This window comes from Rhodococcus sp. KBS0724, from assembly GCF_005938745.2.
Lineage (GTDB): Bacteria > Actinomycetota > Actinomycetes > Mycobacteriales > Mycobacteriaceae > Rhodococcus_F.
Window position 1 is genome coordinate 2080001 of record NZ_VCBX02000001.1, and the last position, 230686, is coordinate 2310686.

The 230686-nt window shown below is 62.9% G+C and carries 196 protein-coding genes, 7 tRNA genes and 2 rRNA genes (2 of these 205 cut by a window edge); 123 read left to right on the forward strand and 82 right to left on the reverse strand.

From position 1 onward, the window contains the following. Together FFI94_RS09600 and rrf are read left to right on the forward strand one after the other, a co-directional pair. A 23S ribosomal RNA gene (locus FFI94_RS09600) occupies nt 1-1854 on the forward strand; it begins 1280 nt to the left of the window's first position. 155 nt (nt 1855-2009) lie between these two features. After that, nucleotides 2010-2126: ribosomal RNA gene (gene rrf, locus FFI94_RS09605) — 5S ribosomal RNA — on the forward strand. A gap of 206 nt (nt 2127-2332) precedes the next feature. Here the strand turns inward: rrf and FFI94_RS09610 are convergent. Next, the gene (locus tag FFI94_RS09610; protein WP_138872761.1) at nt 2333-3919 is read right to left on the reverse strand and encodes an adenylate/guanylate cyclase domain-containing protein; all 1587 of its coding nucleotides are present in this window, start codon (nt 3917-3919) and stop codon (nt 2333-2335) included. A 42-nt stretch (nt 3920-3961) separates the two neighbouring features. On the opposite strand from FFI94_RS09610, the gene nucS reads away from it, so the two are divergent. Both nucS and FFI94_RS34160 read left to right on the forward strand, forming a co-directional pair. Continuing rightward, on the forward strand, nt 3962-4636 hold the full coding sequence (gene nucS / locus FFI94_RS09615; RefSeq protein WP_138872762.1) for an endonuclease NucS: 675 nt from the start codon (nt 3962-3964) through the stop codon (nt 4634-4636). Then, nucleotides 4636-4968: an ATP/GTP-binding protein gene (locus FFI94_RS34160; RefSeq protein ID WP_080711916.1), complete on the forward strand. Its 333-nt coding sequence runs from the start codon at nt 4636-4638 to the stop codon at nt 4966-4968. The genes nucS and FFI94_RS34160 overlap by 1 nt, the downstream gene beginning before the upstream one ends. Before the next feature lie 28 nt (nt 4969-4996). Here the strand turns inward: FFI94_RS34160 and FFI94_RS09625 are convergent, their stop codons facing one another. After that, the gene (locus tag FFI94_RS09625) at nt 4997-6016 is read right to left on the reverse strand and encodes a hypothetical protein (RefSeq protein ID WP_138872763.1); all 1020 of its coding nucleotides are present in this window, start codon (nt 6014-6016) and stop codon (nt 4997-4999) included. A gap of 40 nt (nt 6017-6056) precedes the next feature. Continuing rightward, the gene (mce, locus tag FFI94_RS09630) at nt 6057-6530 is read right to left on the reverse strand and encodes a methylmalonyl-CoA epimerase (protein WP_138872764.1); all 474 of its coding nucleotides are present in this window, start codon (nt 6528-6530) and stop codon (nt 6057-6059) included. A gap of 108 nt (nt 6531-6638) precedes the next feature. Between mce and FFI94_RS09635 the strand changes: the two genes are divergently transcribed. The 3 genes from FFI94_RS09635 (at nt 6639) to FFI94_RS09645 (ending at nt 9299) form a co-directional block, all read left to right on the forward strand. Then, nucleotides 6639-7832 (forward strand): acetyl-CoA C-acetyltransferase, encoded by a 1194-nt coding sequence (locus FFI94_RS09635; protein WP_138872765.1) that lies wholly within the window; start codon nt 6639-6641, stop codon nt 7830-7832. Between the two features lie 105 nt (nt 7833-7937). Beyond that, entirely contained in the window at nt 7938-8300 is a 363-nt protein-coding gene (locus tag FFI94_RS09640) for a DUF3817 domain-containing protein (RefSeq protein ID WP_138872766.1), read from the forward strand. Nucleotides 8301-8405: 105 nt separating this feature from the next. Next, nucleotides 8406-9299 (forward strand): tetratricopeptide repeat protein, encoded by an 894-nt coding sequence (locus FFI94_RS09645; protein WP_138872767.1) that lies wholly within the window; start codon nt 8406-8408, stop codon nt 9297-9299. A 56-nt stretch (nt 9300-9355) separates the two neighbouring features. Here the strand turns inward: FFI94_RS09645 and FFI94_RS09650 are convergent, their stop codons facing one another. The 3 genes from FFI94_RS09650 to FFI94_RS09660 are packed head-to-tail and all read right to left on the reverse strand — an operon-like array spanning nt 9356 to nt 15002. Next, nucleotides 9356-10804 (reverse strand): neutral zinc metallopeptidase, encoded by a 1449-nt coding sequence (locus FFI94_RS09650; protein WP_138873696.1) that lies wholly within the window; start codon nt 10802-10804, stop codon nt 9356-9358. Continuing rightward, complete coding sequence (gene glgB, locus FFI94_RS09655) at nt 10804-13002, reverse strand: 1,4-alpha-glucan branching protein GlgB (protein ID WP_138872768.1); 2199 nt, start codon at nt 13000-13002, stop codon at nt 10804-10806. Before glgB ends, FFI94_RS09650 begins: the two co-directional genes overlap by 1 nt. Continuing rightward, nucleotides 13002-15002 (reverse strand): maltotransferase domain-containing protein, encoded by a 2001-nt coding sequence (locus tag FFI94_RS09660; protein ID WP_138872769.1) that lies wholly within the window; start codon nt 15000-15002, stop codon nt 13002-13004. The genes glgB and FFI94_RS09660 overlap by 1 nt, the downstream gene beginning before the upstream one ends. 120 nt (nt 15003-15122) lie before the next feature. Here FFI94_RS09660 and glgP point away from each other — a divergent pair, with 120 nt between their 5' ends. Further along, nucleotides 15123-17723, forward strand: coding sequence for an alpha-glucan family phosphorylase (glgP, locus tag FFI94_RS09665; protein ID WP_138872770.1), 2601 nt, complete (start codon nt 15123-15125; stop codon nt 17721-17723). 51 nt (nt 17724-17774) lie between these two features. On the opposite strand, the gene FFI94_RS09670 is transcribed toward glgP, so the two are convergent. Genes FFI94_RS09670 through FFI94_RS09680 form a run of 3 tightly spaced genes read right to left on the reverse strand, consistent with a single transcriptional unit; the run spans nt 17775 to nt 21802 of the window. After that, the gene (locus tag FFI94_RS09670; protein ID WP_138872771.1) at nt 17775-19823 is read right to left on the reverse strand and encodes an ATP-dependent DNA helicase; all 2049 of its coding nucleotides are present in this window, start codon (nt 19821-19823) and stop codon (nt 17775-17777) included. A gap of 9 nt (nt 19824-19832) precedes the next feature. Beyond that, nucleotides 19833-20447: an isochorismatase family protein gene (locus FFI94_RS09675; protein WP_138872772.1), complete on the reverse strand. Its 615-nt coding sequence runs from the start codon at nt 20445-20447 to the stop codon at nt 19833-19835. Then, entirely contained in the window at nt 20444-21802 is a 1359-nt protein-coding gene (locus tag FFI94_RS09680; protein WP_260683971.1) for a nicotinate phosphoribosyltransferase, read from the reverse strand. Before FFI94_RS09680 ends, FFI94_RS09675 begins: the two co-directional genes overlap by 4 nt. Before the next feature lie 70 nt (nt 21803-21872). On the opposite strand from FFI94_RS09680, the gene clpS reads away from it, so the two are divergent. The 7 genes from clpS (at nt 21873) to rdgB (ending at nt 26915) form a co-directional block, all read left to right on the forward strand. After that, nucleotides 21873-22202 (forward strand): ATP-dependent Clp protease adapter ClpS, encoded by a 330-nt coding sequence (gene clpS / locus FFI94_RS09685; RefSeq protein ID WP_033232727.1) that lies wholly within the window; start codon nt 21873-21875, stop codon nt 22200-22202. Nucleotides 22203-22255: 53 nt separating this feature from the next. Beyond that, nucleotides 22256-22846, forward strand: coding sequence for a DUF2017 domain-containing protein (locus tag FFI94_RS09690; protein ID WP_138872774.1), 591 nt, complete (start codon nt 22256-22258; stop codon nt 22844-22846). Next, nucleotides 22843-23910 carry a P1 family peptidase gene (locus FFI94_RS09695; protein WP_138873697.1) on the forward strand — a complete coding sequence of 356 codons (1068 nt, stop codon included), beginning with the start codon at nt 22843-22845 and terminating at the stop codon, nt 23908-23910. Before FFI94_RS09690 ends, FFI94_RS09695 begins: the two co-directional genes overlap by 4 nt. Nucleotides 23911-23967: 57 nt before the next feature. Then, entirely contained in the window at nt 23968-24627 is a 660-nt protein-coding gene (locus FFI94_RS09700) for a rhomboid family intramembrane serine protease (protein ID WP_138872775.1), read from the forward strand. Nucleotides 24628-24723: 96 nt separating this feature from the next. Further along, nucleotides 24724-25482, forward strand: coding sequence for a cyclic nucleotide-degrading phosphodiesterase (locus FFI94_RS09705; RefSeq protein WP_138872776.1), 759 nt, complete (start codon nt 24724-24726; stop codon nt 25480-25482). Between the two features lie 35 nt (nt 25483-25517). Beyond that, nucleotides 25518-26303: a ribonuclease PH gene (gene rph, locus FFI94_RS09710; RefSeq protein ID WP_138872777.1), complete on the forward strand. Its 786-nt coding sequence runs from the start codon at nt 25518-25520 to the stop codon at nt 26301-26303. 3 nt (nt 26304-26306) lie between these two features. Then, nucleotides 26307-26915, forward strand: a complete 609-nt coding sequence (rdgB, locus tag FFI94_RS09715; RefSeq protein WP_138872778.1) for an RdgB/HAM1 family non-canonical purine NTP pyrophosphatase — start codon at nt 26307-26309, stop codon at nt 26913-26915. A gap of 61 nt (nt 26916-26976) precedes the next feature. Here the strand turns inward: rdgB and FFI94_RS09720 are convergent, their stop codons facing one another. The 4 genes from FFI94_RS09720 to FFI94_RS09735 form a co-directional block, all read right to left on the reverse strand. After that, on the reverse strand, nt 26977-27372 hold the full coding sequence (locus tag FFI94_RS09720) for a DUF3817 domain-containing protein (protein WP_138872779.1): 396 nt from the start codon (nt 27370-27372) through the stop codon (nt 26977-26979). Continuing rightward, nucleotides 27369-27776 carry a transcriptional regulator gene (locus FFI94_RS09725; RefSeq protein WP_185993168.1) on the reverse strand — a complete coding sequence of 136 codons (408 nt, stop codon included), beginning with the start codon at nt 27774-27776 and terminating at the stop codon, nt 27369-27371. The genes FFI94_RS09720 and FFI94_RS09725 overlap by 4 nt, the downstream gene beginning before the upstream one ends. Nucleotides 27777-27896: 120 nt before the next feature. Then, a tRNA-Leu gene (locus FFI94_RS09730) sits at nt 27897-27978 on the reverse strand. 49 nt (nt 27979-28027) lie between these two features. Then, entirely contained in the window at nt 28028-28717 is a 690-nt protein-coding gene (locus tag FFI94_RS09735; RefSeq protein ID WP_138872780.1) for a hypothetical protein, read from the reverse strand. 418 nt (nt 28718-29135) lie between these two features. Here FFI94_RS09735 and FFI94_RS09740 point away from each other — a divergent pair, with 418 nt between their 5' ends. Then, a complete protein-coding gene (locus tag FFI94_RS09740; RefSeq protein WP_138872781.1) occupies nt 29136-38441 on the forward strand; it encodes a type I polyketide synthase in 9306 nt (3101 codons plus the stop codon). Nucleotides 38442-38452: 11 nt separating this feature from the next. Next, nucleotides 38453-38845, forward strand: coding sequence for a holo-ACP synthase (locus tag FFI94_RS09745; RefSeq protein ID WP_138872782.1), 393 nt, complete (start codon nt 38453-38455; stop codon nt 38843-38845). A gap of 2 nt (nt 38846-38847) precedes the next feature. Here FFI94_RS09745 and FFI94_RS09750 read toward each other — a convergent pair whose 3' ends face one another. Then, nucleotides 38848-39570 carry a TetR family transcriptional regulator gene (locus FFI94_RS09750; RefSeq protein ID WP_138872783.1) on the reverse strand — a complete coding sequence of 241 codons (723 nt, stop codon included), beginning with the start codon at nt 39568-39570 and terminating at the stop codon, nt 38848-38850. Nucleotides 39571-39769: 199 nt separating this feature from the next. Here FFI94_RS09750 and FFI94_RS09755 point away from each other — a divergent pair, with 199 nt between their 5' ends. Continuing rightward, nucleotides 39770-41134, forward strand: a complete 1365-nt coding sequence (locus FFI94_RS09755) for a dipeptidase (RefSeq protein WP_138872784.1) — start codon at nt 39770-39772, stop codon at nt 41132-41134. On the opposite strand, the gene bcp is transcribed toward FFI94_RS09755, so the two are convergent. Beyond that, entirely contained in the window at nt 41131-41604 is a 474-nt protein-coding gene (gene bcp, locus FFI94_RS09760) for a thioredoxin-dependent thiol peroxidase (RefSeq protein WP_138872785.1), read from the reverse strand. The genes FFI94_RS09755 and bcp overlap by 4 nt on opposite strands. 152 nt (nt 41605-41756) lie before the next feature. On the opposite strand from bcp, the gene FFI94_RS09765 reads away from it, so the two are divergent. Next, nucleotides 41757-41978, forward strand: coding sequence for a DUF3618 domain-containing protein (locus tag FFI94_RS09765; RefSeq protein ID WP_033232750.1), 222 nt, complete (start codon nt 41757-41759; stop codon nt 41976-41978). A 60-nt stretch (nt 41979-42038) separates the two neighbouring features. Here the strand turns inward: FFI94_RS09765 and FFI94_RS09770 are convergent. From FFI94_RS09770 to FFI94_RS09780, 3 genes are all read right to left on the reverse strand, one after another. Beyond that, a tRNA-Lys gene (locus FFI94_RS09770) sits at nt 42039-42111 on the reverse strand. A 93-nt stretch (nt 42112-42204) separates the two neighbouring features. Further along, complete coding sequence (locus FFI94_RS09775) at nt 42205-43626, reverse strand: amidase (protein ID WP_138872786.1); 1422 nt, start codon at nt 43624-43626, stop codon at nt 42205-42207. A gap of 94 nt (nt 43627-43720) precedes the next feature. Beyond that, nucleotides 43721-43793 (reverse strand) — tRNA-Lys (locus tag FFI94_RS09780). A gap of 312 nt (nt 43794-44105) precedes the next feature. Between FFI94_RS09780 and FFI94_RS09785 the strand changes: the two genes are divergently transcribed. Next, nucleotides 44106-45275 carry an Ig-like domain-containing protein gene (locus tag FFI94_RS09785; protein ID WP_185993169.1) on the forward strand — a complete coding sequence of 390 codons (1170 nt, stop codon included), beginning with the start codon at nt 44106-44108 and terminating at the stop codon, nt 45273-45275. Nucleotides 45276-45409: 134 nt separating this feature from the next. Here FFI94_RS09785 and FFI94_RS09790 read toward each other — a convergent pair. Continuing rightward, a tRNA-His gene (locus tag FFI94_RS09790) sits at nt 45410-45482 on the reverse strand. 84 nt (nt 45483-45566) lie between these two features. Beyond that, entirely contained in the window at nt 45567-46166 is a 600-nt protein-coding gene (orn, locus tag FFI94_RS09795; RefSeq protein ID WP_138872787.1) for an oligoribonuclease, read from the reverse strand. Nucleotides 46167-46264: 98 nt separating this feature from the next. Here orn and FFI94_RS09800 point away from each other — a divergent pair, with 98 nt between their 5' ends. Beyond that, on the forward strand, nt 46265-48010 hold the full coding sequence (locus FFI94_RS09800; RefSeq protein WP_138872788.1) for a helicase HerA-like domain-containing protein: 1746 nt from the start codon (nt 46265-46267) through the stop codon (nt 48008-48010). 19 nt (nt 48011-48029) lie between these two features. Here the strand turns inward: FFI94_RS09800 and lysA are convergent, their stop codons facing one another. From lysA to FFI94_RS09825, 5 genes are all read right to left on the reverse strand, one after another. Beyond that, a complete protein-coding gene (lysA, locus tag FFI94_RS09805) occupies nt 48030-49373 on the reverse strand; it encodes a diaminopimelate decarboxylase (protein WP_138872789.1) in 1344 nt (447 codons plus the stop codon). A gap of 124 nt (nt 49374-49497) precedes the next feature. Further along, complete coding sequence (locus tag FFI94_RS09810) at nt 49498-49938, reverse strand: hypothetical protein (protein ID WP_138873700.1); 441 nt, start codon at nt 49936-49938, stop codon at nt 49498-49500. A 172-nt stretch (nt 49939-50110) separates the two neighbouring features. Next, complete coding sequence (cmrA, locus tag FFI94_RS09815; RefSeq protein ID WP_138872790.1) at nt 50111-50914, reverse strand: mycolate reductase; 804 nt, start codon at nt 50912-50914, stop codon at nt 50111-50113. Nucleotides 50915-50933: 19 nt separating this feature from the next. Further along, on the reverse strand, nt 50934-52964 hold the full coding sequence (locus tag FFI94_RS09820; protein WP_138872791.1) for an NADPH-dependent 2,4-dienoyl-CoA reductase: 2031 nt from the start codon (nt 52962-52964) through the stop codon (nt 50934-50936). Then, on the reverse strand, nt 52961-53527 hold the full coding sequence (locus FFI94_RS09825; protein ID WP_138872792.1) for a PadR family transcriptional regulator: 567 nt from the start codon (nt 53525-53527) through the stop codon (nt 52961-52963). Before FFI94_RS09825 ends, FFI94_RS09820 begins: the two co-directional genes overlap by 4 nt. Before the next feature lie 99 nt (nt 53528-53626). Here FFI94_RS09825 and FFI94_RS09830 point away from each other — a divergent pair, with 99 nt between their 5' ends. Further along, nucleotides 53627-54988, forward strand: coding sequence for an MFS transporter (locus FFI94_RS09830; RefSeq protein WP_138872793.1), 1362 nt, complete (start codon nt 53627-53629; stop codon nt 54986-54988). Here FFI94_RS09830 and FFI94_RS09835 read toward each other — a convergent pair. Both FFI94_RS09835 and FFI94_RS09840 read right to left on the reverse strand, forming a co-directional pair. Beyond that, nucleotides 54978-55799 (reverse strand): acyl-CoA thioesterase II, encoded by an 822-nt coding sequence (locus FFI94_RS09835; RefSeq protein WP_138872794.1) that lies wholly within the window; start codon nt 55797-55799, stop codon nt 54978-54980. The genes FFI94_RS09830 and FFI94_RS09835 overlap by 11 nt on opposite strands. A 68-nt stretch (nt 55800-55867) precedes the next feature. After that, nucleotides 55868-56707 (reverse strand): alpha/beta fold hydrolase, encoded by an 840-nt coding sequence (locus FFI94_RS09840; RefSeq protein WP_138872795.1) that lies wholly within the window; start codon nt 56705-56707, stop codon nt 55868-55870. 141 nt (nt 56708-56848) lie between these two features. Here FFI94_RS09840 and FFI94_RS09845 point away from each other — a divergent pair, with 141 nt between their 5' ends. Both FFI94_RS09845 and FFI94_RS09850 read left to right on the forward strand, forming a co-directional pair. After that, nucleotides 56849-60118: a protein kinase domain-containing protein gene (locus FFI94_RS09845; protein WP_138872796.1), complete on the forward strand. Its 3270-nt coding sequence runs from the start codon at nt 56849-56851 to the stop codon at nt 60116-60118. 69 nt (nt 60119-60187) lie between these two features. Further along, entirely contained in the window at nt 60188-60826 is a 639-nt protein-coding gene (locus FFI94_RS09850; protein ID WP_260683973.1) for a TetR family transcriptional regulator, read from the forward strand. A 28-nt stretch (nt 60827-60854) separates the two neighbouring features. On the opposite strand, the gene FFI94_RS09855 is transcribed toward FFI94_RS09850, so the two are convergent. Together FFI94_RS09855 and FFI94_RS09860 are read right to left on the reverse strand one after the other, a co-directional pair. Continuing rightward, nucleotides 60855-61682: an IclR family transcriptional regulator gene (locus tag FFI94_RS09855; RefSeq protein ID WP_260683974.1), complete on the reverse strand. Its 828-nt coding sequence runs from the start codon at nt 61680-61682 to the stop codon at nt 60855-60857. A gap of 184 nt (nt 61683-61866) precedes the next feature. Further along, nucleotides 61867-62394, reverse strand: a complete 528-nt coding sequence (locus FFI94_RS09860) for a hypothetical protein (protein ID WP_138872799.1) — start codon at nt 62392-62394, stop codon at nt 61867-61869. 68 nt (nt 62395-62462) lie between these two features. Here FFI94_RS09860 and FFI94_RS09865 point away from each other — a divergent pair, with 68 nt between their 5' ends. Beyond that, the gene (locus tag FFI94_RS09865) at nt 62463-63581 is read left to right on the forward strand and encodes an FAD-dependent monooxygenase (protein WP_138872800.1); all 1119 of its coding nucleotides are present in this window, start codon (nt 62463-62465) and stop codon (nt 63579-63581) included. An 11-nt stretch (nt 63582-63592) separates the two neighbouring features. Here the strand turns inward: FFI94_RS09865 and FFI94_RS09870 are convergent, their stop codons facing one another. Then, nucleotides 63593-64225, reverse strand: coding sequence for a TetR family transcriptional regulator (locus tag FFI94_RS09870; protein ID WP_260683975.1), 633 nt, complete (start codon nt 64223-64225; stop codon nt 63593-63595). A gap of 156 nt (nt 64226-64381) precedes the next feature. Here FFI94_RS09870 and FFI94_RS09875 point away from each other — a divergent pair, with 156 nt between their 5' ends. The 3 genes from FFI94_RS09875 to FFI94_RS09885 are packed head-to-tail and all read left to right on the forward strand — an operon-like array spanning nt 64382 to nt 66919. Further along, the gene (locus FFI94_RS09875) at nt 64382-65485 is read left to right on the forward strand and encodes a ferredoxin reductase (protein ID WP_138872801.1); all 1104 of its coding nucleotides are present in this window, start codon (nt 64382-64384) and stop codon (nt 65483-65485) included. A gap of 43 nt (nt 65486-65528) precedes the next feature. Continuing rightward, complete coding sequence (locus tag FFI94_RS09880; RefSeq protein WP_138872802.1) at nt 65529-66698, forward strand: acyl-CoA desaturase; 1170 nt, start codon at nt 65529-65531, stop codon at nt 66696-66698. A gap of 14 nt (nt 66699-66712) precedes the next feature. Further along, nucleotides 66713-66919 carry a hypothetical protein gene (locus FFI94_RS09885; RefSeq protein ID WP_138872803.1) on the forward strand — a complete coding sequence of 69 codons (207 nt, stop codon included), beginning with the start codon at nt 66713-66715 and terminating at the stop codon, nt 66917-66919. A gap of 68 nt (nt 66920-66987) precedes the next feature. On the opposite strand, the gene gdhA is transcribed toward FFI94_RS09885, so the two are convergent. Next, the gene (gdhA, locus tag FFI94_RS09890; protein WP_033232785.1) at nt 66988-68331 is read right to left on the reverse strand and encodes an NADP-specific glutamate dehydrogenase; all 1344 of its coding nucleotides are present in this window, start codon (nt 68329-68331) and stop codon (nt 66988-66990) included. A gap of 217 nt (nt 68332-68548) precedes the next feature. Between gdhA and FFI94_RS09895 the strand changes: the two genes are divergently transcribed. Continuing rightward, nucleotides 68549-69898 carry a DUF4185 domain-containing protein gene (locus FFI94_RS09895; RefSeq protein ID WP_397495437.1) on the forward strand — a complete coding sequence of 450 codons (1350 nt, stop codon included), beginning with the start codon at nt 68549-68551 and terminating at the stop codon, nt 69896-69898. 48 nt (nt 69899-69946) lie between these two features. Here the strand turns inward: FFI94_RS09895 and FFI94_RS09900 are convergent, their stop codons facing one another. Next, a complete protein-coding gene (locus tag FFI94_RS09900; RefSeq protein ID WP_138872804.1) occupies nt 69947-72124 on the reverse strand; it encodes a glutamine synthetase III in 2178 nt (725 codons plus the stop codon). Between the two features lie 139 nt (nt 72125-72263). Between FFI94_RS09900 and FFI94_RS09905 the strand changes: the two genes are divergently transcribed. Next, nucleotides 72264-72554, forward strand: coding sequence for a putative quinol monooxygenase (locus FFI94_RS09905; protein WP_138872805.1), 291 nt, complete (start codon nt 72264-72266; stop codon nt 72552-72554). 65 nt (nt 72555-72619) lie between these two features. Next, nucleotides 72620-74146, forward strand: coding sequence for an HNH endonuclease signature motif containing protein (locus FFI94_RS09910; RefSeq protein WP_138872806.1), 1527 nt, complete (start codon nt 72620-72622; stop codon nt 74144-74146). A 10-nt stretch (nt 74147-74156) separates the two neighbouring features. Here FFI94_RS09910 and FFI94_RS09915 read toward each other — a convergent pair. Further along, nucleotides 74157-74232: transfer RNA gene (locus FFI94_RS09915), tRNA-Arg, on the reverse strand. A gap of 92 nt (nt 74233-74324) precedes the next feature. Here FFI94_RS09915 and FFI94_RS09920 point away from each other — a divergent pair. The 10 genes from FFI94_RS09920 to FFI94_RS09965 all read left to right on the forward strand — a co-directional run bounded on the left by FFI94_RS09920 (nt 74325) and on the right by FFI94_RS09965 (nt 85706). Continuing rightward, nucleotides 74325-75464, forward strand: a complete 1140-nt coding sequence (locus FFI94_RS09920) for an XdhC/CoxI family protein (protein WP_138872807.1) — start codon at nt 74325-74327, stop codon at nt 75462-75464. A 91-nt stretch (nt 75465-75555) separates the two neighbouring features. After that, entirely contained in the window at nt 75556-76428 is an 873-nt protein-coding gene (locus FFI94_RS09925; RefSeq protein WP_138872808.1) for a xanthine dehydrogenase family protein subunit M, read from the forward strand. A gap of 1 nt (nt 76429) precedes the next feature. Continuing rightward, nucleotides 76430-76900 (forward strand): (2Fe-2S)-binding protein, encoded by a 471-nt coding sequence (locus FFI94_RS09930; protein ID WP_138873703.1) that lies wholly within the window; start codon nt 76430-76432, stop codon nt 76898-76900. Then, nucleotides 76900-79287 carry an aerobic carbon-monoxide dehydrogenase large subunit gene (locus FFI94_RS09935; RefSeq protein WP_138872809.1) on the forward strand — a complete coding sequence of 796 codons (2388 nt, stop codon included), beginning with the start codon at nt 76900-76902 and terminating at the stop codon, nt 79285-79287. Before FFI94_RS09930 ends, FFI94_RS09935 begins: the two co-directional genes overlap by 1 nt. Nucleotides 79288-79315: 28 nt before the next feature. Beyond that, a complete protein-coding gene (locus tag FFI94_RS09940) occupies nt 79316-80203 on the forward strand; it encodes an XdhC family protein (protein ID WP_138872810.1) in 888 nt (295 codons plus the stop codon). Then, a complete protein-coding gene (locus FFI94_RS09945) occupies nt 80200-81072 on the forward strand; it encodes a MoxR family ATPase (RefSeq protein ID WP_138872811.1) in 873 nt (290 codons plus the stop codon). The genes FFI94_RS09940 and FFI94_RS09945 overlap by 4 nt, the downstream gene beginning before the upstream one ends. Continuing rightward, nucleotides 81069-81689, forward strand: coding sequence for an SRPBCC family protein (locus FFI94_RS09950; protein WP_138872812.1), 621 nt, complete (start codon nt 81069-81071; stop codon nt 81687-81689). Before FFI94_RS09945 ends, FFI94_RS09950 begins: the two co-directional genes overlap by 4 nt. Then, complete coding sequence (locus tag FFI94_RS09955; RefSeq protein WP_138872813.1) at nt 81686-82876, forward strand: VWA domain-containing protein; 1191 nt, start codon at nt 81686-81688, stop codon at nt 82874-82876. The genes FFI94_RS09950 and FFI94_RS09955 overlap by 4 nt, the downstream gene beginning before the upstream one ends. A 46-nt stretch (nt 82877-82922) precedes the next feature. Further along, nucleotides 82923-84992, forward strand: coding sequence for a cytochrome c oxidase assembly protein (locus FFI94_RS09960; protein WP_138872814.1), 2070 nt, complete (start codon nt 82923-82925; stop codon nt 84990-84992). Nucleotides 84993-85292: 300 nt separating this feature from the next. Then, nucleotides 85293-85706, forward strand: coding sequence for a single-stranded DNA-binding protein (locus tag FFI94_RS09965; protein ID WP_138872815.1), 414 nt, complete (start codon nt 85293-85295; stop codon nt 85704-85706). A 1-nt stretch (nt 85707) separates the two neighbouring features. On the opposite strand, the gene FFI94_RS09970 is transcribed toward FFI94_RS09965, so the two are convergent. Continuing rightward, complete coding sequence (locus FFI94_RS09970; RefSeq protein WP_138872816.1) at nt 85708-86169, reverse strand: MarR family winged helix-turn-helix transcriptional regulator; 462 nt, start codon at nt 86167-86169, stop codon at nt 85708-85710. Between the two features lie 90 nt (nt 86170-86259). On the opposite strand from FFI94_RS09970, the gene FFI94_RS09975 reads away from it, so the two are divergent. The 6 genes from FFI94_RS09975 (at nt 86260) to FFI94_RS10000 (ending at nt 96228) form a co-directional block, all read left to right on the forward strand. Next, nucleotides 86260-88092 carry an ABC transporter ATP-binding protein gene (locus FFI94_RS09975; protein ID WP_185993170.1) on the forward strand — a complete coding sequence of 611 codons (1833 nt, stop codon included), beginning with the start codon at nt 86260-86262 and terminating at the stop codon, nt 88090-88092. Between the two features lie 51 nt (nt 88093-88143). Then, nucleotides 88144-89823: an energy-dependent translational throttle protein EttA gene (gene ettA / locus FFI94_RS09980; RefSeq protein ID WP_138872817.1), complete on the forward strand. Its 1680-nt coding sequence runs from the start codon at nt 88144-88146 to the stop codon at nt 89821-89823. Between the two features lie 3 nt (nt 89824-89826). Then, entirely contained in the window at nt 89827-90237 is a 411-nt protein-coding gene (locus tag FFI94_RS09985; protein ID WP_138872818.1) for a thioesterase family protein, read from the forward strand. An 84-nt stretch (nt 90238-90321) separates the two neighbouring features. Then, a complete protein-coding gene (locus tag FFI94_RS09990) occupies nt 90322-95169 on the forward strand; it encodes an NAD-glutamate dehydrogenase (RefSeq protein WP_138872819.1) in 4848 nt (1615 codons plus the stop codon). Next, entirely contained in the window at nt 95166-95585 is a 420-nt protein-coding gene (locus FFI94_RS09995; protein ID WP_260683978.1) for a thioesterase family protein, read from the forward strand. Before FFI94_RS09990 ends, FFI94_RS09995 begins: the two co-directional genes overlap by 4 nt. Continuing rightward, nucleotides 95578-96228 (forward strand): hypothetical protein, encoded by a 651-nt coding sequence (locus FFI94_RS10000; RefSeq protein WP_138872820.1) that lies wholly within the window; start codon nt 95578-95580, stop codon nt 96226-96228. Before FFI94_RS09995 ends, FFI94_RS10000 begins: the two co-directional genes overlap by 8 nt. On the opposite strand, the gene FFI94_RS34165 is transcribed toward FFI94_RS10000, so the two are convergent. From FFI94_RS34165 to FFI94_RS10010, 3 genes are read right to left on the reverse strand one after another with little or no spacing between them, the layout of a single operon-like run. Beyond that, on the reverse strand, nt 96225-96413 hold the full coding sequence (locus FFI94_RS34165; protein WP_260683980.1) for an EamA family transporter: 189 nt from the start codon (nt 96411-96413) through the stop codon (nt 96225-96227). The two genes, FFI94_RS10000 and FFI94_RS34165, sit on opposite strands and share 4 nt — an antisense overlap. Continuing rightward, entirely contained in the window at nt 96365-96919 is a 555-nt protein-coding gene (locus FFI94_RS10005; protein WP_260683981.1) for a hypothetical protein, read from the reverse strand. The genes FFI94_RS34165 and FFI94_RS10005 overlap by 49 nt, the downstream gene beginning before the upstream one ends. Continuing rightward, nucleotides 96907-98505 (reverse strand): alpha-amylase family glycosyl hydrolase, encoded by a 1599-nt coding sequence (locus FFI94_RS10010; RefSeq protein ID WP_138872821.1) that lies wholly within the window; start codon nt 98503-98505, stop codon nt 96907-96909. Before FFI94_RS10010 ends, FFI94_RS10005 begins: the two co-directional genes overlap by 13 nt. Nucleotides 98506-98653: 148 nt before the next feature. Between FFI94_RS10010 and FFI94_RS10015 the strand changes: the two genes are divergently transcribed. Further along, complete coding sequence (locus FFI94_RS10015) at nt 98654-99073, forward strand: cupin domain-containing protein (protein WP_138872822.1); 420 nt, start codon at nt 98654-98656, stop codon at nt 99071-99073. 4 nt (nt 99074-99077) lie between these two features. Here FFI94_RS10015 and FFI94_RS10020 read toward each other — a convergent pair whose 3' ends face one another. Next, the gene (locus tag FFI94_RS10020) at nt 99078-99473 is read right to left on the reverse strand and encodes a globin (RefSeq protein WP_138872823.1); all 396 of its coding nucleotides are present in this window, start codon (nt 99471-99473) and stop codon (nt 99078-99080) included. A gap of 161 nt (nt 99474-99634) precedes the next feature. Here FFI94_RS10020 and FFI94_RS10025 point away from each other — a divergent pair, with 161 nt between their 5' ends. The 3 genes from FFI94_RS10025 (at nt 99635) to FFI94_RS10035 (ending at nt 101136) form a co-directional block, all read left to right on the forward strand. Further along, complete coding sequence (locus FFI94_RS10025; protein WP_185993171.1) at nt 99635-100324, forward strand: HNH endonuclease; 690 nt, start codon at nt 99635-99637, stop codon at nt 100322-100324. Between the two features lie 82 nt (nt 100325-100406). Next, a complete protein-coding gene (locus tag FFI94_RS10030; RefSeq protein ID WP_033233164.1) occupies nt 100407-100670 on the forward strand; it encodes a hypothetical protein in 264 nt (87 codons plus the stop codon). After that, nucleotides 100657-101136, forward strand: a complete 480-nt coding sequence (locus FFI94_RS10035; RefSeq protein ID WP_138872824.1) for a DUF5130 domain-containing protein — start codon at nt 100657-100659, stop codon at nt 101134-101136. Before FFI94_RS10030 ends, FFI94_RS10035 begins: the two co-directional genes overlap by 14 nt. Before the next feature lie 71 nt (nt 101137-101207). Here FFI94_RS10035 and pepN read toward each other — a convergent pair whose 3' ends face one another. Both pepN and FFI94_RS10045 read right to left on the reverse strand, forming a co-directional pair. Next, nucleotides 101208-103787 (reverse strand): aminopeptidase N, encoded by a 2580-nt coding sequence (gene pepN / locus FFI94_RS10040; protein ID WP_138872825.1) that lies wholly within the window; start codon nt 103785-103787, stop codon nt 101208-101210. A 57-nt stretch (nt 103788-103844) separates the two neighbouring features. Continuing rightward, nucleotides 103845-105089 (reverse strand): NAD(P)/FAD-dependent oxidoreductase, encoded by a 1245-nt coding sequence (locus FFI94_RS10045; protein ID WP_138872826.1) that lies wholly within the window; start codon nt 105087-105089, stop codon nt 103845-103847. Between the two features lie 159 nt (nt 105090-105248). Between FFI94_RS10045 and FFI94_RS10050 the strand changes: the two genes are divergently transcribed. From FFI94_RS10050 to FFI94_RS10060, 3 genes are read left to right on the forward strand one after another with little or no spacing between them, the layout of a single operon-like run. Beyond that, nucleotides 105249-105872 carry a DsbA family protein gene (locus FFI94_RS10050; RefSeq protein ID WP_138872827.1) on the forward strand — a complete coding sequence of 208 codons (624 nt, stop codon included), beginning with the start codon at nt 105249-105251 and terminating at the stop codon, nt 105870-105872. Between the two features lie 58 nt (nt 105873-105930). Beyond that, nucleotides 105931-106404, forward strand: a complete 474-nt coding sequence (locus tag FFI94_RS10055; protein ID WP_138872828.1) for a ribose-5-phosphate isomerase — start codon at nt 105931-105933, stop codon at nt 106402-106404. A gap of 15 nt (nt 106405-106419) precedes the next feature. Continuing rightward, nucleotides 106420-107217, forward strand: coding sequence for an Fpg/Nei family DNA glycosylase (locus tag FFI94_RS10060; protein WP_138872829.1), 798 nt, complete (start codon nt 106420-106422; stop codon nt 107215-107217). Here FFI94_RS10060 and FFI94_RS10065 read toward each other — a convergent pair. Beyond that, nucleotides 107214-107987, reverse strand: a complete 774-nt coding sequence (locus tag FFI94_RS10065) for a DUF1542 domain-containing protein (RefSeq protein ID WP_138873707.1) — start codon at nt 107985-107987, stop codon at nt 107214-107216. The genes FFI94_RS10060 and FFI94_RS10065 overlap by 4 nt on opposite strands. A gap of 165 nt (nt 107988-108152) precedes the next feature. Continuing rightward, nucleotides 108153-108226 (reverse strand) — tRNA-Gly (locus tag FFI94_RS10070). A gap of 338 nt (nt 108227-108564) precedes the next feature. Between FFI94_RS10070 and FFI94_RS10075 the strand changes: the two genes are divergently transcribed. From FFI94_RS10075 to clpX, 5 genes are all read left to right on the forward strand, one after another. After that, nucleotides 108565-108638: transfer RNA gene (locus FFI94_RS10075), tRNA-Pro, on the forward strand. A gap of 127 nt (nt 108639-108765) precedes the next feature. Further along, nucleotides 108766-110139, forward strand: coding sequence for a trigger factor (gene tig / locus FFI94_RS10080; RefSeq protein WP_033232854.1), 1374 nt, complete (start codon nt 108766-108768; stop codon nt 110137-110139). Nucleotides 110140-110339: 200 nt separating this feature from the next. Continuing rightward, a complete protein-coding gene (locus FFI94_RS10085; RefSeq protein WP_007730960.1) occupies nt 110340-110927 on the forward strand; it encodes an ATP-dependent Clp protease proteolytic subunit in 588 nt (195 codons plus the stop codon). A 48-nt stretch (nt 110928-110975) separates the two neighbouring features. After that, entirely contained in the window at nt 110976-111638 is a 663-nt protein-coding gene (locus tag FFI94_RS10090) for an ATP-dependent Clp protease proteolytic subunit (protein WP_033232858.1), read from the forward strand. A gap of 244 nt (nt 111639-111882) precedes the next feature. Continuing rightward, nucleotides 111883-113163 carry an ATP-dependent Clp protease ATP-binding subunit ClpX gene (gene clpX / locus FFI94_RS10095; RefSeq protein ID WP_033232860.1) on the forward strand — a complete coding sequence of 427 codons (1281 nt, stop codon included), beginning with the start codon at nt 111883-111885 and terminating at the stop codon, nt 113161-113163. 85 nt (nt 113164-113248) lie between these two features. Here the strand turns inward: clpX and FFI94_RS10100 are convergent, their stop codons facing one another. From FFI94_RS10100 to FFI94_RS10110, 3 genes are all read right to left on the reverse strand, one after another. Then, nucleotides 113249-114586, reverse strand: a complete 1338-nt coding sequence (locus FFI94_RS10100) for an MFS transporter (RefSeq protein WP_138872830.1) — start codon at nt 114584-114586, stop codon at nt 113249-113251. A 199-nt stretch (nt 114587-114785) separates the two neighbouring features. Further along, nucleotides 114786-117017, reverse strand: a complete 2232-nt coding sequence (locus FFI94_RS10105; RefSeq protein ID WP_138872831.1) for a glycoside hydrolase family 3 C-terminal domain-containing protein — start codon at nt 117015-117017, stop codon at nt 114786-114788. A gap of 35 nt (nt 117018-117052) precedes the next feature. After that, complete coding sequence (locus FFI94_RS10110; protein WP_138872832.1) at nt 117053-117727, reverse strand: TetR family transcriptional regulator; 675 nt, start codon at nt 117725-117727, stop codon at nt 117053-117055. Nucleotides 117728-117841: 114 nt separating this feature from the next. Between FFI94_RS10110 and aroQ the strand changes: the two genes are divergently transcribed. From aroQ to FFI94_RS10125, 3 genes are read left to right on the forward strand one after another with little or no spacing between them, the layout of a single operon-like run. Beyond that, nucleotides 117842-118291, forward strand: coding sequence for a type II 3-dehydroquinate dehydratase (gene aroQ, locus FFI94_RS10115; RefSeq protein WP_138872833.1), 450 nt, complete (start codon nt 117842-117844; stop codon nt 118289-118291). After that, entirely contained in the window at nt 118291-119169 is an 879-nt protein-coding gene (locus tag FFI94_RS10120) for a shikimate dehydrogenase (protein ID WP_138872834.1), read from the forward strand. Before aroQ ends, FFI94_RS10120 begins: the two co-directional genes overlap by 1 nt. Further along, nucleotides 119166-121073, forward strand: a complete 1908-nt coding sequence (locus FFI94_RS10125; RefSeq protein ID WP_138872835.1) for a sugar phosphate isomerase/epimerase and 4-hydroxyphenylpyruvate domain-containing protein — start codon at nt 119166-119168, stop codon at nt 121071-121073. Before FFI94_RS10120 ends, FFI94_RS10125 begins: the two co-directional genes overlap by 4 nt. On the opposite strand, the gene fdhD is transcribed toward FFI94_RS10125, so the two are convergent. Beyond that, nucleotides 121030-121899 (reverse strand): formate dehydrogenase accessory sulfurtransferase FdhD, encoded by an 870-nt coding sequence (fdhD, locus tag FFI94_RS10130; RefSeq protein WP_138872836.1) that lies wholly within the window; start codon nt 121897-121899, stop codon nt 121030-121032. The genes FFI94_RS10125 and fdhD overlap by 44 nt on opposite strands. Continuing rightward, nucleotides 121899-124211, reverse strand: a complete 2313-nt coding sequence (locus FFI94_RS10135; RefSeq protein WP_138872837.1) for an FdhF/YdeP family oxidoreductase — start codon at nt 124209-124211, stop codon at nt 121899-121901. Before FFI94_RS10135 ends, fdhD begins: the two co-directional genes overlap by 1 nt. 82 nt (nt 124212-124293) lie before the next feature. Between FFI94_RS10135 and FFI94_RS10140 the strand changes: the two genes are divergently transcribed. The 12 genes from FFI94_RS10140 to proB all read left to right on the forward strand — a co-directional run bounded on the left by FFI94_RS10140 (nt 124294) and on the right by proB (nt 143771). After that, entirely contained in the window at nt 124294-124902 is a 609-nt protein-coding gene (locus FFI94_RS10140; protein ID WP_138872838.1) for a GNAT family N-acetyltransferase, read from the forward strand. Next, nucleotides 124902-126929, forward strand: coding sequence for a S9 family peptidase (locus tag FFI94_RS10145; RefSeq protein WP_138873708.1), 2028 nt, complete (start codon nt 124902-124904; stop codon nt 126927-126929). The genes FFI94_RS10140 and FFI94_RS10145 overlap by 1 nt, the downstream gene beginning before the upstream one ends. A 146-nt stretch (nt 126930-127075) precedes the next feature. Then, nucleotides 127076-131215 (forward strand): bifunctional nitrate reductase/sulfite reductase flavoprotein subunit alpha, encoded by a 4140-nt coding sequence (locus FFI94_RS10150; RefSeq protein ID WP_138872839.1) that lies wholly within the window; start codon nt 127076-127078, stop codon nt 131213-131215. A 72-nt stretch (nt 131216-131287) separates the two neighbouring features. Continuing rightward, nucleotides 131288-133969, forward strand: coding sequence for a valine--tRNA ligase (locus FFI94_RS10155; protein WP_138872840.1), 2682 nt, complete (start codon nt 131288-131290; stop codon nt 133967-133969). 44 nt (nt 133970-134013) lie between these two features. Further along, the gene (locus FFI94_RS10160) at nt 134014-135420 is read left to right on the forward strand and encodes a folylpolyglutamate synthase/dihydrofolate synthase family protein (protein ID WP_138873709.1); all 1407 of its coding nucleotides are present in this window, start codon (nt 134014-134016) and stop codon (nt 135418-135420) included. Beyond that, the gene (locus FFI94_RS10165) at nt 135417-135836 is read left to right on the forward strand and encodes a DUF4233 domain-containing protein (RefSeq protein ID WP_138872841.1); all 420 of its coding nucleotides are present in this window, start codon (nt 135417-135419) and stop codon (nt 135834-135836) included. The genes FFI94_RS10160 and FFI94_RS10165 overlap by 4 nt, the downstream gene beginning before the upstream one ends. Before the next feature lie 18 nt (nt 135837-135854). Then, the gene (ndk, locus tag FFI94_RS10170) at nt 135855-136274 is read left to right on the forward strand and encodes a nucleoside-diphosphate kinase (RefSeq protein WP_138872842.1); all 420 of its coding nucleotides are present in this window, start codon (nt 135855-135857) and stop codon (nt 136272-136274) included. Nucleotides 136275-136726: 452 nt separating this feature from the next. Further along, nucleotides 136727-139999 (forward strand): translation initiation factor IF-2 N-terminal domain-containing protein, encoded by a 3273-nt coding sequence (locus FFI94_RS10175; RefSeq protein ID WP_138872843.1) that lies wholly within the window; start codon nt 136727-136729, stop codon nt 139997-139999. Nucleotides 140000-140333: 334 nt separating this feature from the next. Continuing rightward, complete coding sequence (gene rplU, locus FFI94_RS10180; RefSeq protein WP_033232889.1) at nt 140334-140645, forward strand: 50S ribosomal protein L21; 312 nt, start codon at nt 140334-140336, stop codon at nt 140643-140645. A 42-nt stretch (nt 140646-140687) separates the two neighbouring features. Next, nucleotides 140688-140957, forward strand: a complete 270-nt coding sequence (gene rpmA, locus FFI94_RS10185; protein ID WP_003944532.1) for a 50S ribosomal protein L27 — start codon at nt 140688-140690, stop codon at nt 140955-140957. A 225-nt stretch (nt 140958-141182) separates the two neighbouring features. Further along, the gene (obgE, locus tag FFI94_RS10190; RefSeq protein WP_138872844.1) at nt 141183-142634 is read left to right on the forward strand and encodes a GTPase ObgE; all 1452 of its coding nucleotides are present in this window, start codon (nt 141183-141185) and stop codon (nt 142632-142634) included. 33 nt (nt 142635-142667) lie between these two features. Continuing rightward, nucleotides 142668-143771 carry a glutamate 5-kinase gene (gene proB, locus FFI94_RS10195; protein WP_138872845.1) on the forward strand — a complete coding sequence of 368 codons (1104 nt, stop codon included), beginning with the start codon at nt 142668-142670 and terminating at the stop codon, nt 143769-143771. On the opposite strand, the gene FFI94_RS10200 is transcribed toward proB, so the two are convergent. Beyond that, on the reverse strand, nt 143744-144601 hold the full coding sequence (locus FFI94_RS10200; RefSeq protein WP_138872846.1) for an NAD-dependent protein deacetylase: 858 nt from the start codon (nt 144599-144601) through the stop codon (nt 143744-143746). The two genes, proB and FFI94_RS10200, sit on opposite strands and share 28 nt — an antisense overlap. A gap of 168 nt (nt 144602-144769) precedes the next feature. Here FFI94_RS10200 and helR point away from each other — a divergent pair, with 168 nt between their 5' ends. Further along, the gene (helR, locus tag FFI94_RS10205; protein ID WP_185993172.1) at nt 144770-146935 is read left to right on the forward strand and encodes an RNA polymerase recycling motor ATPase HelR; all 2166 of its coding nucleotides are present in this window, start codon (nt 144770-144772) and stop codon (nt 146933-146935) included. 4 nt (nt 146936-146939) lie between these two features. Here helR and FFI94_RS10210 read toward each other — a convergent pair whose 3' ends face one another. The 14 genes from FFI94_RS10210 to FFI94_RS10275 all read right to left on the reverse strand — a co-directional run bounded on the left by FFI94_RS10210 (nt 146940) and on the right by FFI94_RS10275 (nt 161353). Next, nucleotides 146940-147872, reverse strand: coding sequence for a D-isomer specific 2-hydroxyacid dehydrogenase family protein (locus FFI94_RS10210; RefSeq protein ID WP_138872847.1), 933 nt, complete (start codon nt 147870-147872; stop codon nt 146940-146942). A 9-nt stretch (nt 147873-147881) separates the two neighbouring features. Further along, entirely contained in the window at nt 147882-148280 is a 399-nt protein-coding gene (locus tag FFI94_RS10215) for an ectoine synthase (RefSeq protein ID WP_033232898.1), read from the reverse strand. 16 nt (nt 148281-148296) lie between these two features. Beyond that, the gene (gene ectB, locus FFI94_RS10220; RefSeq protein WP_138872848.1) at nt 148297-149559 is read right to left on the reverse strand and encodes a diaminobutyrate--2-oxoglutarate transaminase; all 1263 of its coding nucleotides are present in this window, start codon (nt 149557-149559) and stop codon (nt 148297-148299) included. A gap of 48 nt (nt 149560-149607) precedes the next feature. After that, on the reverse strand, nt 149608-150123 hold the full coding sequence (gene ectA / locus FFI94_RS10225) for a diaminobutyrate acetyltransferase (protein WP_138872849.1): 516 nt from the start codon (nt 150121-150123) through the stop codon (nt 149608-149610). A gap of 140 nt (nt 150124-150263) precedes the next feature. Then, complete coding sequence (locus FFI94_RS10230; protein WP_138872850.1) at nt 150264-152363, reverse strand: DEAD/DEAH box helicase; 2100 nt, start codon at nt 152361-152363, stop codon at nt 150264-150266. Between the two features lie 39 nt (nt 152364-152402). Next, a complete protein-coding gene (locus FFI94_RS10235; RefSeq protein WP_138872851.1) occupies nt 152403-152879 on the reverse strand; it encodes a GyrI-like domain-containing protein in 477 nt (158 codons plus the stop codon). A gap of 16 nt (nt 152880-152895) precedes the next feature. Then, nucleotides 152896-153753 (reverse strand): ribokinase, encoded by an 858-nt coding sequence (locus FFI94_RS10240; RefSeq protein WP_138872852.1) that lies wholly within the window; start codon nt 153751-153753, stop codon nt 152896-152898. Then, entirely contained in the window at nt 153750-155195 is a 1446-nt protein-coding gene (locus FFI94_RS10245) for an MFS transporter (RefSeq protein WP_138872853.1), read from the reverse strand. The genes FFI94_RS10240 and FFI94_RS10245 overlap by 4 nt, the downstream gene beginning before the upstream one ends. A 257-nt stretch (nt 155196-155452) precedes the next feature. Continuing rightward, nucleotides 155453-155887, reverse strand: a complete 435-nt coding sequence (locus FFI94_RS10250; RefSeq protein ID WP_138872855.1) for a nucleoside deaminase — start codon at nt 155885-155887, stop codon at nt 155453-155455. Continuing rightward, nucleotides 155884-156861: an ornithine cyclodeaminase family protein gene (locus FFI94_RS10255; protein ID WP_138872856.1), complete on the reverse strand. Its 978-nt coding sequence runs from the start codon at nt 156859-156861 to the stop codon at nt 155884-155886. The genes FFI94_RS10250 and FFI94_RS10255 overlap by 4 nt, the downstream gene beginning before the upstream one ends. Before the next feature lie 9 nt (nt 156862-156870). Further along, nucleotides 156871-157800: an ABC transporter permease gene (locus FFI94_RS10260; RefSeq protein WP_138872857.1), complete on the reverse strand. Its 930-nt coding sequence runs from the start codon at nt 157798-157800 to the stop codon at nt 156871-156873. Further along, a complete protein-coding gene (locus FFI94_RS10265) occupies nt 157797-158873 on the reverse strand; it encodes an ABC transporter permease (protein ID WP_260683984.1) in 1077 nt (358 codons plus the stop codon). The genes FFI94_RS10260 and FFI94_RS10265 overlap by 4 nt, the downstream gene beginning before the upstream one ends. Beyond that, on the reverse strand, nt 158870-160372 hold the full coding sequence (locus FFI94_RS10270) for an ABC transporter ATP-binding protein (protein WP_138872858.1): 1503 nt from the start codon (nt 160370-160372) through the stop codon (nt 158870-158872). Before FFI94_RS10270 ends, FFI94_RS10265 begins: the two co-directional genes overlap by 4 nt. A 3-nt stretch (nt 160373-160375) precedes the next feature. After that, nucleotides 160376-161353, reverse strand: a complete 978-nt coding sequence (locus FFI94_RS10275; protein WP_138872859.1) for a BMP family ABC transporter substrate-binding protein — start codon at nt 161351-161353, stop codon at nt 160376-160378. A 171-nt stretch (nt 161354-161524) separates the two neighbouring features. Here FFI94_RS10275 and FFI94_RS10280 point away from each other — a divergent pair, with 171 nt between their 5' ends. Continuing rightward, on the forward strand, nt 161525-162247 hold the full coding sequence (locus FFI94_RS10280; RefSeq protein WP_260683986.1) for a GntR family transcriptional regulator: 723 nt from the start codon (nt 161525-161527) through the stop codon (nt 162245-162247). Between the two features lie 18 nt (nt 162248-162265). Here the strand turns inward: FFI94_RS10280 and FFI94_RS10285 are convergent, their stop codons facing one another. Beyond that, nucleotides 162266-163399, reverse strand: a complete 1134-nt coding sequence (locus FFI94_RS10285) for an NADH:flavin oxidoreductase/NADH oxidase (RefSeq protein ID WP_138872860.1) — start codon at nt 163397-163399, stop codon at nt 162266-162268. Between the two features lie 115 nt (nt 163400-163514). Between FFI94_RS10285 and FFI94_RS10290 the strand changes: the two genes are divergently transcribed. The 11 genes from FFI94_RS10290 (at nt 163515) to holA (ending at nt 174865) form a co-directional block, all read left to right on the forward strand. After that, nucleotides 163515-164780: a glutamate-5-semialdehyde dehydrogenase gene (locus FFI94_RS10290; protein ID WP_138872861.1), complete on the forward strand. Its 1266-nt coding sequence runs from the start codon at nt 163515-163517 to the stop codon at nt 164778-164780. A gap of 41 nt (nt 164781-164821) precedes the next feature. Continuing rightward, entirely contained in the window at nt 164822-165703 is an 882-nt protein-coding gene (locus tag FFI94_RS10295) for a MoxR family ATPase (protein WP_033232924.1), read from the forward strand. 9 nt (nt 165704-165712) lie between these two features. After that, nucleotides 165713-167176, forward strand: coding sequence for a VWA domain-containing protein (locus FFI94_RS10300; protein WP_138872862.1), 1464 nt, complete (start codon nt 165713-165715; stop codon nt 167174-167176). A gap of 20 nt (nt 167177-167196) precedes the next feature. Then, nucleotides 167197-167898 (forward strand): nicotinate-nucleotide adenylyltransferase, encoded by a 702-nt coding sequence (gene nadD / locus FFI94_RS10305; RefSeq protein WP_138872863.1) that lies wholly within the window; start codon nt 167197-167199, stop codon nt 167896-167898. Between the two features lie 36 nt (nt 167899-167934). Beyond that, a complete protein-coding gene (rsfS, locus tag FFI94_RS10310; RefSeq protein ID WP_138872864.1) occupies nt 167935-168381 on the forward strand; it encodes a ribosome silencing factor in 447 nt (148 codons plus the stop codon). Next, complete coding sequence (locus tag FFI94_RS10315) at nt 168378-169052, forward strand: histidine phosphatase family protein (RefSeq protein WP_138872865.1); 675 nt, start codon at nt 168378-168380, stop codon at nt 169050-169052. Before rsfS ends, FFI94_RS10315 begins: the two co-directional genes overlap by 4 nt. Beyond that, nucleotides 169039-169806 carry a diglucosylglycerate octanoyltransferase gene (gene octT, locus FFI94_RS10320; protein WP_138872866.1) on the forward strand — a complete coding sequence of 256 codons (768 nt, stop codon included), beginning with the start codon at nt 169039-169041 and terminating at the stop codon, nt 169804-169806. Before FFI94_RS10315 ends, octT begins: the two co-directional genes overlap by 14 nt. A 4-nt stretch (nt 169807-169810) precedes the next feature. Beyond that, nucleotides 169811-170653: a DegV family protein gene (locus tag FFI94_RS10325; protein ID WP_138872867.1), complete on the forward strand. Its 843-nt coding sequence runs from the start codon at nt 169811-169813 to the stop codon at nt 170651-170653. Nucleotides 170654-170739: 86 nt separating this feature from the next. Beyond that, entirely contained in the window at nt 170740-171534 is a 795-nt protein-coding gene (locus FFI94_RS10330; RefSeq protein WP_138872868.1) for a ComEA family DNA-binding protein, read from the forward strand. Next, entirely contained in the window at nt 171531-173891 is a 2361-nt protein-coding gene (locus FFI94_RS10335) for a ComEC/Rec2 family competence protein (protein WP_138872869.1), read from the forward strand. The genes FFI94_RS10330 and FFI94_RS10335 overlap by 4 nt, the downstream gene beginning before the upstream one ends. Next, on the forward strand, nt 173888-174865 hold the full coding sequence (gene holA / locus FFI94_RS10340) for a DNA polymerase III subunit delta (protein WP_138872870.1): 978 nt from the start codon (nt 173888-173890) through the stop codon (nt 174863-174865). Before FFI94_RS10335 ends, holA begins: the two co-directional genes overlap by 4 nt. 124 nt (nt 174866-174989) lie before the next feature. On the opposite strand, the gene rpsT is transcribed toward holA, so the two are convergent. Then, nucleotides 174990-175250 carry a 30S ribosomal protein S20 gene (gene rpsT / locus FFI94_RS10345; RefSeq protein ID WP_033232941.1) on the reverse strand — a complete coding sequence of 87 codons (261 nt, stop codon included), beginning with the start codon at nt 175248-175250 and terminating at the stop codon, nt 174990-174992. 207 nt (nt 175251-175457) lie between these two features. Here rpsT and FFI94_RS10350 point away from each other — a divergent pair, with 207 nt between their 5' ends. From FFI94_RS10350 to FFI94_RS10365, 4 genes are read left to right on the forward strand one after another with little or no spacing between them, the layout of a single operon-like run. After that, the gene (locus tag FFI94_RS10350; RefSeq protein WP_138873713.1) at nt 175458-177068 is read left to right on the forward strand and encodes a circularly permuted type 2 ATP-grasp protein; all 1611 of its coding nucleotides are present in this window, start codon (nt 175458-175460) and stop codon (nt 177066-177068) included. A 41-nt stretch (nt 177069-177109) separates the two neighbouring features. Then, complete coding sequence (locus FFI94_RS10355) at nt 177110-178081, forward strand: alpha-E domain-containing protein (RefSeq protein ID WP_138872871.1); 972 nt, start codon at nt 177110-177112, stop codon at nt 178079-178081. 8 nt (nt 178082-178089) lie between these two features. Beyond that, complete coding sequence (locus FFI94_RS10360; RefSeq protein WP_138873714.1) at nt 178090-178920, forward strand: transglutaminase family protein; 831 nt, start codon at nt 178090-178092, stop codon at nt 178918-178920. A 60-nt stretch (nt 178921-178980) separates the two neighbouring features. Further along, entirely contained in the window at nt 178981-179754 is a 774-nt protein-coding gene (locus tag FFI94_RS10365) for an aquaporin (protein WP_138872872.1), read from the forward strand. A gap of 49 nt (nt 179755-179803) precedes the next feature. Here FFI94_RS10365 and FFI94_RS10370 read toward each other — a convergent pair whose 3' ends face one another. Further along, nucleotides 179804-180322 carry a type II toxin-antitoxin system PemK/MazF family toxin gene (locus tag FFI94_RS10370; RefSeq protein ID WP_138872873.1) on the reverse strand — a complete coding sequence of 173 codons (519 nt, stop codon included), beginning with the start codon at nt 180320-180322 and terminating at the stop codon, nt 179804-179806. A 73-nt stretch (nt 180323-180395) separates the two neighbouring features. On the opposite strand from FFI94_RS10370, the gene lepA reads away from it, so the two are divergent. Continuing rightward, on the forward strand, nt 180396-182288 hold the full coding sequence (gene lepA, locus FFI94_RS10375; protein ID WP_138872874.1) for a translation elongation factor 4: 1893 nt from the start codon (nt 180396-180398) through the stop codon (nt 182286-182288). Between the two features lie 6 nt (nt 182289-182294). Continuing rightward, entirely contained in the window at nt 182295-183230 is a 936-nt protein-coding gene (locus tag FFI94_RS10380; protein WP_138872875.1) for a nitronate monooxygenase family protein, read from the forward strand. A 23-nt stretch (nt 183231-183253) separates the two neighbouring features. On the opposite strand, the gene FFI94_RS10385 is transcribed toward FFI94_RS10380, so the two are convergent. Further along, nucleotides 183254-185212, reverse strand: a complete 1959-nt coding sequence (locus FFI94_RS10385; RefSeq protein WP_138873715.1) for a glycoside hydrolase family 15 protein — start codon at nt 185210-185212, stop codon at nt 183254-183256. 83 nt (nt 185213-185295) lie between these two features. Between FFI94_RS10385 and FFI94_RS10390 the strand changes: the two genes are divergently transcribed. The 6 genes from FFI94_RS10390 to FFI94_RS10410 all read left to right on the forward strand — a co-directional run bounded on the left by FFI94_RS10390 (nt 185296) and on the right by FFI94_RS10410 (nt 189691). Next, nucleotides 185296-185517 carry a hypothetical protein gene (locus FFI94_RS10390; RefSeq protein ID WP_138872876.1) on the forward strand — a complete coding sequence of 74 codons (222 nt, stop codon included), beginning with the start codon at nt 185296-185298 and terminating at the stop codon, nt 185515-185517. A 142-nt stretch (nt 185518-185659) separates the two neighbouring features. Beyond that, on the forward strand, nt 185660-185749 hold the full coding sequence (locus tag FFI94_RS34605) for an Ms4533A family Cys-rich leader peptide (protein WP_313905520.1): 90 nt from the start codon (nt 185660-185662) through the stop codon (nt 185747-185749). Nucleotides 185750-185951: 202 nt separating this feature from the next. After that, complete coding sequence (locus tag FFI94_RS10395; RefSeq protein WP_138872877.1) at nt 185952-186983, forward strand: sulfate ABC transporter substrate-binding protein; 1032 nt, start codon at nt 185952-185954, stop codon at nt 186981-186983. Nucleotides 186984-186990: 7 nt separating this feature from the next. Then, on the forward strand, nt 186991-187851 hold the full coding sequence (gene cysT, locus FFI94_RS10400) for a sulfate ABC transporter permease subunit CysT (RefSeq protein WP_138872878.1): 861 nt from the start codon (nt 186991-186993) through the stop codon (nt 187849-187851). Beyond that, nucleotides 187851-188657: a sulfate ABC transporter permease subunit CysW gene (gene cysW, locus FFI94_RS10405; RefSeq protein WP_138872879.1), complete on the forward strand. Its 807-nt coding sequence runs from the start codon at nt 187851-187853 to the stop codon at nt 188655-188657. The genes cysT and cysW overlap by 1 nt, the downstream gene beginning before the upstream one ends. Beyond that, complete coding sequence (locus FFI94_RS10410; RefSeq protein WP_138872880.1) at nt 188654-189691, forward strand: sulfate/molybdate ABC transporter ATP-binding protein; 1038 nt, start codon at nt 188654-188656, stop codon at nt 189689-189691. Before cysW ends, FFI94_RS10410 begins: the two co-directional genes overlap by 4 nt. A 7-nt stretch (nt 189692-189698) precedes the next feature. Here FFI94_RS10410 and FFI94_RS10415 read toward each other — a convergent pair whose 3' ends face one another. From FFI94_RS10415 to FFI94_RS10445, 7 genes are all read right to left on the reverse strand, one after another. Next, complete coding sequence (locus tag FFI94_RS10415; RefSeq protein ID WP_138872881.1) at nt 189699-190595, reverse strand: universal stress protein; 897 nt, start codon at nt 190593-190595, stop codon at nt 189699-189701. Nucleotides 190596-190649: 54 nt separating this feature from the next. Next, a complete protein-coding gene (locus FFI94_RS10420) occupies nt 190650-191396 on the reverse strand; it encodes a DUF998 domain-containing protein (RefSeq protein ID WP_138872882.1) in 747 nt (248 codons plus the stop codon). 65 nt (nt 191397-191461) lie between these two features. Next, a complete protein-coding gene (locus tag FFI94_RS10425; RefSeq protein ID WP_138872883.1) occupies nt 191462-192217 on the reverse strand; it encodes a sirohydrochlorin chelatase in 756 nt (251 codons plus the stop codon). 4 nt (nt 192218-192221) lie between these two features. Then, complete coding sequence (locus FFI94_RS10430; protein WP_138872884.1) at nt 192222-193508, reverse strand: sulfate adenylyltransferase subunit 1; 1287 nt, start codon at nt 193506-193508, stop codon at nt 192222-192224. Further along, on the reverse strand, nt 193508-194443 hold the full coding sequence (gene cysD, locus FFI94_RS10435) for a sulfate adenylyltransferase subunit CysD (RefSeq protein WP_138872885.1): 936 nt from the start codon (nt 194441-194443) through the stop codon (nt 193508-193510). The genes FFI94_RS10430 and cysD overlap by 1 nt, the downstream gene beginning before the upstream one ends. Then, nucleotides 194440-195153, reverse strand: coding sequence for a phosphoadenylyl-sulfate reductase (locus tag FFI94_RS10440; protein ID WP_138872886.1), 714 nt, complete (start codon nt 195151-195153; stop codon nt 194440-194442). The genes cysD and FFI94_RS10440 overlap by 4 nt, the downstream gene beginning before the upstream one ends. Then, the gene (locus FFI94_RS10445; RefSeq protein ID WP_138872887.1) at nt 195150-196880 is read right to left on the reverse strand and encodes a nitrite/sulfite reductase; all 1731 of its coding nucleotides are present in this window, start codon (nt 196878-196880) and stop codon (nt 195150-195152) included. Before FFI94_RS10445 ends, FFI94_RS10440 begins: the two co-directional genes overlap by 4 nt. A gap of 471 nt (nt 196881-197351) precedes the next feature. Here FFI94_RS10445 and hemW point away from each other — a divergent pair, with 471 nt between their 5' ends. Next, nucleotides 197352-198554 (forward strand): radical SAM family heme chaperone HemW, encoded by a 1203-nt coding sequence (gene hemW, locus FFI94_RS10455; protein ID WP_138872888.1) that lies wholly within the window; start codon nt 197352-197354, stop codon nt 198552-198554. Between the two features lie 4 nt (nt 198555-198558). On the opposite strand, the gene FFI94_RS10460 is transcribed toward hemW, so the two are convergent. Together FFI94_RS10460 and FFI94_RS10465 are read right to left on the reverse strand one after the other, a co-directional pair. After that, nucleotides 198559-199458, reverse strand: coding sequence for a hypothetical protein (locus FFI94_RS10460; RefSeq protein WP_185993173.1), 900 nt, complete (start codon nt 199456-199458; stop codon nt 198559-198561). A 174-nt stretch (nt 199459-199632) separates the two neighbouring features. Then, nucleotides 199633-200325: a TetR/AcrR family transcriptional regulator gene (locus FFI94_RS10465; RefSeq protein WP_260683990.1), complete on the reverse strand. Its 693-nt coding sequence runs from the start codon at nt 200323-200325 to the stop codon at nt 199633-199635. 94 nt (nt 200326-200419) lie between these two features. Here FFI94_RS10465 and FFI94_RS10470 point away from each other — a divergent pair, with 94 nt between their 5' ends. The 3 genes from FFI94_RS10470 to FFI94_RS10480 are packed head-to-tail and all read left to right on the forward strand — an operon-like array spanning nt 200420 to nt 202852. Further along, nucleotides 200420-201367, forward strand: a complete 948-nt coding sequence (locus FFI94_RS10470; protein ID WP_138872891.1) for an ATP-binding cassette domain-containing protein — start codon at nt 200420-200422, stop codon at nt 201365-201367. Beyond that, nucleotides 201364-202173, forward strand: coding sequence for an ABC transporter permease (locus tag FFI94_RS10475; RefSeq protein WP_138872892.1), 810 nt, complete (start codon nt 201364-201366; stop codon nt 202171-202173). Before FFI94_RS10470 ends, FFI94_RS10475 begins: the two co-directional genes overlap by 4 nt. Nucleotides 202174-202216: 43 nt before the next feature. Continuing rightward, nucleotides 202217-202852 carry a CG0192-related protein gene (locus FFI94_RS10480; RefSeq protein ID WP_138872893.1) on the forward strand — a complete coding sequence of 212 codons (636 nt, stop codon included), beginning with the start codon at nt 202217-202219 and terminating at the stop codon, nt 202850-202852. Here the strand turns inward: FFI94_RS10480 and FFI94_RS10485 are convergent. Beyond that, nucleotides 202849-203172, reverse strand: coding sequence for a type II toxin-antitoxin system VapB family antitoxin (locus FFI94_RS10485; protein WP_033232977.1), 324 nt, complete (start codon nt 203170-203172; stop codon nt 202849-202851). The two genes, FFI94_RS10480 and FFI94_RS10485, sit on opposite strands and share 4 nt — an antisense overlap. A 97-nt stretch (nt 203173-203269) precedes the next feature. Here FFI94_RS10485 and hrcA point away from each other — a divergent pair, with 97 nt between their 5' ends. From hrcA to FFI94_RS10510, 5 genes are all read left to right on the forward strand, one after another. Next, nucleotides 203270-204313, forward strand: a complete 1044-nt coding sequence (gene hrcA / locus FFI94_RS10490) for a heat-inducible transcriptional repressor HrcA (RefSeq protein WP_033232979.1) — start codon at nt 203270-203272, stop codon at nt 204311-204313. 79 nt (nt 204314-204392) lie between these two features. Then, nucleotides 204393-205544, forward strand: coding sequence for a molecular chaperone DnaJ (gene dnaJ, locus FFI94_RS10495; RefSeq protein ID WP_138872894.1), 1152 nt, complete (start codon nt 204393-204395; stop codon nt 205542-205544). A 2-nt stretch (nt 205545-205546) separates the two neighbouring features. After that, nucleotides 205547-206308, forward strand: a complete 762-nt coding sequence (locus FFI94_RS10500; RefSeq protein WP_138872895.1) for a 16S rRNA (uracil(1498)-N(3))-methyltransferase — start codon at nt 205547-205549, stop codon at nt 206306-206308. A gap of 117 nt (nt 206309-206425) precedes the next feature. After that, a complete protein-coding gene (locus FFI94_RS10505; RefSeq protein ID WP_138873716.1) occupies nt 206426-207664 on the forward strand; it encodes an Ig-like domain-containing protein in 1239 nt (412 codons plus the stop codon). A gap of 14 nt (nt 207665-207678) precedes the next feature. Then, the gene (locus FFI94_RS10510) at nt 207679-208452 is read left to right on the forward strand and encodes an alpha/beta hydrolase (RefSeq protein ID WP_138872896.1); all 774 of its coding nucleotides are present in this window, start codon (nt 207679-207681) and stop codon (nt 208450-208452) included. Here the strand turns inward: FFI94_RS10510 and FFI94_RS10515 are convergent. Beyond that, nucleotides 208444-210033, reverse strand: coding sequence for an MFS transporter (locus tag FFI94_RS10515; protein ID WP_138872897.1), 1590 nt, complete (start codon nt 210031-210033; stop codon nt 208444-208446). The two genes, FFI94_RS10510 and FFI94_RS10515, sit on opposite strands and share 9 nt — an antisense overlap. Before the next feature lie 99 nt (nt 210034-210132). Here FFI94_RS10515 and FFI94_RS10520 point away from each other — a divergent pair, with 99 nt between their 5' ends. The 5 genes from FFI94_RS10520 (at nt 210133) to era (ending at nt 214893) form a co-directional block, all read left to right on the forward strand. Next, complete coding sequence (locus FFI94_RS10520; protein WP_138872898.1) at nt 210133-210813, forward strand: TetR/AcrR family transcriptional regulator; 681 nt, start codon at nt 210133-210135, stop codon at nt 210811-210813. 118 nt (nt 210814-210931) lie between these two features. After that, nucleotides 210932-212020 (forward strand): PhoH family protein, encoded by a 1089-nt coding sequence (locus tag FFI94_RS10525; RefSeq protein WP_378660079.1) that lies wholly within the window; start codon nt 210932-210934, stop codon nt 212018-212020. Between the two features lie 48 nt (nt 212021-212068). Next, nucleotides 212069-212611 carry an rRNA maturation RNase YbeY gene (gene ybeY, locus FFI94_RS10530; protein WP_138872899.1) on the forward strand — a complete coding sequence of 181 codons (543 nt, stop codon included), beginning with the start codon at nt 212069-212071 and terminating at the stop codon, nt 212609-212611. A gap of 22 nt (nt 212612-212633) precedes the next feature. Further along, nucleotides 212634-213938, forward strand: a complete 1305-nt coding sequence (locus tag FFI94_RS10535) for a hemolysin family protein (protein ID WP_138872900.1) — start codon at nt 212634-212636, stop codon at nt 213936-213938. Between the two features lie 37 nt (nt 213939-213975). Next, nucleotides 213976-214893, forward strand: a complete 918-nt coding sequence (gene era, locus FFI94_RS10540; protein WP_138872901.1) for a GTPase Era — start codon at nt 213976-213978, stop codon at nt 214891-214893. A gap of 30 nt (nt 214894-214923) precedes the next feature. Here era and FFI94_RS10545 read toward each other — a convergent pair whose 3' ends face one another. Beyond that, nucleotides 214924-215484 carry a TetR/AcrR family transcriptional regulator gene (locus FFI94_RS10545; protein WP_138872902.1) on the reverse strand — a complete coding sequence of 187 codons (561 nt, stop codon included), beginning with the start codon at nt 215482-215484 and terminating at the stop codon, nt 214924-214926. A 5-nt stretch (nt 215485-215489) separates the two neighbouring features. After that, nucleotides 215490-216914 carry an amidase gene (locus FFI94_RS10550; protein ID WP_138872903.1) on the reverse strand — a complete coding sequence of 475 codons (1425 nt, stop codon included), beginning with the start codon at nt 216912-216914 and terminating at the stop codon, nt 215490-215492. A 317-nt stretch (nt 216915-217231) separates the two neighbouring features. Here FFI94_RS10550 and kdpF point away from each other — a divergent pair, with 317 nt between their 5' ends. The 6 genes from kdpF to FFI94_RS10580 are packed head-to-tail and all read left to right on the forward strand — an operon-like array spanning nt 217232 to nt 224969. Further along, nucleotides 217232-217330, forward strand: coding sequence for a K(+)-transporting ATPase subunit F (gene kdpF / locus FFI94_RS10555; protein WP_116102890.1), 99 nt, complete (start codon nt 217232-217234; stop codon nt 217328-217330). Further along, a complete protein-coding gene (gene kdpA / locus FFI94_RS10560; protein ID WP_138872904.1) occupies nt 217330-219015 on the forward strand; it encodes a potassium-transporting ATPase subunit KdpA in 1686 nt (561 codons plus the stop codon). The genes kdpF and kdpA overlap by 1 nt, the downstream gene beginning before the upstream one ends. Further along, the gene (gene kdpB, locus FFI94_RS10565) at nt 219012-221108 is read left to right on the forward strand and encodes a potassium-transporting ATPase subunit KdpB (protein ID WP_138872905.1); all 2097 of its coding nucleotides are present in this window, start codon (nt 219012-219014) and stop codon (nt 221106-221108) included. Before kdpA ends, kdpB begins: the two co-directional genes overlap by 4 nt. Nucleotides 221109-221114: 6 nt before the next feature. Then, nucleotides 221115-221765: a potassium-transporting ATPase subunit C gene (locus FFI94_RS10570; RefSeq protein WP_138872906.1), complete on the forward strand. Its 651-nt coding sequence runs from the start codon at nt 221115-221117 to the stop codon at nt 221763-221765. Nucleotides 221766-221772: 7 nt separating this feature from the next. Beyond that, complete coding sequence (locus tag FFI94_RS10575) at nt 221773-224292, forward strand: sensor histidine kinase KdpD (protein WP_138872907.1); 2520 nt, start codon at nt 221773-221775, stop codon at nt 224290-224292. After that, nucleotides 224289-224969, forward strand: a complete 681-nt coding sequence (locus tag FFI94_RS10580) for a response regulator (RefSeq protein WP_033233006.1) — start codon at nt 224289-224291, stop codon at nt 224967-224969. The genes FFI94_RS10575 and FFI94_RS10580 overlap by 4 nt, the downstream gene beginning before the upstream one ends. 17 nt (nt 224970-224986) lie before the next feature. On the opposite strand, the gene FFI94_RS10585 is transcribed toward FFI94_RS10580, so the two are convergent. Both FFI94_RS10585 and FFI94_RS10590 read right to left on the reverse strand, forming a co-directional pair. Then, complete coding sequence (locus FFI94_RS10585) at nt 224987-225877, reverse strand: universal stress protein (RefSeq protein ID WP_138872908.1); 891 nt, start codon at nt 225875-225877, stop codon at nt 224987-224989. Further along, entirely contained in the window at nt 225874-226899 is a 1026-nt protein-coding gene (locus tag FFI94_RS10590; protein WP_138873718.1) for a zinc-dependent alcohol dehydrogenase family protein, read from the reverse strand. Before FFI94_RS10590 ends, FFI94_RS10585 begins: the two co-directional genes overlap by 4 nt. A gap of 111 nt (nt 226900-227010) precedes the next feature. Here FFI94_RS10590 and dinB point away from each other — a divergent pair, with 111 nt between their 5' ends. Further along, the gene (gene dinB, locus FFI94_RS10595) at nt 227011-228231 is read left to right on the forward strand and encodes a DNA polymerase IV (protein WP_138873719.1); all 1221 of its coding nucleotides are present in this window, start codon (nt 227011-227013) and stop codon (nt 228229-228231) included. A gap of 19 nt (nt 228232-228250) precedes the next feature. Here dinB and FFI94_RS10600 read toward each other — a convergent pair whose 3' ends face one another. Beyond that, nucleotides 228251-228529 carry a DUF1876 domain-containing protein gene (locus FFI94_RS10600; protein WP_138872909.1) on the reverse strand — a complete coding sequence of 93 codons (279 nt, stop codon included), beginning with the start codon at nt 228527-228529 and terminating at the stop codon, nt 228251-228253. Nucleotides 228530-228740: 211 nt separating this feature from the next. Here FFI94_RS10600 and FFI94_RS10605 point away from each other — a divergent pair, with 211 nt between their 5' ends. The 3 genes from FFI94_RS10605 to recO all read left to right on the forward strand — a co-directional run. Then, nucleotides 228741-229154, forward strand: coding sequence for a nuclear transport factor 2 family protein (locus tag FFI94_RS10605; protein WP_138872910.1), 414 nt, complete (start codon nt 228741-228743; stop codon nt 229152-229154). A gap of 71 nt (nt 229155-229225) precedes the next feature. Beyond that, on the forward strand, nt 229226-230215 hold the full coding sequence (locus tag FFI94_RS10610; RefSeq protein WP_138872911.1) for a diiron oxygenase: 990 nt from the start codon (nt 229226-229228) through the stop codon (nt 230213-230215). A 41-nt stretch (nt 230216-230256) separates the two neighbouring features. Beyond that, a protein-coding gene (gene recO, locus FFI94_RS10615) for a DNA repair protein RecO (protein WP_138872912.1) crosses the window boundary here: on the forward strand, nt 230257-230686 show its 5' portion. The gene runs 386 nt beyond the window's last position; the window shows 430 of its 816 coding nt (coding positions 1-430); its start codon is at nt 230257-230259; its stop codon lies beyond the right edge, outside the window.

Genomic DNA, 230686 nt, shown 5'->3' on the forward strand with positions numbered 1-230686 from the left:
CCCCCAGTTGATCCAAGGATTTTCTGGCAGGTGTGTGGATGGGTAGGGGAGCGTCGTGTGGCCATGGAAGCGGCAGGGTGACCTAGCCGTGGAGGCCACACGAGTGAGAATGCAGGCATGAGTAGCGAAAGACGAGTGAGAAACTCGTCCGCCGAATGACCAAGGGTTCCTGGGCCAGGTTAATCCGCCCAGGGTGAGTCGGGACCTAAGACGAGGCCGACAGGCGTAGCCGATGGACAACGGGTTGATATTCCCGTACCCGTGTGAACGCGCCCATGGTGAATCAGTGATACTAACCGTCCTGAAGCCACGAGAAGACCTTCGGGTCTCGAGTTGGTGGATGCACGGGACCTGATCTGGTAGTAGCCAAGCGATGGGGTGACGCAGGAAGGTAGCTGGGCCGGTCAGTGGTAATACCGGTGTAAGCGTGTAGGGCGTGACCTAGGCAAATCCGGGTCGCATATAAGCCTGAGACGTGATGCGTAGCCGATTGAGGCGAATTCAGTGATCCTATGCTGCCGAGAAAAGCCTCTAGCGAGCTTTCACACGGCCCGTACCCCAAACCGACACAGGTGGTCAGGTAGAGAATACTAAGGCGATCGAGATAACTATGGTTAAGGAACTCGGCAAAATGCCCCCGTAACTTCGGGAGAAGGGGGGCCCTGTCTGGTGACGACATTTACTGTCTGAGCTGGGTGGGGCCGCAGAGACCAGTGAGAAGCGACTGTTTACTAAAAACACAGGTCCGTGCGAAGTCGTAAGACGATGTATACGGACTGACGCCTGCCCGGTGCTGGAAGGTTAAGAGGACCGGTTAGTTCTTCGGAGCGAAGCTGAGAATTTAAGCCCCAGTAAACGGCGGTGGTAACTATAACCATCCTAAGGTAGCGAAATTCCTTGTCGGGTAAGTTCCGACCTGCACGAATGGCGTAACGACTTCTCAGCTGTCTCAACCGTAGACTCGGCGAAATTGCATTACGAGTAAAGATGCTCGTTACGCGCGGCAGGACGAAAAGACCCCGGGACCTTCACTACAGCTTGGTATTGGTGTTCGGTTCGGTTTGTGTAGGATAGGTGGGAGACTGTGAAACGGTGACGCCAGTTATCGTGGAGTCGTTGTTGAAATACCACTCTGATCGAATTGGACCTCTAACCTCGGACCATGATCTGGTTCAGGGACAGTGCCTGGTGGGTAGTTTAACTGGGGCGGTTGCCTCCCAAAATGTAACGGAGGCGCCCAAAGGTTCCCTCAGCCTGGTTGGCAATCAGGTGTCGAGTGCAAGTGCACAAGGGAGCTTGACTGTGAGACTGACAGGTCGAGCAGGGACGAAAGTCGGGACTAGTGATCCGGCACCGGCAAGTGGAAGCGGTGTCGCTCAACGGATAAAAGGTACCCCGGGGATAACAGGCTGATCTTCCCCAAGAGTCCATATCGACGGGATGGTTTGGCACCTCGATGTCGGCTCGTCGCATCCTGGGGCTGGAGTAGGTCCCAAGGGTTGGGCTGTTCGCCCATTAAAGCGGCACGCGAGCTGGGTTTAGAACGTCGTGAGACAGTTCGGTCTCTATCCGCCGCGCGCGTAAGAAACTTGAGGAAGGCTGTCCCTAGTACGAGAGGACCGGGACGGACGAACCTCTGGTGTGCCAGTTGTTCCGCCAGGAGCACCGCTGGTTAGCTACGTTCGGAAGGGATAACCGCTGAAAGCATCTAAGCGGGAAGCCTGTTCCAAGATGAGGTTTCTCACCCCCTCGAGGGGGTAAGGCCCCCGGCAGACCACCGGGTTGATAGGCCAGAACTGGAAGTACAGTAATGTATGCAGGTGACTGGTACTAATAGGCCGAGGACTTACCACAAAGAAGCTACGCGTCCACTGTGCGGTATCTGAAACAACACACAGATACCTTGAGAAAACCTTGTTTTCTCCATCCCCCAACACCATTCATTGGTGTTGACGGGTGGTGAAACCACGGTGATCGACAGGAAAGTTACTGTGACAGTTTCATAGAGTTACGGCGGTCATAGCGAAGGGGAAACGCCCGGTCCCATTCCGAACCCGGAAGCTAAGCCCTTCAGCGCCGATGGTACTGCACTCGACAGGGTGTGGGAGAGTAGGACACCGCCGAACACAATTTACGAGAAAGCCCCCCAACCTTTGGTTGGGGGGCTTTTTCGTCGTTCCCGGACCCGTTTATCCCCGGGATCGGTTGTCCCCGGCACAAGTGGTCGGGGTGAACGTATCGCTCACCCCGCTGGACAGGGGCGACGGTACGTTCACGCGATGCCCGGGCGGGGAAAACCCGCCACCTGAAATCCTCCGAACGTACCGTTCGCTCAGTCCGTCGGCGGAACCGGGGCCGATACAAGGCCTGGCGCCGGCTCGCAAGGAATCGCAAGTTCTGTCTCTTCGAGACGACCGCGCAGTGTGATGCTGTCAGTGATTTGCCACTGGTCGGCTTCATCGCTGTGCGCGGCGGCTACAGCACGGCCTGAGGCTGCGAGATTCCCCGGTACTGTTTTGGCTACCTCGGAGAGGCGGGCCGCCTCGTTGACCGGGTCACCGATGACGGTGTACTCGAATCGTTCACGCGCACCGACATTTCCGGCAACCGCGATACCGGACGCAACACCGATCCCAGCCTTGATTTCGGGCACCTCGGCGCACAAACGAACCTGGATCTTTCGGGCCGCAGCGAGTGCGCTGCCGGCATGGTCGTCGATCCGGTTCGGTGCCCCGAAGATGGCAAGGGCCGCGTCACCCTCGAATTTGTTGACAAATCCGCCGTGTCCGTCCACCTCGTCGACGATGACGTCGAAGAACCTGTTGAGCAGTGCGACAACGGCGGTAGGAGTGTTGGTCGAGGCGATTGTGGTGGAACCGATCACGTCGACGAAGAGAACGGATACATCACGTTCCTCGCCGCCGAGTTCGGGATTCTGACGCATCGCGTTGGCCGCAACCTCATGTCCGACGTGTCGTCCGAACAGATCGCGGATACGTTCACGCTCCCGCAGTCCCTCGGCCATGCGATTGAAACCGGTTTGCAGCAAGCCCAATTCGGTGCCGTCGTAGACAACAACGTGAGCGCTCAGATCGCCGCGGGTGACCTGTTCCATGCCGCGCCGAACCGATCGGATGGGCGCCGCGGCCGATCGAATGTTGATGTAGGTCAACCCGAGTCCGACGCACAGGGTGATTCCGCCGATCACGAGGATGGCGATTGCGAGAGCTTGTCCGGATGCCGGCCGGATGAAGCTGAAGATCGCGATCAACATCAGACCGGTGACGGGGACACCGCTGCCGAGCATCCAGACCAGGATGGTGCGTCCGGTGATACCGAGCACTGCGGATTTGCGAGGCGTTCCGGATTCGAGGGCACGAGCGGCGATGGGACGAAGTGCGAACTCGCTGAGGAGATAGCAGAACGCACACGTCGTGATTCCGCTGAAAGCTATGGTGAACAACACTTTCGGGATGGTGTCGGCCTCGACGATCCCGTACATCGTGGTGAACGTGGCCAACGCCACAGTCCACAGGATTGCCTGAACTCTGGTCAGACGCCACGGTCCGCGCAGCGCGGCCCGTTGATTCTCGGCTGTCGGAGGGACGTTGTCCGTTGCCCAGCGAAGATCATGGATGAGTCGCGTAGTTCCCCAGAGCAACCCGACGATGAAGACGCACACAGTGAATACCGGCACTGCGATGAAGTTGATCCACGCGAACTCCGATCGCATGATGCTCGGCCCTGGAACGACAACACCGATCAGAACGACAGCCAGTAGGGACCCGATCAGATTTGTGACCAGGAGTGGAGCAGTGAGGAGGGCTTGGACGCGGATGCGTCGTCGGCGTGGACTCTCGTCTGTGGATCCGAGCAGCCACGACCCTAGAGGCGCGCTCGGGACGTTGCTTGGCTGCATAGTGTGTCGAGACTAGTCGCACCGATCGCTTAGGGTGGTGCAGTGCGCTTAGTTATTGCTCGTTGCCGTGTCGACTACGTAGGTCGATTGACCTCCCATCTCCCTACCGCCAGACGCCTTTTGTTGGTCAAAGCGGACGGTTCCGTCAGCATCCATGCCGATGACCGGGCGTATAAACCGCTGAACTGGATGAGTCCGCCGTGCTGGTTGGTCGAGACCAGCGGTGACAGCGACGACATTCTGTGGGTCGTGACCAACAAGGCCGGCGAAGAACTGCGGATCACCCTCGAAGAGGTCGAGCATGATTCGTCGTACGAGCTCGGTATCGATCCGGGTTTGATCAAGGACGGAGTCGAGGCGCACCTGCAGGAGCTTCTCGCTGAGCATGTCGAAACACTCGGTGCGGGCTACACCTTGGTACGACGCGAATACATGACGGCCATCGGGCCGGTCGACCTTCTGGTTCGTGACGCCGACGGAGCCTCGGTTGCCGTCGAGATCAAGCGTCGCGGTGAGATCGACGGTGTCGAACAGTTGACGAGGTACCTCGAATTGCTCAACCGTGATCCGCTGCTCGCGCCGGTTACGGGAGTGTTTGCGGCGCAACAGATCAAGCCGCAGGCCAAGACTTTGGCAACCGACCGCGGGATTCGCTGCCTCGTCCTCGATTACGAGGCGTTGCGCGGGACCGAGAGCACCGAGTTCCGGCTTTTCTAATGCCTCGCCGCAAACCGATGCCGAAGCAATCTCGTCGTACTGACAGTCGACGAGGTCCGGTCTCGGATGAGCCGAGGGGTGTGCTTTTCGGTGGGGCGGTAGTTCGTGAGGAACCCGGACCGGGCGGCGAGCTGTACATGGTTCGGCCGATTCCGGGAGCCAATGCGACGAAGTTTTATCGATGCCCCGGCTGTGACCACGACATCAGGCCGGGGGTCGCGCATGTGGTGACGTGGCCGTCGGAGCCGGGTGGGGCCGCAGAGCGTCGGCATTGGCACACCGGATGCTGGTCAGGCCGCGGTACCCGCGGCCTGACCAGACGGTGGTCTTGAGAGTCCGGAACGAACTGGTCTTGACGGATCAGTTTCGGGACTGCGCCCGCTGCTCGACTTCGCGTGTGTCGATTTCGGCAGTGTTGGTGTCTTCGATGCCGTCCGAGTCGTCGGTTTCCGGTTCCGACTCGGTGTAGCCGGACTCTTCGAACTCGTCGTCGGTGAATTCCGCGGCCGGGGGACTTGTCGGAGCGTCGAGCAATTCGCTCTCACGGTTGACGGAGGCGAGCATCGCGGGCACCGAATCGAGCTGACCGCGAATTCCCAGGAGTTGCGCGAGAATCCGGCCACGCAGAACCCGCAGTTCTTCGGCAAGTTCCTTGGCGTGAGCGATCTTTCGCTCGGACTGATCTGTCGCGGCCTGTAGGCGACGCTGAGCTTCGCGTGTGGCGTCGGTCAATCGTCGCTCGGCTTCTGCCTTGCTGGATGCCTCGAGTTCGTCGACTGCGGCAACAACCTTGGCGCGTCGTTCCGCCATAGAGATGTCGAAATCCTCGCGAATCTGAGTTCGCTTTGCCTCGGATTCGGCGGCCAGACGGTCGCGCTCGGCCTGCGCGGCTTCGACAATGCGCGCGGCTTCGGTTTTGGCCTGCAACATGGTCTGCTCGTGCATGGTTTCCATCGCGTTGCGACGGTCGTCGAGCTCGGCGATCAACGACTCGTAGTGCCCACGCAGGCGGGCACCGTCCTGTTCCGCGATGGAGGTCATTTCCGCTGCGTCAGCCTCGGCCTTGGCACGAACCTCGGACGCTTCGTCGGACGCCAGGCGGAGCATGCGGCTGATGCGATCGCTCATGCCCTCCGCGGTGGTGGGCGGAACGGACAGACGGTCGACGTCCTTACGGAGATCGTCGATGTCGTCGCGGGCGTCGTCAAGCTGCTTGGCAAGGTCGCGAGCTTGCGCGGCTGCGGCATCACGATCCGCAGCCGTCACACGCAGTTCTACGTCGAATCGCTCGAAGTAGTTGCGTACCTCGTCGCGGTCGTATCCCTTCCGTGCGATCTGAAACGGAAGTTGAATGGAACCGCGGTCCTGCTCGTATGCCATGGCGATAATCTACCTGGCATACCTGCAGGAGTCGGGGCTACTAGTGTGACGCGGCAGGTTCGACCAGTTCGACGAGTACACCGCCGGCGTCCTTCGGGTGGATGAAGTTGATGCGCGAGTTGGCGGTGCCGCGCCGCGGTGCGTCGTACAGCAACCGGACGCCGCGTGCTCGGAGCTCTTCGGAAATAGCTTCGATGTCGGTGACGCGGTATGCGAGCTGCTGCAGTCCGGGGCCACTGCGGTCGATGAACTTGGCGATTGTCGAGTTCTCGTCGAGGGGTGCGAGCAACTGGACGGCCGTGGAGCCCGCGGGTGCACCGACGACGGAGAGCATGGCTTCGCGCACGCCCTGTGCTTCGTTGACCTCTTCGTGGGTCGAGACCATGCCCAGGTGCTGGGTGTACCACGCGATGGCGACATCGAGATCGGGAACGGCAATTCCGACGTGGTCGATAGCGACGACGAGGTCGGAGGACAACGCTGCGAGAGCGGGGCTGGGGGAGGTCTGTGTCATACCGTTCACGGTAGCGCTACCGTTTAAGGAGTACACGTCGGGATGTGACTTGGCTCGTATACCACGTGCGTCCGAAGACTATGTCTCTTTTTGCAGCCGGAGGAAATCGTGACCAGTTCTGTGATTGTTGCCGGAGCCCGGACCCCGATGGGTCGATTGATGGGTTCCTTGAAGGATCTGTCCGGGTCCGATCTCGGTGGCATCGCCATCAAAGGCGCCCTGGACAAAGCCGGTGTCGCACCCGAGCAGGTCGAGTACGTCGTCATGGGGCAGGTCCTGACCGCCGGCGCCGGCCAGATGCCGGCCCGTCAGGCTGCCGTCGCCGCGGGCATCCCGATGAGCGTTCCCGCCCTGAGCATCAACAAGGTATGCCTCTCCGGTGTCGACGCCATCGCCCTGGCCGATCAGATGATCCGCGCCGGCGAATTCGACATCGTCGTCGCCGGCGGGCAGGAATCGATGTCCCGCGCACCGCACATGCTCGAAAAAAGCCGCGAAGGCTTCAAGTACGGCGACGTCACGATGCGTGACCACATGGCCTACGACGGCCTGCACGACATCTTCACCGACCAGGCGATGGGACTGCTCACCGAGCAGGTCAACCAACACGACGACACCCACATCACCCGCGCGGATCAGGACGCGTTCGCCGCAGCCTCACACCAGAACGCGGCCCGCGCCTGGAAGGACGGCCTCTTCGACAACGAAGTCGTCCCCGTCTCCATCCCGCAACGCAAAGGCGATCCGATCGTCTTCGCGCAGGACGAAGGCATCCGCGCCGACACCACCGCCGAATCCCTCGGCACGCTACGTCCCGCGTTCAGCAAGGACGGCACCATCACCGCCGGATCGGCATCGCCGATCTCCGACGGCGCCGCCGCCGTCGTGGTGATGAGCAAAACGAAGGCCGAAGAACTCGGCCTGGCCTGGATCGCGGAGATCGGTGCGCACGGTGTGGTCGCCGGACCGGATTCCACCCTGCAGTCCCAGCCGGCGCGGGCCATCGCGAAGGCCTGCGCGAAGGAAGGCATCACCCCCACCGATCTCGATCTCGTCGAGATCAACGAAGCGTTCGCCGCTGTCGGTATCGCCTCCACCCGTGAACTGGGCCTCGATCCGGCGAAGGTCAACGTCAACGGCGGCGCCATCGCCGTCGGGCACCCCCTCGGAATGTCCGGTGCCCGCATCGCCCTGCACCTGGCACTGGAATTGCAGCGCCGCGGCGGCGGAATCGGCGCGGCCGCACTGTGCGGCGGCGGCGGGCAGGGCGACGCCCTGATCATCCGCGTCCCCAAGGCCTGAGAACCTGTCTAAATACACCTGAACATCTCAGTTCGCTCTACGACGCCTCGTGGTATTCCTCACACCACTACGGGGCGTCGTAGTTGTTCGGGCACAATGGGGTTCATGGCGAACGTCTTCGATCTCAGTACCACCGCAAAGCGGTTCCGTTTTATTGCAGTCCTCGAGGCCTTCACGTGGCTCGGACTACTGGTGGGAATGGCGTTCAAGTACATCCCCGAAGAAGGAATGGTTGCGGGCGTCAAGATCTTCGGCCCCTTCCACGGTGCCGTGTTCGTCATTTACATCCTTGTTTCGCTCTGGACTGCAAAGCAGTTGAAGTGGAACCTGGTCACCACGTTCTGGGCGCTGTTCGCCAGCATCCCGCCGTTCGGCACGATCGTTTTCGAGGCGTGGGCCGCGCGTACGGGCAAGTTGGCGGAACTGTCCAAGACGAATACCGGCGTCGCGGACCCCGCGCTCGCCTGAGTGAAGTAGGCCTCTTCGAAGGTTCGGGCAACTCGTGACAAACTGGGACTTGTGACTCGACCAGGATCCAGGCCCCCCGCGCGTTCGTCCGCAGTTGCAGCCGCTATGAGCGGCGCAGTCGACTTGTCCGCTCTCAAGGAGCGGGCGACGGCCCCACCTCCGCGTAATCCCAGCGGCGACGGGGCCGTTTCTGCTGCCAACGGTTCTGTCGTCGAGGTGACGGAAGCGAACTTCGAGGCCGAAGTTCTGGTCAAGTCGAGCCAGGTACCCGTGATCGTCAACCTCGGTGGGCGTGCGTACGAACCGTCAGTCGTTTTCACCGAGGTGCTGGAGCGGTTGGCCGCTCAGGCCGGTGGTCAGTGGATTCTTGCGAACGTCGACGTCGACGTCAGCCCGCAGATCGCCCAGGCCTTCGGAATCCAGTCGGTACCGACGGTTGTTGCCGTCGCTGCCGGCCAGCCGTTGGCCGATTTCCAGGGCGCACAGCCCGAAGAGCAGTTGACTCAGTGGTTTGCCGCCGTTCTGCAAGCTACTGCCGGCAAGCTCAGTGGTCCTGTTCCGACGGCTGACAACGACGAACCCGAAGTGGAAGATCCACGGTTCGTTGCTGCCGAAACCGCTCTCGACGCCGGTGATCTCGACGGCGCGATCGCGGCATACCAGGTGATTCTCGACGCCGAGCCCGCTAACGCCGAGGCCCTCAACGCTGTTCGTCAGGTCAAGTTCATGGCGCGTGCCCAGAACACCGACCCTGATGCCGTTGCGGCCGCCGACGCAGATCCGTCGAATGCCGAACTGCAGTTCGCGGCAGCGGACCTGGAGATGGCCGGCCAGAAACCGGAAGCAGCGTTTGCCCGCCTCATCGGCGTCGTGTCACGTTCCGCCGGAGACGACAAGGCAGCAGCGCGGACGCGTCTGCTCGAACTCTTCGAATTGTTCGATCCCGCCGAGCCCATGGTGATGGCCGCGCGCCGCAAACTCGCCGCAGCGCTCTACTAGCCCTCCCTGACGACAGCCGCTATTCCGTATTGAAGGTCGTAGCCGTCCTTCGGCCGCTACTCCGTATAGCGGCTGTCGCAGGACACCTGCCCACCCAGCACTCCGGTACGGAAGGCGTCGACCCGGGCGAAGCCGCTCGGGACGGTGTCGCCGTTGACATCGCTGGCAGCCAACCCGTCCGTCAGGAGTCCGGAGACGGCTTCGTCGAGGTCGCCGGGGGACAGGGTGACCTGAGCACCGGACTCGGCCGCGTTGGTGGGGCTCAGCGCCGCTGTGATCACTCCGGCCAGGCAAGCCGCCCGCAGCGCGGTCTGTGGTGTGTCCAGTGCCTGGCCGCGTTCCTGCTGTATCGCCAGGGTGTACCGCGACGCGAGCAGCACGTACGCGTTGTAGTCGCCGGTGATGTCGGTCTGCATCAATTCGCGTCGACCGACCCGTCCTGGTGTTCCGCGTTCCGCCAATTCGTCGACGCTGATGCCGATGGTGTTGGTCGAGGGGCAGAACGAGACCGGTTCGGTGGCGACGGCGTCGGCGCATCCGGTATCCGCGCCGTCGAAGGTGACTGTAGGTGGATTCTCCAGTTCGAAGACCGACTGGAACGTCGTCAGGAACTCCTGCAGTGTTTCCTCGGTGACGGGGAGTTCTCCGGAATCGCCTTCGGAGTCGAATGTCTGGGGCAGTTCGGCCCGTCGGGATTCTATTTCTTCCTGGTCTATCCGCGTGCAGGCGGACGCGCCGTCGGTGAATCCGATCTGTGTTGCAGTGACGCGTTCGAACGCGGAACCGTGGTGTGAGTCGGGATCGTTGGGATCGTCGTCACGGATAGCGACGGCAGAGGCGAGCACCTTGTTCAGACCGTCGGATGTGTTCATGGTGAAGTGTGCTGCCTTGTCCTCGGCAACGTGCCGCAGGAACGCGCCGCCGAAGCAGTCGGCTTGCTGTTCACGCACCAGGGCCGATTCGGACCCACCTTTGACGATTCCGGCTTTGCGCTGGACCGCGTGGCCGTATTCGTGCGCGAAGATGAACGCGACGGCAACGTCCCCGAACTTTTCCTGCACCTCGGGAAGGAGCAGTTCGCGATCCCAGCCGATGGTGTGGTCGAGGCTGCAGTAGCCGGCGTTGATGAGGTCTTCGGTGGTCTCTTCGCAGAAGTCCGGGCCGTTCGATTCGGTGGGATCCCATGAGATCAGCTTGTCGACGGGTTCGAACGGCTCGTTGAACAGGGCCGGATACTGCGTGTTCCAAAAGGTTTCGATGTCGGTGATCGCGTTGGCGGCGAGGGCATCGATCGCGCCGCCGTCGGTGCCGACGATGTCACGTTCAGCGTCGGGCGCACCGGGCCGCAGACCGCTCGGACCAGACGACGCGTCGAGTCCGGCGACGCGGAAAGGGTCGTGGTAGATCGAGACGGCGTGACCGCTCGACGACTGGGAACAGCCGGTCAGTACGGCAGCAGTTGCCAACAACGACGAAGTGACTAGTGCTGCTCGCCGGCCCACCATCAACGCTCCAGACTGATCCATATCGCGCCGTTGGCCGGCAGTGCGACCTGAGCTGACGCCGGCCGACCGTGCCACGACTGCGACGTCGCTGTGACCGCACCGAGGTTGCCCACCCCCGAGCCGCCGTACGCCTGCGCGTCGGTGTTGAGGATTTCCACCCATCGGCCGGGCTCCGGTAGCCCGACGCGGTAGCTCGAGTGTTCGCTGCCCGAGAAGTTGAAGAGGCAGGCGACAATCGAGCCGTCAGTACCGTAACGCAGAAAACTCAGGACGTTGTTCTCGGTGTCGTTGGCGTCGATCCACGAGTAACCCCCTGGTGAGGTGTCCAGGGTCCACATTGCCGGATGTCGGCGGTACGCGGCGTTGAGATCGCTGACCAGCTGTACGGCGCCGCGGTGGAGATTGCCGGTGTTCGGGTCGTCGAGTTGCCACCAGTCGAGGCCTCGTTCTTCGGACCACTCGGCGGTCTGGCCGAACTCCTGGCCCATGAACAGGAGCTGCTTGCCCGGGTGCGCCCACATGTAGGCGAGGAGTGCGCGAAGCCCCGCGGCTTTGGCGAAATCGTTGCCGGGCATTCGTGTCCACAAGGTTCCCTTGCCGTGGACGACCTCGTCGTGGCTGATGGGCAGCAGGTAGTTTTCGCTCCACGCGTACATCAGGGAGAAGGTGATCTCGTGATGGTGGTAGGTGCGGTGGACGGGATCGCGGCCCAGGAATCCCAGGGTGTCGTGCATCCACCCCATGTTCCATTTCATGTTGAATCCGAGTCCGCCGACATTGGTCGCGCGGGTGACGCCAGGCCAGGCGGTCGATTCTTCGGCGATGGTGACAACGCCACGATGTTTCTTGTGGACGGTGGCGTTCATCTCCTGAAGGAAGGCAACTGCTTCCAGGTTCTCGCGGCCACCGTGAATGTTGGGAGTCCAGCCGCCTTCGGGGCGGGAGTAATCCAGGTAGAGCATGGATGCGACCGCATCGACGCGCAGGCCGTCGATGTGGAATTCGTCGAGCCAGAACAGTGCGTTGGCGACGAGGAAGTTGCGGACCTCGCGTCGACCGAAGTCGAATACGTATGTGCCCCAGTCCAACTGCTCACCGCGTTGCGGATCGGCATGTTCGTAGAGCGGAGTGCCGTCGAAACGGGCCAGTGCCCATTCGTCCTTGGGGAAGTGGGCCGGAACCCAGTCGACGAGTACGCCGATCCCCGCGGCGTGGAGGTGATCGACAAACCAGCGGAAATCGTCGGGTGTCCCGAACCTCGCGGTCGGGGCGTAGTACGACGTGACCTGATATCCCCAGGAACCGCCGAACGGGTGCTCGGCGACCGGGAGCAATTCGACGTGCGTGAACCCGGTTTCGGTGACGTACTGTGCGAGTTGCTCGGCCATCTGCCGGTAGTCGAGGCCGGGGCGCCAGGATCCGAGATGCACTTCGTACACACTCATCGGTGACTGCGCGGGGTCGACGTGAGCGCGGGCCTCCAGCCACTCTGCGTCGTGCCAGACGTGGGAACTGGTGCTCACTCGAGACGCCGTCGCGGGCGGTACCTCGGTGGCGAAGGCCATGGGGTCGGCCTTGTCTGCCACCGAACCGTCTCGCCCGTGGACGCGGAACTTGTACAGTTCGCCTGCCGCGATTCCGGGCAGGAACAGTTCCCAGACCCCCGTCGAACCGAGGACGCGCATGGGCGCGAATTGCCCACCCCAGCCGTCGAAGTCGCCGATAACGGTGACTCCCCGGGCGGCGGGTGCCCACACGGCAAACGAGGTTCCCTCGACCACGCCGTCAGGCGTTTCGTATCTGCGCGGGTGAGCGCCGAGGATATCCCACAGGCGTTCGTGCCGGCCCTCGCCGAAGAGATGGAGATCAAGTTCGCCGAGGGTGGGGAGGAATCGGTACGGATCTGCGACGACGACGGTATGCCCACCCGGGTAGGTGACCGAGTATCGATAGTCCATGAGGTCGGGGAAGGGAACCAGCGCAGCGAAGACGCCGCCCGAAATGTGGTGGAGAGGAAATGTCTTCCCACCGATGACGGCGTCGACCGACTCGGCGTGTGGCCGAAGCGTACGCAGCACGGTTCCGTCCGGGTGGGGGTGCGCGCCGAGGACGCTGTGCGGGTCGTGGTGTTCACCGCGGGCAAGCAGTTCCAGATCGTGGAGTGCAGGCGCAACTCCGGCAGGCAGTTCGGCGGCCATCATTTACCTCCGCGGTATGCCAGGGAAGTTCTGGCGGGGTAGGGAACTGGCGGTAGCGCAAGAATGTGGGCGACGGACCGCCACGGCTCTAGTCGAACGAAATTTGCTTGGCCCCACTGGTATTGCTCGCCGCTTACTTCGTCGAGCACGCTCAGGTGGTCTTGCCATTCGCGACCGAGCGCCGGCATGTCCAGCCAGACCGTTCCCTCTTCCGCGGCAAACGGATTGAGGTTGACGACGGTGAGTACGGCATCGCCGGTGATCGGATCGAACTTCGAGTAGGCGATGATCGCGTCGTTGTCGATGTGGTGGAAGTGCAGGTTGCGGAGTTGTTGCAGGGCGGGGTGTGCGCGGCGGATTCGGTTGAGCGTGGTGATCCAGGGTTCGAGGGATTCGCCCCTGGCAGTTGCTTCCGCGAACCGCCGCGGACGTAGTTCGTACTTCTCCGAGTCCAGATACTCTTCGCTGCCGGGACGCACAGCCTGGTGCTCGTAGAGTTCGTACCCCGAGTAGACGCCCCACGTCGGTGCCAGTGTGGCGGCGAGAGCTGCTCGCAGCGCGAACATTCCGGGGCCGCCGTGCTGCAGGGACTCGTGCAGGATGTCCGGGGTGTTCACGAAGAGATTGGGGCGCGCCTCGTCGGCTTTTGCCGCGAGTTCGTTGCCGAATTCCGTCAGTTCCCACTTGGCGACGCGCCAGGTGAAGTACGTGTACGACTGCGTGAAGCCGCGTCGGGCGAGGCCATACATGCGGGCCGGCCGGGTGAACGCCTCGGCCAGGAAGAGCACGTCCGGATCGGATTTCTTGACTTCGGCGATCAGCTTTTCCCAGAAGTTGGGCGGCTTGGTGTGGGGGTTGTCGACCCGAAAGATCTTGACGCCCGCGTTGATCCAGTGGCGAACGACGCGGAGGATTTCCTTGTCCAACCCGTCTGGGTCGATGTCGAAGTTGATCGGATAGATGTCCTGGTACTTCTTCGGCGGGTTCTCCGCGTATGCGATGGTGCCGTCGGGCAGAACGTTGAACCACTCGGGATGCTTTGCCGCCCACGGATGATCGGGTGCGCACTGGAGCGCGAGGTCGAGTGCCACCTCGAGGTCGAGTTTGCGTGCCCGCGATACAAACGCCTTGAAGTCCTTGAGCGTTCCGAGTTCCGGATGGACCGCGTCGTGTCCACCTTCGGCAGATCCGATGGCCCACGGAGATCCGACATCGTCGGGTTCGGGAGTGAGTGTGTTGTTGCGGCCCTTGCGATTGATCTCACCGATCGGGTGGATCGGCGGGAGGTAGACAACGTCGAAACCCATTGCGGCAATGCGCGGTAGATCCTCCGACGCGGTCTTGAAGGTGCCGTGCTTGGGCGCCCCGTTCTCGTCCCAGCCGCCGGTGGAGCGGGGGAAGAATTCGTACCACGATCCGAACAGTGCTCGGTGGCGGTCGACCAGTACGGTGTGCGGTTCGCCCTTGGTGATGAGTTCGCGTAGGGGATGCGCGCGAAGCAACTCGGCGACGTCGGATGCAAACGCTGGGGCGACTCGGGCCGTCACAGGTGCGGTGCTGCGCAGCGACGCCGTCACCGCCTCGAGCTTCGAGCGATTGGCGCGGGGCTGTTCCTGGGCGGCTTTCTCGAAGAGCCGCGCGCCGATCTCGAGGTCGTTGGCCAGCTCGGCCGGACCTTGCCCGACGGACAGTTTGGCTTCGACGGCGTGCTTCCAGGTCGCGACGGGATCACTCCACGCCTCGATCCGAAACGTCCAGAGTCCCTCGGCGGACGGGACGAACACGGCGTCGACGGTGTCCGGTTCGCTGCCCGGGTCCATCTGGATCCGTAGTGGTTTGGTTCCACGGGGTCCGCGCACGGTGAGGGTGGCCGCAACTGCGTCGTGGCCCTCTCGCCACACGGTGGCATGTACGGGAAACACTTCACCCACTACGGCCTTGGCTGGATAGTTACCCGAGATCGCGGGTACCACGTCGTCGATACCGAGGCGTCCTGTCACGGGAAGCTCCATTTCTGATGGTGGAGTGTTACTGGTGTGGCCGAGTTCAACCGTAGTGGGTACAGCGCCTTGTCGTCGCTCCAGCGGACACGGTGGTTGAACTCGACTAGGGTTCGCGGGGTGAAAGCCTTGCGTCGGTTCACTGTCCGAGCCCACCTTCCGGAGCGCCTTGCAGCGCTCGGCCCTTTGTCCACCAACTTGCGTTGGTCCTGGCACCCCGAGACTCAGGATCTGTTCTCGCGCCTGGACCCCGAACTCTGGCAAGCAGTTCAGTTCGATCCGGTTCGAATGCTCGGTGAGGTCGACCCGTCGCGCTTGGACGAATTGAGCAGCGACGAGGCGTTCCTCGCTGACCTCGACACGGCAGCAGCCGATCTCGCGGGCTATCTGAGCACCCCGCGCTGGTACCAGTCGCAGCAGGCGAAGGGGGTGTCGCTGGCTGGTGGAATTGCGTACTTCTCCATGGAATTCGGAGTCAGCGAAGTCCTGCCGAACTACTCGGGTGGCCTGGGAATTCTGGCCGGTGACCATCTCAAGGCCGCGTCGGATCTGGGACTGCCGTTGATCGGCGTCGGACTGCTCTACCGGTCCGGGTATTTCCGCCAGTCTCTGACAGCCGACGGGTGGCAAGCCGAGCACTACCCGCCCCACGATCCGCAGGGGTTGCCTCTGCGTTTGCTGACGGACGCCGGGCCGTCGTCCGACGACGGATCGCCGGTAGTCATCCACGTTGCGATGCCAGGAGGACGAGTCCTTCGCTCGCGGGTGTGGATCGCGCAGGTCGGCCGGGTGCCGCTGCTTCTTCTCGATTCGGACATTGCTGAGAACGACGCGGACCTGAGGGGCGTCACCGATCGCCTGTACGGCGGCGATCAGGATCATCGCATCAAGCAGGAGATCCTCGCCGGTATCGGCGGCGTCCGCGCGGTGCGGGCCTACACCGCGGCGTACGGATTGCCCGATCCCGAGGTGTTCCACATGAACGAGGGCCACGCCGGTTTCCTCGGCATCGAACGGATTCGGGAACTTGTCACCACCAAAGACCTCGACTTCGATTCGGCACTGGCTGCCGTCCGCGCCGGAACCGTCTTCACGACGCACACCCCGGTGCCCGCCGGAATCGACCGCTTCCCGGCTGATCTGGTTCGTCACTACTTCGGCGGTTCCAACGGCGAGAACGAATCGACGCTTCTTCCCGGACTGACTGTCGATCGCATTGTCGGGATGGGCCGCGAGTCCGACCCGTCGATCTTCAACATGGCGCACATGGGCCTTCGGCTCGGCCAGCGTGCCAACGGTGTGTCGAAGCTGCACGGCATTGTCAGTCGCGACATGTTCAACGGCCTCTGGCCGGGGTTCGACGCCGACGAGGTGCCGATCGGCTCGGTCACCAACGGTGTCCACGCCCCCACCTGGGCAGCACCGGAATGGATGAATGTCGCCCGCCGGATCGTCGGCCAGGATCAGCTAGAGGAAGCGCGCGGCTGGGAGCGCCTGCACGAGTTGTCCGCCACCGAACTCTGGGAAACACGCAATGCGTTGCGCGGCAAGCTCGTCGACGAGGTGCGTCGACGGGTGAAGGCGTCGTGGCTCGAGCGCGGCGCCACCGAAGCCGAACTGGGTTGGACTGCGGGAGTTTTCGACCCCAATGTATTGACTGTCGGTTTTGCGCGGCGGGTTCCGACGTACAAGCGACTGACACTGATGCTGCGCGACCCCGATCGACTGCGCGCGATGCTGCTCGACGAGAAGCGTCCGGTGCAGTTGGTGGTGGCCGGTAAGTCCCATCCCGCCGACGACGGCGGTAAGGCGCTCATCCAGCAGGTCGTGCGATTCGCCGACGAGGCGGACGTGCGTCACCGCATCGTCTTCCTGCCGGATTACGACATGTCGATGGCCCGGTACCTGTACTGGGGTTGCGATGTGTGGCTGAACAATCCGCTGCGACCGCTCGAGGCGTGCGGAACCTCCGGAATGAAGTCGGCTCTCAACGGCGGACTCAACCTGTCCATCCGCGACGGATGGTGGGACGAGATGTACGACGGCGAGAACGGGTGGGCCATCCCGACGGCCGACGGTGTTCTCGACGACGTTCGTCGTGACGATCTCGAAGCGAGCGCGCTCTACGAATTGCTCGAGCATGCGGTGCTGCCCACGTTCTACGACCGCGACGCTGCCGATCTGCCGACGCGGTGGGTCGAGAAGGTTCGCCACACTCTCGAGCATCTCGGTCCGAAGGTGTTGGCGTCACGCATGGTTCGTGACTACGCGGTGCAGTACTACGCTCCCTCGGCAGAATCTGCTCGCGCGGTGGTAGCCGACAGTTACGCCGGCGCGCGTGAGGTTGCAGAGTTCCGTCGACGCATCGAATCGCAGTGGCCGTCCGTGAGCGTCGTGCAGGTAGACGGTTCCGGGTTGCCGGACACCCCGGAAATCGGTGCGACTCTCTCGCTGAAGGCGCAGATTCGTCTCGGGGATCTGTCGGTGCCGGACGTCGAGGTGCAGGCCGTCATCGGACGCGTCACTCCCGGTGAGGAACTGACCGATGTCGTCACTTTCCCGATGACGCATTTCGGTTCGGAGGACGGCGTCGAGGTCTTCGAAGCTGAAGTGGCGCTACCGGTTTCGGGATCGGTCGGCTACACGGTTCGAGTTCTCCCGCATCACCGTCTGCTGGTGAATGCCTCAGAACTGGGATTGGTGACCACACCCCTCGCGTAAGACCCACTTCTGCCCCGGACCATGTCGAGAAGGTCCGGGGGCAGAAGTGCGTCAGGGCCGCGAATCGCGGATACGGGTCAGTGCCTTGCGGACGACCTCAGGCTTGGTCGTCTCCCAGAACGGTGGCAACGACGCCCGCAGGTATCCGGCATACCGAGCCGTTGCGAGGCGTGGATCCAGGACGGCCACAACACCTTTGTCGTCGACGCTGCGCAGTAGTCTGCCCACGCCTTGGGCGAGGAGCAGCGCAGCGTGGTTAGCCGAGACGCTGAGGAAACCGTTTCCGCCGTGTGCCTCGATGGCCTGTTGGCGAGCCATCAGCAGCGGATCGTCCGGCCGCGGAAACGGAATGCGGTCCAGGATAACCAGTGACAGCGACGGACCGGGAACGTCGACGCCCTGCCAGAGGGACAGTGTCCCGAACAGTGATGTGGCTTCGTCCTTGGCAAAAGCTTTGACGAGGGTACCGGTGGCGTCGTCGCCTTGGCACAGGATCGGGGTGTCGAGGCGATCACGCATGGCTTCGGATGCGGCTTTGGCCGCGCGCATCGACGAGAACAGCCCGAGGGTGCGCCCACCGGCCGCTTCGACGAGTTCGGCGATTTCGTCGAGGTAGACCGGGGACAAGCCGTCGCGGCCCGGTGTCGGGAGGTGGCGGGCGATGTAGATGATTCCGGCTTTGGCATGGTCGAACGGTGATCCGACGTCGACCGAGTTCCAACGGAATGCGTTGGCATCGGAGGGCGCTTCGCTTCCGATCGCAGTGCCGGAATCGGGGCGCACCGACGACTGCGCCGGCAGTCCCCAGTTGATCGCCAGACCGTCGAAGGAACCGCCGACGGTGAGGGTTGCGGAAGTCAGCACGACTGTCGATTCCGCGAACAGGCGTGAGCGCAGCAGACCGCCGACGGACAGCGGTGCCATCCGGACGGAACGGCGGACCGACCCACGGAACTCGTCGGAGGAGAGCCAGACGACGTCTTTACGCTGGGCGGGATCTGGTTCGTCGAAAGCGGTGAGCACTCGTACGGCGCTGTCGTGAATGTCTTCTACCGAGGAGAGTGCCGCGTTGCGGGCTGCTGCGGCTTCGGGATCAGCTGCCGTCATGCCGGACTTGGCCGGGCCGATAGCCGTGCGCAAGGCCCACGCGGCATCGCGGATGGCTGCGAGCGCGGGGGCTGCGCCGTCCGGGAGCCCGTCCCAGCGTCCGGGGCGAAGTTCTTCGAGGAGCCCGGCCCAACCTTCGCCTGCGGCTTCGAGACGATCGGCGTCCTGTTCTTCGACGATCTTGCCGCAGCGACGGGCCGCCGCGCTGATGGCGGCCGCCGTGAGTTCGTCCGTCGCGACCCCGGTGACGCGGTCGACCAGTTCGTGGGCTTCGTCGATGACCACGACGTCGTGCTCGGGCAGGATCTGGATTCCCGTGATGGCATCGATCGCGAGCAGGGCGTGGTTGGTGACCACGACGTCCGCCTTCGAGGCCTCGACGCGGGCGCGTTCGGCAAAGCAGTCCTCACCGACCGGGCACTGGTTCTTCCCGAGGCACTCGCGCGACGTCACACTGACCTGCCGCCACGCCTGATCGGACACACCTGGCACCAGTTCGTCGCGGTCGCCGGTGTCGGTGTCCGACGACCACTCGGTCAATCGCACCACTTCGCGGCCCAAGCGCGAGACCGTGAACGGATCGAACAGTTCATCCTCCGGCGGCTGCTCGGAGGCACCGGTATGAATCTTGTTCATGCACAGGTAGTTGTTGCGGCCCTTGAGGATTGCGAATTCTGCACGGCGTCCGAGTGGCTTCTTCAGTGCATCGGCCAGGCGGGGCAGGTCGCGATCGACCAACTGCCTCTGCAGCGCGATGGTGGCCGTCGACACGACGACGGTGCGACCGGACTCGACAGCATGACGCAAGCTCGGCACCAGGTAGGCCAGCGACTTACCCGTACCGGTGCCGGCCTGGACGGCAAGATGCTCGCCGGTATCTATCGAATGCGCTACCGCCGACGCCATCGTGAGCTGGCTGGTCCGCTCGGCACCGCCCAGCGCCTGCACCGCCGTGCGAAGCAGTTCGGGGACATTCGGAAGTTCATCGGCCACTGAAGCAGGTTAGTGGATACCTACGTCAGAAATATCGACGCCACTCGAAGGCGCATGCTCGTCACGGCCGCTGAGCTGCACTCCGTGCTCGCGCATCTGCGTCAAAGCCGCTTCGATCGTGGCGGTTGCCACACCTGCGGTGAGGGGAAGGAGGACGGTGGTGGCAAAGCCGGCACGGACAGCGTCGAGTGCTGTGGCCTTCACACAGTGATCGGTGGCGATGCCGATGACGTCGACCTCGGTGATGCCGTGAGCGCGCAACCACTGCTCGAGAGTTGTGCCGTCCTCGGAAAACCCTTCGAACCCGGAGTACGCGGCGCTGTACGCACCTTTGGAAAACACGGCAGAACCGGCGATCGTTGCATCGAATGCCGGGTGGAAGTCGGCGCCGGAGGTTCCCACCACACAGTGCACCGGCCAGGTGTCGACGTAATCAGGGTTCTCGGAGAAGTGAGCGCCCGGATCGATGTGGAAATCGCGGGTGGCTGCGACGGCGTCGTACTCGTGGGAATCGACGAAGGTGTTGATTGCGGCAGCTACGGCAGCGCCGCCGTCGACGGCGAGGGCGCCGCCTTCACAGAAATCGTTCTGGACGTCCACCACGATCAATGCCCGTGCAGTCATCGCTGACCTCCACCGACAAGCTGTCCTCCACCGACAAATCGGACCGGGACGGCGGAATCGCCGCGGGAGAGCTTCAAGCCTTCCCACGGGAGGCTGACCAGTCCGGCTTTCACGACTGCTCGGCTTTCTTCCAACGTCGGGATGCCGTCGACGGTCTTGCCGCCGCGTACCAGAGGAATCATCAGTTCGGTCGCGCCGTCCGCGGCAGTGAACGGCGAGGGTGCGTCGGCGGGATAGATCACTTCCTCGACCAGTGTTCCGGTCGGGCGCGCGATGCGCAGTGCCTTCTTTGCTCCGCCGCGCGACGCCTTGTTGGTACTGCGCTTCTCGACGGGAATTCCGTCCACCTCGACAAGTTTGTAGACCATGCCTGCTGTCGGCGCGCCGGAGCCGATGACGAGGGATGTGCCGACGCCGTAGGTATCGACGGGTTCGGCGCGCAGTGCGGCGATTGCGTATTCATCGAGATCGCCGGAGACGACGATGCGGGTCTTGGTGGCGCCGAGGTCGTCGAGTTGCCGACGGACCTGGCGGGTGATCACCCCGAGGTCGCCGGAGTCGATGCGCACTCCACCGAGCTCGGTTCCGGCTACGGCGATAGCGGTTTTCACGCCTTCGGTGATGTCGTAGGTGTCGACCAGCAACGTGGTCGAGACGCCGAGTACGTCGACCTGCGCGCGGAAGGCCGCAGCTTCGTCCGTTCCGTTGTCGGTGGTGTGCAGGAGGGTGAACGCGTGGGCGCTGGTTCCCGCGCCGGGAACCTCGTGGCGGCGGACGGCTTCGAGGTTGGAGGTGGCGTCGAATCCTGCGAGGTACGCGGCGCGGGACGACGCGACGGCGGCTTGCTCATGGGTCCGGCGTGACCCCATCTCGATGAGCCGTCGACCGTCGGCCGCGCTGACCATACGGGCCGCGGCCGATGCAATCGCGCTGTCGTGGTTGAGGATCGAGAGGGCCAACGTCTCGAGCAATACGCATTCGGCGAACGAACCGCGGACGGAGAGGATCGGTGAGCCGGGGAAGTAGAAGTCGCCTTCGCGGTAGCCGTCGATATCGCCGGAGAATCGGTAGTTGCGCAGCCAGTCGACGGTGGTGTCGTCCAGGAACTTCGAGACGATCGCCAGTTCAGGTTCTCCGAAACGGAAGTGCTCGAGAGCGTCGAGCAGTCGCTCGGTACCGGCGACGATTCCGTAACGCCTGCCGTCGGGGAGTCTGCGAGCGAATACTTCGAAACTGCAGGTACGGAAAGCAGATCCGTCGGCAAGCGCGGCAGAGAGCATGGTGAGCTCGTACTGATCGGTGAGCAGAGCGGTACTCGCGGCGGCGTCACGGGTGTCGGAGATTTGCGTAGGCACGCACACAACTCTAGGCGGGAGACCACGAGGGTGGGTGTTGTCGCCTCGGATCGCGCCGTACCCTGGAGACATGGTTTTCGGCTCTGCGACTGTTTCCACAACTGCCTCTGCGCCGCGCGCGGTTCCGGAGCAGTCCGAGGCTGTTGCAATCATCGAAGCTGTTGACCGGCCTTGGGTGACGATCGTCTGGGATGATCCGGTCAATCTGATGCACTACGTGACCTACGTGTTCCAGAAGTTGTTCGGCTACAGCAAGGCCAAGGCCACCGACTTGATGATGAAGGTTCATTCGGAGGGCAAGGCCGTCGTGTCCAGCGGTTCGCGCGACAAGATGGAAGCCGATGTTCGGCGTCTGCACGCGGCGGGACTGTGGGCCACGATGCAGCGCGACGACACGTAAGACTCGCTCACCTTCGACAAGTTCGAATCGATCACAAGAGGGGAGTCCGACGCGTGCGGACGTGGATCAAGAAGAACTCGCTTTCCGGAGTGAAGTTCAAATCCGAGATGGACGCTCATGAGGTGACCGTCCTGAGTTCGCTCGTCGAGTCGGTGATCGGGCTGCTGGAAGATCGTGAGTCCGGCGCACCGCAGGACGAGTTGGCGGCGCTCACCGGTCTTCGAACCGGTAATTCGGAGGCGCCGGACAATCCGGTTCTGGCGCGGCTGCTTCCCGATTTTCAGCGGACCGATCCCAGCAAGGTGTCCCCGGATTCCGATGATCTCGACGACGCCGGCGCCAATGTCAACGGTGCGCTGCGGAGTTTGCACGAACCCGAGATCATCGACGCGAAGAAGGCGTCGGGCAGGGTGTTGCTGGCTTCCCTTCCCGCGGACGGCGGCAAGATCCTCCTGACCCAGGAGCAGGCCGACGCGTGGCTGTCCGCGCTCAACGACGTTCGTCTGGCGCTCGGCACCAATCTCGGTATCGACGCAGACACTCCGGAAAGTTTGGATCCGGACGATCCGCGAGCACCGCATCTTGATGTCTATCACTGGTTGACGTGGATGCAGGATTCGCTCGTTCAGGCGCTCATGCCGTGATCACCACGGCGCCAGGCCCCACGGATTCGTTGACCGACATCGCCGGTGTGACTGTCGGTCATCATCATCGGCTCGACGACGACGCTGCCATGGGGTCGGGGGCGGCGACGGGATGCACGGTGGTTCTGGCTCCGGCGGGAGTTGTTGCGGGAGTTGATGTTCGGGGCGGCGGTCCGGGTACCCGCGAAACCGATCTCCTGGATCCGAGCCATTCGGTTCAGCAGGTCAATGCCGTGCTCTTGAGCGGCGGTAGTGCCTACGGCCTCGCCGCGGCCGACGGTGTCATGCGGTGGCTGGAGGAACACGGCCACGGAATCGCGATGGGCCTGCCTGGCCAGGTGGTGCCGATCGTGCCGGGCGCCGTGATCTTCGATCTACCGGTCGGGGACTGGAAGATTCGGCCTGACGCCGATTTCGGATATCTGGCAGCAGAATCCGCGTCGCGTGCATGTGCGACCGGAACCGTGGGCGCCGGTGTCGGTGCCCGGGCCGGTGGGATCAAAGGCGGTGTCGGAACTGCCAGCGTCGTGATCACCGACGGACCGGCCAAGGGAACGACGGTGTCGGCCCTGATGGTGGCAAACCCGGTCGGCTCGGTCTTCGATCCACGTACCGGTCTGCCGTGGGGCGTCGGGTCCGAGGGGGAGGCGTCCTTCGGGATCGGCATGCCGATCCCGTGCGAGCTCGACGCAGCCAACGCGATCGGCGCCAAAGGGACGGTGCTCAACACCACTATCGGCGTCGTCGCTACCGACGCGGCCCTGACCAAAGCCGGGTGCCGACGTGTTGCGGTTGCCGGTCACGACGGTTTGGCCCGGGCTATCCGTCCTGCGCATTCACCGTTGGACGGCGACACGATCTTTGCGCTCGCCACCGGAACGCACACGCCGGAATCGGTGATCGACGTCCCGGCGGCGTTCCCCGCGGATCTGCCGATCCTCGACGCTGTGTGTGCGGCTGCCGCCCAGGTGGTGGAACGGGCAATCGTCAAAGCGATTCTGGACGCGACATCGGTGGCGGGAATCCCGAGTTACCGAGACCTGTTCCCGTCTGCGTTCCTCTAGATCCCGACCGGCGCCGGTAACCTCGAAGTAGACACATCTACTGTGAGGACGCACGCGATGACGATGGATTTCAACAGTCCGGATTTCGGTTCACGGGCACCGGTTCCCGCGCCGAAACCTCCGTCGGTGTGGAAGCAGTCCGCGGTGCTGATCGGCGGATTTGTTCTGGCGCTGTACGTGATCGAGATCGTCGATGTCATTTCCGGTCAGCGGGTCCAGAACGCCGGAGTTTCACCGCGAACGCTGGACGGTTTGTGGGGCATCCTTTTTGCGCCCGTACTGCACGACGACTGGGCACATTTGATCGCGAACACCATTCCCGTGCTGATACTCGGCTATCTCGTTCTGGTGTCCGGCATCTCGAGGGGGTTGGCCGCGACCGGAATCATCTGGGTGATCGGTGGGGTCGGAACGTGGCTTGTTGCCGGAGCGAATTCCAATCATGTCGGGGCGTCGGTGTTGATTTTCGGGTGGGTGACCTATCTGTTGACGCGTGGATTCTTCACTCGGAGTTTCGGCCAGATCCTGATCGGTGTTGTTGTCTTCGTGATCTACGGCGGCGTCCTGTGGGGCGTGCTGCCCAGTACACCGCAAGTGTCGTGGCAGGGGCATTTGTTCGGTGCGGTCGGCGGCGTCGTGGCGGCCTGGGCACTTTCCTCCGGCGATCGAGCGAACCGCGCTGCGGCCACAACACCCTCCCGACCTGCAACTTTCTGACCGGACGTGGGTCACACCCGACAACCGGTGTGACTTCGACTCGCCAAAACGACCGGGAGCTTTTTTGTTGATGGGTCGACGTGGCAGCATGACCTTATGCGCATGACCGTCCTGGGGTGTTCCGGCAGCGTCTCGGGGCCGGATTCACCGGCTTCGGGCTACCTGCTCACAGCGCCGGGTACTCCGCCGCTCGTCATAGATTTCGGTCCCGGAGTGCTCGGGGCACTGCAGCGGTACGCGGACCCCGGGGACGCGACGATTCTGCTCTCGCACCTACATGCCGATCACTGCCTCGACATGCCGAGCCTGCTCGTGTGGCGTCGCTATCATCCGAACCGCCCCGAGGGGCGAGCACTGGTGTACGGCCCGAGCGATACGGCCTGCCGGATCGGAACGTCGTCCGCCGAATGCGCCGGCGAGATGGACGATATTTCCGACACGATCGATCTGAAGTTGTGGTCGGAGAACGAGCCCGTCGCCTTCGGTGAACTAACCGTCGTGGCGAGTCGCATGAACCATCCGCCGGAGGCTTACGGATTCCGGATCACCGACGCCGGCGGCCGGATTCTCGTCTACACCGGCGACACCGGGATGTGTGACAACGTCGTCGAACTTGCTCGTGGCGCCGACGTCCTCCTGTCCGAGGCGTCGTGGACGGACAGTCCGGACCGGCCGGAAGGGATACACCTGTCCGGCAAGGAAGCCGGCCGGATCGCGACGTTGGCCGGTGTGAAGGAATTGCTCCTCACACACATCCCGCCGTGGACGTCCCGTGAGGACGTCATCGCCGAAGCGAAATCCGAGTTCGCAGGACCGGTTCACGCTGTGTCCGCGGGAAGCGTCTACGACATCTGACGTGTTGCCTGAGGCGGGACGCTAGGCTCACGAAGGTGACTACACGAGAAGACGGCAGGGCGGACGACGAACTTCGCCCGATCAAGATCACCCGCGGGTTCACCAGCCATCCGGCCGGCTCGGTTCTGGTCGAGTTCGGTAACACCCGGGTGATGTGCACAGCCAGCGTCGAAGAAGGTGTTCCGCGGTGGCGCAAGGGTTCCGGGCTCGGTTGGCTCACCGCTGAATACGCGATGCTCCCCGCAGCGACGCACACCCGCAGTGGACGTGAATCCGTCAAAGGCAAGGTCGGTGGCCGCACGCAGGAAATCAGCCGGCTCATCGGTCGTTCCCTACGGGCCTGCATCGACCTCGCTGCCATCGGTGAGAACACCATTGCTCTGGACTGCGATGTCCTGCAGGCCGACGGTGGCACCCGTACCGCCGCCGTCACGGGGGCGTACGTAGCTCTCGTCGACGCGGTGACGTATCTGAGAGCAGCCGATCTGTTGAGTGACCCGCAGCCCATCTCGTGCGGCATCGCGGCCGTCAGCGTCGGTGTCGTGGACGGACGCGTGCGCCTCGATCTGCCGTACGAAGAGGATTCGCGCGCCGAGGTCGACATGAACGTCGTCGCCACCGATACCGGCACCTTGGTGGAAATCCAGGGCACCGGCGAGGGCGCCACGTTCCCGCGCTCGACCCTGGACAAGCTTCTCGACTCGGCGCTCGCGGGCTGTGAGCAGCTGTTCGAGATCCAGCGTCAGGCTCTGGCGGAGCCGTATCCGGGTGTGTTGCCCGAACCCAAGAACCCGGAACCCAAGAAGAAGTTCGGTGCCTGAGCTGTGAGCGTACGAGTATTGGTAGCAAGCAGAAACGCCAAGAAGCTGAAGGAACTCCATCGCGTTCTCGACGCAGCCGGTGTGAGCGGAATCGAATTGGTCGGGCTCGACGAGGTGCCGCCGTTTCCGGAAGCGCCGGAGACCGGTGCGACATTCGAAGAGAATGCGCTCGCCAAGGCCCGTGACGGCGCCGCGGCCACCGGAATGCCCTGCATCGCAGACGATTCCGGGGTCGAGATCGATGCCCTCAACGGCATGCCCGGCGTGCTGTCCGCTCGCTGGTCCGGCACCCACGGAAATGACGCCGCGAATACCGCGCTGGTCCTCGCTCAGTTGGGTGACGTACCTGACGAGCGGCGCGGCGCAGCCTTCGTCTCGGCGTGCGCACTGGTGATTCCCGGCGGCGACGAGACCGTGGTGCGCGGCGAATGGCGCGGCGTCATCGGCCGGGAACCGGCCGGTGACGGCGGATTCGGCTACGACCCGATCTTCCGCCCCGACGGTGACACCCGCTCGGCAGCGGAGTTGACGCCGGCCGAGAAGGACGCGGCCTCGCATCGGGGGAGAGCTCTCGTGCAGTTGGTCCCCGCGCTGGCGGCCCTGGCCGGCTGATCGCACACACAACAAAGGCCCTGAACGTCAATGACGTTCAGGGCCTTTGTTTTACGTGAAATCAGAGGTTGTAGTCGCTCTTGACCTGGATAGTCCGCTTGTGCTCGAAGACGAACGACAGGAACGGAATGGTGCCGGCAAGTGCCGTGGCAACCGTCGTACCAGGCTTCCACCGCGCCTTGATCGCCAAGTCGACCGTGAACACCAGGTACAGCATGTAGAACAACCCGTGAATCTGGCCGATGTAGAACAGCCACGACGGAGCGTCCGCCGAGTTCTCCAGGATCAGGTACTTGTAGACCATCTCACCGGTCAGGAACAGCAGCCACAAGCCGGTGATCCACGCCAGAACGCGGTAACGAACAAGCGCCGAAGCAACTTTCTTCTGCTTCTCGGCCTGCGCCTTGGTGGCCTTGTCTGAGGTGGTAGCGGTACTCGCTTCCGGGCCGGTACTCACGTGGTGCTCCTATCGGGCTCGCGAGCGGCGAGCTGCGCAAGGTAGTCGTTGTATTCGAGCATTTGGCGTGCCTCAGGGTCATCGGCATCAAAATCCGCGTCGCCGAACTGTGCCCGGGGGCGCTGCGGCAGAAGATCGGCCGGAATCTCACGCGGCTCGGCCGCGGCTTCCTCGGCTTCGACCTCATCCGGGTCGGCATCTTCGAGCTGAACGAACTTGCGATATGCGTACACCACAAATCCCGCGAACAGTGGCCACTGCAATGCGTAGCCGAGATTCTGCCCGCTGCCGCCCACAGCTTCGAAGCGCTCCCACTGCCACCAACCGAGCGACAAGCAGACCGCTGCTGACACAAGAACCAGCAGGATCAGCGCAGGTCGGCTTTTTGTAGGCTTCTTCGACACACTACGACGGTACCGCAGAGCAATAGTGCCGCGCCCTGCGATCTCCGACACGGTGTCGTAGCAACAGGAAGTAACAAACAAAGCCCCACCGAAACTATCTCGGTGGGGCTCTGCGTTGTGTGCGCGAGGGGGGACTTGAACCCCCACGTCCTGAGACACTGGAACCTAAATCCAGCGCGTCTGCCAATTCCGCCACTCGCGCGCGGAATTCACAGGATACGCGATTGCCGCCCCCGCTATCGACACCGCCCTCACATGGCTGGAACCGGCACCGATTTCGCCGGTCGTCGGGGTTGCTCGGCTGTGCGTTGGTACCGCCAGGCCGCGTGCGTGAGAGTTGTTGCGGGGACGGATAATTCTGCAGCTACCGCACCTAGAAGTGACGTTGCTTCCGCGGTGCCGAGCAGTTCGGTACTCCCGACTGCCTCGGTGGCAAAGCGAGTCAGTAATTCAATCGAGTCGGAGGTGAGTGTGCCGGACAGGAACAGCAGCATGTCGAATGTGCGCGCGCCGAATCCCGGAACCGACATGATTGCCGCTCGATGCGCGTCGGTGTCGCTGATATCTGCGCAGCCGGTACATCCGAGCGCAACAAGTGCTGCTGCGCCCAGTGCGGCGGCCTCTGCTTTGGTGGAGTAGTTTCCCGGCACGCGCTGACGGTTGCCGAGAATGCCTGCCAGTTCGTCGCCGCGCTCGGCGAAGTCCGCCAGCGCGGAAAGGTTGTCGAGTGGTGCGTCGGACGTGCGGTGGCTCCGCCACCGCGTGATGACGGCTCGCACACCCGTCGTGGGCGTTCCGTACGCGGCGCGTGCTGAGAAGGTTGCGTCGAGAATGGCGGCTTCGGCTTCCTGCGCCCACCCGTCTGTCCAGTGCGGCCACGCGGACTGCGGCAGTTCGCGCGCGATGAAGTCGATGACGATTTTTGTGCTGTCGGTACCCATGATTTCTCCCCCCGAGAAAGTTGTCCGATCGGACGCGCTGACCCTAGCTGCGGAGTCCGACAGGTTTCGGGGTGAAAGGCACGCGAGGGCCCAACCGTCAAGAGGGTAACGATTTGGTAACGATAAATATGAGGGGTTCCTCAGGTTTGTGGAAATCCTAGTAACAGTCCCTGGCAGCGCGTTTGTGACCTACTCACGAGTCACTTTCTTGACATGCCGTGAGGAAGATCACCGCCTGGAAAGTCCAGTATTTCGAGCCGCCAGCAAACGTGAGGAAATCCTCATGATCCTGTGTCAGCCTTAACGTGCACGCCGGGCGCAGACATGCCGATTTCTTTCGGTTCCATGCACGACATGCGCCCCGGGCAGACCCACAATTCCCACCTCGCCGCAGAGGTGACCAGGAGAGGACGTACGCGTGACGATCGATGACACGACACCTACAGGAAACGGACGCGACTCGAAGGACGGACGCCGCGTCGGCGTCGACGGGGGAGCCTCCCGCACGAACAGCAAAGGTGCGCTCGTCGATTCACTGAACAACGGATTGCCGTACGCCCTTGCCTTCGGTGGACAGGGTGCTCCGTGGCTCAGCACGCTCGAGGAGCTCAGCCGCGACAACGGTCTCGAGCCACTTCTCACCGACTTGGTCAACGACGCAGCAGCGCGTCTCGCTCCGCTCGCCCAGGATCTCGTGGTGGTGCGCCCGATCGGATTCGATCCGGTCGCGTGGATTCTCGAAGCCGAGATCGTGGACGAAGAAGAAGGTGAGAAGCCGGCAGGTCCCTCTGCTGCAGCACTCACCGCAGCACCAGTTTCACTTCCCGGCGTCTTCCTCACGCAACTTGCGGCGTTGCGTGCGCTGACTACGCAGGGTCTCGATATTGCAGCACATCCGCCGGTGTCCGTCATCGGGCATTCGCAGGGTGTACTCGCGACCGCTGCCGTTGCAGCCGGTGGCAATGACGACGGCGAGCTTCTTGCCGTCGCTCAGCTCGTCGGCGCCGCAGCCAGCCTGGTCGGTCGTCGTCGTGGCATCATCGCGAGCGCATCGGGCAAGCCGATGGTCGCCGTCTCCAATGTCGACCCCGAGCGCCTCGCGGCGATCGTCGCCGAACTGGCCGAGACCACGACGGACGATCGCGCTGCGGTTCTGGCTATTCGCAACGGCCGTCGCCGCGTCGTCCTCGCGGGACCGCCCGCTCAGCTGGCCCGCGTGCAGGAACACTGCGAGCAGATCGAAGCGAACGAGGCCCGCGAGCGTGACGGCAAGAAGCGTGGCGGTTCGGTCTTCGCTCCGACCTTCGACGCACTCGACACCGAGATCGGTTTCCACCACCCGGCGCTCGCCGATGCAGTCGACCTGGTCGGCAGCTGGGCAGCGCGCTGCGGCCTCGACGTAGATCGCGCCAGTGCACTGGCACAGGCCATCCTGGTCGACCCGGTCAACTGGGTGCAGGCTGTTGACAGTGCGATCGATGCCGGCGCGCAGTGGATCCTCGATCTCGGACCCAGCGATCAGCTGACCCGTATGACGTCCTCCTCGCTGCGTGGCCAGGGTGTTGGCATCATCGCCGCATCGACCCGCGGCGGTCACCGCAACTTGCTCACTCCCGGTGCTGCGCCTGAGGTCTCACGTTCGTGGACCGAATTCGCGCCCAAGCCAGTGACGTTGCCGGGTGGACGCATCGGCGTCGAGACGGCCTTCACGAAGCTGACGGGTCGTTCGCCGATCCTGCTCGCAGGTATGACGCCGACCACGGTCGACGCCAAGATCGTTGCCGCTGCTGCAAACGCCGGTCACTGGGCCGAGCTCGCCGGTGGTGGACAGGTCACCGAAGAGATCTTCGAAGACCGTGTCGCAGAACTGAAGATGCTTCTCGAGCCGGGCCGCGCGGTCCAGTTCAACTCGCTGTTCCTCGACCCGTACCTGTGGAAGCTGCAGCTCGGTGGCAAGCGCCTCGTGCAGCGTGCCCGCACCGCCGGTGCCCCCATCGACGGCGTCATCGTCACCGCCGGTATCCCGGAACTCGAAGAGGCCGTTGCGCTTATCGAAGAGCTGTCCGAGATCGGCATCACCAACATCGCATTCAAGCCGGGCACGGTGGCGCAGATCCGCTCCGTGATCCGCATTGCCAACGAGGTTCCGAACTTCCCCGTCATCGTTCACATCGAAGGTGGGCGCGCCGGCGGACACCACTCGTGGGAGGACCTCGACGACCTGCTCCTCGATACGTACGCCGAGCTGCGTACGCGTTCGAACCTGATCATCTGCGTCGGCGGCGGCATCGGAACACCTGAGCGCGCAGCCGATTACCTGACCGGCCGTTGGTCGCTCGGAGCCGGCTTCCCGGCAATGCCCGTCGACGGCATCCTCGTCGGCACGGCAGCCATGGCGACGCTCGAGGCCACCACCTCTCCCGAGGTCAAGCAGCTTCTCGTCGACACACCCGGTACGCCGGACTGGGTCGGCGCCGGTACCGCTGAAGGCGGAATGGCTTCTGGCCGTAGCCAGCTCGGTGCAGACATCCACGAGATCGACAACGCTGCTTCGCGCACCGGACGCCTCCTCGACGAGGTTGCCGGCGACGCGGACGCCGTCGCCGAGCGCCGCGACGAGATCATTGCCGCACTCGACGTCACCGCCAAGCCGTACTTCGGCGACATCGAGACCATGACGTACGCGCAGTGGCTGCGTCGTTACCTCGAGCTGACCGTCGGTATCGACGCGGCCAAGGAATTCGACTGCGGCGCAGACCTGGCCGATGCGATCGCCGACGCAACCTCGAGCCCGTGGCTCGACATCACGTGGCGCGCCCGCTTCGGCGAGATGCTTCAGCGCACCGAGGCTCGTCTGCACCCCGTCGACCGTGGCCCCATCCCGACCCTGTTCGGTGACGCCGAGACCCTCGAGCGTCCCGAAGCTGCGATTTGCGCACTGCAGGCGTCGTACCCGGACTACGCGAGCACGGTTCTACATCCGGCCGACGTCTCGTTCTTCGTTTCTCTCTGCAAGACGCCGGGCAAGCCGGTCAACTTCGTTCCCGTCGTCGACGGTGACGTGCGCCGCTGGTGGCGCAGTGACTCCCTGTGGCAGGCACACGATCCGCGCTACACCGCCGATCAGGTCTGCGTCATCCCCGGCACCGTTGCCGTTGCGGGCATCACGCGTGTCGACGAGCCCGTCGGTGACCTGCTCGATCGTTTCGAGAAGGCCACGTACGACGAACTGGTTGCCGGCGGAACTACTCCGGTTACCCTCGCCAGCCGTCGCCACCAGGATTCCGCTCCTGGTCTGCTCGACGCCGTTCTGTCGGCACCGGATCTCCAGTGGGCCGGTCGCCTGACCCAGAACCCCGTGCGTCGTCTCGGCGATCTCGAGGAGTGGAGTGCCGCGTCTGCCGACAAGGCTGTTCACGCCTCGACCGGGTCGAGCCTGACGGTTGTCGACGACACTCACGTCCTGCTCTCGGTTCCGCTCGTGGCCGACAAGTCGGTCGACATCACGATCACCATCCCGGCATCCGTTGTCGACGGTGGCGCTCCGGTGGTCACCGAGGCCGATGCCGAAGCTGCGATGTCTGCACTGCTGGCAGTTGCTGCCGGACAGGAACTTCCGACCGTCAAGAACGGCACCGCTCGACTCAATGTCGCGTGGGTCCCTGACCGCATCGCCGATCACGCCGGAGTCACCGGTTCCGGTCTGCCCACCACACTCAGTGTCAGTGGCAAGGCTGTTCCGGACGTCGTCGTCGGAGCGTGCTGGCCCGCAGTGTTCGCCGTCCTCGGCGCAGCCAAGCTCGACAGTCTTTCGGTCATCGAAGGCATGCTCGACCTGGTCCACCTCGACCACACCGTCGACTTCGTCGGTGAGCTGCCTTCCGAGACAAGCATTCTCGTGGTTAACGCCGAGGTCGCCTCGGTTCTCGACACCGACCTCGGTCGTGTGGTCGAGGTCAAGGTCGAGGTCGGTGCCATGCTCGGCGAGGGCCTCGACGCTCCTGCCGTGGTCACCATGACCGAGCGCTTCGCCATCCGCGGACGCACCGGCGCAGGCGAACTCGCCGACCCGGCTCGCGCCGGTGGATCGATCAGCGATGCAGCTATCGACACGTCGCGTCGTCGTCGCCGTGACGCGAAGATCCTCGCACCGGTCAGCATGGGCGCCTTCGCTCAGGTTTCCGGCGATCACAACCCGATTCACACGTCCGACAACGCCGCTCTGCTGGCCGGTCTCGGATCCCCGATCGTGCACGGCATGTGGCTCTCGGCCGCAGCGCAGCAGGTTGTCACCGCGGTCGATCCCAGCGAGACACGCACCCCGCCGCGTCGCCTGACCGCGTGGACCGCTCGCTTCCTCGGAATGGTTCGCCCCGGTGCCGAGATCGACGTCCGCGTCGATCGTGTCGGTATCGATCAGGGTGCCGAGATCGTGGAGGTCGGTTGCCGCATCGACGGTGACCTCGTCATGGTCGCCACCGGACGCACCGCGGCGCCGAAGACGATCTACGCGTTCCCCGGCCAGGGCATCCAGCGTCCGGGCATGGGCCTCGACGCCCGCGCCCGCTCGAAGGCAGCGCGCGACGTCTGGGAGCGCGCCGACAAGCACACTCGCAAGGCGCTCGGATTCTCCATTCTTGCTGTGGTGCGCGACAACCCGGTCACCGTCAAGGCCCGCGGTGTCGAGCACAAGCACCCGGACGGTGTCCTGCACCTGACGCAGTTCACCCAGGTCGCGATGGCTGTTCTCGGTGTCGCCCAGGTTGCGGAACTGCGTGAGTCCGGAACCTTCATCGAAGGCTCGTTCCTCGCCGGTCACTCGGTCGGTGAGTACAACGCACTCGCCGCTGTTGCCGAGGTCTTCCCGCTCGAAGCACTCCTCGAAGTTGTCTTCCAGCGCGGCTCCGCGATGCACCAGTTGGTTCCCCGTGACGCAGCAGGCCGTTCGGACTACCGCATGGCTGCAATCCGTCCGTCGCAGATCGGTGTGTCCGACGACGACGTGCAGGCTTTTGTTGCCGGCGTTGCCGAGGCGTCCGGCGAGTTCCTCGAAATCGTCAACCTGAACCTGCGTGGCAGCCAGTACGCCATCGCCGGATCGGTTGCCGGCCTCGACGCGCTCGAGATCGAGATCGACCGTCTCCGTGCGGAGTTCGGTGGCAAGCGGGCCTATATCCAGGTTCCCGGCATCGACGTACCGTTCCACTCCACCGTCCTGCGCGGCGGCGTCGCGGACTTCCGTCGTTGCCTGCAGGACCTGCTCCCGCACGACATCGATCCGGACATCCTGATCGGCCGCTACATCCCGAACCTCGTTCCGAGGCTCTTCTCGCTGGACCGCGACTTCGTGCAGGAAATCGCCGACCTGGTGCCGTCCGAGCAGCTGCAGGAAGTCCTCGCGGACTTCGACGGCTACGCAACGCGCAGCCACGAGTTGTCCCGGATCATCCTGATCGAGCTTCTGGCTTGGCAGTTCGCCAGCCCGGTTCGCTGGATCGAGACCCAGGATCTGCTCTTCGGTGACGAGGCTGACGGTGGCCTCGGTGTCGAGCGCTTTGTCGAGGTCGGTCTCGGTGCTGCCCCGACCGTCGCGAACCTCGCGTCGCAGACACTCAAGCTGCCGGGCCGCTTCGGTTACCCGGTCGAGGTCCTCAACATCGAGCGCGAAGCTGCGATCGTCTACGGCACGGACGTCGATCCGGCCGTCGAGGACGACGACGTGGAAGCGCCCGCTGCTGCAGCTGCTCCGGCTGCTGCTGCCGCCGCACCGGTTGCTGCTGCACCGGCTGCACCCTCGGGTGGTCCGCGTCCGGACGACATCACCTTCAAGGCGCCGGACGCGACGAAGGTTCTGATCAGCCTGTGGACCAAGCTGCGTCCCGATCAGGTCGGCCCCGCCGACACGATCGAGGCTCTGTGCGACGGCGTGTCCTCACGTCGTAACCAGCTCCTGGTCGACCTCGGTTCCGAGCTGTCCCTCGGTGCCATCGACGGTGCGGCGGATGCCGACATGGGCTCGCTCGCAGCCACTGTCGACAAGCTGGCCCGTACCTACAAGCCGTTCGGACCGGTACTTTCCGATTCGATCAACGATCACCTGCGCAAGGTCTTCGGCCCCTCGGGCAAGCGTCCCGGCTACATCGCCGATCGCGTCAAGAAGGTCTGGGAACTCGGCGACGGTTGGGCGCACCACGTCACCGCGGCGGTAGCGCTTGGTACCCGTGACGGTGCCAGCATCCGCGGCGGCGACCTCGGCGGCTTGACCTCCGGCGCTCTGGCCGACGCAGCAGCAGTCGACGCAGTCATCGACAGCGCCGTTGCTTCGGTTGCGTCCGCTCGCGGCACCAGCGTTTCGCTGCCCGCAGCGGGTGGCGGCGGCGGTGGAACCGTCGACGCAGCTGCTCTGGGTGAGTTCACCGAGAACATCACGGGCCGCAACGGCGTTCTGGCTTCGGCCGCCCGCCTCGTGCTCGAGCAGCTCGGACTCAGCGAAGAGGCTCCGGCCGCGACGGTCGAGGACACCGAACTGGTCGACCTGGTCTCGGCCGAACTCGGCTCGGACTGGCCGCGCCTGGTTGCTCCGGCATTCGACGCTCAGAAGGCAGTGCTGCTCGACGACCGTTGGGCAAGTGCGCGTGAGGATCTCGCTCGCATCTGGCTCGGTTCCGAATCGTTGTCGGTGGAGAACTTCATCGGTGCCGGTTCCACTGTTGCCGCGCAGGCGAAGTGGTGGGCCACTCGCGCCACCGACGAAGGCCGCACCACGCTGGCCGAGGTCTACACCCGCATCGCCGATGCGGCCGTGACAGCAGAATCCGACGCACCCGAGTGGGCCGGCGAGGTCGCAGTCGTGACCGGCGCCAGCAAGGGATCGATCGCAGCAGGGGTCACGGGCAAGCTCCTGGCCGGTGGTGCAACGGTATTCGTCACCACGTCGCGTCTGGACAGCTCGCGTCTCGGCTTCTACCGCGACCTGTACCGCGAGAACGCTCGCGCCGGTGCTGCTCTCTGGGTGGTTCCCGCCAACATGGCGTCGTACACGGATGTCGACGCACTGATCGACTGGATCGGCAATGAGGCCACCGAAAATGCCGGTGGTGCAAAGAAGCTGATCAAGCCGGCCATGACGCCGACGATGCTCTTCCCGTTCGCGGCTCCTCGCGTCGCGGGTGAGCTTTCCGACGCCGGTGCCCGCGCCGAAATGGAAATGCGCGTGCTGCTGTGGTCGGTGGAGCGCCTGATCGGCGGTCTGTCGAAGATCGGTTACGACAGTGACGTCGACACGCACCTGCACGTCGTTCTTCCCGGTTCGCCGAACCGCGGAACGTTCGGTGGCGACGGTGCTTACGGTGAGGCCAAGGCTTCGCTGGTCGCCGTGGTCAACCGCTGGAAGGCCGAGCGCAACTGGGCCGAGCGAGTCACGTTGGCACACGCCGTCATCGGCTGGGTCCGTGGAACCGGTCTGATGGGCCACAACGATCCCATCGTCGACGCTGTCGAAGCCGCCGGTGTCCGCACCTGGTCCACCCAGGAAATGGCAACCGAACTGCTGAAGACGGCTTCCGCCGAGTCGCGTCGTAGCGCAGCGAAGGCTCCGCTCGAGATCGACTTGACCGGTGGACTTGCCGAGGCGAATCTCGACTTGGGCGCTCTGGCCAAGGAAGCTGCCGCGACGGCGGAGATCGCCGAGGCGGTCGACGAAGCAGTGGACGAGAACACCATCCTCGCGCTGTCCGCACCGGCCCGTATCGATAGCTCGATCAAGGCTCCGAGCTGGCCCGAACTCGATGTCACCCCCGCGGACCTCGTGGTCATCGTGGGCGCCGGAGAGCTCGGACCCTACGGTTCCTCGCGTACTCGCTTCGAGATGGAGGTCGACGAGCAGCTCTCTGCCGCAGGCGTTCTCGAATTGGCGTGGAACACCGGACTCATCGTCTGGGAGAACGACCCCAAGCCGGGTTGGTACGACGTCGAATCAGGCGATCTGGTGCCAGAGGCGGAAATCGCCGACAAGTACCACGACGCAGTCGTCGAGCGTTGCGGCATCCGTCGCTACGTCGACGAAGGCCAGATGATCGACAACACCGCGCCGCTGCTCACCTCCGTGTTCCTGGACAAGGATCTGAGCTTCGTGGTCGGCAGTGAGGCAGAGGCTCAGGCCTTCGTCGAATCCGATCCCGAGAACACCGTGGCCGCGGTGTCGGCCGAATCCGGTGACTGGACGGTCACGCGCCGCGCCGGCACCGAGATCCGTGTTCCGCGCAAGATGAAGCTGACCCGCAGTGTCGGCGGCCAGATTCCGACCAACTTCGACGTCACGAAGTGGGGCATTCCCGCCGACATGGCTGATTCGGTCGACCGCGTCGGACTCTGGAACATCGTCGCAACCGTGGACGCGTTCCTCACGGGCGGCTTCACCCCGAGCGAACTGCTGCGTTGGGTTCACCCGAGCCTGGTGGCGAACACGCAGGGCACCGGCATGGGCGGCATGACGTCCATGAGGAGCCTGTACATCGACACGCTGCTCGGCGAGAACCGCCCCAACGACATCCTGCAGGAAGCTCTGCCGAATGTTATTGCGGCGCACGTCGTTCAGTCCTACGTCGGTGGCTACGGCGCGATGGTTCACCCCGTCGCGGCTTGCGCCACGGCAGCGGTATCCGTCGAGGAAGGCGTCGACAAGATCCGGTTGGGCAAGGCCCAGTTGGTTGTTGCCGGTGGATTCGACGACCTGAGCGCGGAAGGCATCATCGGCTTCGGTGACATGTCGGCCACGGCCAAGACGTCGGACATGCACGCCAAGGGCATCGAGGATCGCCGCTTCTCGCGGGCCAACGATCGCAGGCGCGGCGGCTTCGTCGAGTCCGCCGGTGGTGGCACGATCCTGCTCGCTCGCGGTGACCTGGCACTGGAGATGGGCTTGCCCGTTCTCGGTGTTGTCGCATGGGCCGGATCGTTTGCAGACGGTGTCCACACGTCGATCCCGGCTCCGGGAATCGGTGCATTGGGTGCCGGACGTGGGGGAGCGGACTCGCAGCTTGCACTCTCGCTCAACGCTCTCGGCGTCAGCGCGGACGACATTGCGGTCATCTCCAAGCACGACACGTCCACCGCGGCAAACGATCCCAACGAGGCCGAGCTGCACGAGCGCCTCGCCGGGGCCCTCGGCCGCAGTGACGGTGCCCCGATGTTCGTGGTCTCGCAGAAGAGCCTGACCGGCCACGCCAAGGGCGGCGCAGCTGCCTTCCAGCTGATCGGTCTGTGCCAGGTGCTCAGCCAGGGCGTCATCCCGCCGAACCGCAGCCTCGATTGCGTCGACGACAAGATGGCCGAGTTCGAGCACCTCGTGTGGGCACGTCAGCCGCTCAAGTTCGGTGAGCAGCTTCCGCTGCGCGCCGGCCTGCTGACCAGCCTGGGCTTCGGTCACGTCTCCGGACTGATCGCCGTCGTTCACCCGCAAGCCTTTGTCGAGTCGGTACCGGCTGCCAAGCGTGAGGCGTACATCACGGCAGCGCAGCAGCGCACCATTGACGGTCAGCGTCGCCTCGCCAAGGCGATGTGCGGTGGCGACAGCCTGTACGAGCGTCCCGCCGATCGTCGTCTCGGCGCCGACGGAACGCCCGCGAAGGCGTCGCGTCAGCTCGAAGCAGACATGCTGCTGAGCGAGGATGCCCGACTCGGCGCAGATCAGGTGTACCGCTCGAATCTGCCTGGCTGCAAGTAGATAATCGCAGGATGGGAGTTCTGGGTATCGGTTTCGACCTCGTCACGGTGTCGGAGTTCGCCGAGCAACTGAAACGGCCGGGAACGGCCATGCTCGAGAACTTCACACCGGGCGAGCGTCGGGACTCCAATACTCGGAGTTCCGATCCCGCAAGACATTTCGCCGCCCGGTGGGCGGCGAAGGAAGCAGTGATCAAAGCGTGGTCCACTGCTCTCTTCGCCAGCCCACCGGTGCTGGGGGAGATGATCCACAATCAGATCGAAGTCGTCTCGGACGCGTGGGGGCGCCCCAGCATCAGATTGCGGGGCGACGTCGCGAAACACCTCACCGACGTGAAGATTCACATTTCACTGACGCACGACGGAGACATGGCCGGCGCATTTGCCGTCATCGAGTCGAACTGACGTCAGACCTGGTCGGCGTCCGTGCCCCGGCCCTTCAGGCGAGATTCCTTCTCCGCCACCAGCAGATACGCACCCATCAGGCGCTTGAGTTCCACTACGGCGTCGGCGTGGCTCTGGCCGTCCTGCACGGAGAAATTCAGCATCGAATACACCACGTGCACAAGCACTTCCGCCATCATCATGCGGCGATCCCGCGGTGAACGCGGGGTGAGTGGACCGAGCATCTTGGCGACGGTTTCCGCGAACTGCTTCTCGTGAATGACACCGGTCGCCCGCGTCGACGGTGTGGACTGCATGGCCAACCACACCTCGCGGCGCGACGGATCGGACGTCCAGAGTCCGGCCATGTGGTCGACAAAACTGTTGAGGAACCGCAGCCAATCGAGGGACGGCACTTCGCCGCCGAACTGCGCCAGCTCGTGCTGCACCCCCACGAGGTCCTGACGGTTCAATTCACACACGATGACGTACTTGTTGGCAAAGAACTGATACAGGGTCCCGATGGGCACGTCAGCGCGTGCCGCGACCTCTTCGCATGTGAACGATTCGAAACCGACGTCGGTGAGAAGTTCCCGGGAGGCGGCGAGTAGAGCATCGAATTTGCGCTGGCTTCGCTCCTGCGTCGGACGTTTGCGCGGGAGCAGTTCCTGAGGTGCGTCGCTCTGAGAATTTTCGAGTGCGGGGTCCGGCCGGCGTCGTACACGGTTGCGGGTGGATGGCTGCACAGAGTCGAGGTTATCGGCATCCGTCGCAGAATTTGGCACTTGTGGAATATCAGGGGTCACCGAAAGATCACCTGACCGACTGCTCGAAATCCGACGACGTTGCCACCCTTCGATACTAGGTGACCGAACGTGCGCTAGAGGAGAGGGTTGCTCCTCGGTGATTCGGGCACACTGGAGTCGGCGAGAAAAGGAGACCAAAATGGCCGAACAGTTGCGAGCCGCAGTACACGAGCTCATGCCCCGCGCCCACGAGGATCTGACGCGGCTGGTTGCGTTGCGGTCGGTCGCGGATGCACGGCAATTCCCGCCGGAAGAATGTGCGGCAGCTTCCGCATGGGTGGTGGAGGCGTTCCGCGACCAGGGATTCGTGGACATCGAGGCGGTGGAGACATCGGACGGTTCCGCTGCGGTGATCGGATATCGGCCTGGACCGCAAGATGCCCCGACAGTTCTCCTGTACTGCCACTACGACGTTCAACCACCCGGAGACGAAGAGCTTTGGAATTCGCCACCTTTCACGCTGACCGAACGCGGCGGACGGTGGTACGGGCGAGGTGCGTCGGATTGCAAGGGCAATCTCGTGATGCACCTGACCGCCCTCCGGGCCTTGGCCGCCGCAGGGATCGACCCCGCGGTCAATCTACGAATCGTTGCCGAGGGCTCGGAAGAAATGGGCACCGGGGGCCTCGAAGACCTGCTGCGCCTGCGCCCAGAACTGTTCGACGCCGACGTCATGCTGATCGCCGATACCGGCAACACTGCGGTGGGCGAACCCACGATCACGACGTCACTGCGCGGCATCGCGAATGTGGTCGTCCACGTCTCGGCACTCGAAGGCGAAGTGCACTCCGGTGTGTTCGGTGGCCCGGCACCCGACGCGATGACCGCATTGGTGCAGATGCTGGCAACGCTGCACGACGAACACGGCAACACCACCGTCGACGGCCTGGTGAACGATCAGCGCTGGGCTGGTGTCGAGTACGACGACAAACAATTCCGCGTCGACGCGGGAGTTCTCGACGGCGTCGATCTGGTCGGCTCCGGTTCGGTGGCCGACCAGGTGTGGGCTCGGCCGGCGCTCACGATCCTGGGAATCGACTGCCCGCCAGTGGTCGGCTCGGCCGCAGCGATCACGCCCCGTGCCTCTGCGCGACTGAACCTGCGAGTTCCACCCGGCACGAATCCGGCCGACGCCCAAGACATGTTGATCGGGCATCTTCTGGCCTGCGCGCCGTGGGGTGTGCAGGTGAGCGTGGAACCGGAGGCAACGGGAATGCCGTTCGGCGCTGCTACGGGTGGGCCGGGATTCAAACAGCTCACAGCGGCGCTGAGTGCGGCGTACAGCGCCGAAGTCGGATTCGCCGGACAGGGAGGCTCGATTCCCCTGTGCAGCGCGCTGGCGGAGCAGTTCCCCGACGCGGAGATCGCGTTGATCGGCGTCGAGGAACCGCAGTGCCGCATCCATGCCCCGAACGAGAGCGTCGACCCGTCGGAGATCGAGAATCTCGCGTACGCGGAAGCGCTGTTTCTGAGCCAGTTCGAATATGCCAGTTCGAATAGTTAGACGGACAGGTCGCGTCGCAACTTGGCGACGTGACCGGTGGCGCGGACGTTGTACTGCGCGACCTCGATCTTTCCCTCTTCGTCGACGAGGAAGGTGGATCGGATGACGCCCTGGACGGTTTTGCCGTACATCTTCTTCTCGCCGAATGCGCCCCAGGCTTCGAGCGTCGTCTTCTCCGGATCGGAGAGCAACGGGAAGGTCAGCTCCTCGTTGTCGCGGAACTTGGCGAGCTTGGCCGGCTTGTCCGGTGAGATGCCGATGACGTCCAGGCCCGCCCCGTTCAGTTCGGCGAGGTTGTCTCGGAAGTCGCACGCTTGCTTGGTGCAGCCCGGCGTGCTGGCAGCCGGGTAGAAGTACACGATGACCTTGCGGCCTCGGTAGTCGTGCAACGAAACTTCGTTGCCTTCGGCGTCGGGGAGCGTGAATTCCGGCGCGGTATCGCCGGCAGACAATCTACTGTTCTCGGTCACGGGAATCGAGGTTAGTCGAGAAATTGCGCGCCAGGTGGGCGCGCGAGCAATCTGCTCCTCTACGGTAGAACCAGGTGTCGACGCCTCGCGTCTGCACGGACGTAGCGGCAGAAGAACATCAAGCGACAGCACACAGACAAGTTGGAGGACACGTGCCCAGGGACACCGAGAGCATCGAGCGCGAGATCGAGAAGGCGCGTAACCAGCTCGCGAGCACACTCGACGAACTGACGGTACGTACCAACCCGAAGCGGCTGGTCGAGAACACCAAGAAGACGGTGCTCGCCAAGCTGAACGAGCCGAATGTGAAGTACGCGTTGATCGCCGTGGGATCCGTTGTCGGACTCCTGGTCATTCGCAAGATCATTCGCTGATCACCGCCACCGGACATGAAGAAGGCCCCCATCTCGATGAGATGGGGGCCTTCTTGCAAGTGCGCCCACAGGGACTCGAACCCCGGACCCAGTGATTAAGAGTCACTTGCTCTACCAACTGAGCTATAGGCGCTCGCTCTTGCGAGACAGAACATTAGCCGACAGCCTCAGCAGTTTGCAAAACGCGTCGTCGCAATCGTGACGGCAGTTACATCGCGCGTCTCTTTCAGGCCTGCGGCGGACGGGAACTCGTCCACCCGATCCGACCCTCGAGTTGCTGCGCGAGCGAGAGAATTGTCAGCTCGCCGTTCGGTCGCGACACCAGTTGGACGCTGAGGGGGAGCCCGGCGGAGGAAAATCCGGCAGGCACGGCCGCCGCCGGATTGCCGCACACATTCCAGATCGAGCAGTACGCCGCGATCGGCAAGGCTTTGCGGACGGCGGACAGCAGGCCGGTGCCTTCGAGTTGACCGATCCGCCGCGGTAACGCGGGTGTGGTTGGCGTCAGCACGATGTCGTACGTGTCGAAAACCTGGTTGACGGTGTGCGCGATCCGTTGGCCCCGCCGGTATGCGGACCTGCCGACGCGCCCCGGCGACGCGATCCTGCCGATCGACGACAGTGCGCGGGTTCGCTTTTCGAGGAGGTCCGGCCGGTCGACGCGTAAGGCCTCGTCGCGAACGCCGCCGAGTACCTGGGGCAGGAATGACGCTGTTGCATCGGGATAGTCGGGATCGTGTTCGTCGACGTGATGCCCCAACGCGCTCAACATTTCTGCGACGGCACGAACTCCGGCAACCACTTCGGGCGCCGGTGTGATGCCGCGCACAGGACAGCGGGTGGACACCGCGATGCGCAGGGATCCGGGTGGGCGTGCGGCGGCCTCGGTGAAGCTCCCCTCGAGTGGCTGAGCCCGGTAATCGTCCACCGCCGTAGTGCCGGTGATGGCGTCGTAGACGAGTGCGCTGTCCCGAACCGAACGCGTGAGCGGGCCGAGCGTCCCGAGACTGCGCCACAGGTTGCCGTTCGGTGCGGTGCTCACCCGTCCACGCTGCGCTTTCAGTCCGAACAATCCGCAGAACGCCGACGGAAGTCGGATGGAACCGCCGCCGTCGCCGCCGATTCCCGCGGCCACCATGCCCGACGCGACAGCCGCTGCCGTGCCGCCGCTCGATCCTCCCGTAGATACTGTTGTGTTCCAAGGATTTCGGGTGTACCCGTGTGCGGCTGTCTCGGTGAACGGCCAGATGCCGAACTCCGGCATCGTGGTTTTTCCGATGACGACTGCGCCGGCGTCGCGTAGGCGCCGGACTACCTCAGAGTCTTCTTTCGCGATTCGCGTAACGGCCGCGCCGCCGTACGTTGTCGGTGTTCCGGCTACGTCGTTCTCGTCCTTGATCGCGATGGGCACGCCGTGCAGTGGACCGACCGGGTCGCTGGAGGCCTGGCGCTCGTCGAGTCGGGTGGCTTCGGCGATTGCCTCGTCGGCGAGTACGCGGGTGAAGGCGTTGAGTGTGGGATTGAGGCGTTCGATCCGCCGAAGAGTCTGTTCGGTCAATTCACGAGCCGACAGTTGGCCGCTGCGGATCAGTTCGGCTTGACCGACGACGCCGGCAAATGCGACTTCCGAATCGGGCAGATCAGTCATGGCTCGCTCCATTGTGTCGGGTTCGCTGGAGTGTATTCGCCGTCGGACACAAAAAAGATCCCCACCTTGTTTCCAAGGTGGGGATCTTTGCAAGTGCGCCCACAGGGACTCGAACCCCGGACCCAGTGATTAAGAGTCACTTGCTCTACCAACTGAGCTATAGGCGCTCGCTCTTGCGAGACAGAACATTAGCCGAACCGTTCCGTCGGGAGCAAATCGCCTGGTGGGGCGTCGGCGGCCGGGCGATTTATGTGGCGTTGCCGGAAATCGGTAACATAACAAGCGGTACGAAACGATTGATACTTGAACGTTACTCTTCGACGGGGTTTCCATGACCGAGAGTAACGACTGCGCCTGGCATCATTGAGCTGGCGCAATTGCTGGTCGTTAACATGTGAAGCGGAGTCGAACAAATGAGTCGTCAGTGGTGGGGCCTATCCGTGCGTGGGGGGACAGGCCGAGTCTCGAGGGGCGCCGCAATGGCTGCCGTGTCGTTGGGTGCGTTGGTTCTGGTGACCGCGTGCACGTCCAGTGGGGCTGCCGTGAACACCGAGGGTGCCGCGCCGATCGACTCCAATCCTCTGACTGAGCTCATCAAGCCTAAAGTCACCGCCACCGTCGCTGACGGCGCAATCGGTTTCTCTCCGGGAGATCCGGTCCGCATCGACGTCGCCGACGGCACCCTGTCCGACGTTCGGATGGTCAACGCCGAGGGTAAGACGGTTGCCGGCGCGATTGCAGTCGACGGAGCGTCGTGGGTGACCGCTGAACCCCTGGGCTACAACCGCAAGTACAAGATCGAGGCCCAGGCTTACGGTTTGGGCGGCGCCAGCACCACGGTGACGTCGTTCACGACCAGTGCGCCCGGCAACCTCACCAAGCCGTACGTGATGCCGGGCGAGGGTTCGGTGGTCGGTATCGGCCAGCCGATCGCCGTGCAGTTCGACGAGAACATTCCCGATCGCAAGGCTGCCGAAGAGTCCATCACCGTCACGACGACCCCGGCCGTCGAAGGTGCTTTCTACTGGGTCAACAACCGTGAGGTGCGGTGGCGTCCGGAGGAATACTGGGCGCCGGGCACCAAGGTCGACGTCAAGGTCAACGTCTACGGACGCGATCTGGGCAAGGGCGTCTTCGGTCAGGAGGACGCCACGACGTCCTTCGACATCGGTGATTCCGTGATCGCGATTGCCGACGACAACACGAAGCAGGTCACTTTCCAGGTCAACGGCGAGACTGTCATGACCATGCCCACGTCGATGGGTAAGGACAGCACCCCCACCGACAATGGTGTCTACATCATCGGCGACCGGTTCGCGAACATGGTCATGGACTCCTCGACGTACGGAGTGCCTGTCACGTCGTCCGACGGATACAAGACTCCGGTCGACTGGGCGACACGAATGTCCTACAGCGGCATCTTCTTCCATTCGGCGCCGTGGTCCGTCGGGCAGCAGGGTTACTCCAACACCAGCCACGGCTGCCTCAACCTGAGCCCCGCCAACGCCAAGTGGGTATACGACAACACCAAGCGCGGCGACATCGTCATCGTGAAGAACACTGTCGGTGGCACGCTCTCGGGTACCGACGGCCTCGGGGACTGGAACATCCCGTGGAACGTGTGGAAGGCCGGTAACGCGGACGTCTGAGTGCGTCCCTGAATCAATACGAATGCCCCCAGCTGATCGGCTGGGGGCATTCGTATTTTCACAACCACATGCGGTGTTGCACAACCAAAAGAACCCCCGGAAATATCTTTCGACATTTCCGGGGGTTCCCTTTGGGTGAGCGACGGGACTCGAACCCGCGACAGCCAGGATCACAACCTGGTGCTCTACCAACTGAACTACGCCCACCATTGCCTCGGCGACCGGTTTGACCCGGTTGCTTTGACGTAGAAGATACTAGCCTGAAAGTTGGCCAGGATGCCAATCGGCAGGTCAGGCAGGCCCGAGGCCCTCTACGACGGCTGCGATCTCTGCGCTGGACGGTCCGGGCGCGGGGACAAATGCGGTGCCGCGGTAGTACTTGAGTTCGCGGATGGATTCCTTGATGTCGGCCAGGGCGCGGTGCGCGAGGCCCTTTTCGGGCTGGCCGAAGTAGATCCGCGGGTACCAGCGACGCGAGAGTTCCTTGATGGAACTGACGTCGATCATCCGGTAGTGCAGGTAAGTGTCCAGGGCGCTCATGTCCCGCGAGATGAATCCGCGGTCGGTGGCGATGGAATTGCCGGCCAGGGGAGCAGTGCCGGCGACGGGAACGTGCTCACGGATATAGGCGAGCACCTCTTTCTCCGCTTCGGCGAGGGTGACCGTCGACTTGCGAACTTCTTCGGTCAGACCTGATTTGGCGTGCATCTTCTTCACGACGTCCGGCATGGCGGCCAATGCGTCGTCGTCGGCGTGGATGACGATGTCCACGCCTTCGCCCAAGATGTTCAATTCGCTGTCGGTTACCAGAGCCGCAATCTCGATGAGTTTGTCCGACTCCAGCCGCAGCCCGGTCATTTCACAATCGATCCATACCAATTTGTCCTGCACCAGGAACACAGTAGTAGGCGCGGCCGGAAGGATAAGGTCTGCGGTGACAGTCGACGCGCGTAATTCTTCTTTTGTAGTGCAAATGAGGAGGGCCTTGTATGACCGTGGATCCCAAGGACAGTGCTGTTTCGCTCACGCCGGCCGAGAAGGCGAAAGTGGCCAAGGCGGCCGCTGCCGAAGCTGCTCGGGTTGCTGCCGAGGCCGCACAAGCCGCCGAGGATGCCGAGCGTGAGGCCCTAGCTGCGGAGAGTGCTGCTGCGGAGGGCACGGAGACGCAGTCCGCTCCGTCCGGTGCCGCTGTCGAGATCGCTACGGGCTATGCGTCGGAGGGGCAGGCACTGGAGCTGGGGTCGATCGTTGTCGACGGAGTTGCCGATCCCGCCGCCCGGGTGCGCATTCCCTTGGCCACCGTGAACCGTCACGGCTTGATTGCCGGTGCAACCGGTACGGGTAAGACGAAGACATTGCAGGGCATCGCGGAACAACTCTCAGCAGCGGGTGTGCCCGTCGTGATGGCGGATGTGAAGGGTGATCTCTCGGGATTGTCGAAAGCCGGTGAGAGCAACGACAAGATCACGGCCCGCGCTGTCGAGACGGGCGACGACAACTGGACTCCGTCCGGGATGCCCGTCGAATTCCTGTCGCTGGGAACCGGCGGTATCGGGATTCCGGTCCGCGCCACGATCACCAGTTTCGGGCCGATCCTGCTCAGTAAGGTTTTGGGCCTCAACGAGACTCAGGAGTCCACGCTGGGATTGATTTTCCACTGGGCGGACATTCAGGGTCTTGCGTTGTTGGATCTCAAGGACTTGCGTTCCGTCATTGCGCATCTCACCAGTGCCGAAGGCAAAGCAGATCTGAAGGGGATCGGCGGCGTATCCACGGCTACGGCCGGGGTCATCCTGCGCGCTTTGGTCAATCTCGAGGCTGACGGCGGCGACACCTTCTTCGGTGAACCGGAACTCGAAACCGAGGATCTGCTGCGGGTAGTCGGTGGCGCCGGCGTCATCACACTCTTCGAACTCGGCGCGCAGGCCGCGCGGCCTGCGATGTTCTCCACCTTCCTGATGTGGGTACTGGCAGACCTGTTCCAGACCCTGCCGGAGGAAGGGGACTTGGAGAAACCCAAGTTGGTGTTCATCTTCGATGAGGCCCATCTCTTGTTCGCCGACGCGTCGAAGGCCTTTCTCCAGCAGGTCGAGCAGACCGTGAAGCTGATTCGTTCCAAGGGCGTCGGCGTGTTCTTCTGCACGCAGTTGCCCACCGATATCCCCAATTCTGTTCTGTCGCAGCTGGGTGCGCGGGTGCAGCATGCTTTGCGCGCGTTCACTCCGGACGATCAGAAGGCGCTCAACAAGACGGTTCGCACCTACCCGAAGACGGAGCATTACGACCTGGAGAAGGCTCTCACATCGTTGGGAACCGGTGAGGCTATCGTTACCGTCCTCTCGGAGAAGGGGGCGCCGACGCCGGTGGCCTGGACCAAGATTCGTCCACCCCGCTCCTTGATGGACACGATCGGCAACGACGCCATCAAGGCTGCGGCCGCGTCGAGTCCGCTCTACCAGAAGTACGGCCAGACCATCGATCGTGAATCGGCGTACGAGAAACTGACAGCGAAGGTGGCCGGGGCACCCACGGCAGACCCGTCGCTGGATCTGCCGCCGCTACCGGATCTGTCGCAGCTTCCGCCGCCTCCACCTGTCGAGCCGGATGGACCCAACATTGCCGAGCAGATTCTCGGCAATTCCGCCGTCAAGAGTTTCCTCAAATCGGCGGCATCTGCTGCCGGCCGGGAGATCTCACGAAGCATTTTCGGGACCGGAAGCCGCCGCAGGCGCTGAAAATTCGACGCCCGCGAGTTCAGATACCGACCTCGCGGGCGAGCAGGTCGTTGATCGATTCGCGTCGGATCAGTGGTCGTGCGACGCCGCCGTGTACGGCAATCACCGGCGGCCGGCACACGCTGTTGTATGTGGACGCCATGCTGTGGTGATAGGCGCCGGTGCACGGCACTCCCAACAGATCACCTTCGTGGAGATCTGCGGGAAGTTGTATGCCGACGGAAATTTCGTCTCCCGATTCGCAGTGCCGCCCCACGACGGTCACTTCCTCGAGCGGTGCATTCGAATGTCGGTTGACCAATTCGACGTCGTAGCGGCTGTTGTACAACGACACTCGCGGATTGTCGCTCATACCACCGTCGACGGAGACGAATGTTCTTCCGCCGCTGACGGTTTTGATGTTCGCCACGCGGTACAGGGTGACCCCGGCCCGCGCAGCGATGGCCCGGCCGGGTTCGAGCACGATTTCGGGTCGGGGGAAGCGATTTCGGGTGCAGGCGTCGTCGAGTGATTCGTCGACAACGATTGCCAGTCGAGTCAGGTCGAGTTGTGCGTCGCCCGGGATGTACGCGATTCCGTGTCCACCGCCGAGGTCGAGTTCGGTGAGGATGATCCCGTGTGTGCGACGAATGTCGTCCATCTGGGCGATCATCGTGCCTATCGCCGGGCGGAAGTGTTCGGGATCGGTGATCTGCGAGCCGAGATGGCAGTGCAGGCCGATTAGTTCGAGGTGGGGTGCTGCGCTGACGGCGGCGACCGCACGATCCAATTCCTCGGAGAATGCCGGCAGGCCGAACTTCTGGTCGACGACGCCGGTGGTTACCGCCTTGTGCCCGTGAATGTCGACACCGGGTGTGACTCGGATCAGCACTTTCTGTTCCCGCGTGCATACCGATGCCAGCCGTAGTGCTTCGCTGTGGGAGTCGAGAACTATCCGGCCGACACCGGCGTTGGCGGCTGCTCTGAGCTCGGAGACAGACTTTGCATTGCCGTGCAGGATGATTCGCGCCGGGTCCATGCCTGCCGTCAGTGCAATGGTGAGTTCCCCGGCAGAGCAGACATCCACGCCCAGTCCCTCTTCGGAGACCCATTTTGCCATCGCCCGAATCATGAGTGCCTTGCCCGCGTACACGATTTCCGCGTCGGGGAAGATCTCCCGGTACATCCGGCAGCGGTGGCGCACATCCGCCTCGTCGACGACATAGGTGGGAGTTCCGTACTGGTCGGCGATCTCGTCGAGGGACACGTCGCCGATGCAGATGCGGCCGCTCTGATCGTGATGAGTGCTGATGGGCCACAAGGCCGGATCCAAGCGCGGTGTCATTGCGCTGCGTAGGGACGGGAAGATATCGAGAAGCGTCACGTCGATCTCCTGAAAGTGACCCGCTCGGTGCGGGGCTACCTTCAGGATTACTCCGAAACGGCTCCGGTGGACCTCGTCTTGACGGGTACTTGACGGGGAAGCGGCTGAGTTTGACGGCGTTCTTCTATGCCCGCCGTCTCCGCTTCCAACCGAACCAACCCAGCCCGGCGAGCACTGCCACCACTGCGACACCTCCAACAACAGCAGCAGTCTTGTCGACATACACCGCAACGGACGGCGTTCCGCCGGTTTCCGGCACATATCCGGCGCCGTAGACCGCTTCGACGGTCTTCTGGACGTCGAAATCGGTTCCGGTATAAGGCCCGCAGCTGTGTCCCTCGAATTCGGCGTCGACGTCGTAGGGCGCCGAGAGGAACATCAATTGCTCGGTTCCGACTACGTAGCTTGTGCCACAACCATTCCCGTTGGCGAGTGTTCCCACCGACGTCACCGAGGCGACATCGCCTTTGTAGACGCGACTGACGTCGAAGAGATAGGTGTCTTCGAACCCGTCCGAGGTTTTCTCCGTCGGAGTCCCGAGGAAAATGGTGCTCGAAACGCTCACTGCTTCCTCTGGGGTTGCGAAGGACATGCACGAGCACGCATTCGCTGTTGTAGGTAGCAGTAGGGGCAACCCTCCGGTCATGAGAAGGATTGCCCCTACTGCCAGTGCTCGCTGAGAGACCATTTACAGACTATATGGTCTGATATGGCCGGGAGTGAGAAATTCGGCTAATTCAGCCGCCGAGCTTCTTGTAGAACGTGCCCACGATCGGCGCGACCACGGCGCGCGGGGTGTAACCGCCGGCAACCGACATCGCTTTACTCAAGATGCCAGGGACGACGCGCATCTTGTTCTCGGCCAGGCCGTCGAGTGAGACCTTGGCGGTGTACTCGCTCGAGATCCAGAAGAAGTCCGGGACCAGCTTGTCGACGATGGAGGCCTCGGCCGGGTCCGGGGTCTCGGTGCGAACCGGACCGGGGGCGAGGAGCGTGACATTGACCCCGGTGCCCTTGAGTTCGCCGCGCAGGGATTCCGCGAACGTGTTCACGAAGGCCTTGGTGGCGGCGTAGGTCGCATTGTTGGGGATCGGCATGTTGCCTGCGGCTGATCCGACCATCAAGATGCCGCCGGACTTGCGTTCGATCATGCCGGGCAGCACGGCCAGGGTCAGGTCGTGAACTGCGACGGCGTTGAGTTCGACCTGGGCGCGCTCGTAGCTCGGATCGAGCTCCGCCACCGGACCGAAGGTGGCGATACCGGCGTTATTGCACAGGATGCTGATGTCGCGGGTGCCCAGTTCCTCGACCAGGACGGCGCGTGCCGCACTGTCCGAGAGATCGCAGGCGCGGACTTCGACGTCGACGCCGTGCTTGGCGCGAAGTGTCTCGGCGAGACCTTCCATGACGTCGCCGCGTCGCGCGACCAGGATCAGGGAGTGTCCGCGTGAGGCCAGATCAGTGGCCAGTGCCTCTCCGATTCCGGAGGAGGCGCCGGTCACGACGGCGCGGGATGTGGTGGTGGGTGTCGGCAGGCTCACGATCAGTCAGCGTAGCCGGTCAAATCGTCGCGGCTAGTCGTGTGCCCTGTTCGATGGCGCGTTTTGCATCGAGTTCACCGGCTACGTCCGCGCCGCCGATGATGTGGGTCACGACGCCGGCAACGGTTAGTTCGTCGACGATATCGCGCACCGATTCCTGTCCCGCGCAGATTACGATCGTGTCGACTTCGAGAAGGCGAGGCCTCTCGTGCTTCTCGCCGAAGGTGATGTGCAGGCCGGCGTCGTCGATCCGTTCGTAGTTCACGCCGGAGAGTTCATGCACACCTTTGTTCTTCAGCGCAGCGCGATGGACCCAGCCGGTGGTCTTGCCGAGGCCGGCGCCGATGCGTCCGGGCTTGCGCTGCAGGAGGTAGACCTCACGCTCGGAGAGTTCGGGGACGGGGGTGGTGAGCGCTCCCGGTGCCATCTCGGGTTCCGTGACGCCCCACTCCTGCTTCCATTCCTTCAAGTGCAGAGTGGGTGATGTTGGGTGAGTGAGGAATTCGCTGACATCGACGCCGATACCGCCGGCACCGATCACGGCGACGGTCTTGCCCACTGGCTTACCCTCGCGGACTACCTCGGCATAGGTGAGAACTTTCGGGTTTTCGATGCCGGGGATGTTCGGGACACGTGGCGTCACGCCGGTCGCTACCACTACCTCGTCGAATGTTCCGATGAGATCGGCTGGAGTGACTCGCGTTTCAAGCTTGACGTCGACTCCGGCGAGTTCCAATTGCCTGGTGTAGTACCGGATCGTTTCGGTGAATTCTTCCTTGCCGGGAATCAACTGCGCAATCCCGAACTGTCCGCCGATTTTGTCCGACGCCTCGAACAGTGTGACCGAATGACCACGTTCGGCAAGGTTGAGTGCTGCGGACAGCCCGGCCGGGCCGGCGCCGACGACGGCGAGGTTCTTGCTGCGACGGGTGGGGGAGAGGACGAGCGTCGTCTCACGTCCGGCGCGTGGGTTGAGGAGGCAGGACACATGTTTGCGAACAAATGCGTGGTCGAGGCAAGCCTGGTTGCACGCGATGCAGGTGTTGATTTCATCGGATGCGCCCCGTTGAGCTTTGTTTGCCCAGTCGGGATCGGCGAGCATCGGGCGGGCCATGGAGATCAGTTGCGCGTCGCCGCGGGTGAGAATTTCCTCAGCGGTCTCGGGCATGTTGATGCGGTTGGATGCAACAACCGGAATGCTGACGTGCTTTTCGAGTTTGCCGGTGATATCGACAAAAGCGGCGCGGGGTACCGAGGTCACGATGGTGGGTACCCGCGACTCGTGCCACCCGATGTCGGTGTTGATGATCGTGGCACCAGCGGCCTCGATTTCCTGTGCCAGAGTGACGATTTCATCCCAGGTCTGGCCGCCCTCGACAAGATCGGCCATCGACAGCCGGAATACGACGATGAAGTTCGGGCCGACGGCGCGGCGGGTTCGCTTGACGATCTCGACGGCCATGCGTCGACGGTTCTCGGAGCTACCGCCCCATTGATCTTTACGCTTGTTCGTGCGCTCGCACAGGAATTGGTTGATGAAATAGCCTTCACCGCCCATGATTTCGACGCCGTCGTAGCCGGCGGATTGAGCGAGCTCGGCGCAGCGGACGTAGTTGCGGATCTGCCAGCGCACTCCGCGATCGGTGAGCTTGCGCGGCCGGAACGGATTGATCGGCGCTTTGATCGACGACGCAGACACACTGAACGGTTGGTAGCTGTACCGGCCGGCGTGCAGGATCTGCATCGCGATCTTTCCACCGGCGTCGTGCACCGCCGTGGTGATTCGGCGATGGCGGCGCGCTTCGATCTTGTTGGTCAGCTTGGCGCCGAAAGGAAGGAGCCAGCCGGTGCGGTTGGGGGCGTAGCCGCCGGTGACGATCAATCCGACTCCGCCGCGGGCGCGTTCGGCAAAATACTCGGCGAGTTTGTCGGTGTCCTTGGCGCGGTCTTCGAGGCCGGTGTGGATCGAACCCATGACAATACGGTTCTTCAGTGTGGTGAACCCGAGGTCGAGGGGTGAGAACAGGAGGGGAAACTGCGGAGTCGTCATGGCTGCTGGTGTCCTTCCGAGCTGTCGTCGAGGCCGGGGAGCGCGTCCAGGATCTCTTGGCACCAGTCGACAAAGCCCTCTTCGACGCGGATGCCGCCGCGCAGAACGAGGTACTGGTGCAGGGGTGATCCGGATAGCGCTGCGGGATTGGGGAAGTCGCGTTTCTCGATGAGTCGGTAGACGTCGAGCCGGGAAGCGTGGCCGTCGCGGTGGCGAGCGACCTCGCCTCGAAGGGCGGGGATGTCTGCAGTACCGGCGGCGCGGATCTTCACGGCCAGTTCGTTACGCAGATGGCTGGGTTCGGACGGTTCGGCTATCCAGCGCGTCAGTTCCGCGCGGCCGGCCTTGCTGACCCGATACACCTTTTTGTCCGGGCGCCCGTCTTGAGCGACGGTTTCCACCTCGACCCAACCGGCGTCGTCCATCCGCTTGAGGATTCGGTAGATCTGCTGGTGGGTTGCGCTGTGGAAGAACCCGATCGACTTGTCGAATCGACGGGTCAGGTCGTAGCCCGACGCCTCCTGCTCGGTCAGCGAGGTGAGGAGCGCGTGTTCGAGTGCCATGAGTGAAGTATGTATGCACCTCGTTCCATATGCAACCAAGTGCATACTCACCAAAGTCTTGTACTGTTTTGTCCCTCTCGCTCGAATAGGCTCGCGATCATGAGCGCAGAGTCGACAAGTACGCAGGCGGAACCGCCCGCAGGGATAGGCGCCGCGGCAACCAAGAGTCAGGTGGTTGCGTGGGGGCTGTGGGACTGGGGATCGGCCGCATTCAACGCGGTGATCTTGACCTTCGTCTTCTCCGTCTACCTCACCGATGCGGTTGGCGACGATCTGCCCGGCTCGGTATCGGCAACAACGTGGCTCAGTTGGGCGCTGGGAATCGCCGGCTTCTTCATCGCGATTCTGGCTCCGATCACCGGGCAACGGTTCGACGCGTCCGGCAAGCGTAAACAGTCACTCGCGATCCTCACCGGCATCACCGTCCTGTCGATGGCCGGGTTGTACTTCGTCCAGGACAACTATCGGTATCTGTGGCTGGGGCTGGTACTCCTCGCCATCGGTTCGGTGATCTTCGAACTCGCCGGAGTTCCCTACAACGCCATGATGCGGCAGGTGTCGACGCCGGAGAATCTGGGCCGGGTTTCCGGGTTCGGCTGGGCTATGGGTTATTTCGGCGGAATTGTTCTGTTGCTGCTCTGCTACTTCGGGTTCATCGTCGGTGACGGCGACACGCGGGGTTTCCTGGGGTTGACCACCGACGGCGGCCTGAACATCCGGATGGTGGCTCTGCTTGCGGCCGTGTGGTTTGCCATTTTCGCAATCCCGGTATTTTTCAAGGTGCCCGAGTTGCCTACGCCCGACGCAGATCCGGGCGCGGCCAAGGCTGGGTTTCTCGATTCCTACCGCGTGCTGTGGCGCGACTTGCGCGAACTGTGGATCGTCGACCGTCGCACTATCTGGTACTTGATTGCGAGCGCACTGTTCCGCGACGGCCTCGCCGGGGTGTTCACTTTCGGTGCTGTCCTTGCAGTGAACGTGTACGGCATCAGTGCGGCGGACGTTTTGTTGTTCGGCGTTGCAGCCAATGTCATTTCGGCTATCGGTGCCTTGGTGGCCGGGCGATTCGACGACCGGATCGGGCCCAAGCAGGTCATCACCGTATCGCTCGCGTCGATGATCGTGGTCGGTGCGATCTTGATCGCGGTGTCCGGGCCGGTGATGTTCTGGATCTTCGGACTTGCGCTGTGCCTGTTCGTCGGGCCGGCGCAATCGTCTGCTCGAACGTTCCTGGCGCGCATCACTCCGCCCGGACGCGAAGGTCAGCTTTTCGGTCTGTATGCAACCACAGGCCGAGCAGTGTCGTTTCTGGCGCCGACACTGTTCGGCCTGTTCGCGTGGATGTTCGGTGCCGACCGCGCCGGCATCGTCGGGCTGCTGGTAGTTCTCGCCGTGGGCCTCGCTGCCCTGTCACTGGTCAAGGCGCCCGAAGGTGACAGTGCGGAGGTTGTCAGTCCTTGAAGTAGACCAATTGATGCGTGGTGGCGAGCAATTCGCCGTCGGCGCTCCACAGTTCGGCGGACTGATCGAAGTACCCGTTACCGAAACGCTGGGTGCGCGCGGTCCCGAGGATGGAGCGATCGGACTGCCGGGACAACGCCGCAGCGTCGGCGTGGAAGTAGATCGTCAGCGAGACGGTTCCGGCGGGGGCCATCTTTCCGCGGCGCAGGAATATTCGCGGGAAGAACACGTCGCACAACGAGGTCAGCGAGAAGAAATCAAGCGCGCGGGGCGGGCTGTCGCGAACCCAGAGGGTCGAGACGGAGTCGGGATGTTCGCCGGATTCCAAGTCGGGGATTGCGCCCTCGACAAACCGCATTTCGTAGTTCTGGGCCCAGGCGATGAACTCGGGGAACGGTTGTGCGGGAACATCTTCTGCAGCCGGTACCGCCGGCATCTCGATCTCCGTGGAATCCCAGGTCTCGCGGCGCAGGCCGAACACCGCTGTTGCGGTAGTCGCGACGGTGCCGTTCTGAGCGAGTTCGATCCACCAATGCTGCGTCGTGCGGTTGGTGCGCACCGGGCGCGCAGTGATCTCGAACGGGCCTTCGGCAATCGGGCCCGCAAAATTGACCGTCAGCGACAGCGGTTCACCTAGGCACTCGGGGTGCCGCTGAACCGAGGCCAGCAACGTGGCCGAGGTGATTCCGCCGAACGGGCCGACCATGTTGTTGTAGGCGGCACTTGTGTGCCCAGTCGAGAGACCTGGCGTAATGGATTCCAGGTCGAGGGCGGCATCAAACGGATGCGGGGGTGCAACGGTTGTGGTCACGACAAGCTCCTGACGGTGAAATCGACGTATGTATGACAACATACATAGAACCTCAGGTGTGGGGCGGATCAGGCTCCCGCTCGCCGGATTATTGCGTCCGCCAGTTCTCCGGCACGTTCCTCGGGTATCCAGTGACTACCGCCCTCCAAAACCACAAATTCGTACGGCGCATCCACAAATTCACCGCATCGTTCCGCTCCGGCGCGCCCGAGTGCGCTGTCGCCCGTACTCCAGACGTACGTCGTCGGAACCGTGGTGGGAGCTAGGTCGCCGAAATCGCGAGTCATAGCGCGATACCAGTTCAATGCGCCGGTCAATGCCCCGTCGCCGCTGAGGATTCGAATATGTTCGTCGGCGAATTCGGGATCGATCTGGCCGTCGAACATCGCACGCAATCGGCGGAAGTTGTCCTCCGACAACACCTTTTCCGCCTTCCCTTCCTGACGAAGCAGTCGGATGTACGACGAACGCTCCTTTTGATCCTCGTCTTCGCGCAGCGCCCAACCGAAGGCGGTGGGGTGTGGAACAGATATCGCAGTCAGGCTGCGAATCCGGTGAGGATGCCGCCCGGCAACCTGCCACGCCACCGCGGATCCCCAGTCGTGACCGACAAGGTGAGCGTCAGGCAAACCGAGGGCGTCGAGCAGGCCGACGGTATCGGCAACAAGGTGTTCGATGCGGTACGCGTCGACGCCGGCGGGCCGGGCATCGGGAGAGTATCCCCGTTGGTGCGGTGCGATGACGCGAAACCCGGCGGCAGTCAGTAGGGGAGTCACCTTGCCCCACGACGCGGCGCTTTCGGGAAATCCGTGGAGCGCGAGTAAGGGAATGCCGTCGTCAGGGCCGGAAATCAGGACGTCGAAGGTCAGGTCGCCGACAGGAATCCGAAACGTATTCGTGGATGACATGCTGCCACCGTACGAGGGAAATCGGGATCGGCACCACACTTCGGGCTGAATCGACGACCGCCGGTTATCTCAGCAGGCGATACCCTTGAGGGTGGGTGTGCGAAAGGTAAAGCACATGTGGTTAATCCGGGTAGATGACTGATGGTCGACGAGGAACCGCTCCGCACAAGTCGCGACGTGGTCAACTCGATCGCGGAAGAGTTGGGTGCCGCGGGATTCGGCGCTGCTGAAGTAGTCGGACGCGGCGGGTTCGGTGTTGTGTACAGGTGTTCGCAGTCCGAGCTCGACCGAACGGTGGCGGTGAAGGTTCTCACCACCGACCTCGATGACGTGAACGTGGCACGGTTTCTGCGCGAACAGCGGGCGATGGGCCGGCTCACCGGCCACCCGAACATCGTCAATGTTCTTCACGTCGGGGTCACCGACAGCGGCCGCCCCTATTTGGTGATGCCCTATTGCACGCAGGGTTCACTCGAGGCGCGAATTCGCCGACTTGGTCCGCTTGAGTCGGAGGAAATCCTCCGGCTGGGGGTGAAGATGGCGGGTGCGCTCGAGACTGCTCACGTGTTCGGGATCGTGCACCGCGACATCAAACCGGCGAACATCCTTTTCACCGATTACGGAGAACCGGCCCTCGCCGATTTCGGAATCTCGCGTGTGTCCGGCGGCTTTCAGACCGCTACGGGATCCGTGGCCGGATCGCCGGCATTTACTGCGCCGGAGGTACTCGGCGGGGCCAAATCAGGCACAGCGTCCGACATCTACGGACTCGGAGCAACATTGTTCTGTGCGCTCACCGGACACGCAGCCTTCGAGCGACTGAGCGGTGAGCAGGTGGTGGCCCAGTTTTTGCGCGTGACCACACAACCGGTACCGGACTTGCGCGAGAGCGGGGTCGATGACGATATTTCCGAGTTGGTGGAACGGACGATGTCCCGCGATCCAGAACAACGGCCGACCGCGGCCGCTGTGGGCGAGGAACTTCGGCAGTTGCAACGCAACCACAACGTGCCTGTCGACGAGATGGCGCTGCTCGCTGAGGCAGGGCAAGGTCATGCCGATTCGTCATCACCGATCCCGAGGCATTCCGCTCCGGCGCGGCGGGGAAACACCGGTGGTCTTCCCTTGGAGCTGACCAGCTTCGTAGGTCGCCGCAAGGAAGTATCAGAGCTCAAGAGCCTGCTGTCGGCGGCTCGTCTGGTGACGTTGACCGGGGTTGGAGGCGTGGGCAAGACGCGTCTCGCGTTGCGGGTCGCGTCGACCGTCCGGAAGGACTTCTCGGATGGAGTGCGGCTGATCGAGTTGGGTGAAGTACACGACGCATCCCTGACGGAGAGTGTCGTTGCGTCCGCGCTGGGCGTGCGGGATCAACCGGCGCGGCCGGTGCAGGACGTCCTGATCGACTTCCTTCATGCTCGGGACCTGCTCCTTGTCCTCGACAATTGTGAGCATGTGGTCGAGGGAGTGGCCGAGTTGGTCGACCCGCTGATCCAGGCGTGCCCCGGCCTGCGGATTCTTGCGACCAGTCGCGAACCATTGGGAGTCATAGGGGAACGGGTACGGCTGCTCTCCCCACTCACGATTCCTGCACCGGATATGACGCCGTCGCTGCGGACTGCGCTCCGATATGACGCGGTGACACTGTTCGCGGAACGCGCCGCAGTCACCGTTGAGGGATTCGAAGTCACCGAAGACAACGCGGCGACGCTGGCACAGATCTGTACCCGGCTCGACGGGTTGCCGTTGGCAATCGAGTTGGCGGCGGCCAGATTACCTGCGATGTCGCCCGATCAGATCTTGCAGCGTCTGACCGACCGTTTCGCGCTGTTGACCCGTGGCAGCCGTGGAACACCGAGCAGACAGCGGACGCTGTGGTGGAGCGTCGACTGGAGCTACGAGTTGTGCACACCATCCGAACAACAACTGTGGGCCAGGTTGTCGGTGTTTGCCGGGACATTCGGGCTCGACGCCGCAGAGAGTATCTGTGGCGACGATCAGCCGGCAGGCGCTTTGCTCGACTCGTTGTCATCGCTCGTGGACAAGTCGATCCTGATCCGAGAGGAACAGGGGTCAGTGGTGCGGTTGCGACTGCTCGAGACATTGCGAGAGTACGGCCGTGAGAAGCTGCAGCAACTGGGTGAATCGCTGAAACTACGTCGGCGGCACAGTGATTGGTACGAGCAATGGGCGCTCGATGCGGAAGGGGATTGGATCAGCTCCCGTCAGCTCGAGTGGCTTGGTCGACTCGAACGAGAACAAGCCAACTTGCGGGAGGCGCTGGAATTCTGCGCGCGTGGCGACCAGGCGGCGGCCGATGCCGGGTTACGTATGGCTGCCGCGATGTTCCACATCACGAGTTCGCAAGGTATGCACGGCCAGGAGCGGGGGTGGTTCGACCAACTCCTTGCCAAGCATTCCGGGCGGCCGACCGCCGGGCGAATCAAAGGGCTCTACGCTGCCGCCATGTGTGCAGCGATGGCGGGAGATATGCAGGCAGCGAACGACCACGTCGAACAGGTCAGAGCTCTCTCGGGGATGATCGACGATCCGGTGATCGCTGCTCGCATCCCACTTGCAGAAGGGATGTTGGCACTGTTCAGCGGTGACGCGGCCCGCGCCCGCGCCAGCCTGGAGACGACCTTGGGCATGTTCAACCCCGATGACGATCTCACTGTGCATGTCGGTGCATTGCATTCACTCGGGCTAGCCTGCGATTTGCTCGGTGACGCCGCCCAGGCCATCCACTGCTACGAGCGCGTTCTGGAAATCACCGCGGCCCGAGGCGAATTGATCTTCCGCACGTACACGTTGTGGACAATGGCCATAGCGGTGTGGCACCAGGGTGAACAGGTTCGGGCGACGGAGTTGCTCGAACAAGCACTGCGACTGGCAAGTCTGACGAACAATTCGCTGTCGATCGCCCTGTGTCTAGAAGTGCTCGCTTGGATCGAAGCCGAGAAAAGGATCTTTCAGCGTGCCGCGGTTTTGATGGGTGCGGCAGAGAAACTAGCTCAATTCGGTGGCATCTCGGTCTTGTTTCCCGACCTGCTCCGTTATCGCGAGGAGTCCGAGCGGGCGGCTCGGAGTGTGTTGGGTGAGAGGGCTTTCGGGTCGGCCAGCACGCGAGGTCGGCAGATGCGGTTCGACGCCGCGGTCGCGTATGCGCTGGGAGAGCAGCCCCCTGACTCTGCCCCGGCCAGCGGAGGTGCATCCGAACTCACCAAACGGGAGCAACAGGTCGCCGATCTGGTCGCGCAAGGGCTGACCAACAAAGAGATCGCCACCAAGCTGGTGATTTCGCACCGCACCGCACAAGGGCACGTCGAGCATGTTCTCGCAAAACTCGGATTCAACACGCGCGCTCAAGTCGCGGCATGGGTGGTAGAACAGACGCAAGGCGAAACGGATTGACAGCGCAGCTCCTGCAGCCACATTCGGGCGTACCGAGTCATTGTGGCACGATATGCCACAATGGGGGGTGTGGATGCATCCGACCAATCCAAGCTTTCCTTGACGGAACGCCGCAAAGAGACGACCAGGCTGGAGATCTCTCATCGTGCTGCTGAATTGTTCAGCGACGCACAAGCCGAATCTGTCACTGCCGACTCGATCGCCAAGGCATCGGGAGTCGGCTTGCGCACGTTCTATCGCTACTTCCGTACGAAAGAGGATGCAATCGCGCCGTTGCTGGAGAACGGGGTCGGGGATTGGTTGAATTTGATCGAATCAACCCCTGCCTCAGTATCTATCGGCGTCACACTCGAGCAAGCGGCTCGTCGTTCTTTCACCGAGCTCCGGACGTCTACGGAGAATGTCGCCCTGGTGCGACGCCTTCTCCGCGTAGTGGTCCATGACCCGGCACTTCTCAATGTATGGCTGCGGGTAGTGAACGACACCGAGATCAAGTTGATATCGGTGCTGGAAACCCGGATGCGCCCTGGCACTGATCCCCTCGAGATTCAGCTGTTTGCGGTTGCAGCGAATACCGCTCAGCGAATGGCAATTTCAGCGTGGGTGCACGGCGCCGAACCGGAATCCGCTGAAAATGAGCCGGTAGATATCGCCGTGAGATGTCTCCGTATACTCACCGCGGGATTGGACACGGATGCACACGCATGATGTGGCGTGATTTCAGGTGGATGGCCGTTCACAACTCGACAAGATCGCCGATGAAACATGTGGAAGGCCAGGCGCCGACCGCTGCCGGCATCGAGCGCAATGTTCGCACCCGCCTGCCGAACTCGGGGGATCGCGCACCGAACTGACCCACCGCTTGCCAAATCGCTGTTGCGGTCGTCAGTAACGGCACCGCGCTCTGGTGATCAAGTCGCAGGCGACTTGAAGGTCCACAAATAGACACTGCTGCAACAGCTTTCCCGATAGGTCCGATCGGGGTGGCCATGCAGTTCAATCCTGCGACTGTGACACCGGATTCATAAGCAAGTCCGAAGTCTCGAATGCGCTCGATATCGTCGCGTATCGACTGTGGCAGATCTCGCTCGGCGGAAGCGTTTTCGCTGTACGCCAGGAGTGCGCGTCCGAGGGCGGTTTCGTGCGCGGCCATCCGACCTCCGACCCGAGTGGGCACGGCTGCCGCATGTAGGCCGCCGATTTTCCCCAGATACACCACGTCGGTGCCGTCAAGGACGCCCAGATGGACGACCATGCCGCTGATTCTGTGCAGTTCGCTCAGTAGTGGCATTGCTGCCGCGTACAGTCGATTCTGCTGCACCACAGTCGATCCCAACTCGAAGAGTCTCATACCAAGCTCGTACTCACGACCGACCTTCCGTAACCATCGTTTGGCAACCAGTTGATCGAGCATTCGATGCACGGATGAGCGAGGAAGTCCTACGTGTGCGACAACTTGGCGAAGTGTCAGGCGTCCGGAGTCTTCGAACGCATCCAGGATCGTCGACATTCGACCGAACACGGCGATCGGCGCATCCGGCGCCTCCAGGTTGTCAATTATCACGGTCTTCTCCTCAAGAAACAGCTTCATCCCCGCGCCTCGGTGGGCGAAACTAGTATGGCACGTTGTGTCACTCTGGCATAGAGTGCTGTCGGTTTGATTCAGCTCCGGGGTTGCGATGACGCCACAACTCTTGCTCGCGCAGCCAGATTGCGGGGCAGTCATATGGCCCGCACCCATACCCGTTTCACGATGACCGAGGCAACTTGTGTATTTGCTCGTCCTGCACCGTCAGATTCATGATTGCCCTGTAGGCGTCGGGTAGCGGGTTTCCGCACATCCCGTCAACGGGAAAAGCGACCCTCACCGCGTTTCCCTCCGCGTTGACCAGCCACACGACAGGAGTGGGAATGGTTGCTGCGGTGGGGCATTCGCCGAACCAAGGCCGTTTGGCCGAAGGGCGATCAAGTTCCTCGACTACTGCAGTGAGGTTGCCGATCCTGCTGGTCTGGCGCACAACCGCGTAGCCGTGGTCGGCGGTGTACTCCATGAATTCGCACACCACTGCCGACGTCGGATGGAAATCGTTGGGAATCGTTCCCGGGGGCGGCAACGGATCTACCGACGGCTCCGGTGAGAGCACCGGCACCGGGATCAGCGACGAAAGCACAGCGGGTGCCAGGCAGGTGGGCTGTCCGATCACTACTCCTTGCGGTGCTGGTGCCGGATTTCGTCGTTCGTCGAGCAGGCCGAAGACCAGGATTCCCCCAGCCAAGAGACCTCCACAGGTTCCTGCCGCTATGAACCACGTGCGCAATCGCCGCATGGCTCACACTATCGAGTATGAGGGGATCGACGATACGAACAGCGGGAGTCATCGGAGGCGGTATCGGGGGCCTGGCAACGGCGCTAGCGCTCGCGAACGCAGGCTGGACGGTCACGGTGTTCGAGAAAGCTCCGGTCCTTACCGAGGTGGGTGCCGGAATCACTTTGTGGCCGAACGCACTCGCCGCACTGGATCACCTCGGAATTGGCGATGACATTCGGAGCAGAGCCGCACCAGGCTGGGTAGGTGGGATACGCAACCGCCAGGGTCGGTGGTTGCTGCGTACCAATGCGGAGAGGTTCCGTACGTTGCACGGCAACTTCGTGGCCATGCACCGCGCCGATCTGGTCGATGTTCTCCGCACAGCACTTCCGGAGTCGGTGACCTTACGACTCGGCGGCGCAGTCACCGCGATTGAAGTGGGTGGTGGGATTCGGTGTGGTGCTCGCACCGAAGATTTCGATCTGATCGTCGGCGCGGATGGAATAGACAGTCTCACGCGACGAGCAGTGTTCCCTGAGTATCCGGCTCCGCGGCCGCTGGGAATTCGCGCGTGGAGGTGGATTGTCGACGACGTCGATCTCGTCGATGTCGGTGTTGTCGAGGTCGGGGGGATCCTCGGTGCAGGAGGAGAATTCGGCATCGTTCCGCTGGGGAACGGGCGGTTGTACGTTTTTGCTGCCGCCCGACTGTCGAAGGAAGAACCGGACCCGTCGCTGGATGCTTTTCTGCACTGGCCGGATCCCGTTCCTCAACTCATCTCCGCAGTTGCACGGCAGATGATTCTTCGGCACGACATCAGAGATCTTCCAGCGTTGCCGTCGTTCGTTCGAGAAAGCGTTGTGCTCGTTGGTGACGCCGCGCATGCGATGGGGCCGCATCTCGGTCAAGGTGCATGTCAGGCTCTCGAGGACGCTGTCACGCTGGGCGCTCATGCTCATGATGTGGCTACCTATGATTACCTTCGCACCAAGAGGACCCATCGCCTTCAAAAACGCTCGCGCCGGTCCGCCCGAATAATCCTCACGCGAGGTGCCGGCACTACGCTCGTTCGAGACTTCGCACTGCGAGCGCTCCCGTCCGAGTTGTTTCTTCGGGGGATGGGATCGAACTTCAGCACTCGAAACATGATGTAGTTCTTCGAGTCCTAGGAACGAGAAGGATCCCAGGTAGCCATACCCAGAATGATCAGTCGTAGTTGCTTCTCGGCCCGCGCGATCACGACGTCTTCGCTGGGATAACCCGGTGCGTCGGCGTCGAGGAGTGCAACGACGGCAGTGAACATCGCGCCGACGATCAGGTCGGCGGCAATCTCAAGATCATCGTGTCGCCACTTTTCCAGGCCCGCCATTCGCGAGAGGTCGACGGTGAGTTCGCTGACAAACAATCGCATCTCGGTACTGATGGCGCGTCGTATCTCGCTGATGCCGCCGTAGCGTTCGCGGCACAGGAAGCGAAACTCTCGCTCGTGTGAATGAACCTGGCGGACAAGAATATCGAGTGAGGTTCCGGCATTCTTGGGACTGGGGTCGCGTCTGGCATCACGCAACATTTGCCGAAGCATGCGCATGCTCTCCTCGACCAGGACGACACCGAGGTCTTCCATCGACGCGAAGTGGCGGTAGAAGGCCGTGGGAACGATGCCCGCTTCGCGGGCCACTTCGCGGAGGCTGATGCCGGCAAAACTACGGTCGGTAAGGAGATCCATCGCAGTGTCGAGCAGCGCTTGGCGTGTGCGCTCCTTCTTGGCGGCGCGATTTTCCGGCTCAGCCTTGGTCACGATGTACGAGTGTAGGTACCGGCACGGCGGACTCCTTCTGTGGATCGCGTAACCCACGTCACAATCATCTTGACATATACCTGTGTGCACCTGTCACACTATTATCAGTGAACATTTGTACACTGAAATTATGCAACCTGGAAGGAGTGGCTGACAATGGCATCGAACTCCAAGACTCTTGCCCGCCGCGGGCTGGCCCTGATCGAAGCCATGGCTGCTCCGCATCAGATCGACCGGTATCTCGAACTCGTCAATCCCATGGCGACGGTGCGCGATATTCGCGCGCAGGTCGTATCGGTCGACCATCCGACTGCTGATTCAGTGACATTGACGCTGCGACCGACGCGCCAGTGGCGCGGATTCTCTGCCGGACAGTTCGTCCAGGTAGGTGTCGTGATCGACGGGGTGCGTCACACTCGTTGTTATTCACCCGCCGGTTCTGCGTCCAGCCGCGACGGGCTTATCGAACTCACCGTGAAAGCTCATCCAGGCGGTCTGGTGTCGCAGTATCTGAATGCGCATGCCGAACCGGGACTTGTGGTCAGCTTGTCGCAGGCCGACGGCGTTTTCATGCTTCCAAACACTAAGCCCTCCCACATCCTCCTGATCAGCGGCGGCAGCGGAATCACCCCCGTGATGTCGATGCTGCGCACCCTCGTCGACGACGGACACACCGGCGAGATCGTGTTCCTGCATTACGTGAACACCAAGAAAGATGTGTCGTATCTCGACGCGTTGACGGCCATCGCCGAGCAATATCGGAATGTAGAACTGGTACTGGTGTACACCGAATCCGGTGGGGGAGACCTCGACGGTTTCTTCGACAATACGCACCTGAGTGCAGTGGCGCCCTGGATCGCTGATCCGGAAACGGCTGATGCACAGGCGTACCTCTGCGGACCACCCGGACTGATGCACGGTGTGCGTGAAGTTTTTCGTGAATTCGAGGTAGAGCATCTGCTCCACACGGAGGAGTTTGCGCCCGCAGCCGCGGAACCTGGCGAGGCCGGCGGCGAAGTGCTGTTCACCAAAAGCGGAGTGGCAGCAGAAAACTCGGGCGAGACACTCCTCGAGCAGGCCGAAGCGGCTGGGTTGAGCCCCGAATACGGTTGCCGTATGGGCATCTGCTTCTCCTGCACCTCGGTCAAGAAACTCGGCCGCACCCGCAACGTTCGCACCGGTGAGACCGACGACGAACCCGACAAGAAGATCCAACTCTGCGTCAGTGCGCCCGTCGGCGATGTCACCGTAGAAATCTAAGCGCACCGATTTCCAAGCGCACCAACACTCTTTGGAGACTGTCATGTTTGGACTATCACTTTCCACCTTGCCTTTCCTGAACAACGGATCCGACAAGAACGACGCTCCGGTTGTACTCACCTACGATCAGGTCGAGGAAATCGGCCGCGAATTGGATGCGATTCGAGATCGCACGGTCGCATCGCTCGGTGCCGAAGACCGTGAGTACATATATCGGATCATCAAGGCGCAACGGGGTTTCGAGGTTGCCGGCCGAGGCCTGATGTACTTGGGCTTCCTGCCACCGGTGTGGCTCGCGGCGGTTGGCGCGCTGAGTATCTCGAAGATCCTCGACAACATGGAGATCGGGCACAACGTCATGCATGGTCAGTACGACTGGATGCGTGAACCCGGCCTCAATTCCGAAGTGTTCGAATGGGATACGGTGTGCCCGGCGGACCAGTGGCGTCACTCGCACAACTACATGCATCACACGTACACAAATATCCTGGGCAAAGATCGGGATATCGGATACGGCATTCTGCGCATCGACCCAGCCCAGAAGTGGAATCCATACTACCTCGGTAATCCGGTGTGGGCGTTTGCGCTGATGATGCTCTTCGAGTGGGGCGTCATGATGCACGATCTCGAGATCGAGAATGTGCTCGCCGGAAAGCGGAAATGGTACGACGTCAAACCCCTTCTCAAAGGCTGGTGGAAGAAGGCGGGCAAGCAGGTCCTCAAGGACTACGTCATCTTCCCAGCTCTCACCGGACCGCTGTTCGTCACGACTCTGGCCGGAAACGTCACCGCCAATCTCGTGCGGAACGTGTGGACGTACTCGATCATCTTCTGTGGCCATTTCCCCACCGGCGTACAGAGTTTCACCGAGGACGAGACGGCCGACGAGACTCGGGGACAGTGGTATGTCCGTCAGATGCTCGGCAGTGCAAACATTCAGGGCAGTCCGTTGTTCCACATCATGTCCGGCAACCTGTCCCACCAGATCGAGCATCATCTGTTCCCGGACCTGCCGGCACACCGATACCCGCAGATTGCGCCCGAGGTCGAGGCGCTGTGTGCGCAATACGGTTTGCCGTACAACACGGGTGGCTTCTGGAAGCAGATCGGATCGGTATGGGGCAAGATCTTCAAGTTTGCTCTGCCGCCTGGAATGATCAAGTCACAGAGTCTCACCGGTGTTATCGTCGAACGCCAGAGAACCGTAGCCTGAGAGGCGCACATGTGATGGTCGGGAAATTTGAACGTCGCAAGGACACCGTCCAGGAATTGACGGAATCGGCTGCGACGCACGTCGGATCCATTGCGATGATTATCGCTGGTGCCGTCCGCGACGTGACGCGGGAAATTGGAGACTGGGTATCCGACGGTATCGAAATGCGTGAGGCGGCAAAGAAAGCCGCCGCTGACGACGAAACCGATCTGCCAACCTAACTTATCCGTCAACAAAAAGGACGCCCCCACATGCGTGGAGGCGTCCTTTCCCGGTTAAACGGTACTTCTTAGATGACGCCCAACGAGATCATGGCGTCGGCGACCTTGACGAAGCCGGCGATGTTCGCGCCGTGCACGTAGTCGCCGGGCTTGCCGTACTCCGCAGCAGTGTTGATGGTGCGGCTGTGGATGCCACGCATGATGCGGGCGAGACGTTCGTCGGTGTACTCGAAGCTCCAGGAATCGCGTGACGCGTTCTGCTGCATTTCGAGAGCCGAGGTGGCAACGCCACCGGCGTTGGCTGCCTTACCCGGAGCGAACGCGACGTTGGAGTCGCGGAAGAGTGCGATGCCGCCGGGGGTGGTGGGCATGTTCGCGCCTTCGGCAACAGCCTGAACGCCGTTGGCGATCAAGGTCTTTGCTGCGTCTTCGTCGAGCTCGTTCTGGGTTGCGCAGGGGAGTGCAACGTCGCACGGCACGTCCCAGATGGAGCCGCCGGCGATGAACTGTGCGTGCGGAACTGCGTCGGCGTACTCGCTGATGCGGCCGCGGCGAACTTCCTTGATCTCCTTGAGGAGGTCCAGGTCGATGCCCTTCTTGTCCACGATGTACCCCGAGGAGTCGGAGCAAGCGATGGCGACGCCGCCGAGCTTGTGGATCTTCTGGATCGCGTAGATGGCAACGTTGCCGGATCCGGAGATCACAACGTTCTTGCCTTCGAGGTCTTCGCCCTTGGCCTTGAGCATTTCGGCGACGAAGTACGCAACGCCGTAGCCGGTGGCTTCGGTGCGAACCTGAGATCCGCCCCAGGTGATGCCCTTGCCGGTGAGAACGCCGGACTCGTAGGTGTTGGTCAGTCGCTTGTACTGGCCGAACAGGTAACCGATCTCGCGGCCACCGACTCCGATGTCGCCGGCGGGAACGTCGGTGTATTCACCGATGTGGCGCTGCAGTTCCGTCATGAAGGACTGACAGAAACGCATGACCTCTGCGTCGGTACGGCCCTTGGGATCGAAGTCCGATCCGCCCTTGCCGCCGCCGATGGGCAGGCCGGTGAGGGAGTTCTTGAAGATCTGCTCGAAGCCGAGGAACTTCACGATGCCCAGGTTGACACTGGGGTGGAACCGCAGGCCGCCCTTGTACGGGCCGAGCGCGCTGTTGTACTGGACGCGGAAGCCGCGGTTGACGTGAACGTTGCCGTTGTCGTCGGTCCACGGCACGCGGAAGATGATCTGGCGTTCCGGCTCGCAGAGGCGCTCGATCAGTCCGGCGTCGGCGTAGCGCGGGTGGCGCTCGAGTACGACGTGGAGGGATTCGAAAACTTCAGCTGCAGCCTGGTGGAACTCCGGCTCACCTGCATTGCGAACCAACACCTGATCATAAATCTGCGCTACGCGGTCACGTACGGACACCGCTCACCTACCTGACATTGTGAGTACTTTTTTACATTTCCGTTACATAGTAGGCGTCTTTGATGCCCAATCCGGCATCCGTTGGGCGAAGGTGAAATCCGCCACACCGCATTTCGCCTGGAAATCAAGTGACCGTTTTATAACGATTTGCTCTTCTTTCACTCTGTTAACACTGCGCTGGTGGTTTGCTGGCGGAGCGAATAAATAGACAGAGGGGATGCATGTGCGCTCGAAACGGTCGTTGTCAGCGTTGTTGTCCATAGGTGTAGTCACGATTGCGGCAACCATCGCGTCGGCCCCAGCGGCATCCGCCGTAGGTGGACCGTGTTGGGGAGGCGGTACCGGTTCGCTGGGTTCGCTGACGGGTTCGATGTCTGGCTCCCTGTCAGGCTCTGCAGGCACGGGATCACTGGTCAATTCGCTGCCCTGGATCACAGGCGCTCCGAACGGCGCATTGCCCGTCTTGACCGGCCGAACCAAGGCGATAGAGATGGTGACCGGGCCGGGTAGCCCGAACGACACGATCGACCGGTTCAACGTTTCGGGTACAGACCTCGGAATCATGTGGGACAACGGGCTTTCCGGAGCCGACCACAATGTGCTGATGGCATTCGGTGACACTGTCGGCGACTGCGAGATCGAAGGCGACGACTGGCGCAGCAACGTGCTGTTCCGCAGCAGCAATACCGACTTCCAGGACGGGCTACGGATCGACAGTTCGCCCAAGGACCTTCCGAATCACTCCAAGGAGATCATCCCCGGATTCGGTATCCCGTTCGAGTTCACGACGATCCCGACGGCGGGCATCTCGTACGGCGGTGTGCAGTACATCCGGTTCATGTCCGTTCGAACGTGGGACGAGCCGGGCGCCTGGACTACCAACTACTCGGCGCTGGCGTACTCGACGGACAACGGCGAGAACTGGGACATCGACCCTGCGACGGTCCGCGCAAATACTCCCGGCCTCGATATTCCGGGAATCCCGGCGGTGTCCTCGATCAACGAGAACTTTCAGCAGAGCGCGTTCCTCGACGGCGGCGACGGCTATATCTACGAGTACGGAACACCGTCCGGACGCTTCGGTAAGGCAGTGTTGGCGCGCGTCCCGGGTCTCGAAATCCGAAATCCTCTTGCATACACGTACTGGGACGGTTCGGGTTGGAGCGTGAACTCCGACGATGCGGTGCAGGTCATCAAGGCTCCGGTCAGTGAACTCGCGGTGCAGTGGAACGACTATCTGGACAAGTATGTCGCTATGTACACCAGCGCTGATGGCAGCCTGGTTATCCGGCAGGCCGATCATCCCGAGGGGCCGTGGAGTGGCACGCAGACCCTTCTGAGTGGATACACCTTGCCGAGCCTGTACGGCGGGTTCATGCACCCGTGGACCTCTCGAACCGGCAACACGCTCGAGTTTGTGGCGACAACGTGGGATCGCTACAACGTGATCTATATGCAGACAGACCTGACGGGCATGAAGATGTCGTCGTCGGATTCGCGTGACCGTCCGGACCCCGCGACAACCGGTGAAGCTGAACTCCTCGAGATGAGATTGCCGGCAGAATAGAAATATGGCCTGCAACCGGAATTCGGTTGCAGGCCATATTCTTTGTCGTCAGAGGATGTAGAGCATTTCCTGATACGTCGGGAGCGGCCAGTGGTCGTCCGCAACCATGGTTTCCAGGAGATCCGCAGCGGTGCGAACATCCGCCATGGCCGGCATCAATGCCTCCTGCGCATGAGTGGCAGCTTCGAGCGGCGAGCCGTGGGGAATTTCCTTGATCGCTGCGCGCAAGGAGGCAAGCGCTGCCCGAAGAGCGGTTACCGGTTCGGAAACCTCGGTCAGCGGCGCGGAATCCGGTTCCATACCCGCAGCCTTCAATGCAACGAAGTTCTGCGCGATCTCGGTCTGATGGCGGACCGCGGCGGGGAGGATCAGCGTCGTGCCGATTTCAGCCGCAAGGCGTGCCTCGACGCCGATGCTCAGCGCGTACTGCTCTAGACCGACTTCGTAGCGGCTGTGCATCTCTCGGTGGTTGAAGACGTTGTACTTGTCGAAGAGTTCCAAAGCAGACTCGGAGATGAGCTCGGGCAAAGCGTCCAACGTGGTCCGCAGGTTGGGAAGTCCGCGTGCCTCTGCCTCGATCTGCCAGTTCTCCGAGTAGCCGTCACCGTTGAAGACGACGGCGCCGTGGTTGGTGATGATGTCGGTCAGCAGGTTCTGGACAGCGGTGTCGAAATCGGCCCCGTCGGCAACTGCCGTTTCGAGTTCGGTTGCCATGTAGTCGAGAGCCTCGGCCATGATCGTGTTGATCGTGACCATCGGACCGTTGACCGTCTGCATGGAACCCGGGGCGCGGAACTCGAACCTGTTGCCGGTGAAGGCAAATGGGCTTGTCCGGTTGCGGTCGCCGGGATCAGTGGGGAGAACGGGGAGCGTGTCGGCACCGATCATCATGGTGCCCTTGTCCTTCGACGACGTCGCAGCGCCCTTCGCGATCTGCTCGAACACGTCGGCAAGTTGGTCGCCGAGGAAGATCGAGATGATCGCGGGCGGAGCCTCGTTGGCGCCGAGACGGTGATCGTTGGTAGCCGACGCCACCGAAGCGCGCAGGAGTCCGGCGTACTTGTGGACGGCGCGGATCACAGCGGCACAGAACACCAGGAACTGAGCATTGTCGTGCGGATTATCGCCTGGGACAAGCAAACTGCCGAGCTCCGAGTTGCCCAGCGAGAAGTTGACGTGCTTGCCGGAGCCGTTGACGCCGTCGAACGGCTTCTCGTGGAACAAGCACTCCATGCCGTGCTTCTTGGCGACGGTCTTGAACGTGGTCATCAAAAGCTGCTGATGATCGGCGGCGATGTTGCCGCGCTCGAACATCGGCGCGATCTCGAACTGGCCGGGAGCAACCTCGTTGTGGCGGGTCTTTGCGGGAATGCCGAGCTTGAACAGTTCACGTTCGGTATCCATCATGAAGCCGAGCACGCGCTCGGGGATGGCGCCGAAGTAGTGGTCGTCGAACTCCTGGCCCTTGGGCGGCTTGGTGCCGAAGAGTGTGCGGCCAGCATTGAGCAGGTCGGGGCGGGCGAGGAAGAAGTGCCGATCGATCAGGAAGTACTCCTGCTCGGGGCCGCAGAAGGACACAATCTGCTCGGGTTCGGTATGGCCGAACAGCTTGAGGATGCGTTCGGCATGCAGGCCCATTACCTGCTGTGACCGCAGAAGCGGAGTCTTGTGGTCGAGCGCTTCGCCGGTCATCGACACGAAAACCGTAGGGATGCAGAGCGTATTGCCGTTGGGGTTCTCGAGAACGTAGGCCGGGCTGGTGACGTCCCAGCCCGTGTAACCGCGAGCCTCGAAGGTATTGCGCAGACCGCCGTTGGGGAAGCTCGACGCATCCGGCTCACCCTGGATGAGCGTCTTGCCCGCGAACTCGGCGAGCGCCGATCCGTCGCCCACCGGCTCGAAGAAGCTGTCGTGCTTCTCGGCCGTGAGACCGGTCAAGGGGTAGAAGACGTGCGCGTAGTGGGTGGCGCCCTTCTCGAGCGCCCAGTCCTTCATGGCCGATGCGACGGCGTCTGCAACTGCCGGGTCCAGAGGCTTGCCCTGTTCGATTGTCGCGATCACGGACTTGTAGATCTGCTTGGGCAGGCGCTTCTGCATCACCACCTTGTTGAACACGTTGGCGCCGAACACTTCACCGGGAGCTTCGTCGCCTGAGAAACTCACAACGGGAGGTGTGTAGGCCTCGACGTCTTTGATCGCTTGCAGGCGAACTGCGTTTCCACTCATCTACGTACCCCTCGCGCGGCCCAGGGCAGCTTGTTGCGACCCGATTGCCGATCACCTTACGAACCTTCTGTATCGGGAATGTTTCCTAGGTATTTCGCCTGCTTGCAAACTTGTCGGTAGGTTCGGGCAGGATTGACGAATGTCAGCGATCAGGGTGTTGGTGGGCAGTACAGTCGAGCCGGAAAATCTTGCGGAGGTCATTGATCTCTACCGCGAACTCGTGCGCGAGACCCGCAAGGAGAATGGCTGCATCAGCTACGAATTGCTTCGGTGCGGCGACAATTCCGGTGAGCTGATGTTGGTGGAGGAATGGGAATCTCAGGCACACCTGGACGCCCACACGCACACCGAGCATTTTGTGCGGCTAGTGGCGGCGCTGGACAATCTCGAGAAGGCCGTCCCGGCACAGATTTATTCAAAAGTGTTGTGACGCAGCTATTCCCATAGGCATCGATTGCTGTTAGAATCGATTGTACGTTCGAACTGGGGGGTTTGATGAGCGACACTGTGGATGCATTGATCGAAAGACATGCGTCCATTGCGCGCGCCCAGTTCCTCGAAATTGATGCCGTCACGTCGCTGTATTTCGAACGCTGCGCCGAGGATGAAAAGGCCGGACGCAATCCTGCGGTTCAGGGCGAATTCGTTCACGTCGAGGTTGCGTTCGTTCTGAGCATCACTGAGTATGCGGCGACGCGAATGATTGCGTTGGGGTGCGATCTGCGCTTGCGGTTGCATCGGGTGTCTGCGGCATTTGCGTCAGGTGAGATTGATCTCGGCAAGGCGACGGCTTGCTCGGATGCGCTGGCCAATGTGTCCGATGATGCACTTGATCTCATTGAACAGCTACTTCTCGACGGCGCAGGCAAATGCAGCAGTAGCCGTCTCAAGGCTCGAGCGCGCAGTCTCATTGCACGCCATGATCCGGAAGGTGCGCGCGCTCGGCGTCGCCGCGCGCAGGAAGATCGTGACGTGCGGATCAGTGCAGGTGTCGACGGTATGTCGACGCTCGACGGTGTGCTGCCGGCAGTTGGTGCTCAGATAGTGGCGGCAAAATTGGCGACGATGTCGCGGCAAGTGTGTGCTCGCGATCCTCGGACCCTGGCGCAACGTCGTGCCGACGCTTTAGTGGCGCTGTCGGAGGGCCGGTCGACCCTCGCCTGTGCGTGCGGCACTGACTGTGGGCGGGATGTGGAGCCGGCATCAGCCCCGTCCCAAGCGACGATTCTGGTGGGCGTCAACGTTTCCACGTTGCTCGGATTTGATGATCTGCCGGCTTTTCTGCACGGCTACGGTGCTATCGACGCCGAGTTGGCGCGGGAAATCGCGGCCGATGGTGTGTGGCGGCAAGTGCTGACGCTCTCGGAGAAAGATCGTCAGATTCTCTGCCAAAACCTCACCGGAGCACCAGGTTTCAAGTCCGGTGGACCAGTGCTCGGAGCAGGCAGGCGGTCGGCTGCGCCCCTCCTCACGCCAGCTGCCGTCGCAGCCCGAAAACGACATCGGGAAGAGCGGACGTATCGACCGTCTGCAGCACTGGCGCAGACGGTCCGGACCCGCGACGGCACGTGCCGGTTCCCGAATTGTGCTGCGCGGGCCGAGAATTGCGATCTCGACCACACGGTGGCGTTCAATCATGCGAATCCTGACCGTGGAGGGCTCACCACCGAGCAGAATCTGGCCTGCGTGTGTCGCAAGCATCATCGGCTCAAGACGCTCGGATATTGGTCGGTGCGGCAGATTGGGGGAGGCGAGCTCGAATGGGTCGCGCCGACTGGTTCTGTTGTCGTGACGAAGCCGCGGGGTGCGTTTTGTGATCCCGATGTGCAGCCCGATGAAGTCGAGAGGTTCCGGCTTACAGAAAGTCATGTGGTCGAGCGATTGTTCCGATGCCATGGCCGTGGTGTCGAGGCAGATCTCGAGTTCCAACTCGACTCCACGGTGGCGGGATGGCGGCGAAAGCGGAGACCGGCTCGTGCTGCGATCCCCGCCCACGTGGTGAACGAGCCGCCACCGTTCTGACCAGAAAGTATGGTGCCCCCGGCAGGATTCGAACCTGCGACCAAGAGATTAGAAGGCTCTTGCTCTATCCCCTGAGCTACGGAGGCGCGGAGACGATATTACCTGCCCGCGCGACGGCGCTCGATCACCCCCGTCTGGAATACGCTCGATAGGAGAAGACACCGAATGGGAGCTGCAGATGCGGGATGTTCTGTCCGAACTGATGAAGGTGTGGCGAGCCGACGGTACGGCAGGTGTCGGAACAGTGGTGCGGACGTTCCGGTCAGCTCCCAGAATGCCGGGCGCGTCGATGCTGGTGGCCCCGGACGGTTCGGTTACCGGCTCGGTCTCCGGTGGGTGCGTTGAAGGTGCTGTCTACGAAACGGCCACGGAGGTAATCCAATCCGGTGTGCCCACACTCGAGAAGTACGGCGTAGCAGACGACGACGCGTTTGCTGTCGGGCTGACGTGCGGCGGCACGATCGAGGTATTTGTCGAATCCGTGTCGAGAGAGACGTTCGGCAGTCTCGAGAGTGTGGCCGCCGATGTCGACGAGCATCGACCGGTAGCGGTGGCAACCGTCATTGCTCATCCTGATCCGCTGTGGGTGGGCCGCCGGTTGGTGGTGCGGCCGGACACAACGGACGGGTCGATCGGGTCGGCGCGCGTGGATTCGGCGGTGACCGACGACGCTCGTGGACTGTTGGCGGCAGGACGCACGGAGGTGCTGACGTACGGGCCGGACGGTGAGCGTCGGGGAGAGGGGATGCGGGTTTTTGTCGCGAGCTACGCGCCCCGCGCCCGGATGCTGGTTTTCGGCGCCATCGATTTTGCTGCCGCAGTTGCCAAGCAAGGTTCGTTTCTCGGGTACCGAGTGACGGTGTGTGACGCCCGCGAGGTTTTTGCGACGCCGTCACGGTTTCCGACGGCTGATGAAGTGGTGATCGACTGGCCGCATCGGTACCTGGCAGCGCAGGCGGAGGCCGGGGCAATCGACTCACGCACCGTGATCTGCGTATTGACCCACGATCCGAAGTTCGACGTGCCACTGCTCGAGGTCGCGCTCCGGCTGCCGGAAGTCGGGTTTGTCGGCGCGATGGGTTCGCGTCGCACGCATCAGGACAGGCGCGAGCGATTGCGTGCGGCGGGTGTCACCGACCATGAGTTGACGAGGCTGGCGAGTCCGATCGGTTTGGACCTCGGTGCGCGGACGCCGGAGGAAACCGCGGTGTCGATAGCGGCGGAGATCATTGCGCTGAGGTGGGGCGGTGAGGGTAAGCCGCTGAGCGGGTTGGAGGGTCCCATTCACCGCAGTTCAGGTGAATTGGAGACTCGCTGACCTGGGGAATTGTGGGGCCGCCCGTAGCCCCCTTGACTCGCTGTGATGCTCGGCAGAAGCTGAGATAACAGTCGAATGTGGGGTGCATCACATGCAGGTTCCTGGGTCGTTCGAGTACGAGCGGGCAACCGGTATCGACGACGCCATCGGATTGCTGGAGCGACTGGGCAATCAGGCGCGCGTTGTTGCGGGCGGACACAGCCTGCTTCCGATGATGAAACTGAGACTGGCAAACCCCGGGTATCTGATCGATATCAACGACTTGGCCGAGGAACTTGGCTACATTGCTGTTGAGGATGGACACGTTCGGATCGGCGCGATGGCCCGCCATCGGCAGCTACTCGAATCCGACGAACTTGCCGACGCCTTCCCGATCTTTCGGGACGCGGAAAAAGTGATCGCCGATCCGGTGGTGCGAAACCGCGGAACCATCGGCGGCTCGTTGTGTCAGGCCGACCCGGCGGAAGACCTCAGCACGGTGTGCTCGGTGTTGGAGGCGACGTGCGTCGTACGTGGTCCTTCGGGAACCCGCGACATTCCGATGGCGGAATTTCATGTCGGCCCCTATGAGACTGCCCTGAATGCCAACGAGATTCTGGTCGAGATTCGGATTGCGCGTCGGGCTCACAGCTCGAGCGCCTATGCGAAGGTGGAACGGCGGGTGGGGGATTGGGCGATCACCGCTGCTGGTACATCCGTGTGGATGGCAGGCAGTGCGATAGCAGGAGCCCGGCTCGGCCTTACCGCCGTCAATTCCGATCCGCAGGCGCTTGCCGCGATTTCCGAGTATCTGGAGGGGAAAGCGCCGTCGGAAGAGGTCTATCGGCGCGCAGGGGAGATGGCCGAGCAGGCTTGCGAGCCCGTCACCGATCAGCGCGGAAGCGCCGACTACAAACGCCACCTTGCCGGCGAACTTACCGTCCGCACTCTGCGAACCACTGTGGCCAGGATTGGGGAAGATTGATATGCGGGTAACGATGACGGTCAACGGCGAGCCGGTGTCGGAAGACGTGGAACCGCGCATGTTGTTGGTGCATTTCCTGCGAGACCAACTGCAGCTCACAGGAACTCACTGGGGATGCGACACGAGCAATTGCGGGACCTGCGTCGTGACGGTGGACGGCGAACCGGTGAAGTCGTGCACGATGCTCGCGGCTATGGCCGACGGTCACGAGATCGGAACCGTCGAAGGTCTCGAACGCGGCGGCGTGCTCGATCCGATTCAAGAGGGCTTTATGCACTGCCACGGATTGCAATGTGGCTTTTGCACTCCGGGGATGATGATTACCGCGCGAGCACTCCTTGATCGCGATCCCGATCCTGACGAACTGACGATCAGGGAAGCGATTTCCGGTCAAATCTGCCGCTGCACGGGATATACGACGATCGTGCGTTCGGTGCAGTGGGCGGCGGCGCATCCGGTAGGAGGTGCGTGATGACCACCGTGGACTCGGCTCCCGAGCTCGAGGTCAACGACGGAAAGCCGTGCGGGCACGGGCGAATGCTCCGAAAGGAGGACCCCCGCTTCATTCGGGGTCAGGGCCACTATCTCGACGACGTGCAACTGCCCGGCATGCTGCATCTGGCAATTCTGCGGGCTCCGGTGGCACATGCACGACTGGTGAGCATCGATACCACTGCGGCGCAGGAACATCCGAAGGTGAAAGCAGTGGTGACCGGAGCAGACCTGGCCGCACAGGGTCTGGCCTGGATGCCGACGCTGTCGAGCGACGTGCAAGCGGTGCTGGTCACCGACAAGGTGCGCTTTCAAGGGCAGGAGGTCGCATTTGTGGTGGCCGAGGATCGGTACTCGGCGCGCGACGCCTTGGAGTTGATCGAGGTCGAGTACGACATCCTCGATCCGGTGATCGACGCGCGTACCGCATTGTCGCCGGACGCCCCGGTGATCCGCACGGACCTCGACGGCAAGACGGACAACCACTGCTTCGACTGGGAGACCGGTGACAAAGCTGCCACCGACGCGGTGTTTGCCGCAGCCGATGTTGTGACAAAACAGGAGATCGTCTACCCGCGCGTGCATCCGGCTCCGATGGAAACCTGTGGTGCAGTGGCCGATTACGACCGTGTCTCCGGGAAACTGACATTGTGGTCGACCAGTCAGGCCCCACACGCGCACCGCACTCTCTACGCTCTGGTGGCAGGTTTACCCGAGCACAAGATCCGCGTGATCTCCCCGGATATCGGGGGCGGGTTCGGAAACAAGGTACCGATCTATCCGGGGTACGTGTGCGCGATAGTCGCTTCACTCGTGACCGGGAAACCGGTCAAGTGGATGGAAGACCGCAGCGAAAACCTCACCAGCACAGGCTTTGCCCGCGACTACATCATGCTGGGGGAAATTGCGGCCACCAAGGAAGGCAAGATCCAGGCCATCCGCACGCATGTGCTGGCCGACCACGGCGCCTTCAACGGGACGGCGGCACCCACCAAGTATCCGGCCGGGTTCTTCGGCGTCTTCACCGGCAGCTACGACCTCGACGCCGCATACTGCGCGATGACGGCCGTGTACACGAACAAAGCACCGGGCGGAGTGGCCTACGCGTGTTCCTTCCGGATCACCGAGGCGGTGTACTTGGTGGAGCGTCTGGTGGACTGCCTTGCCTTCGACCTGGACATGGACCCTGCGGAACTGCGATTGAAGAACCTGTTGAAGCCGGATCAGTTCCCGTACACGAGCAAGACCGGCTGGAAATACGACTCGGGCGACTACGCAACAACCATGCGCAAAGCGATGGACATGATCGGCTACGACGCCTTGCGACGCGAGCAAGCCGAGAAGCATTCACGCGGCGAGCTGATGGGCATCGGTATGTCCTTCTTCACCGAGGCAGTCGGCGCGGGGCCGCGCAAGAACATGGACATCCTCGGACTCGGTATGGCCGACGGTTGTGAATTGCGAATACACCCGACCGGCAAAGCGGTGGTAAGGATCTCGGTTCAGACACAGGGGCAGGGACACGAAACGACCTTCGCTCAGATCGTGGCCGAAGAGCTGGGGATTCCGCCGGACGATATCGACGTGGTGCACGGCGATACCGACAACACGCCATTTGGGCTGGGCACCTACGGCAGCCGATCAACGCCGGTATCCGGTGCCGCCGCTGCGCTGGTGGCACGCAAAGTACGAGACAAGGCCAAGATCATCGCGTCGGGGATGCTCGAGGTGTCCGTCGCGGACCTCGAATGGGAGAAGGGGTCCTTTCATGTGAAAGGCGATCCTTCGGCGTCGGTCAGCATCGCGGATATCGCGATGCGGGCACACGGTGCCGGTGATCTGCCCGAGGGGATCGAAGGCGGCCTCGAAGCCCAAATCTGTTACAACCCGGAGAATCTGACCTATCCGTATGGTGCTTACTTCTGTGTGGTCGACATCGATCCGGGAACGGCGCAGGTCACTGTTCGCAGATTCCTGGCGGTGGACGACTGCGGAACCCGAATCAATCCCATGATCATCGAGGGGCAGGTGCACGGCGGTATCGTCGACGGTATCGGCATGGCGTTGATGGAGATCATCAGCTTCGACGAGGACGGCAACTGCCTCGGCGGTTCGCTCATGGACTACCTCATTCCGACAGCGATGGAAGTGCCCAACCTCGAAACCGGATTCACGGTGACGCCATCGCCGCATCATCCGATCGGCGCCAAGGGTATTGGCGAGAGCGCAACCGTCGGCTCGCCACCCGCCGTTGTGAATGCGGTGGTTGACGCCTTGAAGCCGTTCGGGATTCGACATGCAGACATGCCGTTGACGCCGTCGCGGGTGTGGGAGGCGATGCAGGGTCGAGGTAGACCCCCGATCTGAGAAACCCGATCCGAGAAAGGTTGCGGCGATGAACGGCACCACTCACGACGTGCGTGTGCGCGCCGAGCAATTGATCGGTGAGCGCCGTCCTTTTGTGACCGCGACTGTTGTCCGGGCTCAGCAACCCACGTCGGCGCATCCCGGGGATACGGCAATTGTATTCTCGGATGGAACGATCGAAGGATTTGTCGGCGGACAGTGTGCCCAGAATTCGGTGCGCGAAGCAGCCAGAGGAGCGTTGGACAGCGGTGAAAGTGTGCTGCTGCGAGTACTTCCCGATGGAGCGCCGACATTTCCGAAGACCAGCGGCGCGGATGTGGTGGTCAATCCGTGTCTGTCCGGTGGCGCGATGGAAATTTTCTTGGAACCCACTCTGCCGGCACATGTGCTGTCGCTGTACGGCGATACCCCTATTGCGGATGCGGTGGTCGAGTTCGCTCGCGTGCTTGACCTCGATGTTGTGCGAGTGTCTGCCGCGGAAGCTGTGACGCCGGATGCAACAGCTGTGATCATCGCAAGCCTCGGCGGCGAGGAGGCGCTGACGATTCGCGCCGCGCTCGACGCCGGAGTGCAGTACATCGGCCTGGTCGCGAGTCGAGTGCGGGGCGCTGCGGTGCTCGAACAACTGGAGTTGACGGATTCGGAGCGGGCGAGAGTTCACACTCCGGTCGGGATGTACATCGGCGCCAAAACGCCAGCAGAGATAGCACTTTCCATAGTTGTCGACGTGGTCCGAGCTATCCGTCTCGATGGTGTGAGCGCCGAGCACCGCGAGTACACAACCGGGACAACGGCAGTCGATCCCATCTGTGGGATGACGGTCACCGTCACTGCTGACACTCCGCACCTCGAGGAAGACGGCGTCGACGTGTGGTTCTGCTCGCCAGGCTGTCGGCATAAGTACGAGAAGACATGAGCGGCGAATTCACCGATGTCGCGGAGTTGATCCGCCGCTTCGACACACATGACTGTCTCTTGGATACTGGCACGGCAACAGCGCTGTATCTTGCTCTGGAACTGGGGCGGCCACTGCTGCTGGAAGGTGAGCCGGGGGTGGGGAAGACAACCGCGGCAAAGGCTTTGGCGCTCTCGCTCGATGCGCCGTTGATTCGATTGCAGTGCTACGAGGGCCTCAGTGCGGGCGAAGCTCTCTACGACTGGAACTATCAGCGTCAGCTACTGGCGATCAAACTGTCCGAGGCACGTGGCGATGCGCTCGACGAAGCTGACCTGTTTACCGAGGAGTTCCTTCAGGAACGCCCCATTCTGCGGTGTGTGCGTCACCGTGGGCCGGCCGCTCCCGTACTACTCATCGACGAAATCGACCGCGCGGACGACGAATTCGAGGCGCTGCTCCTCGAGTTCCTGGGTGAATCCTCCGTCACGGTTCCTGAATTGGGTACGTTCACGGCGCTGCACCATCCGGTGGTGGTGTTGACGTCGAACCGCAGCCGCGACCTCCATGACGCGCTCCGGCGGCGTTGCCTCTACCACTGGATCGACTACCCCGAACCGGAGCGTGCGGTCGCGATCGTGCGACGCATGGTGCCGTCGGCGAATTCGGCGCTGATCGAGCATGCCACCGCATTTGTCGGACAGATCCGGGGAGCCGATCTTGACAAGGCGCCGGGCATCGCCGAAACCGTCGACTGGGTATCGGCACTCGTGACCTTGGGGGTAGCCGATCTGGTTCGGGAGGACGTGATTGTCAGCTTGGGTGCATTGGCAAAAACTCCGGACGATCGCGCGGTACTGCGCGGCGAGTTGATGAAAGGGCCACCATGAAGATCGCACACGAATTCACCGTCACCGCACCCGTCGAGCAGGCGTGGACAACCCTGACCGACCTCGAAGGAATCGCGCCCCTGCTACCGGGAGCGCAGATGACCGGACGGGAGGGAGACGATTTCCTGGGCACCGTGACCGTCAAAGTGGGGCCGGTACTCAGCGAGTTCGCCGGCCGCGCAACATTCGTGGAGAGGGATGAAGAAACACACAAAGCCGTGATCAATGCCCGTGGCCGTGACAAACGCGGATCCGGAAATGCGAGCGCCACCATCACGGCGCAGCTACATCCCGAAGGCGCACAGACGCGAGTGAGTGTGGATACCGATGTGAAGATCGTCGGAAAACTGGCGCAGTTCGGCAGTTCCATGATCACGCAGGTATCGGAGAAGTTGATGGGGGAGTTTGCGGAATCCTTGGAAGAAAAACTTGCCGGACCGGCAGAGGCTACAGAAACAGAAGCTACGGAAACGCTGGTCGCTGAACCTCGGACAGTCGAACCCCTCGACCTTGTCGAACTCGCCGGCGGGTCTGTCGCGAAACGTGCCGTGCCATTACTTGTTGCGGTGGCCGCGGCGATCGTCGTGTTCGTACTGCTGCGTCGCCGAAGCAGATGATTCCCAGTGCGAGCGCCACATTATTGCGCGGTGTGGATGTTGCAGCCTTCGCCACCGCCTTGGTCGAGGTCTTGCGTCGGCACGGTGTTGGAGTCTCGGCCGTCGGGGCCGCCAACTTCAGTGAAGCCTTGCATGTTCAATCGCCGCGCACCCGGACTCAGCTGTACTGGACCGCGCGGATCACACTGATCAACCGTCAGGAAGACCTCGAGGTCTTCGACGCGAAGTTCGCGCGAGTTTTTGTGGGCGCGACTCTGGGCTTGGACCCCATTGCGCGCCGGACGGGCAGCGATCGCGCAGCCGGTGACGCCCCTCGCGCTGTGGCTGGTGCTTCTGGCGGCGGGGACATCATCGACGTGCCGTGGATCGGGCGTGCGACGTCGAGTGGGCGAGAAGCCGGACCGGATCAGGTTCGGCCGGGTCTGCTACTCCCGAGCGCGCTCGCCGGAAAATCCGAGGAGCCTTTTGCGCAGTTGAGCCCGAGAGATCTTGCGCTCCTCGGGCAGTGGCTCGAACAAGCCGAACCGGACTGGCCGAGGCGCCGTCGCAGAAAGCGAAGACTGGGCCGGCGCGGAACCATCGACCTTCGAGCAAGCATGAGCACCGCGAGGCGCACCGGTTTCGAATTTGTACGCCTGGCCCGCGCCCGCCCACAGCAGCGGCCCCGCACGATTGTGGTGCTGTGTGACGTCAGTCGCTCGATGCATGGATACGCGGACATGTATCTGCATCTGATGAGAGTCGCCGCCCGGCGCGGCGACGCCGAAGTCTTTGCCTTCTCGACCACGCTGACCCGGCTGACTCCGATCCTGGCGCATCGCAGCGCCGACGCGGCCATCGCCGAAGCCAATACCCGAGTTGTCGACCGGTACGGCGGCACCCACATCGGAACGTCCATCGCGTCACTGCTCGCCTCGCATCACGGACATACCCTGCGAGGCGCAGTTGTCATCATCGCCTCCGACGGCTGGGACAGCGACGAACCCGACGTCCTCTCCCGCGCTATGGCCCGAGTACGGCGACGCGCCCATCGAGTCGTCTGGCTCAATCCCCGCGCCGGTGGGACCGGGTTCGAACCCCTGACCGGTTCCATGGCAGCGGCCTTGCCCTACTGCGACACCGTGCTCCCGGCAGACCGACTGACCGCTCTGCGGGCCCTGTTCACCGCCGTCTCCGACGCACAGTAGTAGGTGGATTGTCGTCGGGGATCCCCGACGTCCTACCCTGGTAGCTATGGCTACACCCGACCTTGCGCAGACTGATTCCCCTCCACAAACAGGCGTCCGCGCTTCTTCGACCGCAATCTTCGTGGTCTGTGGACTGATTGCCGGGATGGTCGCAGCTCTCGTCGTCGGGTTTTCCGCGTCTCAAGCGTTGACTCTGCTCGGCATTCCCGATCCCGGCGCAATCACGACATACGGGCTCCCCGCAGTTCGCGCTGTCGCCGAGGTTGCCGCGGTCATCGCGATCGGCTCGCTGCTGTTGGCGGCGTTTTTCGTGCCGCCGCAGAAGTCCGGTGTACTCGACGTCGACGGCTATCGGGCTGTCCGGACGGCATCGCACGCCGCGATCGTGTGGGCGGCATGTTCGCTGGTGCTGATTCCGCTGACGCTCTCCGATACGTCGGGTCAGCCGTTCTCCGAAGCGATCAAACCGGCAAACCTGTGGTCAGGACTCGATCAGGTGGAAATCGCCGGTGCCTGGCGGTGGACGGCCGTCATCGCGGTGGTCCTCGCCATTCTGGCTCGTCTGACGTTGCGCTGGTGGTGGACGCCGCTGCTACTGGTGGTCGGCCTGCTCGGACTCATGCCCCTCGCACTCACCGGGCACTCGTCGTCGGGCGGCTCGCACGACATTGCTACCAACAGCCTGATCCTGCACCTCGTTGCGGCGTCGCTGTGGGCCGGTGGATTGTTTGCGCTCCTGGCACATGCTCGCCGCGGCGGTGACCACACGGACGTCGCTGCCCAGCGCTTTTCGACTGTCGCCACCATTTGTTTTGTCGTCATGGGTTTCAGTGGCGTCATCAACGCGATTGTTCGTCTCCCGCTCGACGATCTGTTCACCACGACGTACGGCCGCCTGATTGTCGCGAAGATCGTTGCGCTGATCGTCCTCGGATTCTTCGGCTGGCTGCAGCGCAGTCGAGCGTTGCCTGCGCTCGCCGAGAACCCGAACTCCCGTTCGGCGTTGATCCGCTTTGCCGGCGGCGAAGGCATCATCTTTGCCGCCACCATCGGGTTGGCGATCGGGCTCGGCCGCACGCCGCCGCCTCCGCCGTCGAGCATCCCGACGATTCCCGAGGTCGAACTCGGCTACAACCTGCCGGACCCGCCGTCGTTCGTGGCGTTCGTGACCGAATGGCGTTTCGATTTGATGTTCGGCACTGCCGCGATCGTGGCTGCGGTCCTGTATTTCCTCGGCCTGCGCAAGCTGTCGAAGCGCGGAGATTCCTGGCCGGTGGGCCGCACGATTTCCTGGATGATCGGATGCGCGGTACTGCTGATCGCGACGTCCTCTGGTGTGGGCAAATACGCGACTGCGGTATTCAGCGTTCACATGGCCGGGCACATGGCACTGTCGATGCTGGCGCCGGTCCTGCTGGTTCTGGGTGCACCCATCACGTTGGCGTTGCGCGCTCTCGAACCCGCAGGCAAGGACGGTGTACCCGGAATCCGTGAGTGGATCCTGGTTGCCCTGCACAGTCCGTTCTCGCGATTTGTCACGCACCCGATCGTGGCCGCGGTCCTCTTTGTCGGCGGCTTCTACGTGCTCTACCTCGGCGGCATCTACGGCGCTACGGTCGATTCTCACAGCGCGCACCTGCTCATGAACCTGCACTTCATTCTCAGCGGCTATCTCTTCTACTGGGTGGCGATCGGTGTGGACCCCTCACCGCGCCAACTCCAACCCGTGACCAAACTGGCCATGGTCTTCGGCTCGCTCCCGTTCCACGCGTTCTTCGGTGTTGCGTTGATGAGCACCACCACGATCATGGGCGGCGAGTTCTTCCGCTCACTGGGCTTGGGCTGGAACGACGATCTTCTCGGCGACCAGAAACTGGGCGGCAGTATCGCCTGGGCGACGGGCGAGATCCCGCTGATGGTGGTCATGCTCGCACTGCTCGTGCAGTGGTCACGCTCCGACCGGAAGACGGCCGTTCGCACGGACCGTGCTGCCGAACGTGATCACGACGCAGACCTGGCTGCGCACAATGCGATGTTCGCCGAACTTGCGAGGCGAGACCGTGAGGGCTGGGCCCCGCGTGAAAAGAAGTCGGAGGACTCCTCGTCAGCGGAGTGACTGCTGATCAATCACGATGTGCGACAACCGCTGCGACGAGGCCGTGAACGGAAGACACCGGTTCGTTGCGTCGAAAAGCCGTCAACGGCGGCCGCAATACGGACGAGGCCGCAAGACATAACAGCAGGCACCGACACCGCCCGGACCACACGGTCCGGGCAGTGCTGCTTTTCCACAGGCACTGTGTTCATCCACAGGTTGATTTCGATTTCGAAGGCACACCGTTTTTCGGTTCAGAATCATCAGGTACCGATGATCGATCGGTGTGTGGCTGAACAGTTTTAGAGGGGGGATCGGAATATGTACGAGACATCTGCAACCGTTGTCGGCACCGTCATCACCAATCCGGTGAAGCGGCAGACCACCAATGGTGAAGAGGTGCTGAGCTTTCGGATGGCCAGCAATGCGCGACGTAAAGATCCGGTAACCGGGGAATGGACCGACGGCGCCACGCTCTATCTGAGTGTCACGTGTTGGCGACGGCTGGTCACCGGCGTCGGAGCATCCATCATGAAGGGCGATCCGGTGATGGCGACGGGGGAGTTGCGCACTAACGAGTACACCACGAAGGAGGGCATCGCTCGCTCCGACCTGGAGATGAGGGCTACCGCGGTGGGACCCGACCTTGCCCGGTGTATCGCAAAGATCGAGCGCCACAGCAAGACCTCGTCGGCGGAGGAGTCAGGCGAATCCGACGCGACTGTGGCGGCGTAGGTCAGACGCGAGTTTTCGGGCAGTCGCGGGGGCGGCCGTGGTCGTGCCCCGCGTCTACTCGTTCGAGCAGTTCGGTGAGAACCACTCGTTCGGATTCGTCGAGGTCGTCGAAGATGTCCGAGGATTCTCGGCGTTGGGCCTGCGCGACCTCGGCTGCGAGGGCGGAGCCGGCATCGGTGAGTTCGAGGAGCACTGCTCGTCGGTCGTTGGGGTCAGGAGTGCGCTTGACCCATCCTGCGGATTCGAGGGAATCCACGACATCTGTTGCGGAGCGGGGAACGATGCGCAGCTTTTCCGCGAGAAAGCCCAATCGGACCGGTTCGCCTACTCGGGTGAGCACTCTCAGAGCGCGACTCTGTGACGGGGAGAGACCGAATGGCTCGAGGGCCGCGACCTGGCGTCGTCGAATGGTTCGCGCCACGGACAACACGACATCGGTGAGTTCGCGCTCTCGGGAATGCATGGCGCCAGTCTAGCGTTGTTGGTGTCAGCCTCATAGTGAGGTAACCTCATCAATATGAAATTAGGGTGAGAAAGCCTCCAGGAGGTAAACGTGAAACCAGATCACATCAGAGATTTCGAAAATTCCGCTGTCGAGACCACTCCGGCGGACCCCGTATCACCGCGACGCGTCCTCGAGCTGTTCACGCCGTATCGGTCGCAGATCGCCATCGTCACCGCGGTCATCACGCTCAGCGCCGTCGTAGCCTTGGGCAGCCCACTGCTCCTGCGCGAAATGCTCGACAAGGCCATCCCGGACAAGGACCTCGGACTGGTCAGCATCCTTGCGATCGGCATGATCGCAATTGCCGTGATCACCAGTTGCCTCGGTGTTGTGCAGACATGGATGTCCAACAGCATCGGCCAGAAACTGATGCACCAACTGCGTGTCCGGGTGTACACGCACCTGCAGAATCAGTCGCTTGGCTTCTTCGCCCGAACCAGGACCGGCGAGGTGCAGTCGCGTATCGCCAACGACATCGGCGGTATGCAATCGGTTGTCACCAACACCGCCACATCGATTGCGCAGAACGCGACCACTGTCGCAGCCACGATCGTTGCGCTCTTCCTGCTCGACTGGCGACTGGCGATCTTCTCGCTCGCGATCCTGCCGGTCTTCATCCGTATCGCCCGCAAGATCGGTAACGAGCGTCGCAAGATCTCCGGCAAGCGCCAGAAGTTGCTCAGCGATCTGTCCGTTCAGGTCGAGGAATCTCTCTCGGTCAGCGGCATTCTGCTGGGAAAGACAACCGGCGCGAAGTCCGCGCTGACCGATCGCTTTGCCGAACGCTCGGCTGAGGTTGCCGACGTCGAACTTCGCGCGATGATGGCCGGTAAGTGGCGCATGGCGTCGATGTCGATCACATTTGCGGCCATGCCGGCACTGGTCTACTGGTTTGCCGGATTCACTCTCGATCACGGCAACACCATCACCGTCGGCACACTGGTCGCGTTCACGACTTTGCAGACTCAGTTGTTCCGGCCCACCATGATGCTGCTCAACACTGGCGTCGAGGTGCAGAGTTCCATGGCACTGTTCAGTCGCGTGTTCGAGTACCTGGATCTGCCGATCGACATCGCGGATCCGGAAGAGTCGAAGGAGTTCGACGTGTCGGCAGTGTCGGGAGAACTGCGATTCGATCACGTCGACTTCTCGTACCCGGGAACCGAAAGCAAGACTCTCGACAACATCGATCTGACGGTCCCGGCCGGCGGAACCTTGGCACTTGTCGGTTCCACCGGTTCCGGCAAGACCACTCTCGGATACCTGGCAGCACGTCTGTACGACCCGACGGCCGGGTCCGTGACGATCGACGGTATCGATCTGCGTGACCTCGATCTGTCGACCGTGTCGGATCTGGTCGGCGTCGTATCGCAGGAGACATATCTGTTCCACACGACGATCCGCGAGAATCTGCGGTTCGCAAAGCCGGATGCAACCGACGACGAAATCGAGCAAGCTGCACGGATCGCCCAGATTCACGAGTTCATCTCCGGTCTGGATGACGGTTACGACACCATGGTCGGTGAGCGTGGTTACCGATTCTCCGGTGGTGAGAAGCAACGCATCGCCATAGCGCGGACCGTGCTGCGGAATCCGCCGATCCTGGTACTCGACGAAGCGACGAGTGCGCTGGACAACCGCACCGAGCGTGCGCTGCAGGACGCACTCGACGAACTGATGGTCGGACGCACCACATTGGTTGTCGCGCACAGGCTTTCCACGGTCCGCGACGCGGATCTGATAGCTGTTCTGGATCAGGGTGTTGTGGTGGAGAAGGGCACGCACGACGAACTGGTGCAACAAGGCGGACGGTACGCGCAGCTTCTGGCAGCTTCGTCCAGCGAAGCCCTGGAACTGCCGACCGAACTGCAGAGCGTGTGAACCCGCCGACGCAATGTGGGTAATGCGACAAACACCGATAGGCTGGCGGTCATGGCTGAGTTCATTTACACGATGAAGAAGGTGCGCAAGGCGCACGGTGACAAGGTCATCCTCGATGACGTCACGATGAGCTTTTACCCCGGCGCGAAGATCGGTGTCGTCGGACCCAATGGCGCTGGTAAGTCCAGCATCCTCAAGATCATGGCCGGGCTGGATCAGCCGGGCAACGGCGAGGCCTTCCTCGCCCCCGGCGCATCCGTCGGCATCCTCATGCAGGAGCCGCAGCTCGACGAGACCAAGACCGTTCGCGAGAACGTCGAAGAAGGCCTCGGCGAGACCATGGTTCAGCTCAAGCGATACAACGAGATCGCCGAGCTCATGGCTACGGATTACTCCGACGAGCTCATGGAAGAGATGGGTGAGCTTCAGGAGAAGCTCGACCACGCTGACGCCTGGGAGATCGATTCCCAGCTCGAGCAGGCAATGGATGCGCTTCGTTGCCCGCCGCCGGAAGACATGGTCACCCACCTCTCCGGTGGTGAGAAGCGTCGCGTCGCACTGTGCAAGCTGCTGCTGAGCAAGCCCGACCTCCTGCTCCTCGATGAGCCCACCAACCACCTCGACGCCGAGTCGGTTCTGTGGTTGGAGCAGCACCTCGCTGCATACCCCGGCGCTATCCTCGCCGTCACCCACGATCGTTACTTCCTCGATCACGTGGCGCAGTGGATCTGTGAAGTCGACCGCGGACGCCTCTACCCGTACGAGGGCAACTACTCCACCTACCTGGAGCAGAAGGCCGCACGCCTCGAGGTTGCCGGCAAGAAGGACCAGAAGCTGCAGAAGCGCCTCAAGGACGAACTCGCCTGGGTTCGTTCCGGCGCCAAGGCTCGTCAGGCCAAGAACAAGGCTCGTCTCGATCGCTACGAAGAAATGGCAAACGAGGCCGAGAAGACCCGCAAGCTCGACTTCGACGAGATCCAGATCCCGGCACCGCCGCGTCTGGGCGACGTCGTCGTCGAGGTCAGGAACCTCGACAAGGGCTTCGACGGCCGGGTCCTGATCAAGGACTTGTCGTTCACTCTGCCGCGTAACGGCATCGTCGGCGTCATCGGCCCCAACGGTGTCGGTAAGACGACGCTGTTCAAGACCATCGTCGGCCTCGAAGAGCCCGACGCCGGTGAGGTCAAGATCGGTCAGACGGTCAAGCTGAGCTACGTAGACCAGAACCGATCCGGCATCGACCCGAAGAAGACGGTCTGGGAGACCGTGTCCGACGGACTCGATTTCATCGTGGTCGGCCAGACCGAATTCCCGTCGCGTGCGTACATCAGCTCGTTCGGATTCAAGGGTCACGATCAGCAGAAGCCGGCCGGAGTTCTTTCCGGTGGTGAGCGCAACCGCCTCAACCTGGCGATGACGCTCAAGCAGGGTGGCAACTTGATCCTGCTCGATGAGCCCACCAACGACCTCGACGTCGAAACCCTCGGTTCGCTGGAGAACGCTCTCGAAGAATTCCCCGGCTGCGCCGTCGTGATCTCGCACGATCGCTGGTTCCTGGACCGCACGTGTACCCACATCCTCGCGTGGGAAGGTGGCTTCGGCGACAACGAAGCTGCGTGGTACTGGTACGAGGGCAACTTCGAAGGCTACGAGGCGAACAAGGTCCAGCGCCTCGGTCCCGACGCCGCGCGTCCGCACCGCGTCACGCACCGCAAGCTCACGAGGGACTGATCGGTGTCGGACGTATTCACGTGTGAGGTTCAGGTTCGGTGGGGTGATTCCGACCGGCTGGGGCACGTCAACAACACCAGGTACGCGGAGTACATGCAGGAAGCTCGCATCCAGTTCCTGACGTCGAAGCTTGCCGCCCATGGTGGCCGTCCGGGATACGTCGTTGTCCGAAAGATGTCCATCGATTTCCTCAAGCCGGTCACCGATCATTCAGGTCCGTTGAACGTCGAGATCTTCACGACTCATGTCGGAACTTCCTCGTTCACGGTCCGTCACGTCGTCCGCGACAACACGGGTGCGGAGTGCGCATCCGGTGACGCCTTGATGGTCGGATTCGACCAGGTGACCGAAAAGTCCAGACCCCTCGCCGACAGCGAGCGTTTGGTACTGGAAGCAGCGCTTGTTCCGGCGTAGTTCACCCTAGGTTGCGGTCACCGCGGCTAGTCTCGAGCATGAGATTGGCCGCGGTGATCAGAACCCACAGGATGTGAGCAAGGAATGACGGACCGAGCACCACGCAGTTCCGAAAGCCTCGACGAAGCGACGTTACTCACGCGCCTTCGCGAGGCTTTTTTCACACATATCGACGAGGGTGACAGCGGCGATGTGATCGACGGCCGATCCGATCGCGTATTGAAAGCGCATCTCGAGCTCGGGCGCACTCGGGTGCCGGGCACGGCGGTGTGGCGGGTCTATCGTCCCTGGGATCCGGCGAAGTTGGGTGCAGCAATCCAGATCGTCAACGACGATATGTCGCTGCTGGTCGAATCCATTACCGCGTTGCTCAACAGGTTGGGTGTGGGTATCAGTCAGTACGCCCATCCGATCATTCGCGCTGATCGAGACAATTCGGGAAATCTGAAGTCTTTGGGAAACACGGGTATCCAGGAATCCTGGATGCACGTGCAGTTGGACGCGGGAGCGCAGGACTTCGAACTCGACGCCATCGAAGAGCACCTGGGCAAGGTGTTGGCCGACGTCCGAGTGGTCGCCGACGACACCCCGTCCATGACTGCACTGCAACTGAGTATCGCGGACGAACTCGAGATTTCGGCGGCCTCCGCCTCCGGCCGCGTCTCGTCGGAAGAGTTCTCCGACACCGCCGGCCTGCTGCGGTGGATGGCTGCCGGTAACTATGCGGTGCTCGGCTATCGGCGGTTTGTCGGCACCGAGGACGGGTCACGCACGGTGGACGGGAGCGGGCTCGGCGTGCTGCGATCCGACGCGGTCACGGACGGTCCGATGAGTTTGCCGCCGGTTGCCGATCTCCCGGACCGTCCACTGCTCGTCCTGACGCAGGGGTCGTTCCCCGCTACCGTCCACCGCGCCGTGTACCCGTACTTCGTCGGGGTATCGATACTCGACGACGACGGAAACATCGTGGGGGAGCACAGGTTCCTCGGCGTCTTCACCGTGGTTGCGCTGCACGAGAACGTCCTTGCCATTCCGCTGATCGAACGCCGCGTGCGCGAAGTTATCCGGCGAGCCGGCGTCGACCTCGATTCGTATTCCGGCCAGGCGATGCTCGAGGTCATTCAGTCCTTCCCCCGCACGGAACTGTTCTCCAGCGACACCGAGACGCTGTTCGAGACCGTCCACGCGGTGCACAGCATCGGCCTGCGTCGCCAGGTGCGGTTGTTCGTTCGCGAAGACACGTTCGGTCGGTTCGTCTCCTGCCTGGTGTACCTGCCACGAGACCGCTACACCACGCGTGTCCGGTTGGCGATGCAACACACGCTCTGGTGTGAATTCGGTCCGGGCACAGTGGATTACACAGCCAGGGTGAGTGAAAACGACCTCGCGCTGCTGCACGTGACAATCCGGCGTGCGCCGGGCAACGAGCCGATTCGGCTCGACGTGTCCGAGGAAAACCGTGAACGGGTACAGGCATTGCTGACCGAGGTCAGCCGCAGCTGGGACGACCGCATCACCGATCTCGTGCGTGAGCGGTCCGACCTCGATCTCGAACTGGTACAGCGGTACATCCGGGTCCTTCCCGACGGCTACAAGGAGGACTTCGAGCCCTCCCGCGCACTGTCCGACATCTCTCGGCTCGAAGCGTTGGCCCCTGGGTCGATCGACGTGTTGCTCTACCGCGGTGAGGATTCCGAACCCGGTCAATGGCGGTTCACTCTGTTTGTCGGCGGCGACGGCATTTCGCTGAGCCAGGTTCTCCCGGTACTGCAGTCGCTCGGCGTCGAGGTGCTCGACGAACGGCCACATGTCGTGCAGCGACTCGACGGAGTGAAGTGCTGGATCTACGATTTCGGGTTGTCGGTGCCGGCGGAACTACGGGCATCCGTGCAGTCGAATCTCGACGCCCAAGTGCCACTCGAAACCAGTACGGTTGCTCTGACCGAAGTGCAGAAGCGATTCACCGCGGCGTTCGGTGCCGTGTGGTTCGGCCGCGCCGAGGCCGACCGGTTCAACGAACTGGTACTGCGGGCCGGACTGACGTGGCGACAGGCAGTCATCCTGCGGGCTTACGCAAAATACTTGCGGCAGGCCACTTTTCCGTACAGTCAGTTTCACATCGAGGGAATCGCGCTGTCGCATCCGCGGACCGCCGCGGCACTCGTAGAACTTTTCGAGGCGAAGTTCGATCCGAACTCGATTGGCGGGGAACGTATCGACGAATTGGAGGTGCAACTGCGCGCCTCGATCGACGAAGTTCTCAGCCTCGACGCCGACCGCATCCTGCGGGGAATGTTCTCGCTGGTGAAGGCGACGTTGCGGACCAACTTCTACGTCGTGGATGCGGATGGGCGCTCGCGCCAGTATCTGTCGATCAAACTTGATCCCTCGCGGATCAGTGAATTGCCCAAACCCCGGCCGGCTTTCGAGATCTTCGTGTACTCACCGGAGGTCGAGGGAGTGCACTTGCGGTTCGGAGCGGTGGCCCGTGGTGGTCTGCGGTGGTCGGACCGTCGGGAGGATTTCCGTACCGAAGTACTTGGTCTCGTGAAGGCGCAGGCGGTCAAGAACGCGGTCATCGTCCCTGTCGGTGCCAAGGGCGGATTTGTCGTGAAGAACCCGCCGGTCCCGACCGGAGATCCGGCAACCGATCGCAGTGCCACACTCGAATCAGGCAAGGCGTGCTACCGGACTTTCATCTCGGGTCTGCTCGACATCACCGACAATGTTCATCCCGAGACCGGGGAAGTCGTGACGCCGGATCGGGTCGTGCGGCTCGACGACGAGGACCGGTACCTCGTCGTCGCCGCGGACAAGGGAACGGCATCGTTCTCAGATTTGGCGAACTCCGTTGCCGCGCAGTACAACTTCTGGCTCGGTGACGCATTTGCCTCGGGTGGTTCGGTGGGATACGACCACAAGGGAATGGGGATCACCGCCCGCGGCGCATGGGAAAGCGTCAAGCGGCATTTCCGGGAAATCGGTGTCGACACGCAGTCCGAGGACTTCACCGTAGTCGGTGTCGGCGACATGAGCGGCGACGTTTTCGGCAACGGCATGTTGCTGAGCCGTCACATCCGGCTGGTCGGAGCATTCGACCATCGGCACATCTTCCTCGACCCCAATCCGGATGCCCAGCGATCGTTTGTCGAGCGTGGCCGGCTGTTCGAGCTTCCGCGATCGTCGTGGGCGGACTACGACGTGAGCCTGATCAGCGACGGCGGTGGAGTGTGGGACCGTACCGTCAAGTCCGTCCCGATCGCCGAAAGTGTGCGTGTTGCTCTGGGATTGGAGGAGGGCGTCACCAAACTCTCGCCGCCCAAATTGATGCGCGCGATCCTGTCCGCGCCGGTGGATCTGCTGTGGAACGGCGGCATCGGAACCTATATCAAGGCGTCCGCTGAGACCAATGCGCAAGTCGGCGACAAGAGCAACGACGCGGTTCGTGTCGACGGAGCAGACCTTCGGGTCAAGGTGGTCGGCGAGGGTGGCAATCTCGGTGTGACAGCGTTGGGTCGTATCGAGTTCAGTGCCAACGGCGGACACATCAACACCGACGCGATCGACAACTCGGCCGGTGTGGACTGCTCCGACCACGAGGTCAATATCAAGATTCTGCTCGACACGTTGGTTCGGTCGGGAGCGCTCCCCGCAGAAGAGCGGAACCCGTTGTTGGCCTTGATGACCGACGACGTTGCCCGCCTCGTTCTGGCAGACAACATTGCCCAGAATGCGTTGTTGGGAATTGCGCGGGTCACGGCGCCGCAAATGCTGGGCGTCCACCGGCGGCAGATCAGCGAACTGAGCACCGCCCGCGGACTCGATCGCGCACTCGAGGCGCTGCCGTCCAACAAGGAGATCGATCGGCGCCTGGCCATCGGAACCGGTTTGACATCACCGGAATTGGCGACTCTCACCGCGCATGTGAAGCTCGCGCTCAAGGACGATCTGCTCGCCACGGAGCTGCCGGACAACGAGTACTTTGCGCAGCAGATTCCCGGATACTTCCCGGGCGCTGTGCGCGATCGGTTTGCCTCGCAGATCAAGGACCATCCACTGCGCCGACAGATCGTGGCGACCATGCTGGTCAACGAGGTCATCGACAACGGTGGAATTACCTACGCGTACCGGTTGGCGGAGGAAACCGGCGCCAGCAGCACGGATTCGATTCGCGCGTACGCAGCCGTCCGTGAGGTGTTTGCGCTCGACGACGTGTGGGGGCGGATCCGCTCGGCCGGACTCGCGGCTGATCTCGAGAACGATCTGATCGTGGAATCGTGCAGACTCCTCGACCGTGCTTCACGGTGGTTCCTCGCCAGCCGTCCGCAACCGATTGCGGTGGGAGCAGAAGTGTCTCGCTATTCCGCGGCCTACCGGTCGACCGCACCTCTCGTTCCCGATTTGCTTGCCGGACATCAATTGACGGATCTGCTTGCCCGAGCCCAATCAGTCATCGACCGCGGGGCGCCGGAAGCTCTGGCACTCGAAGTCTTCCGGCTCCTGGACGTGTACTGCCTCCTCGACATCGCCGACATCGCTGATATCGCCGAGCACGACATCGCGGAGGTTGCGCAGCTCTACTACGCGCTCGATGCACACCTCGGAATCGACTGGTTGCTCACGGCGGTGTCCGGACTCGAGCGTGGGGATCGCTGGCATTCGCTGGCTCGCCTGGCGCTGCGTGACGATCTGTACAGCTCGTTGCGGCAACTCACGATGGAAGTGCTCATCGGCGGAGAGCCGGGGGAATCGCCGCAGGAAAAGATCGACGAATGGGAGGCGACCAACGCGTCGAGGCTGAGCCGGGCGAGGGCCGCTCTCGGTGAGATCTTCGAGTCTGGGACGCTTGACCTGGCGACGCTCTCGGTAGCGGCGCGGCAGGTTCGCAGCATGGTGCGCAGCATGGGCACCCGATCGGAGGTAGGGCGTTGAGCGAGGGATTTCATGCCGACGTGGCGGTTCGATGGTCCGACATGGACGTCTTCCAACACGTCAACCATGCGCGCATGGTGACACTGCTCGAGGAAGCTCGGATTCCGTGGCTGTTTCACGACGGATGCCCGACGGTGTCGTTGCGTGACGGTGCGGTTGTCGCGGATCTGCATGTGCGGTATCGGGGGCAGTTGCGGCACGACGATTCACCGCTCGACGTGTTGATGTGGGTGGATAAGATTCGAGCGGTGGACTTTACGATCGGATACGAGGTGCGCCCGAAGTCGGCGGGGCCCTCGGTGGCGCCGGCCATCGTGGCGTCGACGCAGATCGCTGCCTTCGACATCGACACGCAACGACTGCGGCGGCTCACCGAACCCGAGCGTGGGTACTTGGAGCGTTGGCAGCGTGCATGAGCGAATGCTGATCGTGCCTGATGACGCCGAGCGCAAGAACTTGGCCGGCTTCATCGGGCACGCGTTGCGGCTGGACGAATCGGCTGTCATCAGGATGCGTCGACGCGGCCCAGATCACGTGAGTGTCTGGGCGGCAACTGGGTTCGATGCCCTGGCGACGCGCACCATCGTGGGGACCGTCAACCCGGACGACACCTCGGCGGCGGGGGATGCCTTGTTGGCTGCACTGTCCCACGCGTCCGGCGAGCTGATCGATCCGGGATTCTCGATGGATTCGGCGTGGCGCGGAGCGCTGCCACCAGCCCTGGGATTCGAGCATCTCGACGATGTTCCGGCGAAGGTGCTGATCGAATTGGCACAGCGCGGAAACGCTTTGGCGCAGGAGCATGGCAGCAGTTCAGGTCCGCCCGTCTCGTTGCTCGACCAGGAGGTGCTCGAGGTCAGCGGGCCGACCATCACGGCCGGGATCTCGATGCGTGCGATATTTGCGCTGACCGCAATGGGATTCGTCGACGTGAACCGCATCGACGAGTCGGAACTGGTGCGGGTTCGGGCAAGCAAGTCCTGGATTCGCCTCGATGCGCGCTTCGGTTCGATCTATCGCCACCGCGGCGGCTCGATCCCACTCATGGTGGCTCGCTAGCGTTTACGCAGTGTGTCCGCTGTCAAGAGAGCGAGGGCTGCGACCACGGTGGCCATGCCGAGCAGTGCCACGGTGGTGATGGTCTCGCCAAGAACTGCTGCGCCGAGGGCCGCTGCGACTACCGGTTCGAGGAGGGTCAGCGTTGCAACGGTTGCCGGACTGAGGTGCCGAGCCCACCTGGCCACTGCCAGATCAGGATTGGCAGGAGAAGAATCCCGCCGATTCCGAACATCTGGCCCATCGCACCCTGCGTGGATACTCCCGCGGTGATCATGTGGGCGCCGGCAACGGTGTAGACCGCGTAGCCCAGTCCGGCAATGAGTGCGGGAACCGCACCGGCGAGGACGTTCGAGGCATCGTCGCCGGGTTGGCCGGCGACGATGAGCGTCATACCGGCGACGGCGACCACTGTGGAGAGGAACCACAGTGGGCCAGGCCGACGGCGGTCCACCAGGTACTGCAGTACGCCGGTGAACGCCGGACCTGATCCCAGTGCGATCATCGTGCCTGCGGCGACACCGGCGGCCGCGAGAACCACTCGCGCGGAACCGACGGCCAGGGGATCGAGGTCGTATCCGAGACTGTCCGACGCCAGGGCCTGGGCGGTTCCCGTGGTTCCGAACAGCACAGCCGCCGCAACAACCGCCAGGACCGAGCCCCGGTGTGTGGGGATCTGGCTCAGATCAGCCACGCAGCGGTGTTGACAGGCAACAGACCGTCGACCAGGGGAGCGCTGCTGAGGATGACGTCGCCGGCGGGTAGGGAAATCGGCACATCGGATGTGTTGAGGGCACAGATCAAGCCGCCCCGTCGACGAAAGGCCAGGCACCCGGGAGGGCTCCCGTACCAGTCGATTTCGCTACCCGAGATCTCCGGCCGCGACGAACGCAATTCGAGGGCGCTGCGGTACAGCGAGAGCATCGAATCGACGTCCTCGAGTTGGGCCTCGACGGTCAGAGTCGACCACTCGGCCGGCATCGGCAACCACGTGCTCGCTGCAGTCGTGAAGCCGAAGGGCGGAGTGGTGCCCTCCCACGGCAACGGCACTCGGCATCCGTCGCGGCCGCGCTCGGCATGGCCGGAACGTTCCCACACCGGATCCTGCAGGGCGTCGTCCGGCAGCTCGACGTTGGGCAAGCCGAGTTCGGCGCCGTTGTAGATGAAGGCGGCGCCGGGAAGTGCAAGCTCGACCAGTGCCATCGCGCGGGCGCGCGCAGTTCCGATCTCGCCGCCGCCGTATCGGGTGACTTCACGTTCGACGTCGTGATTGGACAGCGTCCAGGTGGGGACACCGCCGACCTCGGCCACTGCAGCGAGGGAGTTCTCGACCGCTGCGCGCACGGATTCCGCCGCGAACTCGGTTTCGGCCAAGCGGAAGTTGAATCCGAGGTGAAGCTCGTCCGGGCGGATGTACTCGCCGAAGCGCTCGTTGTCGCGGACCCAGATCTCGCCGACGGTCATCGCCTCGGGGAATTCGTTCATGACCTTGCGGATTCCGCGGTGGATCTCGTGGACCTCCGGATTGTTGAACCTCGGGTCGTCGTCGTCGTTGCGCATGAGCTCGTTGAGGTCCCAGTCATGGTCGGGCAAACCCTCGGGCTTGGCCATTCCGTGGGCGACATCGATCCGAAATCCGTCGATACCCCGGCTGAGCCAGAAGCGCAGCGTCTTGGCCAGATCCTCGAAAACCTCGGGGTTGTCCCAGTTCAGATCCGGCTGTTCCTTCGCGAAGATGTGGAGGTACCACTGCTCGGGTTTTCCGTCGGCGTCCGTGATGCGGGTCCAGGCCGGGCCCCCGAAGATGCTGGGCCAGTTGTTGGGCGGCTCGGTGCCGTTCTCACCCTTGCCGTCGCGGAAAATGTACCGGGATCGTTCGGGGGAACCTGGCGCGGAATCGAGCGCGGCTTGGAACCATTCGTGCTGGTCGCTGGTGTGGTTGGGGACCAGGTCCATCGTGATCTTGATATCGCGCTCATGTGCCGCGCTGATCAGTGAATCCATCGCGGCGATGTCGCCGAACAGGGGATCGATGTCACGCGGGTCGGAGACGTCGTACCCGTGATCGGCCATCGGCGACCGCATGACCGGACTCAACCAGAGGGCGTCGACGCCCAGCAGTTCCAGGTATCCGAGTTTGTCTTCGATTCCGCCGAGGTCACCGATGCCGTCGCCGTTGGAATCGGCAAAAGATCGCGGATAGATCTGGTAGAAAACCGCCTCGTTCCACCAAGACGGAGTGGACGGGTTGGTAACGGTCGAATCCGCGGGGCTACTCACAAGTTCTCATAGTGCCAAACCTCGAGCACTCGCACGACTTGGACACGACTGTTTGGTGGTTCTTTACCTCACCTTGGTGTACTTTCCAGGGGCGAAGACACTGCCGTCGGCAATCTTTGTGTTACTGGTTTCTCTAGGGGGGAAAATCATGAGCTTGTCGGCAATCGAAGCAGTGAGTTTGGACCAACTTCCGTTGAACGACGATCCGATCAACGCGGACTGGATCATTTCCGGGAAACCGGTCGCGCGTGCCGCGCAGTGGTCTGCCAGCAAGGACGGCACCACGACAACGCACGTGTGGGACTGCACCAAGGGGCGGTTCCGGTGGTACTTCAGCGTCGACGAGATCGTTCAGATCCTGGAAGGCTCGGTGACGGTCGAGTCGGAGGGGGTCGCGAAGCGCACGTTGCGGGTCGGCGACGCCGCGCTCTTCCGCGCCGGCAGTTGGTCGGAATGGCATGTCGAGGATTACGTCCGCAAACACGCGATTCTGAGTGTGCCCCTGCACCCGAGCGTGTCGTTCGGTGTTCGGGCTGTGCGCAAGCTCGGACGAATGGTCAGGCGCTAGCGGTTCAGATGGCGGAATTGACCATGGACGCTGCGGCCATCTCCATGTAATCGATCAACTGTTGGCGATGCGCGGCGTCCAGGGTCTTCTCGTCGATGGACGCGATCGCCGTGTGCATGCAGCGTAGCCATGCGTCACGTTGGATCGGGCCGATCACGAAGGGATTGTGCCGCATCCGCAAACGAGGGTGTCCACGCTCGTCGGAGTAGGTGTGCGGGCCGCCCCAGTACTGCTCGAGGAACATCCGCATGCGGCGCTCCGCGGGACCGAGGTCCTCTTCCGGATACAGCGGGCGAACAACCTCGTCCTTCGCGACTTCCTCGTAGAACCGCGCGGTGAGCTTGTGGAACGTCTCGGCTCCGCCGACGGCGTCGTAGAAGGTTTGCTGTACGTCATTCATGGCGTGTTCCATTGTGCCTGATGGCGGGCGTGGTCGGTTTCCGGGTCTGCTGGAGGTCTGTTCACCCGAAATTCACCGGCAATCCGAGCAATTTTGTGCGAAATGGGAGTGCGTAACCGGAATATCCGTGGTCAACTTGGGGGCAGTCTCCCGGAGGTCTGATGAAGAACCGACACGCTGCACGAAATCACCGACAACTCCAGCCCGCTGGCGGCCGTGGTGCCATCGCTCGCGCAGATGCGCGGCACGACCACGCGTCAGGGGCTGTTCTGGAAGTTGTTCCTGACGGATTCGGTCACACCGCCGACTTCGCCACGGATCACGTGGTCCCCGAGTGGATCAAACGCCGAGTGCTACTACTCAACGTCACGTACGAACCGCTGACGGCCCTGCCCGCCCGACGGGCTGTGGTCTTGATGGCCTGCGGTAAAGCCGACACGGTTCACGAAGACGAGTTCGGACCGATTGTCCACTCTGCTGACTGGTCGGTGCAGGTGCCATCGGTCATTCGCCTACGAACCTATGTGCGCGTCCCGTATCGTGCGCGCATCCCCATGACCCGCGCCGCACTGATGCATCGTGACCATTTCCGATGTGCGTATTGCGGCGCTAAAGCCGAGACCATCGACCATGTTGTACCGCGCAGTCGCGGCGGCGGGCATTCATGGGAGAACTGCGTGGCATGCTGCGCCCCGTGCAACCACCGCAAAGCCGACAAGATGCTCAGCGAACTCGGGTGGACGCTGCGTGCCGAATTGGTTCCGCCGTCAGGTCCGCACTGGCGATTGCTGGCCGCAACCAAGGAACTGCACCCGTCGTGGGTGCCGTATCTCGGTGTCGGTGCTGCCTGACTCGAACTGCCCGAAACAATTGCCTCGATAATTTGTGGCCCTGACGCTGTCCTTCCTGGCGTTCTGGGCTACGTTATCTGGTGTGAGCATTCTCGAGGTAGTACTGATATACGTTGGGATCCCGGCCCTGATCACCGCCTTCTTCGCGGGTGCGTCCTTCCTCGGGAAGAAGACGCCGGGTCCGGTTCCGCCGGCGTTCCATCTGGGTGAGTCGTGGGATCACGCTCCCATCCTGTGGAGTGCTGTCGACGAAGTGACCGTTCGCGGCGGTCACCACGGCAGCGCACACGCGATCGAAGCCGGCTCGGCTGATCTGATTGGAGGAACCGCAAGTGGCAAGTGGTGATCATTCGACAGCGGTCGCAGTAGCGCCCGAAAACCTGCCTATGGGCAGCGTCATCACGGCTAGTGGCCGTATCTCTGCCGTGCATCGTGTGGGGGAGCCGTTCACGGACGATCTTCCGTTCACGACCAAGGACCTGGTGGCCCTCGACGTCGCGCTGACCGAGGCGACGCGTGCTACCAAGGTGCGTTTCAACGTGTACGTCGGCGACCTGGGCGCAGATCCGACGGCCGGTGCCGACGCACTGTTCCCGACCACACCCGAGGCGGAGCGTTCGGTTCTCATCGCCGTATCTCCCAACCAGCGCGTCGTCGAGGTCCGCAGTGGCCGCGTCGTTGCCGATCGGGTCACCGACCGCATTGCGCAGCTCGGTGCCACCGCAGCGGTGAGCTCCATCAGCGAAGGAAACCTGATCGACGGACTGATCAGCGGAATCCGTGTCATGGCAGCAGCAATCTCTGCGCCGTAGTTTTTCGTAGTCCCTGCACTGAGACCGGTGCCCGCCTCGAGAACATCGAGGCGGGCACCGGTCTTTCTGCATCAGCTGGCGTCGAACTTACGGGCGGCGAGCGATCGGACTACACCGGCCTGACCTTCCACGACCAGACGGCGTAGTGCGGGAGGAATGTCTCCTTCGAGGAAACGATCAGCCGCTGCGACGGATTCTTCACTGACCGACCACGACGGGTACAGACCGACGACGACGGTCTGCGCCACCTCACTCGAGCGGCGCTCCCATACGGCGGCGATGTCGTCGAAGTAGCGCGAGACGAACGGTTCGAGAAGATCGTCTTGTCCTTCTCGGGCAAAACCGCCGATGATGGACCGCGCCGTGATGTTGGGTACCGAATCGTCACCGACCACCTTGGCCCACACCTGCTCCTTCACCGCAGCTTGTGGTCGACCGGCAGCTGCGGCTGCGGCCTGCCTGGCGCCGGCAGCAGTCGGGTCGCGCTCGGCCTCGGAGTCGATGAACGGCGTCTCGAGGCCTTCGGCATCCACTTCGCCGGCCGCGGCGAGAGCGCCGACAATGCGCCAGCGCAGATCGGTGTCGACAACCAAGCCGTCGAGGCCGACGGTCGCGGGATCTGCGTCGAGCAATTCGCTCAGGACTTCCGTGTGCCACGGGGAGAGCGCAACTCCGGTGAGCGCGTTGACAAATGCGAGTTGGTGATCGGAACCTGCCTCGGCTTCGCGGGCAAGTTCGAGGAGCCGGTTGGCGAAGTCGGCCCAGCCTTCGGCTGCGGCCCAGACCGGATCTGCGTAGTTTCCGATGGCGGTCTGGGCTTGGAGCAGGAGACGTTGAACCACCCCGACCTCGGTCTCGGCGCTGATGCCGCGCTGAACCAGCGCGACAAAATCACGGGCCTTGAGTTCGGCCTGACGGGTCATCTCCCACGCCGCGGACCAGACCAGAGTGCGGGGAAGTGCTTCGGCGATATCGCCGACGCGGTCGATCGCCGTTGCGAGGGACTGCGGATCGAGCCGCACCGAGCAGTACGTGAGGTCGTCGTCGTTGACGAGAACCAATTGACCGCGATGAACTCCGAGAAGTTCGGGGACATCAGTGGTGTCGGCGGCATCGAGATCGAGTTCGACACGTCGGCTCCGCACGAGCTTGCCGTCGACATCGTCGTAGACGCCGATCGCGATGCGATGCACTCGGCGCTCACCGGCGCCGGGGGCCGCGCCGTCCTGCAACACAGCAAATCGGGTGAACTTACCGTCTGCGTCGACGTCGAAGTCCGGGCGCAGAATGTTGAGCCCAGTGGTCTTGAGCCACTGCGTTCCCCAGTCGGAGAGGTCGCGGCCGGAGGACTTTTCGAGAGCACCGAGCAGGTCGTCGAAGGTGGCGTTGCCAAATGCATGCTCGCGGAAGTACTCCCGCAGTCCCGCGAGGAAGGGGTCGAGGCCGACGTACGCCACCAGTTGCTTGAGAACGCTGGCACCCTTGGCATACGTGATGCCGTCGAAGTTGACCTCGACTGCAGCCAAGTCCGGGATGTCGGCGGCGATGGGGTGGGTGGACGGCAACTGGTCCTGACGGTATGCCCACGACTTCTCGACGTTGGCAAAGGTTGTCCAGGCATTCTTGTACTCGGTGGCCTCGGTCTGGCAGAGCACGGACGCGAACGTCGCAAAGGATTCGTTGAGCCACAGGTCGTCCCACCACGTCATGGTGACGAGGTCGCCGAACCACATGTGGGCCATTTCGTGAAGCACGGTTTCGGAACGACGCTCGTACGAGTAGCGAGTGACCTTGGACCGGAAGACGTAGTCCTCGAGGAAGGTGACCGCTCCGGCGTTCTCCATGGCGCCGGCGTTGAACTCCGGGACGAACAACTGGTCGTACTTCCCGAAGGCGTACGGCACACCGAAGTTTCGGTGGTAGAAATCGAAGCCCTGCTTGGTTTCCGTGAACAGGCGCTCTTCGTCCATGAACTCGGCAAGCGAAGCGCGGCAGAAGATTCCGAGGGGAATGTTGCCGTGCTCGTCGGAGTAGTTGTCGGTCCACTCCGCGTACGGTCCGGCGATGAGCGCAACGAGATACGTGCTCATCTTCGGTGTGGTGCGGAAGATGTGCTTGCCGGGATCGGCGGCGAGAGTCGCCACGACGGCGGAATTGGAGATGACTTTCCACGAGGTCGGCGCGGTGACGCGGACATCGAACGTGGCCTTGAGATCCGGCTGATCGAAACACGCGAACATGCGCTTGGCGTCGGCGGTCTCGAACTGCGAGTACAGGTAGACAGCACTGTCCGTCGGGTCGACGAAGCGGTGCAGACCCTCTCCGGTGTGCGAGTAGTCGCAGTCGGCCTCGACGACCAGTTCGTTGCTCGCGGCGAGGTCCGACAAGGCAATTCCGGTGGCCTCGTCGTAGTCGGAGATATCGATCGGAGTGCCGTTGAGCACCGCGGAATGAACTCGGGCAGCGATGATGTCGATGAAACTGCTCGAGCCTGCAGTGGCCGAAAAGGTCACGGTGGTCTTGGAGAGGAACGTCTCCTCACCAGGGGCATCGTTGCCGTCAGTGAGATCGAGTTCGATCAGGTAGTTGTCGACGGTCAGCAGCGCTGACCGTTCTGCTGCCGTCTCGCGTGTCAGGTTCGGTGCGGCCACGAAGATCTCCTCGTTGATGGTGTGGATCTTTATGTGTCCATCCCATCATGACGGGGATTACTTCGTGATCGCGGACGCGTCCGTCAGTGGAACGGCAGGATCTGCCAGGCGCTTCGGATCTACCGGGACACTGGAGGCAACCAACTCCTTGATCGCGTCACCGGCGTCCCAGATGTTGACATTCATGCCCGCCAGAACCTTGTTGTCGCCGTCGAGCCAGAAAGCCAGGAATTCACGGCCCTCGACATCGCCGCGCGTCACCACCGAGGCGTAGCTGCCGTGGGGAGCGTGGCCGACGTATTCCATTCCGAGGTCGTACTGGTCGGTGAAGAAATACGGCATTCTCACGTACTCGGCCGGCCGGCCGAGCATGGTGTCCGCAGCGGTTGCCGGCTGGTTGAGGGCATTTGCCCAGTGCTCCACCCGGATTCGCGCGTTCAGGATCGGGTGCGTCGCGGCCGCGATATCACCGATCGCCACGACGTCGGGGTCGCTGCTCTGCAGGCCTGCATCGACGAGGACTCCGCCGTCGACGTCGATACCGGCGGCCGTGGCCAACTCGATATTGGGGAGGGCGCCCACAGCGATCAGGACGGCGTCTGCGGGAACGACACTGCCGTCGGCCAGGGTGACGCCCGCGGCAACCCCGTCGGTGACCGCGACGGACTTCACGTCGGTACTCGTTCGCAGATCAACGCCGTTCTCGCGGTGCAGTGCGGCAAACACTTCACCCATCTCCGGGCCGAGCGTTGCTTCGAGGGGAAGGCTCGAATGTTCGAGGATCGTCACGTCGACGCCGAATCCGCGCGCCGAAGCAGCGATTTCCAGGCCGATCCACCCGGCACCGACCACAACCAGTTTCTTGTCCGCGGCGAGCGCCTCGAGCAGCGCCGACGCCTGGTCGATCGTGCGGATGTAGTGGACACCGTCGGCGTCGGCACCCGGAATATCGAGTCGCCGAGAACGCGAACCGGTGGCGAGAGCCAATTTGTCGTACGAGAGCGTGGAACCGTCGGGGAGAGTCACGGTGTGCGCGACGGGGTCGAATGCCGTTGCGGTTGTTCCCGGTCGCAGGTCCACGTGCTGATCGCGGAACCATTCACCGTCGTGGACCGTGAATTCCGGGAGGGTCTTCTTGCCCGCAAAGAATTCCTTGGACAGCGGTGGACGCTCGTACGGCAGATGATCTTCTTCGCTCAGAAGGACGATGTCCCCGTCGAAATCCCGCTCTCGCAGGGCCTCCGCAGTTTTTGCTCCGGCCAAGCCGCCGCCGATGATGACGAATCTCCGATTTGCGCTCATGGTTGAACCACTCCTTCGCACTCGTGTTCTTTCGACATTACTGGTGAGAGAAGGTGGTTCGGGAGTATGTGGGAAGGATTGGTGGGGGAAGATTGTTGCCATGGCGGGTGCGCAAATTTTCGTTCCCGCGAGGACCGTGACCGATAGGGAGTTGTTTACGTGAGTGCAGTCGAGAACAAGAGTGCTGACCGGGCTGATTTCTGGTTCGACCCTCTGTGCCCGTGGTGCTGGATTACTTCGCGGTGGATCCTCGAAGCGCAGCAGGTCCGCGACATCGACGCGAAATTCCACGTGATGAGCTTGGCCGTCCTCAACGAAGGACGTGACCTGCCCGAGGAATATCGCGAGATGATGACCAAGGCCTGGGGACCGGTGCGGGTTGCGATCGCCGCTGCAAAGCTGAAGGGCGACGATATTCTGCTGCCCCTGTACACGGCGATGGGAACCAAGATCCACAACGAAGGCAACAAGGACTTTGCCGACGTCATCAAGCGTTCACTCGACGAGGTGGGCCTCCCGGCAGAGCTGGCCGATGCGGCCGAGTCGACCGAGTACGACGAGGCTCTCCGCGAAAGTCATCATCACGGCATGGATGCGGTCGGCCCCGACGTCGGAACCCCCACCATCCACGTCAACGGCGTTGCCTTCTTCGGTCCCGTTCTCTCGCGCATCCCGCGTGGCGAAGACGCAGGCCGAGTGTGGGACGGCGCAGTTGCGCTAGCGAGCTACCCGCACTTCTTCGAACTCAAGCGCACACGCAACGAGGATCCGCAGTTCGACTGAGTTCGACCGCACCAGGGCCGGGTGCGCGCCGGGGGATGAGCCTGAGAGAATTGTCCCCATGCGCGTATACCTGGGTGCCGACCATGCCGGATTCGAACGTAAGAACGAGATCATCGAACACCTCACAGCCAATGGCCACGAAGCCATCGACTGTGGTGCTCACGAGTACGACGCCGTGGACGACTACCCGGCTTTCTGCATCGAAGCAGCGAAGCGGGTAGTCGCCGACGAGGGAAGCCTGGGCATCGTCCTCGGCGGAAGCGGCAACGGTGAGCAGATTGCCGCCAACAAGGTTCCCGGCGCCCGCTGCGCTCTGGCGTGGAGCGTCGAAACCGCCAAGCTGGCCCGCGAGCACAACAAGGCACAGCTCATCGGCATCGGTGGACGTATGCATTCCCTCGAGGAATCGCTGGCCATCGTCGACGCCTTCCTCGCCACCGAGTGGTCCGGCGAAGAGCGTCACCAGCGCCGCATCGACATCCTCTCGGAGTACGAGAAGACCGGCGTCGCACCGACATTGCCGCAGGCCTGATCGAGAAGTAGTCCGGTGCCCGAAGGTCACACCCTGCATCGACTGGCACGGTTGCATGCCAAGAAGTTTGTCGGTTCACCAGTCCGCGTTCTCAGCCCGCAAGGGCGATTTGCCACTGACGCGGCTCTGGTGGACGGGCATGTGCTGACAGCCTCCGATGCCTGGGGCAAACACCTCTGGCACACGTACGACAATGGTTTGATCGTCCACGTACACCTCGGTTTGTACGGAAAGTTCACCGACAGCGCCCTCCCGATGGAAGAACCGGTGGGGCAGGTCCGGATGCGAATGGTCGGTGCCGGTTTCGGCACCGACCTTCGTGGTCCCACCGCCTGTGAAGTCTTGCTGCCGCCGCAGGTAGCCGCTATCGAAGCCAGACTCGGCCCCGATCCACTGCGCCGCGACGCCGATCCGCAGAAGGCATGGGCCCGTATCTCGAAGTCCAAGACCGCAATCGGCGCACTGCTCATGGACCAGGCAGTGCTGGCCGGGGTCGGCAACGTCTACCGCGCTGAATTGCTGTTCCGCCACGGGATCAATCCCGAACGCCCCGGCAACCTCGTCACCCACGACGAATGGACTGCCATGTGGGTAGACCTTGTCGAACTCATGAAGGTCGGTGTACGACGCGGAAAAATGCATGTCGTGCGCGCCGAGCACGACAACGGCGATCCGGCCTACGCCAAGGATCGCCCGCGCACCTACGTGTACCGGCGCGCGGGATCACCGTGCCGGGTCTGCGGAGCACCGGTCCTTCATTCCGTCATGAAAGCGCGAAACCTGTTCTGGTGCCCCGTGTGCCAGGCGGTTTAGAAGTCCATCCCGCCGCCGAAGTCCATACCGCCGTCGCCGAAGCCGTCGTAACCGCCGCCGTCGTAGCCTCCGCCGTCTGCGGTGTAGTCGGTATCGCCTTGGTCGTAGCCTCCCTGATCGCCGGCGTCACCTTGATCGCCCGTGTCACCTTGATCTGCGGCACCCTGGTCGGCGTTCGGGTCGCCGCCTGCAGCGAAAGCTTCTGCGCCGTAAGGAACTCCGGCCATTCCCGAGAACATGGTCGAGAACAGCATCATCGAACCCAGGCCCCAGGCGCCCGCGACGAGGGCAGGTTTCCACCACGGTTCCGAGTACCAACCGGCCGGAACCGGCCGGCCGGCGACGCGTCCACCGGGGTAGTAGTTGGGGGTACGCGGTGACGGGGTCGGTGATGCCGCGACCTTGCGACCCTCGAACTCGACCTCGCGGGACTCGGTCACCGCGCCAGCAGCTTTCTGGCCGTCGATGGTGGGAACGTCAGGACCCGGATCCATTCCCATGGCGACGCGGGCCGCACGAATGTAGTAAAGCCCTTCCAGCGCAGTCTGTTTCGCGAGCCGCGCTTGAACGGGAGTGGCGGCCTGATCGATCTGGGAGCCTGCCGCGGTGTAACGCTCGGCTGCGTCGGCGAGAGCTTGCCGTGACGGTTCGTCGGTGCCGGTGAGGTTGTACACCTGGCCGCCGAGTCGCTCGATTGCCTGCCTGGCATCAGCTTTGGCGTCGTCGAGTTGCGTCGCGCTGTGGGTGGAACCGCGTTGCTGGCTTTTCATGACCAGGAACACGACAACAGCCAGAACAACGAGAATGAGAAGAATCGTGGTCACGGGTTGGCCTCCGAGCAGTATCGATCCGGACAACTCCAGGATACGGATCGCTGTAACAAAAAATCCGCACCGGCGAGGCCGGTGCGGATCTTTGTGGAAGTTTCCCTCCGATGGAGGGGATGACGGGAATCGAACCCGCGTGATCAGTTTGGAAGACTGAGGCTCTACCATTGAGCTACATCCCCGTGCACACGCGAACTCGGGATCGCCGTGTTCGTCGTCTGCGATTCGAAACTGTACCCAATGCGGGTGCGGATTTCATAATCGGGGGGTCGAAAGCGTTCTCACCAGGGAAATCTTCGGCGAGGGCTTGTAGTTCACTGTGTGGTGGTGGTTGGTTCACCGTGTGGTGGTGGCCCAGGCCGGGGTTTCGAGCCGAATGCAGGCTGCACGTGCTTACGGCTATCCGTGTACAAATGGTGGGCGGGTTCGTGAGAGAGTAGTGAGCGCGATAAGGTTTGGCGCAGTCGCAAGTACGCGGCTGTTTTCGTGAGGGTGTTTCAAAGAAGCACGTTTGCGGTAACGGGATGTAGCGCAGCTTGGTAGCGCATCCGCTTTGGGAGCGGAGGGTCGCAGGTTCAAATCCTGTCATCCCGACAAGTACGTATACGAGACTCCACTACTGCACACGCAGGAGTGGAGTGTCGTGCAAGACCGCACAGGCAAGACCGAGAACCTGCAGTAAGCCAGTTATGAGCAAGACCAGACGAAGGAGCGAAGTTTCGTGAAGAGCACCGTCGAGCAGCTCAGCCCGACGCGAGTCCGTATCAACGTTGAGGTGCCCTTCGCGGAACTCAAGCCTGATTTCGACAAGGCCTACAAGGCCCTCGCGCAGCAGATTCGTCTCCCAGGCTTCCGTCCGGGCAAGGCCCCGGCCCGCCTCCTCGAGGCCCGCGTCGGTCGCGCCGCTGTGCTCGAGCAGGTCATCAACGACGCTCTGCCGTCGCGTTACTCAGAGGCTGTCACCAGCGCCGGCGTGAAGGCCCTCGGCCAGCCCGAGATCGAGGTCACGAAGCTCGAAGACGGCGACGTCCTCGAATTCGCTGCCGAGGTCGACGTGCGCCCCGAGATCGAACTCCCGGATTTCAGCTCCATCAACGTCACGGTCGATCCGATCGAGATCACCGATGAGGCCATCGAAGAGCAGCTCCTCTCGCTGCGTCAGCGTTTCGGCACCCTCACGGGCGTCGACCGCGCAGTCGAGGACGGCGACTTCGTCTCCATCGACCTGTCGGCCACCGTCGACGGTGAGAACGTTGCCGAGGCTACGGCTAGCGGACTCTCGCACGAGGTCGGTTCGGGCCAGCTCATCGAGGGCCTCGACGAAGCCATCATCGGCCTCAAGGCGGGGGAGTCCAAGGACTTCACGTCGACTCTGGTCGCCGGTGAGTTCGCAGGCAAGGAAGCTGTTGTCACCGTGACCGTGCAGACGGTCAAGGAGCGCGAGCTTCCGGATGAGGACGACGAGTTCGCTCAGCTCGCCAGCGAGTTCGACACCCTCGACGAACTGAAGGCAGACCTCCGCGAGCGCGTCGGACGCGTCCGCAAGGTCGAGCAGGCCGGCCAGATCCGCGACAAGGTTCTCGAGCAGCTGCTCGAGACCGTCGAGGTCCCGCTGCCTGAGGCCATCGTCAAGGCTGAGGTCGACGCTGCGCTGCACGACGCCGTTCACGGTCTCGATCACGACGAAGAGGCTCTGAACAAGGCTCTCGAAGAGCAGGGCAGCAGCCGCGAAGAGTTCGACAAGGACACGTTGGAGGCCGCTGAGCGCTCCGTCAAGACGCAGCTCCTGCTCGACTCCATCGCTGATGCCAACGACGTCACCGTCGGCCAGGACGAGCTCACCGAGCGCATCCTGTTCCAGGCGCAGCGTTACGGCATGGCTCCGGAGCAGTTCATCCAGCAGATCCAGCAGGCCAACCAGCTTGGTGCGATGTTCGCCGATGTCCGCCGCGGCAAGGCTCTCGCAGCTGTCGTCGAGGCTGCCGGTGTCACCGACAGCAGCGGCGCTGCTGTCGACACCGCTGAGCTTTTCGGTAACGGCAAGGCCGACGAGGACGCCGAGGCGTCTGATTCTGCCGAGAGCGAAGACAAGTAAAAAAGCAGGTTATCGGGTGTTTTCACCACGATCGGCTGCAATGAGTTTTCCGCTTTGAGCGAAGTAGGGCGGCACCGGGACTCCGGTGCCGCCCTACTTGGTTAGTGTCTGTGTCAGCAATTCGTATTTGGCAAAGAAGATCCACATAGAAGGCAGGTACCGTGACTTCCAATCACCTGGAGACTTTGCAGAGTCCCGCCATGACTTCAGCCACCGCTGGGTTGAACCTCAGCGACTCGGTATACGAGCGCTTGCTCCGTGAGCGCATTATTTTCCTCGGTACCCAGGTCGACGACGACATCGCAAACAAGCTGTGCGCGCAGATCCTGCTGCTCTCGGCCGAGGACCCGACGCGAGACATCTCGCTTTACATCAACTCGCCTGGTGGATCAGTCACCGCCGGTATGGCGATTTTCGACACCATGCAGTTCGCGGAGTGCGATATCGCGACCTTCGGCATGGGCCTCGCCGCGTCGATGGGGCAGTTCCTGCTCTCCGCCGGCACCAAGGGCAAGCGTTACGCCCTGCCGCACGCCCGCATCATGATGCACCAGCCGTCCGCCGGTATCGGTGGTAGCGCCAGTGACATCGCGATCATGGCCGAGCAGTTCAAGCACACCAAGCGTGAAATGGCCGAGCTGATCGCCCAGCACACCGGTCAGACGGTCGAGCAGATCACCGCCGACTCGGACCGTGACCGTTGGTTCACGGCGAAGGAAGCCCTCGAGTACGGCTTCGTCGACCATGTCGTCTCTCGTGCGAATCAGGCCGGCGGCACCGGCAACTGAGTCGGTTGATCCGTCCAATCGCTGCCCAATTCATACTTTGGAGAACTGATGACAAACCTTTTCGGAGCTAACTCGCTGGGCGGCCAGGCGCCGTCGGGCCCGCAGTCGCGCTACATCCTGCCCCAGTTCACGGAGCAGACCAGCTACGGCGTCAAGACGTCCGACCCGTACAACAAGCTGTTCGAGGAGCGCATCATCTTCCTCGGCTCGCAGGTCGACGACGTGTCCGCGAACGACCTCATGGCACAGCTGTTGGTTCTGGAATCGCAGGATCCGGACCGCGACATCACGATGTACATCAACTCGCCCGGTGGTTCGTTCACCGCGCTGATGGCGATCTACGACACGATGCAGTACGTGCGTGCAGACATCTCCACCGTCTGCCTCGGCCAGGCCGCGTCGGCTGCTGCTGTTCTCCTCGCCGGCGGTACGCCCGGTAAGCGTTTTGCGCTCCCCAACTCGCGCATCCTGATTCACCAGCCGGCCACCGGCGGTATCCAGGGCCAGGTTTCCGATCTGGAGATCCAGGCAGCCGAGATCGAGCGTATGCGTCGTCTCATGGAGAACACGTTGGCTCTGCACACCGGCAAGGATCCGCAGACGATTCGGGTCGACACCGATCGTGACAAGATCCTCACGGCCGAGCAGGCCAAGGAATACGGCATCATCGACGACGTTCTGGCGTACCGGAAGCTCAGCGCGCAGAAGTAGTCGAATTCCGCCTCGTGTCGACCACCGAAATTCGGTGCGCGACGCGAGGCGGATCGGTCGGGAAGTAGCAGGTGGAAGACATGCCTGAACTGTTTTCCCGGCAATATTCTTGATAATCCGTCGACGAATCGCCGACAACAGGTCGACCGTGGTTCGGAACAACGGGTACCGTCACATCACGGGCTGGTTCTGGATCTGCGTTCTGGCGAGTGCACGTACATGAAGGAAGTAGGGACCTCACGAGATGGCACGCATCGGCGACGGCGGGGATCTGCTCAAGTGTTCTTTCTGCGGTAAGAGCCAGAAGCAGGTCAAAAAGCTCATTGCAGGACCCGGGGTGTACATCTGCGACGAGTGCATCGACCTCTGCAACGAGATCATCGAAGAAGAACTGGCCGAGTCAAGCGAGGTCAAACTCGACGAACTGCCGAAGCCCGCGGAAATCCGCGATTTCCTCGAGAACTACGTCATCGGTCAGGACTCCGCCAAGCGGACGCTCGCGGTGGCTGTGTACAACCACTACAAGCGTATTCAGGCCGGCGACAAGGGCCGCGATGCTCGCGGTGAAACCGTCGAACTCGCAAAATCCAACATCTTGATGCTCGGCCCCACCGGCTGCGGTAAGACGTATCTCGCACAGACCTTGGCGAAAATGCTCAACGTTCCGTTCGCGATTGCGGACGCAACGGCTCTGACCGAGGCGGGTTACGTCGGCGAGGACGTCGAGAACATTCTGCTCAAGCTGATTCAGGCTGCGGATTACGACGTCAAGCGTGCCGAGACCGGCATCATCTACATCGACGAGGTCGACAAGATCGCTCGTAAGAGCGAGAACCCCTCGATCACCAGGGACGTTTCCGGTGAGGGTGTTCAGCAGGCGCTGCTCAAGATTCTCGAAGGCACGCAGGCCAGCGTTCCGCCGCAGGGCGGACGCAAGCATCCGCATCAGGAATTCATCCAGATCGACACCACGAACGTGCTGTTCATCGTTGCCGGTGCGTTTGCCGGCCTCGAGCGCATCGTGTCCGATCGAGTGGGCAAGCGCGGTATCGGTTTCGGTGCCGAGGTTCGCTCCAAGGCTGAACTCGACACGGTTGATCGTTTTGCCGAGGTCATGCCGGAAGATCTGATCAAGTTCGGTCTGATTCCCGAGTTCATCGGTCGTCTGCCCATGATCGCGTCGGTCACCAACCTCGACAAGGCGTCGCTCGTCCAGATTCTGTCCGAGCCCAAGAACGCTCTCGTGAAGCAGTACCGTCGACTGTTCGACATGGACGGCGTGGAACTCGAGTTCACCGAGGAAGCCCTCGACGCGATTGCCGATCAGGCCATCCTCCGTGGCACCGGTGCCCGCGGACTGCGCGCCATCATGGAAGAAGTTCTTCTTCCCGTGATGTACGACATCCCCAGTCGCGACGACGTCGAGAAGGTTGTGGTGACAGCCGAGACCGTCATCGACAACGTTCTGCCGACTATCGTCCCGCGTAAGCCTGAGCGCGGCGAACGCCGCGACAAGACGGCGTAGAACATCACGCAGTAGAAGCTCAAAACAGTTGTGGCCCGGTATCTCTCGCGAGATACCGGGCCACAGTTGTATGTGGGGTGTTCGACTAGATCGGGTTGCCGAGTTCCTTGAGCGGGGTGCGGAAGGTTTCCTTGGCGGTGAAGGCGGAGATCGCACAGATGACGCAGGCGACGGACGTCAGGATTGCGACAGGCATCCAGTGCGTCTTGTCGCCGCCCATCAGAGCGTTGCCGATGGCGGGTGCAAAGCCGGCGAGCGCAAATCCGACCTGGGTTCCGATCGCGATGCCGGAGTAGCGAACCTTGGTGTTGAACATCTCGGAGTAGAACGACGGCCAGATGGCGTTGGGTGCTGCGTAGAAGACGGACATCAAGCCGATTGCGGCAAGGAAGATGAGCGGAACGTTGCCACTGGCGATCGCGCCGAAGTAGACGTAGATGAACACCGCGCTGCCCAGTGCGCCGCCGATGAACAGTGGCCGACGGCCGATTCGGTCCGACAGCATCGCCCAGGCAGGCTGGCTGATCAGTGCGACGGCGTTTGCGGCAATGGCAACCCACAGCATCGTCGACTTGGGGATACCGACTTCTTCCGTGGTTGCGAAGGCAAGACCGAACACGGAGAAGATGGTCGACACGACGGCGATGAAGGCGCAGCAGATGACGCGGACAAGATTGGCGCTGTGGGTGCGAAGCAGGTCGGCGACGGGGAGCTTGGCAACGGTCTTGGCGTCCTGCTGCTCGATGAACTCTTCGGGCTCTTCGAGCTTGAGTCGCATGATGTAGGCGGCAATGAGAACGATCAGGCTGCCCCAGAACGGGATTCGCCAACCCCAGGTGTAGAGGATGTCGTCAGGCAGTGCGGCGATGGGGAGAAATACCAGGCTGGCGAGGATGAATCCGGCTTGCGTGCCGTTGAGCGTCCAGCTGCAGAAGAAGGCGCGTCGACCTTCCGGCGCGTGTTCGAGGGTGAGTGAGCTCGCGCCACTCTGTTCGCCAGCTGCCGAGATGCCCTGCGCGATGCGCATCAGCACGAGCAGTATCGGGGCGAACACTCCGATCGAGTCTGCGCTCGGGATACATCCGATGAAGAAGGTGGCTGCGCCCATCATGATGAGTGTCAGCAGCATGATCTTCTTACGTCCGACGCGGTCGCCGAAGTGTCCGAGGACCACGGCGCCGACGGGACGTGCGACGTAAGCAACTCCGAACGTCGCGAGGGAGAGCAGTGCCGCGTGCCCGCTGTCGGGGAAGAACACCGTCGGAAAGATGAGTGCGGCGGCTGATGCGTAGATGTAGAAGTCGTAGTACTCGAGCATGCTGCCGAGGAACGACGACGTAGCGGCGCGTTTGACCTTGGTGGTGTCTGTTGTGGGCAAGTGCCCCGCCTCAGGTCCCGACGGTGTGACCGTACTAGCTGACATGCTCATCTCCTGGTGGAAGCGACTGTGGAGGCTCTACATCCGCTTATGGTGCCGTTCGTACTTTGAACGTTTGTGCGGAGAGCGATACAAGGAATGTAACTGACGCCACACCAACTACACAAGATTATTAACCAAATAGTTCATAAAAATCTAGCTGCTGGGAGAATGAACATGAAAACCGCAGTTCAGAGGGTTATGGCTAAGACTGCTGCGTGGCCGCGACCAGTTCGGCTACCTGCTCGTCCGTGATGCCGAGGCCAAAGGCTGCGAGTTTGCCGAGTGGCATGGAACCCGCCATGGCCATCAGTTCGGGTGCTATCGGCGGGGAATCCTCAGTGGCGGCAGCGGCCATTGCGGCACCGAGAACTGCGCCGCCGACCGGATGCGCAAACCACTCGGCGATGGTGGACATCGAATTCAGCGGGCGAGGGCCGATGTTTCCCGACAGGGTGATCGTGTCCGTGGTTGCAATGTCGCGCGACGAGAAACCGACGCGAATGTCGTAATCCCCGGCTTTGATCGCCCAGTCCTGATCCTCGACCGACCAGTAGGCAAACGCGCGCGGGTCGAGCGTGATCGTCGTGGTTACCGAATCCCCGGGTTCCAGATGGACCTTGGCAAAGCCCTTCAGTTCCTGGGTCGGGCGGTCGATAACCGAGTTAGCGTCGTGGATGTACACCTGCACAACAGTGCTACCGGCCCGATCTCCGGTATTGCGGACCGTCACGGTGACCTCGGCAGAGTTCTCGCCAGTGGTGAGTGTGGTGTCGGTGACGGCAAAGGTGGTGTAGCTGCGACCGAAGCCGAACGGGTACGCAACCTCGTGGTCGATCGTGTCGTAGTACCGGTATCCCACATACAGTCCCTCGCCGTATCGGACGTGTTGCGCAGATCCCGGAAAGTGAAGATACGACGGGTTGTCTTGCAGCCGAAGGGGAATCGTCTCGGTGAGGTGGCCGGACGGGTTGACGAGACCGAACAGGATGTCCGCGATCGCCGACCCGCCGGCCTGGCCGAGCAGCCACCCTTCGAGGATGGCGGCGGCGTACTTGCGCCACGGGGTAATCGAGACGACGCCACCGTTGGACAAGACCACGACGGTGTTCGGATTGGCGCTGTGCACAGCCTTCAGCAGAGCGATCTGATCGGCGGGCAAGTCGATGTCCGACCGGTCGAACCCCTCGGATTCGGTGGCTGACGGGAGGCCGAGGAAGAGGACGGCGACGTCGGATCTGCGGGCAGCGTCGACGGCTTCGGTGACTTTCTCGCTGTCGGGGTTGCCGTCGAAGGTGAATCCCGGTGCAAAGGTCACGCGGTCGGATCCTGCGATGGCCAGGATTGCGTCCAGCGCATTGTCGAGCGTGGTCGGTACCACCTGCGAGCTGCCGGCGCCCTGGTATCGCGGACTGCAGGCGAACTCGCCGATGACGGCGACGGTGTGCCCGCCCGGCGTCAGGGGAAGGATCTCACCGTCGTTCTCGAGAAGGACCGCGGACTCGGCGGCAGCGGTTCGGGCAAGGTCGTGGTGACGTTCGACGTCGTAGGTGTGGCCGTCGATCCGGGCGTTGGCGGTGCGATCGACCAGCGTCGCCACGCGCTCGGCGGCTGTGGTTACGACGGATTCGGCGAGGTCGCCGCGGCGTACGGCGTCGACGATCTGTCCGTCGGCACCCGTTGGCGGCATCTCGAGATCCAAGCCGGCGGCAATCGCCGCAACTCGGTCGTTCACGGCTCCCCAATCGGAGACGACAAGGCCGTCGAATCCCCACTGCTCGCGCAGAACCTCGGTGAGCAGCCAATGGTTCTGGCTCGCGTAGACGCCGTTGATCTTGTTGTACGAGCACATCACCGTGGTAGGGGCTGCAGTGGTGACCGCATACTCGAATCCTGCGAGGTAGATCTCCCGCAGGGTTCGCTCGTCGATATCGGCGCTGACCCGCATGCGGTCGTGTTCCTGGTTGTTGGCGGCAAAATGCTTGAGCGACGTGCCGACCCCACGGGACTGAATGCCGGTGATCAGTGCGGCAGCCACGCGGCCGGATACGAAGGGATCCTCGGAGACGTACTCGAAGTTTCGCCCGCACAAGGGGGATCGTTTGATGTTGATGCCGGGGCCGAGGAGAACCGAGACCTGCTCGGCTTTGGCCTCGTCGCCCAGCGCTTCGCCAACGCGGCGGATGAGGTCGAGATTCCAGGACGAACCGAGTCCGACCGCCGGTGGGAAACATGTGGCCGGGATGCTCTGACCGAGACCCAGAGCGTCGCCGCCTTCCGGCTGTTTACGAACGCCGTGCGGGCCGTCGGTGAGCAGCATCGACGGAATTCCGGTGACAGCCTGGCTATGCCAGAAATCCGATCCCGAGGTCAAAGATGCCTTGTCCTCGAGGGAAAGGTCCTCGAGTGAAAGCTCGTGCGCGCGGTTCTCGGTCACGTGTGTCCTCTCGGTATGCGGTTGTATTGGGCTGATCAGGAGGGTGTAGCCGCTGTCAGGAAGGCGACGACCACGTCGCCGAGCATGGTTCGTAGGTGTTCGCGATGCGTCGGGGCGATGAGGTCGCGGTCGAAGAGTGCCCTGAAGGTATAGCGGTTGGCGATGCGAAAAACACAGAAACTGCTGATCAGCATGTGCACGTCTAGAGCGTCGACGTCGTCTCGAAATGTGCCGGCTTTCTGGCCGTCGAGGAGGATCTGTGACACCAGGTCCGCAGCGGGAGCGCCGAGTCCGCTGAGCACTTCGGACTTCTCGATGTACTCGCCGCGCAGCATGTTCTCGTTGGCCACGAGGCGAATGAAGTTCGGGTGCTGCTCGTGGTGGTCGAAGGTGAGTTCGGCAAGGGCGCGTACAGCTGCCGTGGGGTCGAGGCCCTCGAGGTCGAGTTCACGCTCCTGGGCGCGGATCACGCTGTATGCGTGTTCCAGAACCGACTTGTACAGCCCTTCCTTGTCGGTGAAGTAGTAGTAGATCATGCGTTTCGTGGTGTGAGTCTTGGTGGCGATCTCGTCCACGCGGGCTCCGGCGAATCCCTTGTCGGCAAACTCCTCGGTCGCGACGGCGATGATGTTCACGCGGGTGAGATCGCTGTTTCGACGTCGCTTCTCGGGCTTGGATGCCAGTGCATTCGCGGAGGGCTCGGAGACCATGGACCTCACTCTATCTGCGAAGGAGTTGGGTGAGTTCCTTGTCGAGTTCGCGTCGGAGGAGTAGTGTCCGATGAATTAACTCACTAGTTCGTACATTAGCTTCGAGGTGACCCGATGGCAGCAACACGACCGATCCTGGTTCTCAACGGACCCAATCTCAATCTGTTGGGGCAGCGCCAACCGGAGTTCTACGGTCGCGCCACCCTCGATGACGTGGTTGCCCGGTGTGAGGTCGCGGCCGCCAACTTCGGTGCCGTCGTCGAGGCGAAGCAATCGAACCACGAGGGCCAACTGATCGACTGGATCCACGAAGCGCGCGGGCGGGTTGCCGGCATCGTGATCAACCCCGGCGGCTATTCCCACACGTCGGTCGCCCTGCGGGACGCGTTGGTCACGCTCGAAGCTCCCGTGGTCGAGGTCCATATCAGTAACATTCACAGTCGTGAAGACTTCCGTCGACACTCCTATGTCTCCGGAATAGCAGATGCCGTCATCTGTGGCTTGGGGATCGACGGGTACAGCGCCGCAGTCGAGTTCGTCTGCACCCGAGGAGAAGAGAACTGATGAGCGAGACAATTCTCTGTGGTCTGATCGGCACCGGTATCGGTGCGTCCTTGACGCCGATCATGCACGAGGAGGAGGGGCGGGCGCAGTCGCTGCCGTACGTCTACCGCATCCTCGATCTCGACGTGATGGGACTGGAGCCGTCGGATATCGGTGAACTGCTCACCTACGCCAAGCGTTTCGGCTTCCGCGGGCTCAACATCACCCACCCGTGCAAGCAGTTGGTGATCGAGCACCTCGACGAATTGTCGCCTGACGCAGCCAAGCTCGGTGCCGTCAACACAGTTCTCTTCGATGGTGGGAAAGCGATCGGGCACAACACCGACTGGTCCGGCTTCGGACGCAACTTCGACACCGGGCTCCCCGATGCGAAGCTGGACCGGGTGGTCCAACTCGGCGCAGGCGGCGCGGGTGCTGCTGTTGCCTATGCCGCGTTGACGCGCGGCGCACACGTGCTGACGTTGGTGGATTCGAGTCTCGCGCGGGCGCAGGAACTCGCACGGACTTTGGGAGTGCAGTTTCCCACCCAAAGCGTGGAAGCGAAGCACACCGACGACCTGGCCGGCGCACTCGCCGGCGCCGACGGGTTGATTCACGCGACCCCGATGGGAATGGCCGCGCACCCCGGTATGGCATTCTCCCCGGACCTGTTGCGCCCGGATCTGTGGGTTGCAGAGATCGTGTACCGCCCGCTCGAAACGGAGCTTCTCCGCCAGGCGCGCTTGATCGGCGCTCCGACGCTCAGTGGCGGCGGGATGACCGTTTTCCAAGCCGTCGACGCCTTCCGGATCTTCACCGGTATCGAGCCGGACAGTGATCGGATGCTCGCCCACATGACAGCTTTGGTCCAGGGCGAGCAGGCGGCGGTAGCACGATGAACACTCCGGTTCGGACGTCGATAGCAACCGTGTCGCTCAGTGGCACCCTCGAAGAAAAGCTGGCGGCGATTGCCGCGGCGGGCTTCGACGGTTTCGAGGTGTTCGAGCCGGATTTTGTCGCCTCGCCGTGGTCGCCGAAAGAACTGCGCACGCGGGCAGCGGATTTGGGGCTGAGCCTGGATCTGTATCAACCGTTTCGTGATTTCGATTCCGTGAACGACGGTCAGTTCGCCCGCAATCTTGTTCGGGCGCAGCGCAAGTTCGAACTCATGGAAGAGTTGGGCTGCGAAACATTGCTTGTCTGTTCCTCGCCGCTGCCTGCGGCCAGCCATGACGACGGCCAACTGGTGGAGCAGTTCTCGGCGCTGGCGGAGTTGGCGTCCGAGCACGGCAAGAAGGTGGCATACGAGGCGCTGGCCTGGGGTGCACACGTCAATACGTACGGTCATGCGTGGCGGATCGTCGAGGAGGTCGATCACCCGTCGCTCGGAACGTGCCTGGACAGCTTCCACATCCTTTCGCGCGGTGACGATCCCGCCGGAATCCGGGATATCCCCGGCGAGAAGATATTCTTCCTGCAGTTGGCCGACGCGCCGTTCATGGCGATGGACATCCTTCAGTGGAGCAGACATCATCGAAACTTCCCGGGGCAGGGGAATTTCGACCTGAGCGCCTTTGCCGGGCACGTCCACGCCGCCGGCTACACCGGACCGTGGTCACTCGAAATCTTCAACGACGTGTTTCGTCGTGCCGACACCCAGCGAACGGCAATCGACGCGCACCGGTCGCTGCTCCACTTGGAAGAGCAGGTGGCTGCCGCCGTGTCGGTGGAGGATGGACCTGAGCTGTTCACCGCGCCGGAGCGGACACCTCTCGAAGGTATTGTCTCGCTGCGCGTCGCGGCGGGACCAGCCAAGCAGGATCAGCTTCACACCATGCTGTCGGCGGTGGGCTTTCACCTGGTCGGGCGGCACCGCGATCACGATCTGCAGTTGTGGCGCCACGGCCTGCTGACCATCGCCGTCGATGCGACGGCCGGAACAGTGTGGAGCGCTCCCGGACTGCCGGCCGACTTGCCGGTTCTCACTCAGATCGGTATCCGCGCAAGTGAACCCGCGGTGTGGGGGCAGCGAGCACGCGCGTTGGAGGTACCGGTCGAACAGGTGCGATTGCCAGGGTCGGCGGACGAGAACGCCGAAGTTCCGGACGTCGTCCGGCTGAAGGTCACCGATGCGACGTCGATCGACCTACGCGGCCCCGGCAGTGCGGCGGCGTGGGAATCGGCTTTCGAGATCTATCCGCGCTCGGCTGCCCGCAACCGTGCGGAGGCGGCGGTGCTCACGGGTATCGACCATGTTGCCCTTGCCGTCCCGGCCGAGAGTTGGGACTCCGTCATGCTGCTCCTTCGGTCGGTATTCGAGATGCACCCGCACGAAGGGTTGGACGTCACCGATTCCGTCGGACTCATGCGGAGCCAAGCACTCACCCTTGTTCAAGACGGTTCGGGAAACACTCTGCGCATCTCGCTGAACATGGTGGACGGCAGCCGAAGTGGGCTGCCCACCGTCCGCCGCGGCGGCGTCAGTCATGTTGCTTTCTCGTGTGACAACATATTTGCCGCGGCCGCCGCTATGGCGGACTGGGGCTATGCGCCGCTTCCCATCTCACCGAATTACTACGAGGATCTCGAAGCCCGCTTCGGGCTCAACGCCGAACTGCTCGACCGGATGCGCGCCGCCGGGATCCTCTACGACGCGGATGCTCACGGCGAATTCTTCCATCTGTTCACCCCGACCGTCGGCGCCGATCTGTTCTTCGAGGTCGTGCAACGAGTGGGTGGATACGAGGGCTACGGAGAGGTCAACTCCGCTGTGCGACTGTCGGCTCAGCTGCGCGCGGAGTAGGCACGACCTCAACTCGGTGCGGATGGGAGTACACGTTCATCGAATCGCCGCGGATGAATCCGGCGAGCGTCAGTCCAGCCTCCTGCGCCAGCTCCACGGCCAGTGACGACGGTGCGGAGACGGCGCCGAGAATCGGAATGCCCGCCATGACGGCCTTCTGGACGAGTTCGAACGACGCCCGGCCGCTGACGATCAAGATCGTGTCGTAGAGGGGTACCCGGCCGTCGGTGATGGCCCAACCGATCACCTTGTCGACCGCATTGTGACGGCCGACGTCTTCGCGCAGAGCAAGCAGTTCGCCGGTGGTGGTGAACAATCCGGCTGCGTGCAGGCCGCCGGTGGTCTCGAAGATGCGCTGTCGTTGTCGAAGAGTGAGCGGCATCGTCGACAGCGCGGTCGAGCGGACAGTTGTGGTGTCGCCGACCAGCGGGTGTCTGGTGGTTGTCCGGACGGCGTCGAGTGACGTTTTGCCGCACACTCCACAGGCCGAACTGATGACGGTGTTTCGGTCCGTGGTGTGATCCGGCAACGGCACTCCGGGAGCCAGCGCGATATCGAGGACGTTGTACGTGTTTGCACCGGTTTCGTCGACGCCGTCGCAGTAGCGGACGACGCTCACATCTTCTCGGGTGGCGATAATGCCTTCGCTGAGAAGAAATCCGTGCACGAGGTCGACGTCGTTGCCTGGTGTTCGCATCGTCACCGACAACACCCGACCGCCGACCCTCATTTCGAGTGGTTCCTCGACGGCCAGCGTGTCGGGGCGTGTGACGACTCGATCGCCCGAGATTCGAACGACCGGTGTTCGTGCGGTGACACGGCCCATCAGCGCGGCTCGGCTGCTTCGAGTCGAACTGTGACTGCCTTCGAGACCGGCGTGTTCGATTTGGCTGCAACATGTTCGAGAGGGACGAGGGGATTGGTCTCCGGGTAGTACGCCGCAGCATTGCCGCGTGGCGTGTCGTAGGAGACGATCCGGAAATCCGTCACCCGACGCTCTTCGAGTGTCCCGTCCGGGGCGTTCCATTCGGACACGATGTCGACGAGTGCGCCATCGGTGAATCCGAGTGCGGTGATGTCGTCGGCGTTGACGAGGATGACTTTGCGGCCGCCTTTGATGCCGCGGTAGCGGTCGTCGAGGCCGTAGATGGTGGTGTTGTACTGGTCGTGGCTGCGCATGGTCTGCAGAATCAGCCGGCCGCTGGGGGTGGGCAGCCACTTCAGTTCGTTGATGCCGAAGTTGGCTTTGCCGGTGTGCGTGCGGAATTCGCGCGAATCGCGCGGCGGGTGCGGCAACTGGAAACCGTCGGGTTGGCGCACGCGCGTGTTGTAGTTCTCGCAGCCCGGTACGACGCGCGAGATGGAATCACGGATCAGGTCGTAGTTTCCTTCGAAGGCGGACCACCTGACGGAGTGATCACTGCCGAGAAGTTCACGGGCGAGTTGGCAGACGATGGCGACTTCACTACGCAGATAGGGGCTGACCGGCGTGAGTCGCCCGCGCGAGAGGTGCACCATCGACATGGAATCCTCCACGGACACCAACTGCTTGCCGCCGGCCTGGACATCGAGGTCGGTGCGGCCCAAGGTAGGGAGAATAATCGCGGTGCGGCCGTGGACAACGTGGCTGCGGTTCAGTTTGGTGGAAACCTGAACGGTGAGTTCGCATTGGCGCAGCGCGGTTTCGGTGGCGGCGGTATCCGGGCTGGCCTGGATGAAGTTGCCGCCCATCGCCATGAAGAAGCTGGCCTTGCCGGCGTTCATCGCCCGGATCGCATCGACGGTGTCCCAGCCGTGCTTTCGGGGCGCGGTGATCTTGAACTCGGTGTCGAGAGCCGCCAGGAATTCTTCCGGCATCTTTTCCCAGATGCCCATGGTGCGATCGCCTTGGACGTTGGAGTGTCCACGAACGGGGCAGACGCCGGCGCCCGGCTTGCCCATCATTCCGCGCATCAGCAGGAGATTGACGGCTTCCTCGATGGTGGCAACTCCGTGTGCCTGTTGCGTCAGGCCCATCGCCCAGCAGATGACGGTGCGTTCGGAGCGAGCGAGGGCCGCAGCCGTTTCCGTCAGTTGCGACATCGTCAGCCCGGTTGCTTCGAGAACGGTGTCGAGATCAACAGCGCGAACGTTCTTTTCGTACTCGTCCCACCCGGCGCAGTACTCCTCGACAAACGCGCGGTCGACGACGGAGCCCGGATTGCGGTCCTCTTCTTCCAGGAGAAGCCTGCCAAGTCCCTGGAACAGCGCCATGTCGCCGCCGAGGCGGATTTGCAGGAACTCGTCCGCGATGTCGACTCCGTGCCCGATCACGCCGGACACCTTCTGCGGATCCTTGAACCGCCGCAACCCCGCCTCGGGGAGGGGATTGACCGCGATGATCTTGGCGCCGTTGCCTTTTGCTTTTTCGAGGGTGGAGAGCATCCGAGGATGGTTCGTACCGGGATTCTGTCCTGCGATCAGGATCAGATCGGCGTTCTCGAGGTCGGGAACAGTCACGGAACCCTTGCCGATGCCGATCGACGCGGTGAGGGCACTGCCAGACGATTCGTGACACATGTTCGAGCAGTCCGGCATGTTGTTCGTGCCGTAGCTGCGAATCATCAACTGGTACAGGAACGCGGCCTCGTTGGACGTGCGACCGGAGGTGTAGAACACGGCTTCGTCGGGCGAAGCCAAGCCCGTCAGATGATCGGCGATCAGCGCGTAGGCGCCGTCCCAGTCGATGGGTTGGTAGTGCGTCGCGCCGGGAACGAGCACCATCGGGTGCGTCAGGCGTCCCTGCTGCCCAAGCCAGAAGTCGGTCTTGCCATCGAGCTCCGCGATCGAGTGTTCGGCGAAGAACTCAGGTGTGACGGTGCGCAGAGTCGCTTCTTCGGCAACGGCCTTTGCGCCGTTCTCGCAGAATTCGGCGGGTTTGCGGTGTCCCGGAGTTTCCGGCCACGCGCAACCGGGGCAGTCGAAACCGTGGCGCTGATTGAGCCGGGTCAAGGTCCGCGCAGTCCGGAGTGCGCCCATTTGTTCGACACCACGTTGCAAGGAGACGAGGACGGCAGGAACACCCGCGGCGTAATCCTTCGGGTGAGTGACCTCGAGGTCGGATTCGTCGATGTCGTTGATGGGGCCCTGGCGCGTCATGACTCCATACTCTCCCGAATCAGGCGCGTGTGCCACGGAAGCGGGAATGTGTGTCATACCGGCGTGCCGGTACGCTCGCACGATGGGTGTGAGCGTTCGACCGGCCGAAACTGCGGATATTCCAGCACTTGCAGAAGTCCTTGCAGACGCGTTCGATGACGACCCGCTGATGGTGTGGATACTGCCGGACGAGGAATCCCGGCGAGTGCGGTTGGCACGCTTGTTTGCCGCGGAAGTCCGATATCACCACTTGGCCGGCGGTGGGTCGGAAGTAGCGGTCGACGAGAACGGTGTGATCGGCGGGGCGGCGCTCTGGGATCCTCCGGGACGCTGGAAGCAGACGACGTGGGAGTCCGTGATCAGTTTTCCGGCCGTCGTGCGTGCATTGGGAACCCGCATGATGGTCGGTGCCGAAGTGGGCGGCGTCCTCGAGAAGGCTCACCCCACCGTGCCGCACTGGTATCTCGCCACCATCGGTACCGGGGCACAGGCGCGCGGCGGCGGGTACGGCAAGGCGCTGCTGAATTCGAGGCTCGATCGGTGCGATCGAGATCGGATACCGGCCTATCTCGAATCCAGCAAGAAGGAGAACATTCCGTACTACAACCGTTTCGGATTCGAGGTGAGCGACGAAATCGTGATACCTGATGGAGGACCCACCGTTTATCCGATGTTGCGGGAGCCGAAGTGATGTTGCCTGAACTGCACGGCGGTACGCCGTTCGACGAGTTGGACGATTACATCGCCCTACCGAGGTTGTCGGGTCTGGCGCTCTCACCGGACGGTTCGATGCTGATCTGCGGGCGGGCCGTCCTCGACGAGACCGGTACCGAGTACGTGTCCTCGCTGTGGGAGTTCGATCCGCAAGGTCGTCGGCCGGCCAGGCGACTGACCTGGGGCACCACCAGCGAGTCCGGTGCCACGTTTACTTTCGACGGAGACATCCTTTTCACCGCAACCCGTTCCGTACCGGGGGAGGACTCGCCGCAACCAGCTCTGTGGCGGTTGCCCGCCGCGGGCGGCGAGGCGAGCGTGGTGTGCAGGCGCACCAGCGGCATGTCGTCAGTCATGGCTGCGCGGTCGGCACCGACCTTTGTGGCGCACACCCCGGTCATGGCGTCGGCGCGCGGTCTCGAGCACGACGACGAGATCCGCACGGCCCGCAAGGACGGCAAGGTCACCGCCATGCTGCACACCGGATACCCGGTGCGGCACTGGGACCACGATCTGGGTCCGGATCAACCGCACCTAGTTGTCGGCGAATCCGATGCGGAAGGTGCTGTTGTTCTGCGCGACGTGACACCGAACGCCGGAGCGGCGCTGCGCGAAGGTTCGATGTCGATCAGCGCCGACGGATTGTTTGTCGTGTCCACGTGGGCAGTCGGGGATTCCGGCGCCGCCCGCCGCTCGACCATCGTGCGGGTCGACACACTGAGCGGAAACCGGGTCACACTGGTGGACGACGCCGGTGCCGACGTGCACAGTCCCGCCGTTTCCCCGGACGGTACTCGGGTCGCGTTCATCCGTGAAACTCTCACAACGCCGGAGCATGCGCCGCGAGTGTCCTTGGGGCTCTACGATTTCCGAACCGGCGCAGTGACCGCTGTTGCTGACGGTTGGGACCGCTGGCCGACGTCGCTTGCGTGGCTGTCCGACGGATCGGGTTTGGTCGTCACCGCCGACGAGGGTGGCCGCGGGCCCGTCTTCACGACCGATCTGTGGGGTCAGCCCGTGCGGCTGACCAAGGACGCTGCCGCGTACACCGACATTCGCGTGTCGGCGGACGGTGAGTTTCTCTACGCTCTGCGCGCATCGTACGAGGCTCCGCCGCACGTGGTTCGCATTACTCTTCGCTCGGGCGAAGTGTTGCCGTTGCGCGGGCCGGACGCGTTGCCGGAACTGCCCGGCACCCTGACCGAAATCAGCGCGAGGGCCGAGGACGGGACGCAGGTTCGGAGCTGGTTGGCGTTGCCGACCGGCGCTGCGGCTCACGCGCCGGTGCCGCTGCTGTTGTGGGTGCACGGCGGTCCGCTGAATTCGTGGAACACCTGGTCGTGGCGGTGGAACCCCTGGCTCTTGGTCGCGAACGGGTACGCGGTGTTGTTGCCGGACCCGGCCCTGTCCACGGGATATGGCCAGGACTTCGTGCAGCGAGGGTGGGGGCAGTGGGGCAAGGCTCCCTTCACCGACCTGATGGCCGTCACCGATGCCGCCGTGGCGCTCCCCGAGATCGACCCCAACCGCACCGGTGCGATGGGCGGTTCGTTCGGTGGCTACATGGCGAATTGGATTGCAGGCCATACCGACCGGTTCGACGCGATTGTCACGCACGCAAGCCTGTGGGCCCTGGACCAATTCGGTCCGACGACGGATTCGGCGTGGTACTGGCAACGCGAGATGTCCCCGGAAATGGCCGTCGAGAACTCGCCCCACCTGTACGTTGCCGACATCAACACCCCGATGCTCGTGGTTCACGGTGACAAGGACTATCGCGTTCCGATCGGTGAGGGGCTGCGGCTCTGGTACGAACTCCTTGCGGAATCCGGATTACCCGCCGATGCTGACGGAAAGACCGATCACCGGTTCCTCTATTTCCCGGACGAGAACCACTGGGTCCTCAAACCGACGCACACGAAGATTTGGTACGAGGTGGTGATCGCCTTCCTGTCCGAGCACATCCTGGGTGAGGACGTCTCGCTTCCGGAGATACTGGGCTGATCGGGGCCGCCGGCCCCTCACATCGGGGTAGGGGCCACCGTGAGGAAAGAGTGATTGACCCGCAACGTCGGGCACGAGGTCTCGAAACATCTGCATCCGATGATCAATATCGACCTTGATTCTCGGTCGAAGGGATGCAAGGAACGATGGGCGCTCAACTCGGCACTGATCAACTCGGCACTACCAGCGTCGACACACTCTGCGCGTACTGCGGCGTGGGGTGCGGTCTGGTGCTCGACATCATCACCGACCCGGAGACGGGACGTAGGAAAGCGGCAAAATCGACGGGTCTGAAGACTCACCCCACGAATTTCGGGCGGTTGTGCACCAAAGGCTCAACGACTGCGGACATGCTGGCCGGCCCCGGTCGAATGGAGTCCGCGTACCTGCGGCCCAGTCGCGGCGGAGCGATCGAAGCTGCGGACATCGACGCCGTGATCACCGAGACAGCGCACCGTCTGCGCGCGATGGTCGACGAGCACGGCCCGAATGCCGTTGCGTTGTACGTGTCGGGGCAGATGTCTCTCGAAGCCCAGTACCTGTCGAACAAGCTGGCCAAGGGATTCATCGGAACCAATCAGATCGAATCCAATTCTCGGCTGTGCATGGCCAGTGCAGGCACCGGATACAAGCAGTCCCTGGGCGCCGACGGACCGCCCGGTTCGTATCAGGACTTCGAACACGCGGACGTGTTCTTCGTGATCGGCGCGAACATGGCGGACTGCCATCCGATCCTGTTTCTGCGGATGATGGAGCGCGTCAAGGCTGGCGCGACCTTGATCGTCGTCGATCCCCGGCGCAACGCCACTGCCGACAAGGCGAATCTGTTTCTCCAGATCGCGCCCGGCACGGATCTTGCCCTGCTCAACGGACTGCTGCACCTCCTTGTCGAGAACGGCCACACCGATCCCGAGTTCATCGCCGAGTTCACCGAAGGCTGGGAGGTCATGCCCGGTTTCCTCGCCGAATACACGCCGGACAAGGTCGCTGAGATCACTGGCATTGCCGAGGCAGACATCCGCGCCGCCGCCCGGTTGATCGGTGAGGCCGGAAACTGGATGAGCTGCTGGACAATGGGTTTGAACCAGAGCACCCACGGAACGTGGAACACCAACGCCATCTGCAACCTGCATCTCGCGACCGGCGCGATCTGCAAGACCGGTAGTGGCCCGTTCTCGCTGACCGGTCAGCCGAACGCCATGGGGGGCCGCGAAATGGGTTACATGGGTCCAGGATTGCCTGGTCAGCGTGCGGTGATGTTCGACGACGATCGTGAATTCGTGGAGGACCGGTGGGGCATTCCCCACGGGTCGCTGTGCACCGACGTCGGCGGCGGAACCATCGACATGTTCACCCGGATGGCGGCCGGAGAGATCAAGGCGTGCTGGATCATCTGTACCAATCCCGTTGCGACGGTGGCGAATCGAAAGACGGTACTCGCCGGACTGGAGAAGGCGGAGCTTGTCGTCACTCAGGACGCGTTCCTCGGCACCGAAACCAACGAATATGCCGACGTACTGCTCCCGGCGTCGCTGTGGACCGAATCGGACGGAGTGATGATCAACTCCGAACGTAACCTGACGCTCTTCCAGCAGGCACTGGACCCGGTCGGCCAAGCACTGCCGGATTGGCAGATCATCGCCCGGATCGCGTGTGAGATGGGTTATGCCGACGCGTTTACATACACGTGTGCCGAGGACGTGTTCGAGGAGATCAAGCAGTTCTGGAATCCGAAGACCGGCTACGACCTGCGGGGAGTTACATACGAGCGCCTCCGGGAGAACTCCATCCAGTGGCCGTGCCCACCGGGCAGCGATCAGGACCGCCACCCCATTCGATACCTCAATGACGGCGTCAGCCAACGGCTTCTCGTGCGGGAGGACGGCAGCACTCCGCGGCTCGCATTCCCCACCGCCAGTGGGCGCGCGTCGTTCTTCGCCCGGCCGCACATGCTGCCCGCCGAAATGCCCGACGACGACTACCCGTTCCTGCTCAACACCGGCCGACTCGCGCACCAATGGCACACCATGACCAAAACCGGCAAGGTCGCCAAACTCAACAAACTCAATCCGGGCCCATTTGTGGAAATGCATCCCGATGATGCCGCCAGGCTCGGCATCGCCGACAAGGACGCGATCGAGGTTGCCTCACGCCGCGGCCGTGCCGTCCTGCCCGCTCTGATCACCGACCGGGTGCGTCCGGGGAATTGCTTTGCGCCATTTCACTGGAACGACGCATTCGGTGAGTACCTGACCATCAACGCCGTCACCAACGACGCAATCGATCCGGCGTCGCAGCAACCGGAGTTCAAGGCTTGCGCTGTCACCTTGACCAAGGTTGCCGTGACCAAGCTTGCCGTGACCGTGCCGGAAGCAACTCCCGTCGAGAGGGGAACGCAGGTGTCTCGGGTCGACGTTCTCGCTGATGTCCTCGGTCAAAACGATGCGACGGCAATAGTATTCGATCCACTCGAACAGCAGTATCTTGCCGGGCTTCTCGCCGCACTACGGACGGATGCCGACCGCACACCGGGCGTTCCGACCTTGCCTCCTACCGCGCCCTTTGATGCGGCTAAGCGGATGTGGGTCGACGGTGTCCTGGCCGGGCTGTACTCGCGAACGGCAATTTCCGGAGTCGACCGGTCCGAGAGCCGACCTGACGAGCAGCGGGCGCAGATCGTGGTGCTCTGGGCATCGCAGACCGGCAACGCCGAGGAATTTGCCGCCACGTGTGCCTCTCGGCTGGGGGAAGCGGGCTTGCCGGTGCGGGTGCACGGGATGGACGAGTTCTCGGTCGCCGACCTCGCGGACACTCGTGAACTGCTGCTGATCACCAGCACGACCGGCGACGGAGATCCCCCGGACAACGGCAGTGGATTGTGGGACGCCCTGACGGGCGACGACGCCCCCTCGCTGGCCGGGACACGCTATGCCGTCATCGGTTTCGGCGACTCCAACTACGATGACTTCTGTGGGCACGGGCGCAAACTCGACGCTCGGCTGTCCGAACTCGGGGCCACCCGCATCATCGATCGTGTCGACTGCGAACCGGACTACGAGGACGACGCTGCCGGGTGGTTGGACGCGGTCGCTACCGCTGTGGGGGATGAGCCCGCCCCCGCAGTCAGCCGGACAGCTCGTGTGAGCGCGCAGCAAGACAGTTCACCGGTGTACAGCAAGAAATCTCCCCTGATCACCAGCCTGTCGCGCAACGTCGTCCTCAATCGCCCTGGTTCGACAAAAGATGTCCGGCAGTTGGGCTTTCATCTGCCCGAGGGCACTGTCAGTTACGAAGCCGGCGACGCACTGGGGGTCTGGCCACGCAACAGCACTCCGATCGTGGACGAATGGCTCTCGGTCGCCGGACTCGACGGTGAGAGCACAGTCGAACTGGGCGAGTACGGCGCGATGACGCTACGTACCGCGCTCTCCGAACGTCTCGAGATCACCCGCGTCACCGGTGACCTGCTCCGGTTCGTACATCAGCGAACCAGGGACACGGATATCGCGGAACTGCTGAAGCCGGAGAACAAAGCTGCGCTCAAGGACTGGTCGTGGGGCCGACAATCCGTCGACGTGCTGGCCCAGTCTCCGGTGCGGGCTTCCGTCGACGAATGGCTCGGTGTGCTCAAACCCCTTCAGCCGCGACTGTATTCGATTTCCTCGAGCCCGAAGGAGAATCCGCACGAGGTGCAGTTGACCGTCTCCGCCGTCCGGTACAACGTCGTGGGTGTCCCGCGCCGCGGGGTGTGCTCGACGTACCTTGCCGATTACGCCGGTAGTGACGACATCGGCATCTACGTCCAGAAATCCAGTCATTTCCGGCCGCCGGCGGATCCCACCGCGCCCATGATCATGGTTGGGCCGGGCACCGGCATCGCACCCTTCCGGGCCTTCCTGCACGAACGACGAGCATTGGGGCATACCGGACCGAACTGGCTGTTCTTCGGGGAACAGCACGCCGCTACCGACTTCTACTACCGCGAAGAAATCGAAGAACTCCGCCGAGACGGATTCCTCACAGAACTCGACGTCGCATTCTCCCGGGATCAATCCGAGAAGATCTACGTCCAGGACCGGATGCGTGAGCGGGGTGCGCTGCTGTGGGAGTGGCTGCAGAACGGCGCACATTTCTATGTGTGTGGTGACGCCGAGCGGATGGCCAAGGATGTCGACGGCGCCTTGAGTGGTGTGGTCGCGCAATACGGAAAGCTGGCACCTCGCAGTGCCGAGGCATACGTCAAGGCGCTGGCCGCGGAGAAACGCTACGTACGTGACGTCTACTGATTTGCGATCCCTGCATTGCAGCGGTGAGAGGTGCAAATTCACGCTGGACGGGGGAGTCACTAGGATCAAGGCGTGACCAGTGCAGCTCCAGAGAACCCGCAGACCCCCGCCGACGCCCTCCCCAAGAGCTGGGACCCCAGTGCTGTAGAGGCCGATTTGTATCAGGGCTGGGTGGATGCGGGCTACTTCCGCGCCGACGCCACCAGCGACAAGCCCGGCTACTCCATCGTGCTCCCGCCGCCGAACGTGACCGGCAGCCTGCACATGGGCCATGCGCTCGATCACACCCTCATGGATGTGCTGAGCCGCCGCAAGCGGATGCAGGGCTTCGAAGTTCTGTGGCTGCCCGGCATGGACCACGCCGGTATCGCGACGCAGTCCGTCGTCGAGAAGCAGCTGGCCGTGGAGGGCGCCAAGAAGGAAGACCTCGGCCGCGAAGCCTTCATCGAGAAGGTCTGGGAGTGGAAGCGCGAATCCGGTGGCACCATCGGCGGCCAGATGCGCCGCATCGGTGACGGAGTCGACTGGAGCCGCGAGCGCTTCACGATGGACGAGAACCTCTCGCGTGCGGTGCAGACCGTGTTCAAGCGCATGTTCGACGAGGGTCTGATCTACCGCGCCGAGCGTCTGGTCAACTGGTCACCCGTGCTGCAGACCGCGATCTCCGACATCGAGGTCAAGTTCGAGGACGTCGAAGGTGAGCTGGTCTCCCTTCGCTACGGTTCACTCGACGACAGCGAGCCGCACGTGATCGTCGCCACCACCCGTGTGGAGACGATGCTCGGTGATACCGCGGTGGCCGTTCACCCGGACGACGAGCGCTACAAGCACTTGCTCGGAACCACGCTCGAGCACCCGTTCACCGGTCGCCAGATCCCGATCATCGCGGACGACTACGTCGACCCCGAGTTCGGAACCGGCGCCGTGAAGATCACGCCGGCTCACGACCCCAACGACTTCGAGATGGGCGTGCGGCACAACCTGCCCATGCCCACCATCATGGACAAGACCGGCAGGATTGCCGACACCGGAACACAATTCGACGGTATGGACCGCTTCGAGGCGCGCGTCAAGGTTCGCGAAGCACTGGCCGAGCAGGGTCGCGTCGTCGCCGAGAAGCGTCCGTACCTGCATAGCGTCGGGCACTCCGAGCGCAGTGGTGAAGCCATCGAGCCGCGCCTGTCGCTGCAGTGGTGGGTCAAGGTCGAAAGCCTCGCCAAGGCTGCCGGTGACGCAGTCCGTAACGGCGACACCGTCATTCACCCGGCGAGCCAAGAGCCGCGTTGGTTCGACTGGGTCGACAACATGCACGACTGGTGCATCTCGCGCCAGCTGTGGTGGGGTCACCGCATTCCCGTCTGGTACGGCCCGGAAGGTGAAGTCGCCAGCTTCGGACCCGACGAGAGCGCGCCGGAAGGCTGGGTCCAGGACCCTGACGTTCTCGACACGTGGTTCTCGTCCGGTCTGTGGCCCTTCTCGACGATGGGGTGGCCGGAAAGTACTGCCGAACTCGAAAAGTTCTACCCCACCAGTGTTTTGGTGACCGGATACGACATTCTGTTCTTCTGGGTCGCCCGCATGATGATGTTCGGTACCTACGTGTCCGAAGACGAGTCGATCACTGCCGGGGCCGGTAAGTCGGGCCCGCAGGTTCCGTTCAAGGACGTGTTCCTGCACGGTCTGGTCCGTGACCAGTTCGGCAAGAAGATGTCGAAGTCGCGTGGCAACGGGATCGACCCGCTGGACTGGGTCGAGCGTTTCGGCGCCGACGCCCTGCGCTTCACGCTCGCCCGCGGTGCCAACCCGGGCAGTGACCTCTCCGTCGGCGAGGATTCCGCCCAGTCGTCGCGCAACTTCGCCACGAAGCTGTTCAACGCCACCAAGTTCGCGCTCATGAACGGCGCCGCACCGGCACCGCTTCCGGCGCGCAGCGAGCTCACCGACGCCGACCGCTGGATTCTTGACCGCCTGGATACTGTTGCAGCCGAGGCCGATTCGGCGTTCGATCGCTACGAGTTCAGCAAGGCCTGCGAGGGCCTGTTCCACTTCGCGTGGGACGAGGTGTGTGACTGGTACCTCGAATTGGCGAAGGTTCAGTTTGCCGCCGACGAAACCGTTGCCGCCAATACCCGCGCGGTGCTGGGCAACGTGCTCGATGCGCTGCTGCGCCTGCTGCACCCGGTCATCCCGTTTGTGACCGAGACCTTGTGGAAGGTGCTCACGGGCGGTGAATCCGTTGTTATCGCCGAGTGGCCGACGCAATCCGGCAATGCCGTCGACACCGATGCCGCTACCCGCATCGAGGACACCCAGCGTCTGATCACCGAGGTGCGCCGCTTCCGAAATGATCAGGGCCTCAAGCCTTCCCAGAAGGTTCCGGCGCGTGCGTCCGGGCTCTCCGAAGCCGGTCTGGACGGACAGTTCGCGTACGTGCAGGCACTCGCCAAGCTCACCGAACCCGAAGAAGGCTTCACGGCCTCCATCTCGGTGGAAGTACGCCTGAGCAAGGGGACCGTCACGGTCGACATCGACACCTCCGGCACCATCGACCTCGGCGCCGAGAAGAAGCGACTCGAGAAAGACCTGACGGCGGCTCAGAAGGAACTGGTCACCGCAGACAACAAGCTCGCCAACGAAGCGTTCCTCGCGAAGGCTCCCGACGCCGTCGTCGACAAGATCAAGACGCGTCGTCAGATCGCCGTCGAAGAGATCGAGCGCATCACCAACCGTTTGAAGGAGCTGGGCGACAAGTGAGCTCGGTAGAACCCCCGGAATTCGGGGAGTCCGGTTTCCCGCCGATCAGTTCGGTGCCGACTCCGGTCGACATCGCCGAGTTGGCGCTGGTCGAGGCAGAACTCGACAAGCGGTGGCCGGAAACCAAGATGGAGCCGTCGCTCACGCGTATCGAGGCCCTCATGGATGTGCTCGGCTCGCCGCAGCACAACTATCCGTCCGTGCACGTCACCGGAACCAACGGCAAAACCTCGGTGACGCGGATGATCGACTCGCTCATGACGGCGCTGCATCGCCGAACCGGCCGAACCACCAGTCCGCACCTGCAGATCGCGACCGAGCGGATCAGCATCGACGGAGCGCCGATCTCACCGCGGCTGTACGTGGACACGTTCCGTGAGATCGAACCGTACGTGCAGATGATCGATCAGCAGTCCGAAGCTGCCGGCGGACCGGCGATGAGCAAGTTCGAGGTGCTCACCGCGATGGCGTATGCCGCGTTTGCGGAAGCGCCCGTCGACGTCGCTGTTGTCGAGGTCGGATTGGGCGGACGGTGGGATGCCACCAACGTCATCGACGGCCAGGTTGCGGTCATCACCCCGATCAGCCTCGATCACGCCGAATACCTGGGCAGCGACCTCGCGGGAATCGCGGAGGAGAAGGCCGGGATTATCAAGAAGGGCCGCGAGAGCCTGGTGCCGGTGGACACCGTGGCGATCATCGCCGAGCAGACGCCCGAGGTGATGGAGGTGCTGCTGCGCCGCGCCGTCGAGGTCGACGCAGCGGTCGCCCGCGAAGGATCCGAGTTCAAGGTGCTGGGCCGGCAGATCGCCGTCGGTGGTCAACAGCTCGAACTCCAGGGACTCAGTGGCGTCTACACCGAGATCTTCCTGCCACTTCACGGTGAGCACCAAGCACGAAACGCCGCATTGGCCCTGGCTGCCGTCGAAGCCTTCTTCGGCGCGGGACCGGATCGGCAACTCGATCAGGACGCCATCCGTTCGGGCTTTGCCTCCGTCGTCAATCCTGGTCGCCTCGAACGAGTTCGGAGTGCGCCGACGGTATTCCTCGATGCGGCACACAACCCGGACGGTGCCCGCGCACTGGCGGCGGCCCTGGCGGCCGAGTTCGATTTCCGCAAGCTCGTCGGAGTGGTCAGCGTCATGAAGGACAAGGACGTCGACGCGATCATGACCGCGTTCGAGTCCGTCTTCGACGAGATCGTGGTGACACATAACGGCTCACCGCGCGCGATGGACGTCGAGGAACTGGCGAACATTGCCGTTGCCAAGTTCGGGGACGAGCGCGTGGTCGTGGCTCCGCAGTTGGTGGACGCGTTGGAGACCGCAATCGAAATTGCGGAACAGGTAGCCGAACCCGGCGAAGCAGTATCAGGGGCAGGTGTAGTGGTTACCGGATCCGTCGTGACAGCCGGTGCGGCCCGCACATTGTTCGGAAAGGATCCAGCGTGAGCACCCCGTCAGAATCGAACCCGGAGTCTGGGAAATCTCAGTTCGGCGCCCCGACGAAGGACCCGTGGAAGGGATTCCGCGGAATTGCGTCGGGAACCCTGATTCTCGAGGTGATCGTTGTACTGCTGACTATCCCCGTCGTGCAAGTTGTCGGCGACGGATTGAACTGGTTCTCCGGCACGTACATCCTGGGCTTGGCAGTGCTGATGATCCTGGGCTGCGGCATCCAGGGACGTCCGTGGGCGATGAAGTACAACATCGCCCTGCAGGTCCTGCTGATCCTCGGATTCTTCGTCCACTACTCCATCGGCATCATGGGAATCGTCTTTGCCTTGGTGTGGGCGTACCTGGTCTACCTGCGCAAGGACATCGCGCGACGGATGGATGAGGGCCTGCTTCCGGGTCAGCGCGACTGACCATTTAGGCTGGCCGACGTGACTGAGCGCACCCTCGTACTGATCAAGCCCGACGCCGTTGCCCGTGGATACGTGGGAGAAATCCTGAGTCGTATCGAGCGCAAAGGCCTGACCATCGCAGCACTCGACCTCCGCACCGCTTCCGAAGACGTGGCTGGTAGCCACTACGCGGAGCACGCCGAGCGTCCGTTCTACCCGAGCTTGTTGGAGTTCATCACCTCCGGTCCGTTGGTTGCCGCAGTGCTCGAAGGCCCTCGTGCCATCGCCGCATTCCGTCAGCTCGCCGGTGGCACCGACCCCGTCGAGAAGGCGCTACCGGGAACGATTCGCGGCGACTTCGGTCTCGAATCGCAGCAGAACCTGGTGCACGGAAGCGATTCCGTCGAATCTGCCGAGCGTGAGATCGCGCTGTGGTTCCCGGCCCTGTCGTCCATCTGACTCTTCGACGCGTTTCCTCGAGCAGCACTTGTCCCACATTGGTGCGCCCTTGCAAGTAACGGGCGCATCGATGTGGGATACTGCTATTGGTTGAAGCGCAATTTTTGTTCTACGTGTGTTCAACCGGATGACACCCAAGTTTCGATGTGACACCAGGTTCGACGTGACATTGCGCTCGATGCCCTTTCATCGCTGCTATCGGTCAACAGGAAATCCCTAGACCTTTGCACGCTGGATGATCAGGCGCTCGGGCCACGGACCTCACGGACAACAGCCATCCAGCCAGGCACTTCATGTGTACGCAGTGAATAACGGGCACTACGGACCATGCGGAGCGAGACCTTACAATCTCGCACTCACTTCTGAGTGCGAGTACACACAGCGCGCCCCTGCGTGGCCGCGTGACAACTCGATTGCAGAGTTGGACGCGCCCGGGGGCTGAGGAGACTTACGTGGCCGATCAAGCCCCAACAGATTCAGAATCGAACGAAGCTCCGGTCTTTCCGGACAAGATGCGCGTCCATGCGCTGGCCAAGTTGCTGGGAATCACCAGCAAGCAGGTCCTCGCGGAGGCTGCTGCCCTCGGAACCGAGATTCGCAGCGCTCAGTCGAGCGTGCACCGTGACGTCGCCGAACGTATTCATGCGTCGTTGCACTCCGTCGCCGATGTCATCGAGCCGGTGGTCGCCGAACTCGACGCGCTGATCGACCCCGTGGTCGAGAAGCCTGTCGAAGAGACGCCAGCTGTAGAAGCACCAGCAGTAGAAGCACCGGCCGTCGAGGCTCCGCCCGTTGCGGAAAAGCCGGCCCGTGCGCGTCGTTCACGCAAGAAGGTTGTCGCCGAAGAGCCGGCTGTAGTCGACCCCGCCGTTGCGGAGATCGCGGCAGATCTTGATGCGGCCGCAGCGTTGCCGGGCAGCGAGCCTGAGCAGTCGGATCTCTTCACGTCCTTCGAAGCGGCGCAGACTCACGCACCCGAAGCAGAGCAGGCACCGGCCCAGGTTCCGCTCTTCCTGCAGCCGGACATGGAAGCGGTCGAGGTTGCGCCGCGTCGTCGCCGGGCTCGTCGTGAGCCGGCAGCACCGGTGGTCGAGGAGAAGTCGAGCGCACCGGCCGAGGCCGAGAGCGCACCGGCCGAGACAGCTGCAGTCGAAACGGCTGTAGCCGAATCCCCGCAGGCACCGGAGACCATCACCGCACCGCAGGCCGAAGGCGAGAATGCCGAGGCTGAATCCGACGAGGAAGACGACGACCAGCCGCGTCGTCGCCGTCGTGGACGCCGTGGTCGTGGTCGTGGGCGCGGTGAGCAGGCGGGGGAGCAGAACGAGGACGAGTCCGAGTCTTCGGACGAATCGACGTCCGAGTCCGCTCCGGATGACAAGAGCACTCCGGCGGACGTCGAGGGCAAGTCCGACAAGGCGGCGTCCGAAGAAGCCGAGAGTGACACCGAGTCCGAGAGCAGCGAAGATTCCGACCTCGACGCCGACGGCAACAACCGTCGTCGCCGTCGTCGCCGTCGTCGCAAGACCGGCTCCGACAGTGGCGCCGATTCGACCACGACGTCCGAGGACGACCCGCCGAACACGGTCGTTCACGAGCGCGAACCGCGCAGCAAGACCCGCGTCGTGCGGGACGAAGTTCAGGGAATCAGTGGTTCCACGCGACTCGAGGCAAAGCGTCAGCGCCGCCGCGACGGGCGTGATGCCGGACGTCGTCGTCCGCCGATCCTGACCGAGTCCGAGTTCCTGGCCCGCCGCGAGGCTGTTGATCGGGTGATGGTCGTGCGCGATCGCGCCGACAGTGGTCAGCCGCATGCAACAACGCAGGTCGCAGTCCTCGAAGACGGCGTCCTCGTCGAGCACTTTGTCACCAACTCGGCCGCCGCGTCGATGGTGGGCAACGTCTACTTGGGTCGCGTCCAGAACGTGCTGCCCAGCATGGAAGCTGCGTTCATCGACATCGGACGCGGACGCAACGGCGTGCTGTACGCCGGTGAGGTCAACTGGGAAGCTGCCGGTCTCGGTGGCAACTCCCGCAAGATCGAGCAGGCTCTCAAGCCGGGCGACCAGGTTCTGGTGCAGGTCAGCAAGGATCCGGTCGGACACAAGGGTGCCCGTCTGACTACGCAAATCTCTCTGGCCGGACGTTTCCTCGTCTACGTTCCCGGTGGTTCGTCCACCGGTATCAGCCGCAAGCTGCCAGACACCGAGCGCAAGCGCCTCAAGGAAATCCTGCGCGACATCGTTCCGGCCGACGCCGGTGTGATCATCCGCACGGCGTCCGAAGGTGTCAGCGAAGAGGAGCTGGCGCGCGACGTCACTCGTCTGCAGGCTCAGTGGGCGGGAATCGAAGAGCAGGCCGCCGCGGCGGACTCCGGGAAGTCCGGCAGCCCGCAGGCGCTGTACGAAGAGCCTGACATGCTGGTCAAGGTTATTCGTGACCTGTTCAACGAGGACTTTTCGAAGCTGGTCATCGAGGGCGACAAGGCTCACGGCACGGTGGAGAACTACATCAACTCCGTCGCTCCGGATCTTCTGCCGCGACTCGAGAAGTACACGCCGAACAACGGCATCGACATTTTCCAGGCCCGTCGCATCGACGAGCAGTTGGCCAAGGCGCTCGATCGCAAGGTGTGGCTGCCGTCCGGCGGCACGCTGGTGATCGACCGCACCGAGGCCATGACAGTTGTCGACGTCAACACCGGCAAGTTCACCGGTGCAGGCGGCAACCTCGAAGAAACTGTGACGCGCAACAACCTCGAAGCTGCCGAGGAGATCGTTCGCCAGATGCGTTTGCGCGACATCGGCGGAATGATCGTCGTCGACTTCATCGACATGGTGCTCGAATCGAACCGGGATCTGGTCCTGCGTCGACTCACCGAATGCCTGGGCCGTGATCGCACGCGTCATCAGGTTTCCGAGGTCACGTCGCTCGGATTGGTCCAGATGACCCGTAAGAAGTTGGGTACCGGTCTGGTCGAGGCATTCTCGACAACATGTGAGCACTGCCACGGTCGCGGCATCATCGTGCATTCCGAACCGGTCGAGGTGAAGTCCGCCGATGACGGTGGAGCACGCTCCTCGCAGCAGCGCAGCGACTCCGGAAGCTCACGCAAGAACAAGCGTGGCCGCGGGGACAAGCCGGCCGCCACAGAGTCCAACGGACACGAAGCGCAGACGTCGGAGGTTCCGGCAGTCGACGCGACAGTCAAGCGGGCGCACCCGGTGGCGTTGGCGATGGCTGCGCACCACGACGAGCACGAGCATGGTCACGACGAGGCGAGCGCAGCGAAGGCGCAGGCTCCGGCGGAGCGCGATGCTTCCAAAAGTGCCGAATCGGCGCCGGTGGCAGCGGATTCGTCCACTGTCGATTCTGGCCGGACTACTGATGGTGCTGTGGATAGTGTTGCGGCGCAGACAGATCGCGGAACTAGCGACACCCGGTCGGGTGACGTCGATGGCAGTGCGGTGGCAGCCGAATCTGCTCCGCGAAGTCGTCGTCGCAGCCGCAGGGCGTCTCGGGCCGCGTCAGCGCCAAGTGCCGCGGCACCCGAGGTCGGCACGGTCTTTGTTCTGCCGACGCCCGAACCTGTGGCGGAAGCCGTAACGGAGCCTGTCACCGCCGGTGCAGCGGCACCGGTGGAAGACGACGTCGTGGTGGTCAAGAGGCCGCGTCGACGCCGCGCAGCAGCACGTCCGGCCGGTCCGCCGGTTGACGGCGAGTAAGAACTACCTTCGTTCGGAAATTGGCTTCGGTGCCTGACCCGCTGTGGCGGGCGCCGAAGCCATGAACCGAAGTTTCTGCTGGTAGAAGCAGTAAATGTAGGATCGTTTCACCCCTCGGCGGGGCGGTTTGACCATGACGGTTGCTTTCCCGTAACCTTGCATAGTCGCCACCCGGCGGTAGAGATTCCGTGTGCCTAGAGTGCGGGAATGTCTACGGGAATCTCCCGGTGCATCAGCATCGAGCCGAGGTGACATAAACCAGACCAGTCGCGATGCATTTGACGCCTCAGGCAGCAGCGCGAGCAAGTTCGAAGAAGCAAGGGGTAGCCCTCCGATGGCAACGTACGCGATCGTCAAGACCGGCGGAAAGCAGTACAAGGTCGCTGTTGGTGACCTCGTCAAGGTCGAGAAGATCGAGGGTGAGCCCGGCACTGCTGTCTCGCTTGCTCCCGTTCTCGTGGTTGACGGATCTGACCTGACCACCGACACGGCCAAGCTGGCCAAGGTCGCGGTCACCAGTGAGATCGTCGAGCACACCAAGGGCCCGAAGATCCGCATCCACAAGTTCAAGAACAAGACCGGTTACCACAAGCGTCAGGGCCACAGGCAGCCGCTTACGGTGCTCAAGGTCACGGGCATCAAGTAACCAGTTCTTTCTAGCTAATTTCACCCGAGGAGGGTCAATAGCATGGCACATAAGAAGGGTGCATCCAGCTCCCGTAACGGTCGCGATTCAAACGCCCAGCGCCTCGGCGTGAAGCGCTTCGGCGGCCAGTCCGTCAGCGCAGGCGAAATCCTGGTTCGCCAGCGCGGCACGCACTTCCACCCCGGCGTCAACGTCGGCCGTGGCGGCGACGACACCCTGTTCGCTCTCGCTGCCGGTGCAGTCGAGTTCGGCCAGAAGCGTGGACGCAAGACCGTGAACATCGTTCCGGCCGTCGTTGCGGCTGAGGTCTAGTCTCTCTCGCTAGTTGTGCGTCACAGGTTCAACTGCTTTCAGTGACGCCGTGACGCGTTCCAAGCTCCCAATAGGGGCGGACCAGGGTTGAAATAACCCGGTCCGCCCCTATTGTTTGTTTAAGCAGTGCTTTCATTTCACTTGTTTCACCCGAGCAACCCTGCTCACCTGAAGTTCAGCTCATCGCGTGAGACCCGCAATTGACTGAGGAAGGATCCGGCAGTCATGTCCCGATTCATTGACCGTGTTGTGCTGCACGTCAGCGCTGGAAAAGGCGGCAACGGTTGCGCCTCCGTACACCGCGAGAAGTTCAAACCGCTCGGCGGTCCTGACGGTGCGAACGGCGGACGCGGCGGCGATGTCGTCCTCGTCGTCGACGAAAACATCCATACTCTGCTCGACTTCCACTTTCATCCCAATGCGAAGGCCACCAACGGCAAGCAGGGTGCCGGCAGCAACCGTGAAGGCGCCAACGGCGAAGATCTCATCCTGAAGGTTCCGGACGGCACCGTCGTGCTCGATACCGACGGCAATGTCCTGGCCGACCTCGTGGGAGTCGGCTCGCGCTACGACGCCGCTCAAGGTGGACGTGGTGGCCTCGGCAACGCGGCATTGGCCTCGAAGGCCCGCAAGGCTCCCGGCTTCGCGCTGCTCGGTGAAGACGGCGTCGAGCGTGACCTGGTTCTCGAACTCAAGTCGGTTGCCGACGTGGGTCTGCTCGGATTCCCCTCCGCCGGTAAGTCTTCGCTGGTTTCCGTCCTGTCGGCGGCTAAGCCGAAGATCGCGGACTACCCGTTCACGACGCTGGTTCCCAACCTCGGTGTTGTCTCGAGCGGCGACACCACGTTTACCGTCGCCGATGTCCCCGGACTGATCCCCGGTGCCAGCGAAGGCCGCGGATTGGGTCTGGACTTCCTGCGCCACATCGAGCGCTGTGCCGTGCTGGCACATGTGATCGACTGCGCAACTCTGGATCCGGGACGCGACCCGATTTCCGACATCGACGCACTCGAAGCAGAACTGGCTGCCTACACGCCTGCTCTGTCCGGCGACTCCGGACTCGGTGACCTCGACAAGCGCCCGCGCGTTGTCATCCTCAACAAGACGGACGTGCCTGAGGCGGCCGAGTTGGCCGAGATGGTCACACCGGAGATCGAAGCTCGCGGCTGGCCCGTCTTCACGATTTCGGCTGTGAGCCGTGAAGGTTTGCGCCCGTTGACATTCGCTTTGGCGAAGATGGTGCGCGACTACCAGGCGGCTAACCCCAAGCCGGAGCCGAAGCGTCAGATCATCCGGCCGATCAAGGTCAAGGATTCCAGCTTCACCATCGAGAAGGATCCCGATATTCCCGGTGGGTTTGTCGTCCGCGGTACGCGCCCGGAGCGATGGATCCGTCAGACGGCCTTCGACAACGACGAAGCCGTGGGCTACCTCGCCGACCGTCTTGCACGGTTGGGCGTCGAAGATGCACTGGTCAAGAAGGGCGCACAGCCCGGAGCGTCGGTCACCATCGGTGACGTCAGCTTCGAGTGGGAGCCGATGACCCCGGCCGGTATCGACCTGACCCGTACGGGTCGCGGTACGGATCCGCGACTCGATCAGGTCGAGCGCATCGGCGCCGACGAGCGCAAGCATGCCAGGCGCGTTCGCCGCGGCTTGCTCGACGAAGACAGCTAACACACGCGAAACCAGAAGTGAGGGAACGGGACTGTGCTCGGTTCCACCAGGGAGTCGATTGCGTCGGCTCACAGTATTGTCGTGAAGATCGGGTCGTCCGCACTGACCAGTTTGGTCGCGGGCCTCGATACCCATCGGCTTGATCTGTTGGCCGACGCCATCGAAGCCCGCATGCGTGCGGGTTCGGACGTTGTTGTGGTGTCTTCCGGCGCCGTGGGTGCCGGATTGGCTCCGTTGGGACTTACCAAACGACCTCGGGACCTCGCAACAAAGCAGGCGGCAGCCAGCGTCGGACAATTGGCGCTGGCCCATGCGTGGGGTACGTCCTTTGCGCGGTACGGGCGAACGGTGGGGCAGGTTCTACTCACCGCCGACGACATCGCTCGGCGGACGCAACACCGCAACGCTCAGCGAACCCTCGATCGACTGCGGGCATTGCACGCGGTGGCCATCGTCAACGAAAACGACACTGTCGCAACAACAGAACTCCGTTTCGGTGACAATGACCGACTGGCCGCGTTGGTGGCGCACCTGGTCGGCGCAGACGCGCTGATTCTGCTCTCCGATGTCGACGGTCTGTACGACGGTGATCCCCGCAAGGGCAATGCCACCTTGATCCCCGAGGTCAACAGTCCCGAGGATCTTGACGGAGTGGTAGCCGGTTCGGGTGGTGCGCTGGGTACGGGCGGTATGGCGTCCAAGCTCTCCGCTGCCCGCTTGGCTGCCGATTCCGGTGTGCCCGTTCTCCTTGCCGCTGCGTCCGACGCGGCAGCAGCACTGAGCGGGGCCGATGTGGGAACCGCGTTTGCCGCGCGGCCCACGAGGCTCTCGGCCCGCCGATTCTGGGTGCGTCATGCCGCCGATACGCAGGGCGACGTGCATCTCGACGAAGGTGCCGTGCGTGCGGTTGTCACCAAGCGTCGTAGCTTGCTGTCCGCTGGAATCGTCGGTGTCTCAGGCGATTTCCATGCCGGCGACGTGGTGTCTTTGATGGGTCCGGGGGAGAAGCCCGTCGCCCGCGGTGTCGTTGCGTTCGATGCCTCGGAGATCGAAGAAATCCTCGGACGCTCCACCGCGGATCTGCCGGCGGATATGCAGCGTCCGGTTGTTCACGCCGATGACTTGGTAGCGCTGTAGCGCTCACGTGCTACTAGAGCGGAAAGCGCTTCGGTACAACCGATATCGAGTTTGAGGGCGGCGAATTCGTCACCGCGGGTGAGTCCACGATTGACAATCGCAACGGGCTTTCCCGCCTTCGCGGCGTAGCGCACGAATCGTAGTCCAGACATGACGGTTAACGACGAACCGGCAACCAGTACAGCGTCGGCTTCGTCGACCAGGCTGTATGCGCGGGCAACTCGTTCCTTGGGGACGGACTCGCCAAAGTACACGATGTCGGGCTTGAGAATTCCGCCGCACACGCCGCAGTCGACGACTCGGAAATGTGCGGTCGACTCGATGACCGCATCCGCATCCGGTGCTATCTCGACTCCCTTTGCCGCAGCGACAGTTTCGGCAAAGCCGGGATTCGCCTCCTCGAGTCGTTCGGCAAGTGTTGTGCGCGAGATCAGTCGCTGACAGTCCAGGCACCGAACCTGTGCGTAGGTGCCGTGCAGGTCGATGACATTGCGGGCCCCGGCCTTGGTGTGCAAGAGGTCCACGTTCTGGGTGATGACTCCGACGGCGCGGCCACTGCGCTCGAGAGTTGCCACCGCCCGGTGGCCGAGGTTGGGGCGAGAGCTGTCCATGTACCGCCAGCCGATGTGGTTGCGCGCCCAGTAGTGGCGCCGGAACGCGGAGTCGCCGACGAACTGCTGAAAGGTCATCGGATTGCGCGGCGGTGAATCGGGCCCGCGGTAGTCGGGGATTCCGGAATCGGTGGAGATGCCCGCGCCCGTCAAGATTGCGAGTCGGCGCCCGGACAGGAGTTCGGTGAGGGTATCGAGGCGGTTGTCACTGGTCGGCACCGTTCCAGGATAGGCCGTCTGCGTCAGTGACCGGGATAAACGCTTTCCTCCACTTTCAATATATAGCCAACTGGGGGGCTTGCGGCAAGGCCGGGGTAGTGCCGCAGAATGGCTCTTCCGGTCCCTCGTACACAGGGGATCGGAAGAGCCATGGAAGTGGAGGGGCACGTGCCAACTCGAGGGTACGAAGACGAACTGAGCGCCGAGCAGGGTTACGTGGCGGGGCTTTACGCGCGGCTCGATGCCGAGCGTGCGCGAGTGAAGGGCAGGTACACCGCGGCATTGCGGGGAGACGGCGGAAACCTCCTGCAACGCGACGACGAGGTACGCGCGCTTGCCACCGAGGCAAAGCGGCTCGATGTGGCCGACAACGGGCTGTGTTTCGGACGGTTGGACAGCCTCGACGGTGAACACACCTACATCGGTCGCATCGGTCTTCTGGACTCAGGCAACGAGTACGAACCGGTGCTACTCGATTGGCGGGCGCCGGCGTCGCGTCCGTTCTACGTCGCCACTGCGGCTCATCCGGAGAACATGCGTCGACGCCGCCAGTTTCACACGCGTGGGCGTCGTGTGGTCGATTTCACGGACGAGGTACTCGGTCGGCCGGGTGGCGCCGAACGCGGCGACGCGGCCTTGCTCGCGGCGGTCAATGCCCCGCGCGGCAACGGAATGCGTGACATCGTGGCAACGATCCAAGCCGAGCAGGACGACATCGTCCGGCTCGAGCACTCCGGGGTTGTGGTGATCGAGGGCGGTCCGGGAACCGGGAAGACTGTGGTGGCGCTGCACCGCGTCGCGTATCTTCTCTACACCCAGCGGGAGCGGATGGAACGCCACGGTGTGCTGGTGGTCGGGCCCAACCCGGCGTTCCTGACGCACATCGGCCGGGTGCTGCCGTCGCTGGGCGAATCCGATGTGGTGTTCATGACAACGGGTGATCTTGTGCCCGGTTTGAGCGTCACCGCCGAGGACGCTCCGGAAGTCGCCCGAATCAAAGGTTCCCTGAAGTTCCTGAACGTGCTCGCGGCGGCTGTTGCCGACCGGCAACAACTGCCCGCAGAACCTGTGCTGATCGAATTGGCGGACGCGACGGTACGGATCGACGCCGAGACCGCGCAGTGGGCCAGGGAAGAGGCACGCGCCAGTGGTCACGCGCACAACGACGCCCGGGCAGTGTTCACCGAGATACTCACGTGGGCACTCACCGAGCGCGCGATAGCCCGGATCGGCCGGGGCTGGTTGAGCAGGTCGGACCGCGACGCGTGGGAGCAACTGCGGCAGGACCTGATCGAGGAGCTGACGGAACATGCCGGGTTCGTCGCTGCGCTGGACGAATTGTGGCCGATCCTGACGCCGGAAACGCTTCTGGCAGAGCTGTATACGTCAGCTCCGCGGCTGCGAGCGGCGGGCGGCGACGAGGTGCTGCTGCGCGTGGACGGTGACGCGTGGACGGTGTCTGACGTGCCGTTGCTCGACGAACTCGTCGACCTGTTGGGCCGGGACAAACCCGTCGATCAGTCGGCGGAGCAGGAACGTAGGGAAGAAGCCGCCTACGCGGCCGGCGTGCTGGACATGATGATCAGCCGCGAGGACCTGATGGACGACGAGGATCACCTGCTCGCTCAGGACATGTTGTACGCCGAGGATCTGGCCGACCGCTTTGTCGAGCTCGACACTCGGGATCTGGCCGAACGTGCTGCCGCTGACCGGGATTGGACGTACCGGCACGTTGTGGTCGACGAAGCTCAGGAACTGTCCGAAATGGATTGGCGGGTGTTGATGCGGCGTTGCCCTGACCGATCCTTCACGGTGGTGGGGGATCTCGCTCAACGACGGTCGGCGGCGGGTGCGATCACGTGGGGCGCGATGATGGAACCGTACGTGCCGGGGCGCTGGGTCTACCGACCGTTGTCGGTGAACTACCGAACTCCCGCGGAGATCATGAGCGTCGCCGCAGCTGTTCTCGCGGAGTTTGCGCCGTCGGTTTCGCCGCCGGAGTCTGTCCGATCGTGTGGCGTCGCGCCGTGGTCAAAGCGAGTCGAGGGCGGCGAACTGCATTCTGCCATAGAGGAATTCGTACACGAAGAAGCCGGCCGTGAGGGAACCAGTGTTGTCATCGGTCCACCCGGTGTTCCTGGCACGGTGCCGGCGTCGGAGACAAAAGGCTTGGAATTCGACGCCGTTCTGGTCGTGGAACCGGAACGGATCCTCGCGCAGGGCCCTCGGGGCGCGGCCGACCTGTATGTAGCCCTGACCCGAGCCACCCAACGCCTCGGCGTCCTGCATCAGGGCCCCTTGCCGCAGGCCCTGGCCGGACTTGGCGAAGTCTGAGGGGTCAGTAGCCCGCGATCGGATCGACGAGTGCGGCGAGTGTCTCTCCGTTGGCAAACCGCGTCACGTTCTTGGACACGTGATCGGCGAAGGCGGCCGGTCGCACTCCCGGCGGATTGGAATCGTGGGGAGTGATGATGGCATTGGTCAGATCCCACAGCGGGTGGCCGTCTGGTAGCGGTTCGGGATCGGTGACGTCGAGTCCGGCGCCACCGATCCGTTCGGTCGCGATTGCGTCCACCAGCGCGTCGGTATCCAGCAGGGATCCGCGAGCGACATTGATCACCCAGGAATGCGGCTTCATCGCGGCGAGTTGCGCCGCTCCGACGAGGTGGCGTGTTGCGGGCGTTGCCGGGGCCGCGATGACGAAGTGATCTGCGCGAGAGAAGATCTCGTTCATGCGCATTGCGGGGTATGTAGCCACCGCGCCGGGCACAGGACTGCCACTGCGATTGACTGCGATGCTGTCTGCCCCCTGTGCGGCCAGCATCGGAATCAACGCACGGCCGATCCCGCCGGCACCGATGATCCCCACCGTGGAACCTCGCAGCGTGCCGACTTTCGGGAAGAACTCGAACTGACGCCACGTCTTTGCCTCGATGTGGGCGGGCAGATGCCTGACGCCGGCCAAGAGCAACATCAGGGCGTGCTCTGCTACCGACGAAGAGAACGCGCCCGCAGCCGACGTCCACGTGATGTAGGTGTCCTTCGGAATCACCCCAGTCTCGAACCAATCCTCGATCCCGGCGGACGGAAGCTGCACCCACCGGACCGACGGCGGCAACTCCGTCGGAAACGAATCCGGTGATCCGGCCCAGATCAGAGCGTCGGCAGACTCGAGCGGACTGATCAATCCGCCGCCCCGAAGCACTGCACTGTCGAGCAGTGCATCGGGGGCCGGACCGATCGCTACACGTGGTGAGGTGTCAGTCGTCATGGCTTGACGCTACGCGGGCACCTCGACGAGTGGGTAGATTCCGTTCTCGTCATGTACCTCACGCCCGGTGACCGGAGGATTGAACACGCACAGCATCCGCATCTCGGTGTCAGGTTCGACGCGGTGACGCTCGTGCCCGTTGAGCAGGTACATCGATCCGGGTGCGAGATCGTATTCCGTGTTGTTGTCCAGGTCGATCAGCTTTCCGGTGCCTTCGACGAGCCAGACGGCCTCGACATGGTTGGCGTAGTGGAAGGTGTTGACCGATCCGGCCTTGATGGTGGTTTCGTGGAACGAGAATCCGACGCGGTCGCCGCCCAGGACGATGCGCTTGCTGCGCCAGTTGCCGTCCTCGCTGGTGATGTCGCGGTCGGTGTCGGTGATCTCGGTGGTGGTGCGCACGATCATGGGGGAGTTCCTTTCTCTAGCTGCATACCTTGACGGTCGCTTCGGCCAGAATCGACAGGCCGTGTTCGATCTCGTCGTCGGTAATCGTCAGCGCCGGAAGCAATTTCACTACCTGGTCGGACGGGCCGGAGGTTTCCGCCAGCAATCCCTCGTCGAATGCCAGTTGGCAGACCTTGCCGGCCCGCTCGGGCTGCTCGAAGACGAGTCCCTGAACCAGGCCCCGGCCTCGGGTCGAGACCTCGCCGGGGAACTGATCGGCGAGATTGGCGAAGCATTCGCTGATCCGCGCGCCCTTCTTCAGGGTGCTCTTGGTGAGTGCGTCGTCCGACCAGTAGTGATCGAGTGCAACCTTCGACGTCACGAAGGCCGGGTTGTTGCCGCGGAACGTTCCGTTGTGCTCGCCTGGGCCCCACACGTCGAGTTCGCGTTTGAACAGGGTCAGTGCCATCGGCATGCCGTAGCCGCCGATCGACTTCGACAGGGTGACGATATCCGGAACGATGCCTGCCTCTTCGAAGGAGAAGAACGGACCCGTACGGCCACAACCCATTTGGACATCGTCGACGATCAGGAGGATTTCGCGATCGGAGCACAGTGTTGCGAGCGCCCGAAGCCATTCGGGGCGAGCGACATTCACGCCGCCTTCGCCCTGGACAGTTTCGACGATGACTGCGGCGGGACGGTTGATTCCGCTACCCGAATCGTCGAGGACGCGGGAGAACCACTGGAAGTCCTCGGTGACGCCGTCGAAGTAGTTGTCGAACGGCATCGGCGTCGAATGCACGAGGGGGATGCCGGCGCCGGCGCGCTTCATCGAGTTACCGGTGACGGACAACGCACCAAGAGTCATACCGTGGAAAGCGTTGGTGAAGTTGATAATCGCTTCGCGGCCGGTGACCTTGCGGGCCAGTTTGAGTGCAGCTTCGACGGTGTTCGAGCCGGTCGGGCCGGGGAACTGGACTTTGTAGTCCAAGCCGCGGGGTTCGAGGATGGTGCGCTGAAAGGTCTCGAGGAACTCGCGTTTGGCCACTGTGGACATGTCGAGGCCGTGCGTGATGCCGTCGCTCAAGATGTAGTCGACCAGCGCGGATTTGAGCACCGGATTGTTGTGGCCGTAATTGAGTGCGCCGGCGCCGGCGAAGAAATCGAGGTAATCGCGGCCGTTCTCGTCGCGGATCCAGGATCCGGATGCACTGCTGAACACTGCGGGCCAATCACGGCAATAGCTGCGAACCTCGGATTCGAGGGTTTCGAAAATGCTTGCTTCTACGGTATTCATATCTTCTTTGTTCCTCCGGGGCAGGTTGTATACCAGCGCGGAAGCGCGCTAGTTGCCGATTCGGTAGAGATCTTCGGCTTCGTGTCCATCGGGAAAGTTGTTGGGCGAGAACAGGCTCTGCCTACTGATCGGCACATCGCGCCGTCGGGCAAGCGCAGTGAAGAGTGCGATCGAAGCCTCGTTGTCGGGGCTGATCGTCGTCTCCAGGTGCGTAACACCCAGTGGTGCAGTGCGATCCATCAATGAACTCAGCATGCGGCCGGCAATTGCCTTGCCGCGCTGGTCTTCGTCGACGGCCACCTGCCATACGAACAGGGTTTCCTGCTCGCTGGGGCGGGTGTAGCCGGAAACGAATCCGACCACACGTCCGTCTACTTCCGCAACGATGGACGTTGCACTGAAATCCCTGCACCACAACAGGTATGCATAACTCGAATTAAGGTCGAGCACACTTGAATCGCGTGCGATCTGCCAGAGCCGGACTCCGTCATCGATCTGTGGGCTTCGTAACAACACCGCGTCCGGCGCGGTGGTCGGGATAGCTCTCGTATCAACTGGCTTCATCGGTCATCTGAACCTAACAAGCATCGACACAGAAGTCATGCAGATGTCCGTTTAGGGCCGTGTAGAAGCGGGTACGGCCCAGGTGAGGCCATAGATGTGACGGTCCTCACATTATGTAACTTTTGGTGTTGCCCGAGCGACTATTTGGGGCTTGCGAGCGCCAGCGGCAGTATCGAATGTGCACCGGCTTGACGCAATGCGCGGGCAGCCATCGTGAAAGTCCAACCGGTATCGGCAATTGCGTCGACCAGGAGTATCGGGCCACTGTGTGCACTCATATCCGGGACATCCCAGGCGTCGACCAATCCGGACACGCGATAGGCGGAGTTTGCCGCCGAGACAGGCGGGTGCTCGGGACGTAGATGCAGCACTCCCAGATCTGTGAGTCGCCCCACTTGAGCCAACTTTGCGGCGAGGCTGCTGACAAGCAGTGGGTGAGTGGTGGATTCGAGTGCCATCACGCCAGTTGGTCGCTCGGCCCAATCCCAGGCCGCCAGCACACTGATGCAGGCGCTGACCACGGCGTCCGGCACTTCGGCATCGGGGCCGTCGAGCAGCGCGCGGAGGCGCTGGCCCCAGCCCAGATCCGACAGGCGACCGAGGATGCGTCCGGATTCGGCGCCTTCCTTGATCTTTCCCGAAAGGTTGACTCCCAGCTTGCTCAGTCCGGTCGGCCACATCTTGCGAGGTTCGAGGTCGAAACCGGGCCGCTGCAGGCGCTCCCGAGTCTGGTCGAGCGCTGCGCTGTCAACGGTAGTGTCGTAACGCTGACCGGTGCAGTTGTCGCAGCGTCCGCACTGCGAGTTATCCGGAGTGAGTCCGGGATCATCGAGTTGTTCACGGAGAAAAGTCATTCGACAGGTGGTGATGCTCTGGTACTCGACCATAGCGGCCTGCTCGGCCTGGCGGGCTTCGTCGAGACGGCCGTAGCGTTCGGCGTCGTAGACCCACGGTTCGCCTGTGCTGATCCAGCCGCCCTTGACGCGTTTGACGGCGCCGTCGACGTCGAGCACTTTGAGCACCATCTCCAGGCGCGTGCGATTCAGCTCGACCAGGGGTTCCAATGCCGGTGTCGATGTGGCCTTTTCGGTGTCCAGGTGCTCGATCACGCTGCGTACCAGGTGCTCGCGAGGGAAGGCAACCGACGCGAAGTAGCTCCAGATCTGCTTGTCTTCGGCGCCGGGAAGCAGGATGACGTCGGCGCGATCGGTGGAACGGCCGGCGCGGCCGACTTGCTGGTAGTACGAGATCGGCGACGACGGTGCGCCGAGATGGATCACGAACCCGAGATCGGGCTTGTCGAAACCCATTCCGAGAGCCGACGTTGCAACCAGGGCTTTGACGCGGTTACCCAGCAAGTCCTGTTCCAGGGATTCGCGCTCGGTGGGGTCGGTCTGGCCGGTGTAGGCGGCGACGGTATGCCCGCGCTCGGACAGCAGGCTCGCCAGATCGCGAGCAGCTGAGACGGTGAGGGTGTAGATGATGCCGGAACCCGGCAAGGTGTCGAGCATCTGCGCGAGCCAGGCTGCACGTGCCGTCGCCTCGGGAATGTGTACGACGGAAAGGTGCAGCGATTCTCGCTCCAGCCCGCCGCGCAGAATCAGTGTTTCCTCGCCGCCCACCCCGAGTTGTGCCGAGACGTCGGCCACCACGCGGTCGTTAGCAGTAGCCGTGGTCGCGAGGACGGGAATACCGTCGCCGAGTTCGGCGATCAAGGTGCGTATGCGTCGGTAATCCGGACGGAAGTCGTGACCCCAGTCGGACACGCAGTGCGCCTCGTCCACCACAACGAGGCCGGCATCGGCCGCCAGTGACGGCAGCACCTGGTCCCGGAAGTCGGGGTTGTTGAGACGCTCGGGGCTGACCAACAGAACGTCGAGATCGTTGGCCGCCACTCGGGCGTGGATGTCGTCCCACTCGGTGACGTTGCCGGAATTGATGGTGGCGGCTCGCACCCCCGCTCGCTCGGCTGAGGCAACCTGGTTGCGCATGAGGGCCAACAGCGGGGAGACGATAACCGTCGGACCGTGACCGGACGCGCGGAGCAACTTCGCCGAGATGAAGTAGACCGCAGACTTGCCCCACCCGGTGCGCTGCACGACCAGCGCACGCTTGCGCTGCACCACCAGAGCCTCGATAGCCGTCCACTGGTCCTCACGCAGGCTGGCGTCTGGCCCGGCAAGTTCACGGAGCAGACGCTCGGCTTCGTCGCGCAGTACGGGTGCAGTGGTGGCGGTCATGTCCTCCATGGTGCAGGACGGCACCGACAGGCGGGTGTTTCAGGCCTTCGCGATCGGCTGCTGAAGTTCGGTCACCCAACCGTCGACGTCATCCGTGAACACCAAGGTCACCTCGCGGCTCGGCCCCGCAGCGCGGTATCCACCCTGCTCGATCCACTGGGCAAGTGCCTGGTAGGCGGGTAGGCAGTTGTCCATCGACCCCGTGTGCAGAAGCGTCGCCATCCGGTGTTCGGCTGGGAGATCGGTCACGGTGAAGTCGTATTCGTCACTGAGGTCCGTCTCCACCGGCAAAGCGGCATGGACGACGGTGTTCTTGTCGTCGCCCGCATCGTCGTAGTACGCAATCGCGGGGCCCGTCGGAACCAGACCGGCGCGTTCGAGTTCGGCGCCGAGTCGGTCGTAGAGTCCCCGGACTACCGGGCCGATCGACGACGGGTCCATGGACGTGGCGGTGCCGGTCAACTCGGCGACCCGGACAGCAGGCACGGACTTCACGACAACTTCGTAGTCGGTCATTTTTCCCTCATCCTTCTCACTGGAGGTGGCGCTCGATGGAAGATCGGGTGGGCGATGACGCAGCAGCACCGTGCACTGTAGTCGCGAGGGCGCCCGCAACGGCGGCAAAGTGCAAGGCACGGCGTCGGTCGAGTACCCATTCCACCGCGAAGGCACCGGTGAAGGCGTCGCCCGCGCCGGTTGTGTCGACGGGCGTCACGGTCGGGGAGTCCGCGTGAGCAGTGGTCTCGTGATCTCGCAGGTCGGCACCACCCGAGCCGAGTGTCGTCACGAGGTGCGCGACCCGGTCGGTGACCGGGCCGAGCTGCTCCGATTCGGTACGGTTCACGATCAGGATGTCGACGGCGTTGATCAAGTTTTCCGGAAGATCTTGTACCGGTGAGGGATTGAGAATGACCGTGGTGGCGTTGTCTCGGGCGTGGCGCACCGCGGCGACGACGGTGGCCAGCGGTATTTCGAGTTGGCACAGCAGGATGTCCGCCCTGGCAATGGCATCGAGGTCGTCTTCGGTCAACTCGGTGACGGATTCGTTGGCGCCCGCAACAACGATGATGCTGTTTTCCGCAGCGGAGTCGACGGTAATGGCCGCAATTCCGCTGGCACCGTTCACGCTACGCAGGAGTGACGCATCCACCCCGGCCTCGGTGAGGGTGCTGCGCAATTGCGTGCCGAAGCCGTCGTCGCCGACCGCGCCGATGAACGTGACGTCGCCGCCCGCCTTTGCGGCCGCTATCGCCTGATTACTGCCTTTGCCGCCCGCAGCGGTGGCAAAGGCAGTGCCCAGCAGGGTTTCGCCGGGTTCGGGAAATCGGGGGACCGAGGTGGTCAGGTCCATGTTGATGCTGCCGACGACAACGATGCGGGGCTTGCTCATACCTCCAGGTTATCGGCGGCGGCAACTTTCTTGCGTCGAACCCTGCGGATGATCCGCCGTGCCTCCTCGTTGGTGGACACCGCCGGAGGCGAGCCATCGAGTGGCTTGCGTGCCGTCTCCGGAATCAGCAACACGGCAATGCCGCCGACGACTGCCGCGATCATCATGTACATCGGGGCGACAAGATTGCTGCCGGTCGAACTCTCGAGAGCCGTGAGTACCAGGGGAGTGGTACCGCCGAAGATCGCTACGGCGAGGTTGTATCCGATTGCGAGGCCGCCGTACCGGATTCCGGTCGGGAACAGGGCAGGAAGCACCGAGGGAAACACTCCGACGAACAGGAGTAGTAGTCCGCCGAGGATGGCGAGTCCGAGGAAGACGGTGACGTAGTTGCCCACGCCGATCAGCAGGTACGCCGGTAGAGACAATACGAAAAAACCGATGAAGCCGCTGAGCAGCAACGGCTTACGACCTACCCGATCGGAGAGCTTGCCGACGTAGCTGATGCCGACCATCATCACGAGCATGACAACGATCATGAGAACCAGACCGTGGGATTCGTCGTAGCCGAGCGTATTGGTCAGGTAGGTCGGCATGTAGCTGAGCAGGCCGTAGTGAGCGATGTTGTACGTTGCGACGAGAACGATGCACAGAACGAGTGGCCGCCAGTTGTCGACCAGCGTTTCGCGCAGTTTTGTTCCCGTGGATTCGTCGGCGAGAGAACGTTCTTCGGCCTGTTCCATCTGTTGGAATGCGGGTGTCTCTTCCAGTCGAAGGCGCAGGTAGAGACCGATCAGGCCGAGTGGCCCGGCAATGAGAAATGGTATGCGCCAGCCCCATTGGAGCAGCTCTTCCGGACTGACCACGGTCTGGATGATCGTCACGATACCGGCGGCCGCGACATAGCCGGCCAGAGTGCCGAATTCGAGGAAGCTGGCGAAGAAGCCACGACGCTTGTCCGGTGCGTACTCGGCGACAAACGTACTGGCACCGCCGTATTCGCCGCCCGTGGAGAACCCCTGCAGGAGCCGAAGGAGGACGAGCAGTATCGGCGCCGCCATACCGATGGACTCGTAACTCGGTACGAGACCGATGGCAAAGGTGCTGCCGGCCATCAGAATGATCGTGGTGGCCAGGACTTTCTTGCGACCGATGCGGTCACCGAGTGGGCCGAAGAACAGGCCACCCAGCGGCCGGACGATGAAGGCCGCGGCAAAGATCGCGAAGGTCGACAGCAATTGCGCGCTGCCACTGGCCTCCGGAAAGAACACCTTGCCGATCGTGGTGGCCAGATAGGCGTAGACGCCGAAATCGAACCACTCCATGGCATTTCCGAGCATGGTCGCCTTCACGGCCCGTTTCACCGAGGCATCGTCGGTGACGGTGACATCAGGTGATTCGGCCACTTCGAGAGCGCTGATCGAGTTCTCTGGTGTTGTCATGACATGCGCTCCCCAGCGCAATCATCGAACCGAGCGGGGCACGTACCTGATGCACGCATCTTTGTCTTGCCCACTCGCCGATGAGCCGGATGGGAACGTGACGTCCGCGGCCCTGTGGCTCGATGCGACCCCCGTCGCACGGCTCTGGCTCACGGCAGTGTCCGAAGCCCTGGCGGGCTCCGGACGTCCGGCAAGTAAGACACCTACGCTATCAAAGGAACGCGGAAATACCGACTTCCGCGCACCGGTAGTGAGTCCTATCTCTGCATGACAGCGAGGGACTCTGCTTCGAGCACCGGACCGGTAACAGAGATTTCGACATTCGCGGAAGCGACGATCTCTGCACATCCAAGCTGGAATCGCGGGCCACCGTCGAGAATCTTCGAGAACTCGATTTCCGAGGCGGCAAAAACGATCTGGGTGATGCCCGCCCACACCATTGCCGCGCTGCACATCGGACAGGGCTCACCGCTCGCATACATTGTTGCGTTCGTGGTGGAATTGTCTGCGGCGCCGCGGATCGCGACCAATTCTGCGTGAGCTGTCGGGTCACCGGAGGACGTCACCTCGTTGCGACCTTCGGCGATGACGAACCCGGTCTCGTCGATTAGTACGGCGCCGAATGGCCGATTGCCGGCGTCCGAGGCTTCGGCCGCGAGTGCGATTGCACGGCGGAGGTGGATAGTGTTCATGCCGTCAAATCCAGTTCTGTTCCCACTCCTGCTGCACGCGCAACGGAGAGCAAGACTCTCGCTGTGACAAGATCCTGAAGGCCGATTCCGACTGAGTTGAACAATGTGATCTGGTCACTGGATGTGCGTCCCGGTTTCTGTCCGGCAATGACGTGTCCGATTTCGGTGCGGAGGTCATCGGGCGTGATGGCGCCGTCGGCGATGGCGAGCAGAGCATCTCCCGACTTGGCGAGTGTCGTCGATGTGGCGTCGACGAACAGTGATGCGACTCGCATTCCGTTGGAGTCGATTTCGCGCCAATCTCCTCGCGGTGGAGCGCCGACGGCATTGACGTGCAGGCCCGGGTGGAACCAATCGCCCGATACGATCGGAGAATGTGACGGCGTCAGCGTGCACAGAATATCGACAGCCGACGTGACGGCCCTGGGGGATTCAGCTCGCTCGACGGCGAGGTTCAGATCGGCGATACGTTCCTCGAATGTTTGGATTGTGGACGTGGAGCGAGACCAGACGAGTACCTTGTCGATTCCGCGAATGCGTGCAATTGCGCGAGTGTGTTCCACCGCCAGGGTGCCTGCCCCGACAACACCGAGAACAGTGCTCGATTTCCTGGAAAGATATTCCGTGGCAACAGCACTGGCTGCGGCAGTACGGATCGCGGTGATGGCTCGCCCGTCGAGTACCGCTTCGCATTCTCCGGTTTCGGCGCAGGTGAGAATGATCGTCGAGCGCTGCGTCGGCAGTGCGCGAGCGGCATTGGCGGGCATGTCCGAGAGAAGTTTGACCGAACTCGACTGCGCCGTTGACGCCGTCATCGGAATTGCGTTTCCACCGTGGGGCAACGGCATCGCTATCGGTTGTGGATTGACTGCCGCACCGCGAGCAAGGTCGGCGTGAGCGCGTTCGACTGCGGCGTAGATCTTGCTGCGGTCGATCAGCCTCGTGATGTCGGAGTGGTTGAGAATCAATGTCATGAAGGGTCCTTATCGGCTGTTGCCGGTGTAGGGAATGGTCAGGCAGGACGGTGCGCTACGACCGCCGATGAATCCGCTGATCGCCACGATCGCGATGACGTACGGCAGCATGACCAGCAGTGCGTAGGGAATGTCGATGCCGAGAGCAGGTAATGCGAATTGCAGTGCTTGCGCGAACCCGAAGAACATGCAGGCATAGACGATGCCGAGAATCCGCCAGCCCCCTGCGATGACGGCCACCACTGCGAGGTAACCGAGGCCGCCCGTCATGTTGTCGCTGAACGAATGCACTTCCGAGAGTGCAAGTTGCGAGCCGGCCAAACCGCCCGCGGCAGCGGCAAGAAGGACGCACAGGTACCGAACACGTCGCACCGGTAGTCCGGTCCACTCCGCCGAGAGTGCATCCTCGCCGACGGCGTCGACGGTGAGACCTGGCAGCGTCCGCTTCGAGAACAGAACTGCCATCCCGATGACGAGTGCTATGCAGAGGTATCCGAGAAGTGTCTGACCGAACAACGCCGGCCCCACAAGAGGTATATCGCTGAGCACAGGGATATCCACGGCGTGGAATCCGTCGATCGACTGCCCTTTGCCGTCGGACAGGAGAACTCGGGATCCGAAGGTGGTCAGACCCAGCGCAAGAGCATTCCCGGCGACGCCGATGACGATCTGATCTGCGCGCAGGCGAATGCTCAGATGTGCCTGCGCGATACCGAAGACGGTTGCCGCGATGACACCGGCCACGACGCCCAAGACGGGAGAACCGGTGGTAACCGTCGCGAGAACGCTCGCGAAGGCCCCGGTGAGCATCATTCCCTCCATACTCAGATTGAGCACCCCGGCGCGTTCACTGATCGATTCGCCACTTGCCGCAACCAGCAGGGGAATGGCGAAGCTGACTCCGCTGGAGATGATTCCGGTGATCACTGCAGTACTCATACCGATACACCTTCCTTGCTCGGTGCGGGCTTTCTCGGGCGCACGGCCGACGTCGTGGTCCACAGTGCGCTGCCGGCAATGAGAATGATGAGAACGGATTCGATCACCGACACCGTTGCCGCGGGAACCCCCACTGCCAATTGGAGATTGATACCGCCGGAGACGAGGAATCCGAGAAGAAGTGAGACGACGGCGACCGCCGTCATGGACCCACGCGCGAGCAAACCGACAACAAGTCCGGTGAACCCCAATCCCGACGAGAAGCCTTCGGCCAGAATGAACGGTGCGGTGGCGACGATCATGCCCCCGGCGACTCCGGAAAAGGCCCCGGCGACAGTCAGACTCAGGAATCGGGTTCGATCGACGGGAATTCCGAGTCGGTGCGAAGCGTGCTGTGACAGGCCGACCGACTTCAGTTTCAGCCCGACAGCACTTCGCTGAAGTAGAACTCCGACCGCGATGACTGCGACGAGAGCAATGAGGAGCGCAATGGTTGCGGGTGACTTGTGCAAGCCGAGTAGTGCGAGTTGGCCGGATTCTCTCAGTTGCTCGGACTGCGGGAGAGTTTCCGACGACGTGACAGGCTGGCGCAACAGCGCCGGTTCGTGAACAACGAGTACGACGGCTGCAAGACCGACGAAGTTGAGTAGGAGAGTCGTGATGATCTCGCTCGTACCGCGTCGAACCTTCAGATACGCGGCGATCGACGCCCAGAAGGCGCCGCCGACGGCAGCAGCCGTCAGAACAGCGACGATTCCTACCCCCGCGGGAAGCTCCTCCGGGAGCGAGACACCGACCGCTGTCGCACAGATGCCTCCCAGTGCCATCTGGCCTTCTCCACCGACGTTGACCAAGCCCGCGCGGTAGGCGATGGTGAAGCCCGCAGCGATGAGCATGAGCAGCGCCGCGTTGTTCAGGGAGGTGCCGACGGCAAAGGGTGTTCCGAACATGCCGTCCATGAGCGCTTCGGTGGCTTCGGCCGGGCCAGCACCGGCGGCTGCGGCCAGCAGGAGACCGACCAGCGCGGCAATCGCGAGCGCGGCTGATCCGATGACCACTGGGTGTCGTCTCACGCTGCCACTCCCATCATCAGTTCGGAGATCTTGTCCTGTGCGGTATCGGAATTCGCGTCTATCGGGCCGAGCAACTGCCCGCGGTAGGCGACGAGGATCCTGTCGCACACGGCCATCAGTTCGTCCAATTCACTGGAGATGACCAGTACGGCAGCCCCGGCGTCGGCGACCCGGCGGAGTCGCTCGAGTACAAAGCCAACTGCACCGATATCGAGGCCACGGGTCGGTTGCGCTGCCACGACCGCTGCGAGCCCGTCGATCGAGAGTTCCCGGGCGAGTACAACTTTCTGCTGATTACCCCCGGACAACGAGTGCATCGGAGCGTCGGGGCCATCGGTGTGGATGGAGTATTCGGCGATCGCGCTCGCCGTACGAGCACGCATCCTGGCGCGGTCGAGCAGTCCGAAACGTGTGTAATCCTTCAATCGGCCGAGAAGCAGGTTGTCGGTGACGGTCAGTGCGGAGACGATCCCCTCAGCGTGACGATCTTCGGGGACCACTCCGAGACCGACCCCGGTTCGTGCTGCGGGGTCGAAGCCGGTGATGTCCACAGCGCCGAGAATGGTTTTCCCGGTCTCTGCCCTGATTGCGCCGGAGAGGATCGAAGCCAGCTCGCTCTGGCCGTTACCTTCGACGCCCGCGATGCCGACGATCTCACCGCGGTAGACGGTCAGATCGACACCGGTCAGCGCTTCGCTTCGATCCGGGCGCGTGAACGAGATGTTCTCGAGAACGAGCCCGGGTTCGGAGGAAGCGGGGCGCCTGACAACACGGGCATGGGAGAGTGGCGCTGCCGAACCCACCATGTCGGTGAGAAGTTCGGAAATCGATCTCTCGGCGAGAAGTCCACCGCCACTGACTTTTCCGCCGCGCAGTACCGTCGCCGCGTCGGCTGCACGGGCGACCTCACCGAGTTTGTGTGTGATGAGCACGACGGATTTACCGGCAGCGGCCAGTGCGTGACAGGTTCCGATCAGGGTGTCGATCTCACCGGGGTCGAGGACGGCAGTCGGTTCGTCGAGTAGCACCAATTCGGGATCGCGTAGGAGAGCCTTGACAATTTCGACTTTCTGGCGGGATCCGACGGGCAGGTCGGACGTCAGCGCGTCGAGATCGACTGTCAGTCCGTACTGCTGCGAGATGACGTCGAGCTTGGCGGTCAGTGCATCGACGGGAAGCCGAAAACCCCTGGCGCCGAGTATGAGATTCTCCCGGACGGTCATGGTCGGAATCAGCGAAAAGTGTTGATGGACCATCGCGATTCCCGCAGCGATGGCGTCGGCGGGCGAATCCGGCGCATAGGCCTGGCCGTCGAGTGTCATCGTGCCTGACGACGGTGAGGTCGAGCCGAAGACGATGTTGCAGAGTGTGGACTTTCCCGCACCGTTCTCGCCGAGAATGCAGTGCACCGAACCCGGCGCGACGGTCATGGTGACATCGGCCAACGCGGATACCGATCCGAACCGCTTGCCGATGCCGTTCAGTGTCAATGTGGCCATTGATCAGTACAACTTCGCGGTGCCGTCAACCACAGTGGCCTTGGCCTGTGTCAACGCCGCGGCGGCTGCCGGATCGTTGCTGCACAGCAGGTAGTCGGTACCGCCCTTGTCGGATCTGAGCCCGAAGGGAACCTGTTCGGCGGCCCACGTTCCGTCGAGTGTCGAGGACACCGCGTATTCGATTTCGGTTCCGATATCGGTGCGGACATAGCCGACATAGGTGGGATCACTGCAGTCGCCGGGAATAGGTCCGCCGCTCATCGTTGCGCCGGCTTCGCGTGCTGCCTGCTGCAAACCCTGCTTGCCGAGGTTGACGATCTGTCCGAGAACGTCAGCGCCACCGGCAAATTCGGCCCCGGCGGCTTGCTTGGCCTTGGCAGGGTCGTTGAAGTCGCCGACATATTGTGGGCTCAGGACTCGAATATCAGGGCGCGTCAGGGTGGCTCCGGATTGGAATGCCGATGCTGCGTTGACAATTGCGGGGAGTTCGACGCCGCCGACAAATCCGACTACGCCGGTCTTGGACACGCTCGCAGCAACTGCGCCGGAAAGGAATTCGGCTTCGGCTTGCTGGGGGTCGTAGTATGCCAGGTTGTCGAGCGGAACCGCGTCGGCAGGGCCGCCGATTTCCACGAACTTGACGTCTGGGAATTGTGCGGCGATCTTTCGCACGTCGGCGTCGGTTTGCCCGCCGACGGAGATGACCAGGTCGTTTGTCGACGCGAATCGCTGAAGGGCCTGCTGGTAGTCCGCTGCGGCGACTTGCTCGACGTAACTGGCGTCGATCCGGTCGCCGTACGTCTCGATCATTCGCTGGTAGCCGAGGAAGCCGGACTCCATGAAGCCCGTGTCCGAGATCGAACCGGGAAAGAAGACGCCCACGGAGAGTGCGTCTCCCGCTGATTCCGCGTCGGTAGAACTGCAGGAAGTAACAGTCAAGGCGGTGGCTGCGAGCGCTACGAGTGCGAGAGGAATTTTCATGCGGGTCTCCTGAGGTCCATGCGTGCAATTAGCGGTATACCGTTAAGTAGAAGAATGCGGGACCGTTATTTCGTCGGTGTTACCGATACGTAAGGGACTGCACACCGCGCTTGCGGGAATCGCGCACCGCTACGCTCAACTCGAGTGCAGGAGAAGATCGAAGGAGTGCCCGTGTCGACAGAGGTTCCGGTGGATACTCGAAAGTCATTGCGAGACATCGCCTACGATGAGATTCGTGACCGCATTGTCAATTTGGCGCTGGCCCCGGGGACCCGATTGGTCGAACGTGATCTGGCTGCAGAATTGAATGTTTCCCGCATCCCGCTGCGCGAGGCACTCTCGCTGCTACAGCAGGACGGACTGGTTGTTCTGGTGCCGAGGCAGGGCGCGATCGTCGCTCCGTTCACCGTCGACGACGTGCGGGATCTCTTCGATGTCCGCGAGAGTCTCGAAGTGCTCGCGGCGAGGCTGGCCGCCGAACGCGTCGACGAGGATTCCCTGAAAGCGCTTGCCGCCCAGCTCGAAACTGCGCGGGCGGCAACCGCTTTGAACGACAAGCCGGCCATAGCCGCGGCAAACGCGCGGTTCCACTCGATGATTGTCGAGATGTCGGCGAACCCGCTGCTCGAGTCGCTGCTCCGGCCACTCGAAGCGCGTGTCCAGTGGCTGTTTCATCTCACCAAGGACCGCGACCCCGGGCAGCAGTGCGCCGAACACGAACACCTCTATTCGGCGATAGCCGACCGCGATCCGGATCGCGCTGCCGCATCCGCATTTTCACATGTCCATTCCGGCCGGGAAATGAGCTTGCACCTGGCGTCGATCTGGGCAGGCAGCAGCATCGATCCCGTCGAAGCGACCAAGACTCGACGCCGCGGGCGCCTCCGAAGCTGAGGCGCCGGCGGCCTGTCGTCAGTAGGCGCGGGCGTACTGCGACGGAACCCGCGGCCCTACCTCGGCATTCAACTCGCGAGCGGCGCGGCGCGCCCAGTACGGATCCCGGAGGAGTTCGCGTCCCAGCAGCACGGCCACCGCACTGCCGTCCTCGATGATCTCCTCGGCCTGCTCGGGTTCGGTGATCAGTCCGACTGCCGCCGCGGGAACCAGGGATTCGTTCTGGATGCGGCGGGCGAAGGGAACCTGGTAGCCGGGCCCGACCGGGATCTGCGCTCCCGGTGAGTTGCCGCCAGTGGAGACGTCGACAAGGTCTACGCCGTAGTCGGTGAGGATGTTGGCAAGCGCCACAGTCTGATCCGCGGTCCAACTGTCAACCTCGAGCCCACGTTCCTCGCTCAGCTCGTGAAATTCCCCGTCGCGTCGCTCCACCCAATCGGTGGCAGACACACGCACGAACAGCGGCAGCTCGGCCGGCCACACTTCTCGAACAGCCGTGAGGATTTCGAGGAGGAAACGGATGCGGTTCTCGAAGCTACCGCCGTAGTGATCTGTTCGCTTGTTGCTGAGTGGCGAGAGGAACTGGTGGATCAGGTATCCGTGTGCCGCGTGAATTTCGACGACCTTGAACTCCGCTTGGAGAGCGCGGGTGGCTGCCGCCGCGAAGTCGGCGACAATGCCGGCAATCGCATCCGTTGTCAGTTCCGTCGGCGGGGTGTAATCGCCGAATGCCACCGCGCTGGGGGCGACGGTGTTCCACGACAGACGGTCGTCTGCGTCGAGGGATCTGCCGCCACGCCACGGAACCTTCGTCGACGCCTTCCGGCCGGCATGCGCCAGCTGAATTCCGGGCACGGCACCGAAGTACGCGAGCTGCGCGTTGATCTCCGCAAACGCGCGAGCCTGCCGCTCGTTCCAGATACCGAGATCGGCCGGGCTGATTCGTCCCTCCGGGCTCACAGCGGTCGCCTCGGTGAGAATCAACCCGACACCACCGATTGCGCGGCTCGCCAGATGCGTTCGATGCCAGTCGTTGGGCACACCTACCTGATCTCCGATGACATCAGCGGAGTACTGGCACATGGGCGCCATCCACACGCGGTTGGGAAAGGTGACGCCGCGGAGGGTGAGAGGTTCGAACAGCACGCTCACGAAGTAACTCCTGATTCGAGGAAGAACGGAAAGTCGGTTGATCCCGTGCAACAGCGGCACCAGTCCGAATCATTCCCGAAAGGAACGCGTCGGAGTCAATGGCTAATGTGTATTCATGACTGCTGTAACTTCCACCGGCTCGGACACTCGCGACGTCGTGCACGAGGCTGCCCGCCGGGCACGCAAGGCTTCGCGTGTCCTGGCGTTGCTGACAACAGCACAGAAGGACCAAGCGCTCCACGCCGCGGCCGACGCAGTTCTTGCCGCCAGTGATCAGATCCTCGCGGCAAATGCCGTCGACATCGACACGGCGAAGGCTGCGGGTACCGAGGAATCGCTGCTCGACCGTTTGCGTCTGACAGCCGATCGGATCGAAGGCATCGCGTCGGGCCTGCGCCAGGTTGCCGGATTACCCGACCCCATCGGTGAAGTTCTCCGCGGATCCACACTGCCCAACGGCCTGGAACTGCGTCAGCAGCGCGTCCCGCTCGGTGTTGTCGGCATGGTGTACGAGGCTCGCCCCAACGTCACGGTGGACGCGTTCGGTCTGACCCTGAAGTCGGGAAATGCTGCACTGCTTCGCGGTTCGTCGTCGGCAGTCAAATCCAACGAAGCTCTGGTGGTTGCTCTTCGCGCGTCGTTGGCTGCGCAGGAACTCCCCGAAGACGCCGTTCAACTTCTGCCGAGCGCCGACCGGGCAACCGTGACGCACCTGATTCAGGCTCGCGGTCTCGTGGACGTTGTCATCCCGCGCGGCGGCGCCGGCCTGATCAGTGCCGTCGTTCGTGACGCCACGGTTCCGACTATCGAGACCGGCGTCGGAAACTGCCACGTCTACGTGCACTCCGCTGCCGATCTGCTGATGGCCGAGAAGATCGTGCTCAACTCCAAGACCCGTCGGCCCAGCGTGTGCAACACCGCCGAGACGATTCTGGTCGACGCTGCGATCGCGGACACGGCAGTGCCGAAGCTGCTGCAGGCGCTGCAGATGCACGACGTCGTAGTTCACGGAGATCTGCCCGAACTCGTTCCGGCCACCGAGGACGATTGGTCGAAGGAGTACCTCACGCTCGACGTCGCCCTCAAAGTCGTCAAGGACTTGGACGAGGCAGTCGAGCACATCGACACGTACGGCACCGGCCACACCGAGGCAATCGTGACGTCGGATCTCTCGGCAGCCCGCGAGTTCACCGCTCGCGTCGACGCAGCAGCCGTCATGGTCAATGCATCCACGGCCTTCACCGACGGTGAGCAGTTCGGATTCGGAGCCGAGATCGGTATCTCGACGCAAAAACTTCACGCACGCGGCCCCATGGGGTTGCCGGAACTGACGTCCACCAAGTGGATCGTCTGGGGCGACGGACACACCCGACCCGCCTGAAAAGTTCACCCAGACTTGCCCCACCCTTTTAGGAGTTAACCGTGGACCGAGCTCTTCCCGATACAACACCGTTCTTCTCGAGCGTCGACGACGTGATCGAGCGTTTGGCTGAAACGGGTTACCTGTCCGACAAGGGCACTGCAACGGCAGTGTTCCTCGCCGACCGACTCGGTAAGCCCCTGCTCATCGAAGGACCGGCGGGCGTCGGTAAGACGGAGTTGGCGCGCGCGGTAGCCCAGACGACAGGTGCCGAGTTGGTGCGCCTGCAGTGCTACGAGGGTGTCGACGAGGCTCGTGCGCTCTACGAGTGGAACCACGCGAAGCAGATCCTGCGGATTCAGTCGGGCTCGGACCACAGCTGGGATTCGACGAAGGCGGACGTGTTCTCCGAGGAGTTCCTGCTCGCTCGTCCACTGCTCAAGGCCATTCGCCGCGAGGACCCGACAGTGCTGCTGATCGACGAGACCGACAAAGCCGACGTCGAGATCGAGGGACTGCTCCTCGAAGTTCTCAGCGACTTCGCGGTCACCATCCCGGAACTCGGAACCATCACCGCAACACGGAAGCCGTTCACGGTGCTGACGTCCAACGCCACCCGTGAGCTGTCCGAGGCACTCAAGCGTCGTTGCCTGTTCCTGCATCTCGATTTCCCCGATGCAGATCTCGAACGTCGCATCCTTGCCAGTCGCGTCCCCGAACTGCCCGAAGCCATCGCCGAGCAGCTGGTCAACACCATCCGTGTGCTGCGCGGCATGCAGCTCAAGAAGGTTCCCTCGGTGTCCGAGACCATCGACTGGGGACGCACCCTCCTCGCGCTGGGCATGGACACCCTCGACGACGACGCCGTCCGCGCAACACTCGGCGTCATCCTCAAGCACCAGTCCGACCAGGTGCGGGCAACCGCCGAACTTCGGCTGAACTGAGGTCTGGTCATGGCACTCGGAGGTTCGACGTCACCGATCAAGCCAGGCGGCTTGGCGGCGCCGTACGGTCTGCCCGGTCATCTCGTCGATTTTGTCGAGGCGCTTCGCCGACGCGGCATCATGGTCGGCCCCTCCGAGACCGTCGACGCCGGCCAGGTCATGTCGGTTCTCGATCTGCTCGATCGGGAGGCACTTCGCGCCGGACTGGCGTGCTCGCTCCTGCGTCGCCCGACCCACCGCGCGACGTTCGACGCAGTCTTCGATCTGTGGTTCCCCAAGGCGATCGGTGACCGTGCCGTCGGGGACGTCGACGTCTCGTTGCCTCGCAAGGCCGACGGCTCGATCGATCTGCAGGCACTGCGTGAGTTGATCGCCGAACTGCTGACCGACGGCAGCGACGAGGCCATGGAGCTGACCGAGCTTGTCACCGCTGCGATGGTCGAAGAGCTCGGGCAGTACCAGTCGAGCAACGGGCCGTCGTTCTCCGCGTACCAGGCCTTGCGGGACGTCGCACCGGACACACTGCTCAACAAGATCCTCGAAGGACTGCTCGGAAATCAGCAGGGCGCCGGCATCGAGGGCAAGGACAACTCCGACTATCAATCGGAGGTTGCCAAGCGAACAGCAGCCCAGCGCATCGCGGACTTCCGCAAGATGGTCGAGAAGGAAACGCGTCGGCGCACCGCCGAAAATCTCGGCAAGGAACGCGTCGCCACCTACGGTGTTCCGAAACTGGCCGAGGAAGTCGACTTCCTCCGCGCGTCGGATGCGGAACTCACGACGCTCAAGAAGAACGTGACGCCTCTCGCCCGGTTGCTCGCCAGCAGACTTGCCGTCCGTCGTAGTCGCAGCCGGGCCGGTTCCATCGACTTGCGTCGAACCTTGCGCAAATCCATGTCGACCGGCGGTGTGCCGATCGATCTGGTGCAACGCAAACCCAAGCGTGCGCGTCCCGAGCTTGTTGTCATGTGCGACGTGTCCGGATCGGTTGCCGGGTTCAGCCACTTCACCTTGCTGTTGGTCAACGCTCTACGAGAGCAGTTCTCCCGCGTCCGGGTGTTCGCGTTCATCGACACCACCGACGAGGTCACCCGTTACTTCGACTCGAACGCCGATCTCGGATCCGCGATGTCACGGATGGTTCGTGAGGCTGAGCTGATCACGTACGACGGCCACTCCGACTACGGCCACGCATTCGGGGTATTCCAGGAGAAGTTCGCCCAGAGCATCACCAGCCGCACGTCGCTGCTGGTACTGGGCGACGGTCGCAACAACTACCGCGACCCCAACCTGCAATCACTGGCGCAGATGGTTGCCGTGGCCAAGCACGCACACTGGCTCAACCCCGAGCCCAAGGGTCAGTGGGGGACGGGCGATTCGGCCGCCAAGGTCTACAACGAGGTCATCAGCATGCACGAGTGCCGCTCCGCCCAGCAGCTGGCCGACGTGGTGTCCGGTTTGTTGCCGGTGTGAGACACGTAAGCTCGTCAGCTGTGCAGAAGGGACAATCGGTGGGACGTGCTCGACGCCTCGGCGTGATGGGTGGCACTTTCGACCCCATTCACCACGGTCACCTCGTCGCGGCGAGTGAGGTCGCCGACAGGTTCGGGCTCGACGAAGTGATCTTCGTCCCCACCGGCAGACCGTGGCAGAAGGAGGCTCGAGGCGTCAGCCCGGCCGAGGACAGGTACCTCATGACGGTCATCGCCACCGCCTCCAACCCGCGGTTTTCCGTCTCCCGGGTCGATGTCGACCGCGAAAAAGTGACGTACACCGTCGACACACTTCGTGACCTGCGGGCCTATCATCCGGATGCCGAACTGTTCTTCATCACCGGTGCCGATGCGCTGGCCAGCATCCTTTCCTGGCAAGATTGGGAAGAGTTGTTCGCATTGGCAAAATTTGTCGGAGTATCGCGACCGGGTTTCGACCTCAACACCGAACACCTGGCCGGTCACCTCGACACGATGCCCGCCGATGCGGTGACGTTGATCGAGATTCCGGCTCTTGCCATTTCGTCGACCGAATGTCGGCGTCGGGCAAGCGAAGACCGTCCCGTCTGGTACCTCGTACCTGACGGAGTGGTGCAGTACATCTCGAAGCGGAACCTGTATCGACCTGTCGACGCGGAGCGCCGTGACGGTGCGACAACCATGTCGGAGCCGGCGCCTGGCAAGACAGCCGATTCGAACTAGAAGCACGACCAAGAAGACGAAACTGGAGAACATCGAGTGAGCGCAACAACCGAAGCCATCGACATGGCACGCATCGCGGCCTTGGCAGCCGACGAGAAGCTGGCCACTGAAGTGGTGGTGCTCGATGTGTCCGAGCAATTGGTCATCACGGACTGCTTTGTCATCGCATCCGCAGCTACCGAGCGTCAGGTGAACTCGATCGTCGAGAACATCGAAGATCGCCTCCGCGAAGCCGGCCACAAGCCGATCCGTCGTGAAGGAACTCGCGAGGGCCGCTGGGCACTGCTCGACTACGCCGAGATCGTTGTTCACGTGCAGCACGACGAGGAGCGCAATTTCTACGCTCTCGATCGTCTGTGGAAGGACTGCCCGGCAGTCGAGGTCGAAGGCCTCGGCCAGAACATCCCGGGACCGGCTGACGCACACACCGTGTTCGACACCGACACGGTTGCCGAGCCGGACGCGCAGGAACCTTCACTGTGACCTCCTCGGCGCCGGGAGCGGCGTCGAATCCTGTGCGGCGGCTGATACTGCTGCGCCACGGGCAGACCGTGTACAACGCCGATTCTCGGATGCAAGGGCAACTCGACACCGACTTGTCGGAGTTGGGGCGCACCCAAGCGAAGAGTGCTGGTCCGGTGATCGCCGACCGGGCGCCGTTGACCATCGTGTCCTCGGATCTCAAACGCGCATATTTCACGGCAGTCGCTGTCGGTGATGCGGCCGGACTTCCGGTCCTCACCGACACGCGTCTGCGTGAGACTCACCTCGGCGGTTGGCAAGGATTGACTCACAGCGACGTCGATCAGCTGACCCCTGGGGTGCGGGCGGCGTGGCGAGCCGATGCGACGTTGGCCCCGCCTGGCGGTGAAAGCCGCATCGACGTTGCGAAGCGCAGCATGCCGGTGGTGACGGAACTTCTGGCCGCACTTCCCGACTGGGCCGAGAGGCCGGTTGTCCTGGTGGCGCACGGCGGTCTGATCGCGGCGTTGACTGCCGCGCTACTCGACTTGCCGATCGACCGCTGGGCGATTCTGGGCGGGCTCGGAAATACGAGTTGGGTTCAGCTCAGCGGACACGGAGATCCTGCTTCCATCGAATGGCGACTCGACGTATGGAATGCTTCTGCGAGTGTCGCAAATGACGTTCTCTGAGAGTGCCGACGGGCAGCGCCCCGTCCTCCTGGTTATTGCCGATTCACTGTCGTATTTCGGCCCCAAAGGCGGACTGGCTGCCGACCATCCCCGGATCTGGCCCAACCTCGTCGCCGAGGAGCTGGGGTGGGACGTCGAGCTTGTCGCTCGCATCGGCTGGACGTGCCGCGACGCGTGGTGGGCGCTGACCCAGGATCCGCGGGTGTGGGCTGCCGTCCCGCGCGCCGGAGCTGTCGTGTTTGCCGTCGGGGGTATGGATTCCCTGCCGTCGCCGTTGCCCACCGCGCTACGTGAGACCATCCGCTACGTTCGCCCGCCTGCCCTGCGGCGCTTGGTTCGGGAGGGGTACCAGTGGCTGCAACCGCGCCTGGCTCCACTCGGCCGACCGGTGGCACTGCCGCCGAAACTGAGCGTCGAGTACCTCGAGAGCTCACGAAATGCGTTGGAATACATGCGTCCCGAGCTGCCGATGATCGCGACGTTGCCGTCCGTGCATCGCAGTGACGCGTACGCGAGCGTCCATGCCGGCCGTCCCGCTGCGGTATCCGCGATCACCGAATGGGCAACGGCGAAAGACGTACCCGTCGTGGATCTTGCCGACGCGGTACGTGAAAACGTGTTCTCCGACAACGGCAACCCGGATGGAATTCACTGGGGCTGGGACGGACACATCGGTGTCGCCCGAGCGATGACTGCCGCAATTCGCGCCGCCGAAGCTCAGCGCGCGCCCTCGTCGGCGAGTGAGGTCGGGTAGCGACGTGTCAGTTGTTGTCGTCACGGATTCGTCCGCCTGCATCCCGCCGGAAATCTCCGAAGCGTGTGGGCTCCAGATTGTTCCGCTACACATCTTGCGTGACGACTGTGATTTCCTCGAAGGCGTCGACGCCATTCCCGAGGATCTGTCCGGGCTCACGACGGCCGGTGCTTCACCGGCAGAACTGACCGAGGCATACAGGCGAGCACTGGATCTGAGCCAGGGCGACGGTGTTCTCGCAGTCCACATCTCGCGGCAACTCTCGAGCACGTGGGACGCCGGCAGGCAGGCGGCCGAGGAATTCGGCGGCAAGGTACGCATCGTCGATTCAGCGTCCACCGGTATGGGTTTGGGGTTCCCAGCATTGGAAGCGGCGCGATTCGCAGCGAGCGGTTCTCCTCTCGACCTCGTGTACGAGCGCGCCGTCGACGTCGCCGAACGTGGACGCGCCTTCATCTTCGTGGACAAGCTCGACCAATTGCGTCGCGGTGGCCGGATCAGTACCGCGGCAGCGTTGTTGGGCACAGCCCTGGCGATGAAACCGCTGTTGCACCTCGTGGACGGCAAGTTGGTCTTGAAGGAAAAAACTCGCACCAGCACCAAAGCGCTCGCGAGATTGGTAGATGCGGCCGTGGAACGGGCGGGGCGAAGCCGCGTGGCTGTCGCCGTCCATCACATGAAAGCTCGGGAACGAGCCGAGGGCATCGCGACACAGTTGTCCGAGCGAATCCCCAACGTCGCCGAAACCGTGGTCACCGATTTCAGCGCGGTCCTGGGTGTGCACGTGGGTGTGGGTGCGATCGGTGTTGTGGTGTGCCCACTTCCGGAAGAGGACGGTCCGTCCTAGCCGGTCGGTTATCCACAGGCCGCGGGTTATCCCCAACTCGATTTCTCCCTCTACGCAGGTCAGCGCTCGCTCGTTAGCGTCGACGTATGCGGAGCAATCAAGAGCGGGAGAGGGTGCGTGATCGGCTTTCTGCGATGACCGGCGATGTCGATCGTCCGGCAGTACCCGAGTGGCTGCTGGAGATCGACGACGACGAAGCAGATGGATCTGAGCGGGATGCGCGGTATTCCGCGGTGCCCGAACGCTGGCGCGGTATGCGATGGAGTCCGCACCGGCGCGGCGCACTCGCCTTGGTGATTATCGCGGTTGCTGCCTCAGGGCTCGGCGTTTTTGCACTGTGGTGGGATTCGCCGACAATCCAGGCGGTGCCGGTACTGCCTGCAGCCGTGGGGATTCCGGTTGCGACATCCAGTTCGGCTCCACCAACGACGATCGACAGTGCGCCTGCTCCGACCTCGATAGTGGTCAGCGTTGTCGGGTTGGTGCATAACCCTGGATTGCTGACACTGCCCGATTCCTCACGGGTCGCTGACGCGCTGAGTGCGGCCGGTGGCGTGCTCGACAACGCCGACACTCTCAGCTTGAACCTGGCGCAGAAACTGTCGGACGGCGATCAGGTGGTTGTTGGTGCGGTGGGTGATTCGCCGCAACAACAGACCAGTTCGACTACAGCTTCGACTGCCGCTGGGGCACCGGTCAATCTGAATACTGCGACCGAAGCCGAACTCGACGCGCTTCCCGGGGTTGGGCCCGTCACGGCGAGTGCGATCCTCGCGTGGCGTACGTCCAACGGAAAGTTCACGGACGTAGAACAATTGGGTGAGGTGGACGGCATAGGTCCGGCTCGCCTCGACAAACTGCGAGCTTTGGTCACGGTGTGAACGGTGAGGCAGAGCAGCGGGTTCTCGACGCGAGACTGGTGCCCGCAGCGTTGGCGGTGTGGGGAGCAACTGCTGCGGGCATCGTGTTCGGATCCGGAGTTGCCTGGTGCGTCGCGGCGGGTTCGGGACTGGTATGTATCGGATTTGGTGCCTGTGCTTGGCGGTGGGGAAGCACGGGCTGGATTCCGGTCTTGGTGGTGGCCTGCGTGTTCGGCGGGGCATTCAGTGCGGTCACCGCGTGGCGAATGGCAGATGTCGAAGCACATCCACTGACACGCGCGGCGGTGTCCGGTGGGTGGGTAACTGCGGAGGTGAGCCCCACCGAGGATCCGCGGACGAGCGCGTCGTCGATCGGACCAGGTCAAGTGTATTTCCGGGCGTCGGTCCGTTCGGTGACGGTGGGGGACAGGCACTACGACGCGGGAGGCGCGGTCACTGTTCGCGCGCCGAGCGGGGTGTGGCCGGAAACGCTTCCCGGACAGGTGCTTACGATCCGGGGAAAGGTGAGTGTGCCGTCGCGTTCGGATCTGACGTTGGCGGTGATCACCACCGAAGGCGGGCCGCTCGAGATCGGCGATGCGCCCTGGTATCAGCGGTGGGCCGGTGTTGTGCGGTCACGATTTTCGGCTGTGTGCGCGCAGGCGTTGCCGTCCGATGCAGCGGGGCTGCTACCCGGTTTGGTCGTAGGGGACACCTCTGCGCTGTCTCCGGTGGTCAAGGACAACTTCACGGCGGCCGGTCTCTCTCATCTCACCGCGGTGTCCGGTGCAAACATCAGCATTCTCCTGGGCGCAGTGTTGTTACTGGTGCGGGCAGCAGCGTTCGATCCTCGGATCGGGGCAGTACTTGCGGCAGTGACGATCCTGGCGTTCGTGATTGTGGCGCGGCCGTCGCCGAGCGTGCTTCGCGCCGCGGTCATGGGCACGATCGGATTGCTCAGTTTGGTGACCGGTCGACGCAAACAGGCGCTGCCCGCGTTGGGCGCAGCCGTCATCGTGCTGGTGATCGTGATGCCGGAACTGGCTGTGGACTGGGGATTTGTTCTGTCGACCACGGCAACCGGTGCCTTGGTGATCCTTGCGCCCGTGTGGGTCGACGCCCTTCGGCAGCGCGGGTGGCCGCGGTGGCTGGCAGAGTTGACGGCTGTGTCCGGCGCGGCGTTTGCTGTCACCGCGCCGGTGGTAGCGGCAATGGCGGGCACGCTCAGCCTGGTGTCGATAGCCGCAAACCTGTTGGTGGCACCCGTGATCGGGATTCTGACGGTACTGGGCGCAATGGTGGCATTGCTCGCATTGGTCAGTCCGCCGACGGCCGCGCTCCTGGCCTTGGCTGTGAGACCTCCGATGTGGTGGCTGCTCTCCGTCGCCGACCGGGCCGCTGCGGTTCCTTGGGCAAACATCACCGTACCGTCGGGATTGCTCGGTGCACTGCTTGCCTCGGGGCTGGTGCTGGTCGCGATATTCCTGCTGTGGAATCGCATCTCGCGGTGGCTACTTGGCGCGGTGGTAGCGGGACTGGTACTGGCACTGGCGTTTCACCACGTCTTCTCCGGCGGGCGACTGGCACCGGGTTGGGCCATGGTGATGTGCGACGTGGGGCAGGGCGACGGTCTGGTCTTGGCGACGGGAGACGGCCGGGTAGTCGTGATCGACGTCGGTCCCGACCCGACGTCGATGGACCGTTGCCTGAACATGTTGGGGGTCGACGATATTGCGCTCGTATTGATCAGCCACTTTCATGCCGACCACATCGGCGGGCTCGCCGCCGTGCTTGCCGGCCGTTCGGTGTCGGCTGTGGGTGTCGGCCCTATGTTGTTGCCGGAATCAGGTTTCCGCGATGTGGACGCGGCTGCGCGAGCACACGGAGTTCCGCTGGTCAGTCTGCGCGCCGGGTCCACGTTTGTTCTCGGGACGGTGCAGTTCGACGTTCTCGGTCCGGTGTTGCCGGTGCCCCGTGATGTCTCCGGCGCCGACGAGTCGGCCAACGATCAATCCCTGGTGCTGATGGCACACACCAGCGCCGGCCGCATTCTGTTGACCGGGGACTCGGAAACCGCAGGCGAAGCATCGATGACGCGTAGCGGAATCGACGTGCGAGCCGATGTCCTGAAACTGCCACATCACGGGTCGCGAACCACATCGCGCGCGTTTCTCGAGGCAGTTCGCCCCCGGCTGACCTTGGTGAGCTCCGGCGCCGGCAACACCTTCGGACATCCTCATCCGCAGGTGATGAGCGAACTGGAATCGTTGGGTGGCGTCGTGGCACGTACCGATCAAAGCGGCACGCTCGCGGTGTACGGAAGCGACGACGGGTCCGTGTCCGTGGTGTCGGTACCTCGTGGGACGATCTTCGGGTGAGTACTCCGGCTGGCCTCGACCCGTTGCACCTCGTTCTCGGAGACGACGAATTCCTGATCGAACGGGCAGTGTCGACGTTGATCAAGGCCGTTCGTGGTGATCGTGGGCAGGGAATCTCGGATCTCCCCATCACTCGGATGCGTGCCGGCGATGCCAATGCGCCCGAACTTGCCGAACTGCTGAGTCCGTCGCTGTTCGCGGAAGACCGCGTGATCGTTCTGGAAGCGGCTGCCGAAGCCGGTAAAGATGCTGTTGCGCTCGTGCTCGAGGCGGCCCGCGAACCGTCCGAAGGTGTTGTGCTCATCGTCCTGCACTCCGGTGGCGGACGCGCAAAAGCGCTGGCGCCGGCACTGGAGAAGTTGGGCGCCGTTGTTCATCAGTGCGCCAAACTCAACAAGTCTCAGCTGACCGATTTTGTTCGGGCCGAGTTTTTGGCCGCGCAGGTCAAGGTTTCTCCCGCGGTCATCGGGGCAATGATCGAAAGCGTCGGCTCCAACCTGCGCGAGTTGGCGTCGGCGTGTTCCCAGTTGGCTGCCGATACCGGCGGCAAGATCGACGTCGACGCCGTTCACCAGTACTACTCCGGCAAAGCCGAAGTGTCGGGGTTCGATGTCGCGGACAAAGTGATCGTCGGAGATACCCGGGGCGCGCTCGAAGCGTTGCGCTGGGCTGATCAGATCGGAACCCCGCACGTTCTTCTGGCCGACGCCCTGGCCGACGCGGTGCATACCGTCGCGAAGGTCGGCCCGTATGCCCGCGGCGGTGATCCGTTCCGGTTGGCGTCCGAGCTGGGGATGCCGCCGTGGAAGGTCAAGAAGGCAATCAAGGAAGTGAAGGGCTGGGACCCGGCGTCGATCGGCGCTGCGATGCAGATTGTTGCCGCACTCAACGCAGATGTGAAGGGTGCTGCCGTCGATTCGTCCTACGCACTGGAATCAGCGGTGCGTAAGGTTTGTGCGCTGCGCGCTCGGTAAGCGCAGCTCGCAGTTGGGTTTAGCTGGCAACTGGGTTGGGAACGAACAATAGCCGCTCTGGTCGAGTAGACCGGAGCGGCTATTGAAACACCACTGATGACGGCGAACCGTCAGCGAGGATGCGTCAGATCTTGTTTGCAGCCTGCGCGAGTGCAGACTTCTTGTTTGCAGCCTGGTTGGCGTGGATAACGCCCTTGCTGGCTGCCTTATCGAGCTTGCGGCTGGTGGCGACGAGGAGCTCGTTGGCCTTGTCCTTGTCACCGGCTGCCGCAGCCTCGCGGAACGAACGGATCGCGGTACGCAGCGAGGACTTCACCGACTGGTTACGGAGTCGGGCCGCCTCGTTGGTACGGATTCGCTTCACCTGGGACTTGATGTTGGCCACGCGTAAAATCCTTGTCGTCTTTAGCTGGTTACGGTCGAGAAAGCTGTGGGCGCACTGATGCACCGACTGGCAAGATTACCAGTCCAGGGTCGAATATCCCAAACCGCCGCACGATGCGCCTGATTGAGAAGGTTACACGTGGTTTGCGGGGATGTTTCCGCGCTGCTCAAATCGCGGACCTGTAGCAGCATGTTTGCTATGACGCCGATGACAGACAATGTGGTGAATACAAGCTCGACCACGACGCGGGCGCGTCCCTCCGGAGTGTTCGACGGATATTCGGATATCGGTCGCTACGAGTTGGCTTTCGACGAGATGTTCGCGGCCGACGGATCGGTGCGCGAGTCCTATGAGGGTGTGTACTCCGCGCTGGCGCCGACGAGCAGCAAGGACCTCGGGGCTCGCGCCGACGCGCTCGGTCGTGCCTTCATCGACCAGGGGGTGACGTTCTCGCTTTCCGGGCAGGAAAGTCCCTTCCCGTTGGACGTGGTTCCGCGCGTTATCGCGGCGCAGGAATGGGCGCGACTGGAAAAGGGCATCAAACAGCGGGTCAAAGCGCTGGAGTTGTTCCTGGCCGACATCTACGGTGAACAGCGGATTCTGCGTGATCACGTGCTTCCCCGCCGGTTGGTCACCTCGTGCGAGCACTTTCACCGTGAGGCTGCCGGCATCGTGCCGCCCAACGGCGTGCGCATTCACGTATCGGGTATCGACCTGGTCCGGGACGAGGTCGGCGATTTCCGGGTCCTCGAGGACAACCTGCGATCACCGTCCGGAGTCTCTTATGTGATGGAGAACCGTCGGACCATGACGCGGGTGTTCCCGGACCTGTTCATGTCTCACAAGGTCCGTGCTGTCGGTGATTATGCAACCCATTTGCTGCGCGCGCTGCGAGCCGGGGCGGCCACGAACGAAGCCGACCCGACTGTGGTTGTTCTCACACCGGGTGTCGCGAATTCGGCGTACTTCGAACATTCGCTGCTCGCGCGGCAGATGGGCGTCGAGTTGGTGGAAGGTCGAGATCTTTTCTGCCGCGACAACGTCGTCTACATGCGCACGACCGAGGGTGAACGTCAGGTCGACGTGATCTACCGACGGATAGATGACGAGTACCTCGACCCGATGCACTTCCGCCCGGACTCGATTCTCGGTGTCGCCGGCGTACTCAACGCGGCCAGAGCGGGCAACGTCGTGATCTCGAGTGCGGTGGGGAACGGTGTCGGAGACGACAAACTTGTCTATACCTACGTGCCGCAGATCATCGACTACTACCTCGGCGAGAAACCACTGCTGCAGAACGTCGACACGTTCCGATGCTGGCTGGACGACGAGTGTGAGGAAGTGCTCGACCGCGTCGCGGAACTGGTGATCAAACCCGTCGAGGGATCCGGTGGATACGGCATCGTGTTCGGCCCGGACGCGAGTGCGGCGGAACTGGCCGAGATCACCGAGAAGATCAGAGCCGATCCGCGCGGCTGGATCGCTCAACCGGTGGTGCAGTTGTCGACAGTGCCCACGAAGATCGGCGACGTCTTGTCGCCGCGTCACGTCGATCTGCGGCCCTTTGCGGTCAACGACGGTGACGACATCTGGGTGTTGCCCGGCGGGTTGACTCGCGTCGCGCTCCCCGAAGGCTCGTTGGTGGTCAACTCCAGCCAAGGCGGCGGAAGCAAGGACACGTGGGTATTGGCCGCTGCCACGTCAACGGACGCCGGGGAACTTGCGGGCGAGGGACTTGTCGGCGAGCCACCGGAATTCGCAGAACCTGACAAGGGTCCGGAACTGACGCCCTCGCAACTGAATCAACAACAACAGTGATCACGTTCGGAAACAATCAAGAGAACGGAGTGTGCTGACGGATGCTTGCCAGAAATGCTGAATCTCTCTACTGGATCGGCCGTTACGTGGAACGGGCCGACGACACCGCGCGCATCCTCGACGTGACCGTCCACCAACTGCTCGACGACACGACTCTCGATCCGGATCGGACGTCGCGGTTGTTGCTCCGAGTCCTCGGAATCGACGCGCCGGACGAGGAATTGGATGTGAGGTCGCTGACGGATCTTGTTGCGTTCAGTCGCAATCAGGTCGGATCGATTGTCGACTCACTGGCGAGCGCCCGGGAAAACGCTCGTGGCGCACGCGAGGTGACGTCCAGTGAAATGTGGGAATGCCTGAACACGACATACAACGGACTGGGGGAGCGTGAGCGGGCGTCACGCTACCTCGGGCCACACGAATTCTTCCGTTACGTCGAGGAACGCGCCGCGATGTTCGCGGGACTGGCGGATTCGACGCTCAGCCGCGACGACGGTTACCGCTTCCTGCTGTTGGGTCGCTCCATCGAGCGAGTCGACATGATCGTGCGCATGCTCCTGGCCCGTGCGGGGGACAAGCCGTCGTCTCCGGCGTGGGTGTCGGTGCTGCGCTCGGCTGGAGCCCACGACACGTACCTGCGCACCTACCGTGGTGCTCTCGACGCGAATCGGGTCGTGGAGTTCATCCTTCTCGATCGGCTGTTTCCGCGATCGGTGTTCCATTCGATTCGGCAGGCGGAGAAGTGCCTCGAGGAGTTGGACCCGCAGCAGGGCAGCCGGGTCGGTATCCGGGCGGAGGCCACCCGATTGCTGGGGAGAGCACGAAGCGAGCTCGAGTTCCTTCCGCAGGGAGTGCTGCTCGAGGATTTACAGTCGCGGCTGCTCGGTTGGCAGGAGACGTGTCGCGAACTGGGTGAGGCTATTTCGTTGCAGTACTTCCATGCCGCGCCCTGGGTCGCGTGGACTGACGCGAGTGCTGTGTACGCGGAGGCAACTGTGGAGGGTGAACTGTGAGTTGGCGAATGAGGGTCGTGCACACCACCGGATATGCCTACGAGGCTCCGGTGACGTCGTCGTACAACGAGGTTCGGCTGACTCCGCGAGCCGACGGTCGGCAGACGGTTATCTTGAACCGCGTCGAGACCCAGCCGGCTTCGCGTGCCTACCGCTACACCGATTACTGGGGTACGGCGGTGACGGCGTTCGATCTTCATGCGCCGCACAAGGAACTGGAAGTCACCGGACTTTCCGTAGTTGAGACGGAACCTTTTGTCGCGCCGGAAGAAAAGGTCGGATGGGACGAGTTGGCCGGTAATCCGATCAAGGATCGGTTCAACGAACAATTGAGTTTCACGAATTACGTACCGCGAGATGAGAAGTTCACGGCAATTGCCGAAGAATTGCGACAGGGGCTCACGCCGGAGGAAGCGGTGGTGGCGGTATCGCAATGGGTGAACGGCGAAATGTCTTACGTGCCCGGCACTACCGGAGTCCACACGTCGGCGGTGGAAGCCTGGGCAGCGCGCGAAGGTGTCTGTCAGGACTACGCGCATTTGACGCTCGACATACTGCGCACCATGGGAATCCCGTGTCGATATGTTTCCGGATATCTTCATCCGGCGCGCGATGCCGCTGTCGGGGACACGGTGGTGGGGGAGTCGCATGCCTGGATCGAGGCCTGGACGGGCGCCTGGTGGGGGTACGACCCGACAAATGCGATAGCTGTGAATGAACAACACGTCGCGGTGGGGATGGGGCGAGACTATTCGGATGTGCCGCCGCTGAAGGGTATTTATTCCGGCGGCCGATCAACAGATCTCGAAGTTGTTGTGGAGATCACTCGCCTTGCGTAAAGTCCGGCAAATCTAGTCGCGTGAGCATTACTGCCGTTTCATTGAGAAGAAGGTGGGAATATGTCTCCAACTGCACAGGAATTGACCGAGGTCGAACCGATCTCGGACGTGAAAAAGTATGCGGCCGAAGCGGTGGGGACATTTGTACTCGTGTTCTCTGCCGTCGGCACCGCCGTATTTGCCGGCGCGAAAGTCGGAAATCTCGGAGTTGCTCTGGCTTTCGGTTTGACCTTGCTGTTTCTGGTGTACGCCATCGGCCCGATTTCAGGCTGTCACGTCAATCCCGCGGTAACTGTCGGTCAATTTGCCATCGGACGAATCTCCGCAGTGAATGCGGGTATCTACATCGTCGCGCAGGTAATCGGCGGCCTGCTGGCGGGTGTGGTCATCTACACGGTCGCAAACAGTCTTCCGGCGTACAACAGGGTGGCGGACGGACTGGGCGCCAACGGATGGGGAGCGCACAGCCCGTCAGCTGAGAAGAATCTCCTGGGAATGGTGGTGTCCGACGGCTACGGCATCGGCGCCACGATGATCATCGAGATTCTGCTGACCGCGCTTCTGGTGTTTGTCGTCCTGGCCTCCACCGACCAGATCTCCGACGTTCCGCTGGCCGGTGTGTCCATCGGCTTCACACTCGCCGTGATCCACTTGATCTCGATCCCGATCGACAACACATCCGTGAACCCGGCCCGCAGCCTTGCCGTCGCTCCCTACCAGGTCGGTGCCATGAGCCAAGTGTGGCTGTTCATCGTGTTCCCGATCATCGGCGGTGCACTCGGCGCACTCATCTACCGCGCCTTGTTCGGCCGATTCAATCGTTTGAACAGCTGAGCGCTTGAACAGTTGACCGATTCGGTCACGCTTCGTCCTCGGGTCGGCTTCAGCTCCAACTGAAGTCGGCCCGCAGTTTTGTGGCGACCAGGTCGAACTTCTTACGGTCCATGACCGCTCCTTCGCGGCGAATGCCGGCTTCCGGAACGTCGAGGACACGATCCAACCTGATCCAACTCGGGCGGCCTTCGCTGTCCCACGGGCCGGATCCGATGGCGACCCAGTCCCGCTCGCCGTTGCGTTTGCTCTGCGACGACAGCATCAAGCCCAGGAGTGTGTCCCCGTCCCGGCCGACTACGAGAACGGGTCGGTCCTTCCCCTGCGTCGGATCCTCTTCGTAGGCGACCCAGGTCCAGACGATCTCGCCCGGATCGGCTTTGCCGTCGAGGTCAGGGGAGTACTCGACCTTGCGGGCGCGATGCGCCGTAGGGACGGTGCGGGCGGCAACGGGTCGACCGGATGCGCCTTTCGGCGCGTTCGACGACTGCAGTTGGCGTAGCAACGTCGGGCCCTTGTCCAGAGCGAAGTTGCCGAGGGTTCTGCCGAGCTGCTTCCACATGCTTGCCATGGCGACCGAGCATAATCGCATGCCGCGCGGGAACCCCCCACGCGGCGGCGGTGAGACTTGGATATCCTAAGGGTTGACAGTGGCCCGGATCCGGGCCGGTGCCGGTCCGATTAAGGGGTCTCCCATCAGCAGCTTCGCCGACAAGACGTTCACGGATCCTGCGCAGATCCGGAACTTCTGCATCATTGCGCACATCGACCACGGTAAGTCGACGCTGGCAGACCGCATGCTGCAGCTCACCGGTGTGGTCGAGGAGCGGGCGATGCGTGCGCAGTATCTGGACCGCATGGACATCGAGCGCGAACGCGGCATCACCATCAAGGCTCAGAACGTCCGCCTGCCCTGGACTGTCAACGGTGAAGAGTTTGTCCTCCACCTCATCGACACTCCCGGTCACGTCGACTTCACGTACGAGGTCTCGCGTGCGCTCGAGGCGTGTGAAGGTGCGATTCTGCTGGTGGACGCGGCTCAGGGCATCGAAGCGCAGACGTTGGCCAACCTATACCTGGCGATGGAGAAGGATCTCAAGATCATTCCCGTCCTCAACAAGATCGACCTCCCGGCCGCTGATCCCGATCGCTATGCCGAGGAAATCGCGCACATCACCGGCTGTGAGCCCGGCGATGTTCTGCGCGTCTCGGGTAAGACCGGCATGGGCGTCAAGGAGCTTCTCGACGAGGTAATCGTGCAGATCCCCGCACCGGTCGGTGATGCGGACGGTCCGGCTCGCGCGATGATCTTCGACTCGGTCTACGACGCGTACCGCGGCGTGGTCACGTACGTGCGTGTTGTCGACGGCCGGATCCGTCCGCGCGAGAAGATCACGATGATGTCCACCGGCACCACCCACGAACTGCTCGAGGTCGGCATCATCTCGCCCGAGCCGAAGGCCAGTATCGGTCTGGGCGTCGGCGAGGTGGGCTACCTCATCACGGGTGTGAAGGACGTTCGCCAGTCGCGAGTCGGTGACACGGTCACCACTGCGCGCAACGGCGCCACCCAACCGCTCGTCGGCTACCGCGATCCCAAGCCGATGGTCTACTCGGGCCTGTACCCGATGGACGGCTCGGACTACCCCGTACTGCGCGACGCGTTGGACAAGCTCCGCCTCAACGACGCGGCCCTGGCGTACGAGCCCGAGACGTCGGTCGCTCTCGGATTCGGTTTCCGCTGCGGCTTCCTCGGACTGCTGCACATGGAAATCACCCGTGACCGTCTCGAGCGCGAGTTCGGTCTCGAACTGATTTCCACCGCACCCAACGTCGTGTACCGCGTCGTGATGGAAGACGGGTCCGAGGTCATCGTCACCAACCCGTCGTACTGGCCCGAAGGCAAGGTTCGTGAAGTTTACGAGCCGGTCGCCAAGTGCACTGTCATCGCGCCGAGCGAGTACGTCGGCGCCATCATGGAGCTGTGCCAGTCGCGTCGCGGTGAGCTCGGCGGTATGGACTACCTGTCGGAGACCCGCGTCGAACTGCGTTACGAATTGCCCATGGGCGAGATCATGTTCGACTTCTTCGACGCGCTCAAGTCTCGCACCAAGGGTTACGCCAGCCTCGACTACGAAGAGGCCGGCGAGCAGCAGGCCGATCTGGTGAAGGTCGACATCCTGCTGCAGGGCGAGGCCGTCGACGCGTTCTCCTCGATCGTTCACCGTTCCAACGCCGGTGCTTACGGTGGCCGCATGACGTCGAAGCTGCGCGAGCTCATCCCGCGCCAGCAGTTCGAGGTTCCGATCCAGGCTGCGATCGGCGCGAAGATCATATCGCGCGAGAACATTCGCGCGATCCGCAAGGACGTTCTTGCCAAGTGCTACGGCGGCGACATCAGCCGTAAGCGCAAGCTGCTCGAGAAGCAGAAGGAAGGCAAGAAGCGGATGAAGACCATCGGCCGCGTCGAGGTTCCGCAGGAAGCCTTCGTGGCAGCTCTGACATCCGAATCGGTCGGCGAGAAGCCCAAGAAGTAGGAGCGCATGATCACCACCTGGTTGTCCCGAGAATTCGGAATCGAGATCCCCGTTCTCGGGGCACCCATGGGTGGGCGGGCAGGTGGCGCCCTCGCCGGCGCGGTTTCCGCTGCCGGCGGGTTGGGTCTGCTGGGGGCGGCCAGGTACAACACGCCCGAGTGGATCGAGACCGAAGCCGACGTGGCCCGGTCGATCGGCGGGAAATTCGGTGTCGGCCTCATGACGTGGTCGCTGCCCGAGAACGAATTGATGCTCGACACCGCGATCGCGGTCAAGCCCACCATGATCACGTTGTCGTTCGGTGATCCCGCCGCCTACGTCGGCCGCATTCACGACGCCGGGATTCCCGTTGTGTCGCAGATCAATACGCTCGAAGACCTCCGCGTCGTCGAGGCAGCCGGAGTGGACGCCGTCATCGCGCAGGGCGGTGAGGCAGGCGGGCATACCGGCCGGATCGGAACTTTGCCGCTGTTGCAGGAGATCCTCGAAGCAACCTCGCTGCCGGTGCTCGCTGCCGGTGGAATCGGAACAGGCCGCGGTCTGGCAGCAGTCATCGCGGCCGGTGGTCAGGGCGTCATGATCGGGACAGCGCTACTCGCGAGCCCCGAAACCGTCGGCCCGGACTATGCGCGTGATCGCGTCGTCGAAGCCGGGAGTACGGATACCGTGTACACCTCTGTGTTCGATCGGGCGCGCAGTCAGCCGTGGCCGCAGCGTTGGGGTGGCCGGGCCATCGCCAACGACTTCACGGCAGCGTGGGACGGCGTCGACGCCGATGAGGAAACTCTCGCGAAGGCGTACGACCCGTCCGATCCGCGCAACGGCGTCGTGTACGCCGGTGAAGCTGTAGGACTTGTGCACGGAACTCATCCGGCCGCCGACGTGGTTCGGCGGATCGGCGCGGATGCGGAGCGCCACCTCTCTGCTGTGCGCCTTTCTTAACCGTAAAGGCGCACAGCAGGAGATTACGTCGCGTTGTGCGCCGGCTGGAAGGCTCCGGCTTCTGCGGCCTCTTCAGCGCGGATCACGTGCACCACGGCGTTGATCAATGCCAGGTGTGTGAACGCTTGCGGGAAGTTTCCGAGATGCCGGCCGGTGTGTGCGTCGATCTCCTCGGCGTAGAGCTTGAGCGGGCTGGCAAATCCGAGTAGACGCTCACACAGGTGCTTTGCGCGATCGAGTTCGCCGATCTCGACCAACGCCGAGACCAACCAGAACGAGCAGATGGTGAAGGTGCCCTCCTCGCCGCTCAAGCCGTCGTCGGTGGTCTCGACGCGATAGCGCAGAACCAGGCCTTCTTCGGTGAGTTCGTCGGCGATCGCAAGAACGGTTGCCCGGATGCGGGGATCGTCGGCCGGGAGGAAACGCAGGAGCGGCGCGAGTAGCAGCGACGCGTCGAGTGAATTGTGGCCGTATCGCTGAGTGAGCACGCCGCGTGAGTCGACGCCGTGAGCGAGGATGTCAGCTTTGATCTCGTCGGCGATGGCGGTCCATTGCTGGGCAAAGCTCTTCTCGCCCTGCATTTCTGCGAGCTTGGCACCGCGGTCGAGTGCAACCCAGCACATGATCTTCGACGACGTGAAGTGTTGCGGTTCGCCGCGCACTTCCCAGATCCCGCGGTCGGGTTGACGCCAATGCTTGATGGCTTCCTCGACTTGCCTCTTGAGGAGCGGCCACAACGCTTCGGGGACGCGCTCGCGGGTACGGATGTGGAGATACACGGAGTCGAGCATGGTGCCCCAGATGTCGTGCTGCTTCTGGTCGAACGCGCCGTTGCCGATGCGTACCGGTCGCGCACCGTCGTAGCCGGACAGGTGGCTCAGTTCGGATTCCTCGAGTGTGCGCTCACCGCCGATGCCGTACATGACTTGCAAGGGGTGCGGTTTCCCGTGGTCGGAACTGGAGACGTCGTAGATGAAGTTGAAGAAATCGTTGGCTTCGCGGTCGAGTCCGAGGGTGTAGAGGCCCCAGAGTGCGAAGGTGGAATCGCGAACCCAGGCGTAGCGGTAGTCCCAGTTTCGTTCTCCGCCAGGGGTTTCCGGGAGCGATGTCGTGGAGGCGGCCAGAAGAGCGCCGGTGGGGGCGTAGGTGAGCCCCTTGAGGGTGAGAGCGCTGCGCTGGAGGTAGGCCCGCCACGGATGGTCGGGGAACTTGCCGATGGTGACCCATTCACGCCACGATTTTGCGGTCTGCCACATCATCTCGGCGGCTTCGTCGAAAGTCTGCGGCGACGGCAGTTCGGACCACGACAATGCGACGAACGCGTTGTCGCCCTCGACCAGCCGGGTGCGGGCGCGGGCTTCGCGGCCTTCGAGTCCGAGCCGTAGATCGGTGGTGAGGCGAAGTGACGGATGATCGCCCGGCCGCGACGAATGGCACGTTGCCGTCGCCTCTTCGTACACCTTGCCGGTGTACTCCCAGATTGCGGCGCCGCGGTGGTAATCGAAGGCCGGTTCGCAGCTCATCTCGAGCTCGACAGTGCCGCTGACGCACTTCACAGTGCGGAGCAGGATGTGTTCTGCATCCCAGTCGGTAGGTGTGCGCCGGTGAGTGCTCGAACGCTTGTCGACGTTGTGCCACGGGCCCAGAACCAGTGCGTCGCGCACGACCAGCCATCCGGTCTCGGTCTGCCAGGTGGTCTCGAGAATGAGCCCGCCGGGAAGGTAGCGGCGAGCGGCCGGCACGTTCTGGCCGTAGGGGCCGATCCGGAAGTGCCCTGCACTGCGATCCAGGATCGCGCCGAAGACGCTCGGAGAGTCGGGGCGTGGGACGCACATCCACTCCACCGATCCGTTTCGGGCGATCAAGCAGGATGTCTCGCAGTCGGACAGAAATGCGTAGTCGTCGATGGGTGGGAAGTTGCTTCGATGGTGGCCTGCCGTTGTGGAGGGGACGGCCTGCATTACTTCGTCGTCGACACTCATTCGGACATTGTCCGGCCAGATCTGGGACACGTCCACTCCACGGCCATTCGGTGCCGGTGGCCCCGAACGATAGGGTGATGGGCGTGGACCGAATTGCAGGTTGGTGGGACGGCGTGGAGCTGTGGATTGCGGGGCTTCCCTTCATCCCACAGGTCGTGTTGGTCCTTGCCGTTGTAGTTCCCCTGTGCGCCGGCGTCGCGATCGGTTTGGATCGCGGATTGTCCGCTGTGTTGTCGTCGCCGGTCTTCGAGTGGCTGCGACGCAACCCGGCGACGGTCTCCGATGAAACCCCTGAGAAATCCTGAGAGAAGTCGAGGAAAACCGATGCCCCGCTCACGGGTCACTCTTGCCCTGATCGCCCTGATCCTTCTTTGTATCGTGGCCTGGCTTCTCACTCGTTAGAGATTCGATTCGAGACCGCCGGAACGCTCTGCTAGAGTCCACGACGTGTCCGAAGCAGCAGCTCCTGAGATCCGCCACCAGTTGGCGTTGATCGCTGTCGGCATGCTCGACGTCGCTGACGTCGCCTGTTGTTGATTTCCCTGTAGTTCGAATTCCGCGGCGGTGCACTTGCGCCCCGCTCGAACTCTTCTGCGCGTTCCTCGCGCCCCCGACCAAGGGCATCTGAAAGCCCCGTCGGCTCCCCATGTCCGAACGTCCCGATGGATTCAGCCCCAGAGGTCTCGGACTTTCACGCTCGGTCAGCCCTTTTTGTCAGCCCTCTCGGAAGGTATCTGCAATGAAACGCCGTTCCCGCACACTCCTCACTGCTATCGCGACCATGGGGGCCGTGGTACTCACAGCGTGCAGCGGTGGCTCGAGCGATACCGTCGGCGCCGACGCCGTCGCCAGCGACGGCAGCGCCGGCACGATCAACCTGTTTGCCTACGCGGTTCCGAAGCCCGGCTTCGACAAGCTGATTCCCGCCTTCCAGGAGACGGAAGACGGCAAGAATGTCGCGTTCAACCCGTCGTACGGCGCATCGGGTGACCAGTCGCGCAAGGTGAAGGACGGTGCTGAAGCCGACTTCGTCAACTTCTCCGTCGAGCCGGACATCACGCGCCTCGTCGACGCCGGCCTGGTGGACAAGAACTGGAATCAGGACGCCTACAACGGAATTCCGTTCGGATCGGTTGTCACCATCGTGACGCGTCCGGGAAACCCGAAGGGCATCAAGGACTGGGACGACCTGCTGCAGCCCGGCCTCGAAGTTGTCACCCCGAACCCGTTCAGCTCGGGCTCGGCCAAGTGGAACCTGCTGGCGCCGTACGCGGCAAAGAGTGACGGCGGCAAGAACCCGCAGGCCGGCCTCGACTACATCACCGCGCTCGTCAACGATCACGTCAAGATCCAGCCGAAGTCGGGCCGCGAAGCATCGGAAGCCTTCTTGCAGGGCAGCGGCGACGTTCTGATCAGCTACGAGAACGAAGCACTGTTCATCGAGGGCAACGGCGATCCGGTCGAGCACGTCACCCCGCCGACGACGTTCAAGATCGAGAACCCGGTCGCAGTGCTGACGAACAGCAAGGTTCTGGAGAAGGCAACGGCGTTCAAGGACTACCTCTACACCACCGAAGGCCAGAAGCTGTGGGCCGAAGCAGGATTCCGCCCGGTTGATCCCGCGGTTGCCGCCGAGTACGCCAGCAAGTTCCCCGAGCCCACGAAGCTGTGGACCATCACGGATCTGGGTGGCTGGAAGACCGTCGACGCCGAACTGTTCACCAAGGACACCGGTTCCATCGCCGTAATCTACGACAACGCAACCAAGTAAGACTGCCGTGACCGACACCATTGAACGCACACCCGTGACCCGCAAACCCGTGACCCGCAAACCCAAACTCGCGCGGGTCACGGGAAGCGTCGGGCCACTCGGCATCGGCGTGGCCACACTCTGGCTTTCCATCATCGTCCTGCTGCCACTCGCGGCGCTGACCGTCACCGCTTTCGACGACGGTATCGCCGGGTTCTGGGACGCCATCACCGCACCGGTTGCGTTGGCGTCGTTGCGGGTGACGTTGTTCGCCTCGATCGTCGTAGCGTTGATCAACGTCGTGATGGGCACGATCATCGCGTGGGTGCTCGTGCGAGACGAGTTCCCGGGCAAGCGAATTGTGAACGCGATGATCGACCTGCCGTTTGCGTTGCCGACCATCGTGGCGTCGATCGTGCTGCTGTCGCTGTACGGACCGCAGTCGCCGATCGACATTCACCTCAACGCAACCCAGCCCGGCCTGATCGTCGCGCTGGCATTCGTGACGCTGCCGTTCGTGGTGCGCTCGGTGCAACCGGTGCTGATGGAGGTCGATCGCGAAGTAGAGGAAGCGGCAGCATCTCTGGGTGCTTCCAACTGGACGATCTTCCGTTCCGTGGTGTTGCCGACACTGGCTCCTGCCGTGATTTCAGGAGCCGGCCTGGCGTTTGCGCGAGCTATCGGTGAATACGGTTCCGTGGTCCTCATCGGCGGCAACATTCCGCGCGTGACGCAGGTGACGTCGCAGTACATTCAGCAGCAGATCGAAATCGATCGCCCCACCAATGCTGCTGCGGTGTCGGTGGCTTTGCTGCTCATCGCGTTCGTGACGCTGTTCGTTCTGCGTCTCTTCGCTTCCCGGGGCCAACGACGTGAGGAACGCGGCTGATGAAGATTTCCACGAAGTCGCGGATTGGACTGCGGTCCGTCGCGCTTCTGTATTTGTTCGTTCTGTTGGTGGTGCCGATCGGCGTGATCTTGACGCGCACGTTCGAGAACGGGATCGGTGCATTCATCGACTCGATCACGACTCCCGCCGCTGTTTCGGCGCTGAATCTGTCGCTGCTCATCGTGGTGATCGTGGTGCCGATCAACGTGATCTTCGGAATTGTCACCGCACTTGCCTTGGTGCGCGGTCGTTTTCCCGGTCGCGGTGTTCTGCAGTCCGTCGTCGACCTGCCGTTTGCGGTCTCGCCCGTTGTGGTCGGTGTGTCGTTGATCCTGCTGTGGGGCGCAAACGGGTGGTTCGGTGGAATCGAGTCCTTGGGGTTCAAGGTGATCTTCGGGTTGCCGGGAATGGTGCTCGCGACCATCTTCGTCACGTTGCCGTTTGTCGTCCGTGAGGTCGAACCCGTCCTGCACGAGATCGGTGACGAGCAGGAACAGGCCGCGGCAACGCTGGGCGCTTCGGGGTGGCAGACGTTCTGGCGCATCACGTTGCCCGCGATCCGGTGGGGCCTGACCTACGGAATCGTGTTGACCGTTGCCCGCTCGCTCGGTGAGTTCGGAGCTGTCATCATGGTGTCGTCGGGCTTCCCCGGGGTATCCCAGACCTTGACCTTGCTCGTGCATTCGCGATACATCGACGATCACAACACCTTTGGTGCGTATTCGGCAGCTACTCTGCTGATGGGCATCGCCATCATTGTCCTGTTGCTGATGACGCTGCTGGACCGCAAGAGGAGCAACACATGATCACAGTGACCGGGGCGCGCAAGAACTACGGTGACTTCGCGGCGCTCGACGACGTGTCCCTCGAGATCCCGTCGGGTTCCCTGACCGCACTGCTCGGGCCAAGTGGCTCCGGCAAGTCGACGCTACTGCGCTCGATCGCGGGACTCGAGCAACTCGATTCTGGAACAGTCACCATCGCAGGCAAAGACGTCACCGGCGTCTCGCCGCAGAAGCGCGACATCGGATTCGTGTTCCAGCATTACGCTGCGTTCAAGCACATGACGGTTCGCGACAACGTCGCCTTCGGTCTCAAGATCCGTAAGCGTCCCAAGCCGGAGATCGAGAAGAAGGTCAACGAGCTTCTCGAGATCGTCGGCCTCGACGGCTTCCAGCATCGTTATCCCGCTCAGCTTTCCGGTGGTCAGCGTCAGCGTATGGCGTTGGCACGCGCCCTTGCCGTCGATCCGCAGGTGCTGCTGCTCGACGAGCCTTTCGGCGCGCTGGACGCGAAGGTTCGTGCCGACTTGCGCACGTGGCTCCGTCGGTTGCACGACGAAGTGCATGTCACGACGGTTCTGGTCACCCACGACCAGGAAGAAGCTCTCGACGTCGCTGACCGCATCGCCGTGCTCAACAAGGGTCGGATCGAGCAGATCGGTGAACCCGCCGACCTCTACGACCGCCCGGCCAACGACTTCGTGATGTCCTTCCTCGGGTCAGTAGCCAAGCTCAACGGCCAGTTGGTGCGCCCGCACGACATTCGTCTCGGCCGCGACCCCAGCATGGCTCTGGCCCAGGAAGCCGGAACCGCCGAATCGCTCGGTGTCACTCGGGCCACCGTCGAACGTGTCGTGTACCTGGGCTTCGAGGTTCGCGTCGACCTGCGCAACGAAGCGACGGGGGAATTGTTCTCCGCTCAGGTCACGCGCGGCGACAGCGCGGCTCTGCATCTGGAAGCCGGCGAGACGGTGTACGCCCGGGCGACCCGTGTGCCCGACCTTCCGGAATCGCCGGTGGAATCTCCGACGGTTGTGAGCCTCGTCGGCCAGGTGTGACGGGTTTTCACCCTTCGCGGCACACCATCACCGGGCATTGTGCGTGGTGAATCAGGCTCTGGCTGGTGGAACCCACGATCGAGGCCATGAACGGGCTTCGGCCGTGGCTTCCCACGACTACAAGTTGAGCCTCGGCCGAATGCTCGAGAAGTGCCTTCATCGGTCCACTTCTCTGCACACTGCGAGTGACCTCGACCTCCGGGTACTTCTCGGTCCAGCCGGCGAGGCATTCGGAGAGCAGTGCGTTCTCGTGCTCCTCGTACGGACCCCAATCGGTGAATCGCCGCGCTTCGGAGTAGCCGCCGAGCGAGGCATGTTCGTTCCAGGTGTGAACGGCAACGAGGGGCACACCCAGAAACGCCGCAAACTCGAAGGCGTGACCGGTAGCGAGTTCGCTGAGTTTGCTGCCGTCGATACCGACGACGATGGGCCGCGTGTCGGTCGTGGCGTGGTCGCTGCTGCCGCGGAAGACGGTCACCGGGCAATGGGCGCGGTTCACCACTCTGATCGTGTCCGATCCTAGGAAGACGGACTGCATCTCGGTGGTTCCGGCTTGTCCGAGCGAGAGAATTCTTGCGGTTTTCGACAGTTCGACGAGCGCTGTCGCGGGGGTGCCTGCGACAAATGCACGCTCGATGGTGACGTCCGTGTGGTCGTCACGAATGGCGTTTTCGGCCTCCTCGACGAACTTCGCACCTTCGATACGGATGTGACGATCGAACATCTCTTCGTCGGTCACGGCGCCGCCTTCGCTGAAATCCGGCTGTCCGGGCAGCACATGTGTCAGGCGGAGGGGTTCGTCGAATTTCCTGGCTGCGGACGCCGCCCATCGCGCAGCATTCACCGCGCCGGGGGAGCCGTCGATTCCGGCCACGATTCCGTGTCGAACAGATGCACTGGTCATGGGAGTCTCCTCGCGTCGCCTCCTTCCAGTGTGTCCCTGCTCACCTCGGGTTCGCTACACGGAAGTCTTCGCTCGCCGGGCAAGGACGTCGGTGGAGACCGGGGGCAGTGATCGGCGTGGCCGCAGTGACAGCAGGGCAGTGACGAATCCGTTACCGAGAAGTGTCATGTCGACGTTCTTCAGAACGGTTCGGCGCATCAGGGCGAGGAGCGCGGCGACGCCGGTGACGGCCATCCACATCGGCAACGGGTAGAGCGTGAGACGCTCACCGAGTCCGAAGGTGAGGGTTCGGCCGAGTAGAAGTACGGCGCCGACAAGTCCTGTTGCTGCGCACAGGCCGGACCACACCGCGATCCACCGTCGGTGATTCCAGAACGCGAAGGCGAGGAGAACGAGGACGGCGTGGCGGGCGACAAAACCGGGCAGGACGGCAGTCCAGTGGACGAAGGTGCCGTCGTTGGCGGGGAACATCCCGGTGGCAGCGGTGCTCAAGGCTACGACGACGGCCAGTCCCAGTATCCATTTCTTGGCGCGGCCGCCCGGGATGTACTTGTGCAGTAATGCTGCTCCGAAAATGGTGAGCGCGCCGAGGATCATGAACGCGGCATTCATCACGTCGTGCAGGGGTGAACACGAATCGGTGCTGCAGGTTGTGACGCCCAGTGAGCTGATGGAATCGCGCGCAAAGCTGTAGGGAGTCTTCCAGGCGCCGGCGGTGAGGATCTCGACCAGTAGGTACAGGACGGAAAGGACCCAGGCGACGCCGGCGGTGCCGAGACGGAAATTGTGAGTGATCGTCATGCTCCCTGCTCGTTGGATGAATCCAACGGTACGGTAACAATCTGATAACGGCCTGTGGAAATTGCTCAGGCGGAGCGAACCAACCGTCCGGGCAGAGTTCCGAGCGCGGTGGTGTATCGGTCGATCATCGTTTCGACCAGCAGAGTGTGCGCACCGATCGTGTCCGCGAAGACCGTACCGTGGAAGGCCGCGGTTGCAGCAGTGCTGAGGCGATCGGTCAGCAGTCCGGGAGCCAAGAACCACGGAGCGACGACGATGCGTTCGGCTCCATCGTGTTCGAGAGCGGAGATGGCCTGAGCAACGGTTGGTTCCGCGGACGTGGCGAAGCAGATGCGAACGCCCGACCAGTTGGTTCCGGCAAGAAGGACAGCCGCCAACTCCGTAGTTGCGGCGTTGGCATCGGCGTCGGACGAACCGACTGCGGCGAGAGCGACCCCGACGGACGGGTCGTCCGGATGCGCGCCGGCTTCGAGGATTCTCTCGCGCACCGCCTCGGCCAATCGAACGTCACGACCCAGCACGTCGGATTGGGTCACGGCCAACTGCGGGTGGCGCAGCGCGGCAGCCGCGAGGAGTCCGGGCAAGTCGACCCGCGCGTGGAAAGCGTTGCCCAGCAACATCGGGACCACGACTGCCTGCGTGTAACCCTCCACCGCGACACCGTCCAGCACTTGGTCGATGGACGGTGCATTGAGATCGAGGAAAGCCAACCGGACATCGAGGTCGGGCCGGGCTTCACGAAGAGCTGCGACGGCAGCCGCGATCACCCGAGCTGAACGGGGATCACGGCTGCCGTGCGCAACAGCAATGAGCGGAACCATCTGCTTAGACGCGCTCGCCCAATTCGACAGCGGAAATGACGTCGCCGACCAGGCCGGCTGCGAGGGTGTTTCCACCAGCGGGATCGATCAGCAGGAAGCTGCCCGTGTGGCGGTTGACGGCATAGTCGTCGGCCACGATCGGCTCGGCCACCCGGATCGAGATCTTGCCGATCTCGTTGAGCTCGAGAGTGTCCGGGCTCTGATCCGTGGTGAGGTCCTGCTCGTTGAAACGCTCGACCAAGCTGCCCACGATGGCCTGCGTCGTGCGCGTGCCGTGCTTGAGCAGCAGACGAGCGCCGGGACGCAGCGGCTTTTCGGCCAGCCAGCAGACGGTGGCGTCGAATTCGCCGATGGGCTCCGGTGCGTCAGACGGCGAGGCGATGGTGTCGCCGCGTGAGACGTCGACGTCGTCGGCCAGGATCAGCGTGACGCTGCGCCCGGCGTGAGCGACATCCAGTTCACCGTCGGCGGTGTCGATCCGGACCACGCTGGTGCGGGTGCCCGATGGCAGGATCACCACGTCGTCGCCGGGGACGACGGAACCGGCGGCAACCTGACCTGCGTAGCCGCGGTAGTCGAGGAACTCCGCGGTGCGGGGACGGATCACGTACTGCACCGGGAAGCGCAGGCCGACGCGATGCGGCTCGGCGTCGACCGGAATCGACTCGAGGTGCTCGATCAGCGTGGGGCCGGTGTAGTACGGGGTCTTGTCCGAGCGGATGGCGACGTTGTCACCGTGCAGAGCCGACACCGGGATCTCGACGACGTCTTCACTTGCCCAGCCCAGTGAGCTGGTGAGCTCGTTGAACTCCGCGGAGATCGAGGTGAAGACCTCTTCGGGGTTCTCGACGAGGTCGATCTTGTTCACGGCGAGAACGAGCTTCGGAACACCGAGCAGCGCGAGAACGGCTGCGTGCCTACGAGTCTGCGCGATGACACCCTTGCGGGCATCGACCAGCAGGATCACGAGCTGAGCCGTCGATGCGCCGGAGACCGTGTTGCGGGTGTACTGCACGTGGCCCGGGGTATCGGCCAGCACGAACGTGCGCTTGGGAGTCGCGAAGTAGCGGTACGCCACGTCGATCGTGATGCCCTGCTCACGCTCGGCACGCAGACCGTCCACCAGAAGCGAGAGGTCAGGGGTGTCGAGACCGCGGTCCACCGACGCGCGGGTCACGGCGTCGATCTGGTCGGCGAGAACGGATTTGGTGTCGTACAACAGACGGCCCACGAGGGTGGACTTTCCGTCGTCGACGCTGCCGGCAGTTGCCAGTCTGAGCAGATCGCTCATCAGAAGTAGCCCTCTCGCTTGCGGTCTTCCATGGCCGCTTCGGAAACTCGGTCGTCGCCACGGGTTGCGCCGCGCTCGGTCAAACGTGATGCGGCAACCTCGGCGAGAATCGCTTCGTTGTCGGCTGCATCGGAGAGGACAGCGCCGGTGGTGGAGCCGTCGCCGACGGTGCGGTAACGCACCGAAAGGGTCTGCAGCTCTTCGCCTTCGGTCGGACCGCCCCAGACTCCGGGGGTCATCCACATGCCGTCGCGCTGGTACACCGGACGCTGGTGGGAGTAGTAGATGCTGGCGAGTTCGACGTTGTCGCGGGCGATGTAGCGCCAGATATCCAGCTCGGTGAAGTTGCTGAGCGGGAAGACACGCACCTGCTCGCCGGGGGAGTGGCGACCGTTGTACAGGTTCCACAGCTCCGGGCGCTGCTTCTTGGGGTCCCACTGACCGAAAGCGTTGCGCAGCGAGAAGATCCGCTCCTTGGCGCGGGCGCGCTCCTCGTCGCGTCGAGCGCCACCGAAGACGGCGTCGAAGCGGTTCTCGGAGATCGCGTCCAGCAACGGAACGGTCTGCAGCGGGTTGCGGATACCGTCGGGACGCTCGGTGAGGCGACCGTCCGCGATGTACTCCTCGACGCTGGCCACGTGCAGGCGCAGGTTGTACTTCGCCACGACGTGGTCGCGGAAGTCGAGAACTTCCTGCAGGTTGTGGCCGGTGTCGACGTGCAGCAGTGTGAACGGCAACGGCGCAGGCCAGAAGGCCTTGATGGCCAGGTGCAGAAGCACCGTGGAGTCCTTGCCGCCCGAGAACAGGATGACCGGGCGTTCGAACTCGCCGGCTACCTCTCGGAAGATGTGGATTGCTTCGGACTCGAGGGCGTCGAGGGTATCGAACTGCGTGCCGTCGAGCTGAGGCCGTGAGGGTGTCAAATCAACTGTCATGATGCGTGCAACCCGCATTCTGTCTTGGAGGCACCGGCCCAACGACCGCTACGCGGATCGCTGCCGGGGGCTGGCTTGCTGGTGCAGGGCGCGCAGCCGATGGATGGATAGCCCTCGTCGACAAGTGGATTGACGAGGATGGAATGGGTGTCGATGTAGTTCTGCATCTCCTCGTCCGACCACGGCGCGATCGGGTTGATCTTGACGAGTCCGAAGCCTTCGTCGAAGGAGATCAGGGGAGCGTTGGCGCGGGTGGGGGCCTCGACGCGGCGGATGCCGGTCACCCACGCGCTGTAGCCGGACAGAGTCTGCTTGAGTGGTGCGACCTTGCGGAGTGCGCAGCAGCGGTTGGGATCGCGGGCGAAGAGGTCTTTGCCTTCGGCGATGTCCTGCTCACCGACGCTGGCGAGTGCGCGAGCGTTGATGACGTTGACGCCGTACACCTGCTCGACAGCGTCACGCGTGCCGATGGTCTCGGGGAAGTGGTAGCCGGTGTCGAGGAAGAGTACGTCGACGCCTGGATGTACCTGTGCGGCAAGGTGAACCAGCACCCCGTCCTGCATGTTCGACGCAACAATGTACGAGTCACCGAACGTGTCCTCGGTCCACTGCAACAGTTCCTGTGCGCTGGCGCCGTCGAGTTCTACGGCGCCGCGCTCGGCGATTGCGCGAAGTTCGTCGGTGCTTGCTCGCGAAATGTCCACTGTCATCGCAAATCTCCTTCGTCTGCTCGCACTGCCCATTCGGCGAACCGCTCACCTTCGTTGCGGTTCTTCGCGAACTGGCGTACGACGCGGTCGATGTAGTCACCCATCTCGAGGCTGGTGACCTTGTGCTGGCGCAGCTTGCGTCCGAAGGCGCTGTCGAATCCGAGGCTGCCTCCCAGGTGAACCTGGAAACCCTCCACTTGATTCCCGTCACCGTCGTCGACGAGCTGGCCCTTGAAGCCGATGTCCGCGACCTGCGAGCGGGCGCACGAGTTGGGGCAGCCGTTGATGTTGATGGTGATCGGCACGTCGAGCTGGCTGTTGATGTCGGCCAGACGCTCTTCGAGTTCCGGAACGAGAACCTGTGAGCGCTTGCGGGTCTCGGCAAACGAGAGCTTGCAGAACTCGATGCCGGAGCACGCCATGAGGTTTTTGCGCCAGTGCGACGGGCGCGCGGGCAGGCCCAGTGCGTCGAGGTCGGCGATGAGAGGCTCCAGGGTCTCGTCGGCAACGTCGAGGATGATGAGCTTCTGGTACGGGGTGAAGCGGATCCGGTCGCTGCCGGCCTTCTCCGCCGCATCGGCGACCTGTCCCAGGATGTCGCCGGAGACGCGGCCGGCGATCGGTGCGAAACCGACTGCGTTGAGGCCGTTTCGGGTCTTCTGGATGCCGACGTGATCGATCGGGCGCGTGGGCTTCTCCGGTGCGGGACCGTCGATGAGCGGACGCTTGAGGTACTCGGTCTCGAGAACCTCACGGAACTTCTCGATGCCCCAGTCCTTGATGAGGAACTTGAGCCTGGCCTTGGCGCGCAGACGACGGTAGCCGTAGTCGCGGAAGATCGAGACGACACCTTCCCAGACGTCGGGAACCTCGTCGAGCGGAATCCAGGCGCCGACGCGCTGCGCGAGCATCGGGTTGGTGGAGAGGCCGCCGCCGACCCAGAGGTCGAGACCGGGACCGTGCTCGGGGTGGTTCACGCCGATGAAGGCGATGTCGTTGATCTCGTGAACGACATCCTGCTGACCGGAGATGGCGGTCTTGAACTTGCGCGGCAGGTTGGAGTACTTGGGGTCACCGATGTAGCGGCGCACGATCTCGTCGATCGCGGGAGTGGGATCGAGGACCTCGTCGAGTGATTCGCCGGCCAGGGGTGAACCGAGGACAACGCGGGGGCAGTCACCGCACGCTTCGGTGGTCTTGAGTCCGACGGCTTCGAGACGCTTCCAGATCTCCGGGACGTTCTCGACCTCGATCCAGTGGAACTGCACGTTCTCACGGTCGGACAGGTCGGCGGTGTTCCGGCCGAACTCCTTCGAGATACCGGAGATGGTGCGCAGCTGTTCGACGTTGAGCGCGCCGGCGTCGCAGCGCACTCGCATCATGAAGTACTTGGCCTCGAGGAGGTCGAGGTTCTCGTCGCCGGTGAAGGTGCCGTCGTATCCCTCTTCGCGCTGGGTGTAGAGACCCCACCAACGGAACCGGCCACGCAGGTCGCTCTTGTCGATGCTGTCGAAACCCTGCTTCGAGTAGATGTTCTCGATGCGCGCTCGCACGTTGAGCGGGTTGTCGTCCTTCTTGGCCTGCTCGTTGGCGTTGAGCGGCTCGCGGTATCCGAGGGCCCACTGACCTTCGGCGCGCTGCTTCGTGGGGCGAGCAGCGCGAGCAGGCCGTGCCGCGGCGGGCGCTGCCGACTCGGCAGTCTGGGCGGCGTCGGTTGTCGACGTCATCGATGAACTCCTGGATCTTCGGCGGTGTTGATCAGGCGCGAGGCACACAAACGCTGCAGCGTTGTGACTCTGTCCGATCGGGGTGCACCGGACCGTGTCGAGTGAGGGGGCTGTCCTCGGGCTCGAAAGGCTTGCGGCCGGCAGATGTGCTCACCAAGCAGGCAGCGAAAACGCTGAAGGCTGGGGAAACAGGTGGAGATGAGCGGGGAAGGCTGGTTGATCAGATGAAGATCAACAGCAACAACAATGCAGACACGTGGAACTGCACACGCGCTTGAAGTCGACGTGGCGACGCGCCACAAGTCGTACTCCGAGTCCGGTCATGCGGACCATTGTGCCACGTCAACTCGATAATTCCGACTCGGGGACCTATTTCCACGAAATTTGGGGGAAATAGCGTGCTCAGGGGACTTGGTAGGCGGACCTGGTCGACGAATAGGTGGGCGCGCGCGATGCTGGGAGACTGGTGGAGTGAATGCCACCGCTACAACCCCCTTCGTGTTGCCCGCTGCGTCGATCGAGGGCGTCGGGACGCGGCCGTTCGGAATTTACGTTCACGTCCCGTTCTGCGCGACGCGGTGTGGCTACTGCGACTTCAACACGTACACGGCAGGCGAGTTGGGAACCTCGGCGTCGCCACAGTCCTGGTTGGAAGGGCTCAAACGCGAACTCGACCTCGCGGCAGCGATGACGGGGGCTCCGGCAGCGGAGACGGTGTTCGTCGGCGGCGGCACCCCGTCGCTTCTGGGCGGCGACGGCTTGTCTGAGGTGCTCGGGGCGGTACGCAGCAGTTTCGGCTTGGCGGCCGGTGCGGAGGTGACGACGGAATCGAATCCCGAATCGACATCGCCGGAGTTCTTCGACGCTCTGCGGAGCGCGGGTTTCACGCGAATATCTCTCGGCATGCAGTCGGCGGCCCAGCATGTGCTCAAGATCCTGGATCGCACCCACACGCCGGGTAGGGCAGTGGCGGCCGCCAAAGAGGCTCGCGCCGCAGGGTTCGCGCACGTCAATCTCGACTTGATCTACGGAACGCCGGGGGAGCGGGACGAGGATCTCGACGCGTCTCTCGATGCGGTGCTCTCGGCCGGCGTCGACCACGTTTCGGCGTACGCGCTCATCGTCGAGGACGGTACCGCGATGGCGCGCAAGGTCCGTCGTGGTGAATTACCCGCTCCCGACGACGATGTCTTGGCGTCGCGATACGAACGGATCGACGCGCGCCTGTCCGCGGCGGGCTTGAACTGGTACGAGGTCTCCAACTGGGCCAAGGCGGAAACGGCGGAGTCGGGGGACACGCGTTGCCGTCACAACCTCGGTTACTGGGACGGCGGCGACTGGTGGGGTGCGGGTCCCGGTGCACATAGCCATGTCGGCGGAGTGCGGTGGTGGAACGTCAAGCATCCGGCGCGCTATGCGGAGCAGCTCGCTCAGGGTGAGCTGCCCGTCGGTGGCAGTGAGGAACTGTCCGCCGACGATATTCACATGGAGCGGGTGATGCTGACCGCGAGGTTGCGTACCGGACTACCGTTGGCGGAATTAACTGTGTCCGAACGCAATTCGGCCGATCAGGTTGTTGCCGACGGTTTGGCGATCGTCGATGACGATCATCTGATCCTGACCGATCGTGGTCGGCTGCTCGCCGACGCTGTCATCCGCACGGTACTGACCTGAGCGGCTACTTCGGGTAGATGTTCGTCACCTGTGTGACGTTGTCGTCTCCCCAGGAAATGATGGTGCCGTCGGCTTTCAGGGCTGATGAATGGTTCGCGCCGGCCTTGATGGCGGTGAAGCCGCTACCCCTGGGCGTATTCGTGACCTGTCTGTTGTTGTCCCAGCCCCACGAAGTAATGGTGCCGTCGGCTTTCAGGGCGACCGAGTGGTGGGCTCCGGCGGCGACGGCGGTGAAGCCGCTGCCCTGAGGAGAGTTGGTGACTACCCGGTGGCTGTCGCCTCCCCAGGAAATGACGGTGCCGTCGGCTTTCAGCGCCACCGAGTGATAGTTGCCCGCTGCGATGGCGGTGAATCCGTTTCCGGCTGGGGTGTTCGTGACCTGGTTGAAGCCGTCGTCTCCCCAGGAGGTGATGGTGCCGTCGGCTTTCAGGGCCACCGAATGGCTGTCGCCGGCGGCGATGGCGGTGAAGTCGCTGCCGGTGGGCGTGTTCGTGACCTGGTGGTAGGTGTCCCAGCCCCAGGAGGTGATGGTGCCGTCGGCTTTCAGCGCCGCCGAATGGTAGGTGCCGGTGGCGATAGCGGTGAAGCCACTACCGGTGGGAGTGTTCGCGACCAGCTTGGAGCCGTCGTTTCCCCACGACGTGATGGTGCCGTCGGATTTCAGCGCCAGCGAATGGCTGCCGCCTTCGGCGTAGGCGGTGAAGCCACTACCCTGCGGGGTCTTCGCGACCAGCGCGGAACCGTCCCATCCCCAGTACGTCGCGTTTCCGAGTGGTTCGACCGGCACGTCATCCGGTCTGGCCGCAGCGATCGCCACAGCAGCGAGAGTGAGCACACCTCCAGTCACTACGACGGCGAGACCCTGGAAACGACTGCCGGGGCGTAGTCGGCGCCGGTGAACCATGGCAGTGCCTCTCTGCGGCAAAATTCCGCACAGGGGCGGTGCGGCACCGACGGTAACCACTGAGCAAAGATAACGGACAGTTCGGTCAAAAGCACGCATTATTTCTGGCCATTTTTGTCCAGTGCGTATATCTGGACGAAACTGGCCGTTCAGATGTGGTTGCGGGGTGCTCGATTATTGGGCGATGCCGAACAGCAGTGCGTCGATTCCGGCCTCGAATGCCGTGTTGTTGTCGATCGATTCCGTTGCGGAGGAGTTGATATCGGCGCTTGCATAGAGCGCAACCAGATGTGGATAGTCGCCATGAGTGAGTAGTGCACTGATGTGTTCGGCTCCGCTGTCGGCCGAGGAACCCGCGGACAGGCCGGCGGCTTCCTGCGCTGCGAAGCTGGTCACCCATCCCGTGAGCAATGCAATTCCGGTCATCGTCGCTGTGGCACTCAACCCGGTCGGTGACAGCGCGCCCGCCATCTGGTCGAGGTATCGCATCGACTGTGGGCCGAGGCTGGTCGGCTGGATCTGACTCAGCCAGGGGTGCCGGTGGTGAATACCGCGTGACTGCACGGTGATTGCGAGGATGTCGGTGCGGACGTCTCCGGTCAAAGCCGGGTAGTCGTATTCGGCGCCGACGGAGTCGGCCATGAGCGCCATCAGGTCGTCCTTGCCGTTGACATACCGGTACAGCGACGCTGCGGCCGTCCCGAGATCCTGCGCGACAAGGCGCATCGACACCGCGCGGAGTCCCTGGGCGTCGGCGATTCGGACACAGGCATCGGCAAGTTGTTCCAGCGTGTAGGCGGGGCGGGGTCCTCGTTTGGTGTCCTCGCCTCGCAGCCACAGCGAGGCCGGTGGTCCGGCGTTGGTCATAACACCAAGCATGCCCCACTTCAGCAGTTGCGAACACTGTTCGCAGTTGTCTATTCTTTTATTGCGAACACTGTTCCCAATTTAGGAGGTTGACGTGCCGGCTATCGAAGCGGAATCGCTCACCAGGCGTTACGGAAAACGCACGGTGGTCGACGGTGTGGATCTGAGCGTTCCGGCAGGGAGTGTTCACGCACTGCTCGGGCCGAACGGGTCCGGCAAGACAACGATCGTGCGGATGCTTGCAACGCTGTTGCGGCCGAGTGCGGGTAGTGCTCGCATTCTCGGATTCGACACCGTCCGCGATGCCGTGCAGGTGAAGAAGAACATCGGGTTGGTTGGACAGTTTCATGCCGTCGACCCCCGTCTGACCGGCGCGGAAAACCTCACCATGTTTGCCCGGCTCAATGGATATGCGCCCAAGGCTGCCCGTCGGCACGCGGGGGAACTACTCGAAAGATTTGATCTCGTGGATGCCGCCGACCAGCAGGTGCAGACGTATTCCGGCGGCATGCGAAGGCGGCTCGACATCGTAGCGGGAATGGTGGTGCGCCCGGCAGTTCTGTTTCTCGACGAGCCGACGACGGGTCTCGATCCGAGAAGCCGGCACGAAATCTACGACTACGTACGGAGTTTCGTGAATGACGGCACGACCGTCGTCTTGACAACTCAATACCTCGACGAGGCCGACAAGTTGGCGGACGCCGTCACCATCATCGACGAGGGACGGGTGGTCGCTGCCGGAACGCCGGACGAGATCGTCGAGGTAGCCGGCACGGGACTCGACGTGGTGATCGTCGACGAGCAGCGATGCGCTGACGTCACCGGGATTGTCGGGCGATTCGGCGGCCGGCCAGGCGCTTCCGACGAATCGGCGACGGAACTGTCCTTTGCCTTCGACGGGCAGTCGATCGCACTGCTGCCGATACTGCGAGCGCTCGACGACGCGGGAATTGCCGTACAGGACATCGGGCGTCGCCGGGCAACACTGGACGACGCCTTCCTGGCCCTCACCGGCCACACCAGCGAGAGGATTTCCGCATGACCACACCCACCCGAACTGTCGTCTCGGCGTTCACCGGCACCCGAATCCTGTTTCTGCGGATCGTTGCAGTGTATCGCCATGCGCCCGCACTGGTAGCGGTGACTCTTGCTGCGCCCCTTGGCATGATGCTGCTGTTCGGCTTCGTGTTCGGTGGCGCGCTGTCCGGCGGTGCCGACGGGGCCGCGTATCGGTCGTATCTCACTCCGGGAGTGCTTGTTCTGGTGGCGGCGATGGGCTTGGTGGTCACCGCCTCGACAGTGAACGCGGACCTGCACAGTGGCCTGACCGACCGACTACGCGCCTTGCCCATCGGGCCCGTTGCCATGCCGGCGGGTCTGGCGCTGGCGGAAACCGTCACCGGCGTACTGGCTTTGGCGGCCATGGCGGGAGTCGGGTATCTGTCGGGATGGCGGATCGATGCGTCGGCCACGGACGTGGCGCTTGCGATACTGCTGCTCGTGGCATTTCGATGGGCACTGGCGTGGCTCGGGATCGTGCTCGGCAGCGCAATCCGGGACGAGCAGATGCTTCAGCAGCTCGCCCCGCTGATCTTCGGAACAATCATGCTCTCGAACGTTTTTGTCCCGACGGAGACAATGCCGAGTGTTGTTGCGACGGTGGCCGAGTGGAATCCCGTCAGCGCGGTGGTGGCGGCGTTGCGTGAGCTGTTCGGTTCGGATACCGGTGTTGCACCCGATGCATCCTGGCCCATGCAGCATCCCGTCGCAGCAGCGTTCGGTTGGACTGCCGTACTACTTGCGGTCGCGGTTCCGATCGCGGTGCGGCGCTACTCCTCATCGCAGTAGCCGCACTGCCCGCGTGACCGCACTGCGGCGTAACCTCAGCTGCGTGGCCCTCATACACAGCGCGACACTGAATCCGTCGAAGATCGACCTGCTCAGGGCGTGGGTGCCTGAGCAACCGTGGACCGGATCCGCCGATACGTCGAGCCTCGATCACATCGACGCCTACCGCTTCGATGATCCGGACGGCGAGGTCGGGATCGAGACCCATCTGCTCCGCACGGCGGACGGCTCGGTTCTCCAGGTTCCGCTCACGTACCGAGGCGCTCCACTCGCCGGAGCGGAAGCCTTCCTGATCTCCACCATGGACCATTCCGTCCTGGGGGAGCGGTGGGTCTACGACGCGTGCTGCGATCCCGCGTATGTCCTCGCACTGGCAACGACCATCCGCACCGGGGGAACGGAAGCGGCACTGGAGTTCGCGAATCCCGGCAGCGCCAAGGAGGTCACAATGCACGTGGTGGGCAGCGGGTCCGGCGAGGTTCCGGCGATCGATGCGGTGATGCGCTCGACGGTGACGTGCTCGACAGTGGGTTCGGAAACCACGATCACGTCCGGTCCGTTGGAGTTGACGGTGGTCAGAGTGGTCGACGCCGCAGCCGAATTCGGCGGTCTCACCCTGACCGGTACGTGGCCCGGCCAGGCTGATCCCGCGTTGCTTGCATCGCTGCAGATCGGTTAGTGCGAACCTTCGATGATTCCGGGCATCGCGTCGTAATCGAAGACCCGAGCATGGAGAACCACACGATTTCGCAGCGCTGAACGCACTGCCCGGTGCAGGCCGTCTTCGAGATACAGGGTGCCCTTCCACTGGACGGCGTGCGGAAAGAGATCGCCGTAGAACGTGGAGTCCTCCGACAGCAGGCGGTCGAGTTCGAGGACCTTGGTGGTGGTCACGATCTCGTCGAGCCGGACCTGACGCGGCGGAAATTTGGACCAGTCACGAAGGGACAGTCCGTGGTCGGGATACGGCTTGCCGTCCATAACGCCCTTGAAAATCATGACTCCACAGTAAGGGCAACACCCGAGACTGGCGCTCGGGCGATTAGACTGCCAGTTGAGATCAGTGCACAGAGCGCAGGAAACGGAGGTCGCAACTATGTCGAGTACCGACGACAGGCGATTCGAGGTCCTGCGGGCGATCGTCGCGGATTACGTTTCCACGCAGGATCCGGTCGGGTCGAAGGCTCTGGTCGAGCGTCACAATCTTGGCGTGTCGAGCGCCACCGTGCGCAACGACATGGCGTTTCTCGAAGCCGAGGGCTACATCGCCCAGCCTCACACCAGTTCGGGGCGCGTGCCGACGGACAAGGGATATCGCGAGTTCGTCGACCGCATCGCGGACGTCAAACCGCTGTCCGGACCTGAGCGCCGCGCCATTCTGGAATTTCTGGAATCCGGCGTAGACCTCGACGACGTGCTGCGGCGCGGTGTGCGTCTGCTGGCTCAATTGACCCGGCAGGTAGCCGTGGTTCAGTATCCGACGCTGTCGGCGTCGTCGGTCCGTCATCTCGAAGTGGTGGCGTTGACCCCGGCGAGGCTGCTCCTTGTTCTCATCACCGACTCCGGGCGAGTCGATCAGCGCATCGTCGAGTTGGGCGACGTCCTCGTGGACGAGGATCTGTCCAGGTTGCGTGCACTGCTGGGCGGCGCGCTGGAAGGCAAGCGCCTGGCTGCCGCGTCCATCGCCGTCTCCGAACTGGCCGACGAGGCTCCCGACGATCTGCGCGACGCCGTTGTCCGGTCCGCGACGATCCTGGTCGAGACACTGGTCGAGCATCCCGAGGAGCGTCTGGTGCTCGGCGGGACGGCCAACCTGACGCGCAATGCCTCCGACTTCTCCGGGCTGGCCGGATTCCCGGGCTCGTTGCGGGCGGTGCTCGAAGCGCTCGAAGAGCAGGTTGTGGTGCTGAAACTGCTGGCCTCGACCCAGAACGCCGGGATGGTTACCGTCCGGATCGGTGAAGAAACTCAGGTCGAGCAAATGCGCGGAACCTCCGTGATTTCGACGGGCTACGGTGCGGCCGGTACCGTTTTCGGTGGTGTCGGTGTGCTCGGTCCCACTCGGATGGACTATCCGGGAACAATTGCATCGGTTGCCGCCGTTGCCAGATACATCGGCGAAGTCCTCTCCGAACGATGACGCGCGTCGCCGCCGGCGGACGCTCCTCTTCGTGAGGTACGAGGAAAACTAGAAGTAAGAGAAGGACGAGAGAAAAAACGTGGCACGGGATTACTACGGATTGCTCGGCGTCGACAAGAACGCGACCGACCAGGAACTCAAGCGCGCATACCGCAAACTGGCTCGCGAACTGCACCCTGACGTCAACCCCGACGAGGCAGCGCAGGCTCGGTTCAAGGAGATCTCGACGGCGTACGAGGTTCTCACCGATCCGGAGAAGCGTCGCATCGTGGACCTCGGCGGCGATCCCCTCGAATCCGGTGGAGGCGGCGGTGGCGGCTTCGGCGGTGGATTCGGCGGCGGTGGCCTCGGCGACGTCTTCGAAGCGTTCTTCGGCGGCGGCGGTGGCGCGGGCCGTGGACCTCGCGGACGAGTGCAGCCCGGTGCCGATTCCCTGCTGCGTACCAAACTGACTCTCGAAGAATGTGCGACGGGCGTCAGCAAGCACGTCACCGTCGAGACCGCGATTCTGTGTGACAGTTGCACGGGCGCCGGCACGAACGGTGATTCCAAGCCTGTCCGTTGTGAGACGTGTAACGGCGCCGGTGAAGTGCAGTCGGTCCAGCGTTCGTTCCTCGGCCAGGTCATGACCTCGCGTCCGTGCCCCACGTGCCGCGGCGCCGGCGAGACCATCCCCGATCCCTGCCACAAGTGTGGTGGCGACGGCCGCGTGCGCGCGAAGCGTGACATCACCGTGAAGGTTCCGGCAGGTGTTGCCGGCGGCATGCGTATCCGCCTGACCGCGCAGGGTGAGGTCGGCCCCGGCGGCGGACATCCCGGTGATCTGTACGTCGAAATCGTCGAGCAGCAGCATGAGGTCTTCGTCCGCGACGGCGAAGATCTGCACTGCACCATTCGCGTCCCCATGGTCGATGCGGCACTGGGTACGACGGTCACCGTCGACACCATCATCGACGGACCCAAGGAAATCTCCATCGAACCAGGAACTCAGCCCGGTCACGTCGCTGTCCTGCGTGGACACGGTATGCCGAAGTTGCGGTCCGGTACGCGCGGCGATCTCCACGCTCACCTCGAAGTGGTCATCCCGAGTCGCCTCGACAACAAGCAGTCCAAGTTGCTCAAGGAATTCAAGCTGCTCCGCGATCGTGACGAGGCCGAAGTTGTCTCCACCGGGTCGCAGAACAGCGGCGGGTTGTTCTCGCGTCTTCGCGAAGCATTCAGCGGCCGCTGACGGTGGCTGCGACGGTCTTTTTCCTCGACCCCGTTCCGGGTGTCGGTGAGACTGCAGTTCTGGACGGTCCGGAGGGTCGCCATGCGGCGACCGTCCGCCGGATCGGTGTCGGTGAGCGACTTGTGTTGGCAGATGGCCGTGGCCGTGTCGCCGATGCCGAGGTGACCAGCGCCGGGAAAGATCGCCTGGAACTTCTGGTCAGTGACGTACAGGTACTCGAGCAGCCGAAACCGCTCGTGACGCTCGTTCAGGCATTGCCGAAGGCCGAGCGTTCCGAGTTGGCTGTCGAGCTGGCAACCGAGGCCGGTGTCGACGCCGTCATTCCCTGGCAGTCACTGCGATGCGTCGCCAAATGGGAGGGCGCGAAGCTCACCAAGGGTGTCGCTCGTTGGCGTAGCGCCGCTGTGTCGGCGGCCAAGCAGTCGCGTCGGGCATTCGTTCCGGAGATCGCCGAACTGCACAAGACCCCGGCTGTGGTTGCGCTGGTTCGCGACGCCGTGGCCCGAGGCGCCGTCGTCGCCGTTCTGCACGAGTCCGCGACGACGCCGCTGGCCGCACTGCCACTCGCCGGCGCTGACGAGGTGTTCCTCGTTGTCGGACCCGAAGGTGGGCTCGACGACTCGGAGATCGCGGCGCTCTCGGACGCCGGCGCAACTCCGGTACTACTCGGCCCGACCGTTCTGCGAACGTCGACGGCGGGCGCAGTTGCATTGGGGGCAATCGGGGTCCTGACCGATCGCTGGGGACCACGACCACTGCACTGAGTGTGTGACTTCAAGCCGATTGAGACCTTGCGCTCAGCGAAGTGTCAGCCATGAGCACTATCGTTGAAATCGCCCGGCGGCATTCCGCGGGTTCGTTCGGAAATCTCAGGAGGAATGATGCGCTCACGTGCGCATAAGCGAGTTGCCGTCGCGGTGGCTGCCGTCGCGGCAATGATGCTGGCTGTGGGGTGCACCGTATCCACTGACGACAAGGCCGATCCGGCGGCGAGTGCTGTTGCCACCACGGCAACCAGTGTCGCCGTCATCTCCGTGTCGCCTGCAGAAGGTGGCACTCCGATCAATCCGCTCGACCCCGTCACCGTCGAGGTCGCCAAGGGCACTTTGACGAGCGTCACCCTCACCAATCCGGACGGTAAGGACGTCGCCGGAATCATCACCCCGGACAAGACCGCGTGGAAGCCGAGTGAACCGCTCGGCTACGACAAGTCCTACGACCTGGTTGTCGATGCGGTCGACGCGAATGGTGTTGCCACAACCAAGAACACGACGCTCACCACCGTCGCCCCGAGCAATCAGACGCGTGCCTACATCAACACCACCGGCGGCGCGTCCATCTCCGAGGGTGGCACGTACGGCGTCGGCACAGTTGTTGCGGTTCACTTCGACGAATCGATCGGTGACAAAGCCGCTGCCGAGAAGTCGCTACTGGTGACGACCAATCCGCCGGTCACCGGATCCTGGTACTGGGTGGACAGTCAGAACGTGCACTGGCGCCCGCAGGAGTACTACACGCCGGGAACCACGGTGTCGGTGAGCGCGAACATCTACGGCAAAGAGTTGGGCAAGGGCCTGTACGGCGAGCAGGACGATACGGTCGCCTTCACGATCGGTGACTCGCACATCTCCATTGCCGACGACAACACCAAGATGGTGACCGTGTACGAAAACGGTCAGGTGATCAAGGAAATGCCGACGTCCATGGGCATGGGTGGAACCGAAACCATCGGCGACACAACACTGTCCTTCTGGACACAGCCCGGCACCTACACGGTGATGGACAAGGCAAACCCGGTCATCATGGACTCGTCGACGTACGGCCTGCCGATCAATTCGCGGCTCGGGTACAAGGAGTCCATCAACTGGGCGACGCGTATCAGCACCGATGGTATCTACCTGCACGAGTTGGAAAGTACGGTGTGGGCTCAGGGCAACACCGACACGTCGCACGGTTGCCTCAATCTCAGTGCGGCCAATGCCAAGTGGTTCTTCGACTTCGCGCAGCCCGGTGACGTCGTCGAGATCAAGAACACCGGTGGCGCACCGCTCGAGGTGTGGCAGAACGGCGACTGGACCCTCTCGTGGGCAGAGTGGGCCGCGGGCAGCGCGCTCGCCTGAGCTAGGTTCTCCTGGTGTCTCGGAACAAGATTTCCTACGGTTCCCACGCTCAGCAGTTCGGTCATCTGTACGTTCCCGATACTGCTGACGGACCGGTCCCTGTTGTGATGGCTATTCACGGCGGATTCTGGAGTGGTCAGTACAGCCTGATTCTCGGCACCGCATTTGCCGTTGAACTCGCGCGAGCTGGTGTGGCGGTGTGGAACATCGAGTACCGCAGACTCGGAGCCGGCGGCGGCTGGCCGGAGATGTCGGCCGACGTGAAAGCTGCGTACGACGCGATTCCCGGGATTGTGGCCGAGGCGTCCGAGGTCGAATTCGACCTGACACAGGTCCGCCTGCTGGGGCACTCCGCCGGTGGGCACCTCGCCGTCTGGCTGGCGGGGGAGAAGGACGTGTTCACCCGCCCGGAACGCGTTGTCGCCCAAGCCGCAGCCCTGGATCTGGCGTCGGCGGCCGAGCGTGGTCGACGCATCAGCTACATCGAGGATCTCTTCGGTGTTCCCTTCGAATCCGATCCTGATCTGTATCGCACTGCGTCACCGCAACATCGGTTGCCGATCGGTGTACCCGTCGTCTGTGTGACGGGCAGTGACGACATGCAAGTGCCGGCCAAAGTCAGTGCCCGGTATGTGACAGCGGCGCAGGCGGCTGGTGATCCCGCGGTTTTGAGTGTGGTCGAGGGCGAGGGGCACGATGCATTTCTCTCGCCCTCGACGCAGTCGTGGCGGGTCTCCCGCGAATTGGTGCTTGACGAAGACCCGCCGGCTCCGATCACGTCACACTGACACCGGAGCTTTCTTGCCGGGCAGGATGAACGCGACGACGATCGCGCCGACGAGCAGTGCGAGGCCGCCTGCCCAACTGGCGGCCGAGATCGCGTCGGCGTACGCGGCACCGGCCGCATCGAGCAGCGGCTGAGCCTGAGCTGCGGCCACGGGGTTGCCTGCCAACTCTTCGGCGACCAGGGACGCGCCGCCGACGGATTCTCCGGACACCTCCAGCGCGTAGGCGGCTTGCTGCGCCAATTCGCCGGTCAGTTCCGGGACCTGCATTCCGCCGATGAAACCCGCAATCGAATCTTTGTAGCTCGCAGCCAGAATCGAGCCGAGGATGGCAATGCCGAGCGATCCGCCGAGTTCGATGGCGGTGTCGTTGAGGCCGCCCGCAGCTCCGAGATCGTCTTCGGAGAAGCTGTCCATGATGGCGTCGGTGGCCGGTGGTTCACTGAGGCCGATTCCGAGACCGAGCAGGATCAGCGGGACCGCGAACATCCAGTAGCCGGAGTCGCCGTTCACCTGCGTGAGGATGAGGACGCCGATCGCAGCGATGAACATGCCGCCGACGATGGATGCGCGGACACCGATCAGCGGGGTGATCCGGCCGCTGACCACTGCGCCGATCGACACGGCAATTGCCAAGGGCAACAGACGAACACCGGTTTCGAGCGCCCCGTATCCGAGAATGAACTGGAATTGCTGCGAGATGTAGTAGATAGCGCCGAAAGCGGCCAGGAACAGGAGCAGCACTGCCAGAGTTGCGCCGCCGACCACACGCTGACCGAGCTTACGGACGTCGAGCAGTGGTTGTGGGTGACGCAGTTCCCAGGCGACAAACAGCGCGAGGCCGACTACGGCGAGCGCTGCTGCGCCGATGGGCCCGGCAGTCCACCCGAAGTGGAAGCCGTTGATGATCGAATAGACCAGCGCGCCGATGGTGACAACAGACAGCGCGCCGCCGATCCAGTCGATACGGCCGAGGTGCTCGGCCTTGCTCGGTGGAACCAGGAACACAGCCGCAAGTGCGGCGACCGCGGCGATCGGGACGTTGATCAGGAATGTGGCGCTCCACGAATGACTTTCGAGAATCCAGCCGGCCAGCAGGGGGCCGAGCGCGATGGCGAGACCTGAGGTGGCCGCCCAGGCCGCGATGGCGCGGGAGCGTTCGGATTTCGGGAAGGTCGCGACCAGGAGGGACAGCGTCGCGGGCATGATGATCGCGGCGCCGACGCCCATGATCATGCGCGCCGCAATGACGGCGTTGGTGGTGTCGGCGATGCTGCCGAAGACTGCGCCCGCGGCGAAGACCGCGAGTCCGGCGAGGAGGGCCCCGCGGCGGCTGTACTTGTCGCCGATTACGCCGAACAGCAACATCAGCGCAGCGTAGGGGACGGTGTAGCCGTCGATGACCCATTGAAGTTGTGTGCTGGTGAGTCCGAGATCGCGTGTCATGTCCGGTGCCGCGACGATCAGCGCTGTATTTGCCATGACGACGATCAGCAGGCTCAGACACAACACCCCCAGTGCTGCCCATCGCCGTGAGTACGGCTGGTCCATTTCTGCGACAGGTTTGCTCATGAGAGTTGTCATGGCTCGACTCCGTTTCTGATCAATTTGCACACTGCTGTGTAAGTTAATAACTTGCACAGCATTGTGCAACTATCATTGATTCAGATCACATCAGGAAAGGTGGACAGCGCGTTGACGGAATCGGGAACAGCTGCGCCGGGAACGCGTCAACGTCGCAGTCAGGCGCGGGCGAATCGCAGCCGCATCATCGAAGCGGCGATCACGGCATTCGCGGCCGATCCCGACGCGAGCATGGACGACGTGGCAAAGGCCGCCGGCGTCGTGCGGCGGACCGTGTACGCACATTTCGAGAGCCGCGACGCCCTGATCAACGGCATCGTGGACGAGGCATCCGCTGATCTGGTCGCGGCTTTGAGTCGCGCGGGGGAGCCTCCCGAGGATCCGGAATTGGCAACCGCGGTACTGGCGTTGTTGGCCTGGCCGGTGGGAGACAGGTTCCGGGTGCTGCTCAGTTTCGCCCGAAAGGAATTGGGCGAGCAGCGCATCCTCGACCTGATGGAACCCGCTCGCGCCTTGAGTATCAGGGTGGTCGAGCAGGGTCAGCGAGAAGGGACCTTTTCGACCTATCTACCGGCTGAAACCTTGGTCGCGATGACAGAATCGGTGACGATCACGCTGTTCGACCAGGCCAACACCGGGGTGATCACCGACTCGGGAGAGTCATTCGCGATCGTGTGCCTCGTGCTGGTCGGGATCAGCCCGGAACGGAGCGCGGAGGTAGTCGCAGACGCCTGGAAATGGATCCGAAAGTCAGTGCCGCCCGCTGCGCCCGCGGAATAACAAGGTGCTCGCGGATTAACAAGTGGGCGGTGTCGGACTCGGACGCTAGACTTCGAAGTATCGGAGCCCACGGGTCGAGCGGGCTCTTTCGGACCAGGAAGCAGGCCATATTCTCCACGTGAGTGAACACAGTGAGTTCGGCGGCAACCGTACATCCACCGTTACCGAGCGCGCTCTGCCCGCAGAGCGCACCGTCCGATCGAGTATGGACCTGGCGCCGGAGACCGTGCGTCAACTCCTGGGATCGACGGACGAAAACCTCACCGCGATCGAACGTGAGCTTTCTGCCGATATTCACGTTCGTGGCGGCACCATCACACTGTCCGGAACACCAGCAGACGTTGCTCTCGCAGAGCGAGTATTTGCCGAGCTGGCTGTGCTGGCCAGGCGCGGGCAGCCCATCGCACCCGACGCTGTCCGCAGAACCATCGGCATGCTCACCAACGAGGTCGGGGAATCCCCAGCCGAGGTGCTCTCGCTCGACATTCTGTCGCGGCGTGGCAAGACCATTCGTCCCAAGACGCTCAACCAGAAGCGCTACGTCGACGCGATCGACGAGAACACCATCGTGTTCGGCATCGGGCCGGCAGGCACCGGCAAGACCTATCTCGCGATGGCCAAGGCCGTGCAGGCCTTGCAGTCCAAGTCGGTCTCCCGCATCATCCTGACCCGTCCGGCTGTCGAGGCAGGCGAGCGATTGGGATTCCTGCCCGGCACGTTGCACGAGAAAATCGACCCGTATCTGCGCCCACTTCACGACGCGTTGCACGACATGATGGATCCCGAAGCCATTCCGAAATTGATGGCGGCGGGGGTCATCGAGGTGGCGCCGTTGGCGTACATGCGTGGTCGCACCCTCAACGATGCCTTCATCATCTTGGACGAGGCGCAGAACACCACGGCCGAACAGATGAAGATGTTCCTCACCAGGCTCGGCTTCGGATCCAAGATCGTCGTCACCGGAGACGTCACGCAGGTCGACCTGCCGGGCGGTGCGCGATCGGGCCTACGGGCGGCATCCGAAATCCTCACGGGCATCAACGATATTCACTTCGCGAAGCTCGACAGCAGCGACGTCGTGCGTCACCGTTTGGTCTCCGACATCGTCGACGCCTACGAACGTCACGAAACGGATCGCGACGGGGAGCCCAGGCTCGGCAACCGGGCACAACGCCGCGCTGCACATGCTCATTCACCTCGACGGTAGGCTGAGCGACGCACCAATCCCTACTTTTCCCAGGAAAGAGCGTCGCACATGAGCATCGAGGTCTCGAACGAATCGGGCATGGACATCTCCGAACCGGAGTTGATCAGTGTCGCCCGTTTCGTGATCGCACGGATGGATGTCCATCCGGCGGCCGAGCTGTCGATGGTTCTCGTCGACTCCGCGACGATGGCGGATCTTCACGTCCGGTGGATGGATCTGCCGGGTCCGACCGACGTCATGTCTTTCCCGATGGACGAACTCGAGCCGGGCGGACGCCCGGATTCTCCGGAACCTGGACCGTCGATGCTCGGCGACATCGTCCTGTGTCCGTCGTTCGCGGCTGATCAGGCCGACAAGGCTGGGCATTCACTGGCTCACGAGCTGGCGTTGCTGACGGTTCACGGCGTGCTGCACCTCCTCGGCTACGACCACGCGGAACCCGAAGAGGAGAAGGAGATGTTCGGACTGCAGAACAGTCTCCTCGAAGAGTGGTACGAGGATTTGCGCCGGATCGACCGCGAGGCCGCACTGGCCGAGCGCGATCAGAAACTGCTCGGCAAGACCGGGTTCGTCGACGGCGCAGACCGATAATCGAACAGCCGGGGGATCTGTAGTGAGTAGCGCTATCGCGCTGTTGGTATTAGCCGTTGCGCTTGTCCCGGTCGGTGGATTGTTCGCCGCCGTGGATTCGGCGCTCAACACCATCTCGTCGGCACGTATCGACGAGATGGCAAAAGAGGAGCGGGCGGGCGCCGAGCGCGTGCAACGCATCCTGACCGACCGCCCGCGATACGTGAATCTCATGGTGCTGCTTCGCATTTTGTGCGAGATCACCGCAACAGTCGTGTTGGCAGGCGCACTCATCGATGTCATGTCGATGGGATGGGCTCTGGCAACCACGGCGGCTGTCATGGTGCTGGTCTCGTACGTGGTGATCGGTGTCGGGCCGAGAACGCTCGGTCGCCAACACGCGTACTCGATCGCGCTGACGGCGTCGTTGCCGCTGCTGTGGATCGGCGTTCTACTTGGACCGATCAGCCGCATTCTCATTCTTCTTGGTAATGCGCTGACACCGGGTAAAGGTTTTCGGAACGGCCCGTTCGCGTCGGAAATCGAACTGCGCGAACTTGTCGACATGGCACAGGCCCGTGGCGTCGTGGACGACGAAGAGCGTCGGATGATCCAGTCGGTCTTCGACCTCGGTGACACCACCGCCCGTGAGGTGATGGTGCCGCGCACCGACATGGTGTGGATCGAGAACGACAAGAGCGCCGGACAGGCGACGTCGCTGGCGGTGCGCAGCGGACACTCGCGGCTACCCGTGATCGGTGAGAACGTCGACGACGTTCTCGGCGTCGTGTACCTCAAGGACCTGGTGAAGCAGACGTATCACCTGCCCGACGGCGGCCGTAGCGTCAATGTCTGCGACATCATGCGTCCCGCGGTGTTCGTTCCGGATTCGAAGCCGCTCGACAGCCTTCTCTCCGAGATGCAGCGCGACCGCAACCACATGGCGATCCTCGTCGACGAGTACGGCGGAATTGCCGGCCTCGCAACCATCGAGGACGTCATCGAGGAAATCGTCGGCGAGATCGCGGACGAGTACGACGAAGATGAGACGCCACCCGTCGAAGATCTCGGGGACGGGATGTTCCGAGTCTCGGCGCGCCTGCCCATCGAGGACCTCGGGGAACTGTTCGACCTCGAACTCGAGAACGACGAAGTCGAGACCGTCGGCGGTTTGATCGGTTACGTGCTCGGCCGGGTGCCGCTACCCGGATCCGAGGTGGAGTACGACGGATTGATCCTGCGCGGTGAGGGCACGAACACCGGCCGTGGACGCGTACGCATCAGCACGGTATTCGTGCAGCGTGCGCCTCGCTCGGAAGACGAAGCGGCAGAAGACAACGATGACTGAGCGAGATGACTGAGCGAGATGTTCAAGAGGAGCAGCTATGAGTAACAAGGAATTCCGGTCGGGGTTCGTATGTTTCGTGGGTCGGCCCAATACGGGTAAGTCCACGTTGACCAACGCGTTGGTCGGCAGCAAGATCGCCATCACGTCCTCGCGTCCGCAAACGACGCGCCACACGATCCGCGGCATCGTTCACCGCGAGAATTCCCAGCTGATCCTGGTGGACACTCCGGGTCTGCACAAGCCGCGCACTCTGCTCGGCCAGCGCCTCAACGATTTGGTTCGCGACACCTACTCCGAGGTCGACGTCATCTGCCTGTGCATTCCGGCCGACGAGCCCATCGGTCCCGGCGATCGCTGGATCGTGCAGCAGGTCCGTCAGATGGCGCCCAAGACCACACTGGTCGGCATTGTCACCAAGATCGACAAGGTCAGCCGCGACGCCGTTGGCAAGCAGTTGCTGGCACTGTCCACACTGCTCGGACCCGAGTGCGAGGTTGTGCCCGTGTCCGCGCAGTCGGGCGAGCAGGTCGAGATTCTGGTCGACGTGCTGTCCGGTCTGATGGATGAGGGCCCGGCCTTCTATCCGGACGGCGAACTGACGGACGAGCCCGAAGAGGTGCTCATGGCCGAACTCATCCGCGAGGCAGCACTCGAGGGCCTCGGCGAGGAATTGCCGCACTCCCTTGCCGTGGTGATCGAAGAGGTGATTCCGCGCGAGGGACGCACCGAGAAGCAAGGCGAGATGCTCGACGTCCACGCTCTGCTGTACGTCGAGCGGCCCAGCCAGAAGGGCATCGTCATCGGCAAGGGCGGAGCACGCCTCCGGGAAGTCGGCACCAGCGCACGCCTGCAGATCGAGAAGCTCCTCGGTGTGCGGATCTTCCTCGAGTTGCACGTGAAGGTGGCCAAGGACTGGCAGCGCGACCCGAAGCAGCTAGGCCGGCTGGGGTTCTAGAGCCGTTGGAGTTCTAGGGCCGTTGAAGTTCTAGGGCGCAGTACCTTTCAGGACCAACAGGATCGACGACGCGACATCCGCGTTGTCGATCCCTGTTGCCAGACGGCGCAGTTGCAGGCCCACGATCATCGCGACCAAGTACGACGCGACGGGTTCCGGATCAGACACCCCGAGAGCAGTCAGCACAGCGACTGCCAACGTGTCGTATGCAGCAAAACACTCCGCCGCTATCTCGTGGAGTTCATGATCGCGGCCCGCTGCGATGAACATTTCGAACGGTGCTATCCGCTCGACCACAAAGGCGATGTCCTGCGCGATGCTTTCCGTGGCGGCCGCGGCGTCCTCGACGCTCAAATCCTGGTTGCGGTACTGGTCGACGAGCTCGAGAATTCGGGCAGACTCCTCGGTGGCAAACCGGGACAGTGCAGCCCGGAGCATGTCCGACTGGCTCGGAAAGTGATACGTGACGGAGCCGAGCGACACCCCGGCCTCGGATGCGATACGACGGTTGCTCACGCCGGAGATTCCCTCGGCGCCGACGATGTGAAGTACCGCGTCGAGGATGCTTGTTCGGATGTCTGCTGCAGCCATTCGGCTCACCACCACTGCTGAGGACGACTCTGATCCCAGCGCAACACCGATTCCAGTTGTGACGCGAGCGAAACCAACAGCGGCTCGGTGCTTTCGCTACCCATCAATTGTGCTCCGATTGGCAGTCCGGCGCTGCTGAATCCCGCTGGGATGTTGATCGAGGGCCAGCCGAGGACATTCCACGGCCACGCATACGGGCAGGCCGCGGTCATCACCTTGTCGGTTTCCCATCCGCCGATGCCGTCGATAGCGGTGACCGGGATCGGCGGAGTGGCCGTGGTAGGCGCGAGAACAACGTCGTACTTGTCGAAGATCGCGCCGATGCGCCAGCGCATTCGGGGCTCGGCTGCCCGGGCGGCGCGCAGCGGTGCCCCCCGAAGTAGCTTGCCGCTCTGTGCATTTCCGCGAGTTCGCGGGTCTGCCAGCGCCGGGTCTGGGAGGCGCCCGAGCCAATCGTGCACTCCGACCAGTGAGCGTGGCAGAAAGTTCAGGCCGAAGATCAGTCCGTAGGCGGGATCGTCCACGACGACGCGATGGCCGAGGCCGCGCAAGGTGTCGGCGACGGAATAGACCGCCCGCCGCACTTCGGGATCGAGTGTGACCGGTGTGGCGGTGAACGGATTGCGTAGGGAGAGAGCGATGTTCAGCTTTCCGGGGTCGCGGCCGACGGCGTCGCTGACGGTGACCGGCGTCGGCGTGTGCAGGTCGCCGTCATGGTTTCCGGCTGCCACGTCGAGGAGAAGAGCGGCGTCGGCGACCGTGCGCGCGAGTGGTCCGTTGACGGTCAGGCCGTAGAAGGCTTCGGCGTCCGGCCACGTGGAGATGCGTCCTCGCTGCGGTTTGATACCGACCAGATTGGTCCAGGCCGCCGGTATCCGGATGGACCCGGCTCCGTCGGAACCGATTCCGGCGCTGACCAATCCGGCCGCGACCGCAGCTGCGGTACCGCCGGACGAGCCGCCGGGAGTGTGCTCACGTGACCACGGATTGCGGGTGTATCCGAAGGCGCTACCGCTGGTGAGCGGCCACTGTCCCAGTTCGGGGCTGTTGGTCTTTCCGACGATGACGGCGCCGGCGGCCCGTAGCCGGCGAACCATTTCGGAGTCTTCCGTCTTGACGGGGAAGTCGCCGGGGCAACCGAAGGCGGTGGGCTCGCCGGTGATGTCGACGTCGTCCTTGACCGCGATCGGTACGCCGAGAAGGGGGAGGCGTTCGCCGCGGGCAAGGCGGCGATCCGCGTCGGCGGCTTCGTCGAGGGCGCTCTGGCGGCGAACGATCTTGAACGCATTGAGTGTCGGCTGTGCCGCTTCGATGCGGTCGAGTGCCTCGGTCGTGGCTGTGACGGACGACGTGGCGCCGGACGCCAAGCCGGCTACCTGATCGATCAAGGTAGGGGCATGGCGCAGTTCCGTGTGCGGTCTCGGCGGCATAGAACTCCTTCATCCGGAACTGGTCGAGCGACCGATCAGCAGCGCATTTCAGTATTGACGACGCTGGTGGGCGCGTCAAGATCCCGTCAAGACGCCTGTTCGGTGTGTAAACGGATCGTCAGAGAGCGTCAAAGCGGACTTTTTCAGGTCAAAGCTGGGAGAGCGCTCATAGTGCGTCATGGCTGCGATGAACTGCAGCACGGTTATTGATGTCGAAGAGGGAAGCTCATGGCCGACGTGGACTACGTTGCTCTGATTCTTGGTGGTTTTCTCGTGTGCGCGCTGGTTCTTCGCGCCCTAGCGGCGAGCGCTCCCAAATGACGGTCGCCGGCATTGTCAGCGTCGTGCTGATTGCCGTGGCCGCGGCTTTGGTCGTGTATCTCCTTGTTGCACTCGTAGATCCTGAGAGGTTCTGATGTCGCCCGCTTTGGCAGCCGGCCTGCAGATAGCGTTTGTCCTGGTTGTGCTGGCGATCGCGTACGTCCCAGTTGGCGACCACATGGCTCGGGTGTACACCTCGGCCCGTGATCTGCGGGTGGAGAGTGTGATCTACCGCGTCGGCCGGATCGATTCGCGGGCCGAGCAGACGTGGTACGGCTATGCCGCCAGTGTCCTGGGATTCTCGTTGGCCAGCGCATTGTTCCTGTACTTCCTGCAGCGGTTCCAAGGTGTACTGCCGCTCAGTGACGGGCTGTCCGGGGTAAGCCCTGCGGTAGCCTTCAATACGGCGATTTCCTTTGTGGCCAATACGAACTGGCAGTCGTACACACCGGAAACGACGATGAGCAATGTCGTTCAGCCGCTGGGTTTGGCTGTGCAGAACTTTGTATCCGCCGCTGTCGGGATGGCCGTGGCGATCGCACTCGTGCGCGGCTTCATCCGGGTGGCGAGGGGCGGTGAAATCGGCAATTTCTGGGTCGATCTGACTCGCGGGTCTCTGCGTATCCTTCTCCCGTTCTCCTTCGTGATCGCGCTGATTCTGTTGAGCCAGGGCGTGATCCAGTCGTTCCACAGCGGCTTCGCCTCGACTGGACTCGACGGCAATTCCGTGACGAATGCGCTTGCGCCCGTCGCATCTCAGGAAGCGATCAAGGAACTTGGCACCAATGGCGGCGGCATCCTGGCCGCCAACTCGGCGCACCCGTTCGAGAACCCCACGCCGCTGAGCAACATCGTCGAAATTCTTGCGATCCTCCTGATTCCGGTCTGTCTGACACGGACTTTCGGAACAATGGTTGGCGACCGCCGCCAAGGACTGACTCTGCTCGCCGTCATGGGGCTGCTGTGGAGCGGCTTGCTGGCCGTCACTCTGGCCGCTGAATCCGGTGCCCGCGGTGTTGCCGCGACAGCAGCAGGTTCGATGATGGAAGGCAAGGAAGTCCGCTTCGGGATTCCCGGTTCGGCGTTGTTTGCGGTATCCACCACCGGAACTTCCACTGGCGCAGTCAACTCCGCACACGACAGCATGTCACCGTTGGGCGGCGGCGCGGTCCTACTCAACATGTTGCTCGGCGAAATCGCTCCCGGCGGCGTCGGAACCGGTCTGTACGGGATCTTGGTTCTGGCACTGATCGCGGTGTTTGTCGGCGGACTCCTGGTTGGCCGCACACCCGAGTACCTCGGCAAGAAACTCGGCCGCCGCGAAATCACCCTGGCCGCCCTCTCGATTCTGGTGATGCCCGCACTGGTTCTCATCGGTACCGGTATCACGGTGATACTCGGGTCGACCTTGGGATATCAGGGAAACGGCGGAGATCCGGGAACTCCGGGGTCTATTCACGGCTTCAGTGAAGTGCTCTACGCCTTCGCGTCGGCGTCGAACAACAACGGCAGCGCTTTCGGAGGTTTGACCGTCACGAGTAACTGGTTCCAGTCCTCGCTCGGTATCGCGATGTTGCTGGGACGATTCTTGCCCATCATCTTCGTTCTCGCTCTGGCGGGAGCGCTGGCCTCGCAGAAGAAGGTGGCGCCCACCGCAGGCACCTTACCTACCTCGGGTCCGATGTTCACCGGACTCCTCACCGGCACCGTAGTCCTGGTTGCCGCACTTACATTCTTCCCGGCCCTCGCGCTGGGACCCATCGCGGAGGCGCTCCAATGATCCTGAATACCGAAGAGAAACCCGTGGTGGTGGACAGCGCCCCGGATGCCGGTCAGTCCGGTCACGTCAAGGCCGGCGCATTCAACCCGCGGCAGATGATCACGGCGCTGCCGGGTGCCGTACGTAAGCTCGACCCGCGTCATTTGGCGCGCAACCCGGTGATGTTCGTAGTGTTTGTCGGCTCCGTCATCACGACGGTCATGGCAGTGGCCGAACCGTCCGTGTTCTCGTGGGTGATCACGCTCTGGCTCTGGTTCACGGTGATCTTTGCCAACCTCGCCGAATCCGTGGCGGAGGGGCGAGGCAAGGCGCAAGCCGCAAGTCTGCGAAAGGTCAAGCAGGACACAACTGCCCACCGAATCACGCAGAGCGGTGCTATCGAGGTGGTATCCGGCACCGACCTCGTTGTCGGCGATCGTGTCATCGTGGTGGCGGGGGAGGTCATTCCGGGCGACGGCGATGTCGTCGAAGGCATTGCATCCGTCGACGAGTCCGCCATCACGGGGGAATCCGCACCCGTGGTGCGTGAATCCGGCGGCGACAGGTGCGCCGTCACGGGAGGTACGACGGTACTGTCCGACCGCATCGTCGTGGAGATCACGGCGGCACCGGGACAGTCGTTCGTCGACCGGATGATTGCGTTGGTCGAGGGGGCGTCGCGTCAGAAGACACCGAACGAGATCGCGCTCAACATCCTGCTCGCGTCGCTCACGGTGATCTTCCTGCTCGCAGTTGTTGCAATCGGCCCGATGGGTCTGTACGCCGGGCACGAGCAGGATCCGATCAAATTGATTGCCCTGCTGGTGTGCCTCATCCCGACCACGATCGGTGCACTTCTCTCCGCTATCGGCATCGCCGGGATGGACCGTCTGGTGCAGCGCAACGTGCTTGCCATGTCCGGGCGCGCCGTCGAAGCTGCCGGCGACATCGACACCCTGTTGATGGACAAGACCGGAACCATCACGTTCGGTAATCGCCGGGCAACGGCCCTGCACCCCGCTCCGGGTGTCTCGCCGCTCGAACTTGCTGCTGCAGCACGGTTGTCGAGCCTGGCGGACGGAACTCCCGAGGGTCGCAGCATCGTCGATCTGTGCTCTACGCAATTCGGTTTGGGGACCGAACCGACGGCGGACGAGAACCGGGCGGAGTTCGTTCCGTTCACAGCGCAGACGCGCATGAGTGGACTGGACCTGCCGGGACGGGAGATCCGAAAAGGCGCAGCCGATGCCGTGATGGGCTGGATCGCGCGAAGCGGTGGAACTGCCGATGTTGCCGTCACCGATGCCGTGAACGAGATAGCTCAAGCGGGCGGCACCCCACTCGTCGTGGCGGCAAAAGAGGACGAGAAGGCAACGGTTCTGGGGGTCATTGCACTCTCGGACGTCGTCAAGCCCGGTATGGCGGAGCGGTTTGCGGAACTGCGAGCCATGGGCATTAGGACGATCATGATCACCGGAGACAATCCGTTGACCGCCAAGGCCATCGCAGACGAAGCCGGGGTGGACGACTTCATGGCGGAAGCCACTCCGGAAGACAAGCTTGCCCTGATCCGGAAGGAGCAGGAGGGTGGTCGCCTCGTGGCGATGACCGGCGACGGTACCAATGATGCTCCGGCCCTGGCGCAATCGGACGTCGGCGTTGCGATGAACACCGGTACGTCGGCGGCCAAAGAGGCCGGGAACATGGTGGATCTCGATTCCGATCCCACCAAGCTGATCGAGATCGTAGAGATCGGCAAGCAGTTGCTGATCACTCGCGGCGCCTTGACCACGTTCTCGCTGGCAAACGACCTCGCGAAGTATTTTGCGATCCTGCCGGCCCTGTTCAGCGGTATCTATCCGCAGTTGGATGCTCTGAACATCATGCGGCTGGCTACTCCCGAGTCGGCGATCGTCTCGGCCGTGATCTTCAATGCGCTGGTCATCATCGCGTTGATTCCGCTGTCCCTCAAGGGCGTACGCTACCGGCCGTCGACGGCGTCGGCGCTGCTCGGCCGAAATCTGCTCGTGTACGGACTCGGCGGTGTGATCACGCCGTTCATCGGTATCTGGCTGATCGATCTTGTTGTTCGTTTGATTCCCGGAATTGGGTGACCTGCTATGCGTTTCAGTATCGGTTTTGCCAAACAGGTGTGGGCGGGCCTTCTTGTTCTGCTGTCGCTCACCGTGGTTCTCGGCGTGATCTATCCCGCCGCGGTCTGGGGAGTGGGCCGGATCAGTTCCGGTTCCGCTGAGGGATCACCCGTGACCGACGCGGCGGGATGCGTGGTCGGAAGTGCGTGGGTAGGCGTCGATCCGCAGGTGCCGGAGGGAGCGCGCGATCCGTTCTTCCACAACCGGGTTGTGGGATCGGTCTCGGACGAGAATCCGTTTGCGACGGGTGATCCTGCCGCTGCGCTGCCGTCGAATCAGGGGCCCAGCAGCGAGATTCTTGCCGCCTTCATCGATGCACGTCGGTCCGCCATCGCGGATCGCGAGGGTGTGGATCCGTCCGCTGTCCCGGTCGACGCCGTCACTGGTTCGGGTTCGGGCATCGATCCACACATCAGCCCGGCCTACGCTCTGCTGCAGGTGCCTCGGGTTGCCGCGATCAACGGGATGTCCGAAGACGCGGTACGGGAATTGGTGAGTGAGAATACCGACGGGCGGCAACTCGGGTTCCTCGGTGAAGAGCGCGTCAACGTCCTAGCACTGAATCTGGCTCTCGGTTTGACGGCGCCTACGTGTGCCACGTCGCCTGCTGGTGGATGATTGTCACGTGAGTTCTTCGGAGAAGGTCGGTACGCGCAAACGAGGTGAACTGCGCATCTACCTCGGCGCGGCACCTGGCGTCGGAAAGACCTTTGCGATGCTCGGCGAGGCTCATCGCCGCCGTGATCGTGGAACCGATGTGGTCGCGGCCGTTGTGGAATCACACGGCCGCGCCCGCACCGCCGCGCAAATCGGCGACCTCGAGATCATCGCGCCCAAACTGGTCGAATATCGCGGCACCCGGATGCCGGAACTTGATGTCGAGGCGGTTCTGGCCCGTCGTCCTGCCTTGGTGTTGGTGGACGAATTGGCGCACACCAACACCCCGGGAAGCAAGAATCACAAGCGGTGGCAGGACGTCCAGGAATTGTTGGACGCCGGGATCGACGTCCTCTCGACCGTCAACGTGCAACATCTCGAGAGCCTCAACGACGTTGTCGCGCACATCACGGGAGTGACACAGCAGGAAACGGTTCCGGATGAGGTGGTCCGCGGCGCAGCGCAGGTCGAGTTGGTCGACATCACGCCGGAAGCATTGCGACGCAGACTGTCCCACGGAAACGTCTATGCTCCCGAACGTGTCGACGCGGCTCTCGGAAACTACTTCCGGCGCGGAAACCTCACCGCGCTACGCGAGTTGGCGCTTCTCTGGGTAGCCGATCAGGTGGACGCGGCCCTGGCGAAGTACCGGGCCGAGAACAAGATCACCGACACCTGGGAAGCGCGTGAGCGCGTTGTCGTCGCAGTGACCGGGGGACCGGAGTCGGAAACCCTGGTACGACGCGCTTCTCGGATCGCATCCAAGTCGAGTGCCGAACTGATGGTGGTGCACGTCGTCCGCGGTGACGGACTGACCGGAGTTTCCGCACCGGAGATGGGAAAGGTGCGCGCACTCGCCACCGGGGTCGGCGCCACCCTGCACACCGTCGTCGGCGACGACGTGCCGTCGACGCTCCTCGAGTTCGCCCGTGAGGAGAATGCCACTCAGTTGGTTCTGGGAACGTCGCGGCGGTCGAGGTTGGCCCGCATTCTCGACGAGGGAATCGGCGCGGCGGTTGTTCAGCAGTCCGGTGGCATCGACGTGCACATGGTCACTCACGAGGAGGCGACCGTCCGTCGCCGGATCTCGTTGTTCGGACGGTCCGAGCGCCGCTTGCTGTCGTGGATTGCGGCAGTGGTGGTTCCGACCTTGGCGGCCGGGCTCATGGGGTTGGTGGATCGGGTATCCGGCGTCAACGGCGAGAACGCGCTCTTCTTCGTTGTGGTTGTTCTTGTCGCCCTACTCGGTGGTGTGGGGCCGGCGATCGCGTCCTCACTCATCTCCGGTCTACTGCTCAACTACTTCTTCACCGATCCCAAATACAGCTTTACGATCGCCGAGCCGGACAATTTCATCACGACGGTGGTTCTGCTGATAGTGGCTGTGGCAGTGGCCGTTCTGGTTGACGCCGCCGCCAAAAAGGCGCGGGAAGCGAAGCGGGCTTCGGAGGAAGCCGAGCTTCTCACACTGTTCGCGGGGTCGGTGCTTCGCGGCGCTGACCTCTCCACGCTGCTGGAGAAGGCTCGCGAAATCTACCGTCAACGTGGGGTTTCGGTAGTTCATCACGAGGACGGCGTTGTCGCGGCGGTGGGCGCCGAGCCGCCGACTCGCGAGGCTGATGCGGATACCGCGTGCGAGGTCAACGACGGCGAGTACGCGCTGCTGCTGTCTGGGCCGGAGTTGAGTGCGCGGGATCGACGGGTGCTGACCGTTGTTGCGCACCAGGCGGTCGGCATGATCCGTCAGGAGAAGCTCACGGTCGAAGCGAGTAAAGCGGCGGCCCTCACCGAGGCCGATCAACTGCGTAGAGCACTGCTTTCGGCTGTGAGCCATGACCTTCGGACACCGCTCGCCGGAGTGAAGGCCGCAGTGTCGAGCTTGCGCAGTGACGACATCGAGTTCTCACCCGAGGACACGGCAGAACTGCTGGCCACCATCGAGGAATCGGCGGATCAGTTGACCGCACTGGTCGGCAACCTGCTCGATTCGTCCAGACTGGCTGCGGGAGTGGTGAAGCCGACGTTGCGGCCGGTCTACCTCGACGAAGTGGTGCACCGGGCGTTGCTCGGGCTGGGGATCGGCGGTCGATCCGACTCCCGCAGTGTGATCGTCGACGTGGGTACTGTTGCCGTGCAAGCCGATCAGGGTTTGCTCGAGAGGGTGATTGCGAACATCGTGGACAACGCCTTGCGATACGGCGGCAGAACACCGGTGCGGGTGGGAGCCGCCCGCGTCGGAGACCATGCCGTTATTACCGTCGCGGATACCGGGCCGGGGGTACCCCGTGGTGAAGCCGAATCGATGTTTCAGCCGTTCCAGCGAATGGGGGACCGCGACAACACCGGCGGCGTCGGGCTCGGGCTGTCCGTTGTTCGCGGATTTGTCGACGCCATGGGCGGAACGGTCAGTGCCACGGACACTCCGGGTGGTGGGTTGACGATGATCGTCGAACTGGCCGGTGCAGGAACGAATGGAAGTGAGTCATGAGCCGGATACTGGTCGTCGACGACGAGCCGCAGATCTTGCGGGCACTACGCATCAACCTCACTGTGCGTGGATACGACGTGGTGACGGCGTCCACCGGAGCCGGTGCGCTGCGCGCCGCAGCGGAACGGCCGCCGGACGTGGTGATTCTCGATCTCGGTCTGCCGGACATGGACGGCACCGAAGTGCTTGCCGGACTGCGCGGCTGGTGCACCGCGCCGGTCATCGTGCTGTCGGCACGCACCGACTCGGCAGACAAGGTCGAAGCGTTGGACGCCGGTGCGGACGACTACGTCACCAAGCCGTTCGGGATGGACGAGTTCCTGGCGCGAGTGCGCGCGGCGGCGCGGCGCGGAGTATCGGCAACCGACACGTCGGAACCGTCGGTGGAGACGGCGTCGTTCACCGTCGACTTGTCGGCGAAGACGGTCAGTCGGCGCGGCGAGCAGGTGCATCTGACACCCACCGAGTGGGGAATGCTCGAAATGCTGGTGCGCAATCGCGGAAAGTTGGTCGGACAGAAGGAACTTCTCCGCGAGGTGTGGGGACCGGCCTACGACACCGAGACCCACTACCTGCGGGTGTATCTGGCACAACTGCGTCGCAAGCTCGAAGACGATCCGGCGCACCCCAAGCATCTGATCACGGAAGCGGGGATGGGTTACCGCTTCGTGGTGTGAAATCAGGGCGCGTGCGATCAGGGGTGCGTCACGATCAACAGTGGACACAACGCCCGGTGCAAGAGATTTCGGCTGGTCGAGCCCAGCAGCATGGACTTGAAACCGCCGCGTCCTCGTCGGCCGACAACAACCAGTTGTGCCGACTTCGACTCGGTGATCAGTTCTTGGGCAGGGTTGTCGTGCACGACAACTCGACGAACCGCAACGTCGGGATATCGGTCCGTCCATCCGGCAAGCCGTTCGGCGAGAACCGCGTGCTCGGCGGTGGCGATGGCATCCCAGTCGAGAGACTCACCGTCGGGATCGGTGCGGAATGCCGTGGACAGGTGCGAATCGCTCCAGGCGTGCACGGCAACAAGTTCGACGCCGTGCAGCGACGCCGTTTCGAAGGCTTCGGCCAGTGCTGGTTCGCTGTGCTCCGTACCGTCGACGCCGACGACAACGGGACCGCCTCGCAGCGGTTCGTCCGCGGGCGGTAGTTCTCGGATCACGGCAACCGGACACCGCGCATGTAGGACCGTCGCGGTACTGACAGAACCGAGAATCCCGTCTGCCCACCGGCCCAGGCCACGTGAGCCTACGACCAGCATTGCGGCGTCCTCCGATTGTTCGAGCAGAATGTCGACAGGGTGACCGAACCCCAGATGCTCGGTGACAACCGGGCCGCCGCCTGTTGCAGGCTGCGCTGCCGAACGCCCACGGGAAAGCCGCAGTTTGCCTTCTCGGCGCTTCGCGGCAAACTGCGGCGCACCAAGTGTGAAGGCATTTCCGTACGTGCTCGGTTCGCCGCGGATCGCGGCTACAAGATGTAGTGGCCGTCCCCGGAGAACTGCTTCGTGCGACGCCCAGCGAACCGCGTCCAACGAGCGGGTCGAACCGTCCACTCCCACGACAATTGGTGCGGTCATGCTCGTCCTCCTGAGTCGAGAAGTTGAGGCAGTAAGACGGCAGCGCCGGTGATTCGGTCCTCGGCCAGGTCGACCAATGCGCGATTCGCGTCGGCTAGTGGATACGTGTTCGTGGTGATCTCGAGGTGATGCTCGCCGGCAAACGCGAGGAACTCGCGAGCATCCTGCCTCGTATTTGCCGTGACCGAACGAATTTCGCGCTCGTAGAACAAGTGGTGCCGATAGTTCAGGCTCGGTATGTCGGAGAGGTGTATCCCGGCGATCGACAGGATTCCGCCACGATTCAACGCGGCGAGTGCAGTCGGAACAAGGTCCCCGACGGGAGCAAAGATGATGGCTGAATCCAGCAAGGCAGGCGGGCGGTCGTAGCTACCTTGCACGGAGGCTGCGCCGAGTTGCGTGGCCAGCGCGCGCGCCGATTCGCTACGGGTCATGACGTGGACTTCTGCGCCGCGCGCCATTGCGACTTGCGCGGCAATGTGGGCGCTCCCACCGAATCCGTAGATCCCCAGGCGTCCGCCATCCGGGACCTCGGCACGCTGGAGCGCACGAAATCCGATGATGCCGGCGCACAGCAGCAGCGAGGTTTCGGCATCGCTGTATCCGTCCGGTAGGCGCAATGCGAATTCTGCTGTCGCCACGGCATATTCGGCGTATCCACCGTCGATATCCCAGCCCGTGTACGTGGAGTTCGGGCACAGATTCTCCCGTCCGCGCAAACAGTACTCACACTGGCCGCACGTGGAATGCAGCCACGGGATTCCGACGCGATCACCAGGGGAGAAGCCCTGAACCGTGGCACCGACCTCTTCGACCACGCCGACGATTTCGTGGCCGGGAACCACGTTTGTGCGATGCACGGGCAGGTCACCTTCGGCAACATGCAGATCGGTGCGACACACTCCGCAGGCGAGAACCCGGACCAGCACTTCGCTCGAGGTCGGGATGGGTCGCGATTTCTGCACCTCGACCAGTGGGTGCGTTCGGACCGGCCCAGGCTGGTGTACCTGCCACGAGGTCATCGGCGTCGAAGTTCCGGAGAAAGCGTCCACCACTCAATCGTGCGCCTCGGCGGTGCCCCGTGGAAGAGGGCGAAGTGTGTCGGTGGCCTGTGCGAACATCTGTTCGTGTCGATGTCGTCAGATGCTCGCGGCGATCACCGGTCCGGTGGCGCCACGATCCTGCATGCCGATCTCGACTCGTTCTACGCCTCCGTCGAACAGCGAGACCAGCCGGATTTGATCGGCCGGCCCGTCATCGTGGGCGGCGGAGTAGTGCTGGCCGCGAGCTACGAAGCCAAAGCGTGTGGGGTCCGGACCGCGATGAGTGGGGGTCAGGCGCGTGCGCTGTGCCCGCAGGCAATTGTCGTTCCGCCTCGCATGGATGCGTACTCCCAGGCGAGCAAGGACGTATTCGAGGTTTTTCACGACACATCGCCGCTGGTAGAAGGAATCTCGATCGACGAAGCTTTCCTGGAAGTCGGGGGACTGGCACGGATCGTCGGAACACCGCTGCAGATCGGCGCCAACCTCAGGCGCGATGTGGCCGAGCAGGTTGGCCTGCCCATCACCGTCGGCATCGCCCGCACGAAATTCCTGGCAAAAGTTGCCAGCGCCTACGCCAAACCCGACGGACTGCTGCTGGTGCCACCAGACGGTGAGCGTGAATTCCTGCACCCGCTGCCCGTCGAAAAGCTGTGGGGCGTCGGCAAGATCACCGCGCAGAAGCTGCGGAATTTCGATATCGCGACAGTGGGGGACATCGCGCGGCACGACGAGTCGTCGATCGTGGCGATTTTGGGGCGCGGCGCCGGGCAACACCTGTACGCGCTCTCGCATAACCGGGATCCGCGACCGGTGCGTGCGTACGGTGGCCGAAGCTCGATGGGCGCTCAACATGCGTTGGGTCGGGGTGTGCACTCGCGATCCGAACTCGAGGTGTCGTTGATGTCGCTGGTCGATCGGGTGTCGCGGCGCCTGCGTTCGGCGCAGCAGACCGGCCGCACCGTCACACTCCGGCTTCGGTTCGGCGATTTCACGCGGGCCACCCGTTCCCACACGATGCGCCGATCCACGGCGGAAACCACGGATCTGCTGAATGCCGCGATGGTGCTGCTGAGTGATGCGGCGCCCCTCATCGCCGACAAGGGCATCACGTTGATCGGTGTTGCCGTATCCAATCTGGACCGCAGCGGCGCCGAGCAGTTGGAACTGTCCTTCGACGGTGGACCGGATACCGCTGCCCTCGACTCCGCGATGGACAGTGTGCGGAAGAAATTCGGCTCGGGAGCGCTCACACGTGCGGTGCTGATCGGCCGCGATCCCGATATCTCGGTGCCGCTGCTCCCGGACTAGCCCGCTGCGCTCAGTGTGCTCAGGACGTCAGCCGAATCGGTTCGCTGGTCGTGCGCGCGAGATCCGTTGTTGTGGCTTCGATCAATTGGCGAGACAGGTCGGCCAACGCACGCGCGACCGCGAGTTCGTCACCGATCTCGGGCACATCTCGGTCGGCAGGATTGCAGCGAGCGAAACCGGCTCCGGCGAAGTGTGTGTCTTCCTGTGCCCGTAGCCGCGCGATTGCGCGAGTTCGGTTGGCCGTCTCGGATGTGTGTTCGTCGATGGTGATATCCACCGACCAGTGCTTCTCGTTCATGTTCTGACCCCCTTCGGCTTAAGTTCCATTGTCCTCGGTCGAGCGACGCGTGCGATAGGGCTGAACGGCGGTATTCGATTGCTGCGTGGATGCGCGCCGCAGCGCGCATGATTACTCAGGCGCCGAACGTGCGACCTGTTCAATCCACTACCGAGTTCATCCAATACCGAGTTCATCCAATACCGAGTTCATCCAATACCGAGGAGTCACCATGAAGTCCTTCCGAAGTGCTGTCGAATCGCGTGACACCGACGCCATGGCGGCGCTGCTCTCCGACGACGTCGTCTTCACCAGTCCCGTCGCCTTCAAGCCGTATCCCGGCAAGGCGATCACGGCGTCAATTCTGCGCGGTGTGATGCGGGTGTTCGAGGACTTCCGGTATGTCCGCGAGATCGAGTCGGCGGATGGGCGCGATCATGCGTTGGTTTTCGAGGCAACGGTGGACGGCAAACTCGTAAACGGTTGCGACTTTCTGCATGTGAACGATGACGGGCTGATCGACGAGTTCACCGTGATGGTCCGGCCACTGTCCGGCGCCAATGCGCTTGCGGCGGCGATGGGTGAGCAGTTTCCCCGCATTCAGGAGGAGGCGATCGCGGCGATGGAACGCGGTCAGACCCCGTAGGGGGTTGTGTGAGACTCGGCGTAGCACTAAGTTGAGCCACATCGAGTTACAGGCACTGTGAGGAGACACTGATGGCCAGGTCGACATCGATTGTCATGGATCAGCCGTATCGCGAGTTGCTGGCGACGCTGTCCGACGGCTCAGTGCACAGGAGGTTCGACCCCTACCTCGATATCGATTGGGATGCACCGGAATACGCGATCGATCCTGATGATCCGCGCTGGGTGCTCTCGTCGATATCCGATCCGCTCGGTGCCACGAGTTGGTATCAGGAGCAGTCGCTCGAGCGCCGTATCGCGATGGGGAAGTGGCGCCAAGCCAACGTCACCAAGGTGGGTTCGGCGTTCGAGAGCATTCTGATCCGCGGAATGATGCAGTACATCATGGCGCTGCCGAACCAATCCCCGGAGTTTCGGTACTGCCTGCACGAGATGACCGAAGAGTGCAATCACATCCAGATGTTCCAGGAATTTGTGAATCGGGTTGGCGTCGACGTGCCGGGGATGCGCCCGCTGTTTCGCCGGTTGTCCCCCTACGTCGGCTTGCTGGGCGCCAAGTTCCCGGTCATTTTCTTCATCGGCATCCTGGCCGGCGAGGAACCGATCGATCACTTCCAGAAGGATCTCATCCGTGAAGGCAAGGACACCGTCCCGGTGATGTTGCGCACCATGGAGATTCACATCGCGGAGGAAGCCAGGCACATCTCGTTCGCGCACGATTTCCTGCGCACGCATGTTCCGAGAATGAGCCCGTTCGGCCGCGCGATGACGTCCGTGGCGTTTCCGGGCACCATGCGTTGGCTGTCCGGCGAGATCATGGCGCCGCCCAAGGAGTTTGCGGAAAAGTTCGGCATTCCCGACTCGGTGATGAGGGAAGCATTTTGGCGCAGTCCGACGTCGCGTCGCATCCTGGGCAACTACTTCGGTGAAATGCGCGCATTGGCAGACGAGTTGGGGCTGATGAATCCCGTCTCGCGGCGGGCGTGGAAGAGGTTCGGAATCGCCGGCGACAAGGCCCGGTATCGCGGTGAACCGCGGCGCTGGACCAAATCGCGGCGCTAGCGGTCGTATAAACCGTCGGTGCCACGTGGGACACTGGTTCGGTGAGGTTGTATCGAGACACGGCGGTGGTGCTGCGCCTGCATAAGCTGGGCGAAGCCGACCACATCGTCACATTGCTCACCCGTCAGTTCGGGTTGGTGCGTGCCGTGGCCAAGGGTGTCCGTAGAACCACCTCCAAGTTCGGGGCACGGCTCGAACCGTTCGCGCATGTCGACGTCCAACTCCTGCCGGGCAAAAATCTGGACATCATCACGCAGGTCCAGACGGTGGACGCCTTTGCCACCGACATCGTCGACGATTACAGCCGGTACACCACGGCCTGCGCGGTGCTCGAAACTGCGGAACGGCTGGCCGGTGAAGAACGAGCCCCGGCGCCGCAGCTTCAGCGGCTCACCGTCGGTGCCCTGCGAGCTATCGCCGAGCAGGGTCGTCCCGTCGAATTTGTTCTCGACGCCTTCCTTCTCCGGGCCA

What these genes read in the sequence shown, in the direction of transcription:
- FFI94_RS09825 (WP_138872792.1), bottom strand. Translation starts at nt 53,527, where the DNA reads ATGGCACTCGAACACGCGCTCCTCACCTCGCTGACCGAGCAGGAGGCG.
- FFI94_RS09830 (WP_138872793.1), top strand. Translation starts at nt 53,627, where the DNA reads ATGAGCGCAGAGTCGACAAGTACGCAGGCGGAACCGCCCGCAGGGATA.
- FFI94_RS10550 (WP_138872903.1), bottom strand. Translation starts at nt 216,914, where the DNA reads ATGCCGCCGAGACCGCACACGGAACTGCGCCATGCCCCTACCTTGATC.
- FFI94_RS10580 (WP_033233006.1), top strand. Translation starts at nt 224,289, where the DNA reads ATGAGCCGGATACTGGTCGTCGACGACGAGCCGCAGATCTTGCGGGCA.
- FFI94_RS10140 (WP_138872838.1), top strand. Translation starts at nt 124,294, where the DNA reads ATGGGTGTGAGCGTTCGACCGGCCGAAACTGCGGATATTCCAGCACTT.
- kdpF (WP_116102890.1), top strand. Translation starts at nt 217,232, where the DNA reads ATGACGGTCGCCGGCATTGTCAGCGTCGTGCTGATTGCCGTGGCCGCG.
- kdpB (WP_138872905.1), top strand. Translation starts at nt 219,012, where the DNA reads ATGATCCTGAATACCGAAGAGAAACCCGTGGTGGTGGACAGCGCCCCG.
- FFI94_RS09960 (WP_138872814.1), top strand. Translation starts at nt 82,923, where the DNA reads ATGGCTACACCCGACCTTGCGCAGACTGATTCCCCTCCACAAACAGGC.
- FFI94_RS09745 (WP_138872782.1), top strand. Translation starts at nt 38,453, where the DNA reads ATGGGAGTTCTGGGTATCGGTTTCGACCTCGTCACGGTGTCGGAGTTC.
- FFI94_RS10585 (WP_138872908.1), bottom strand. Translation starts at nt 225,877, where the DNA reads ATGACCGCACCAATTGTCGTGGGAGTGGACGGTTCGACCCGCTCGTTG.
- FFI94_RS09705 (WP_138872776.1), top strand. Translation starts at nt 24,724, where the DNA reads ATGCGCATGACCGTCCTGGGGTGTTCCGGCAGCGTCTCGGGGCCGGAT.
- FFI94_RS10255 (WP_138872856.1), bottom strand. Translation starts at nt 156,861, where the DNA reads ATGACATTGATTCTCAACCACTCCGACATCACGAGGCTGATCGACCGC.
- FFI94_RS09940 (WP_138872810.1), top strand. Translation starts at nt 79,316, where the DNA reads ATGAACGGCACCACTCACGACGTGCGTGTGCGCGCCGAGCAATTGATC.
- FFI94_RS10600 (WP_138872909.1), bottom strand. Translation starts at nt 228,529, where the DNA reads ATGAACGAGAAGCACTGGTCGGTGGATATCACCATCGACGAACACACA.
- FFI94_RS09990 (WP_138872819.1), top strand. Translation starts at nt 90,322, where the DNA reads ATGACGGACCGAGCACCACGCAGTTCCGAAAGCCTCGACGAAGCGACG.
- hrcA (WP_033232979.1), top strand. Translation starts at nt 203,270, where the DNA reads ATGTCGAGTACCGACGACAGGCGATTCGAGGTCCTGCGGGCGATCGTC.
- FFI94_RS09885 (WP_138872803.1), top strand. Translation starts at nt 66,713, where the DNA reads ATGGTCGGGAAATTTGAACGTCGCAAGGACACCGTCCAGGAATTGACG.
- FFI94_RS09875 (WP_138872801.1), top strand. Translation starts at nt 64,382, where the DNA reads ATGGCATCGAACTCCAAGACTCTTGCCCGCCGCGGGCTGGCCCTGATC.
- FFI94_RS10410 (WP_138872880.1), top strand. Translation starts at nt 188,654, where the DNA reads ATGATCACAGTGACCGGGGCGCGCAAGAACTACGGTGACTTCGCGGCG.
- FFI94_RS10380 (WP_138872875.1), top strand. Translation starts at nt 182,295, where the DNA reads ATGATCACCACCTGGTTGTCCCGAGAATTCGGAATCGAGATCCCCGTT.
- rplU (WP_033232889.1), top strand. Translation starts at nt 140,334, where the DNA reads ATGGCAACGTACGCGATCGTCAAGACCGGCGGAAAGCAGTACAAGGTC.
- ectA (WP_138872849.1), bottom strand. Translation starts at nt 150,123, where the DNA reads ATGAAGCCAGTTGATACGAGAGCTATCCCGACCACCGCGCCGGACGCG.
- FFI94_RS09735 (WP_138872780.1), bottom strand. Translation starts at nt 28,717, where the DNA reads ATGGGTACCGACAGCACAAAAATCGTCATCGACTTCATCGCGCGCGAA.
- FFI94_RS09935 (WP_138872809.1), top strand. Translation starts at nt 76,900, where the DNA reads ATGACCACCGTGGACTCGGCTCCCGAGCTCGAGGTCAACGACGGAAAG.
- FFI94_RS10420 (WP_138872882.1), bottom strand. Translation starts at nt 191,396, where the DNA reads ATGACGATCACTCACAATTTCCGTCTCGGCACCGCCGGCGTCGCCTGG.
- FFI94_RS10020 (WP_138872823.1), bottom strand. Translation starts at nt 99,473, where the DNA reads ATGAATGACGTACAGCAAACCTTCTACGACGCCGTCGGCGGAGCCGAG.
- FFI94_RS09785 (WP_185993169.1), top strand. Translation starts at nt 44,106, where the DNA reads ATGGCTGCCGTGTCGTTGGGTGCGTTGGTTCTGGTGACCGCGTGCACG.
- FFI94_RS10395 (WP_138872877.1), top strand. Translation starts at nt 185,952, where the DNA reads ATGAAACGCCGTTCCCGCACACTCCTCACTGCTATCGCGACCATGGGG.
- FFI94_RS10475 (WP_138872892.1), top strand. Translation starts at nt 201,364, where the DNA reads ATGACCACACCCACCCGAACTGTCGTCTCGGCGTTCACCGGCACCCGA.
- FFI94_RS09650 (WP_138873696.1), bottom strand. Translation starts at nt 10,804, where the DNA reads ATGGTGGGCCGGCGAGCAGCACTAGTCACTTCGTCGTTGTTGGCAACT.
- FFI94_RS10415 (WP_138872881.1), bottom strand. Translation starts at nt 190,595, where the DNA reads ATGACCAGTGCATCTGTTCGACACGGAATCGTGGCCGGAATCGACGGC.
- FFI94_RS10260 (WP_138872857.1), bottom strand. Translation starts at nt 157,800, where the DNA reads ATGAGTACTGCAGTGATCACCGGAATCATCTCCAGCGGAGTCAGCTTC.
- FFI94_RS09955 (WP_138872813.1), top strand. Translation starts at nt 81,686, where the DNA reads ATGATTCCCAGTGCGAGCGCCACATTATTGCGCGGTGTGGATGTTGCA.
- FFI94_RS10250 (WP_138872855.1), bottom strand. Translation starts at nt 155,887, where the DNA reads ATGAACACTATCCACCTCCGCCGTGCAATCGCACTCGCGGCCGAAGCC.
- clpX (WP_033232860.1), top strand. Translation starts at nt 111,883, where the DNA reads ATGGCACGCATCGGCGACGGCGGGGATCTGCTCAAGTGTTCTTTCTGC.
- FFI94_RS10045 (WP_138872826.1), bottom strand. Translation starts at nt 105,089, where the DNA reads ATGAGCGCAAATCGGAGATTCGTCATCATCGGCGGCGGCTTGGCCGGA.
- FFI94_RS10465 (WP_260683990.1), bottom strand. Translation starts at nt 200,325, where the DNA reads ATGACCAACGCCGGACCACCGGCCTCGCTGTGGCTGCGAGGCGAGGAC.
- FFI94_RS09950 (WP_138872812.1), top strand. Translation starts at nt 81,069, where the DNA reads ATGAAGATCGCACACGAATTCACCGTCACCGCACCCGTCGAGCAGGCG.
- FFI94_RS10145 (WP_138873708.1), top strand. Translation starts at nt 124,902, where the DNA reads ATGTTGCCTGAACTGCACGGCGGTACGCCGTTCGACGAGTTGGACGAT.
- FFI94_RS10275 (WP_138872859.1), bottom strand. Translation starts at nt 161,353, where the DNA reads ATGAAAATTCCTCTCGCACTCGTAGCGCTCGCAGCCACCGCCTTGACT.
- FFI94_RS10125 (WP_138872835.1), top strand. Translation starts at nt 119,166, where the DNA reads ATGAACACTCCGGTTCGGACGTCGATAGCAACCGTGTCGCTCAGTGGC.
- glgB (WP_138872768.1), bottom strand. Translation starts at nt 13,002, where the DNA reads ATGGCCGCCGAACTGCCTGCCGGAGTTGCGCCTGCACTCCACGATCTG.
- FFI94_RS09900 (WP_138872804.1), bottom strand. Translation starts at nt 72,124, where the DNA reads ATGAGTGGAAACGCAGTTCGCCTGCAAGCGATCAAAGACGTCGAGGCC.
- FFI94_RS09700 (WP_138872775.1), top strand. Translation starts at nt 23,968, where the DNA reads ATGACGATGGATTTCAACAGTCCGGATTTCGGTTCACGGGCACCGGTT.
- FFI94_RS10485 (WP_033232977.1), bottom strand. Translation starts at nt 203,172, where the DNA reads ATGATTTTCAAGGGCGTTATGGACGGCAAGCCGTATCCCGACCACGGA.
- FFI94_RS09775 (WP_138872786.1), bottom strand. Translation starts at nt 43,626, where the DNA reads ATGACTGATCTGCCCGATTCGGAAGTCGCATTTGCCGGCGTCGTCGGT.
- FFI94_RS10505 (WP_138873716.1), top strand. Translation starts at nt 206,426, where the DNA reads ATGCGCTCACGTGCGCATAAGCGAGTTGCCGTCGCGGTGGCTGCCGTC.
- era (WP_138872901.1), top strand. Translation starts at nt 213,976, where the DNA reads ATGAGTAACAAGGAATTCCGGTCGGGGTTCGTATGTTTCGTGGGTCGG.
- FFI94_RS09930 (WP_138873703.1), top strand. Translation starts at nt 76,430, where the DNA reads ATGCGGGTAACGATGACGGTCAACGGCGAGCCGGTGTCGGAAGACGTG.
- FFI94_RS10065 (WP_138873707.1), bottom strand. Translation starts at nt 107,987, where the DNA reads ATGAAAAGCCAGCAACGCGGTTCCACCCACAGCGCGACGCAACTCGAC.
- dinB (WP_138873719.1), top strand. Translation starts at nt 227,011, where the DNA reads ATGTCGTCAGATGCTCGCGGCGATCACCGGTCCGGTGGCGCCACGATC.
- FFI94_RS09625 (WP_138872763.1), bottom strand. Translation starts at nt 6,016, where the DNA reads ATGGCATACGAGCAGGACCGCGGTTCCATTCAACTTCCGTTTCAGATC.
- FFI94_RS09970 (WP_138872816.1), bottom strand. Translation starts at nt 86,169, where the DNA reads ATGCATTCCCGAGAGCGCGAACTCACCGATGTCGTGTTGTCCGTGGCG.
- kdpA (WP_138872904.1), top strand. Translation starts at nt 217,330, where the DNA reads ATGTCGCCCGCTTTGGCAGCCGGCCTGCAGATAGCGTTTGTCCTGGTT.
- FFI94_RS34160 (WP_080711916.1), top strand. Translation starts at nt 4,636, where the DNA reads ATGCCTCGCCGCAAACCGATGCCGAAGCAATCTCGTCGTACTGACAGT.
- FFI94_RS10025 (WP_185993171.1), top strand. Translation starts at nt 99,635, where the DNA reads ATGAAGAACCGACACGCTGCACGAAATCACCGACAACTCCAGCCCGCT.
- FFI94_RS10290 (WP_138872861.1), top strand. Translation starts at nt 163,515, where the DNA reads ATGACTGCTGTAACTTCCACCGGCTCGGACACTCGCGACGTCGTGCAC.
- obgE (WP_138872844.1), top strand. Translation starts at nt 141,183, where the DNA reads ATGTCCCGATTCATTGACCGTGTTGTGCTGCACGTCAGCGCTGGAAAA.
- FFI94_RS10230 (WP_138872850.1), bottom strand. Translation starts at nt 152,363, where the DNA reads ATGACCGCCACCACTGCACCCGTACTGCGCGACGAAGCCGAGCGTCTG.
- FFI94_RS09925 (WP_138872808.1), top strand. Translation starts at nt 75,556, where the DNA reads ATGCAGGTTCCTGGGTCGTTCGAGTACGAGCGGGCAACCGGTATCGAC.
- FFI94_RS10085 (WP_007730960.1), top strand. Translation starts at nt 110,340, where the DNA reads ATGACTTCAGCCACCGCTGGGTTGAACCTCAGCGACTCGGTATACGAG.
- cysW (WP_138872879.1), top strand. Translation starts at nt 187,851, where the DNA reads ATGAAGATTTCCACGAAGTCGCGGATTGGACTGCGGTCCGTCGCGCTT.
- FFI94_RS10055 (WP_138872828.1), top strand. Translation starts at nt 105,931, where the DNA reads ATGCGCGTATACCTGGGTGCCGACCATGCCGGATTCGAACGTAAGAAC.
- clpS (WP_033232727.1), top strand. Translation starts at nt 21,873, where the DNA reads ATGGTTTTCGGCTCTGCGACTGTTTCCACAACTGCCTCTGCGCCGCGC.
- FFI94_RS09865 (WP_138872800.1), top strand. Translation starts at nt 62,463, where the DNA reads ATGAGGGGATCGACGATACGAACAGCGGGAGTCATCGGAGGCGGTATC.
- FFI94_RS09640 (WP_138872766.1), top strand. Translation starts at nt 7,938, where the DNA reads ATGGCGAACGTCTTCGATCTCAGTACCACCGCAAAGCGGTTCCGTTTT.
- FFI94_RS09910 (WP_138872806.1), top strand. Translation starts at nt 72,620, where the DNA reads ATGAGCGACACTGTGGATGCATTGATCGAAAGACATGCGTCCATTGCG.
- FFI94_RS10515 (WP_138872897.1), bottom strand. Translation starts at nt 210,033, where the DNA reads ATGACAACTCTCATGAGCAAACCTGTCGCAGAAATGGACCAGCCGTAC.
- FFI94_RS09675 (WP_138872772.1), bottom strand. Translation starts at nt 20,447, where the DNA reads ATGACTGCACGGGCATTGATCGTGGTGGACGTCCAGAACGATTTCTGT.
- fdhD (WP_138872836.1), bottom strand. Translation starts at nt 121,899, where the DNA reads ATGGGCCGTGTCACCGCACGAACACCGGTCGTTCGAATCTCGGGCGAT.
- FFI94_RS10235 (WP_138872851.1), bottom strand. Translation starts at nt 152,879, where the DNA reads ATGACCGACTACGAAGTTGTCGTGAAGTCCGTGCCTGCTGTCCGGGTC.
- FFI94_RS09755 (WP_138872784.1), top strand. Translation starts at nt 39,770, where the DNA reads ATGGCCGAACAGTTGCGAGCCGCAGTACACGAGCTCATGCCCCGCGCC.
- FFI94_RS10215 (WP_033232898.1), bottom strand. Translation starts at nt 148,280, where the DNA reads ATGATCGTGCGCACCACCACCGAGATCACCGACACCGACCGCGACATC.
- FFI94_RS10460 (WP_185993173.1), bottom strand. Translation starts at nt 199,458, where the DNA reads ATGGTTCACCGGCGCCGACTACGCCCCGGCAGTCGTTTCCAGGGTCTC.
- ectB (WP_138872848.1), bottom strand. Translation starts at nt 149,559, where the DNA reads ATGAATACCGTAGAAGCAAGCATTTTCGAAACCCTCGAATCCGAGGTT.
- mce (WP_138872764.1), bottom strand. Translation starts at nt 6,530, where the DNA reads ATGACACAGACCTCCCCCAGCCCCGCTCTCGCAGCGTTGTCCTCCGAC.
- FFI94_RS10590 (WP_138873718.1), bottom strand. Translation starts at nt 226,899, where the DNA reads ATGACCTCGTGGCAGGTACACCAGCCTGGGCCGGTCCGAACGCACCCA.
- FFI94_RS10090 (WP_033232858.1), top strand. Translation starts at nt 110,976, where the DNA reads ATGACAAACCTTTTCGGAGCTAACTCGCTGGGCGGCCAGGCGCCGTCG.
- FFI94_RS10360 (WP_138873714.1), top strand. Translation starts at nt 178,090, where the DNA reads ATGAGGGTCGTGCACACCACCGGATATGCCTACGAGGCTCCGGTGACG.
- FFI94_RS10150 (WP_138872839.1), top strand. Translation starts at nt 127,076, where the DNA reads ATGGGCGCTCAACTCGGCACTGATCAACTCGGCACTACCAGCGTCGAC.
- cysD (WP_138872885.1), bottom strand. Translation starts at nt 194,443, where the DNA reads ATGACAGTTGATTTGACACCCTCACGGCCTCAGCTCGACGGCACGCAG.
- FFI94_RS10445 (WP_138872887.1), bottom strand. Translation starts at nt 196,880, where the DNA reads ATGACGTCGACAACCGACGCCGCCCAGACTGCCGAGTCGGCAGCGCCC.
- FFI94_RS10350 (WP_138873713.1), top strand. Translation starts at nt 175,458, where the DNA reads ATGACAGACAATGTGGTGAATACAAGCTCGACCACGACGCGGGCGCGT.
- FFI94_RS09645 (WP_138872767.1), top strand. Translation starts at nt 8,406, where the DNA reads ATGAGCGGCGCAGTCGACTTGTCCGCTCTCAAGGAGCGGGCGACGGCC.
- FFI94_RS10365 (WP_138872872.1), top strand. Translation starts at nt 178,981, where the DNA reads ATGTCTCCAACTGCACAGGAATTGACCGAGGTCGAACCGATCTCGGAC.
- FFI94_RS10300 (WP_138872862.1), top strand. Translation starts at nt 165,713, where the DNA reads ATGGCACTCGGAGGTTCGACGTCACCGATCAAGCCAGGCGGCTTGGCG.
- FFI94_RS10015 (WP_138872822.1), top strand. Translation starts at nt 98,654, where the DNA reads ATGAGCTTGTCGGCAATCGAAGCAGTGAGTTTGGACCAACTTCCGTTG.
- FFI94_RS10385 (WP_138873715.1), bottom strand. Translation starts at nt 185,212, where the DNA reads ATGAGTGTCGACGACGAAGTAATGCAGGCCGTCCCCTCCACAACGGCA.
- FFI94_RS10135 (WP_138872837.1), bottom strand. Translation starts at nt 124,211, where the DNA reads ATGACGCGCCAGGGCCCCATCAACGACATCGACGAATCCGACCTCGAG.
- ettA (WP_138872817.1), top strand. Translation starts at nt 88,144, where the DNA reads ATGGCTGAGTTCATTTACACGATGAAGAAGGTGCGCAAGGCGCACGGT.
- FFI94_RS09905 (WP_138872805.1), top strand. Translation starts at nt 72,264, where the DNA reads ATGTCAGCGATCAGGGTGTTGGTGGGCAGTACAGTCGAGCCGGAAAAT.
- FFI94_RS09920 (WP_138872807.1), top strand. Translation starts at nt 74,325, where the DNA reads ATGCGGGATGTTCTGTCCGAACTGATGAAGGTGTGGCGAGCCGACGGT.
- FFI94_RS10355 (WP_138872871.1), top strand. Translation starts at nt 177,110, where the DNA reads ATGCTTGCCAGAAATGCTGAATCTCTCTACTGGATCGGCCGTTACGTG.
- FFI94_RS09610 (WP_138872761.1), bottom strand. Translation starts at nt 3,919, where the DNA reads ATGCAGCCAAGCAACGTCCCGAGCGCGCCTCTAGGGTCGTGGCTGCTC.
- FFI94_RS10610 (WP_138872911.1), top strand. Translation starts at nt 229,226, where the DNA reads ATGGCCAGGTCGACATCGATTGTCATGGATCAGCCGTATCGCGAGTTG.
- FFI94_RS10440 (WP_138872886.1), bottom strand. Translation starts at nt 195,153, where the DNA reads ATGACAGTGGACATTTCGCGAGCAAGCACCGACGAACTTCGCGCAATC.
- FFI94_RS10245 (WP_138872853.1), bottom strand. Translation starts at nt 155,195, where the DNA reads ATGACAACACCAGAGAACTCGATCAGCGCTCTCGAAGTGGCCGAATCA.
- ybeY (WP_138872899.1), top strand. Translation starts at nt 212,069, where the DNA reads ATGAGCATCGAGGTCTCGAACGAATCGGGCATGGACATCTCCGAACCG.
- FFI94_RS10425 (WP_138872883.1), bottom strand. Translation starts at nt 192,217, where the DNA reads ATGGTTCCGCTCATTGCTGTTGCGCACGGCAGCCGTGATCCCCGTTCA.
- FFI94_RS10110 (WP_138872832.1), bottom strand. Translation starts at nt 117,727, where the DNA reads ATGGTCTCCGAGCCCTCCGCGAATGCACTGGCATCCAAGCCCGAGAAG.
- FFI94_RS09965 (WP_138872815.1), top strand. Translation starts at nt 85,293, where the DNA reads ATGTACGAGACATCTGCAACCGTTGTCGGCACCGTCATCACCAATCCG.
- FFI94_RS10605 (WP_138872910.1), top strand. Translation starts at nt 228,741, where the DNA reads ATGAAGTCCTTCCGAAGTGCTGTCGAATCGCGTGACACCGACGCCATG.
- FFI94_RS10210 (WP_138872847.1), bottom strand. Translation starts at nt 147,872, where the DNA reads ATGACGACTGACACCTCACCACGTGTAGCGATCGGTCCGGCCCCCGAT.
- FFI94_RS10270 (WP_138872858.1), bottom strand. Translation starts at nt 160,372, where the DNA reads ATGGCCACATTGACACTGAACGGCATCGGCAAGCGGTTCGGATCGGTA.
- FFI94_RS10330 (WP_138872868.1), top strand. Translation starts at nt 170,740, where the DNA reads ATGCGGAGCAATCAAGAGCGGGAGAGGGTGCGTGATCGGCTTTCTGCG.
- FFI94_RS09945 (WP_138872811.1), top strand. Translation starts at nt 80,200, where the DNA reads ATGAGCGGCGAATTCACCGATGTCGCGGAGTTGATCCGCCGCTTCGAC.
- FFI94_RS10570 (WP_138872906.1), top strand. Translation starts at nt 221,115, where the DNA reads ATGCGTTTCAGTATCGGTTTTGCCAAACAGGTGTGGGCGGGCCTTCTT.
- aroQ (WP_138872833.1), top strand. Translation starts at nt 117,842, where the DNA reads ATGGCAGCAACACGACCGATCCTGGTTCTCAACGGACCCAATCTCAAT.
- FFI94_RS10430 (WP_138872884.1), bottom strand. Translation starts at nt 193,508, where the DNA reads ATGAGCGATCTGCTCAGACTGGCAACTGCCGGCAGCGTCGACGACGGA.
- FFI94_RS10240 (WP_138872852.1), bottom strand. Translation starts at nt 153,753, where the DNA reads ATGAGCAAGCCCCGCATCGTTGTCGTCGGCAGCATCAACATGGACCTG.
- FFI94_RS09840 (WP_138872795.1), bottom strand. Translation starts at nt 56,707, where the DNA reads ATGTCATCCACGAATACGTTTCGGATTCCTGTCGGCGACCTGACCTTC.
- FFI94_RS09895 (WP_397495437.1), top strand. Translation starts at nt 68,549, where the DNA reads ATGCATGTGCGCTCGAAACGGTCGTTGTCAGCGTTGTTGTCCATAGGT.
- FFI94_RS10545 (WP_138872902.1), bottom strand. Translation starts at nt 215,484, where the DNA reads ATGGCTGCAGCAGACATCCGAACAAGCATCCTCGACGCGGTACTTCAC.
- octT (WP_138872866.1), top strand. Translation starts at nt 169,039, where the DNA reads ATGACGTTCTCTGAGAGTGCCGACGGGCAGCGCCCCGTCCTCCTGGTT.
- rpmA (WP_003944532.1), top strand. Translation starts at nt 140,688, where the DNA reads ATGGCACATAAGAAGGGTGCATCCAGCTCCCGTAACGGTCGCGATTCA.
- FFI94_RS09820 (WP_138872791.1), bottom strand. Translation starts at nt 52,964, where the DNA reads ATGACGACTCCGCAGTTTCCCCTCCTGTTCTCACCCCTCGACCTCGGG.
- FFI94_RS09800 (WP_138872788.1), top strand. Translation starts at nt 46,265, where the DNA reads ATGACCGTGGATCCCAAGGACAGTGCTGTTTCGCTCACGCCGGCCGAG.
- FFI94_RS09880 (WP_138872802.1), top strand. Translation starts at nt 65,529, where the DNA reads ATGTTTGGACTATCACTTTCCACCTTGCCTTTCCTGAACAACGGATCC.
- FFI94_RS10120 (WP_138872834.1), top strand. Translation starts at nt 118,291, where the DNA reads ATGAGCGAGACAATTCTCTGTGGTCTGATCGGCACCGGTATCGGTGCG.
- FFI94_RS10370 (WP_138872873.1), bottom strand. Translation starts at nt 180,322, where the DNA reads ATGGCAAGCATGTGGAAGCAGCTCGGCAGAACCCTCGGCAACTTCGCT.
- FFI94_RS10100 (WP_138872830.1), bottom strand. Translation starts at nt 114,586, where the DNA reads ATGTCAGCTAGTACGGTCACACCGTCGGGACCTGAGGCGGGGCACTTG.
- FFI94_RS09845 (WP_138872796.1), top strand. Translation starts at nt 56,849, where the DNA reads ATGGTCGACGAGGAACCGCTCCGCACAAGTCGCGACGTGGTCAACTCG.